This is a genomic window from Vibrio maritimus (assembly GCF_021441885.1).
Classification (GTDB): Bacteria; Pseudomonadota; Gammaproteobacteria; order Enterobacterales; family Vibrionaceae; genus Vibrio; species Vibrio maritimus_B.
Genome location: NZ_CP090440.1, coordinates 115,343 through 346,028 on the forward strand (window position 1 = coordinate 115,343; position 230,686 = coordinate 346,028).

At 43.4% G+C, this 230,686-nt stretch carries 195 protein-coding genes and 49 pseudogenes (2 of these 244 cut by a window edge); 83 read left to right on the forward strand and 161 right to left on the reverse strand.

All coding sequences use genetic code 11. The features are described 5' to 3' along the window. Positions 1-120, reverse strand: a pseudogene (locus tag LY387_RS25850) (IS3 family transposase); its annotated part reaches 66 nt to the left of the window's first position; the annotation flags it as partial. 620 nt (positions 121-740) lie between these two features. Between LY387_RS25850 and LY387_RS27320 the strand changes: the two are divergent. The 3 genes and pseudogenes from LY387_RS27320 to LY387_RS25865 all read left to right on the forward strand — a co-directional run. Continuing rightward, positions 741-994: pseudogene (locus LY387_RS27320) on the forward strand (DDE-type integrase/transposase/recombinase). Positions 995-1,593: 599 nt separating this feature from the next. After that, positions 1,594-2,979 carry a short-chain fatty acid transporter gene (locus tag LY387_RS25860; protein WP_234498129.1) on the forward strand — a complete coding sequence of 462 codons (1,386 nt, stop codon included), beginning with the start codon at positions 1,594-1,596 and terminating at the stop codon, positions 2,977-2,979. A 107-nt stretch (positions 2,980-3,086) separates the two neighbouring features. Continuing rightward, a pseudogene (locus LY387_RS25865) lies at positions 3,087-3,281 on the forward strand (FAD-dependent oxidoreductase); the annotation flags it as partial. A gap of 933 nt (positions 3,282-4,214) precedes the next feature. Here the strand turns inward: LY387_RS25865 and LY387_RS25870 are convergent. Both LY387_RS25870 and LY387_RS25875 read right to left on the reverse strand, forming a co-directional pair. Beyond that, positions 4,215-5,130 (reverse strand): annotated as a pseudogene (locus LY387_RS25870) (IS5 family transposase). Between the two features lie 82 nt (positions 5,131-5,212). Then, positions 5,213-5,553, reverse strand: a pseudogene (locus LY387_RS25875) (DDE-type integrase/transposase/recombinase); the annotation flags it as partial. A 341-nt stretch (positions 5,554-5,894) separates the two neighbouring features. Between LY387_RS25875 and LY387_RS25880 the strand changes: the two are divergent. The 4 genes and pseudogenes from LY387_RS25880 to LY387_RS25895 all read left to right on the forward strand — a co-directional run. Continuing rightward, the gene (locus LY387_RS25880; RefSeq protein ID WP_234498130.1) at positions 5,895-6,239 is read left to right on the forward strand and encodes a sigma factor; all 345 of its coding nucleotides are present in this window, start codon (positions 5,895-5,897) and stop codon (positions 6,237-6,239) included. 23 nt (positions 6,240-6,262) lie between these two features. Continuing rightward, a complete protein-coding gene (locus LY387_RS25885; RefSeq protein ID WP_234498131.1) occupies positions 6,263-6,766 on the forward strand; it encodes a sigma factor-like helix-turn-helix DNA-binding protein in 504 nt (167 codons plus the stop codon). Between the two features lie 335 nt (positions 6,767-7,101). Next, the gene (locus tag LY387_RS25890) at positions 7,102-7,503 is read left to right on the forward strand and encodes a globin (RefSeq protein WP_234498132.1); all 402 of its coding nucleotides are present in this window, start codon (positions 7,102-7,104) and stop codon (positions 7,501-7,503) included. A gap of 14 nt (positions 7,504-7,517) precedes the next feature. Beyond that, positions 7,518-7,834, forward strand: a pseudogene (locus LY387_RS25895) (DDE-type integrase/transposase/recombinase); the annotation flags it as partial. 195 nt (positions 7,835-8,029) lie between these two features. Here the strand turns inward: LY387_RS25895 and LY387_RS25900 are convergent. Both LY387_RS25900 and LY387_RS25905 read right to left on the reverse strand, forming a co-directional pair. Beyond that, positions 8,030-8,970: pseudogene (locus tag LY387_RS25900) on the reverse strand (IS110 family transposase). Between the two features lie 360 nt (positions 8,971-9,330). Then, positions 9,331-9,966 (reverse strand): hypothetical protein, encoded by a 636-nt coding sequence (locus LY387_RS25905; protein WP_234498133.1) that lies wholly within the window; start codon positions 9,964-9,966, stop codon positions 9,331-9,333. 1,180 nt (positions 9,967-11,146) lie between these two features. On the opposite strand from LY387_RS25905, the pseudogene LY387_RS25910 reads away from it, so the two are divergent. Then, positions 11,147-11,994, forward strand: a pseudogene (locus LY387_RS25910) (IS5 family transposase). Here LY387_RS25910 and LY387_RS25915 read toward each other — a convergent pair. The 4 genes and pseudogenes from LY387_RS25915 to LY387_RS27325 all read right to left on the reverse strand — a co-directional run bounded on the left by LY387_RS25915 (position 11,926) and on the right by LY387_RS27325 (position 14,994). After that, positions 11,926-12,663 carry an SDR family NAD(P)-dependent oxidoreductase gene (locus LY387_RS25915; RefSeq protein ID WP_234498134.1) on the reverse strand — a complete coding sequence of 246 codons (738 nt, stop codon included), beginning with the start codon at positions 12,661-12,663 and terminating at the stop codon, positions 11,926-11,928. The pseudogene LY387_RS25910 and the gene LY387_RS25915 sit on opposite strands and share 69 nt — an antisense overlap. 164 nt (positions 12,664-12,827) lie before the next feature. Next, a pseudogene (locus tag LY387_RS25920) lies at positions 12,828-13,358 on the reverse strand (IS6 family transposase); the annotation flags it as partial. A gap of 175 nt (positions 13,359-13,533) precedes the next feature. Beyond that, a complete protein-coding gene (locus LY387_RS25925; protein WP_234498135.1) occupies positions 13,534-14,238 on the reverse strand; it encodes a hypothetical protein in 705 nt (234 codons plus the stop codon). Positions 14,239-14,679: 441 nt separating this feature from the next. Further along, positions 14,680-14,994: a hypothetical protein gene (locus tag LY387_RS27325; RefSeq protein ID WP_419153493.1), complete on the reverse strand. Its 315-nt coding sequence runs from the start codon at positions 14,992-14,994 to the stop codon at positions 14,680-14,682. Positions 14,995-15,208: 214 nt separating this feature from the next. Here LY387_RS27325 and LY387_RS25935 point away from each other — a divergent pair, with 214 nt between their 5' ends. The 3 genes and pseudogenes from LY387_RS25935 (at position 15,209) to LY387_RS25945 (ending at position 19,323) form a co-directional block, all read left to right on the forward strand. After that, entirely contained in the window at positions 15,209-16,732 is a 1,524-nt protein-coding gene (locus LY387_RS25935) for a DUF1800 domain-containing protein (protein WP_234498136.1), read from the forward strand. 5 nt (positions 16,733-16,737) lie between these two features. Then, positions 16,738-18,507 carry a DUF1501 domain-containing protein gene (locus LY387_RS25940; RefSeq protein ID WP_234498137.1) on the forward strand — a complete coding sequence of 590 codons (1,770 nt, stop codon included), beginning with the start codon at positions 16,738-16,740 and terminating at the stop codon, positions 18,505-18,507. A 156-nt stretch (positions 18,508-18,663) separates the two neighbouring features. After that, a pseudogene (locus LY387_RS25945) lies at positions 18,664-19,323 on the forward strand (IS6 family transposase). Positions 19,324-19,877: 554 nt separating this feature from the next. Here the strand turns inward: LY387_RS25945 and LY387_RS25950 are convergent. The 6 genes and pseudogenes from LY387_RS25950 to LY387_RS25975 form a co-directional block, all read right to left on the reverse strand. Beyond that, entirely contained in the window at positions 19,878-20,021 is a 144-nt protein-coding gene (locus LY387_RS25950; protein WP_234498138.1) for a hypothetical protein, read from the reverse strand. 860 nt (positions 20,022-20,881) lie between these two features. Continuing rightward, positions 20,882-21,748 carry an IS3 family transposase gene (locus LY387_RS25955; protein ID WP_234498195.1) on the reverse strand — a complete coding sequence of 289 codons (867 nt, stop codon included), beginning with the start codon at positions 21,746-21,748 and terminating at the stop codon, positions 20,882-20,884. Beyond that, positions 21,703-22,011, reverse strand: a complete 309-nt coding sequence (locus tag LY387_RS25960; RefSeq protein ID WP_234498051.1) for a DUF1153 domain-containing protein — start codon at positions 22,009-22,011, stop codon at positions 21,703-21,705. Before LY387_RS25960 ends, LY387_RS25955 begins: the two co-directional genes overlap by 46 nt. Before the next feature lie 24 nt (positions 22,012-22,035). Then, positions 22,036-23,082, reverse strand: a pseudogene (locus LY387_RS25965) (ISNCY family transposase); the annotation flags it as partial. Positions 23,083-23,385: 303 nt separating this feature from the next. Beyond that, positions 23,386-23,667, reverse strand: a complete 282-nt coding sequence (locus tag LY387_RS25970) for a hypothetical protein (protein WP_234498139.1) — start codon at positions 23,665-23,667, stop codon at positions 23,386-23,388. Between the two features lie 535 nt (positions 23,668-24,202). Beyond that, a pseudogene (locus LY387_RS25975) lies at positions 24,203-24,652 on the reverse strand (recombinase family protein); the annotation flags it as partial. Here LY387_RS25975 and LY387_RS25980 point away from each other — a divergent pair. Continuing rightward, on the forward strand, positions 24,623-24,973 hold the full coding sequence (locus tag LY387_RS25980) for a Fic family protein (RefSeq protein WP_419153498.1): 351 nt from the start codon (positions 24,623-24,625) through the stop codon (positions 24,971-24,973). The pseudogene LY387_RS25975 and the gene LY387_RS25980 overlap by 30 nt on opposite strands. Before the next feature lie 21 nt (positions 24,974-24,994). Then, positions 24,995-25,549: pseudogene (locus LY387_RS25985) on the forward strand (IS6 family transposase); the annotation flags it as partial. A gap of 298 nt (positions 25,550-25,847) precedes the next feature. Here the strand turns inward: LY387_RS25985 and LY387_RS25990 are convergent. From LY387_RS25990 to LY387_RS26010, 5 genes are all read right to left on the reverse strand, one after another. Continuing rightward, on the reverse strand, positions 25,848-27,968 hold the full coding sequence (locus LY387_RS25990) for a peptidase domain-containing ABC transporter (RefSeq protein WP_234498140.1): 2,121 nt from the start codon (positions 27,966-27,968) through the stop codon (positions 25,848-25,850). Continuing rightward, positions 27,965-29,230, reverse strand: coding sequence for an HlyD family secretion protein (locus tag LY387_RS25995; protein ID WP_234498141.1), 1,266 nt, complete (start codon positions 29,228-29,230; stop codon positions 27,965-27,967). The genes LY387_RS25990 and LY387_RS25995 overlap by 4 nt, the downstream gene beginning before the upstream one ends. 39 nt (positions 29,231-29,269) lie before the next feature. Continuing rightward, positions 29,270-29,971, reverse strand: a complete 702-nt coding sequence (locus tag LY387_RS26000; protein WP_234498142.1) for a hypothetical protein — start codon at positions 29,969-29,971, stop codon at positions 29,270-29,272. Then, the gene (locus tag LY387_RS26005) at positions 29,971-30,225 is read right to left on the reverse strand and encodes a hypothetical protein (RefSeq protein WP_234498143.1); all 255 of its coding nucleotides are present in this window, start codon (positions 30,223-30,225) and stop codon (positions 29,971-29,973) included. The genes LY387_RS26000 and LY387_RS26005 overlap by 1 nt, the downstream gene beginning before the upstream one ends. Before the next feature lie 183 nt (positions 30,226-30,408). Continuing rightward, positions 30,409-31,020 carry a recombinase family protein gene (locus LY387_RS26010; RefSeq protein WP_234498144.1) on the reverse strand — a complete coding sequence of 204 codons (612 nt, stop codon included), beginning with the start codon at positions 31,018-31,020 and terminating at the stop codon, positions 30,409-30,411. A gap of 1,158 nt (positions 31,021-32,178) precedes the next feature. Here LY387_RS26010 and LY387_RS26015 point away from each other — a divergent pair. Beyond that, on the forward strand, positions 32,179-32,733 hold the full coding sequence (locus tag LY387_RS26015; RefSeq protein ID WP_234498145.1) for a DNA-binding protein: 555 nt from the start codon (positions 32,179-32,181) through the stop codon (positions 32,731-32,733). A 4-nt stretch (positions 32,734-32,737) separates the two neighbouring features. On the opposite strand, the gene LY387_RS26020 is transcribed toward LY387_RS26015, so the two are convergent. The 6 genes and pseudogenes from LY387_RS26020 to LY387_RS26040 all read right to left on the reverse strand — a co-directional run bounded on the left by LY387_RS26020 (position 32,738) and on the right by LY387_RS26040 (position 37,712). Then, positions 32,738-33,010, reverse strand: coding sequence for an arylsulfatase regulator (locus LY387_RS26020; protein WP_234498146.1), 273 nt, complete (start codon positions 33,008-33,010; stop codon positions 32,738-32,740). Positions 33,011-33,029: 19 nt separating this feature from the next. Continuing rightward, entirely contained in the window at positions 33,030-33,152 is a 123-nt protein-coding gene (locus LY387_RS27215; protein WP_267967714.1) for a hypothetical protein, read from the reverse strand. 289 nt (positions 33,153-33,441) lie between these two features. Continuing rightward, complete coding sequence (locus tag LY387_RS26025) at positions 33,442-34,611, reverse strand: PAAR domain-containing protein (protein ID WP_234498147.1); 1,170 nt, start codon at positions 34,609-34,611, stop codon at positions 33,442-33,444. A 94-nt stretch (positions 34,612-34,705) separates the two neighbouring features. After that, positions 34,706-35,155: pseudogene (locus tag LY387_RS26030) on the reverse strand (recombinase family protein); the annotation flags it as partial. A gap of 378 nt (positions 35,156-35,533) precedes the next feature. Next, on the reverse strand, positions 35,534-35,809 hold the full coding sequence (locus LY387_RS26035; protein ID WP_234498148.1) for a hypothetical protein: 276 nt from the start codon (positions 35,807-35,809) through the stop codon (positions 35,534-35,536). A 550-nt stretch (positions 35,810-36,359) separates the two neighbouring features. Then, entirely contained in the window at positions 36,360-37,712 is a 1,353-nt protein-coding gene (locus LY387_RS26040) for an ISNCY family transposase (RefSeq protein WP_234496077.1), read from the reverse strand. Positions 37,713-38,208: 496 nt separating this feature from the next. Here LY387_RS26040 and LY387_RS26045 point away from each other — a divergent pair, with 496 nt between their 5' ends. Further along, the gene (locus LY387_RS26045; protein WP_234498149.1) at positions 38,209-39,309 is read left to right on the forward strand and encodes a hypothetical protein; all 1,101 of its coding nucleotides are present in this window, start codon (positions 38,209-38,211) and stop codon (positions 39,307-39,309) included. Between the two features lie 958 nt (positions 39,310-40,267). Here the strand turns inward: LY387_RS26045 and LY387_RS26050 are convergent. Continuing rightward, complete coding sequence (locus LY387_RS26050) at positions 40,268-40,852, reverse strand: hypothetical protein (protein WP_234498150.1); 585 nt, start codon at positions 40,850-40,852, stop codon at positions 40,268-40,270. A gap of 1,439 nt (positions 40,853-42,291) precedes the next feature. Here LY387_RS26050 and LY387_RS26055 point away from each other — a divergent pair. Beyond that, complete coding sequence (locus tag LY387_RS26055) at positions 42,292-42,486, forward strand: hypothetical protein (protein WP_234498151.1); 195 nt, start codon at positions 42,292-42,294, stop codon at positions 42,484-42,486. 2 nt (positions 42,487-42,488) lie between these two features. Here the strand turns inward: LY387_RS26055 and LY387_RS26060 are convergent, their stop codons facing one another. Further along, positions 42,489-42,818 (reverse strand): DUF723 domain-containing protein, encoded by a 330-nt coding sequence (locus tag LY387_RS26060; protein WP_234498152.1) that lies wholly within the window; start codon positions 42,816-42,818, stop codon positions 42,489-42,491. Between the two features lie 7 nt (positions 42,819-42,825). Then, positions 42,826-43,416: a DUF2913 family protein gene (locus tag LY387_RS26065; RefSeq protein ID WP_234498153.1), complete on the reverse strand. Its 591-nt coding sequence runs from the start codon at positions 43,414-43,416 to the stop codon at positions 42,826-42,828. A 386-nt stretch (positions 43,417-43,802) separates the two neighbouring features. On the opposite strand from LY387_RS26065, the gene LY387_RS26070 reads away from it, so the two are divergent. The 4 genes from LY387_RS26070 (at position 43,803) to LY387_RS26085 (ending at position 46,574) form a co-directional block, all read left to right on the forward strand. After that, positions 43,803-44,477: a hypothetical protein gene (locus LY387_RS26070; protein ID WP_234498154.1), complete on the forward strand. Its 675-nt coding sequence runs from the start codon at positions 43,803-43,805 to the stop codon at positions 44,475-44,477. Between the two features lie 160 nt (positions 44,478-44,637). Further along, positions 44,638-44,970 carry a hypothetical protein gene (locus LY387_RS26075; RefSeq protein WP_234498155.1) on the forward strand — a complete coding sequence of 111 codons (333 nt, stop codon included), beginning with the start codon at positions 44,638-44,640 and terminating at the stop codon, positions 44,968-44,970. A gap of 168 nt (positions 44,971-45,138) precedes the next feature. Then, the gene (locus LY387_RS26080) at positions 45,139-45,576 is read left to right on the forward strand and encodes a hypothetical protein (protein ID WP_234498156.1); all 438 of its coding nucleotides are present in this window, start codon (positions 45,139-45,141) and stop codon (positions 45,574-45,576) included. 107 nt (positions 45,577-45,683) lie between these two features. Further along, positions 45,684-46,574, forward strand: coding sequence for an ArdC family protein (locus tag LY387_RS26085; protein WP_234498157.1), 891 nt, complete (start codon positions 45,684-45,686; stop codon positions 46,572-46,574). A 43-nt stretch (positions 46,575-46,617) separates the two neighbouring features. Here LY387_RS26085 and LY387_RS26090 read toward each other — a convergent pair whose 3' ends face one another. The 20 genes from LY387_RS26090 to LY387_RS26185 form a co-directional block, all read right to left on the reverse strand. Further along, positions 46,618-46,845: a hypothetical protein gene (locus tag LY387_RS26090; RefSeq protein ID WP_234498158.1), complete on the reverse strand. Its 228-nt coding sequence runs from the start codon at positions 46,843-46,845 to the stop codon at positions 46,618-46,620. Further along, on the reverse strand, positions 46,845-49,061 hold the full coding sequence (locus LY387_RS26095) for a DNA topoisomerase (RefSeq protein ID WP_234498160.1): 2,217 nt from the start codon (positions 49,059-49,061) through the stop codon (positions 46,845-46,847). Before LY387_RS26095 ends, LY387_RS26090 begins: the two co-directional genes overlap by 1 nt. Positions 49,062-49,126: 65 nt before the next feature. Further along, positions 49,127-49,870: a MobC family replication-relaxation protein gene (gene mobC / locus LY387_RS26100; protein WP_234498162.1), complete on the reverse strand. Its 744-nt coding sequence runs from the start codon at positions 49,868-49,870 to the stop codon at positions 49,127-49,129. A 2-nt stretch (positions 49,871-49,872) separates the two neighbouring features. Continuing rightward, positions 49,873-50,388 (reverse strand): hypothetical protein, encoded by a 516-nt coding sequence (locus tag LY387_RS26105; RefSeq protein WP_234498163.1) that lies wholly within the window; start codon positions 50,386-50,388, stop codon positions 49,873-49,875. Then, positions 50,372-52,528, reverse strand: a complete 2,157-nt coding sequence (locus tag LY387_RS26110) for a TraM recognition domain-containing protein (protein WP_234498164.1) — start codon at positions 52,526-52,528, stop codon at positions 50,372-50,374. Before LY387_RS26110 ends, LY387_RS26105 begins: the two co-directional genes overlap by 17 nt. 896 nt (positions 52,529-53,424) lie before the next feature. Next, on the reverse strand, positions 53,425-53,832 hold the full coding sequence (locus tag LY387_RS26115) for an H-NS family nucleoid-associated regulatory protein (protein WP_234498165.1): 408 nt from the start codon (positions 53,830-53,832) through the stop codon (positions 53,425-53,427). Positions 53,833-53,861: 29 nt separating this feature from the next. Next, positions 53,862-54,269 (reverse strand): hypothetical protein, encoded by a 408-nt coding sequence (locus LY387_RS26120; RefSeq protein WP_234498166.1) that lies wholly within the window; start codon positions 54,267-54,269, stop codon positions 53,862-53,864. 175 nt (positions 54,270-54,444) lie between these two features. After that, positions 54,445-55,035: a hypothetical protein gene (locus LY387_RS26125; RefSeq protein ID WP_234498167.1), complete on the reverse strand. Its 591-nt coding sequence runs from the start codon at positions 55,033-55,035 to the stop codon at positions 54,445-54,447. Positions 55,036-55,101: 66 nt separating this feature from the next. Continuing rightward, on the reverse strand, positions 55,102-56,655 hold the full coding sequence (locus LY387_RS26130; protein WP_234498168.1) for a PcfJ domain-containing protein: 1,554 nt from the start codon (positions 56,653-56,655) through the stop codon (positions 55,102-55,104). 98 nt (positions 56,656-56,753) lie between these two features. Further along, positions 56,754-57,380 (reverse strand): hypothetical protein, encoded by a 627-nt coding sequence (locus LY387_RS26135; RefSeq protein WP_234498169.1) that lies wholly within the window; start codon positions 57,378-57,380, stop codon positions 56,754-56,756. Between the two features lie 11 nt (positions 57,381-57,391). After that, positions 57,392-57,640 (reverse strand): hypothetical protein, encoded by a 249-nt coding sequence (locus tag LY387_RS26140; RefSeq protein WP_234498170.1) that lies wholly within the window; start codon positions 57,638-57,640, stop codon positions 57,392-57,394. A 435-nt stretch (positions 57,641-58,075) separates the two neighbouring features. After that, the gene (locus LY387_RS26145) at positions 58,076-58,675 is read right to left on the reverse strand and encodes a hypothetical protein (RefSeq protein ID WP_234498171.1); all 600 of its coding nucleotides are present in this window, start codon (positions 58,673-58,675) and stop codon (positions 58,076-58,078) included. 787 nt (positions 58,676-59,462) lie between these two features. After that, positions 59,463-60,377 (reverse strand): hypothetical protein, encoded by a 915-nt coding sequence (locus tag LY387_RS26150; RefSeq protein ID WP_234498172.1) that lies wholly within the window; start codon positions 60,375-60,377, stop codon positions 59,463-59,465. Between the two features lie 39 nt (positions 60,378-60,416). Further along, entirely contained in the window at positions 60,417-61,037 is a 621-nt protein-coding gene (locus LY387_RS26155; protein WP_234498174.1) for a hypothetical protein, read from the reverse strand. A gap of 45 nt (positions 61,038-61,082) precedes the next feature. Then, on the reverse strand, positions 61,083-61,514 hold the full coding sequence (locus LY387_RS26160) for a hypothetical protein (RefSeq protein ID WP_234498175.1): 432 nt from the start codon (positions 61,512-61,514) through the stop codon (positions 61,083-61,085). A 118-nt stretch (positions 61,515-61,632) separates the two neighbouring features. Further along, positions 61,633-61,773, reverse strand: a complete 141-nt coding sequence (locus LY387_RS26165) for a ribosome modulation factor (RefSeq protein WP_234498176.1) — start codon at positions 61,771-61,773, stop codon at positions 61,633-61,635. Positions 61,774-61,807: 34 nt separating this feature from the next. Continuing rightward, a complete protein-coding gene (locus tag LY387_RS26170; protein ID WP_234498177.1) occupies positions 61,808-62,830 on the reverse strand; it encodes a CpaF family protein in 1,023 nt (340 codons plus the stop codon). A 9-nt stretch (positions 62,831-62,839) separates the two neighbouring features. Next, positions 62,840-63,412, reverse strand: a complete 573-nt coding sequence (locus LY387_RS26175) for a hypothetical protein (protein ID WP_234498178.1) — start codon at positions 63,410-63,412, stop codon at positions 62,840-62,842. 13 nt (positions 63,413-63,425) lie between these two features. After that, a complete protein-coding gene (locus LY387_RS26180; RefSeq protein WP_234498179.1) occupies positions 63,426-63,929 on the reverse strand; it encodes a hypothetical protein in 504 nt (167 codons plus the stop codon). A gap of 78 nt (positions 63,930-64,007) precedes the next feature. Next, positions 64,008-64,538, reverse strand: coding sequence for a lytic transglycosylase domain-containing protein (locus tag LY387_RS26185; RefSeq protein WP_234498180.1), 531 nt, complete (start codon positions 64,536-64,538; stop codon positions 64,008-64,010). A 165-nt stretch (positions 64,539-64,703) separates the two neighbouring features. Between LY387_RS26185 and LY387_RS26190 the strand changes: the two genes are divergently transcribed. After that, positions 64,704-65,048, forward strand: a complete 345-nt coding sequence (locus tag LY387_RS26190; protein ID WP_234498181.1) for a hypothetical protein — start codon at positions 64,704-64,706, stop codon at positions 65,046-65,048. A 262-nt stretch (positions 65,049-65,310) separates the two neighbouring features. Here the strand turns inward: LY387_RS26190 and LY387_RS26195 are convergent, their stop codons facing one another. The 29 genes from LY387_RS26195 to LY387_RS26335 form a co-directional block, all read right to left on the reverse strand. Further along, positions 65,311-65,496 (reverse strand): hypothetical protein, encoded by a 186-nt coding sequence (locus LY387_RS26195; RefSeq protein ID WP_234498182.1) that lies wholly within the window; start codon positions 65,494-65,496, stop codon positions 65,311-65,313. Between the two features lie 299 nt (positions 65,497-65,795). Beyond that, a complete protein-coding gene (locus LY387_RS26200) occupies positions 65,796-66,440 on the reverse strand; it encodes a hypothetical protein (protein ID WP_234498184.1) in 645 nt (214 codons plus the stop codon). A gap of 74 nt (positions 66,441-66,514) precedes the next feature. Continuing rightward, positions 66,515-67,477, reverse strand: coding sequence for a trypsin-like serine protease (locus tag LY387_RS26205; RefSeq protein ID WP_234498186.1), 963 nt, complete (start codon positions 67,475-67,477; stop codon positions 66,515-66,517). Positions 67,478-67,649: 172 nt separating this feature from the next. Then, positions 67,650-68,171 (reverse strand): hypothetical protein, encoded by a 522-nt coding sequence (locus tag LY387_RS26210; RefSeq protein ID WP_234498188.1) that lies wholly within the window; start codon positions 68,169-68,171, stop codon positions 67,650-67,652. A 21-nt stretch (positions 68,172-68,192) separates the two neighbouring features. Further along, a complete protein-coding gene (locus LY387_RS26215; protein WP_234498189.1) occupies positions 68,193-69,149 on the reverse strand; it encodes a type II secretion system protein in 957 nt (318 codons plus the stop codon). Positions 69,150-69,158: 9 nt separating this feature from the next. Next, positions 69,159-69,596, reverse strand: coding sequence for a hypothetical protein (locus LY387_RS26220; protein ID WP_234498190.1), 438 nt, complete (start codon positions 69,594-69,596; stop codon positions 69,159-69,161). Positions 69,597-69,642: 46 nt separating this feature from the next. Beyond that, complete coding sequence (locus LY387_RS26225) at positions 69,643-70,134, reverse strand: hypothetical protein (RefSeq protein ID WP_234498191.1); 492 nt, start codon at positions 70,132-70,134, stop codon at positions 69,643-69,645. A gap of 10 nt (positions 70,135-70,144) precedes the next feature. After that, entirely contained in the window at positions 70,145-71,152 is a 1,008-nt protein-coding gene (locus LY387_RS26230; protein ID WP_234498192.1) for a hypothetical protein, read from the reverse strand. A gap of 11 nt (positions 71,153-71,163) precedes the next feature. Then, positions 71,164-72,711 carry a GspE/PulE family protein gene (locus LY387_RS26235; protein WP_234498193.1) on the reverse strand — a complete coding sequence of 516 codons (1,548 nt, stop codon included), beginning with the start codon at positions 72,709-72,711 and terminating at the stop codon, positions 71,164-71,166. Next, the gene (locus LY387_RS26240) at positions 72,701-73,423 is read right to left on the reverse strand and encodes a hypothetical protein (RefSeq protein WP_234497871.1); all 723 of its coding nucleotides are present in this window, start codon (positions 73,421-73,423) and stop codon (positions 72,701-72,703) included. The genes LY387_RS26235 and LY387_RS26240 overlap by 11 nt, the downstream gene beginning before the upstream one ends. Next, positions 73,420-74,535 (reverse strand): hypothetical protein, encoded by a 1,116-nt coding sequence (locus LY387_RS26245; protein ID WP_234497873.1) that lies wholly within the window; start codon positions 74,533-74,535, stop codon positions 73,420-73,422. The genes LY387_RS26240 and LY387_RS26245 overlap by 4 nt, the downstream gene beginning before the upstream one ends. A gap of 9 nt (positions 74,536-74,544) precedes the next feature. Further along, positions 74,545-75,984 (reverse strand): type II secretion system protein GspD, encoded by a 1,440-nt coding sequence (locus LY387_RS26250; RefSeq protein WP_234497875.1) that lies wholly within the window; start codon positions 75,982-75,984, stop codon positions 74,545-74,547. Next, entirely contained in the window at positions 75,984-76,727 is a 744-nt protein-coding gene (locus LY387_RS26255; RefSeq protein ID WP_234497876.1) for a hypothetical protein, read from the reverse strand. Before LY387_RS26255 ends, LY387_RS26250 begins: the two co-directional genes overlap by 1 nt. Next, positions 76,724-77,092, reverse strand: a complete 369-nt coding sequence (locus LY387_RS26260) for a hypothetical protein (RefSeq protein WP_234497877.1) — start codon at positions 77,090-77,092, stop codon at positions 76,724-76,726. The genes LY387_RS26255 and LY387_RS26260 overlap by 4 nt, the downstream gene beginning before the upstream one ends. Next, a complete protein-coding gene (locus LY387_RS26265; protein ID WP_234497878.1) occupies positions 77,089-78,348 on the reverse strand; it encodes a TrbI/VirB10 family protein in 1,260 nt (419 codons plus the stop codon). The genes LY387_RS26260 and LY387_RS26265 overlap by 4 nt, the downstream gene beginning before the upstream one ends. Next, positions 78,345-79,193, reverse strand: coding sequence for a TrbG/VirB9 family P-type conjugative transfer protein (locus tag LY387_RS26270; RefSeq protein WP_234497879.1), 849 nt, complete (start codon positions 79,191-79,193; stop codon positions 78,345-78,347). Before LY387_RS26270 ends, LY387_RS26265 begins: the two co-directional genes overlap by 4 nt. Before the next feature lie 29 nt (positions 79,194-79,222). Further along, positions 79,223-79,939 carry a conjugal transfer protein gene (locus LY387_RS26275; protein ID WP_234497880.1) on the reverse strand — a complete coding sequence of 239 codons (717 nt, stop codon included), beginning with the start codon at positions 79,937-79,939 and terminating at the stop codon, positions 79,223-79,225. 12 nt (positions 79,940-79,951) lie between these two features. Next, positions 79,952-80,878 carry a type IV secretion system protein gene (locus LY387_RS26280; RefSeq protein WP_234497881.1) on the reverse strand — a complete coding sequence of 309 codons (927 nt, stop codon included), beginning with the start codon at positions 80,876-80,878 and terminating at the stop codon, positions 79,952-79,954. Beyond that, positions 80,871-81,686, reverse strand: a complete 816-nt coding sequence (locus LY387_RS26285; RefSeq protein ID WP_234497882.1) for a hypothetical protein — start codon at positions 81,684-81,686, stop codon at positions 80,871-80,873. The genes LY387_RS26280 and LY387_RS26285 overlap by 8 nt, the downstream gene beginning before the upstream one ends. A gap of 21 nt (positions 81,687-81,707) precedes the next feature. Continuing rightward, complete coding sequence (locus tag LY387_RS26290; protein ID WP_234497883.1) at positions 81,708-84,200, reverse strand: VirB4 family type IV secretion system protein; 2,493 nt, start codon at positions 84,198-84,200, stop codon at positions 81,708-81,710. A gap of 1 nt (position 84,201) precedes the next feature. Next, the gene (locus tag LY387_RS26295) at positions 84,202-84,507 is read right to left on the reverse strand and encodes a hypothetical protein (protein WP_234497884.1); all 306 of its coding nucleotides are present in this window, start codon (positions 84,505-84,507) and stop codon (positions 84,202-84,204) included. Further along, entirely contained in the window at positions 84,504-84,848 is a 345-nt protein-coding gene (locus tag LY387_RS26300) for a hypothetical protein (RefSeq protein WP_234497885.1), read from the reverse strand. The genes LY387_RS26295 and LY387_RS26300 overlap by 4 nt, the downstream gene beginning before the upstream one ends. Before the next feature lie 85 nt (positions 84,849-84,933). Further along, positions 84,934-85,134, reverse strand: coding sequence for a hypothetical protein (locus LY387_RS26305; RefSeq protein ID WP_234497886.1), 201 nt, complete (start codon positions 85,132-85,134; stop codon positions 84,934-84,936). A gap of 102 nt (positions 85,135-85,236) precedes the next feature. After that, the gene (locus LY387_RS26310; RefSeq protein ID WP_234497887.1) at positions 85,237-85,428 is read right to left on the reverse strand and encodes a hypothetical protein; all 192 of its coding nucleotides are present in this window, start codon (positions 85,426-85,428) and stop codon (positions 85,237-85,239) included. A 614-nt stretch (positions 85,429-86,042) separates the two neighbouring features. Next, the gene (locus LY387_RS26315; RefSeq protein ID WP_234497888.1) at positions 86,043-86,201 is read right to left on the reverse strand and encodes a TraY domain-containing protein; all 159 of its coding nucleotides are present in this window, start codon (positions 86,199-86,201) and stop codon (positions 86,043-86,045) included. Positions 86,202-86,229: 28 nt separating this feature from the next. After that, entirely contained in the window at positions 86,230-86,793 is a 564-nt protein-coding gene (locus LY387_RS26320) for a hypothetical protein (protein ID WP_234497889.1), read from the reverse strand. A gap of 562 nt (positions 86,794-87,355) precedes the next feature. Further along, complete coding sequence (locus LY387_RS26325) at positions 87,356-87,667, reverse strand: hypothetical protein (RefSeq protein ID WP_234497890.1); 312 nt, start codon at positions 87,665-87,667, stop codon at positions 87,356-87,358. 160 nt (positions 87,668-87,827) lie between these two features. Then, entirely contained in the window at positions 87,828-87,998 is a 171-nt protein-coding gene (locus LY387_RS26330) for a TraY domain-containing protein (protein WP_234497891.1), read from the reverse strand. Between the two features lie 28 nt (positions 87,999-88,026). Continuing rightward, positions 88,027-88,551, reverse strand: coding sequence for a hypothetical protein (locus LY387_RS26335; RefSeq protein WP_234497892.1), 525 nt, complete (start codon positions 88,549-88,551; stop codon positions 88,027-88,029). A 193-nt stretch (positions 88,552-88,744) separates the two neighbouring features. Here LY387_RS26335 and LY387_RS26340 point away from each other — a divergent pair, with 193 nt between their 5' ends. From LY387_RS26340 to LY387_RS26370, 7 genes and pseudogenes are all read left to right on the forward strand, one after another. Continuing rightward, positions 88,745-90,001, forward strand: a complete 1,257-nt coding sequence (locus tag LY387_RS26340) for a sulfite oxidase (RefSeq protein WP_419153483.1) — start codon at positions 88,745-88,747, stop codon at positions 89,999-90,001. 10 nt (positions 90,002-90,011) lie between these two features. Beyond that, positions 90,012-90,380: a hypothetical protein gene (locus LY387_RS26345; protein ID WP_234497894.1), complete on the forward strand. Its 369-nt coding sequence runs from the start codon at positions 90,012-90,014 to the stop codon at positions 90,378-90,380. A gap of 219 nt (positions 90,381-90,599) precedes the next feature. Next, positions 90,600-93,606 (forward strand): annotated as a pseudogene (locus tag LY387_RS26350) (Tn3 family transposase). A gap of 121 nt (positions 93,607-93,727) precedes the next feature. Then, positions 93,728-94,743: pseudogene (locus tag LY387_RS26355) on the forward strand (IS110 family transposase). 993 nt (positions 94,744-95,736) lie between these two features. Then, a pseudogene (locus tag LY387_RS26360) lies at positions 95,737-96,319 on the forward strand (IS6 family transposase). Positions 96,320-96,372: 53 nt separating this feature from the next. Next, the gene (locus LY387_RS26365) at positions 96,373-96,594 is read left to right on the forward strand and encodes a recombinase family protein (protein WP_234497896.1); all 222 of its coding nucleotides are present in this window, start codon (positions 96,373-96,375) and stop codon (positions 96,592-96,594) included. Positions 96,595-96,856: 262 nt separating this feature from the next. After that, positions 96,857-99,715 (forward strand): Ig-like domain-containing protein, encoded by a 2,859-nt coding sequence (locus tag LY387_RS26370; RefSeq protein ID WP_234497898.1) that lies wholly within the window; start codon positions 96,857-96,859, stop codon positions 99,713-99,715. A gap of 162 nt (positions 99,716-99,877) precedes the next feature. Here LY387_RS26370 and LY387_RS26375 read toward each other — a convergent pair. Together LY387_RS26375 and LY387_RS26380 are read right to left on the reverse strand one after the other, a co-directional pair. Then, a pseudogene (locus tag LY387_RS26375) lies at positions 99,878-100,039 on the reverse strand (IS3 family transposase); the annotation flags it as partial. A 523-nt stretch (positions 100,040-100,562) separates the two neighbouring features. Beyond that, positions 100,563-101,090 (reverse strand): regulatory protein RecX, encoded by a 528-nt coding sequence (locus LY387_RS26380; protein WP_234497901.1) that lies wholly within the window; start codon positions 101,088-101,090, stop codon positions 100,563-100,565. Between the two features lie 347 nt (positions 101,091-101,437). On the opposite strand from LY387_RS26380, the gene LY387_RS26385 reads away from it, so the two are divergent. From LY387_RS26385 to LY387_RS26410, 6 genes are all read left to right on the forward strand, one after another. Beyond that, positions 101,438-101,593, forward strand: a complete 156-nt coding sequence (locus LY387_RS26385) for a hypothetical protein (protein ID WP_234497902.1) — start codon at positions 101,438-101,440, stop codon at positions 101,591-101,593. 287 nt (positions 101,594-101,880) lie between these two features. After that, positions 101,881-103,080 carry an MFS transporter gene (locus LY387_RS26390; RefSeq protein WP_234497903.1) on the forward strand — a complete coding sequence of 400 codons (1,200 nt, stop codon included), beginning with the start codon at positions 101,881-101,883 and terminating at the stop codon, positions 103,078-103,080. Between the two features lies 1 nt (position 103,081). Beyond that, a complete protein-coding gene (locus LY387_RS26395) occupies positions 103,082-104,365 on the forward strand; it encodes a PLP-dependent aminotransferase family protein (RefSeq protein ID WP_234497904.1) in 1,284 nt (427 codons plus the stop codon). A gap of 1 nt (position 104,366) precedes the next feature. Then, positions 104,367-105,035 carry a DUF2848 domain-containing protein gene (locus LY387_RS26400; protein ID WP_234497905.1) on the forward strand — a complete coding sequence of 223 codons (669 nt, stop codon included), beginning with the start codon at positions 104,367-104,369 and terminating at the stop codon, positions 105,033-105,035. Between the two features lie 2 nt (positions 105,036-105,037). Next, positions 105,038-105,397 carry a cupin domain-containing protein gene (locus LY387_RS26405; protein WP_234497906.1) on the forward strand — a complete coding sequence of 120 codons (360 nt, stop codon included), beginning with the start codon at positions 105,038-105,040 and terminating at the stop codon, positions 105,395-105,397. Between the two features lie 143 nt (positions 105,398-105,540). Next, positions 105,541-106,284: an IS6 family transposase gene (locus LY387_RS26410; protein WP_234497907.1), complete on the forward strand. Its 744-nt coding sequence runs from the start codon at positions 105,541-105,543 to the stop codon at positions 106,282-106,284. Between the two features lie 6 nt (positions 106,285-106,290). On the opposite strand, the gene LY387_RS26415 is transcribed toward LY387_RS26410, so the two are convergent. From LY387_RS26415 to LY387_RS26425, 3 genes are all read right to left on the reverse strand, one after another. Then, positions 106,291-107,493, reverse strand: coding sequence for an IS256 family transposase (locus LY387_RS26415; RefSeq protein ID WP_234497908.1), 1,203 nt, complete (start codon positions 107,491-107,493; stop codon positions 106,291-106,293). A gap of 77 nt (positions 107,494-107,570) precedes the next feature. Then, on the reverse strand, positions 107,571-107,903 hold the full coding sequence (locus LY387_RS26420) for a hypothetical protein (protein ID WP_234497909.1): 333 nt from the start codon (positions 107,901-107,903) through the stop codon (positions 107,571-107,573). A 100-nt stretch (positions 107,904-108,003) separates the two neighbouring features. Further along, the gene (locus LY387_RS26425; protein WP_234497910.1) at positions 108,004-109,791 is read right to left on the reverse strand and encodes an ATP-binding protein; all 1,788 of its coding nucleotides are present in this window, start codon (positions 109,789-109,791) and stop codon (positions 108,004-108,006) included. A gap of 168 nt (positions 109,792-109,959) precedes the next feature. On the opposite strand from LY387_RS26425, the gene LY387_RS26430 reads away from it, so the two are divergent. From LY387_RS26430 to LY387_RS26445, 4 genes are read left to right on the forward strand one after another with little or no spacing between them, the layout of a single operon-like run. Further along, a complete protein-coding gene (locus LY387_RS26430) occupies positions 109,960-111,663 on the forward strand; it encodes a type I restriction-modification system subunit M (RefSeq protein ID WP_234497912.1) in 1,704 nt (567 codons plus the stop codon). Continuing rightward, positions 111,653-112,933: a restriction endonuclease subunit S gene (locus tag LY387_RS26435; protein WP_234497914.1), complete on the forward strand. Its 1,281-nt coding sequence runs from the start codon at positions 111,653-111,655 to the stop codon at positions 112,931-112,933. The genes LY387_RS26430 and LY387_RS26435 overlap by 11 nt, the downstream gene beginning before the upstream one ends. Continuing rightward, on the forward strand, positions 112,934-114,133 hold the full coding sequence (locus LY387_RS26440; protein ID WP_234497916.1) for an SIR2 family protein: 1,200 nt from the start codon (positions 112,934-112,936) through the stop codon (positions 114,131-114,133). It abuts the gene before it with no gap. Beyond that, a complete protein-coding gene (locus LY387_RS26445; protein WP_234497918.1) occupies positions 114,130-117,390 on the forward strand; it encodes a type I restriction endonuclease subunit R in 3,261 nt (1,086 codons plus the stop codon). Before LY387_RS26440 ends, LY387_RS26445 begins: the two co-directional genes overlap by 4 nt. Before the next feature lie 86 nt (positions 117,391-117,476). Here the strand turns inward: LY387_RS26445 and LY387_RS26450 are convergent, their stop codons facing one another. Then, complete coding sequence (locus LY387_RS26450; RefSeq protein ID WP_234497919.1) at positions 117,477-118,214, reverse strand: IS6 family transposase; 738 nt, start codon at positions 118,212-118,214, stop codon at positions 117,477-117,479. Between the two features lie 232 nt (positions 118,215-118,446). Between LY387_RS26450 and LY387_RS26455 the strand changes: the two genes are divergently transcribed. The 4 genes from LY387_RS26455 (at position 118,447) to LY387_RS26470 (ending at position 121,333) form a co-directional block, all read left to right on the forward strand. Beyond that, complete coding sequence (locus tag LY387_RS26455) at positions 118,447-118,539, forward strand: pantocin A family RiPP (RefSeq protein WP_234497920.1); 93 nt, start codon at positions 118,447-118,449, stop codon at positions 118,537-118,539. Positions 118,540-118,609: 70 nt separating this feature from the next. Then, the gene (locus LY387_RS26460; protein WP_234497921.1) at positions 118,610-119,734 is read left to right on the forward strand and encodes a ThiF family adenylyltransferase; all 1,125 of its coding nucleotides are present in this window, start codon (positions 118,610-118,612) and stop codon (positions 119,732-119,734) included. Then, complete coding sequence (locus LY387_RS26465; RefSeq protein ID WP_234497922.1) at positions 119,721-120,410, forward strand: 2OG-Fe(II) oxygenase family protein; 690 nt, start codon at positions 119,721-119,723, stop codon at positions 120,408-120,410. Before LY387_RS26460 ends, LY387_RS26465 begins: the two co-directional genes overlap by 14 nt. Positions 120,411-120,412: 2 nt before the next feature. Then, positions 120,413-121,333: a DMT family transporter gene (locus tag LY387_RS26470; RefSeq protein ID WP_234497923.1), complete on the forward strand. Its 921-nt coding sequence runs from the start codon at positions 120,413-120,415 to the stop codon at positions 121,331-121,333. A 708-nt stretch (positions 121,334-122,041) separates the two neighbouring features. Here the strand turns inward: LY387_RS26470 and LY387_RS26475 are convergent. From LY387_RS26475 to LY387_RS26500, 7 genes are all read right to left on the reverse strand, one after another. Next, the gene (locus LY387_RS26475) at positions 122,042-122,662 is read right to left on the reverse strand and encodes a hypothetical protein (protein WP_234497924.1); all 621 of its coding nucleotides are present in this window, start codon (positions 122,660-122,662) and stop codon (positions 122,042-122,044) included. Between the two features lie 116 nt (positions 122,663-122,778). Continuing rightward, positions 122,779-123,033: an ANR family transcriptional regulator gene (locus tag LY387_RS27330; RefSeq protein ID WP_419153484.1), complete on the reverse strand. Its 255-nt coding sequence runs from the start codon at positions 123,031-123,033 to the stop codon at positions 122,779-122,781. Between the two features lie 2 nt (positions 123,034-123,035). Then, positions 123,036-123,980: a trypsin-like serine protease gene (locus LY387_RS26480; RefSeq protein ID WP_234497925.1), complete on the reverse strand. Its 945-nt coding sequence runs from the start codon at positions 123,978-123,980 to the stop codon at positions 123,036-123,038. Positions 123,981-124,167: 187 nt separating this feature from the next. Then, positions 124,168-125,367, reverse strand: a complete 1,200-nt coding sequence (locus LY387_RS26485; protein WP_234497926.1) for an ATPase, T2SS/T4P/T4SS family — start codon at positions 125,365-125,367, stop codon at positions 124,168-124,170. Further along, positions 125,354-126,055 carry a hypothetical protein gene (locus LY387_RS26490; RefSeq protein ID WP_234497928.1) on the reverse strand — a complete coding sequence of 234 codons (702 nt, stop codon included), beginning with the start codon at positions 126,053-126,055 and terminating at the stop codon, positions 125,354-125,356. The genes LY387_RS26485 and LY387_RS26490 overlap by 14 nt, the downstream gene beginning before the upstream one ends. Continuing rightward, complete coding sequence (locus LY387_RS26495) at positions 126,027-126,425, reverse strand: hypothetical protein (RefSeq protein ID WP_234497930.1); 399 nt, start codon at positions 126,423-126,425, stop codon at positions 126,027-126,029. The genes LY387_RS26490 and LY387_RS26495 overlap by 29 nt, the downstream gene beginning before the upstream one ends. Before the next feature lie 138 nt (positions 126,426-126,563). Then, positions 126,564-127,007 (reverse strand): hypothetical protein, encoded by a 444-nt coding sequence (locus LY387_RS26500; protein ID WP_234497932.1) that lies wholly within the window; start codon positions 127,005-127,007, stop codon positions 126,564-126,566. A gap of 287 nt (positions 127,008-127,294) precedes the next feature. On the opposite strand from LY387_RS26500, the gene LY387_RS26505 reads away from it, so the two are divergent. Next, the gene (locus LY387_RS26505; protein WP_234497934.1) at positions 127,295-127,621 is read left to right on the forward strand and encodes an FxLYD domain-containing protein; all 327 of its coding nucleotides are present in this window, start codon (positions 127,295-127,297) and stop codon (positions 127,619-127,621) included. Here LY387_RS26505 and LY387_RS26510 read toward each other — a convergent pair. Together LY387_RS26510 and LY387_RS26515 are read right to left on the reverse strand one after the other, a co-directional pair. Next, positions 127,599-127,754, reverse strand: coding sequence for a hypothetical protein (locus LY387_RS26510; RefSeq protein ID WP_234497936.1), 156 nt, complete (start codon positions 127,752-127,754; stop codon positions 127,599-127,601). The genes LY387_RS26505 and LY387_RS26510 overlap by 23 nt on opposite strands. Positions 127,755-127,763: 9 nt before the next feature. Next, a complete protein-coding gene (locus LY387_RS26515) occupies positions 127,764-127,955 on the reverse strand; it encodes a hypothetical protein (protein ID WP_234497938.1) in 192 nt (63 codons plus the stop codon). Positions 127,956-128,103: 148 nt separating this feature from the next. On the opposite strand from LY387_RS26515, the pseudogene LY387_RS26520 reads away from it, so the two are divergent. The 4 genes and pseudogenes from LY387_RS26520 to LY387_RS26535 all read left to right on the forward strand — a co-directional run. Further along, positions 128,104-129,024 (forward strand): annotated as a pseudogene (locus LY387_RS26520) (IS5 family transposase). A gap of 86 nt (positions 129,025-129,110) precedes the next feature. Beyond that, positions 129,111-130,231 (forward strand): annotated as a pseudogene (locus LY387_RS26525) (IS3 family transposase). A gap of 141 nt (positions 130,232-130,372) precedes the next feature. After that, positions 130,373-131,011, forward strand: a complete 639-nt coding sequence (locus LY387_RS26530; protein ID WP_234497939.1) for an HAD hydrolase-like protein — start codon at positions 130,373-130,375, stop codon at positions 131,009-131,011. Positions 131,012-131,257: 246 nt separating this feature from the next. Beyond that, positions 131,258-131,458: pseudogene (locus LY387_RS26535) on the forward strand (transcriptional regulator); the annotation flags it as partial. A gap of 46 nt (positions 131,459-131,504) precedes the next feature. Here the strand turns inward: LY387_RS26535 and LY387_RS26540 are convergent. After that, positions 131,505-132,208 (reverse strand): annotated as a pseudogene (locus tag LY387_RS26540) (IS6 family transposase). 241 nt (positions 132,209-132,449) lie between these two features. On the opposite strand from LY387_RS26540, the gene LY387_RS26545 reads away from it, so the two are divergent. Then, positions 132,450-132,644, forward strand: a complete 195-nt coding sequence (locus LY387_RS26545) for a hypothetical protein (protein WP_234497940.1) — start codon at positions 132,450-132,452, stop codon at positions 132,642-132,644. A gap of 18 nt (positions 132,645-132,662) precedes the next feature. On the opposite strand, the gene LY387_RS27335 is transcribed toward LY387_RS26545, so the two are convergent. From LY387_RS27335 to LY387_RS26605, 16 genes and pseudogenes are all read right to left on the reverse strand, one after another. Beyond that, positions 132,663-132,974, reverse strand: coding sequence for a DUF723 domain-containing protein (locus LY387_RS27335; RefSeq protein WP_419153485.1), 312 nt, complete (start codon positions 132,972-132,974; stop codon positions 132,663-132,665). Between the two features lie 4 nt (positions 132,975-132,978). Further along, entirely contained in the window at positions 132,979-133,569 is a 591-nt protein-coding gene (locus tag LY387_RS26550; RefSeq protein ID WP_234497941.1) for a DUF2913 family protein, read from the reverse strand. Positions 133,570-133,777: 208 nt separating this feature from the next. Continuing rightward, a complete protein-coding gene (locus LY387_RS27340; protein WP_419153486.1) occupies positions 133,778-133,927 on the reverse strand; it encodes a Hok/Gef family protein in 150 nt (49 codons plus the stop codon). 192 nt (positions 133,928-134,119) lie between these two features. After that, on the reverse strand, positions 134,120-134,863 hold the full coding sequence (locus LY387_RS26555; RefSeq protein ID WP_419153487.1) for an endonuclease: 744 nt from the start codon (positions 134,861-134,863) through the stop codon (positions 134,120-134,122). A 54-nt stretch (positions 134,864-134,917) separates the two neighbouring features. Further along, positions 134,918-135,148, reverse strand: coding sequence for a helix-turn-helix domain-containing protein (locus tag LY387_RS26560; protein WP_234497942.1), 231 nt, complete (start codon positions 135,146-135,148; stop codon positions 134,918-134,920). A gap of 14 nt (positions 135,149-135,162) precedes the next feature. Next, positions 135,163-135,696 carry a single-stranded DNA-binding protein gene (locus tag LY387_RS26565; RefSeq protein ID WP_234497943.1) on the reverse strand — a complete coding sequence of 178 codons (534 nt, stop codon included), beginning with the start codon at positions 135,694-135,696 and terminating at the stop codon, positions 135,163-135,165. Continuing rightward, on the reverse strand, positions 135,696-135,968 hold the full coding sequence (locus LY387_RS26570) for a hypothetical protein (protein ID WP_234497944.1): 273 nt from the start codon (positions 135,966-135,968) through the stop codon (positions 135,696-135,698). The genes LY387_RS26565 and LY387_RS26570 overlap by 1 nt, the downstream gene beginning before the upstream one ends. Beyond that, positions 135,955-136,146, reverse strand: coding sequence for a hypothetical protein (locus tag LY387_RS26575; protein ID WP_234497945.1), 192 nt, complete (start codon positions 136,144-136,146; stop codon positions 135,955-135,957). Before LY387_RS26575 ends, LY387_RS26570 begins: the two co-directional genes overlap by 14 nt. 60 nt (positions 136,147-136,206) lie before the next feature. Then, complete coding sequence (locus LY387_RS27345) at positions 136,207-136,554, reverse strand: hypothetical protein (RefSeq protein WP_419153488.1); 348 nt, start codon at positions 136,552-136,554, stop codon at positions 136,207-136,209. A 15-nt stretch (positions 136,555-136,569) separates the two neighbouring features. After that, positions 136,570-136,950, reverse strand: a complete 381-nt coding sequence (locus LY387_RS27350; protein WP_419153499.1) for a type IV secretion system DNA-binding domain-containing protein — start codon at positions 136,948-136,950, stop codon at positions 136,570-136,572. Between the two features lie 437 nt (positions 136,951-137,387). Next, positions 137,388-137,942, reverse strand: coding sequence for a hypothetical protein (locus tag LY387_RS26585; RefSeq protein ID WP_234497946.1), 555 nt, complete (start codon positions 137,940-137,942; stop codon positions 137,388-137,390). Further along, a pseudogene (locus LY387_RS27355) lies at positions 137,834-138,130 on the reverse strand (Gfo/Idh/MocA family oxidoreductase); the annotation flags it as partial. The pseudogene LY387_RS27355 and the gene LY387_RS26585, both read right to left, overlap by 109 nt. A gap of 209 nt (positions 138,131-138,339) precedes the next feature. Beyond that, the gene (locus LY387_RS26590) at positions 138,340-139,566 is read right to left on the reverse strand and encodes a DUF1501 domain-containing protein (RefSeq protein WP_326492012.1); all 1,227 of its coding nucleotides are present in this window, start codon (positions 139,564-139,566) and stop codon (positions 138,340-138,342) included. Positions 139,567-139,653: 87 nt separating this feature from the next. After that, positions 139,654-141,177: a DUF1800 domain-containing protein gene (locus LY387_RS26595; protein WP_234497949.1), complete on the reverse strand. Its 1,524-nt coding sequence runs from the start codon at positions 141,175-141,177 to the stop codon at positions 139,654-139,656. A 410-nt stretch (positions 141,178-141,587) separates the two neighbouring features. Further along, positions 141,588-142,502 (reverse strand): annotated as a pseudogene (locus LY387_RS26600) (IS5 family transposase). A gap of 781 nt (positions 142,503-143,283) precedes the next feature. After that, positions 143,284-143,814 (reverse strand): cytochrome b, encoded by a 531-nt coding sequence (locus tag LY387_RS26605; protein WP_234497952.1) that lies wholly within the window; start codon positions 143,812-143,814, stop codon positions 143,284-143,286. A 338-nt stretch (positions 143,815-144,152) separates the two neighbouring features. On the opposite strand from LY387_RS26605, the pseudogene LY387_RS26610 reads away from it, so the two are divergent. From LY387_RS26610 to LY387_RS26620, 3 genes and pseudogenes are all read left to right on the forward strand, one after another. After that, a pseudogene (locus tag LY387_RS26610) lies at positions 144,153-144,314 on the forward strand (IS6 family transposase); the annotation flags it as partial. A 2-nt stretch (positions 144,315-144,316) separates the two neighbouring features. Further along, positions 144,317-144,679: pseudogene (locus tag LY387_RS26615) on the forward strand (serine recombinase); the annotation flags it as partial. A gap of 472 nt (positions 144,680-145,151) precedes the next feature. Beyond that, complete coding sequence (locus LY387_RS26620; protein WP_234497953.1) at positions 145,152-145,889, forward strand: IS6 family transposase; 738 nt, start codon at positions 145,152-145,154, stop codon at positions 145,887-145,889. A gap of 204 nt (positions 145,890-146,093) precedes the next feature. Here the strand turns inward: LY387_RS26620 and LY387_RS26625 are convergent. From LY387_RS26625 to LY387_RS26635, 3 genes and pseudogenes are all read right to left on the reverse strand, one after another. Further along, positions 146,094-146,591, reverse strand: a pseudogene (locus LY387_RS26625) (Rpn family recombination-promoting nuclease/putative transposase); the annotation flags it as partial. Further along, positions 146,554-146,874 carry a hypothetical protein gene (locus LY387_RS26630; protein WP_234497954.1) on the reverse strand — a complete coding sequence of 107 codons (321 nt, stop codon included), beginning with the start codon at positions 146,872-146,874 and terminating at the stop codon, positions 146,554-146,556. The pseudogene LY387_RS26625 and the gene LY387_RS26630, both read right to left, overlap by 38 nt. Positions 146,875-146,920: 46 nt before the next feature. Continuing rightward, positions 146,921-147,124 (reverse strand): hypothetical protein, encoded by a 204-nt coding sequence (locus LY387_RS26635; RefSeq protein ID WP_234497955.1) that lies wholly within the window; start codon positions 147,122-147,124, stop codon positions 146,921-146,923. Positions 147,125-147,313: 189 nt separating this feature from the next. On the opposite strand from LY387_RS26635, the pseudogene LY387_RS26640 reads away from it, so the two are divergent. Continuing rightward, positions 147,314-147,741: pseudogene (locus LY387_RS26640) on the forward strand (recombinase family protein); the annotation flags it as partial. A 157-nt stretch (positions 147,742-147,898) separates the two neighbouring features. Here LY387_RS26640 and LY387_RS26645 read toward each other — a convergent pair. Next, positions 147,899-148,600 carry a methyltransferase domain-containing protein gene (locus LY387_RS26645; protein WP_234497956.1) on the reverse strand — a complete coding sequence of 234 codons (702 nt, stop codon included), beginning with the start codon at positions 148,598-148,600 and terminating at the stop codon, positions 147,899-147,901. 136 nt (positions 148,601-148,736) lie between these two features. Beyond that, positions 148,737-149,171 carry a hypothetical protein gene (locus tag LY387_RS26650; RefSeq protein ID WP_234497957.1) on the reverse strand — a complete coding sequence of 145 codons (435 nt, stop codon included), beginning with the start codon at positions 149,169-149,171 and terminating at the stop codon, positions 148,737-148,739. 266 nt (positions 149,172-149,437) lie between these two features. Between LY387_RS26650 and LY387_RS26655 the strand changes: the two are divergent. The 8 genes and pseudogenes from LY387_RS26655 to LY387_RS26690 all read left to right on the forward strand — a co-directional run bounded on the left by LY387_RS26655 (position 149,438) and on the right by LY387_RS26690 (position 158,654). Then, positions 149,438-150,121 (forward strand): annotated as a pseudogene (locus tag LY387_RS26655) (IS6 family transposase). Positions 150,122-150,232: 111 nt separating this feature from the next. After that, the gene (locus tag LY387_RS26660) at positions 150,233-150,376 is read left to right on the forward strand and encodes a hypothetical protein (RefSeq protein WP_234497958.1); all 144 of its coding nucleotides are present in this window, start codon (positions 150,233-150,235) and stop codon (positions 150,374-150,376) included. Positions 150,377-150,536: 160 nt separating this feature from the next. Next, a complete protein-coding gene (locus LY387_RS26665; RefSeq protein ID WP_234497959.1) occupies positions 150,537-151,055 on the forward strand; it encodes an Hcp family type VI secretion system effector in 519 nt (172 codons plus the stop codon). A 52-nt stretch (positions 151,056-151,107) separates the two neighbouring features. Beyond that, the gene (locus LY387_RS26670; protein ID WP_234497960.1) at positions 151,108-151,287 is read left to right on the forward strand and encodes a PAAR domain-containing protein; all 180 of its coding nucleotides are present in this window, start codon (positions 151,108-151,110) and stop codon (positions 151,285-151,287) included. Positions 151,288-151,314: 27 nt separating this feature from the next. Beyond that, on the forward strand, positions 151,315-153,402 hold the full coding sequence (gene tssI / locus LY387_RS26675; protein ID WP_234497961.1) for a type VI secretion system tip protein TssI/VgrG: 2,088 nt from the start codon (positions 151,315-151,317) through the stop codon (positions 153,400-153,402). Beyond that, the gene (locus LY387_RS26680) at positions 153,395-153,916 is read left to right on the forward strand and encodes a DUF4123 domain-containing protein (RefSeq protein WP_234497962.1); all 522 of its coding nucleotides are present in this window, start codon (positions 153,395-153,397) and stop codon (positions 153,914-153,916) included. Before tssI (LY387_RS26675) ends, LY387_RS26680 begins: the two co-directional genes overlap by 8 nt. Before the next feature lie 9 nt (positions 153,917-153,925). After that, on the forward strand, positions 153,926-157,585 hold the full coding sequence (locus tag LY387_RS26685) for a LysM peptidoglycan-binding domain-containing protein (protein ID WP_234497963.1): 3,660 nt from the start codon (positions 153,926-153,928) through the stop codon (positions 157,583-157,585). After that, complete coding sequence (locus tag LY387_RS26690) at positions 157,572-158,654, forward strand: sel1 repeat family protein (RefSeq protein WP_234497965.1); 1,083 nt, start codon at positions 157,572-157,574, stop codon at positions 158,652-158,654. The genes LY387_RS26685 and LY387_RS26690 overlap by 14 nt, the downstream gene beginning before the upstream one ends. Before the next feature lie 244 nt (positions 158,655-158,898). Here the strand turns inward: LY387_RS26690 and LY387_RS26695 are convergent, their stop codons facing one another. Continuing rightward, entirely contained in the window at positions 158,899-159,582 is a 684-nt protein-coding gene (locus LY387_RS26695) for an IS6 family transposase (protein ID WP_234497967.1), read from the reverse strand. 57 nt (positions 159,583-159,639) lie between these two features. On the opposite strand from LY387_RS26695, the pseudogene LY387_RS26700 reads away from it, so the two are divergent. The 3 genes and pseudogenes from LY387_RS26700 to LY387_RS26710 all read left to right on the forward strand — a co-directional run. Beyond that, positions 159,640-160,508, forward strand: a pseudogene (locus LY387_RS26700) (IS110 family transposase); the annotation flags it as partial. Positions 160,509-161,142: 634 nt separating this feature from the next. Next, entirely contained in the window at positions 161,143-162,495 is a 1,353-nt protein-coding gene (locus LY387_RS26705; protein WP_234496077.1) for an ISNCY family transposase, read from the forward strand. A 173-nt stretch (positions 162,496-162,668) separates the two neighbouring features. Continuing rightward, a pseudogene (locus LY387_RS26710) lies at positions 162,669-163,124 on the forward strand (helix-turn-helix domain-containing protein); the annotation flags it as partial. Positions 163,125-163,140: 16 nt separating this feature from the next. Here the strand turns inward: LY387_RS26710 and LY387_RS26715 are convergent. Further along, positions 163,141-163,866, reverse strand: a pseudogene (locus tag LY387_RS26715) (LysE family translocator). Between LY387_RS26715 and LY387_RS26720 the strand changes: the two are divergent. Beyond that, positions 163,799-163,939 carry a hypothetical protein gene (locus LY387_RS26720; protein ID WP_234497968.1) on the forward strand — a complete coding sequence of 47 codons (141 nt, stop codon included), beginning with the start codon at positions 163,799-163,801 and terminating at the stop codon, positions 163,937-163,939. The pseudogene LY387_RS26715 and the gene LY387_RS26720 overlap by 68 nt on opposite strands. 165 nt (positions 163,940-164,104) lie before the next feature. Here the strand turns inward: LY387_RS26720 and LY387_RS26725 are convergent, their stop codons facing one another. The 6 genes and pseudogenes from LY387_RS26725 to LY387_RS26750 all read right to left on the reverse strand — a co-directional run. Continuing rightward, positions 164,105-164,920: a carbon-nitrogen hydrolase family protein gene (locus LY387_RS26725; protein WP_234497970.1), complete on the reverse strand. Its 816-nt coding sequence runs from the start codon at positions 164,918-164,920 to the stop codon at positions 164,105-164,107. Positions 164,921-164,925: 5 nt separating this feature from the next. Then, the gene (locus tag LY387_RS26730; RefSeq protein ID WP_234497972.1) at positions 164,926-165,699 is read right to left on the reverse strand and encodes a hypothetical protein; all 774 of its coding nucleotides are present in this window, start codon (positions 165,697-165,699) and stop codon (positions 164,926-164,928) included. A 345-nt stretch (positions 165,700-166,044) separates the two neighbouring features. After that, complete coding sequence (locus LY387_RS26735) at positions 166,045-166,317, reverse strand: arylsulfatase regulator (RefSeq protein WP_234497973.1); 273 nt, start codon at positions 166,315-166,317, stop codon at positions 166,045-166,047. Positions 166,318-166,356: 39 nt separating this feature from the next. Beyond that, a complete protein-coding gene (locus LY387_RS26740) occupies positions 166,357-166,788 on the reverse strand; it encodes a hypothetical protein (protein ID WP_234497974.1) in 432 nt (143 codons plus the stop codon). After that, positions 166,785-168,356, reverse strand: coding sequence for a PAAR domain-containing protein (locus LY387_RS26745; RefSeq protein ID WP_234497975.1), 1,572 nt, complete (start codon positions 168,354-168,356; stop codon positions 166,785-166,787). The genes LY387_RS26740 and LY387_RS26745 overlap by 4 nt, the downstream gene beginning before the upstream one ends. Before the next feature lie 63 nt (positions 168,357-168,419). After that, positions 168,420-169,180, reverse strand: a pseudogene (locus tag LY387_RS26750) (IS3 family transposase); the annotation flags it as partial. A 75-nt stretch (positions 169,181-169,255) separates the two neighbouring features. Here LY387_RS26750 and LY387_RS26755 point away from each other — a divergent pair. Further along, positions 169,256-170,049 (forward strand): annotated as a pseudogene (locus LY387_RS26755) (transposase); the annotation flags it as partial. 48 nt (positions 170,050-170,097) lie between these two features. Here LY387_RS26755 and LY387_RS26760 read toward each other — a convergent pair. The 4 genes and pseudogenes from LY387_RS26760 to LY387_RS26775 form a co-directional block, all read right to left on the reverse strand. Continuing rightward, positions 170,098-170,934 (reverse strand): EamA family transporter, encoded by an 837-nt coding sequence (locus LY387_RS26760; RefSeq protein ID WP_234497976.1) that lies wholly within the window; start codon positions 170,932-170,934, stop codon positions 170,098-170,100. A gap of 205 nt (positions 170,935-171,139) precedes the next feature. After that, positions 171,140-172,132: an IS110 family transposase gene (locus LY387_RS26765; protein ID WP_234497977.1), complete on the reverse strand. Its 993-nt coding sequence runs from the start codon at positions 172,130-172,132 to the stop codon at positions 171,140-171,142. A 533-nt stretch (positions 172,133-172,665) separates the two neighbouring features. Next, a pseudogene (locus LY387_RS26770) lies at positions 172,666-172,956 on the reverse strand (group II intron reverse transcriptase/maturase); the annotation flags it as partial. Positions 172,957-173,231: 275 nt separating this feature from the next. Then, positions 173,232-174,290, reverse strand: a complete 1,059-nt coding sequence (locus LY387_RS26775) for an IS110 family transposase (RefSeq protein ID WP_234497978.1) — start codon at positions 174,288-174,290, stop codon at positions 173,232-173,234. 118 nt (positions 174,291-174,408) lie between these two features. Between LY387_RS26775 and LY387_RS26780 the strand changes: the two genes are divergently transcribed. After that, a complete protein-coding gene (locus tag LY387_RS26780) occupies positions 174,409-175,032 on the forward strand; it encodes a LysE family translocator (RefSeq protein WP_326492013.1) in 624 nt (207 codons plus the stop codon). A gap of 225 nt (positions 175,033-175,257) precedes the next feature. Here LY387_RS26780 and LY387_RS26785 read toward each other — a convergent pair whose 3' ends face one another. Next, positions 175,258-175,803 carry a hypothetical protein gene (locus LY387_RS26785; protein ID WP_234497979.1) on the reverse strand — a complete coding sequence of 182 codons (546 nt, stop codon included), beginning with the start codon at positions 175,801-175,803 and terminating at the stop codon, positions 175,258-175,260. A 392-nt stretch (positions 175,804-176,195) separates the two neighbouring features. Here LY387_RS26785 and LY387_RS26790 point away from each other — a divergent pair. After that, positions 176,196-176,829, forward strand: a pseudogene (locus tag LY387_RS26790) (IS6 family transposase). A 55-nt stretch (positions 176,830-176,884) separates the two neighbouring features. On the opposite strand, the pseudogene LY387_RS26795 reads toward LY387_RS26790, so the two are convergent. Next, positions 176,885-177,355 (reverse strand): annotated as a pseudogene (locus LY387_RS26795) (IS6 family transposase); the annotation flags it as partial. A gap of 84 nt (positions 177,356-177,439) precedes the next feature. Between LY387_RS26795 and LY387_RS26800 the strand changes: the two are divergent. The 4 genes and pseudogenes from LY387_RS26800 to LY387_RS26815 all read left to right on the forward strand — a co-directional run. Continuing rightward, positions 177,440-177,721, forward strand: coding sequence for a hypothetical protein (locus LY387_RS26800; protein ID WP_234497980.1), 282 nt, complete (start codon positions 177,440-177,442; stop codon positions 177,719-177,721). A 692-nt stretch (positions 177,722-178,413) separates the two neighbouring features. Then, entirely contained in the window at positions 178,414-179,289 is an 876-nt protein-coding gene (locus tag LY387_RS26805) for an aminoglycoside 6-adenylyltransferase (protein ID WP_234497981.1), read from the forward strand. Between the two features lie 9 nt (positions 179,290-179,298). Further along, positions 179,299-180,328 (forward strand): annotated as a pseudogene (locus tag LY387_RS26810) (IS3 family transposase). 458 nt (positions 180,329-180,786) lie between these two features. Then, positions 180,787-181,089 (forward strand): annotated as a pseudogene (locus tag LY387_RS26815) (DDE-type integrase/transposase/recombinase); the annotation flags it as partial. Between the two features lie 59 nt (positions 181,090-181,148). On the opposite strand, the gene LY387_RS26820 reads toward LY387_RS26815, so the two are convergent. From LY387_RS26820 to tatA, 3 genes and pseudogenes are all read right to left on the reverse strand, one after another. Next, entirely contained in the window at positions 181,149-182,069 is a 921-nt protein-coding gene (locus LY387_RS26820) for an IS5 family transposase (protein WP_234497982.1), read from the reverse strand. Between the two features lie 466 nt (positions 182,070-182,535). Next, positions 182,536-182,625, reverse strand: a pseudogene (locus tag LY387_RS26825) (Sec-independent protein translocase TatB); the annotation flags it as partial. A 25-nt stretch (positions 182,626-182,650) separates the two neighbouring features. After that, the gene (gene tatA, locus LY387_RS26830) at positions 182,651-182,866 is read right to left on the reverse strand and encodes a twin-arginine translocase TatA/TatE family subunit (protein ID WP_234497983.1); all 216 of its coding nucleotides are present in this window, start codon (positions 182,864-182,866) and stop codon (positions 182,651-182,653) included. A gap of 447 nt (positions 182,867-183,313) precedes the next feature. Between tatA and LY387_RS26835 the strand changes: the two genes are divergently transcribed. After that, a complete protein-coding gene (locus LY387_RS26835) occupies positions 183,314-184,858 on the forward strand; it encodes a DUF1800 domain-containing protein (protein WP_234497985.1) in 1,545 nt (514 codons plus the stop codon). 4 nt (positions 184,859-184,862) lie between these two features. Then, positions 184,863-186,599 carry a DUF1501 domain-containing protein gene (locus LY387_RS26840; RefSeq protein WP_234497987.1) on the forward strand — a complete coding sequence of 579 codons (1,737 nt, stop codon included), beginning with the start codon at positions 184,863-184,865 and terminating at the stop codon, positions 186,597-186,599. A gap of 305 nt (positions 186,600-186,904) precedes the next feature. Here the strand turns inward: LY387_RS26840 and LY387_RS26845 are convergent. Beyond that, positions 186,905-187,642, reverse strand: a pseudogene (locus LY387_RS26845) (IS6 family transposase). Between the two features lie 54 nt (positions 187,643-187,696). Here LY387_RS26845 and LY387_RS26850 point away from each other — a divergent pair. Further along, positions 187,697-188,686 (forward strand): transposase, encoded by a 990-nt coding sequence (locus LY387_RS26850; RefSeq protein WP_234497988.1) that lies wholly within the window; start codon positions 187,697-187,699, stop codon positions 188,684-188,686. A gap of 203 nt (positions 188,687-188,889) precedes the next feature. Here LY387_RS26850 and LY387_RS26855 read toward each other — a convergent pair whose 3' ends face one another. The 6 genes and pseudogenes from LY387_RS26855 to LY387_RS26880 form a co-directional block, all read right to left on the reverse strand. After that, entirely contained in the window at positions 188,890-189,231 is a 342-nt protein-coding gene (locus tag LY387_RS26855; RefSeq protein ID WP_234497989.1) for a hypothetical protein, read from the reverse strand. A gap of 32 nt (positions 189,232-189,263) precedes the next feature. Further along, positions 189,264-191,258, reverse strand: a complete 1,995-nt coding sequence (locus tag LY387_RS26860; protein WP_234497990.1) for a glycoside hydrolase family 19 protein — start codon at positions 191,256-191,258, stop codon at positions 189,264-189,266. A gap of 486 nt (positions 191,259-191,744) precedes the next feature. Further along, a pseudogene (locus LY387_RS26865) lies at positions 191,745-192,406 on the reverse strand (IS6 family transposase). Between the two features lie 178 nt (positions 192,407-192,584). Beyond that, entirely contained in the window at positions 192,585-193,898 is a 1,314-nt protein-coding gene (locus tag LY387_RS26870) for a DUF1501 domain-containing protein (RefSeq protein ID WP_234497991.1), read from the reverse strand. After that, positions 193,895-195,502, reverse strand: coding sequence for a DUF1800 domain-containing protein (locus LY387_RS26875; RefSeq protein ID WP_234497992.1), 1,608 nt, complete (start codon positions 195,500-195,502; stop codon positions 193,895-193,897). The genes LY387_RS26870 and LY387_RS26875 overlap by 4 nt, the downstream gene beginning before the upstream one ends. A gap of 286 nt (positions 195,503-195,788) precedes the next feature. Then, positions 195,789-196,151: pseudogene (locus LY387_RS26880) on the reverse strand (DDE-type integrase/transposase/recombinase); the annotation flags it as partial. Between the two features lie 239 nt (positions 196,152-196,390). On the opposite strand from LY387_RS26880, the pseudogene LY387_RS26885 reads away from it, so the two are divergent. Further along, a pseudogene (locus tag LY387_RS26885) lies at positions 196,391-197,197 on the forward strand (IS110 family transposase); the annotation flags it as partial. A 338-nt stretch (positions 197,198-197,535) separates the two neighbouring features. Here the strand turns inward: LY387_RS26885 and LY387_RS26890 are convergent. After that, positions 197,536-198,702 carry an agmatine deiminase family protein gene (locus tag LY387_RS26890; RefSeq protein WP_234497993.1) on the reverse strand — a complete coding sequence of 389 codons (1,167 nt, stop codon included), beginning with the start codon at positions 198,700-198,702 and terminating at the stop codon, positions 197,536-197,538. Between the two features lie 217 nt (positions 198,703-198,919). After that, positions 198,920-200,157, reverse strand: a pseudogene (locus LY387_RS26895) (IS256 family transposase). 320 nt (positions 200,158-200,477) lie between these two features. Between LY387_RS26895 and LY387_RS26900 the strand changes: the two are divergent. The 3 genes from LY387_RS26900 (at position 200,478) to LY387_RS26910 (ending at position 203,630) form a co-directional block, all read left to right on the forward strand. Further along, on the forward strand, positions 200,478-202,964 hold the full coding sequence (locus tag LY387_RS26900) for an S-type pyocin family protein (RefSeq protein WP_234497994.1): 2,487 nt from the start codon (positions 200,478-200,480) through the stop codon (positions 202,962-202,964). Next, the gene (locus LY387_RS26905) at positions 202,965-203,393 is read left to right on the forward strand and encodes a hypothetical protein (RefSeq protein ID WP_234497995.1); all 429 of its coding nucleotides are present in this window, start codon (positions 202,965-202,967) and stop codon (positions 203,391-203,393) included. 132 nt (positions 203,394-203,525) lie between these two features. After that, positions 203,526-203,630 carry a bacteriocin immunity protein gene (locus LY387_RS26910; RefSeq protein WP_234498199.1) on the forward strand — a complete coding sequence of 35 codons (105 nt, stop codon included), beginning with the start codon at positions 203,526-203,528 and terminating at the stop codon, positions 203,628-203,630. A gap of 16 nt (positions 203,631-203,646) precedes the next feature. Here LY387_RS26910 and LY387_RS26915 read toward each other — a convergent pair. From LY387_RS26915 to LY387_RS26945, 7 genes and pseudogenes are all read right to left on the reverse strand, one after another. Further along, positions 203,647-204,549: pseudogene (locus LY387_RS26915) on the reverse strand (IS5 family transposase). Between the two features lie 51 nt (positions 204,550-204,600). Further along, positions 204,601-204,810 (reverse strand): annotated as a pseudogene (locus tag LY387_RS26920) (GNAT family N-acetyltransferase); the annotation flags it as partial. A 163-nt stretch (positions 204,811-204,973) separates the two neighbouring features. After that, entirely contained in the window at positions 204,974-206,056 is a 1,083-nt protein-coding gene (locus tag LY387_RS26925; protein ID WP_234497996.1) for a sel1 repeat family protein, read from the reverse strand. Further along, complete coding sequence (locus LY387_RS26930; protein WP_234497997.1) at positions 206,043-208,151, reverse strand: hypothetical protein; 2,109 nt, start codon at positions 208,149-208,151, stop codon at positions 206,043-206,045. Before LY387_RS26930 ends, LY387_RS26925 begins: the two co-directional genes overlap by 14 nt. Positions 208,152-208,268: 117 nt before the next feature. Next, a pseudogene (locus LY387_RS26935) lies at positions 208,269-209,629 on the reverse strand (ISKra4 family transposase). 24 nt (positions 209,630-209,653) lie between these two features. Further along, positions 209,654-210,232, reverse strand: coding sequence for a recombinase family protein (locus tag LY387_RS26940; protein ID WP_234497999.1), 579 nt, complete (start codon positions 210,230-210,232; stop codon positions 209,654-209,656). A 140-nt stretch (positions 210,233-210,372) separates the two neighbouring features. Beyond that, complete coding sequence (locus LY387_RS26945) at positions 210,373-210,951, reverse strand: plasmid pRiA4b ORF-3 family protein (RefSeq protein WP_234498000.1); 579 nt, start codon at positions 210,949-210,951, stop codon at positions 210,373-210,375. Between the two features lie 135 nt (positions 210,952-211,086). On the opposite strand from LY387_RS26945, the pseudogene LY387_RS26950 reads away from it, so the two are divergent. Next, a pseudogene (locus tag LY387_RS26950) lies at positions 211,087-211,679 on the forward strand (DUF2913 family protein). Between the two features lie 222 nt (positions 211,680-211,901). Here LY387_RS26950 and LY387_RS26955 read toward each other — a convergent pair. Then, positions 211,902-212,162, reverse strand: coding sequence for a hypothetical protein (locus LY387_RS26955; RefSeq protein WP_234498001.1), 261 nt, complete (start codon positions 212,160-212,162; stop codon positions 211,902-211,904). A gap of 381 nt (positions 212,163-212,543) precedes the next feature. Between LY387_RS26955 and LY387_RS26960 the strand changes: the two genes are divergently transcribed. Further along, positions 212,544-214,085, forward strand: a complete 1,542-nt coding sequence (locus LY387_RS26960) for a ParB/Srx family N-terminal domain-containing protein (RefSeq protein ID WP_234498002.1) — start codon at positions 212,544-212,546, stop codon at positions 214,083-214,085. Beyond that, positions 214,085-214,972: a DNA adenine methylase gene (locus tag LY387_RS26965; RefSeq protein ID WP_234498003.1), complete on the forward strand. Its 888-nt coding sequence runs from the start codon at positions 214,085-214,087 to the stop codon at positions 214,970-214,972. Before LY387_RS26960 ends, LY387_RS26965 begins: the two co-directional genes overlap by 1 nt. Positions 214,973-215,074: 102 nt before the next feature. On the opposite strand, the gene LY387_RS26970 is transcribed toward LY387_RS26965, so the two are convergent. Both LY387_RS26970 and LY387_RS26975 read right to left on the reverse strand, forming a co-directional pair. Continuing rightward, positions 215,075-215,545 (reverse strand): integrase core domain-containing protein, encoded by a 471-nt coding sequence (locus LY387_RS26970; protein ID WP_234498004.1) that lies wholly within the window; start codon positions 215,543-215,545, stop codon positions 215,075-215,077. Between the two features lie 277 nt (positions 215,546-215,822). Then, a complete protein-coding gene (locus tag LY387_RS26975; RefSeq protein ID WP_234498005.1) occupies positions 215,823-216,026 on the reverse strand; it encodes a hypothetical protein in 204 nt (67 codons plus the stop codon). A gap of 85 nt (positions 216,027-216,111) precedes the next feature. On the opposite strand from LY387_RS26975, the gene LY387_RS26980 reads away from it, so the two are divergent. Both LY387_RS26980 and LY387_RS26985 read left to right on the forward strand, forming a co-directional pair. Continuing rightward, positions 216,112-217,638 (forward strand): S-type pyocin domain-containing protein, encoded by a 1,527-nt coding sequence (locus LY387_RS26980; protein WP_234498006.1) that lies wholly within the window; start codon positions 216,112-216,114, stop codon positions 217,636-217,638. Beyond that, positions 217,635-218,120 carry a DUF6392 family protein gene (locus LY387_RS26985; protein ID WP_234498007.1) on the forward strand — a complete coding sequence of 162 codons (486 nt, stop codon included), beginning with the start codon at positions 217,635-217,637 and terminating at the stop codon, positions 218,118-218,120. Before LY387_RS26980 ends, LY387_RS26985 begins: the two co-directional genes overlap by 4 nt. A 90-nt stretch (positions 218,121-218,210) precedes the next feature. Here the strand turns inward: LY387_RS26985 and LY387_RS26990 are convergent, their stop codons facing one another. The 10 genes from LY387_RS26990 to LY387_RS27035 form a co-directional block, all read right to left on the reverse strand. After that, positions 218,211-218,528 carry a hypothetical protein gene (locus LY387_RS26990; RefSeq protein WP_234498008.1) on the reverse strand — a complete coding sequence of 106 codons (318 nt, stop codon included), beginning with the start codon at positions 218,526-218,528 and terminating at the stop codon, positions 218,211-218,213. Continuing rightward, the gene (locus LY387_RS26995; RefSeq protein WP_234498010.1) at positions 218,518-219,174 is read right to left on the reverse strand and encodes an AAA family ATPase; all 657 of its coding nucleotides are present in this window, start codon (positions 219,172-219,174) and stop codon (positions 218,518-218,520) included. The genes LY387_RS26990 and LY387_RS26995 overlap by 11 nt, the downstream gene beginning before the upstream one ends. A gap of 342 nt (positions 219,175-219,516) precedes the next feature. Then, positions 219,517-220,644, reverse strand: coding sequence for a hypothetical protein (locus LY387_RS27000; RefSeq protein WP_234498011.1), 1,128 nt, complete (start codon positions 220,642-220,644; stop codon positions 219,517-219,519). 571 nt (positions 220,645-221,215) lie between these two features. Continuing rightward, a complete protein-coding gene (locus tag LY387_RS27005; RefSeq protein ID WP_234498013.1) occupies positions 221,216-222,307 on the reverse strand; it encodes a sel1 repeat family protein in 1,092 nt (363 codons plus the stop codon). Next, complete coding sequence (locus LY387_RS27010) at positions 222,297-225,950, reverse strand: LysM peptidoglycan-binding domain-containing protein (RefSeq protein WP_234498015.1); 3,654 nt, start codon at positions 225,948-225,950, stop codon at positions 222,297-222,299. The genes LY387_RS27005 and LY387_RS27010 overlap by 11 nt, the downstream gene beginning before the upstream one ends. A 9-nt stretch (positions 225,951-225,959) precedes the next feature. Then, the gene (locus tag LY387_RS27015) at positions 225,960-226,481 is read right to left on the reverse strand and encodes a DUF4123 domain-containing protein (protein WP_234498016.1); all 522 of its coding nucleotides are present in this window, start codon (positions 226,479-226,481) and stop codon (positions 225,960-225,962) included. After that, positions 226,474-228,561, reverse strand: a complete 2,088-nt coding sequence (gene tssI, locus LY387_RS27020; protein ID WP_234497961.1) for a type VI secretion system tip protein TssI/VgrG — start codon at positions 228,559-228,561, stop codon at positions 226,474-226,476. The genes LY387_RS27015 and tssI (LY387_RS27020) overlap by 8 nt, the downstream gene beginning before the upstream one ends. A gap of 27 nt (positions 228,562-228,588) precedes the next feature. Continuing rightward, positions 228,589-228,768: a PAAR domain-containing protein gene (locus LY387_RS27025; RefSeq protein ID WP_234497960.1), complete on the reverse strand. Its 180-nt coding sequence runs from the start codon at positions 228,766-228,768 to the stop codon at positions 228,589-228,591. Positions 228,769-228,820: 52 nt separating this feature from the next. Next, positions 228,821-229,339, reverse strand: coding sequence for an Hcp family type VI secretion system effector (locus tag LY387_RS27030; RefSeq protein WP_234497959.1), 519 nt, complete (start codon positions 229,337-229,339; stop codon positions 228,821-228,823). Positions 229,340-229,499: 160 nt separating this feature from the next. Further along, positions 229,500-230,686 carry the 3' portion of a type VI secretion system ImpA family N-terminal domain-containing protein gene (locus tag LY387_RS27035; protein WP_234498017.1) on the reverse strand. 52 nt of this gene lie beyond the right edge of the window, so only the last 1,187 of its 1,239 coding nucleotides appear in the window; the start codon falls outside the window, past its right edge — the gene reads right to left on this strand; it ends in the stop codon at positions 229,500-229,502.

Sequence of the window (230,686 nt, forward strand, 5' to 3'; positions counted from 1 at the left end):
TTGATGAGGTCGTTGCCTATCGTAGTAATCTATCGAGTAATAGCTAGTTTGGGTCAGCTACCCAGTCACTGGTATCCATTCAGTTTTTAGGCTTCTAAATAACCTTTCCATAGGAGCATTGACGTTTCTATGGGAAGCCAGCTTCGCTAAGTCTTTAAGAATAAGGGGGAATAGCTCCCTCGCTATATAACGCTTTAAATTATGAGCTATTTCTTTAGTTGATAACGGCTTTGTTGTACTGTTTCCAGTTAGTTGTTTTGTAACGAGGTTTCGGCATAAGGCTACGATGATTAATTGATGTAGCCGATCAGATCGTAACTTTCTGATTTGGTTCCATCGAATTACGCAACAAAGCCGTTCAGCACCATAGCTTCCCGTATTTTCGATACCAGCTTTTTGAAGGAGCCCATAAGGTTTACACCATGTAAAGAGTTCACGATAGCCTGAAATACTGGCATTGAAAGCTTTGTTCTTAGCAACTTGCCCAAGCTCATTGATAAGTGTTGCGACATGAAGCTCCAGGTGGGTATCTACACCCAGATACAAATTATAGCGAGGATCATTACTGTTCATTTGGGCTATTTTCCTGTGTAAAGCACCCAGTTGGACTGGACACTGGAGATACAATACAAAGCTCCTATAGGTCACAACTGAGTCGATAGATATGAGCAGACGCTCCGTGGCAGATTGATGAAACCTACGTTAAGGCAAAAGCGAAGTGGCATTATCTGTACCGAGCTATCAACAAGCAGGGCGAGACACTGGACTTTATTTCTCCCATAGACGCAATAAAGATGCGGTTTATCAATTCCTGAAGCGGTATCTGCGCTACTATCCAAAAGAGTTACAGCCTTATACATTAAACACCGACAAGCATTCCTCCTGTGCCAATGCGATTGCCCGTCTGAAGAAGGGGGGATTTCGATTGGATGTCGAGCAGTATCTCATAATAGTATTGAATCCGATCACACCTCCATCAAGAAACTCGTTGTAAGTACTGGCGGTTTCAAAATACGAAAGCGAGCCTAGTTAACTATTCAGGTATTCGAGTCTCTACGGATGTTGAACAAAGGTCAGTTTGATTTCTGGTTATGTCGTTATGAGTATAAAACTCTTGTAAAAGAGATATTCGCCTTCATGAATCGTTTGTTCAATGTTGAGGTGGTTCGCAACTAAAAATAGAAAGATAAATAGTTGAAGTTTTCCTTTGAATATTTTTGTAACAAGCTCCGTTAGAGGACGTGACAGTTAGTCTTTATAGTCGAGAGCTGTGGGCGATGATTAAACGAGGCCAAATTGATCTTGAGGGAATCACCGTCTATGAACAATTTTATTCCCTCGCATACTAAGTTTGTCTGAAGAATAGCTTTTCCACATCTCGATAAGAATTTGCGACAGAGCCACCATAACAATAATTAGCCTGAGTTTCTGTAACACGAGCCCAGAAAAACGTGTTACAGCTTCCACAATTTGCAAATCCAGTTTCTGAATTTGCAAATGTCAATCTATCTTCTGATGTTAAGCTTTAATATGAACAAGAAATAACTCAATAATACCTAATAACGTTGTAGATATATTCTGAAGGATATCGAAATGACTACTGGAGCTCTATCCCATCTAAAACCAACTTTAGTCCAGCGTTTATCAACGATATGTACCGTATTAGTACAACGCTATTTACCTGACCCATTCTTATTCGCCGCATTACTCACTTTTGTTGTATTCCTTATTGCAATGCCGGTAACTCAACAAAATCCATTACAAATGGTCAATGCTTTTTCTGGTGGTTTTTGGTCACTGTTAACTTTTGCTATGCAGATGGCTTTAGTCGTTGTAACTGGACATGCAATGGCATCAACTCCTGTTTTTCGGCGTGGTTTATTGTATCTTGCTATGAGAGCTAAAACACCAGAGCATGCTATTTTGATCGTCACTTTTGTTTCATCGATTGCATGTTGGATTAACTGGGGTTTTGGCTTGGTAATTGGTGCTATCTTCGCGCGTGAACTTGCCTCCAAAGTGAAAGGGGTTGATTATCGATTACTAATCGCGTCTGCATATACTGGATTCTTATTCTGGCATGCCGGTCTTTCCGGCTCTGTTCCGTTGGCCCTAGCTTCGGGGAGCAATTTGGGATCTGTAACGGCTGGTGTAGTGTTGTCACCTGTTTCAACGGGCGATACGCTGTTCTCAAGCATGAATATTGTTATTTTGTTAGCGATGCTGATTACAATGCCATTATTGAATCGCTCTATGCACCCACCTGTTGATCAAGTTGTAACAATATCTCCAGAGCTATTGTCATCAACTGACACTCAAGAGAGAGAGGAAGAAAAAGAGTTATCCCCCGCCGAAAAATTGGAGCAGTCCCCTTGGGTAAACCGCTTATTGGCATTATTAGGTTTTACTTATATTGTGATGTATTTTAGTGAGAATGGTTTTGCTCTTAACCTCAATATTGTTAACTTCATTTTCCTGTTTACTGCAATCCTGTTGCACGGGACACCAAAACGATTATTAAAAGCTGTTGCTGAGGGGACGAAAAATACAACAGGTATTTTGCTTCAGTTCCCATTTTATGCGGGGATCATGGGTATGATGGTTGCTAAAGGGCCTAACGGGGTGTCATTAGCTGGAGCAATGTCTGATATGTTTGTTAGTATTTCAAATGAATATACCTTTCCGCTTTTTACCTTCATCAGTGCTGGTATTGTTAATGTCTTTGTTCCTTCAGGAGGTGGGCAATGGGCTGTGCAAGCTCCAATAATGATGCCTGCTGGTGCAGAGCTGGGTGTTCCTGCTACTAAAACTGCAATGGCCATTGCTTGGGGAGATGCATGGACGAATATGATCCAACCGTTTTGGGCATTACCCGCTTTGAGTATTGCTGGTTTGAATGCTAAGGATATCATGGGCTTTTGTATCATTTCCTTGTTTGCATCTGGGGCGATCATTGGGCTGTCGCTGTTAGTGTTTTAACGTAAATAAATAGTTTTACATAGTTTCTCTTTGTACTCCATCAGTATTAGTTAAGCGCTCACAGTAGGGTTTGATTTGGTAGTCAACAACTTAGAGCGTGTAACAAGCTTATCTCAGAGAAACGACAAGCCACTATTGATATGCTCGTTAAAGATTTGTTTCCGTTTGGTGGATATTTCTCAAAAGCGGAATGTTGGACTGGGTTAAGACTCATGAAACCAGATGGCATGCCAATTATTGGTAAGACGCCAATTGCAAATCTGATTGCCAATACGGGTCAGGGTACGCTTGGCTGGGCTTTGTTGGAACTAAATCGGAAAATTACGATCTGATCATGTATGGACACTCCTTCGTTTGCAAGTAAATTATGACGGAAATAGAGGTATAACTGCCTAAGTGTATTCGGTTTCATAAAGTTATGCATCGAACCATAACGGTGTGATCTGCACATTAACTTCCAAACGGCTACACGAGCTATTAGCTCTTTGATCAGGCCGGGTTTTGATAATGTTGGTTTGACCTATTTTCCATTACTTCTTTACTGTGCAATTCTCATATGATGTTTTCCAACTACCTACCGCATTTAAGCTGCGGCCAGCGACGCATTATACTCAACGTTTTTGGCGACAAGGGCCTATGATACCTTGCCAATTTGGTAGTAAGAGCAATGGTTGCAACATTAGGGTGCTTAGTAATACGTAGCTTTTTAACCCACAAACTAAAGAGTCTGTCTTATCACCTACATGGCGAAACGCTGCTCTAGCACCATGAATTAGCAGCTTTCTAAGATATCCATATCCTCTTTTATTTATACCTAATAATCTATCTCGATCTCTTTTAAAACTCACACCGTCACCAAGGTCAATAAGTAGTCCACTACATATGAGTGGACCTATGTCTATGATTTTCAGTAACCTTTGAGCTGCAGGGTTGTCACAAAAACTCAATTTTATCTTATCAATGCGTTCATCGAGTGTGATTAAATCTTCGTACAGTACTTGTAATAACTCCTGAAACTGGAATGATAATCAGTTTTCTGTATCTTCTAGCCAGTAGGGAATATGTTTTCGCAAATTACTAACACCAACAAGTGCAACGATTCCATATTCAGCTGTTAAGCCTTTAATCTGATTGGCTCTAGCGGGTCTCTGAGCGATGAGTCTTTCTCGAACACGGTGTATGGCTTTGTTGCGTAATTCGGACAGAAAACTAAACCGTCCGAAATTGAGTAATTCTTAAACAACAAACTGAGTTTCAGGCATACCAAGCCCTGTAAGCTTGTTAAGCGCTTTAATCATGGCGTAGGTTTCCTGAGCATTGTAGTTTCTCAGGCTTAACCTCCCACCTAGCAACTGCTTCACTCGATGCATGGCTGTTTCTGAGAGTGAACGCTTATGATATCCATATCGTTCTTTCCACTTCTTATTTGAGCCGTGGAGCTTCTGGCAACCTACCGCCAGATTGCGAGGATGCCCTTGCTCCCAGAGGGCTGCTCCTTCCCTTGGCGGGATGAGCGGAACCGCTCGCTTTATCCGTATGGCATCATGGCAATTTCTTGTGTCATAAGCGCCATCACCTGATATCTTAATGATTTTACGACGTGTCTGCTTAAGTAAGTTGGGAAGCTCTTCGGCATCGGTTACATTAGATAAACTCAACTCTGCTGCGACTATTTCGTGGGGGTTGGCATCTACTGCGATATGTAGCTTGCGCCAGACTCTACGCTTCTCGTCAGTACCGTGCTTCTTGACCTTCCATTCACCTTCACCATAAACCTTGAGACCAGTGGCATCAATGGTCAAATGCTATATCGCACCTCTGGTTTTAGTTTTAAATGAAACCTCAACTTCCTTGGCTCGACGGCTTATACAGGTGTAATGCGGACAAACAAGCGTGTATGTTAGCCAGCTTAAATACTGAGTCTAGAAAACCTTGCAGCGCTCTCAATGGCATAGAGAAAACGCGTTTTACCATCAACGCGGTAGTAATGGCTAGGTCGCTGAATCGACGACGCCTGCCGCGCTTGCTCTGTTTGCTTTGCTTCCACTCGCGAATGGCTTCCTCATCAATCCAGAAAGTGTGTGAACCACGGTTGATTAGGGCTTTGTTGTACTGGTTCCAGTTAGTTGTTTTGTCACGAGGTTTCGGCATAAGGCTATGGTGATTAACTGATGTAGCCGATCAGATCGAAACTTCCTGATTTAGTTCCATCGATTTATGCAACAAAGCCGGTTTAGTTGAAAACAACCTCAACATTGAATAGACGATTCATAAGGTAGAGCGCTCCCATACCAAAGTTCTTGGCTCATTTGCTCTCAACCAAAAATCTAACTGACCTCTATTTAATACGTAATGATTCGAACCCTTGAATCGTTTACTAAGCTCGTTTTTGGCTTTTGAATTCACCAGTGTCTACGATAACTTTTTGATGGGGGCGTGATCGGATTCAATACCATTATTGAGAGACTTTACTTGTCGTTGTTAAACGTCTTGGCGAAGCTTATCCTGCTCTTTAAGGTGTGAGGTAGCACGAGCATAGGAGGAATGTTTATTGGTATTCAACGTCTGAGGTTGACGTAACTCATTGGTGTGGACCCGTACCGACGAACACACCAAAGGATGACTTCAAGGGCGAAGTGTTTCCATTTGAACTCAGTGGTTTCCATCGTGTGCTACCATGATGATAAGAGGAATAACACTATGGGTTAGCCAAGTTTTTGCAACAAGCCCCTTTTAGACGGTTAGATCTCCTGAAACTAAGTAGACTTCTTTAGTTTAGTTTCTCCTCCAGTTGTTTAATGATAATATGAAACCTGTAGCACATGAAGGATCTGTCTAGCTTTAGAAGAGATAGCGTGTAGGTCGTTTATATCGGCTTGCTCTATAAAAATTAGAACGTTGGTCAAGGGAGAACCATGATGGTTAGAGTTGCGAGTGTTTTAGGTGACGAAAATACTGCAAATGCAGATTTGCACGCTAAATACATCAACGACGTAGTCGCCATTGAGCAACTGCCTCCAGAGCAGCAATACCACTTTGCCTCATTGGCTCGTCACGGAGATCAAGCTGCCAGAAACGTTATGATTGAGTCAAACCTAAGGTTGGTTGTGAAATTGGCACGTGGTTATATCAAGAGAGGTTTAAGTCATCTCTCGATTGGTGACCTGATTGAAGAGGGCAATATCGGGCTGATAAAGGCAGTGGACAAGTATGATCGGAGATGGGCTATCGTTTCATTACTTACGCGACATGGTGGATAAGGGAAAGTATTGAATCATCAATTATGAATACGGAACGTACGGTTCGATTGCCTGTTCATATTATAAAAGAGGTGCGTGAACTATATCGTGAGATGAATCAAATGCTCTCTTCAGTCCACCATTTCCCTTCAGTTAGCGAGATTGCCGAACAAGTTAATGGAGAGGTGGGGCACGCAGGCGAGCTCATCAAGATGAGTGGTGATATTGAACCTAGGGTCACGGTTGATTGCAGCTTCGCTCCCCCTCACCTTGATGCGATACCGTCGGGGGATAATGAGCAGCCATCACACTCTTATCAAAATCAACGCTTGCAAGTACATATTGAAGCGCTCATTAGCCACCTTCCTGATAAATACCGCGACATCATGATTCATCGCTATGGATTATACGACAGAGAGGTGCTTTCACTGCGGGAGATTGGAACGATGAAACGCTTATCTATGGAGCGCATCAGACAGTTGCAAAATGAGGCTATAGGGACACTTCAACAAAAATTAAATTATATGGGGTGGACTGAACGTTACTAAACTGAGATTAGCGTTATAGGTTGTTAAATGAACGCTCAACATAGGTCGTCGGGCTCATCAAGAAAAGCGATGTCGAGAGCAAAGGCAATGCTAATCAGTAGTAACCCAAACTCTAAGCCGAAACGTGCTACTAAATCTATCAGCAATGGATAGTCAGCCAATAGCCAGTAACAGATGGAAGGAAAAACGCCTAAAAGGATTAGGATAAACCCTGTTGGAATGAGCCAAAACAGCGGACTTTTTATGATGTTAGTTAGGTGCAACAATGACCTCTACTTGGTTGATTGACTACTCACTATTATGAAACAAAAGGTTATACAATTTAAGGGTATTCTATGAATAGCAATGAAACCTTTCTTAACAGTTATCAAAGGTGTCGTATTGGTAGCGAGTTTATAAATGACTTTTTGGATTTATTTTGCGATGCTAACCCTCGCTTCCAAGAGCGTTTTCAAGAGGTTGATAAAGAAAAGCAAGCACGTATGATAAAAGCCTCTCTGATTTTGATACAGAACGCCTCCACAACGGCGTCAATACGCAACACGATCAGGAATTTGGCTATAAAGCACAAAGATATGGGGTTGGATATTTCTGCAAAGGAGCTTGATATGTGGGTCGATAGCCTTGTAGCAATTGTCGCGATATACGACCCATTATATGAGGAAGTTATTGAGTTAGCATGGCGTGATGCGCTTGCGTTAGGTGTTGAAATTATGAAGGACAAAAGTGTCCAATAGTTCAAATTATAGGGCATTCCTCCTATGCTCATGCGATTGCCCGACCTAAGAAGGAGGGACGACTGCGAGCCGATGTCGAGCAACGGCAAGTGAAGTCTCTCAATAATGGTATTGAATCCGATCACGCCCCATCAAGAAACTCGTTGTAGGCACCGGTGGTTTCAAAATACGAAAGCGAGCCTGGTCAATCATTCAGTGCTTCGAATCATTACGGATGTTGAACAAAGGCCAGTTTGATTTCTGGTTACGTCATGATGAACGTAAAATTTTTGTACGGGAGAGGTCCGCCTTCATGAATCGTCTATTCAATATCGAGGTGGTTCTCAATTAGAAATGGAAAGCGAAAGGTCGATGTTCTCTGACCACGTTTTTTGCAACAACCCTTTTATTAGTCTCAGCTCTAGGGTGAGGTTCGCGCCAGATTGTCCTTGCAAAATGAAAAGCGCACTAGGTTTCTGTTTGGGTCAACAGGTTTTCAATCTGGTTCTAACCGTTTTATCATCTTTCTACCCATCGAAAATTCGAGTTATACGTCGATTAAAAATGGTTTATTTGTAGTCATTACTGACCATGCGATTCGTGCTAGCTTATTTGCTAGTGCAACAACTGCAATATTGAAAGGCTTTTTCTGCTTAAGGTTGACATGCCAACTCCCAAAGTATCTCTCGACTGATTTGTCTCCCCATAAAATGGAGCGGACAGCATGAATGAATAATGTCCTTAGCTCTCGATTCCCCTGCTTTGAGATGCCCATCATTGTCGTTTGCCGCCTGTAGAATACTGAATAGGTACTAGGCCAATCCAAGCGGCAAAGTTTCGGTCATTTTTGAAGTCGGTTGGGTTACAAACTGATGAAGTACAAGCGCTTGCTATAATAGGTCCTACGCTTGGTATTGTTTGCAACAATACCATTTGTTGATTTTCGATCTTATTACTAAGTCCTTCATAGTGCTCGAGTAACCCATTTAGTTTGAAGATTATTTGAAGTGGAACGTAATGTCCTTAATCAGCAGCCATTGAAAAAGGTTTTTCATCGAGGTGTGACCTTTTGGTAGGCTGACACCTAACTCAAGCAATATAGAGCCGACACGATTCATGTACGCTGTACTTTCTCTTATATAGCCACTTTTTAGCTTTCTTAACGTTGATATGACCTGAGCAGATTCGGTCTTGTGGCTTGTAAATCGCATTGAGAACTTGATGTAGCTTCTGCGATAGCGCATGCATCAATGAAGTGTATTGAGAGGGCTAGTTTTGCAGTGTATTCGAATGATTCACATTATTTTCTAGTAAGCCAATGTGCACCACCACATGACGCCATAGCTACTATCGAGAATTCTATACAAGATAAAACTCTAGCAGCTTTCTACGCGTTAGCTTTTTTCGGAATTGTTTGTTGCCTCGATTATCGTGAGCAGCAACGTGGAATGTATTTATATCTAGAGCGATACCAGTAATGTGAGCTATTGACCTGGGATACCTCCTACTGAGCTCTGTTTGAGTTTAGCTATGAGGAGGGACGTACCTTCTCATTTAATGTGTTGATGCGTAGCAGGTTTCAAAGCGATGATAGTAGCACTTTTAACAAAGGCCTTAATCTAAGTATCACGCTTGTATTTTCCCTGCCAGACTATTTTATTCTGTTCACAGGCTGCGTGAATATGGAAAATATTTTTGCCAAGTCAGTACCAACTATAGTAATACTATTCATAAAATTCACTTTTCCATTTTTATTTTAGCTATCACCAATTCTAATTGAGCATCGGGTTATTGAGATGGGCAGTATCCATATCATTGTTTACAAATACACCGCGTTTTTTACAAGATTTATTCTACTTTATAAACTTTCATAAAATCCACCCTTGGATTTACCCCTGTGCCGTTTATATAAACATCATTATTGCTCGCTGTAAGCATGATACCAGCATCTACATAAGAAAATTCCTTTTGGAGGTTTATTGGTTTACTATATCGTACTGACACAAAGGATGCGCCTATTTTTCCATTATGGTTTGATTTATCTCTTGTTATATCAAAGAAAGATATTGCATATTCAAATGCATTAGGATATTCCGTTGTGCTCAGTTTAGATAATGAAGGGTTGTCTAATTCGTAAAGCCCTACAGACATGTAATTTTTTGATTTAACATTTTGTATTGCATAGCTTCCAGAGTAATCATAATAACCACTTTTCTTTGGTATTTTTACTAGCTGCCAATGATATGAGTTCTCCCCCCTTAAGCAAAGGCTTGGTTTAAATTTTACGCCGGCAGATATGGCGCCAAAATTTTCAAATATCATTCTTTCATTACCATTGTTTTTATTATAATGAGTTATACAAATTCTATCACCAATCTCCAATTGCGAAATAGAAGTAACCTCTTCAATATGACGATTTACGTTTGCGAAAGCAGTCATACTCATTGATAGACAGCAGGCGGTTAATAGTAATGTATATTTCATAATAGTTTCTCCATGTATAAATAACGCATAACGCCAAGCTAGATTTTACAGGAAGCCCTTCATTGCACATTAGTAACACATTCACTGGTTAAGCAAAAGATATTTTAAATTATAAATAATAAATAAGAGTTTTGTAGTGAAAATTATTTCCACGGTTATCAGAGGGCTAACGGTACGGTTTCGTACTCTCAGAACGTAGTTGCTAATATGTGGTTGGCTGCGCTAAAGTTTGTGCGTATAATCTGACTATTCATTCACCGTAATGACGCGCCGATAATCTTTATTATTTATGATTACTAGCCTTTCAGTCACCCCCCCCGTATCACTCCAGATCCATTAATTTCCTGTTTGAATACTACAAAGCTTGGCAAAGAGCATAGAATTAAACTTTTCGGGATATCGAAATTATTTAAATCGCTAAAAGGCTCTACTGCAATCCTGGCTATATTTATGATTTATAAATTTTTTATGTATTTAATAGTAAACATTTTCTCATTAGTTTCACTTCGGCTAAGGGACCTAGACCATATAACCAATATGAAACTCTCCCTTCAGAAGGTAAAATTGAATAAGTTTCACTGTGTATACACAGTGGCTTGGCATAAAAAGGTTCATGGCTCAAATTATAATCAAAGACTTCACGTTAAAAGTACTGCAAGGGGGCATTTTCCTTTAAATACCAATATAAGTTACTGATTTTTTAAAACGGTTTAAGTTGGGTGCTTAGACGGCTTTAATGTGATGGGGGAGGGGATCGATATTATCTAGCAGTTGCATAGTACTACTGAGACCATTAGCTTTTAAGGTGTTGAAATACATAGTATTGTAGCGTGAATGGAGTGAGCTAAATCAAGGGTACGCCCCTTTCATCAAAAAGTCCAATGGATGTACCCTTTCTATACCAATTAGATTAAGCAGCGCTCAAGTAACACACATGCCTAGGGAAAATACATAACTACCTTAATATTTGTTTTAATAAGTTTGGATTTGGTAGCCACGGACATTGAACTGATTTGTTCCGCAACCTTCTTCGGTTCTTTTAAAGTCGAACGTACTTTGTCGCAGAAATCGAATGGACTAGATCAAAGTTTTACGATCAAATCAGTGACATTCATTCACCGACTTTGATTTCAGGCCTAAGCCCCGCTGCAACAATGCCCTCGCCAATCAAGGTTCACTCATGTTTTGGATTGACGAAGAGGCGATAGCTGAGTGGAAGCAACTCAGGCAGAATAAACGTGGTTGACCGCGATGTTTAGTAGCCTCGTTATCATGACCGCTCTCATGGTAAAGCGCATCTTTAAGGGCTCTGCAAGGCTTCATCGATTCTGTTTAGATTGGCAGACATCCCATTGGTTTGTCCCCACTATCTTTTCATCAATCGATGAGCTAAGGATGTTGAGGTTAATTTCAAAGCCCCATCACGAGGCGCTACCCAATACCTAGCTATTGATGTCACAGTGCTCAAGGTATACGGTGAGGGCGAACGGAAAGTGAAAAAGCATAGAACTGACGGTAAGCGTCGAGCCTGACGTAAACTCTACCTTGCTGCTGATACTGGTACTTATGAAGTTATCGTAGTGGAACTGACACTTTTGTGCGGAAGTGCTGCTAATTTACTCAAGCAAACACGCCTAACCACCAAGGAAATTTCAGAAGATGGTGCGTACGATACAAAGAAGTGCTACAGGGCTATTCAGATTAAGAAAGCGACACCCCTAATCACTTCACGTGAAGGGGCAGCTTTCTGGGAAAAGGGGCATCCACGTAAGCGAGCGGTTGGCTGTCAAAAATTCTACGGCTCGAACAAAATAGTATGGTTATCATAAACGTTCATTGCTGGAGATTGCTGTGTATCGTGTAAAACAGCTATTAGGCTCCTCACTCACGTTTCGCAATTATAACGCACAAGTTAGAGAGACTTACGTCATGACCAAAGCTCTCAATAAGTCACCTAAATTAAACGTGCTGACCACCGTTTACATGAATTTCAGATCCATTAATATAACTAGCTCCATTATTGCATAAGAAATAAATCAACGAGGCGACTTCCTCTGGCTTACCTAATCTGTTCATAGGTACTTGTGCAGAAACTATATCTTCTGTGCCAGGAGATAGAATTGATGTTTCAATTTCCCCAGGAGCGATACAGTTAGCACGAACGCCTGAGGCTCCCATTTCAAATGCTAATTCTCTGGTTAAGGTAGTCAGTGCAGCTTTTGAAGATGCATAAGCAACACCAGCGAAAGGATGGACTTTTGAACCAGCAATAGAAGTCACATTAATTATGCTTCCTTTTGCTTCACGTAGTTCATTGAAAAGACCTCTCGCTAGGATAGCTGTAGAGAAAACATTCACATTAAAAACCTTTAACCAGGTTTCATAGTCAGTATCTAGGACTCCTATTCGCGACCCTTCAGCTGTCTTAGGTGAAATCCCCGCATTATTTACTAATGCGTGCAATTTACCGTTACCAACCTTTTCTTTGATTTCTTCAATGACCGTATAGATTGCATTAATATTTGATAAGTCCAGATGAATGTGATTTTCCTCTCCTTTTGACCAAGGGCACTCACTGCTCCATTCTTGACGCGAAGTAGTAATTACTCTCCATCCTGCTGCATTGAAATGCTTAACTGTTGCGTGACCGATGCCGCGACTACCTCCAGTAAGAAGCAAAGTTTTCTGTTCTGTCATGTTACTCCCATAGATTGGCTCTGTTGCAAATAAGTATCGTGAGTGAATAGAACCTCGAGAGGAGCATCAGCCCCTTACCAATGCATTAGTGATTAGACAGATCTCTCCCGCTGTTCTTCAATCGTATTGCCACCTTTCGAATTGACCTTTAACATATACATCCCCTAAAAATTTTTCAGTGTGGCATACGCCGTTTTCATGGACTTAAATCCGCGGACTGGGTGGATAAATCGCTTTAGCTTTGCATGATCCGCTTCAACAGTGTTGTTTAGGTATCTAATTTGGCGATGCAGCACCTCATCTAGGAATTTCCCTTGTTTTAACACCTGAATAGCCAGACCTTATACTGGTGCTTTATCCATATTGACTGTATGAGGGCATTCCCTACCTTTTAGCCCTCTCAGCGCCTTTGCCAAAAAAACGCTGCGTCGCTTTGGCATTATGAGTAGTGGACAGAAAGAAATCGATAGTTTCTCCACGCTTATCAACCACTCAATAAAGGTAGGCTTACTTTCCTTTTGCTATGATGTAGGTTTCGTCAACTTTCCAACTCCTACTTGAACGCGGACGCCAATACACCACTTAAGTTTTTCTTGAATGAGAGGAGCATATTGCTGAACCCATCGATAGATTGTCGTGTGGTCAACATTCACACCGCGCTCACCAAGCATCTCTTCAAGTTCACGATAACTGACATCTTATTTGAAATGATGAAGCTTAAAGAGATTCATGATGGATAACCGTGGCATGAGAGGTGCATTAGATTAAACAGCCGTACTTTATTTGCAACAGAGCCTAAAACAGATCAATTACTTTTAGTTAAAGTCATGTTCGAAAATCGGGGACCACTTTTCAACCCCAACTATAGAACTATGAAGGACAAGTTTCTCTTTGTATGTGAAATCCATTAATGTCTGCTGTTCCTGTTGTAATTAGAGTATCGTTTGGGCCGAGTTCAAACTTAGTTAACTCTTTTTGTAAATCTACAACCTCTACATTAAATATGTTTGTCCCAAAAAGAGCTCCTCCTTCTAAATGAGTAAAATTAGGGTAGTAATATTTCAGTTTTTCATCGGACAAAATATTGTGACTTGTCCCCGTCATTATGTTAGTTACTTTTAATGTATATATTCCTTTATTATAAATGCATATATTAACCTTGCCATCTAAGTCTGAAGTGGGTTCAGATGATGGCAAAGTAGTATGGATCGTTAAATTCAGTAATTCATCATACTGTGATTTTGAAGAATTTTTGTTTACCCACATATCAATATATGCATCTTTTATATAAGCCTGCATTAACGATGCTTCAGTAGCTTCATGGTTTTTTCTCAAAATATTATAGTTGGGGTGTTCTTCAGTGGGGACCCAAGTGCATGTATAATCAGACACACCTCCATTATATTCGTACTTAAAACACACTCCTCGTTGATATAATGTACCATCTTTTGTATCAATTACATCTGATAAATTAGTATGTATAGAATAGATCTTACCTTGTAAAGATTGATTGTATGAGAATACATTACTACTAAAGATCATTAGTAGTAATACCATTAGTAGTTTATTTGTCATAAATAAAGCTCCTTATGTTGTATTTTAAAAATAAAACTTAACGCAACCACTAAATATAATAGCCCATACTATGCTCTTGACGTTTATTTTATTTTTATTTTTATTTTATTTCATCCTTCAATTAACCAGTATACAGCGTTGATTGCATCGCAAAGTGTGGTCATCTGAAAATGATAAGTTGGGATATGGGAAGCATTCACCTAGTGATGCAAGGCTTTAGGGCCTTAGTATAGGAAGGACTGTATTAATAAAAGTGCAATACAGATAACGCGAGGCTGTATTAACTTGGCGGAGCAATCCTTGTAATTGTTCTGGGCTCAGCGCCACAATTAAAGTGGCACTCTTCGACGGTGCTCGACATTACAACTCACCTTTGTTTCTAGCTGGGCACTCATCCTTGCCAAAATGGCGTACTTTACATTAGGGAATGCCTGCCCCCCGCTAAGAGTTACCAGGCTTTTTGGGACGTTGGATTAATAATTTGTCACATTGACCACAGGTTTCATCCTCACGCATCGTGCCGTTATTTAGTTTGGGCTTGGGGTTGAGATTGGGTTTTCCATTATCGTCAGGAAATGTGGCTCTTGGCAATAGAGCGGTAATGATTAAGGACAGTTCAACTTCAATCGCTACTTTTTCAGTGAGACCATGTTGAGCTATCGCCTTATTCAGAAAGGCTTTGGTAGCCGCCTCATCGCGATTAGGGCTGAGGCAGTAGTCAATGACGTCTGATGGAAAATGGCAGCCTTTAAACATAAATTTTCAGAGCGTTGAGTGGGTAAATCTTAAACCGATAACACCAAACTTTACGATACAACCCCAAAAAACGCCTTCAAATCTGGAGGGCAGTGCTCAATGTTCATTCATATTAGTGGCTTTAACCGCTTTCAATTGATATTTATCTTAATAATTTAAAGGTTATTTATAAGACCAATAGATATCTAAACATATTAGCAGAGAGTAATATTAAATGAATTTAAACAGTGATCGTGATGCCGCACGCTTTCTCGACCGCGCTACCTTTGGAGTACGGCGTGCAGAGTTGCAAGAACTACGAAATATTGGGGTTGAGGCTTGGTTGAAGGTCCAACGAGAACTGCCTCCTTCTTATCAATTTCCGTTACTAAAACATAAGCGAGATCAAGTTCGGAATGGAAATTTTTGGCACTATCAGCGTGTAGGCGCTTGGTATGACACAGTCCTCTGGGGAAAAGATCAATTACGTCAACGAATGGCATTCGCCTTAAGCCAGCTAGTAGTGGTATCTATTAAAGACGATGGCCTTAGTGGTAGTGGTAAAGATGGCGGAAAGTGGGGACAACGCCTCCATGGGGTCGTAAACTACTACGATATGTTGATTGAAAATGCTCTAGGGAATTACCGAGATATTCTTAACCATGTGAGCCGTTCACCAATTATGGGAACCTTTCTCACCCATATGGGTAACAGATCTTTTGCGGCTTCAGGTTCTCACCCAGATCAAAACTATGCGAGGGAGTTGATGCAACTGTTCTCCATAGGTTTGAATGAGCTCGAACTCAATGGCACAGTGAGACTGGACAGTGAAGGCATACCAATTGAGAACTACAGCGTTGAGGATGTCGAAAACGTTGCTAAGATTATGACGGGCTGGCAAAAAAACAATGATATGCTCAAACCTATGAAGCTTAATGAGAGCGTACACGATCAAGGAGAGAAGCGAGTCCTCGGTCACTACTTCCCTCCAGGGGTAGGAGCAGAGGAAGAGCTGAATCAACTTCTTGATATATTAATAGCTCACCCTAGCACTGCGCCATATATTTCTAAATTCTTTATTTCAAAGTTGGTGACTTCAAACCCCAAACCCGACTACGTTGAACGTGTGGCCAGAGTATTTCGCGATACTCAAGGTGATCTTTTTGAAATGGCGAAGGCAATTTTGCTCGATCCTAATGCATATCACGAAAATCCTCTGCATCTTGCTAAAGTCAGAGAGCCTATCCTGTACTTTACCGGTTATCTGAGAATACTGGACGTACGCACCAGTACATCGTTAGGTTTTACTTACACGGACGGCAATATTAAAAGTTCGATAAACCAAGTACCTATGGCAGCACCGTCAGTATTTAACTTCTTCGAGTCCGATTATAGCCCCCAAGGGCCGGTTGCTGATAATGAATTGATTGCCCCTGAATTAGACGGCTATGATTGGACCTTGTTTCTGGGTAGTGAAAACCAAGTACACCGTCAGCTTTGGAGTTTTGATGATAAAAACTTCGGCTCCCGCTCGGATAGATTTTATATTTCAATCGCAGATTATGTAGACATTGCGGCTGACAGTGTAAGTTTAATCGACCTTATTACTCAACGAGTACTTAATGGCAAAATTAGTGACGCCCTATACCAAGCTCTGGTAGAGATTACCGATTCTTACAATGGAAACAATGCACGGGAGATCGCTCGGCAAGCTCTTTATATGTCATTGACCTCACCAGAATATCGAGTACAGGAGTAACTAGGATGAAGCTTACACGTAGACGTTTTTTGCAATCGAGCAGTGCGGTAGTCTCTGGCATGTCACTGCCTATGTACCTCACCCTGCCTAAGCAAGCATATGCTGCCAGTGACCAGGACTACAAAGCGCTAGTCTGTGTTTTCTTACCTGGAGGTTGTGACTCGTTTAATATGGTCCTCCCTCGCTCAGGGCAACACTACTTAGACTATCGCGAAGCCCGACCTAAAATGAGCCATACGAATGATGTGATGCTCGATACTGGGCTTGTTTCAGAAAATGGTGTAGAACTTGGCTTAAATCCCAATATGCCTCTAGTTGCAGAGCTAATGCGTAATGGTCAGGCGACAACACTGCTGAATATTGGCACTCTGTTGGAACCAACAACTAAGGATAATTGGGATTCAGTACGTAAACCTTCCAACTTGGGTTCACATAATACTCAGCAAAACGCTTGGATAAGGCGCTATGACCCTGAGAAGAAAATTTTTCCGAACATCGGGTGGGGGGGAGCTTTGATGGACGAAATCCACAATCCAGCAGTACTGTTGCCCGAGTCGCTGAAAGTATCAAACTCTGGTTGGCTTGGTGGTCTGGAATCGGAGGCATTCCGTATCTCTTCTTCGAGTGCACTTAAGCGTCACGTACAGAGTAAGGCTCCTGAACTGGAGGCTATCACAAAGGCTTATTTTAAAGCTGCGACACTATCTCCCATGCAACAAGAGCTGATACGACGCCATAAGTCTTCCTATGAGACTCTTAACACTATAGATAATGTGTTGAAGCAGTACCCGCCTGATACCTCGATTACTGGAGGGGATTTGTCAAACCAGCTGCGTTTGGTTAAACAGATGATTGAAGCTGCGCCTGCACTTGGCCATCAACGTACTATATTTGTTGTAACAATGGGTGGTTGGGATACTCATGGAAAGAGCAACAATGGTGCACTTGGTACTTTAGATAAAGCGTTGGGTACTTTCCAAGCAGCACTCACCGGTGCAGGTCTTTCGGAGCAGGTGGTCACTTTCACGATGTCTGATTTTGGTCGAACTATTAACAGTAACTCAAATAATGGTACCGACCACGGTTGGGGGAGCAATCAGTTGGTTCTTGGTGGAAGCATTGTAGGTCACAAGGCTTACGGTCGATTTCCCGAATTCCGCAGAGGAGGTACCAATGCTAATGGTAATAGCTTTATACCTGAGCTTTCCCACGAGCAAATGGGAGCTACGTTTGGTGAATGGCTAGGGCTAAATGAAGTTAGTATGAACACAGTGTTCCCCATGCTTAATCCTAATGCATCAAACCCTTTTTCAAAAAGAACTTTGGGGTTTTTGTCAGGTGAACAAGGTAGCTCTGAAGCTATTTATCCTTTTGCCGTTTCTGCTAGTGATGAGAACCCTAATGGTATTGATAAAGTAAAACATGCCGTTGACGGTAATTCTTCAACAAAGTGGTCTGCTAAGGGATTGGGAGTCTCTTATACATTAATGCTACCAGGGGAGCATAAATTATCAAACATAAAATTAGCACAAGCTAAAGGTAATGAAAGAAAATATAAGTTTTTAATTCAGATCAGCAATGATGGTAATAATTATAAGACTGTAAAAAATATAGTAACTAGTGGGAATACAGAAGAGTTAGAGTCTTACTCTTTATCAATGGAAGAAGCAAAGTTCATTCGTTTAATATGTAATGGTAATGATGACCCTAATCGGCCTGACTTACGTAAATGGAATAATTTTAGCCAAATAGAAGTTTGGGGGAAAGTGAGCTAAAATATACGTCAAACTCACGAAGATTTATCGTAAGCACCTTTAAATCAACTCATTGGCTTTCGATACCGCCAACTAAGGCGGTATCTGGGTTGTGCTGCAAAGCTTGGTGTTATCGGTTAAGATTTGCCCAATCTCCACTCAACGCTCTGAAAATTAATGTTTAAAGGTTGCCATTTTCCATCAGACGTTATTCTCGAAACGGCTCGCTATTACCTCGCTTACAAACTCAGTTATCGAGGGGTTGAAGAGATTCAGAGGGAGCGCGGTGTGAATGTGGGTCATGCCACCATTAACCGTTGGGTCATCAAATTTGCACCGATTTTGGGACATAAAGCCAGGCTCAAAAAGAAGCGAGTCACTGATTCGTGGCGTATGGATGAGACCCACACCAAAGTGAAAAGAGAGTGGCTCTATTACTATCGAGCCGTCGATAGGTTTGGAGATGTCATTGACTACTGCCTCAGCCCTAATCGCGATGAGGCGGCTACCAAAGCCTTTCTGAATAAGGCGATAGCTCACATAGTCTCCCTGAAAAAGTGGTGATTGGCGGCAGTAAAAGCAATTACGCAGCTATTGGTGCAATGAATGTGTAGCTCTGGTTAACAGACGTTGCCATTGATAGAGATATCTAACATCTAACATCAAGTATCTGAATAATGTCGCTGAGCAGAGTCATCGCTGGGTAAATAGAAGACTTGGTAAGCGCTTGGATGTAAGCCGTTAGAGGGAGCGACAGCCACTCTTCATGGTCGAGATCCGTGGACGATGATTAAACAAAGCCAAATTATTCTTGAAGGAGCAACCTCCTCTGACTAGTTCTATTCCCTTGCAAACTAAGCGTGTCTGTAGCACGGCTCTACCACTACCCAATTTATACTTGCGACATAACCAATTTTTTGTCTTAGCATCGCTGAACGCCCTAGCGTTTGATTAGACCGATACGTTACACTTTAGTGATCCCAGTTAACTGTCGATTTCGATAACAAAGTGTTTGACTGCGAACGATAGGAACTTTGCTTCCAGCATTAGCGGACCAATTAGACACTGCTTCCCTAAATACTCCATCCTGTCAAACACATAAGAGCTCCAGCTTCTCCATGTCGAATAAGCCGATTAAAAAAGCTTAGCTTGGGTGGTTGATAGTTCAATCCCCCGCGCTGAAGGTACTTTAATCGAGGCGTTTGCATTTTCCTTTACGTTGGCGTGCATAGACTTGGTTTTGACAAGCCGGACAAAGCACGGTTTTAATGATATTTGGCATTTGTCACCCTTAGCTTGCCTTTGACGAATTATTTAATGCTTGCCGCGCTCTGTGTTCATGGCTGTGGAATAAGTAGTTAGTGCTATGGTTGCTGGCTCAGTTTGGTCGCTTAACTTTTTAGAGCGATGTTGTGTTTTTTGAACTTAGTGAGTTCGGAGGCTTGAGCCACCAATAACTTAATCAGCATGTTATGGTATGGAAAAAGGTTGCCTAAACGAGTCGGACGATCAGGCGCTTGTAGCGTGGTGTTCATCGATATTCTTTCCATAGGGTGTTTTATAAAGTATTTATGGTTTTAATTGTTCTATCAGTAACTGTTATTCCACCTTTGCCCGGAGGAGTATGTTTTTGCGGGAACGTTAAATTAGCTAGTAGCTCTCACAACGTTAAAGCTAAAAGAGTGACATTCCTCTGATTTTATAGCCATTCTCCATGTGCTAAATTGAGCGGTGTTGAAAGGATGTTGCTAGTGCAGTTAATGACGCTACCCATAGCTTTTTGTTTATTAGTTCCAATATTTTTAGTACTGCATCAAACGTGAGTTTTATAAAAAATTTATATATATACATCACGTAATAATCGATATTAACCTGTCCTTGTTCAGAGGGCGCTGTCAAGTGTAGTGACGTCCTTTAAAGTAACTCCGAACTCAAAGGAGACAGCGTTTCTCTGTACTTATTATTGTAATGAGCTTGTTCACTGCTCTCTATCGATCTTTCTTTTGTAAACTAACGGGTTACGCTCACCTTGCTTTCCTTAGGTGAGCGTTTTTTATGTCGTACATAATCTGTTGTGACTTAATCTAAGAATAGTGAACTTGTCTATAGGGACTTTAGCAACCAACTTGTTGAGTGATCTAATAAGGCACTGTCCCCCCTTAATGCTCTATTTTGTCACATCCATCAGGGCTTTTTCTAGAGGTGGTATATCAGTTCAGGTGCGGGTTGTACTGGCTTTGTTGCGTAAATCGATGGAACTAAGTCAGGAAGTTATGATCTGATCGGCTACATCAGTTAATCACCGTAGCCTTATGCCGAAACCTCGTTACAAAACAACTAACTGGAATCAGTACAACAAAGCCCTAATGTAATGACCCAGTCGAAATTGGACAGCCTAAGCTGCTAAAGCATAAACCTCAGCAGGCGTTTTCATCTTAAGCGCCTGATGTGGGCGCTCGTTGTTGTAGAACTCAAGCCACTTGCCGATGGTACAGCGAGCTTCAGTTAAAGAGCCAAAGTTGTGCATCCAGATACACTGCTCTTTGAGGGTTCTTATCAGACGTTCAACCATGCCATTTTGCTGTGGCGTATGCGGCTGAATGAACTCCTGAGTCAGACCGTACTGCATCGCTAACGTAGTGTAGAGGCGAGAGGTAAAAACCAAGCCATTGTCGCTTCGCAGTTGCAACCCTGGGGTTGCTTCACCAATCACACCATAACGAGTCAATAAAGCATCTTCTAAAGCTGCAACAGCGGATTTAGCGTTGCCTCGTTTGCTGAGACTCCAGCCTAAAACCTCACGAGTATGACAGTCCATAACCAGCGTCAGTGCCGCCCAGCGATCTTGTTGACCGCACCAGACTCTTGCGATATCCGTAGACCAGCGCTGATCAGGCGCTTGCGCGAAAAAAGCTTTGGCTTCTACACGAGGCCTAAAGCCAACTTTACGCTTACGGCATTGCCAACCTTTCAGCTTCATAATGCGTTGGATGGTGTTTTTGTTTTCACCTAGAAAAAATGCCACGGTGCGATACCCTGCGTAAGGTAAGGCATCGATAAGCCTCTTTATTTTGGCTGCCATCCACTCGTTGATTTTTGGCTTACGCTTCTTAGCTCGGTAGTAAAAAGTACTCCGAGGAAGCCCTGTCCAGCGGCACAATTGAGAGACAGAAACCTTGTCGCCTTCTTGCGCCATCTCATCCCTGATAGCAATGATTACTCGTCGTTCTGGTCGAGATGGCGATTGAGCTTTTTTAGAAATTTGATTTGAAGCATCGCTTCCCCGTAGGCTGCATGCAAATCATCAATTTTCTTCTCGTATTGCTCAGTGACATCCTTAGGATTCGCCTTCAAAGCGTTTTCCATACCGCCCAGAGCATCATCCACCCAACGCTCAATCTCAGAAGGCGTCAGATCGTAGGTTCTAGCGGCTTCCTTGGCGGTTGTTTTACCTTTAATGATGTCCTTAACAAGTTCAGCTTTGCGTTTAGCTGTCCAACGTTTTACTTCTGGTTCGTTACTCATAATGACTCCTGATTAGAGTGACACAATATCATGTCCAACTCTTCTCTGGGTCATTACAGTTGGTTCAATAAGATAAACCACTTTATCATATTGAAATGTGAGCGATTTTGAGAGCTTACGGGTTTCTTGCCAACTGAAGATATCGTCCAGCTCCTGCTTGGATTCGCGCATTTTTCGGTGCATGTCTTTGGGAAACTTTGCGGGTTTGGTAAAACGGCGGTTGAAGTCGGCGATGAAGTAGGGAAGCCATGCATTGGCGTCTTCGATGTTATTGATGCCTTGTAAGCGCATTTCTTTTACCAAACGGTTTTGCAACGTCAGATTGGCTCGATCTACACGACCTTTGGCCTGAGAACTGTTGGCGCAGATGAGCTCTATGCCGAGTTCATTCAATACTCGACCATATTGCGTCTGGCCAACTTGCTTGTGTTTTTCTTGATTGACTCGAAATATCGAGTGCTTATCACTGTAGAACGCCACTGGCTTACCGTGCTCGTCCACATATTCACGGGTCGTTTTCATGTAATCAAACGCTGACTCGGTTTCACTGAATCTTAAGTTCATCAAGCGACCAGTCGCATCATCAATGAAAACCAATAGGCAGCATTTGTCGCAGCGTCCTTCAAACCAGTCATGGTGCGAGCCATCAATTTGAATGAGTTCGCCAAGGCAATCTCTGCGATAGCGAGGTTGATAGACTTTTGGCTTGCGCTTAGAGTGTGGAGTCCATAGGCCGTCAGCAATCATCCATTGACGGAGCGTCTCTTTAGAAACCGTCAGGTTGTGATCTTCTGAGAGTTTTTCTAGCGCAAATGTTGGTGAAAAGTCGAAGTATTGCTCACGCACGATCCTTAATACTTCAGCTCGAAAACGATCATCATAACGATGGTTGCTTGGACGGCCTCGAGCTGCATGTGCCAAGCTTTGAGCACCATAAGTTGCCAGTTGATTTAGTAAGCGTCTGACATGTCGAGTAGAGATATTTAAAATATCAGCCGCGTTGATTTGTCGTAATCGTTTTTCTCGCACATCCGTCAGGACTTTGAATCGATTAATCTCGTGATCACTCATAGCAATTAACATCAGTTTAGGTCCTCATAAGCAAACTACGAATTAAGCTTAGGAGGACATTTTAAAGTTGCTCAAACCGGACATTACTATATTGCTCTTACAATCGTAGAAGTCATTAAACAAGTTAAATTAAATATGATTAGATAGGCGTTAATGTATAACAATAATGCTATACATATTTATTGAAACTGTATTAACGGAGCTTGAGTATCAACGGAACGAAAGTACATGTGGATTTAAGAGTTTGATTTATAGTTGCTTATAATGTGAACACAGTGACAAAAAGAATCAATACATACGGTGTCACAATAAAATATGTTCTCTAATCCACTTCCATGTTTCTTCATCTAACCACCCTTGAAATTCACATTCATTTGCACTGACTTTTGATATAAACATTTTGTCATTGTTATCAAGATATGAGGTCAGCTTGCCACCTACTTGGGATGCCGATAATGGTGTAGAGAGTAACCATGTTGACTCCATTATATGATTGTACACTCCCATAATGCGCATCGCTGAATGAATGCTTTTATACTTTTCATCTGAATTGCTTAGCTCATAACTAATTAAATATACAGTCATTTTGCGCTTCCTATATGAATAAAAAACGGCTCACGGTTGTGAGAGTTGTTTTTTATTATTTACTTGAAGATTTACTTGGTTTTACCCCGAGGTATTTTCAGGCGTTTGTTTATTACCTCCACTACGTTGAGCAGGTTCGCTTGTTGATTTGACAATGGGTTTGGGTACCATATGAAACTCTCCCTTTCGAAGGTGGAATCTATACTGTTTATTTGTACAGTAATGTAGCATAAGAAAGTTCATTGTTCAAATTATAATCGAAGTTCTTGCGTCAAATGTACGGTAAGGGATCATTTTTCCTTTGAATTTCACTATAAGCTACTGATTTTGCATCGATGGTTTAAGTTAGGTGCCTAGATGGCTTTGATGTGATGGAGGAGAGGTGAGAGTGAGAGCAAACTTTGAACAACGGAAACCCATGTTGGAGACAGTCCATCTTCACAGCGTTTCGGTGGGGCAGCACTGTCTCTACATGTTCGCGTTGCTCCCATATCGCAACTAGTACTGGACCTTGATAAAAATTAGCCCTCAGTGTTTTTTTCACGTTCGCTATGGTCGAACGACTGCAACCAAGCAAACTCTGGATTTGTGACCACGTTTTTCCTTCATCTAACAACATAGCAATATTTTCCCTTAGTTGTCGACTAGGTTTGCGTCCTTGGTATTTACCAAGCGCTTTCGCTTTTTTGATGCTCTACGCCTGGCGTCTACGGTGTGTCTCGTAATGATCTCTGGCCATCGCCGCTGCCAGGTCAATCATAAATTCGGTCAGTACTTTGGAAATCATAGACATATTACTGTCACTATAGTGACTAAGAAGAGAATGGGTCATGGGTTGATCGAAAACGACGATGTGAATACTTGCTGTCACCAATTTTTGTTTCAATTCTTTCCATTGCTCGTAGGGGAGGCGAGAAAGTCGGTCAACTTTCTCGATGAGTAACACATCACCTTGATGCGAGTCTTCGATCCGCTGAATATCCGGCCAGATTTACACAACTTACTAGAAGACATCAAATGTTGGATTGAGTTTGAACACTATGACAGCCTAGAACTCTCAGCCTGGATACAGCACAGGTTAGTTAAAATTCACCCTTTTCCCAATGGCAACGGACGTCACTCGCGCGCGATGACGGACGACATACGAATGGTACTACTCAAACAAAAGCCTTTAGTTTGGTCCAATACAGATTTGGATAAACAAAGCCAAGAGCGGGGTGAGTACATTGCGAGCTTACGCCAAGCTGATGCCGGCGATTATGCGCCTTTAATTCAATATCTTCATGCGAAAGGGAATGTGGCTTAAACTAAGCGTTAAGAGCTAAATATACAGCGTTATGCACCAGAGATAGAACGGCGGCTACGCTGGTGTTGGAAGTCAGGTTGGAGTAGCACCTGGCAGGTTGATGAGACCTATGTCCGAGTTAGTGGTCGCTGGATGTACTTATACCGTGCCATTACCAAAGAAGGTCATACTGTCGATTTTTATCTGTTTCGAACCCGAAACTAAAAGGCAGCGAAATGCTTCCTTGGTAAGGCTTTACGTAGTATCAAACCTTATAACCATCCGAAGACAATGAATACCGATAAGGATAAATCGTATGTACCGGCAATCGTGGCCTTAAAGAAAATGAAGGTTTGTTCGGACAGCACTGTTCAACGGCAGGTCAAATACCTAAACAATCGGATAGAGGCCGATCACGGTAAGTTAAAGCGACTTATCAATCCGGTTCGAGGGTTCCAGTCACTGAAAACGGCGTTTGCCACAATCCGAGGTTTTGAAGTGATGCGAATGTTTAGAAAAGGGCAATTTGATATATGGTTACATGGTCGTGGTTCACTGGCCGAAGTGCGCCTAATCGAAGGACTGTTTATCTCTTAGGAGGTAAACAGTCCTCTGAGTAATCAGACCTCTCGTAAATTTTGCAACGGAGCCGGTTTTGCACTCCTAGCGGATGTTGTGAAAGATTGATAGCGATCGGAAAAAACGGACGTTCATAGCGTGGTTTTCTTATGCGATAAGTTGTTCGTGAGCACTATGTTTAAATATGAGTGTGGAACAATCTCCCTTGAACCACTCTGAAAATGTCAACTTTTCCCTCTTCCCCTCACGAAAGAAGGCTTTTTTATCAGAGAAACGCCGTAAAACCCCTTCCTTTGATGAGAGAAGTCAAATTTAGTTATGTACCCAACGATATTATGCGATCGGCACTTTCAAGGGTTTCTTTACGATGCGCGATGATAACTCTTGTCATGCTGAGTTGGTGCACATTCTGGTTGATTACGTGCTCGCTATGGCTATCTAAATGACTAGTTGACTCGTCGAGGCAAAGAACTTGAGGACACTTGTAGAGTGCTCGAGCTAAGAAAATACGTTGACGCTGCCCGCCAGAAAACTTGTTCCCCATATCACCAACTAGTGAGTTAAAACCCATTGGCATTGCCAGAATATCTTCAAGAATATTAGCTTGCTCACAACATTGGTACATTTTTTTTTCATTGAAATTGATGTCAAACATGGTGATGTTTTCGGATAAAGTTCCTGAAAGTAAGGTATCTTCTTGCATCACACTACCAAGGTGTTTTCGATAATCATTTAATTTCAAGTCCTTAATATTGACTCCATCTATATAAATTGCACCTTCTACAGGGCTTAGTAGCCCTAAGAGTAATTTCATCAATGTTGTTTTTCCGCACCCCGATGGACCAGAAATGGCAACACATTCTCCAGGTTGTACCTCAAAAGAGAAGTCGCGAATGATCCAGTCTAGGTTATCAGCATAGCGAAAACTTACGTTCTCTACCTTAATGTTACCTTGAATTTTTTGAGGTAGAGTTTGTTTTGCTATGTCGGGCTCGCACTTTTCCAATGTAATATCGGATAAACGCTCTAAATGTAAACTCAAAAGCTTAAACGAAAAAATATTATCGATGAATGCCGAGGTATTCACAGTAAATAGACTTTTGTAAGTAATAAACGCTAAAAGCATGCCAACGGTAAGTTCACCATCCATGACACTTACTGCTCCGATGTATACCACTGCAATAGTTTCAAGAGCAAAGAGCAGTTGGTTCAGACTGTTCTCTGCAACTTCTAACTTACCGAGGCGAATATCGGCATTTATCACTTCAGCATATCGATTTAACCATATATTTTGACGGCTACTTTCATGGTTAAAGAGCTTGATAGTTTGCATTGATCTTAAAGTCTCCAAAAATGCTGAATCCTCTTTCGCAGCTGCGACAATAGCCGACTCTGTAGCCCGACGATTAGGGTAGTAAAATGTCAATTGCAAAATAAAAGACAGGATTATTACTAACACAGCAAGTCCAGTGAGAAGCGGGCTATATAAGTACATCATAACTAAGAGCACTATAGCCATTATGCCATCGATAATGCTTTCAACGATTCCCGTTGTGAGGAGTTCTTTTATGGCATTCATGGAGTTAAACCGTGACATGATGTCGCCAATGTGGCGTTTCTCAAAGTATGGCATGGAAAGCCGGATAAGATGGTGATAGAGGTTGCTTCCCATTTGAATAGTTAACGCACTACTAAATCGAATGACAAGCCAACTGCGTAATGCAGTTACTGAAGTTTGAATTATCGCTAACAAAGCAAAACCGATAGCTAACACAACAAGCAAGGCTTGATCATGGCTCATCAAAACGTTATCAACAACAATCTGCATATAATATGGTGACAATAACGCAGCTAACTGCATCACTACTGAGAGCAATAACAAAGAAATCAGAGAGCGCTTCAACCCAATCATTTTTCCCCACAATTGGGAGACTTTCATGACGACTCGCTGATCTTGTTTCTTAAAAGATGTACCAGGTGTCAGTTCTAGGGCTATGCCAGTAAAGCTATCACTAAACTCTTTCAAGGTAATCTTTCGTTTTCCCAGGGCTGGGTCATTAATGTGAACGATATTGTTTGATATTCCAGTTAGTACAACAAAATGATCAAGGTCCCAGTGTATAACACAAGGTCTAGATAGATTTCTGATTTCAGATAAATCGCACTGTATCGCTCTAGCACTTAACCCTAGAACTCCTGCCGTATCCATAATTTGCCGGAGATTCATTCCTTGTGTTCCGACTTTCAGCGATTGTCTAAGCAATGAAATGTTTACTTTATTTCCGTAATACGATGAAACCATTGCCAAACAAGCGAGTCCACACTCTGCGACTTCCGATTGAAGGATTAAAGGAACCGTTTTCTTTCCTGAGTATCGCAGCAGCTCTAACGGTTTTGTGGCTGAAGTTTCTTCTTTAGCCTTATTTAGTAGATTCATCCCAGCTTTCCTTTTATGGAATAAATCGGTTCAAGCAACCATTCCAATAACGTTCGCTTCTCAATAATTATATCGGCATTTCCAATCATCCCAACTTTTAGAGGAAAATACTTACCATAAGCGTGTATATTTTGATTTAATAGGCTAGCCCGAACACGATATACCGCCTCATCAACTTTTATTGGTAGTGTTTTTTCTGTTGGCAATAAAAGCGATTTATCAATATTAATTATTCTTCCTTTAGCTAAACCAAACTTCTGATAAGGAAAAGCATCGAAGCGAATACGAACAGGATCTCCTATTTTAACAAATCCAGCTGATCGAGTTGGTAGTAATAGTTCAATTTCTAGAGGGGAATCCTCAGGTATTATGGTTAATATTGGGGATATAGGGTTAATTTGTGATCCCAAAGTAGATTGTATCGCAGTTACTACTCCTGTTTCAGGAGCTTTTTTAATGAATGCATACTGGTTGTTAAGCTCGAGTTTTTTTGCCTGAAGCTCGGATATTAAACGTTGAGTGGACAGCTTTTTAAGCTCCAGCTGTTCAGGTAGGGCTAATTTTTGAGAATGTAAGCTGTCTATTTCAACTGAAATGGATGCGATCTCTTGATCAAGTCGTTCAGATAATGAAATGGCTTCTAGAAGCTCCTCCTCCATGCTTGCGAGAAGCGTCGAAGAGAGAAAACCTTTATCATATAGTATTTTGTTATTGGTTAATCGTTGCTGCTTAAGATTTAATCGTTTTTGACTAGTCGCCTTTGCTTTTTCAATAGCTAACAAGCTACGTTGTAACTGATTTAATTGGCGTTCAATTCTCAGCTCATCTTTTACAAAGACTTTTTTTATAGTGTGGATCTCTTTGGTCAGTGCATCGATCTGAGTATCGATTTCCTTAATAAGTTCGGCTGATAATTCCACTCCGCTATCTAAGTTTTGGCTATTTAGAATCCTTGCTATTGGCTGTCCTTGCTCGACTTTCTGCCCTTCAACAACGAATAAATCATCAATTACGCCATTGCGTCCAGAAAATATTTTCACGATACCTTTTTTAGGAATTAAGTATCCATTAACAGTTTCTTTTCGATAAAAAGAGGATTGTGTGGCATATATCATCATTATGACAAATGACAAAAAAAACAAAATAACTATACTTTGAAGGGAAATATGTGGAGTTAGTATAATACTTCCATTTAAACGGTTTTTCTTTGCCTCAATAACCTCTTTTCTAAATAATGCCGTTGAGCTAGATCTTTTTATCATGACACTTTATCAATATTCATTATGACCAATGGAATTAAATTAATTATTAAAAGGAAATATTAAGCATTGAAGGTCAACCCCTTCATATGATAACGGTATTTCTTCATCTTCAAATCTTGCCTTTATTCCCATTCTTTTTATGTCGGAAATTTTATATGTCCAACCTTGAAAATTACCGGCCTCGCCAATTTTACTACAGTGACGTTCAGCTTTTAAAAGCTCGAAGTCATTCAAAACACCGTAAATAGTAATATTATGATCTATGTTGAACTTATTAAATATCTCTGTCTCTTTCTTTTTCCACAATTCTATTCTAGCTATAGCATCTGGATTACTTTCAAGTTCATCTTCCCAATGCTCCTGGTAAGCTCCACCGTGCCACCCAACGATGGTTCCTTTTTTTACCACAGCATTTTTTGATGAAGGTAATATATAATTAGCACAAGCAGAGTAACATTGAACATCAAAGGTAACTTTGATGTTATTATCGAAAATATAATTAGCCAATCGAATGGCAGGTATATTAGCTCCTCCTTCTGATGTTATGCGGAGGTTCGTATTACCATTACTTAGCAGATCAATTGTTTCATCTACTGATTTTTCCGTAATAGCTCCTTTAAAAATTACGTCACCATTTAATGTATAGACTTTAGTATTAGGTGCATTGTCATAACATGCCGATAATGTGAAAACCATAAGCAGACAGCTAAACTGCTTATGAAATTTAAGTGGTGATAGCACTATCTTCTATTTCCTCTTGAGCCTCCCGTAGAAGTTCTATCATTAGAAGTTCCACGTCTTTCACTTAAAGGATAGCCATGATGATAACCATCGTGTTTAGTTCCTTTTTTAGAGTCATTTAAACGGTCATTTATTTTACGTGCACCACATGTGTTATCGTTGATTTTTTTTGGCACACCTTTACATAAATCAGCACCAAAGTCATAAGCACCACCAATCACGTGTCCCAACTCATCATGGTTAAGTTCTTTCATTCTTTGTTCTCCGTCGGTTAAAAGTATTAAACTACAGTAAAAGTATTAAACTACAGATAGTTGTATAAAAATGTAACACCTTGTTAGATATAAGTTTTTATTTATTGACCAAACTCACAACACTAAACCAAATTATCAATAAAATTATCAACTCTCCTTCATGCAAGACCTATAATGGCTCCGTTAACTATTTTTGACTAGCGTGCCAGATTCTCCAAATTTTGAAACGGAGCCCTCTTCTGTCATTGCCATTTTTAACGCTCGATATATTGTTGCCTCTCCAAGCTCAAATTCTTTGGCCAACTGCCCAATAGTTGCTCCGTCAGTTCGGCGAACATATATCGTCTGGCATAGTTGTTCATTAAGTTTTGCCGGACGCCCAAACTTCACTCCATTTTCTTTTGCTTTGGCAATGCCTTCAGCTTGTCGCTCTGTGCGTAAGTCATTTTCAAATTCAGCGATCGATGCCAATATATTGAACATTAATCTACCGGTTGAGGTTCTGGTATCGATGTTTTGGTCGATGACGATTAAGTTGATTTTTTCCTGCTCAAAGCGCTTGGCGAGTTGCGCGAGATGGACAACGGAGCGAGCTAAGCGATCTAGACGAGTGATAACTAAGGTGTCGCCTTCTCGAAGGTAATTCATACAAGATTGAAACTCTGGACGATTTGAGGTTCGACCACTTCTCTTTTCTTGATAAATACGTTGACAACCACTGTCATTTAACTTCTCTAGCTGAACATCCAAACTTTGACCTGTTGAGCTGACCCGAGCGTATCCAACTTTCTCCATAACCTATCAATACCCCTAAGATGTTTTGATTTTTCACTTATAATAGTACTTTTGATAGGTGATTTCACGAACTATCAAAAAGTATACAATTTAAGGGTATTCTATGAATAGCAGTGAAACCTTTCTTAACAGTTATCAAAGGTGCCGTATTGGTAGCGAGTTTATAAATGACTTTTTGGATTTATTTTGTGATGCTAACCCTCGTTTCTAAGAGGTCGATAAAGAAAAGCAAGCACGTGTGCTAAAAACCTCTCTGGTTTTGATACAAAACGCCCCCACAACGGCGCCAATACACAACACGGCTAGGGATTTGACTATAAAGTACAAAGAAGATACGGGGTGACGCTTGGTAGGATCTGAAGCCAATGGAAATGTAAGACGTACGAAGGGGAGAATAAACTCCCCTTCGTACACTTAACGTACTGTCCTGACACACAGTACGTAGTGCTTCTTTGTTTAGCAAGATCACCTTTACTATTGCCGCTCAACAATAAAAGTAAGCCGAGGGGAAGAGGCACAAAAAAGCACTGTGCAACAGTGTGCGTAATTTTAGATAATAAAAACGAGATGTAGTTAACAAATTTATAACATTAATGTTTGCGCAGTTTAAGGGGTAATGACCGTGTAGCTGCGATAACCGCCATCAAACGCTGATCTCTTTAATTTACAAGGGTTGAAAGCGGGTGCCTCAAACTCATCTCAAAAACAAAGTCTCATCAGTTCCGACTATCGATGAGTTTTGATATTGAAAAGTTGACGGTTATCGTAGCAACTCGGTTAAACCGGATATTACTAACAGGGACTTACATGTTAGAGGAATATTCTGCCTATTATGGTAAATAGCGTAATTTAAGGTTTTTTTGCCAAATGTTAACTGTCTGTGAACGGCTTTTATTTCACCTCGATCACACCGTCTAACCCTTAAAATGATCAACTTTCTTAGTTGTACACTTTTTATCCACTATTTTTGTGCATAACACAGAATCGTTTTCCCTTCTCACATTATTCAGTGCCAAATCGCAATTTTTAGGCTGATCGTGCCTTCACACTAAGTAATGTTGTCACATTTCACTTATATATTTTTTGTTTGTACGTTTGTTGGTAAACATACAAACGTACAAACGTACAAACATACTTTGAAAGTGACAGGTGGACAAAATGGCAAGAGAAAGAGCTTTTTCAGATCAGCAAGTCATTGAAGCAGCGAACGCTTTATTGGTCGAAGGTAAAAATATCAATGGAACGTCCCTACGTAATAAAATCGGTACTGGGCGTCCATCTGCATTAATGGATGTTTATAGAGAGCTAGAAGGTGAGGGACAAATCCTTGCGCCTACCGTACCTGACACAACTGAGAAAGCCCTTGTACATCAGGAGTTACCGCCCGAAGTCGCGGATAAGTTGTCAATAATGTTGGCCGATGTTGAACATTTGGTTCACCAAATTAATGACCATGCTCACTACACTGTTGAGCAGCGTTTAAATAATGCCATTGCTGAGGCCAATGAAAGAGCCGCCGATGTAGCTAGGCGCGAAGCTGAGTCTATTCAAGAACAAGATAAAGCCTTTGAACAGTTGGAAGATGCTTTAGAAAAAATTGCAGATCTGCAACAAAGGTTAAAAGATGCAGAGCAGGAAAACAGTAAATTAAGTGCTGATCTTAACGTTGCTCGTAGGGGTTCTACGCCGGAACCGCCGAAATTTCCGATCTGAGGTTTTAATTATCTTTGGGGACTTCAATTACGCCATCAGCAATGCCCTCCGCCAAACGTTCCATCCATTTTGCAAATCGGAAAAAACCAGGATATTGCAAGCAGATGTAGTCCAACTCGACTTTTGATGAGCTGTCTATCACGCGTTTGAAAGCATCCATATAGTCATAACAGCCTTGTAAAAGCTGATCATCTCCATCTTCTGTCAAAGGAAATCGACAAGCATAATCATTAACTATTTGGACCAGTTGTTGTTGCTCTGTGGTTAAGTAGACCATTATTATCCTTAAGATAGCGTTAATCACACGTTTCTGGGGGAAGAACGTACGTTTTACTTGAGTATTTCAATGCAAACTCTCGTTCAGATGTACATTCGATGTAGCCTTTTTCATCAAGTTCTTTCTTTGTGATTGTTGTCATTATCCATCCTGTTATAAAGCTAATCAAAACCATTAAAGATAAGATGATCAGAATGATCTTAGGCATCCATCTTAGAGACTTACCTGTGAGAAGAACTACGATTGTGAATGTTGTTACTATCAAAGTGATGCTAAATAATGCGAATAATGAAGCGTTGTTGAGGGCACTATAAATTGTAACGATGCTTTCGTAAGCAGTTAAGGTATTGATTACTTGCAATGAAAAGTAACCAAATATTGATAGAAATGGAGCCAAGAATAAAACAAGGTATAGAAATACTTTAAAGCGATTAATTTTCATCAATTAACCTCTCTACTTCTTTCTTCATGGGTTCGGTGTATTTGTATTTTTCGTCAATAGCTGAAACAATTAACCCGATACCAAAAGCTGAAATTGCAAATACGGCTAATACTGCTGCTGTTGGTGGAGTAAAAGCCCATGCAACACCAATTTTAAGTCCTAAAGTAAACCCTTGAGCGAGTACACCAGCTACAACCCCCTTAGATATATCCGCCGTAAATTGCCCTACGACTTCGCCTAGCGTCTTCTCATCGTGCAGCATGTAATCAACCGCATTGACTGCACCACTAAACACGACTTCGACAAAAATGTTTCCTCTCAAAAAACTGATATTTCCTTGAACAGTATTCAGTGCGTGGCCAATTTTAAGCATTTGAGGCGTAGCCTCTTGCCAACGGATGCCTAAATCTAAATATCGAGGTTTGTAGTTCTCAACCACTATATTCATCACGCCGTTGATATTGACCGCTTTAGCAGTCGCTCCCCATCCTCCAAGCTCTTTAGCGACTTCATAAGCACCTTTAAGTCCCATTCCAACACCAGTGTAATCTTTGCCTGTAGAAAGCTGTCCATGTGTGTCTTTGATGAGTAAATCTAAATACTCATTGGCTTCTTCAATGGTAAGAATTGCAATGCTCACGTTCTCTTGTTGAGATGTGTCCCACTGGTATTCTTTAGCTTGCTTTTGTAAATCTTCGTTCCATTCAATTTCAGCAAGATCATACGCTTGCTGTCCTGTAGACAGTGAAGAGCTCACACCTGAATAACTCCCTCCCATTGAACTCGTAACACTCTGATAAGTTGCATCCATATCTTGCGGACTGGCGTGAGGTTTAAATCCATGAACCTGTCCATTACTTTGAGAGAATTTCATTGCTCCGGCGGAAGCAATGAGCGTATTTGAGCCAAAAGGACATTCACAAGCGACGATATCGCCATGTAATGCGACCTGAATATTATCGACAATGACCGCTATTTTTTCTAAAGGAATGATTTCCCCTTGCCCTTTTTTGCAAGCGGGACACGTCGCTATCATTTTTATCTGCGTGACGTCTTCCCCCAGAAACATGACATTACCGACACCCGATGTCACGACACCTCCTGTCGTCGTTTTGTCCCCTTTGTGTATTAAGCCTCGACCTTCTGCTTGTGCTGACATTGTGAGTTCCTTATTGACTATTTTGCCTATCAAGGTGTTTGGAATTCGGAAAAAAATCCTACGTTAATTGGCAATACCGGCCTGTTTTTATTCATTATGATTCGGCTTTATTGCGAGAAAGCGTTCTATATACTGTTGGCCGTGAGACGGAAAACAGTTCAGCTAAATCGCTAATAGAGTATTGTCCTGTACCATACATTCGACACAGCTCCTTTTGCTGTTTCTCTGAAAGTTTTGGTTGTTTCCCTCGAAGCTTCTCTTTAGCTCGGGCAATCGCCATTCCTTCACGTGTTCTCAAACGGATCAAATCCCTTTCAAACTCAGCAAAAGTAGCCAAAATATTAAAGAACATCTTTCCCATTGGGTCTGTTGGATCATAAATACTTGAACCTAATGCCAATTTTACGCCTCGACTTTGTAATATATCCGCAATAGCTCGAGCATCAGGGACTGAACGAGCTAAGCGATCGAGTTTCGGTACAACGAGCATGTCGCCATGACGTAAAGCGGCAAGCGCTTGATCGAGTCCTGGTCTTTGCCTATTCGGGGTTTTGTGCCCATTTCAGCAGAAAGTCCAGACTTGGCTCTCAGGTTATGTCCTGTAAGGTCTATCATAACTTAAATGGCGGTAGCTATGTCTACTTTGATACGCAAATCCATAGGTATTAACTGATTATTCTGTTGAACCTGATTTACTGTAACGCCTTTACGGATAAGGGCTGAAGGCTCACATTGTATTTTTCGCTGAAATGGGCGCAAAACCCCATCTTCAAATGTGGTTAAAAGAGTATGGGAGATATTTTTAAGACTAATGTTGTTACAGTGTAACTAATTTTATGTAAATAAAAACCGATGTTTCTTTTATTTATGCAGAAATATCGGTTTATGTCTAAATTTCAATGAAATACATACGGTACCACAATCAAACATGCTCTCTAATCCACTTCCATGTTTCTTCATCTAACCACCCTTGATATTCACATTCATTTTCATTGACTTTTGATATAAACATTTTGTCATTGTTATCCAGATAGGAGGTAAGCTTGTCGCCTACTTGAGATGCCGATAATGGTGTAGAGAGTAACCATGTTGACTCCATGATATGATTGCACGCTCCCAAACTTCGTATCACTGAATAAATTTCCTCATACTTTTTATCTGAATGGCTTAAGTCATAACTAATGGAATATACGCTCATTTTCGCTTCCTATATGAATATAAAAACGGCTCACATTTGTGTGGGTCACTTTTTTATTATTTACTTGAAGGCTTGCTTGGATTAGTTCCGAGGTACTTTTAAGCATCTTTTTATTATCTCTACGATGTTGAGTGGGTTTGCCTGTTGATTTGGCAATGGGCTTAAGTACCTATAAAACCATGGGAAAGTTCATTGTTCAAATTATAATCAAAGTTCTCGCGTCAAATGTACGGCAAGGGATCATCTTTCCTTTGAATATCACTATAAGCTACCGATTTTGTTAAGGTGGTTTAGGTTGGGTACCTAGATGGCTTTAATGCGATGGATGAGAGCACTGATAAGCCACGCTGGAGACAGTCTACCTTCACTGCGTTTCGGTGGGTCAGTACTGTCTCTACATGTCCGCATTGCTCCCATATAGCAGCCAATACTCGACCTGGGTTTAAATTTTATACGGTATTTAATTCTGTTTGTTGTCAATCCCATTTTAAAATGTCCTCTTTTCTCCCAGGTAGAAATGTCTCTTTATGAGCTAAATAGAGTAGGTGAGTTAGGTTTTACTCTTAGATGCTTTGAAGGTTTCTGGTGTGATGAGAACTGGGTTTATAGCCCTTAGTTGTTCCTGAAGCGCTCTTTGTTGAGCTCTGCGTTTAGGGGCTTTTTTGCTCCGTGTGCGTTTCTGTTGTCGCTCGAATTCTTCTTGCTGCTGTTGAGCAAACTTTAGTACTTGACCTAATCGCTTGTTGTCGACAATTTGGGTTTGTTGAACATGCTCAAGCTTATCGAAAATTTTGAATTCCAACTTTCTGTGGCCATACACAATCGCAATGTCTCCGTTGGGATAGTCTAAGACTTTGACATGCTCGTGAACTAAGCGAGTATTTTCTTCATTTGGCTCAATAAGATAAACCACTTTGTCATATTGAAATGTCAACGATTTAGAGAGTTTACGTATTTCTTGCCAACTGAAAATATCGTCGAGTTCCTGTGTGGTTTCACGCACTTTTCGATGCATGTTTTTCGGATACATTGCCGGCTTAGCAAAGCGTCGATTGAAATCGGCAATGAAGTAGGGAAGCCAAGCATTCGCTTCTTCGATGGTGTTAATTCCTTGTAAGCGCATCTCTTTGACGAGTCGGTCTTGTAGCGTCAAGTTTACTCGCTCCACACGACCTTTAGCTTGAGAGCTGTTCGCACATATCAGTTCAATACCTAACTCTTTTAATACACGGGCATATTGAGTTTGACCGACTTGTTTTTGCTTTTCCTGATTCACCCGAAAAATCGAATGCTTATCGCTGTAGAACGCTACGGGTTTGCCGTGTTCATTAAGATATTCTCTCGTTGTTAGCATGTAATCAAAGGCCGATTCGGTTTCGCTGAACCTTAAATTCATCAGGCGGCCAGTCGCATCATCGATAAAGACCAGTAAACAACATTTGTCAGCGCGTCCTTCAAACCAATCATGGTGAGAGCCATCAATTTGAACGAGCTCGCCCAAACAATCACGTCGGTAGCGAGGTTGGTAAACTTTAGGCTTGCGTTGCGAATGTGGCGTCCATAAACCATCTGCAATCATCCAACTTCGTAAGGTCTCGTTAGATACTGGAAGGCTATGTAACTCCAATAGTTTTTCTCTAGCAAGCGTTGGAGAAAAATCAGAATAGTGATCACGAATCAGTTTTAAAACTGTGTCTCGGTAGTCACTAGGATAGCGGTTATTACTTGGCTTACCTCGAGCTTGGTGAGTCAATCCTACAGCACCGAATTCCCTCAGGCGATTCATAAGCCTCTGAACTTGGCGAACACTCAAATCAAGGATGTCTGCCGCGTCGACTCGTCGGATCCTACGATCGCAAACATCTTGGATTACTTTAAAACGATTGATATCAGAATCATTCATAGTCACTAGCATCTTAAACGCATCCTTAGCTGGTTGTAAGTAAAGCTTAGTGACCACGAGCTAAAGAGACATTTTAACTTTGGTAAATAGTGACATTACAACTTTGCGCTTACATTTGTTGTGCGTGATGTGTACCTTATGTTAAATTCACAAATTAAGCGTGACTTTTACCAACTTCGATGCAGCAAAAACAGATAATCGGTAAAAGTCACGCTTTCCTCCACCTATCCCTTCGATTTTTACTCTGAAAGAAAATTACAGATTTCTGCCAAATGTTAAGCGTTTGTGATGCGATCTGATTTCACCTCGATCTTCCCTCGTGACGGTCAAAATCATCACTTTTTGAATTTAATGCACTATAACTAACCATTTTGAGCAAAATAGCTCACTCAAGCTTACCTGAGTGAATTTTATGCTATTTGTTTGTATGTTAGTTTGATTGTTTGTATAATTACAAACGTACAAACAAACATTAAACGTGACAGAGGGACGTAACATGGCCAGAGAAAGAGTTTTTTCAGATCAACAAGTCATAGAAGCAGCCAATGCGCTTTTAGTTGAGGGTAAAAATATCAATGGAACGTCATTGCGTAACAAGATTGGTACAGGCCGCCCATCTGCTTTAATGTCTGCGTTTAAGGCTCTTGAAGATTCTGGCGAAATTCTAGCGCCAATGCTTCCTGACTCAACCGAGCAAACCATTACTCATCAAGAGCTACCGCCAGAAGTCGCAGAAAGGTTATCTATCATGTTGGGTGACGTTGAACAGCTAGTACATCAGATCAACGATCACGCTCATTACACCGTTGAACAACGTCTTAACCAAGCGATAGCAGAAGCTAATGAACGTGCCGCTAACGCTGCAAAGCGTGAATCAGAGTCCATTCAAGAGCAAGATAAAGCGTTCGAGCAGTTAGAAGATGCACTTGAAGCAAACGCTGATTTACAAGAGCAGTTAAAGCAGGAGCATAAAGAGAGCAGCCGTCTCAATGCCGCGTTGAATGTTGCTCAGAGTGAAACTAAAGTGGCGCTTGATACCGCTTCTGAGCGTGAGGAACGCTTAGCTGAGATGCAAAAGCAGATCACATCGATGCAAAAGCAGCTGAATATCGCCGAATCGGATAAAGCGAAAGCCCAAGGTCAAGTTGAGTCATTAAACAAACAGCTATCAGAAACAGGTCAAGAGCTAAAAGCAGCGCTCAGCAACCTCTCTTCATCGCAGCAAGCGCAAGCGAAGTCTGAAAGTCAAGTGGAGCAATTAAACAAGCAGTTAGAAGAGAAGTCAGAGGAAGTGATTGAGCTGAATACAAGCTTGAAAACGTCTGAGAAAGAGCTAGGTTCGCTGCAGGGACAGGTTGGTTCGTTAACGGCACAGATCGCGAATCAAAAGGCGGACAATGACCAGTTACAAGACAAACTCGATGAAGAGAAAGCGGCACATATTCGTGCTGAAAGTCGCATAGAAAGTTTAAATACAGAGCTGAGTAAGAAGAACGAAGCGCTCTTAGAGACACAAGCTTCTCTTGGTGAAGCTCAAAATCTGAGTGCGAAATTAGAAGGTCAGTTGATGCAGTACCAAAAGAACTCATTCAAATAAATAGTGTATCAAGAAAATATGTTGCTCCTTTGATACGTGATCTTCTTTATTCGTCACACATACTTTCTTGATACAGGTGAGATATGTTTCTAAGTCATGGTGTATTAATATCGGTTTCAACAAGTTGGATGCTATAGTTTTATAGCCTCGGACATTGAACGGATTTGTGCCACAGGCCGTTAATGTGTTTGTGATGCGATTTTGTTTCGGTTTGATTTTGCCTCGTAACCCTCAAAACGAAAACTTTTGACTGGGATGGTTAATCTTGACGCCAATATCGAGTATTGACGTGCAATCCCTTTGGAGCGCTGCTCCATTGTATAATTAGCAGCAATGTATAAACGACGGCGCGACAGACGCAGTGTCGGTCATATAAGGGTACATAGTGACGCGGTGGGTGGTGACATAAACGCTCTTTAATCAATTGTTCGATGCTCTCTTTCCAACATGTGAATGTAACTTGGTCTATACGGATAATTGTTATGCGGTATTCTAGATGTATATAGTCTCAAATCAACATCATACTTGACGTTTTCTCCAATGTTGGGACTAGTGATTTTAACATTTTCTATATTTGTAAAAGTTATCTCTAATGAATTAATATTAATCATAGATGAAGATCCTTATGATTAATATTGACTTAACCGCATGGCTCCAATATGCGATTAGTGAGGCATTGTAGCCATACATCACTTTCGTGTTTTGTTAAAGTATTAACTTAGATATTTATTATGATGAGGCAGTCCGTTATAGTTAGGAAACGTAGTACTGCATTCTGTATAAAGGTGCCCCCTAAAACATGCTTCTCTTTCCTTTGCGTTAGGCTAGGAAAGAGTAGCATAGGTAATTTGATTTTTTGGTGTAAATGGGTACACTGTGAGGGATAATGATGATTAAGCTCTACCATGTAGCCCTCATTCTATTTTACGGAGCTCCTATAAGCTAACTCTGTATTCGATTATAAATTAAGTAATCGATATGGAGGTTCTGTACCAATAATTCGACGATAATCATTATCAGAGTTTTTTATCAAATTTACATCAATGTCATCAACTAAATTTAAAGGATAAACAGACATTAGTACACCGTCATCGTCGAGTCCATATTGGTGGCAGCCTACCTCTGGATCTGGAATATATCGTGTCTTTATAACTAAATCCCTTACGTCTGCTAGGTTAATTAGCATAGACTTATTTTCTAGCTCCGGAGGTGAATAATAGAGTGTGGAGGGTTTTATAACAATTTTTTTTACGTTCTCTTCTGGACCAGTAAATGGATACTCCCTTCCTATATGAACATAAGCTTCACCAGTGCAGTCAGAAGTTGTATATAAATCTGTAATTACATCTGAATCTTTACTAATTCCTTTAAATGAGTCTATGACATATGCATAATCCCCATTAATCCCAATCATCGTACTACGTGTATTAATGATTGTTTCAATATTATTAAAAATAACTTTATTATTACTATCAACAATAATTGAGTCTGCTGAAGCAGACAAACTCATAATCATCGCAGGTATATATAAGCTTTTCCTCATAATTCCACCATTATTTGCTAATTAAGATTTAATATAAAATAACACTCTTCTCCAAACTATAAAAGAGCTTAATTTTTATTATTATTTTAAAAGTTAATTATATGTGGCTTATTAGAGTTGTGGGTGCGATATTTTTTCTATTAACTTTTCGTGTTTGCTTACATGCCCTTCCTCTCCATTAATTTGTTCGGAAATCTTATTAATTGAAGGGAATTGGTGGGTTGAAGAGAGCATTTGATTCCTCTCGCGATATAATTTGCGCGCCTCTTTTATAACATAAACTAGGCTCTCTCACTGAGTACAGTGATGCTTTGAGCGTGCCTCCATACTTATTTAACACAGATATTCGCAACTTCGGTAAACGCAAGGTAACGAGCCACGAATGCTTTGTTACGTATCGCCATCACCAGAGTAAGATTGAAGGTGGTCAACATCGATCTCAGTTGCTTAATGACCAACGCTTAGGGAGAGCGAGCAAGAAAGCGAAAACTCTACTGGCGGATTATCCCAATGTAGTCAGCGTTCATGAGCGTGGCCTATTGCTGCCAAAGCGAGTGCAGAGACTGGGCGGGCGGTTAATACGGTTCGAAAAGTTTATGATGTACTTAATTTTAGGGTAAATACGTGACTACTTTAATGTCTGTTCCAACAAGTTGGGATGCTTAGTTTTATAGCCCCGGACATTGTGCGGATTTGTGCCACAGGGCTAATGTGTTTGTGATGCGATTTTGTTTCGGTTTGATTTTGCCTCGTAACCCTCAAAACGAAAACTTTTGAGTGAGATGGTTAATCTTGACGCCAATATCGAGTATTGACGTGCAATCCTTTTGGAGCGCAGCTCCACTGTATAATTAGCAGCAACGTATAAATGACGGCGCGACAGACGCAGCGTCGGTCATATAAGGGTAAATAGTGACGCGGTGGGTGGTGACATAAGCGCTCTTTAATCAATTGTTCGATGCTCTCTTGTGTATCGAGCAGTGTTAAACCGTGACAGCTGAGTGCGAGCTCGATGGTGTACCCCGTATACCCTCGCCATTGTTTGATAATGAAATATCGGATTTTCATGATAGGTGGTTGGTTTTATCGCCTCTGACACTCACTTAGTGTAGTTGACTGCGCGATAGGAGAGAGGCAGTGGTAGGACCATTGATGACTGAATGCAATAGAAAGTGAGTTGTATATCAACGGTATGAATATCATGGTGTACAGTCTTTGTTGGTTAAGTAATAATCGTTCTGTTTTATTCTGAGAGAGGCACTTTCGTGTGTTTGTAAGTGGGATTTGACGGGGTACAAACGGGCTTGTCACTTACTTAAGAATCATTAATTCATCGTTGATGTTGAGAATGTTATCACAAGCGCACTGCATGCAAATGAGTATGTTTGTAGAGCGATGCTTGGTAAGATGGTTTTGTTGAGTAAAAGGTGTTGGGACCGATGAAATCAAAACAGAAAGAGCAGTTTTATCAACACATTGTTGAGGCGTTGGCTGAGTTAGGGACAGAAGAAACCTTGAGTTGTATGGCGCGTTTTATGTCAGCCGTGGCGCATCAGCAAGGCACTAAGTTGGAGTTTGATTGCGACCTGGCTTACATTCATGTAAACCCTAAAGTGACGGCGTTGCGTCATTGAGGTTACTCAAATATTTTTTTCAATAGATCAGGGTGTTGGGTTTGATAACCACGGACATTGAACTGGTTGGCCCCGCAGCCATCGATGGCTCTTTTTTTGTTGTAGTTCTCTCGCCTTTTCTGTCTTGCGGCTTCTCGCCCACAATGAGGGCAACCGATGTCTCTGGCCAGAAAGTTGTTCGGCAGTACCCGGAATTCTCCATGATGAGGGCAAATGATGGTCACTTGTACGCGGTTGTGCTCGTACTGAATGTTTGAGTAATCATAGAGGTCCCCAAACTTTTCTTTGGCCTTGGCTAAAAATTGTGCCGCTCTTTTTTCCTTGTCCATCATAGATGGTTTAATGCTTCATTGCAGGATGGAGGAGTAGGTGGGCTTGGAAGGTGTCACTGTTCCATTCTTTCATTTCGGCCTGGAAGCAGCCATGTTGGTTAATAATATCAATAAGCTCAGGCGCGCGCTCTAGTTGGATAAGCATTGACATCGGCGATACTTGGTTGTCATCCTCATCGATACAGTTTTCAATGTGGCTTTCTAACATATACAAAATACCTGGCTCTGGTGTTTGACCCTCCTCAAATAACTTCGACTCAATACCTTCATGGTCATAAAGGTAAACCAGTAAGCTGTAGAGCCTTTCTGCGCCAATGATTTTGGTCTCTTTGGCCTTGTCGTTTAACTGATACAATCGCCTTTCTAAGTTCCCTCTCTTATGACGCCCGACTTGAAGCATGAGTTTGATGTCTTTTTTAATGTTACTGTAAGCTTTATCACTCGCCTTCGGCTTCAGATAACGTATCAAAATCTCATTGCGTTTCGCAGTAGGAATATGACGCTCTGATACTGAAATTTTGCATAATAGGTGAAGCAAGGCGTTACTCACAACTTGGTGAAGGTTCCGGTAGTAATCAAAGTCTTTGATGGGTTGCATAAGGTTTTGAAGCGTTTCTCTATAGTCAGTTATGGTCTCTTATCTTTCAGCGCTGGCGAGCATGAAGATAGTACATCTGGTGAGAAAGATATGGAGTGTGGATCGAATGTTTTCAAGATGCTTAATGTTAATCTAGCCTCGAAAAGCGATTAAAGAGCTTGGGGCATGAGGTTTATACGGAATCAGGGGTAGATATGTTGGGTTTTGTGTTAATTTTGGCCTCGGTGACATTGCAGGCATTCGCTTTGTCTCGTGTTAGTTTTCAGTTTAGTAGTGGGGAAATTATGATTTTCTCTGCGGCTTCCTTTTTCTTATGCTCGCTATTTTTTCTGTGCAAACTAGTGGCTTCGAACAATTTGAATCTCACTAGGGAGAAGGTGCTGTCATTGGCAAAGATGAATTTATATACTTTGTTAGCATTCTTCTCGTTTCATTTGGCTTTAATCTATATTCCAGCTTCCAGTGCTGCTCTATTTGAATCGGCAGTAGCTGTGGTTGTAGTCTCAGTGATAACTCGTGAATCTGTTGGTAGGTTGGCACAAGCTTTGACCATTGCTTTGCTAACTCTTTTGTTTGCAGTTAAGGTCAATGCAATAGAAGCAGCGTTGTTGCTTGGTTTGGTTTTAGCGGCCCTCGCCGGAATCGGTGCTGCGCTAATTTCATTAAAGTCGAACGCTAAGTTTATGGGTGATTTGTCCATTGATGAAATCTTGGCATTTCGTTTTCTATTATCAGGTATTGTCGCTACAGGTGTCGTCTTTTCAACTGGTGCTAGCCTTAGCGAGGAAGTGGGGCTAGTCGAGGTGTCTGGGCTTTCTATATTTGGTTTTGTACTCCCGTTCTTTTTACTTCAAAAAGGAATGGAAGTCACTAAGCCTGTGCTGACGGTCTGTATGCTATCAGTGATTCCTGCTATTTCTTACTTGTTTGAGTCAGCGCTATATTCAGAACCTTCGATTCAAGAAGTGATGTTAATATGCAGCTCGGTGACCTTAATAGCCTGGTTTTCTATATCGGATATTATAAAAACTCGAACTAAATCAGTATCGGTAGGCACTTAGTTAAAATGGTTGAAATATGATGGCATATTCACCATACTGGATATACCCACACTTCTGGAAAGTGTGGCAGATTTCCATCAACGCGTGGGAACTACACTAATCAATAAGCCTCATAGGGAAACGTCCCTATGGGCGTTTCTCCTTAATAAAAGGAGATAATATGGATAATGAAATGAACACCGTACAGATACCGGCTGAAAAATTGGTTGATGCCTTGCTTCATGCGAAGCAGTTTGAGCATCACTATGCCACTCAAGAGTCGGTAGATAATCTGAAAGAGTTTGTACGGGAGTTAAAGGCGGATAACAACAAGCGGTTTGAGCAGATCGATAAGCGATTTGAGCAGATCGATAAGCGATTTGAGCAAGTTGATAAGCGTTTTGATAAGCGTTTTGATAAGCTGGAAGGTAAGTTTGATCGCCTTCAATGGCTAATCGTTGTTCTGACGTTTACGGTGTTCTTTAAAGAGCACATTTTGAAATTCTTCGCTTAACTGAATTACACACCAAATTACCTATCATAGCGGATACTTGCGACCCAGCCAGTTTTTCTGGTGAGCGTGATGTCCTGCTTTTTTGCGGATACCTCCGCGCCCTGTCAGTTCGTCTGACAGCGGTCAGATGGATGAACAGTTTATTTTTGTTTATCTAGAGAGGTTTCTATGCAACACGAACCAATTTACGCCAATCTTGTGAGTTACGAGCCTATTGCGCGCGAGTATATTGCGTCTGTGTCTCAAACTTACGTTCATTTTGAATGTGGTATGAAGCTCATAGGAACAAAATGCTGCGGGATAAATCAGGATTTAAGGCGGGTAAAATGGGGCATTGTAGAGCTAAGCAATGGAGGGTGGTTTGCCTTTCCAAATGCGGACGTTGGGTATGACATGACGCCACGCTCTTTGGGAATGGCTATCATGCTGTTTCTTTTTGAGAAGTTCTACCTCAGTGCAAGGAAACACGGTTTAAACGCCGAAACCAAGCACTTTGAGGCTCTGTTAAATCAATTATCAAATTATGTGTATCAACTCCCCAATATGGACGAGATTTTTCGTGTTCATTGGGCGTTGAGTTGGGAAGACCGACTGAAACACGCATAACAACAATCATTTGTAGCGGAACACTCCGCAAGGCAATGCCAGTTCGTCTGGCATTGGCCAGCCGAATTAGCGTTTTTTTAAATCGACTAATTCAAGGAGTGGTTCTTATGACTACACACCAATCAAAAACAGACTTTTACCAGGAAGTGACAAACCAAATCATAGAAGCGTTGGAGCAAGGCATTAAGCCATGGTCATGCCCTTGGGAAGTGTCTCAAGCGTCAGGTATTCCAAGCAATTTTTCGACGCATTCAGAGTATCAAGGCATGAATATCATGCTGCTTTGGATGAGCGCTCAAATGCATCGTTTTTCGTCGTCGCAGTGGCTGACTTTCAAGCAAGCGAAAGCACTTGGAGGTCAGGTACGAAAAGGTGAGAAAGGAACGCATATCTTTTTTTACAAAACGGTAGAAAAAACGGGTGTGAATGAAAAAGGCAAGGAAGTGGAAGAAAGCTATCCGATGCTGAAAACGTACTGTGTTTTCAATCTTGACCAAGTGGAAGGGATTGAGCGTCCAGTCACTATCGAGGCTCAGGACAACCATGACATAGAAACGTTGGACAATGTGGAAGCATTTATTGCACAGACCGGCGCGTCGATAAGTTATCACGGTCAGAAAGCGTATTTCAGGCCATCGACGGATGAAATTGTGATACCAGAGCGTGAACGATTCCATCATACAGCGGATTTATACGCCACAATCATGCACGAGCTAACGCACTGGACGGGTCATTGGAGCCGTTTAAATCGCGAGAGTAAAGGTAGGTTTGGGAGTAAGGATTACGCGTTTGAGGAGTTGGTGGCAGAGTTAGGCGCAGCGTTTTTAATGGCGGACTTTGGCATTACTGGTGACGTTCAACACGAATCGTACATTGCGAGTTGGTTGGAGGTATTGAAAAATGACAAGCGTTATATTTTCAAAGCCGCCGCCCAAGCGAGCAAAGCCCATCAATATTTAAAAGCATTTGAGGAGACGTTGGTGTCCAAAGCTGCTTAAACTAAAGTGCCCGATAGTTTCTACTATCGGGCTTTCTTTTGAGTTAAGCGCAGTGGCTAACTTGAGGTGGGTAGAGCGTGCGACCATCTGAAAATGATAAGCTGGCGATATGGGAAGTATTGACCTGGTGAAGCAAGTCTTTGGGAAGGTGCGTACTAATAAAAGTACAATACAAGTGCCTCGAGGCGGTTTCACCCCGATTAAGCAACACCTGTAATTGGGTTGGAGTCAGCGCGACAATAAAGCGGCACTCTTCGATAGTGTTAGACATTACAACTCACCTTTGTCTCTATCTGGGCGCCCATCTTTGTCAAAATAACGCACTTTGCAGCTAGGAAAGCCTGAGCAGCCCCACCAAAAGTTACCAGGTTTTTTGGTGGGGCGTTGGATGAGCGGTTTGCCACATTGACCACAGGCTTCATCTTCACGCATCGTGCCGTTATTTTGTTTAGGCTTGGGGTTGAGGTTGGGCTTTCCATTATCGTTAGGAAACGTGGTTTTACAATCAGGGTAACGATTACAAGCCCAGAACGCGCCATTTTTAGCGTTACGTTTTAATAATCGGCCTTGTTGACATGTTGGGCAAGTGATCCCTTCTCTTATTGTGATTGGAACTCCATGCTCTTTGACATGCTCAACACGGTGCTCGATGTACTTATCTACCGCCGCGATAAAGCGCTCTAAGTCGTACTCTTGTTTTGCTATTAAATCAAAATCTCCTTCCCAAATCGCAGAGATATCGGGCATGATGATTTCAGGTGGGAGTAGGGCACAAAACTCTTGTCCTGCTTCGGTGGTTTTAAATACAGGGTTTTTGTAGCCTTTTTCTTTGCCAACCTGAATCAAATGTTTCAAGCTACGCAATTTTTCGATGTGACCACTTCGCGTAGCTTCTGTCCCTATTGAGCCGTTTTCCCCACGAGTATTTTTATCTTTGGCTTCCAGTTGCTTACGCAGCGCCGCGTCTTTAACAAACTTTGCGGCTTCGGTCATCGCTTTGAGCAAACTGGCATCATCGAAGAGTTTTGGCGGCTTAGTGTCTTTCTCGATGACATCGACCGCGTCACAAGGTCCTGTCTCGTCTTTTGACAGCGTGGTTAAATCCCCTAGCTGCGCATTGGGCTTGTCCTGGTGTTCGCCTTTAAAGAGGACTTCCCAACCTTGAGTGAGCAATGTGGATTGCGTGGCGCGATAGATACGGCTCATGACGCAGCCCACATCGACGGTGGTCTTTTCTCTGATGGATTCAGGATAGAACAACGCGATGAAGTGCTTGGCGACCAGTTCATAAATACGCTGCTCTTTTTCAGACAGCGCTGACGCATCACCTTGTTTTTCCGTTGGGATAATGGCGTGGTGCGCTTCGATTTTAGAGGCGTTAAACGCTTTATGCGTCGAACTAAGGGCTGCGCCATGTAACTGTGAGGTAAGGTTAGGCATCGTGGCTTTGATCGCATTGAGAATGTCAGGAGCCGCCTCTAGGTGGGCGTCACTGAGGTATTGGTTATCACTTCGTGGATAAGTGAGTAGCTTGTGCTTCTCGTACAAAGCCTGAACAATGTCGAGGGTGTCTTTGGGTTTATAACCCCATCGTTTTGAAGCTTCAATTTGCAGCTTGGAGAGATTAAACGGCATAGGTGGCTGACGCACCTCTTTTTTTGTTTCGACGTGCTTAATGGTCCCTTCGGCTCCTGTGTCAGCGATTTTGATGGAATGGGCTTGCGCTCCATCAATTAAGCGATTGTCTTCGTCTAAAAATAGGTGTTCATTAGGTTGCAGTTTGCCTTTTACCGTTTGGTGGCCAAACTGGAACGTCCCGTATAACTCAAAGTAGGTTTGTTTTTGGTGGTTCTGGTTTGCTAAGGTTCGTTCATTGACCATACCGATTAAGGCGCTGATGACTCGACCGATATTGAGCACACTATCAAAGCCTTTTTCACGAGCTTTTAGGGTATAAGAGCGAGTAAGGTTATAGCCAAAAGACTGATCGGCCAACGCTCTGGCCATGGCTTTTTGCGTTAATGGCAAAAACTCAGCATTGGGGCGCATGTTGGCGAGGGCTTTTTTCACTGGCTTATCGTTTAAGTCGGCGATTAATAGTCGCTCAACGGGTTTGGTGTTGCCCGCGTACATCAAGATCTCATCAATCAACAAGCATCCTTCAGGGTCGGGGTCGCCCGCATGGACAATGCGGTCAGCTTTTTTGACCCAATCGAGCACAATCCCCAATTGCTTTTTTGAGTCTTGGCGAGGTTTGAATGCCGGAGGGTAAGGCGTTTTGATGGGTAAGCTGTCCAAAGTCCAGCGTTTAAGGCTTTCGTCGTAGTCTTCGGGATCGAACAATGCCAGTAAGTGCCCGAAACACCATGTGACAATGTCACTGCCTTTTTGGTAATAGCCGTGTTTCTTTTCTGTGTCGGGGTTGCCGCCCAGTCCTTTAAAAATGGCGGTAGCGAGTGAGGGTTTTTCAGCAATAAATACGCGCATAGTGGTGCTCCAATAAAAAACGCTCTACCGAATGGAGAGCGTATTTAGGGTGGATGGAAATAGGGTTATCGAGTGACTTGCAGGTTTTTTAACCCTTCGAGTGTCAGAATGATGAAATGATCGTTCCGGTAGTGCTCAAACGGTTGCCTTGATTCATCAAAGGCGATGTATTTCACGTTATCGAAACGTCGATTGAGGTGCTTTTTAAAATTGTCGTCTTTGACCACATACACGGCGCCTTGCCAGTAGCCTTTGTTGTACGCCACGATATGACTTTTCAAAATTGAGCGATAGCGAGTAGGAGTTTTTAACGTCAATTCCGTTTCAATGGCGTAATTGACACCAGTAGGCGTGGTGAAAACAGCATCAGGACGATGCTCGACGTCGTATTTATCTTTGAATACTTGACGGTCACCGTTTTGCCAACTGTGCCAATCCTGTTTAGAGAGCGTTAGGTAGACTCGTTGGTTCATCAGCATGTGGTTAAGCGTGGTAAATTTAACGCGTGAGGGTTCAAATGCTTGCATGACTGGAGGGCTGTTTTCATCATAATCACATTCCCCTAATCCTTGTTCGGTGATCCCCCATAATGCAATATCGCCTGACTCAAATTTTAAGGTGTGTTTTTGAACAACCCCTTGCTTTACAAGTTTTTTGAGTAAGCTGTAAATATTTTGCTTTTGAGTGTTCAAAAGTAATAAGAGATTGCTTAAATTCGAATACCCTTCCATGCTTAAAAAATTCAATATCAACTGGCGTTTTTCTTTGCCTCTTCGTTTTGCATCCTCAATGTGCAAAAGTTTAGCCATGCTTATCCTCCTTTGCGGAGCTTATGGAATTGAACCGCGGTGTATGACAATCGATTGAGTAGTTTTTTAAGCTGGTTAATATGTCGGCTTTTCTCCTTTTTGCTGATGTGCGTCATCATTTCACCGCTTTTCAGCGCCTTTTCTATATCCACAAAAAGCACGTCCGTTTCTAAGAAGGCTTTCAGTAACATAGCGGGGGCGGAGTTGAGTTTCTTTTCATCAAAATGTAATGCGTATTGCTGAAATTGGACGGGGGTGAAGTCGATATCGCCACACGACCCAGAGAGGATTTGGTGCGCTTCTCTAACGTTTTGACGGTACGCCACCAAATGCTCCTCAATATTTTGTAGCGTTGCTTCGGCAAACTTTTTTACGTCTTTGTGTCTAGGGTTGGAAGCAAAGGCCAGGACTGAAAACACACTGTCATAGGTGAACTTTCCATCAACTACATAAGGCTTTGTTTGAGGGTGAGGGGTGTCCCATAGATAATGTAAGGTTTGGTTAGAGAGCGTCAGCATCGTCGAATTCCTTCATGGATTGATTGAATTTTTTGATCATGTCTTCTTCACTCAGTGTTGGTTTTGTTTGAGTGTACGTTTTTTGGGGAGTTTGTTTTTTAGCGTTGTCATTTGTCGCTTCCTTCGTTAAGGGGTCTAGCGGCGAGTTTGACAAGGTTGCCGTCATGTTTTCTTCTTGGGTGTGTGCTTTGTGATCCCCTGAGTTCGTGTTTTCGTTCTCAGTGAGTCCCAATCCTTTCTTATCTGAATGAATGGAGGGGGTAGGTGTTGGCTCTTCGGTATTGGGTGAACCATTTTCTGGTGCAGCATCTTCTTGAGATTCACGGTCTTGTGATGATGTTTCTTGTGTTTGTTGCCGCAATGGAGAGTCGTTTTTCGGCTCAGTAGCTTCGATGTCTTGTTCAGCTTCTTGCTGAACTGGCGTGACGACAGCCGCGTTGTCTTCTTGAGTAATTTGATGTACCTGTAACTCAGATTTTATGACTTTGATAGGGGAGATCAAAGACGGTTTCGGGGTGTCTGATTCGGTAAAGATGTAACTGACAAAGGGCGGTAAGTTCAGCAACATATTGGTATCCACATATTGCCGCTCTGCTTGTCGAATGTTGCGCTTTGATTCCACCACTTCGGATAATGACGCGTCTGTCTCAATGTAACGGGTTTCATCATCGACTAAAATAATCCCCGACATTTTCGCAATCCAATCGGCGGTTTCTGGATCTTGAAGTTTATACACCAATTTGAACTTGGTGTTTTCAACGACGGCGCCAACGACGGCGTCGCCGTTCAAATCCGCAGGGCAATCACGCAAGTCGGCAACGGATTGGTGTGCCAGTAACAAATGCACGCCTTTATCCCTGGCGGCTCCCAATCCTTCCATAGCCGGTTTGGAAATATGGTATTTCAATTCATCCAAAAAAATCGCAATGGGTCTTGGTGTTGTATTGACACGATCGCGGGTTTCGGCAATTTGAAACAGTCGAATGAGTAACATTTTTTGCGCGATCAAGATCTTCGAGTTGCGCATACTGCCAATGATGTAACAGCACCCACCCTTATCGAATATGGTGCGCAAGTCGAGACCGTCTTTAGCGTTAATGGCTTCGACGAAAGACATTTCTTCCATCTTTCCAAAAAAGGCTTTCACGGTGTCTTGTAACCCTTGAACGTAATTTGAATGGAAGATCCCACGCAGAGTTTTTCTTTCGTCGTCGCTTGCTTCCAAAGGCGCTTTCCTTGCCGCCTTTCGGTCATCAATTCGATAGAAGTCCGCTATATCCCCTTTTTCAGCAAAGCTAAATCCTGCGACCAATAATTCCTCTATTTGGTCTGGGGTTGCGCCGGCCAGTAAGTCCAGTTGAGGTGTTTCTTTGCGAAGGTCGATTAAGTAAAACGGTTTTCCCGCATCTTCACAGGCTTTGCGCATTAAATGAGGCGCAAACTCGTCGTCTTTTGGATCAAGAACAAATACGCCTTCGTCTGCCTTGATCAACTGGTAAAGAATAAGTCCAGAGGCCACCCCTTTGCCAGCACCGGTAGTACCGATGATATCTGCGTGCTGTTTTCTGAATTTTTCTGTTGGGATGTATTGAGGGTTTCGCTGAGTGTCCAACCCTACAAATATCCCTTTTTTAAGATCAATGTATTGCAGAGGATCGTACTCTGTAGTTTCTGGTAATAATTCTTTTACGCTACGAACATCGGTGCGAGTTTCGCGCTCTGCTTTGGTGCGTTTAGTGAAGCGTAACTTGAGTTGATTCAGCATTGGAGTGTAAGTACGGCGAAGGTAAATATGACTCACGATGCCAGCAATAAAGACAGGGATGAGTAACCATTGAGAAAGGGGATAATGTACGGCTTGTGGCGAGACGCCATACATCTCTTTCGTAAGATCAATCAGTGCAGGAACGGTCCAGTTCGAGAGCGTACCAAAGATAAAAAGCACGAATGCCGAGGCAATAAACAGTCGTCGCACAACGGTATCTTGTTCTTCTCTCTCGGGTTTGTTGAAGTGCAAAATAGGCATGATCAATCCCGAGAGAAAACTGAGAATGATCCCAAAGTAATAGGTAAAAACATAGAGCGTTGAAAGGATATTCAACGCCACGAGATAGAGCTGATATTCGATGCGATCGAGCATGGTGTGTATCCTATGAAAATGTTATTTTCTTATGACAGTTAGTTATGCCTTCTACCTATGACAGTTACTTATGTCCGAGAGTAATAAGTAACTGTCATAGGTAGCAGTCATAGGTAGCCCTCTTAAATCCTGCCCTTGGAGGGGTAGGATTACGAGTTAGTCCAGAGGACTAATCATTAAAAAAGCCGCGCTTTTTCAATGGATTGGAATTATGATCCTTCGTCCTGAACGTCCTCACGCTCACAACCCCAATCTAAGAGCAAAAGAAGCCGAAAACCGCCGCGCGCAGGCGCGACCAAGCCCCTCTGGAAGAGGAAATAGTCCCCATTTTGCCGCTGCGTAAACTTGCTTGCTCAAATGTCTCCTTTTCCACTAACCAGACGGGCTTGGTCTCGCCCACTTCGACGGTTTTCGGGGGCAAGCCCCCAAAACAAAATCGACCTCTGGGAGGAGGTCTCGTCTTAATCGCTGGACGCTGGACGTTTTGTTTCGGCTCCCCCGCCTGAGCCTTCGGTCGGGGACTCCCTCGTCTCAGGTTCTTCGCTGAACGCTTCGACCCTAAAGGGCTGCAACCTAAAGCTCGCTTAGTGCTCGCTAAGGTTGAAAAAACGAACGCTTTCAACGCCTCTATCGACGTCTCAAAATGGGGGCGTGAGAACGCCCAGAAGTCCCATTTTGTTCCGTCTCTTTCAGCGTTTCGGCTTGTCGTTTTTTACGCTTCCTCCCATCACGTTCTAGCAATTTAACAATCCTTGGGGGATTGAAATTGCACGGTGATGGACGGGCGCGAAAGGGCGATTTTCCGTGTAGGAAAAATCGTTTTTGCGGGTCGAGTTTGGAGTGAGTTAGTGGAAAATTCTTAGTGAGTGAACGTCAGTTGTTTGGGATAGTCGGCCTCACTCTGGCTGCAAAAAATCGGCGAGTTCCAATCCTTCATCCAGCATCTTTTGCATTTCTTCGGGGACGTCTCCTTCGCCATTCCATGTTTTGTTGTCACCGTAACGGTAGGTTTTTGGTGTGCCTTTTGTGCCTGTAGACTTGCGTTTTTTGGCTTTTCTTTGAGGCTTCATTAAGCTAACAAGCTTGTCAAAGTCGAGCCCTTTATTGAGGATTTCCTCGCGCATTTCTTCGAGCGCTTGGCGCTCTTGTTGTTCGTGTTCAGCTTGCTTTTGGGCTTCGTGCTCTTTCTCTTCTTTTATGGAAACTATGTTATCCAGTATCCGTTTAATTTGATGTTGAGTGGCGTGTTTTAGTAATGACTTTGCTCGTCTTTGGTTGGTTAGTTGCTGGATGATTTCGGTCATTAGGGAACCTCATTAATAATAAGTAAGAATCATTGATATGAGTCTGCTTCATCTTGATCAATCAACTTCATTGTCAATAGTTGGGAAATGACAGAGCCAATTGTCCGTTGATGAGCTTTAGCAATTGTTTTTGGTGATAAATCTTGTAAAAAGGCATCTTTTAACTCGATTTTTTCACTTTCTGTCCATGAAAAACCGTGTCGTTCTGGTTTTCCTTCTAGGCGGTTTTGGGCGCTCCTTTCTTCTAAGCTTTTCTTTTTTTCTTGGATTAAACGTTCCTCTTCTAGAGATATTTCCAGTTCTTCTATTAATGCAACGAGAAGCTTAATGTTGTTGTAATCTTTCATTATGGATGTGTTTGAAAGAGGCTTGTTGGTTACTGGGTTGTTTCCTGAAACGAGGGATTTAAGTTGACCTAAGAAATCACTTTTGCGCACGGTTAATTATCTCCAAGAGTAGTTGAGTCAATTAATACTTCTTGATACTAACTGAAAAATTTCAGTCTTTGGATTGTTTTAAAAGTGCGTTGTCTATCGGGGGAATCGAAGGTCTTTAGATTTGATCGAATTATTGAGAGGTTTAAAGGCGGTATTGCCTACAAGACGTATTCACTTATCGCCATTTCTGTGCGTATTTAATCGCTCGCTTCTGATCTATTCGTGAGCGCCAATTGGCTTTCGTCAGAGCTTTACTAAAGCGTTTCTCAGGTGCGATAAGTGTGTACAAACCTTTCCTATTGAGGGCGTTGGTGAGCACGTCCATATCGTGCCAGCGTAGGTAAGTGGTTTTAGCCAGAGTCTTCCCAAATTCAAAAACTTTCGGTACTCCCATTAACGCGGCAAAGGCGATATCTTTTGTCGCATGAGGCTTTGGACAGTGGCCGCAATGACTCACCAACGTGACATCATCAAACATCTCAATATCTTCCAGTAATAGGTAGAGTGTTTCCAATCCATGGATATGAGCGAGCCAGTGACCGACACCTTCTAGCAAATGACGTTTGATTTCACTTTTAGGAAATTGCATATCCGGCTGTGGTTTGTAAACGCCATAGACGATGGCCATATCCAAGCTTTGCTTGTCATTGTCGGTTGGCGGGGCGTCTTGGAATTCGTCGATACCTTGGTTGAACGCGTATATTTCGGCGGCATCCACCAAAGGGCGAAATGCCGCACCTTCTAAAGTGATAAGTGCATATTGCATGAAAGCTTTCCTTAATAGATTGGACGGGTTGGTCGATACGCTTTTAGTGAGAACAAAGCGTAAGGGTTAAGATTGAAACGTGATTATCTTCGTATTGATTTGTTGAATAAGCTGTCTGGTCGCTTGCTCCATTTCGCGACTGCTCAGTTCGTTTTGAGCACCTCTTAGTTGGTCATACTGGCACTGTAAGGTAATAGGGTCTTGAGATAACCCTAGTGTGGCGCGCTCCTTTTCTCGCTTAAGTGAAAACACTCGATAGCGGCCTTTAGCGCAATCCTCCAAATAGGAAAACACACAATGCTCCATCTCACGACCTTCTTGCCTTAGTCTCTGTCCTGCCGTGATTTCTTCTATGCTTACTTTGGGTAGCATGTAGGCGTTTTGGCAAGATGTCCAAGTGGTGGCGTCAAGCGCTTCGGCTTTCGCTTGATTCTCCACATTGAGCTTGGCTATCCATCGTTCGTGCTGCTGCGTCAGAGAGTACCAAGTTTGGTTTTTGTGCAGCGCCACCTCTTCATTGAGCATCCAATCCCAAATATCTTGAAACTGATTCAGCGCACGCCGCCATTGGTCTTTCTGTTTTCTGACTTTTACTTGACCTGCCATCGGTAAAAAATAGTGTGCCCAGCGCTGTACGATATGCACAATGAGTTTGTTCGATGGTATGGGTCGTCGGTCGTCGTAGCATGGGTCTAGAGGCACCCGTGCAATAATGTTCAACAGTTTCAGGACAATGCTGCTTGGATAGGCGCGAAGCATGCCAAGTACGGGAAGTAACTGAGGAGCGTGGTGAAGGTGTTCTATCAACCAATGTTGTACTTGTCTTTGTTGCTGGTTGATTTTCCTCACCATGTTTTTAGTCACATCACCTCTTACGCACGTCAATAAATACGAATAACTAAACAGCTCTGGGTGATGGTAATGTTTTCTGTGGACTCGCGATAACCAGGGAAGCCACAATGCCTGCGTTTGAAACCTCTGCACATCCAGTTTTTGGTTCGCTAATGCATGGACCGCTTTAAACGACGTGGCACTCAACGAACATTGATGGATTTTCAAATACAAAGACAGTACAGGTTTGTCTACAAAGGCCCAGAGATATTTCGCGAGACTTTTGCCAGCTCTTCTAGAGTCATCACCAAGAATAGCAAACTGATTGGTGAGCCGTTTGGTGAGTAACTCCCTGCCCCATGGTTGGTCGATGGGTATTAGGTGTTCTGAGCGTTCACGTTTATCAAAGCGTTGGTTTGGTATAGTCTTAATAGCACTTTGACGGTTGGGTGCATAGACTTGAGTTATCCCTTGCTTAACGAGGTCTTTTAACAATGCATCGAGCACCGTATCCAATATCAGCTGAAAATGATGAGAGATTTGACCACCACAATATTGTAGTGCGAATCCTGGTATATACGATGTACGCCGCCATGACCACACTGACATCATGTCATCCGTTATCTGTAAGGTTTTACGTTCAAACGTAACCGCGTGCGTGCGGTGGTGCTTTACCATTCGATAAAACCCGCATAGCTCTAACGTGTCAGCCTCTGGTTGCTCCACGTGCTTGACCATACGCATCCAAGTCTGACTGTTTAACCAAGCCCTTAATTCTGACCAATCCATTACTCCATAGTTGAGCGCGTGCGAACGCCTATAGAATGCCTGGGTTACTGATTGAGAGAGATGAATGTCGGTATTAGGGAAAGAGAAGGATACGTGCATTAGTCTACCTCTTGATATTTATCTAAAAAGACCAATACTGGGTTTGCGGCGATGCGGTCGCGAATATCTAGGGTAAACCTGGCGCTTTGCCATCCACGACCATTGTTTATGACTTCTCCACAAAATAAGGATTTAAAATCATGTTCATAAAACCAACTGTCTTCTTCATTTGTTAGGGGATAGTCGTATGAACCATAAGTGTGAGGGTATTGGTTATTGACGCGACGGTGAGACGCGATGATGATTCGGCGGCGACGTTCCTCGTCACGTTTGTAGACGCCTAGGTAACGACATACTTTGAAAAAAGCACGAAGCTGTTGTTCATTAATGTCATTTTCGAATTGTACCTGACCTTTATTGACAGTGAACCCGCCTTGAACCCAACACCATTTACGTGTGGATTTGGAACTCAGTGTCCAGATACCGACAAATTCATAGCGGCCCTTCGTGCGTTTTTGAATGTAGGCTTGGCCATAATCAAACCCGCCTCGGTTATTGGATTGGCGGATGGCGCCTAATGACAAGGTTTCATGGTTACGGAGTTGATTGATTTTGGTTTTATAATACAAGGGCCTACGGCAGTGCTTTAACAAGGTCAATAAGCTCATTGTGATGGGGGGGTCCATATCTCCTCCACTTACATGTTGTTTAGCTCAATCCTCATGGAGCTATAGTCGATTAATGCGGCACTGCCATAGGCAGAGCGGTGATTAGGTGGGTAATAATGATTGACTAAAATGCCATTCGGTTCGCAATGATGGGATGGCCAATCGATTTGACTGTACTGAAACGTTATATCGGTAAAGGGGGGCGTTAATAACGTTGCTTTGACCTTTATATTGAGTAATGACTCAGGGTGAGAAGAAGGAAGTTCTACGTTAAACATATTGGTATTCCGATGGTTTAAAAAGGCGTTGAGGAAGAGGTCGAACTAGGTTGAAGCTTGCCCGTCTCTTTGGATGTCGTTGTGCTTTTGATATTTCAGCGTTTAAGGGCTCGCCGTAGGCGTACTCCTTTCGCCTCAACAAGAATTAGATTCTTATAGCAGGCAAAAGCGAGCTGTTTCTGAATGATGGTTGGGTTTAGTGCAGTCCGATACCGAAAAGTAAGCCAATAACAATCTCAAGCATAAATCCTACGGAAAGAATACGTGTGTTGTTGGTATGGAACTGTTTGTGAGTAATGCCCAACATAACCTCCTTAAGTATTCTCAATGACTTTTTGAGGCTTGTTTCATCAAGGGTGAGTAAGTAGGTGGCATACACGTTGCCAAATGCAATTAGTTCAAAGTGATCAATGCGTAATTGCCATCTAATTAGAGCTATTTTTTAGATAAAAACTTAATAATTGACTTGACAGATCTTTTGAAAAAGTTGGATGATTCTTCTGCGACTTCTGCGACTTCTGCGACTTCTGCGACTTCTGCGACTTCTGCGACTTCTGCGACTTCTGCGACTTCTGCGACTTCTGCGACTTCTGCGACTTCTGCGACTTCTGCGACTTCTGCGACTTCTGCGACTTCTGCGACTTCTGCGACTTCTGCGACTTCTGCGACTTCTGCGACTTCTGCGACTTCTGCGACTTCTGCGACTTCTGCGACTTCTGCGACTTCTGCGACTTCTGCGACTTCTGCGACTTCGACTTCTGCGACTTCTGCGACTTCTGCGACTTCTGCGACTTCTGCGACTTCTGCGACTTCTGCGACTTCTGCGACTTCTGCGACTTCTGCGACTTCTGCGACTTCTGCGACTTCTGCGACTTCTGCGACTTCTGCGACTTCTGCGACTTCTGCGACTTCTGCGACTTCTGCGACTTCTGCGACTTCTGCGACTTCTGCGACTTCTGCGACTTCTGCGACTTCTGCGACTTCTGCGATACCAAACTTATTGAAAGGTAAGCTAAATTCGTTCGAAAAATGCAAAGAAATGAACTCAAAATACTCGATATTAAAGTTTGAATTATTATTAGCATTTTTGTAATTTAAGAAAAATATATAAGGATGTAGTGTCACCTTTTTCTCATTTTTCTTTGCGTCAATATAGTGTTCTTTAGCTGATTTTAATAGGGCTTGGTACTCTAGCTGAAAGGCTGCTTTTTGATTTTTTGACCAGTTTTGGGTGGAAATCGTTAAAGTATAGTGTTCTCCTTGATATGTGGGGAGAAGAGTCAATATCATATCATCTTCATGCATTTCTTCTCGCTGAGTAAATTTTATCTTGCAATAGAAAATATGACCTCGTAGATAATCCTTGTCATTTATTACTCTCTGAAAGGTACTTCTATAAGTTTTTTCCTTGTTTTCTGGAAGCTTTAGCGGTTTGGTTTCGGCACTGTCTGGATCATTTAAATAAAAATCAACGACGGCATCTAAGTATCTAGAGCTTCTTCCTTGGGGTTGAGTTTGTTTTGGAAGGTTACTGTTTTGGGCTGATGTTCTCGTGTAACTGTGCGAGCTATTCTTAGCTATAGGGAGTGTTATTTGACTGACGTGCGCCGTGAAATCAGTATTTTGAGTCCCACCTTTTTTTTGACGTTTGCGATGGTGTTTAGATTGACAACCGTCTTTGTGTTTCTCTCTATATTTAAAATAGGAGCCTTTTTTGTTATTTAACTTGAAGGAGCTTGGTATAGCAGGAATTGCACAATTGTCATATGGACATACATAGGTAGAAGATTGGATCTCATCATCATCCATCGCTCGCAGTTTTTCACCATGGATTACTTCCCGTGTTTCCTTGTTCATTGCTATGGTCATGATCAGAGCCTTGTTTTAACCTTTGAATGTTCATGATCTCATCATAATGGACAAATTCAGTAAAGGGGCTATTGGTGTTTATTTCAATCCGCTTTAAACATGCTAATAATTGGCTTACAACGTGATCGTGTTGCTCTAGCGTTCTTGGTGCTTTATCGTTCCATAAGTTATGAGTGATTTGTAGTATTTCTTCCATCGTGTCTGTGTTGATTTTTCCTTGTGTGTCAATTAAACACCCAGCGATAACATTGATGATAAATAAAGCCAATCGATTTAACTCACGGTAGCTAGCTTTGAAATCTAAGTCTTCTGAAGGAAGTTGTTGTTCGAATCGTCTGCTCGCTTCCTTATGGACTTTGTGCCAATAAGTTGGGGAATTTTCAGCTCCTCGTGAAAAAGAACAGTCAAAAATCTCTTCCCAATAAGCGAACCCCAATGACCGTTCGATCATTTTGTTTTGATACCACTCTACATCTCTTTCAAATTGTGCTTGATCAGGAAGAGTTGATGGCTTCTGTTTATCGTTCACTATATCTGTGTGTTGTTGGGTAGTTGTATTGCCAATGACCTTTGGCCGGTCTCTGACAGGGCTGCCGCTCTTTGATTTACTCGTATTGGATTTACAAGCGCACAGAAACGACAAATATTCGTCATGAATGAGGGCATGGTTTCTTGACCAAGGTGTTTTGGATTGACTGAAAAATTGAGTTTGATTCTCGATAGTAGTAATTAACTCTCTGTACTCGTCTAGGTGCTTCTCTAAGGGAACCTGATAATCAAGTTGGGACAATGAAATCAAATCATTAGGGATAAGTTTAAGTTTTTGAAGCAGCTTTAGAGCTATTGTTTGAATAGTAGATGCGTTCATGTATTACCTCTGGAGGTTAAGAAAAATAACAATAAAGTTTTAAGCTTCGTTCAGCTTCCCTTGCTCGATGCGAGCATCAAGACGAACCTTGAAGCGGATATCGAACAACTTCTGTCGAAGTAACTTGATCATCAACGTTGGTGTTGGCGTATCTAAATCTAACCAGTGACAAAGTCCCTGTCGGATATCTTGGTCACGGTAGATTTCGTGCTTTAAATGGGTCCATAACATACCAGGGACGCTCTGAGCGGCTTGAACATATTCTCCAGCGTGATCAAACAGCATCACACAATGAAGAAGTCTTTCGTTTCTATGCTCACTCAAATCATTAAGAGCGTCACAAGTAGAGCAGTACTCCTTGTCACACTCATGATGACCGCAGTGGGAACAATCGAGCGAATACACTGGATTGATACATCCACCAACTAACTCATCAAAATGACGCTCGCTCGCGGCTTTACCACAGGTTGGGCATGGTACTTCACGCTTAAAACCTTCCGTATCTAGAACATTTTCAAGTACTTGTTCGTTATACTCAGCCGAACCAATTTGACTGTATCGAAACGCGGTGACGGTAAAGGGGGGCGTTAATAACTTTGCTTTGCTCTTTATGTTGAGTAATGACTCAGGGTGAGAAGAAGGACGTTCTACGTTAAACATACTGGTATCTCGATGGTTTAAAAATACGTTGAGGAAGAGGTCGAGCTATGGTTGAAGTTTGACCGTCTTTTTGATGTGTACGTTTTCGGTAACCTGGTTGTTTTCATTGATATCGTCTGGGAGAGTGGCAGTGATATCCAACCAGGTTGGATGGTCGCGGTTTCCGGTTACTATCCAGTGACCACCGAAAGGGTTGGTGGCTACCCCATCGTTGTTGGGACCGCAAATATCAGTGGGTAAGTTCGTTTCTACACACAAAATTTGGATGTTGAGTTTTGATAAGTCGTCGTTACCTTGCGCTTTCCATTGTTCCACGTGTCTCTCGATGCTCAGTGTCTGGGTGTGCCACAAGCGCCTTTCCCAATCGGCGGTGACGGTGTGAGTGAAGTAATAAATAAGACCTATCGTTACGATGATGATAAGTATAAAAGGGTCTGGGTTAATCATAGGTGGGAAGGTATTTTTGTTGCTTGCCATTGGTGTTACCTTTGAATGTCGTTGTGCTTTGATATTTCAGCGTTTAAGTGCTCGCCTTAGGCGTACCCCTTTCGCCTCTACAAGAAGTCAATTCTTATAGCAGGCAAAAGCGAGCTGTTTAGCTTTTGGAATCGTCATGCGCGTCTTCCCACCCATCACTCCAATACTCTGCGTCTAGTCCGTCATATGGATTTGAGTGTTCAGATTCATCAGAATTAAAGGCATCGTAACCTTCTTGGTATATGTCGTCTTGAGTCATGATATTTACCTTTCCTTTTTTTGGGTAAATGGTGTTATTGAATATTTGCCGCTATATGGTGATGCTTCTGTTGGTCAAAAAGAAACTTGGGAGTGAGAGTCCCATTGACCACTTCCGCTATCTCTGTCACTTTTCGGCCATAACTTTCGTGCCGGCTTGCGTGAACAAAAATATCAACGTTGCCAACGATTTGCTGGTAAGCCAAATCAAAATTGATATTGCCCTGGGAAGCGATAAGATACTGAAGCCTGGATAAGGCATCGTCACAGCCATTGGCGTGAACCGTGGTCATGCATCCACTGTGACCGGTATTAATCGCTTGTAAGAAGGCATCCGCAGCGCGGCCATTTCGAATTTCCCCAACCCATATTCGGTCTGGACGCATACGAAGCGAGGTTTCAATCAAGGTTTTCATCTCTACGACGCTGCTTGAACGTTTGGGCGATTCCATTGAAACCAAAAAGGGTAACCAGTCGAGATAGAGCTCTTGAGTGTCTTCACAAACGACAATGCGCTCTGTCAGTGGTATGTGCCTGGCGAGTGCGCGAAGCAGCGTCGTTTTTCCACTGCCAGTATTCCCCGAAACAATGATGTTTTTTCCAGACTGAATCGCTTCAATCAAGTAGGTCAGCATGGGGGTAGATAGAGCACCAAACTCAACAAGTTGCTCCGCACTGATATGATTAGTGGGCGCGATTCGCAGCGTCATGCTGGCCCCTTGCGGCGTCACCGCGGGGAGGGTGGCACAGATTCGAGAGCAATCCGGTAGTCTGGCATCGAGGATGGGGCTTTCTTCCGTTAAGGTTTGATTAAGACATAGAGCTAACTGCGTTAATAACGCTTGAAAGCTTTTCTCACTATCAAATCGGCAGTCGGTTTTCTCGATGGCGCCATTACGTTCGATGGCGATAGTATCGAATCGGTCAACGAAGATTTCGGTAACGTCAGGGGTTTGGTAAAGGTCTGTTATTGGTTGAAAGTGCTGTTCAACCCATTGCCATTCGTATTGTTTGGCGATAGGTACATCACCAAAGAGTGTTGTCAGAGTATCGAACACGGCGCCTCCTTATTCATTTGATTTAATGAAGGGGGGTTTTGGGCGCAAATCGGTGTACTTCACGTTATCGTTAGGACTCTTCTCACACTTCAATGCGTAAAGGTGAGAGAGGTAATCGTCTAATGTCGCGGCATGCATGGCTGAAAATTGTCCTTGCTCCGTGCTGAAGTAACCTGTGTGCTTTTCTATGGTCTCTAGAAGCTCTCGATATTCGTCCAGTTGTTTTGCAAGCCCTCTGTCAATATCAAGCTTGTGTATGCTTATCATCTTTGACTGAGATTGTTGGGTGGTGCTGTTATGAAGTGCTTCGATATCACCCCAATTCGTGACGCTATTACCAATGTTCTTAATCTTATCCATGTAAAGAGCACTCAACATGTCATCCGGCAAAACAATACCAAATCGCTTGAGCACAGCTTCAAATGGGTCAAAGACGTTTGGATGAGGATTCGGCTCATCAAGGTTGGAGTAAATTGGGTCATCCTGGTCTTTGTCCTCGATGACGAGAAAGTAACCTTGCAGTGGTCTGTCCCAGCCGCAAAGAATGGCATACTGACCGTATTCAAAAGTATGTTGTGACATAAATGGTCCTTTCTTAGTAATAGTGAGTTTGGCCAAAAAGCTGACCATTACGGTATACCTCGGTATAGCGAAGTGTTTTGGTGCAATGCGCCGGTGAGCGGTGACCCTCTTTGTCAATTCGGCAGCGAACGCCTTTTATGACGGTTGCGGGCACCGTTTCCCAAGCGACGCAGGTCTCTTGCCACTCTCCGCCGCGTCGAATGCGTTTGGTTTGTGTGCAGACTTTGTAGCTAGCGATTTGAGCCGCAATCCCTGTTTGGGATGTGAAGTTATCGGCATTGTGGCCAGAAGTATTTGGCGCGCTTTTAATGCACTCGTGAAAGCCAGGTAAAGGGGATTTAAAGCTTTTTATTCTGCTCCAGAATGCACTGCGAGCTTCACCACAGCCCGAAGTAAAACCCGTAGGTAAACATAGCCAAATACCGCATTCGGCATCACTCGCTGCGCTGACGTTTGGGCTATATATAGCTGATAGAGTGAGTAGCACGGAGCACCACTTGATTAGTATGATTCGCATCCATCTTTTCCTTAGTTCTTGTCGTGAAGCTGCATAGTAATTTGAACATTGTGTTCAAAGGTTCGTTGTATCAAGGCGTTATCCTCTGTTGAGAGCGTGGTAATGTTGGAGTACTTTTTTGACATAGCGCTGTGTTTCTTTGAAAGGGGGAACCCCTCCGTATTTAGTGACATTTCCTTCGCCTGCGTTATAAGCGGCTAAAGCGAGTTCAAGGTTGTTGTATTTCTTTATCAAGCGGGATAAGAGCGCTGTCCCGCGAGAGATGTTATCGCCTGGATTGAATGGGTTGATATTCGTACTGTTGATATCCATCAACTGCATCAGTCCTTTGGCTCCCTTGTGACTCACGGCATTAGGGTTAAAAGCGCTCTCAACTCGAATCACAGATATAATCAAGTTCTTCGGGACTCGGTGCTTGATGCTGGCGTTTTTGATTAGGTCGCAATACTTGGCGCAAGCGGTGGGGGTTAAACGGTGATAGGTTGATTGATTCCAGCCTTGTGACGATTGCCAGCCATTGTAGTTTCTCGCCATCCCTGCACTTAAAGGAAGGAAGAGCAAAGCGATAGTTACCCCGCAGACGATATAGTGTGGTATTGAAAAGCCCACGTTGGCCTCCTTTGTCGTTAGGTTTTGGATTTTTTTCCAAGGGATTGGTATGATTAGAGAACAAAGCATCAAGCTTTGTGGCTGTCAGTGTTATGGCAGCGACAAGCTTTGCCGACTGACGTATTTATTAGGAAGCAAAGCTTCACGAACGAAAGGAAAACGAACATGAGTGATGAGAAAAAAATCGAGTTCTCACAATCTGATGTACTCAATGCACTTTTGCATCAACGCAACCATGAGCAGCATTTTGCGACTCAGGAGAGTGTTGATAATGTGAAAGAGCATCTTGCTCGTTTTGAACAACAAACGGAAAAGCGTTTTGATGACGTTGATAAACGTTTTGATGAGCTGAAAACCGAGCTGAAAGCAGAGGTTAAAGAGTCAGAAAAGCGTACGAATGAAAACTTTAAAGCACTAGAGAAAAAGTTTGAACGACTAAATTGGTTTTTAGTTGCAGGCGTACTAGCCATTATTTTTCAAACTCAAATCCAAACGTTGTTTGCTGGATAGTGCTCACTAACTCAAAAAATCACACCAAATTGCGGGCAGTTTTTACTGCCCGTTTTTTATTTGTGGCTCACCCGCCGGAGTTACAAGGTACCCACGATGGCTATAGCGCTTTAAATAGCGGTGAACGCGATTTTCAGGAAGTTTCCATCGACGAAGCTCAGAGCCAATCAACATTTCTAATATGACCCACGGCTTTTGGGTCGGTTTTGCCTTAATTCGTCTGCGCTTGGCTTTTCGCTTTTGTTTAGTATGAAAGGTCATCTCACAGCTCCCATTGTTTTCTTAATGCTTGCTCCTCAAGAATGTCTTCAATCCGTCGCCGGGTTATAGCAGCGTCAGGCTTGGGCTTGTACTCCCTCCCTAAAGGAATATGTTCTTTGGTATTAAAAAGGTCCGTATCGATGCTCATTTCAGAGAGAGCGGTTGTGTTAAATGGGTTGGTGTACATAGTAAGACGCTCCTTGTGTGGATGTAGGGCAAAAAGAAGGGTGTTTTCAGGACTCAATGCCGTCCTACGCCCTAGCGGGCTACCTGCTGAGTCACGCTTCCCTATAAATGCGGTTGCATTGAAAGGAAAGTGTGACTTTCTGTGAAAAATCGGGGAAGTTAATATGCATTTATGTGAATATTGTATTAGTATGTTTATGTCTACCGTAATTTCATTCTGATATTAATCATTTTGGCGAGCAGAGCTTCTCTGCTCGCTTTTTTTATCTGTATTTTTCTCGGCGTATTGAGAGAAAAGTATTAGCAATCTCGCCGTAAACCCTCACCTTCATATGAGTAATCACGCAAAGTAATAGGGCGAATGATGAAACGATATTGGCGCGTTAAATCAGCGTGTTGAAGAAATGCCCGTTTGAGAATGTGTTTGTAGAACGCTAACACGAGCGTTTCGATGGGGTTTTTCCATACAGGGACATGCTGTTTTTCTATAGTCACTGGTAATCGTTCTAGTCGATGGGAAGGACGAAACTTTCCACCTTTGGCGAGTAGGGGGGACGTTAAAATCAATGCGTCTATATTATGCCTTGGCATCAAATGAATTAGGGTCTCTAAGTCGTTATAAATTGCTTTGGTAAATACCCCGTCCCGCTTTTTTAAATGCACTCTTAAATACCGATGAAAGAACTCAGGGTGAGCCATTAGATTAGGTGCGTCAGGAAAAATAATAACGACACCGTAGTAGTAAGCGAGAAGGTAAATTTGAATGAAGAAAAGATAGGCGTAAAACTCTGTACTCAAAACGAGAATGGCAGCCAAAGCGAAGCTACACATTAACATCACCTTTATAGCGATGGTCGCTTTAAAATTTATCGTTATATTGTGCTCCATTTTCAAGCACGTTCTAATGATTAATAATGCACAAAGGGGGATGATGACACTTAACATGGTTCACCTTTCGGCGTAATAAAAATGCCCAGACCGAAGGCTGAGCATTTTGATAGTGTTAGTTGGAGCCAAGTTTAGGCTTTATGGGGGCGAAACCGACCCCACACCGCTAATGCTAATAGAGACAACCATCCCATAGAACCCCCACCGCCGCTTGAACCACCATCACTAGGAGGTGTTGTTGCTTTAGGGTTAATGCTAATGGATTCAGAGCTGCTCAAGTGCAGTGTACCTGTTCCGTTAACTTCGAGTTCATAGGTGCAAATATCAAAAGCATTAATGGCGTTGTTTGCGTAACACGTGCCTCCTGTAATCGTGATGTTGCCATCAACGTAGGCACTATCGGCGGTAGGATTTACGTGTAACGACTGCACCTGAATGGTTTGCGTGCCCGTGCCCTTGAATACGGTTGGGTAATGCCAACCATTGATTTGCTCAAGTAGGAAGTCTTTGGCGTAGTGAAGATCCATTGAAGAAGATTGATTTACAGCTCCGCGATTATGAATACCTACAATCTTGTTAGAGTCATCTAACCACATCCCTCCACTATCACCACCTATTGTTGATCCATTATTTTGAGAAGCGTTAGTTAGTGTGTTTGTAACAGTTGCTAGGCTAGTTGCATTCAAAATAGCATAAGCTAACGGGTTGTCTCCGCCGAATCCGAAAGCACGTAATGTATCCCCTACTTGGGTTGTTTGAGTATTTAGATTGGCAAAGAAATGGATGTTTTTCGTCTTCGCTTTCTTTGGAAGCACCCAAACGGATACATCATAGTTTTGACCTCCAATATAGCTAGGATGATCTGTTCTACTTTGTGATGAGGTATTGCTCTCGTCCGAAAATTTAATATACACATCTGTAGTGCAATGCGCTGCGGTTAGGACTTTATTTCCACCGACAATAAGACCTGTACAGTTATTGAATACGACATCATCAAAATCATTTTGCCAATTCACGGGTGTACCATCGATAATCGCCCATGCTGAGCTTGAAATTAAGCCGATACTTAATGCCAATAAAGACGCTGTTTTCATCTTCAATATCCTTATTTTAGTTTGTGCAATTATTATACAACCATGTGCACATAATGACCATTACGCACCATTGATTTATCTATGATCGTTTCGTCTAAAAACGCCGTTCATATGATCGATTGGAATAGACAAAAATAACCACATCCCTGTGGTTAATTGAATCGGCTTTGTCTTATTTTATCATCACGGATTTAATTTCGAACTTGGCGGTGGCGGTGAGTCGCTTTTTATTGCTGTCTGAGATTTGGCAGCGTTTGGAAGCGCTTTGCTCTTGCCCTCTCACCACGTGATTGCTGTAGGTGCCCGTCGCTCTTGCTGTCACGCAAACGTGTCCCCATTGGCTGTAGGCGCTCGATTCAACAGAGCCTAAACTGTATGAAGCAGATGACGCTGGAAACATCCTCGCTCCCTCTGTGCTGACGACATACACTTCTGTCGCATCGGCTGGAATTTGGACACTGCCTGTCGTGCTCCCTGAAAAAATCGTACGCCATTCATTTGGAGATTGAATTGTACCTACCTCTAAAGGTTTGTTATTTTCTGGTTTGGAATATTCCGCAAACCACTTTTCATGTTTTGCTTTTGCTTCGGCATTGTCCGCTAGCGCATCTTCATACGTAACTTTGGCAAAAGCGCCTGCTGATACAAAAAGGGACATCATGATGATGCCCCATGTTTGATGTTGGTATTTCATATACACTCCTGTGTGGTGGGGTTAACGACACCCTGTCAGAACTGAAATTCGTCCAGAGTTAAGAACTTCTTGTTGACCGTCGCTATTGCGCTTGGTCTGTGTAGTGATGCCAAACTGCCATTGAGTCGGGCTTGTTCCTATAAGGAAAGTCTTTGTTCCTCCTATAATGGTGTGGGTATCAATAGGTACGTCGAATGACGCAACGCTATGTTGGTAGTAAGGGGTTTGGCCAACCACGCACTTGGGGATGTCGACCCATTCGCTATGATTGATGGTGTAGCTCTCTTTTAAGCGGGTACTGACTAAGATTTGGCTCCCGTCATCGGCTCTGAGTGAAAGGTCTCTGAAATTGGTTGCTGAAAAATTGCCCCCTGCATCCCAATCACCGAGTAAGGTCGAATCATCACCACTTCGCTTGACCAGACCATCGTAAGCAAACGCTTTATCTGGCCTATCAATACGAACCGTAATGAGATTATTGGTATCGTCGTAAGTGATGTTAGGAAACTGCGCAAAAAGGCTTAACGTGGCGTTTCGTTCAAACTCATACGACGTATCCGTTTTACTCGGAAGCTTTATATCCAGCTCAGCGCGATAGTATTCGGGTGAAATATTGTTTGGCACACCTACACGGCGATAGTCGCTGGCGGCGATGGTTCCCCAAGGGGTTTGGTCGTACCTCATGCAGTGTCCCGCTATATTATTTTCAGTAGTGCATGAGGCGATAAAGTCGCCTTCTAAGTCGGCTAATGCGGATGGGAATAGGGCCGCAGAGTTTATCAGTGAGCCGGTTTGATATTGTCTCGTCACGTAAGCGTGAATTTGCTGTTTAATGAACAGCACACGGTTGTAGAATGAGTTCGTATTCGCTTGGATGGCTTTCTTGTGTTGAAATTCTGAGTACTTCATCACTCCCAGAGTAAGAAAACCCATCACTAATATCATTCCAATAAGCATGAACCCTTTTTGTTTATTCAAAGCCCCTCCTTACTGCAAGCACCCTGTACTGGTGTTCCACTGCGCCCAATCGGGTAGTTCAAACCGTAGAGGTTCATGGAATATCAGTGTATTGGGTGAGGCTAATTGTGTCGGTTGTAGGTGGCGGGATAAGGCAGAGAAGTATGTGTCATCATTGAGCGTCACGGTGACTTCAAAGCCGAGAGGGGGGGTGTTGGTCGATGTATCTTGCCTATAGCTTATCGAGTAACCCGCGACACCATCATTGGCGGGTAATGATAAATCGGCTATAGCCAGGGTGGATTGTGGTAAGCAGCGAGTGGTCAGTACTTGCTCACGATAATGAACGTGCGCACTCGAATACAGAGTATCAAGCGCGCGTTCTATCGTGATGGTTTCAACACGTTGCGATGCTGACGTAATGAGGCTTGGTAAGGCCACCACTAAGCATAGTGATGTGGTGGCCAAGACAATCCGGACATCGAGGCTTAATACTCCCCATTGTTTTTTACGGTTAATAGGTCATGGTGATGGAATTTGCCGTCGTGCTGAGCGTTGAGCAGCCCGACGCTTCAATACAAGCTGAACGTGTGGTTGGTGCCATGGTGTCCGCTAGACTCGATACTCTATCGGCATCCGACGGTAAGGTGCCTGTGATTTTGAATAGCCCTTTTGAGGCGGTATCTACCGTCACGGACCAGTTACCACCAAACGGGTTGGTGGCGACGCCGTCATTCGCGCTTCCACACACATTTTTAGAAAGCTGTCCATCTTGGCAGACTTTCGTAATGGTGACGCCATCGAAGTTGGGTCGAAGCTTTTTCCAGGATTGAGTGGCCGCCACGATGTCAGCGGCTTGGGTTTGAAACTGGATTTTATTCCATTGGTACATGAGCTTTGGGGCTTGTGCTATCACAAAGATAATCGCCAGTGCGATAAACGCAGAGGCAATCAAGTTATCCATGATAGCCGCACCGCGTTGCTTGTTTTTCATTGTTGGTTTCATAACATTTCCTTTAGATGATATTGGTTGCGAAGTTAAAGACGAGCATGAGTAAGCCAAAGGCCATGAGCATGAAAACAAGCGCTGCGATGACCTTAACGGTGGTGGTTCCGACGGTTTTGAACCATTTAATTTCATGCTCTAGCCGTTCTAAATGCATGTGGGAGGCACGTTTTAACGTCAAGGACGCTTCTCCTATTTCGCCCAGTAATTTAAGTGAATCCATTTCCTCATCGACCAATAAACCCGTATCAAAAATATGTCCGATATTCGTTCGACCGAGACGAATGTTTGAGAGCATGGTTTGAATGTGGGCTTGCAAGTAGGGGGGGCTGTCTGCTTGGTAAGTCGTTAGGGCTTGCTTGAGTGATACCCCGATGGAGACTTGATTAGAAATGGAGGTGAGAAGGTTGGTACTGTGAATATATCGGTATTGTTTGAACAGGGGGAAGTCATCAATCTGCGCTCGCCCCTTCCCTTTATATCGACCTAACGATAAGGTGACAATGAGTATAAAGAGCAAGAAGGTGATTAGGATGGAGATACCGTGATCCCACCAAAACTGACCAAACCATTGTGCCAATAGACTCAGACCATCCCATTGCCTTTTGGGTATTTGCTCCTCTATATAGGTAAACCCGTAATGACTCGCCAGCGCTGAAAACGTTAAGACGCCTATCAATCCAAGAATGGGAAAGAACAGTACCTTGGCTAACGCCAGTGTACTGGAGCTTTCAATAGACAGTGCCTTATGCGCATCCTTCACCCCTTGATGAAAATCACCGGATGACTCTCCACTTTTCAGGGCGAGGTAAGCGTTATTGGCAAGCCAAGGTTTAAGACCTTCTGTCATGCCTTTGCCTGATTTAATGGATTTAAGACAGTCAAAGCCGACTTGCTGACTCTTCTTATTGCCATATTTATGCAATTGCTGTGCAATGCCTTTTTGATGGATACCGGCGCCACTTAACCTGGCTATTGTTTCCAAAAGGCGTAATTGCTGTTTATGCGCTAATGCCATAAAAACCCCCGCTAAAAAAAGGAGTGGTACACGGTTTCGCTCTTGATAGGAAAGAGACCGTCCACCCTTTGAGCCGCCGTAAATACATCCACGTCACCGCGACAGATTTTTAAGTTGGCATGGTCTGCGACCGTCTTATAACCTTTCGACTTTAGCGCGTCTAACCAACCTAAATAATCTTTGCTCAAGATGTATTGTCTGTCCTCATCATCAAGTACGAGCATTTCAACCAAACTTGTGCGGCCTTTCTCTCCGGATTCGCAGTGTTCACACCCTGCTTTATGACGAAAGCGCAAATCTTCAGTCGAGAGTTTAGGATGATTCGCAAGCCAGGCTTCGAATTGCTCCTTTTCTTTCTCTGACCAATGACGCTTAGCCTGTTCGAGAGTGTGTGAACACTTAGGACACAGCGTTCTAACCAGCGTTTGGTATATCCAAAGTTTCATTAAGTCGGGCGCCGCGACGAGCGCAGTAGGAACGTGCATCTGCTCATTGAGTGTATGAGCGATCCCCACCGCGCTGGAGGTATGTAAGGTTGAAAACATCAATTGACCGGTTTCCCCTTTACGGCACATACTCATTGCCCCTTTTTGATCTCGTATCTCACCGTGCATTTCAATGTCCACATCGTGACGTAACAGCAATTTCGCTAATTGAAAAAAACCATCCTCGTTGCGATCAAGTACAGGGGTTTGAATGATGCCTAAGTCAAATTCAGGGGGATCTTCTAGCGTATTGATTGAGCGACCTTTTCGTTTCATTTCGTTAAGACTGCTCGCAATGACCGTCGTTTTGCCCGATGACACTTGTCCTGCAATTAAGCAAATACCACTCGCGGAAGCCATAAAGCTCTGCATAGCGTCGACATGTCCAGGCTCCCACCCAAGAGAGTCAAGTTTAGGGACCTCAACCTCTTTGTTTAGCCAGCGTAAGGTGCATTGGCCGCCTTTATCCTTGGCAGGGATATAACTGATACGCCAATCCGTATTTCGTTTTCCCTCGTTGGTTTCTAATAAGAGAGACAAACGGCCATTGTTTGGTTTTGTGGGGTAGAAATCCTCGTCTTTATCGACCGATACATCATTGAATAAGTAGCCAATCAAAAGCTCCCCATATTCATATTCTTGAATGGGTTTTATCAGTTCGATTAAGCGGCCATCGATGCGTGCCTCTATGCGAGTTTCTGACTTAAACAATTCAATATGAATATCCGACGCCCCTTTTTGAACCGCCAGTTCAAAGATGTGGCGACTGCGTGAGGCACTTTCTGAGTTCATTAACTTGGCGCTTTCACTCTGAACGTCACTCTCCTTTGATAACGTATCAAGGTGCTTTTTAATGATGAAAGGCTCGATATAACTCACGTTCAGCTCTGGCATAAACTCAAAACCATGCGTTTTAAAGTGCGCTTTCATCAATGATTGGATAGCGGCGATCGAGGGGCTTTCAAAGTCTGAGGTGTGAAGTGACCCATCTTCAATGAGCAATACATCCTGACGTTGGTAATAAATCGATTTGAGTTCGTCGCTCATCACGACGACATCGGGTTCAACTCTCATTGTCTACGACCTCCACGGTAGCTTGGTTAGGCATGTATTTGGTATAGGTGCGGCCATTTTTATCGATCAACACCACCGTTGTTTTTGAGATTTTGTACACTCGCACTTCTTCTATCCATGCCCGCTCTTTGACAGGAATGAGCTCCCCTGAAAGCTCAAACCATGCCGTTTTTTGGATTGGGTTAAACACGATGCTTCGTAGTGTTAAAGCCCGAACTAAGGCGGGGACATCAAGCTGATGGCTATCCACGGCCGTGTTGGTCACAGGGACGGGAGGCGCATGCAATGCGTCTAACGATTGCTGGGATTGTAACTGCGCAATTTTAGAGTGGTTGGCGTTGGTTTTGATCTGGCTGAAATAGTCAGATTTTAGGTCATCTAAGGCCGCTTCAACGTCAGGGGGTAATACCAATTGATATTGAGTTGGGGGGAGTTCGCGCTTCACCACGCTTTCGCTTGGTAAGCTCGCTATTTCTCCATGACTTAGCGTTTGAGGTGTTAGGGCGATATCGAGCACGGGTGTTGATGGTAGCGTTTCGTGTTGCTCCTCAGCTTCAAATGCGACTTCGTTCAAAGGGTGAGTAGGCTTCGATGGTGTGGAAAATAAGACGTCGTAGAGCATAAACCCCACCATGGTGGCTATCCCTAGCACCATCACGCCATTTAAGATCTTCTTTTGTGTCGTTAATGGTTTCTTTGGTTGTTCTGTCACTGGGTGACTCCTTGCACGTCAATCGTTAACGTGAGTTGATGTTGATTTTCGCTCTGCCATGTCCAATGAAGCCCTGTTATCGATACAAAGGGAGCATTCAGAGCTTCAGTCAGCGCAATCAGCTTCCCAATATGGCCCGCTGCTTTAAGCTCGAAGGTTTGGACATTGATAAAAGCGAGAGGTAAATTCGACACGCTGGTTACCGATACCTCCATAAGCTCTAAGGTATCGCGCATTTGAACTAAGTAGTTTTTGATGTGCCATTCTTTCCAAGGGGAGACGCTTGGTGTGTGTCGAACCAGTTCACGGGTCGCCTCGTTCCATTCACGTTTAAGGGTGGGGTGTGCCTTAAAATAGTCTCTGACCACCTTATCGCGAGCGGTCACGTCAATAGGCAGCGTGAGTGTTCCCCCTTTCCAATCCATCGATGTGGTCATCATGCCACCTGGCATGTCACGAGTCTCAATGTAGAGTGAGAGTGCTTGTCGTAATGCCATATACGCAGAATGTTTTTGTGAATAACTGGCGATGTATAGCTCAAAAGGCGTTTTTTCCGGCGCCGTTGCTACAGGAGGGGGCGGCGTGCTTTGCCACCACCACGTCCCACCTATGATGCCCACCCCTAGTACGCCGCCGAGTGCTTTCACCTTCCAACGTTGATGAGGGATGGCGTTTTCAAGCGCAAAGGCTTCCCACTCTTTCGGTAGAAGGGGGGACACCTTAACGACTTTGTCATGAAAGAGCTCTATGTCATCGACAGCCGTGTCAGAGCTCACTAAAATTCGCGTCGCATGATGGAGTTCATAGCCAACCTGGTTAATGACATCGGTTAGTGTTCCCATCCACTCGCTTTGTACACGTCCTTCCACCAATGCGGTCGCAAACCACTCATTCTCGAACTCTTGCATGACGACGACGCGCTCTAAGGTCTCCCCCTCGAGCGTTAATGCCGCTTTAAACGCTTCTCCTAACGCGACACAAGGCGCATTTGAGTAGTATCGATACAGCCCATCATCCATAGTGATGATTTTTTCATAAGACGCTTTATGCAGTTTTCTATGACGCTGCACGTCTTTTTTGTTTTGGCAAAATACCCGTTTAGCTAATTGCATAATGCCCCCTTATTGCACTTTACGAGGGGTGAGCAGCACCAAGGTTTCGATGGTCTCGTTTTTTGTGCCAGTCCCACCAAACAGCCGAGAGAAAAAGTTTTTCGTTTCCTCTGCGGTTTTGGTTTGCTGTTTCACTGAGGCGAGGACATAGGTTTGTCCGTATCTCAGCTTGTTTGCAAAAGTGATCTCTGATTTTTGTGTGGTCAGGAAGCCGAGATCGACGCCTGCGACTTCTCTCGATTCATTTTTAGTGATTCGATTGAGAAGGCCGGATGTTCTAAGCCATACGTGGTCTGGCTGAACTTTGGCGCTGACCATGAAATCGACACCTTCCATCTTTTCATCGCGGGTCACACCGGTGCTTACCGTGTTCTCAGTACTGTCAGAGTTGACTTCATCAAGGAAGGGAACGACACGCTGTTGTGTAATTCGAGCGGGTTGATGGTTGAGAACCAGTGCCGTAATAGGCGTTTCAGAAGAGACACTGCCTTGTTTTTCGAGCACTTTAATCAATGCTTCGGTGCCCGACCACTTGCCCTTGCCTTGGAAAGCAAAACCGTAACCGGCTTCTTGAGAAAGGGTGTTAGTACCAGGGACAAAAAACTCTAAGATACCGTCTCCGGATTCGTACACTAAATTCCAATCGATACCACGTTCAGTGCCAACATCAGAGTAAAACTCCACCACTCTGACATCGAGTAACACCTGCTTTGATAACTCTTTTTGATAGTGTTCGACTAAGTTCTCCACGGCCATCATTTTGTCTGGTGTCGTCGTCACCGTGACCGCGCTCATGTAGGTGGAGGCTGAAACGGCATGGCTTGCCGATTCATCGCCCCCTAACAGGTTCACAATGTCATTGGCAATGTCAGAGATAAGATCCACTTCTTGATAACTGATGTTCAAGTATTGTCCTTCAATCCGTCCTTCTTGTTCACCGGCTGTCCCTTGGGAGCCGATTTGAGCATCCATTTTCCCTGTTGGTAAATTGACAGAAAATGTTTTGGTGATGGTTGCGGTGATGTCTAAGCGGCCTTCACTTGCACTGATGCCAAACCCGACATCTCGCGATAACGCATTTAATACATTTCGTCGAGAGCTAGAGAAATTCAGGGTGGCGGCTTTGTTTGGGTCCACGTTTTCTGCAAAAAAAAGCGGGACATCAACGCCCGCCATGATTTCTTCTAAGACCACTGAAAATGGCATTTGCCGCGCATTGACGGTGATCGGATCGTCAAGCCACGTCATTTCAATGGGGGCTTCAATGGGCGAAAATCGTTGTGGGGGCTTTTTAATTCGTGTGACTTTCTTTGGTTTTTCAAAGGTGGTCTTGTCGGTGATCTCTTGAGAAATAGACTCATGATACGTTTTGATGTCTTCGTATTCTTGTGAAGCGCACCCGACCACCGTTAAGGTGAGCAATAGGCTCATTATTAGCGTTTTTTTCATTATAATTCCTCTTCAATCAGCACTTGACCGGTTGACTCAACGATGGAAGCGGCAACGGGGTAGCCTTCTAATATGTTGGTTAACGCGGTATCGATATCGTCTCGCTCAGTGATGAGGTAGTAATCGGTACTGAATTGATAATCATCTTTTGCAAGCCAGCTACGTCGATTATCCGTACTGTCCACCCAAACTAAGTCGTAGTTTTTCACCACATTCGCGATGACGGATTTGAGTGAACTCCCCGAGACGCGGGTAATGCGGGCTTTGCCCCGAAAGTCATACACCCCCGCTACTTTCTGTTTTTTGTATTGGGTTTCAACGAGCCTTAAAGGGATGTCCGCTTGTTTCATGAGGTCATCCCACACCTTTTTGAAACTGCCGGAAAAGACTTGTCCTTTTTCTGCTTTTTCTTGAAGTGCCGACTCATGGGCTGGCGTCACCGACCATGCAATATTGTGATAACCCCGACCGCGAAGCCAGCGTCTTAGCGTTTTCTCAATACTTTCCCCTTCAAACAGCACGTAGGTGTCTAATGCTTTGACAGGACGTTTTTTTGGGGCCGTTTGGGGGGTCACTTTGACATCGGTTTGAGCCAGCAGCGTTGGCATGAGTTTGGATAAATCCCGCTCGACTAGGTTCACGTTGGTTAACTCAAAGTATTCCCCTTGACCTTGATAATCAGGTTGGTTGGCGCACCCAGCTATCACACTGGTCATCAGTACGCCCATGACGAGCTTTTTCATAGGAGAACTCCTTTCGAAAAGGTGATTAAGCGATTTCTTCTATCGACGACAATCGTATTCCCTTCGCCTATCAACAATTGCAAAGCGTGTGTCACAGGCATGGTTCTATGCATTTTTGCGGCGGTTGGGATTGGTTGCTTTAAAATGGCGGCCGCGCTGGTTGGGGCGGGGAAATCGGTAATAATGTGATACCCAAGAGGCTCAAGTAGCCAGTTGGCGGCCTCACCAACGGTGTTGAGCTCTGGCGGGTAAATGGTTCGTGCCGATACATGCAAGGTATCGACTTCGGGTAAGGGGGCGGCGGTGGCGAGCACCGATGGGGCGGTTAGCGCCCCTAGCAATAGCCATTTTCCTAGTTTTTTCACAGGTACTCCTCGTAGAGATAGCGCCACGGGGTGAGATAAATATCGTCTTCCACCATGACATTGATGCTTTGACCGGCACGAATAGTCACGGTCGGTTTAAGGGCTAAGTATTTTTGAGCAATCGGGGAGGCTTGATTTCTCACGCTGGATGAAATGGCACTGGCATAGCTTTGGTCAGTTTCACCGGTGCCTTCCCAACTGGTGCTAGAGGCCAGCAAAGCATAAGCGGCAACACCAAAAAATTGAGCCAGATAGTGTCGGTCTACTTGGTCACCCACGGCGCCAATGCCTTCACGGTCAAGACCGGATGATTTAGATAAATCGACGCGGTTTCCGTTAGGAAGCACCACCCATGGCACCGTGAGTCCCATTCGGCTGTTGATGACCTCATTGACATTACTGATGGTGACGGACTTCAAAATGACTTCAGAGCCTTTTGGTATAAGGATATATTCCAAGTTCACGTCAAAAATATCTTGAGAGACGACTGCTTTGAACGTACCAGGGTGGTCACTGTTGGTTTTCATCATGGTGACGGCGGGAATGATGGTGCCGACCGGCACTTTCATCTTGCCTTCAATGCTGGCGTTATAGACGTTTTCTTCTGTAAAACCGGCAATGTTGGCAGGCGGCGCGTCAAAAGTTTGTGATAGCGAGCTAAGCTGCGCACTTTTTTGAACCGCCTCTTCTGGTGCGTAGTCACCTCGCAAGATTTGCGCCTTGAGCGCCTCGGCTTCTTGAATACGTTTGGCTATCATCTCTCGCTGTTCATCGCTTGAGCGAAACTCATCTCGCACGGTATTGGCTTCCATGGAGGATGTGACTCGAGATGATGTGACTTGATTAGGCTCGACGCTTTTTTGCAATGGCTCTCCACCTACCCATCGTGTTTTGAGTGAGCTTAATGCACGGCTGAGCTCTTCGAGTTCATGTTGCTGCTTAGCTTGCTCAAAAGGGTTGAGTACGACGGGAAGCGTTTGAGTGTGCGCCGGTGCCGGTTTAAGATCGGTATCCGCCATCATTTCATCCGTGTCTTTGGCTTGCTCTCGCGCGGTGGTGATGTCGCTGACCGCCTCCTTAAAATCTTCTGGTGATGACTGTTTAGGCTCAGTCTCTACCGTCTTATCGGTTGAGGTGAGCTCAGCAGGCGGGCTTTGGGTCAACATGAGTACAAAAAACAGCAAGAAGATAACCCCAAGTCCAGCCCCTAGCGTTAACCCTAGCTTTTTCCTATCGGTTGGACGTTGTTCACTCATAAGTTCCCTCGTGTTTGATTGTCACTTCTTGTGACGCTGAGCGTGACATCATCAATACGCAGGGTGAAATTCGGATAGATGCCAGTGACGCGGTACATGGCGTAAGCGTCTTCGTACTTCACAGGGGCGACGGCATTTTTGCCGCCAATCTGGGTTTCCACACTCAAAATGCCGCGGTTGGGGTTCGCCAGACGAATGTAGGTAAATTGACCATCGTCATATACATCGGAAATGGTGTTGTGGCCAACAAACGCTTTGCCTTCATCCCACTGGTAACGGGTGTAAATGCGATACCGATATTTTTTGAGCGCTTCGACGACCGCTTGTTTTCGCACTTGTTCGGTTCTTGCTGTTTGGTCGTTAAGCGCAGTTTCAAGCTGAGCAATACGGGCGGATTGTCCGCCTTCTGATAGCCTTTTGGAGGACATGAATTGACCAAGCGCTTGCTTTTGCGACTCAGAGTAATAGTGGTTGTCATCGGAGACGATAACGCAGGGGCTCGCTTTGTTTACTGAGGTACGGTGAGCCACAATGTCATAGATGTTGCCATCGTCGGTATAGGCGTAAATGGACGTTCTTGCGCCTTCATCAAGCTTTGAGTTGGGCTTGATTAAAATACTGTTTGTCCCTGGCATGGCATCGACATCCCACAATAGGGCATTGGATGTGACCGGTTTGGTGATGAGGTTACCTGGTAAGGAAACGCGCGTGCCGACGCTGAGCGCAGAGGAGACCTCTATAATGTGATTGGGGCGGTATTTGGTGGCGGTACATGTGGCTGCGTTCGTTACGCCCGCAAAGAGCAGGCAGCACAGAGCGCCCCACTGTATTGTGGTTAAGCGCATAAAAAGTTCCTTGTATGTGTTGAGCGGGGTTATTGGCGTTCGATATTGAGCTGGGCGTCGGTAATTTGAAGCCCGATAGGATTGAGTCTTAGAAAGCTCATGCTTTCTTCTGACAGTGAGCGTTTGTCCATAAGTTGCCACTGAAGACTGAGCACTAATGATTCAGAATGCTGGGCGCTGCGCTCTCGTGAAAAATACACGTTGCTGCGTATTCGAGTGCGTGATTGCCCTGAAAAGTCGGTAGCCGTCACTTGGTCATAGTGCTCAATATTACGAACGTGGATAGTGATATTGTCTCGACTTTTAGCAAGCGAAGCGGCTTTTTCAATGGCATTAAACCCATTAGGTGAGACAAAATGCGCCGCCATTGAGGGTGCCATGAGCGCCTTGGCTTCGGCCCAGTCATCGGCAATGGTGGCGGGCGTGACACCGTAGCGACTGATGGCAAAACGTGTCAGTAGAGCATCGATGGTGGTTTTGAAGTAGAGCTGAGAATCGTCTGGTTGATAATCCACCACAGACCAAGAGCCATTCGGTGCTAACTTCACGTAAATTAGCTCTTTATTATTTTGTGCTTTTTGAAACGCAAAAAAGCAAAATACGAGCGCGAGACTGACTGAAAGCGCCAGTACAACACACAGGATATACAGTCGATTACGTTCACTGCGTAGCAGAGCGTGAGGGTTAACGGGGCTCTCGTCTTCGACTGGCTCATTGGCGGTTGGCGTTAAAGGGAAAGGGGTCATAGCAAGTCTCCTTTATACAGGGCTTCCCATCAGTTTGGTGGCGAGTTTGGCGGCCATTTGTCCGGCGCCTCGATTGAGTGCTTTACTTGGTGAGGCCACACCGCCGACTAACTCTTTGGTAATACCGAGCACACTTAAGATGAGTATCATGCACAGCACCATCATAATGAGCATGTCTGAGATGCCGATATTTGCATCTTCTAAGGGAACGGCGCTGAGCGTGGGGTTATCTTGACGACATCCTGAAAAATCAAGACTCGAGCCACAATCAAGGAGTTTGGATACGGTTAACTGCGCTTTAAAGGCGAGAGCGGCAATGACGCCTGCGGCGCGTAGGAGTATCAGTAGCATGAGTGCCCCTAAAGTGAATCGAAACCACCCGTCAAAAAAAGGACGTGTGGCAGGGTGGGCGAGTAAAGGCACAAATAACGGACCTATCATCTTGGCCATGGCGACCAACAATACGCCCCAAGCGCCTACTAGCCACATCAGCAGATGCAAGATGGATGTGGTGAGCTCCCACAATATCGCCATGACCATTGACGCCATGGTCATTTGGAAAATCGATAAATCTTCGACGTAGATTTGGTTTAACGCATGAAAGAAATATTTAGATAGAAAAAAACCGTCTCGATTGCCAGTCCCTACGTCTAAAATGGTTAAGCCTACTTCATCAAAAAAGGCGTGCGAAATGGAAAACACGGTATCGTAGTTGACCCACAACAAAAGTGTGGCTATGACCATCAAGCTCGATTGCACGATGGAAGGGACGTCCAGACCGGTTAACATGAACTTGGCCACTTCGGTAAAGAACACGATGACCACGAGGGTGACAAGTAACGCTCTAATAAAAAACGCCCAGTCAGGATGTGCGGATAATTGACCGATGAAATGACTGACGGTCGCAAAAAACTCCGTAAGGAAAAGACTGTTATTCAAAGCGATACTCCTTTTCATCAATAGAGATGCCCTGCGCTTTCACCGCTTCAATTTTCTTTAGCTGAGCGATCTTGGCAGAGAGCACTGCGTGGGCCGATTGCTGCTCAAACTGATTGCTGTAACTCATGTTGGCCAGTTGCATCTCGTTGAGGTTGGCTATTTGCTCCATTAGGATTTGGTTTTGCTCGACGATAAGTTGCAAAGTGGCGAGCTCACTTTGATCGCCTAAGCTGAGTCGCTGCTCATCCAAATGAGCGATATCGGCACGGATTTGAGCGTTTGAGCGGCGGTAGTAATCCCGCTCGCTGGCACTGGTGTGGCTGTCACTGGCTAAGCGGTATGCCTGATTAAGATGGCTTGGGGTGGCGCCAATGGCGTTTTGAGACAACACATCCAGGTCGCCTTTGTCGGGTATGTCCGCATAACGCTGAGTGCTGGCGGTTGGCTGAGTTGGAGTCTCCTCTTTGAGGTAGTCCTCGTAAAGCTGATTAATGTCTCGATGCAGCCCTGGGTAATCTCGCTGCTCTAATTTACGCTCAAGGGCACTGACTTGATTAAGAAGGACTTGATACTCCCTCATCGTCTGCGTGTATTGGTCAAGCAATGTGGTGAGCTGATTAATGTTTAGCCCTGTTTGTGCCAGCATTTGCTCATAATCTTTGAGTATTTGCGTGTATTGAGTAACGGCTTGCAGGAGGTTGGCAACATCCATCACAGGAAAACCGGAGGCTTTTACCGGTTGAGGCGTGGTGGCTAAATGAATACTGAGGGTCAGTAAGGTTAAGGGCAGTATACGGTAGAGTCGCATAGGCTCCTCCTTTAGGTTAGGTTACAGGCCAAGCGTGTCAATAATGCTATCAATGGCTTTATCGACATCTGGCTCTGAGGTAAAGATGCGATTAGCGACCGCGGCCTCATGAGCAGTAGAGGTGGCAATGACGTATTGCTCTTTTTCGACAAAGAGGTTAATCACCGTTTTGATGCCAAGCTCAGGCTGAAGGATGTAGGCTTGCTGGTTTCGTTTAAGACCTAAAATCACGTCACAGTCGTCATCGTTTAGAAATGGGAACGCGGATTGATAAGCCTCTTTATCCATTTCCCCATCCGCCATGAAAAGAAACGTGGTGCAGGCACTTCGCAGTACGTCCCATTCCTCTAGGTCTTGGTAGTGTTTGGGGGATTGCGTCCAAAATCCCATTCCGCCCCCATGTTTGAACCAGGTTCTGGCTTTGGCAATTAAAAACTCCGCCGCACCTGGTTGGGCTAAGATGTATTGGCATTCATCGACATCGAGGAACTTGGCTTTTTCTCGATAATCGGGGTGCTCAAACAGTCTGACGGTGCGAAAGAACACTTCGGTATTGACCAGTGCGCTGAGGGTTTTATCGTCTTTAACTCCTTGAATGTTGTAGACCGAGAACGGTTTGTCTAAGGCACCAATGGCGTCCACATCGTTGTCAAACAGGTTGCCGTATTTACCGCCTCGCTTAAATTGCGCCAGTTTCTTATTCAGACTGGGGCCGCATTGCCCTAAAAGGGCGGACAAGGTGTTCAGTGGTGGTGCGGCGCTCATGGTGAGCCGAATCGCGTGGTTAAGCTCCTCTTGTTCATTGGCAGTGAGCACTCGAAGCTCTGGGGATTCGTTTTTCTCAAGCATGAGTAGTATCAGGTGCGTGATGTGTCTGGAAAAGTGGTCGTCATCTTCGCCAGTACACAGTTCAAAAGGGTTGAAGCCTTGAGTGGTCTGCGCACTATCTAAACGGAAAATGGCGCCGTCATCGGCAAAAAATCGTGCGGCGGGCTCTGAGCCCGCATCGACATCAAGCGCACAATATTGACCGCTTAGCTTAAAAAAGTGACTGGCAAGGCATAGCTTTAAGAAGGTTTTTCCGCTTCGTGTGGGACCGACACACGCGATGAGGCATTTCTCACCCACAAAAGGGGTGAAGTGAAACGGCACGCCATCATCGGTTTCAAACACATACACGGCTTCTTCTTGTTTTAGACCATGCATCCACGTCGGCACGCCTTTGCTTGAACGAAAAAAGAGCGATAGCGCAGCGGCTTGCGTGGTGCTTAAGACGCTTTGTCGGTAAGGCAGTGATCGCGCGCCAAGAAAAATGGATTCATAAGCGCGCAAAAGCCCGACGTTCTCCCAAAGCAAATGAAAGTCAGAGTTTTCTAAGACGTTACTGAGGCGCTTGATGCTTACCTTTAATGCCTCAGGTGAGGGCTCAAACACCACCAGTGTGCTGCTGTAGTGCCCGTAATGGTCATCGTCGTTTGAGATGGCTTCTAGGGCTTTCATGGTGTTATTTAACGCCGGATTGGCTTCGATTTTTTTACGCACATCTAGTCCCCCGGACTGACCGGTAACCAAATCCATTAATGAGAGCTGTGAGCGGTAAAGCGCTTGTTCCTTATCAGCAATCATTTGACGTTTTTGCGCTCGACTAAAAGGACTGAATTTAGAAAGCAGCAAGTAATTGCCTTTTTCCATCACAGGGTTTAACCCAGAAACAAAAGCGGCTTCTGGCAAAGCGTCATGCCCGCAGCCGGTGATAGAGGCAATGCGCGCGTAGACCACGTTTTCTCCTTCAATTTTCAAAGTGTGAATACCCTGATGCATGATGGGAGTGACAGAAGCATTTGCAAGTAACGTATCCCAGTGTCTTTGTGGGGCGCTTTGTACGGACTGCAATCTTTTTGGGTTGAGTTCGATTAACGTGCGTTGCAGGTTATAGATATCGCCTGGTGAGAGGCGATGGTTTTGAAGGCTTTTAAACCCCAATCCCGTATCGATACTGGCTAAGGTGTCATCGAGCGCCTCAAGCTGAGCTTGTAGGGCAGTTTCTTCAAGCAGTGTGCATCCCCGATAAGAGAGCGCTTGGAAAAGCTGCGCGCGTTTGTCGCTATCGACAATAGCACTTAAACACAGGGTTAAAAAACCACGGTTAAGCGCATTAAAGCGAACTTGAGGCGGTATGGTGATAGCCCAATAGAGCTCGCTTTGATTAAGATGTCGCTCTTGGTTTAGAAACTGAGCGCGGCGCGTAGAGAGCAACGCGGCTCTTGGGTGGGTTCGTGGTTTAAAGTGTAGGGGCGGCGAATCAAAATGAAGGTAGTACTGACTGAGCGTGACTTCAAAAGGGAGCCTTTGAAGAATATGGCGAAGCAATAAGGTGATGGCGGTTTTTTGCTTGGCATTGAGCCTAGGTTCAATGCCAGAGAGTGATAGTACGCCAAGCAGGTCGCCAGTGTCAGTCAGAACGCCCTCATTAATGCTCGCCACCGTCGGGATAACGGTATTGAGTGCGGTCATATTAAAAACTCTGTATCCAAGTGATCACGGTACCAAGACTAAAGAGGGCGATGGCGCCAATGCAGCCTCGAAATACCCAACCGAGTGCGCTGCCTGCTTGCTTTGGCATAAAGATCCAAAGGGCAATGCCGCAGCACAGCGCCATAAACACCACAAATAAAGTGCCAGGACCGCCTAAAAAGTCGATGATGGCTTGAAAGAACGCGGTGACTTGGCCAAAGGGTCCCGTGCTGGTGCCAAGAGAAACGCGAGCAAAAGCAGGCGTGCTTAATAGCCACATCAGTGGCAACGTAAGTAAACGAATCATAGTGATGGTGTCCATTGTGTTAAAGGGAGCGTTCCCTTTGGAGTGATAATGCGAATGTCTTTAGGTAACGTGTGATAGGTGGTAAGTTCGGTGTGATTGAGAATATCAATCCACAGTCTCCAGGCGTGAAGGTCATCTTTATGAATGGCGCTGAGCGGAACAAAGAGAACCACGATATACACCAAAGACAGTATCAGCCCCGTGAGCCATCCGGCTAAGTAAATGAAAAGTCCGATACCAAAGCTGGCAAAGAGTACGACCATCGCGAACAGTTCGACAGGGAGCCCTAGGACGGTGGTTGTATTGTCTAACGTTCGATGACGTTTGAGTTTGGGGTTCATCGTCAGTCTCCGTAGGTTGGGGGAGCATCCATGACATTGCCTTTTTCTAGCCTCTAATATGAGCGAGCCAGTAACCGTGTTGGTGTTACGTAACTTCTGCCCAATAGCACTCAGCAACCCCTGCTTCGAGCTGTTCAATGCATCCTGTATGTTGGCATTGACCGCAGCTGACGGTGTCGCCTGTATTCAGTTGATGGATGGTGCTGCTATTGGTGTTCACTTGATGCGGTCCTTCGTATTGGCATCGAGTACAGGGGCTTAGCCAGTTAATTTGAATTTGTGGCATTGTTGGGGCTCCTTATGTTGACAGTGCTAGCGAAGTCGCTTTGGTTTCTTCGCTAATTCAAGTGATGATGTCGCTAGGGCTTGAGGCAACCCCGTGTTTCTTTTATGCGAATGTCCCGGCTTCTTCAGGATCTTGCCAGTCGGACATAGTGGCGGCTTGAATTCGACGATGGCCTTCATCAAGAAGGGTTTGATATTCATCGTACGTTTCTTCGATGCCGGGATAAAAACAGTCATTACAGAAGCGCCCGTGATTGACGGTTTTTTTATGGCAACGTTTGCATGTATTCTCCATAATTTAAGTTCCTTTTTCTTTATGCATCGCTAATTAATTAAGGGGGGTGATCGCGGTGTATCTAACGGTTTATTGCAAGAAATTAATGTGTAATCGAGCATTTAATCTGGCTTTTCTATATTTTACGTCGTTGAAAAAGGGGAAAGGAATAATAGCTTTTTTAAAGCTAACGATGAAACAAATATTTGTCAAAGTAGTACATGCATACCCCGGGGTATGCATCTTGAAATTTTCACTGTGATATTACTTCCGTCTTTGATAATTGAAGCACGAACACTGTGTGCGTTCCAATCGGGCTAAGCGCTTAATGATTAACATTTGAGGATCGTTAACATGATGTTTGGCTGCAAGTGTGGACTTTGCTCTATAGACATTGCTTCTTTGCGATATGCTTGAGATGCCAAGCAATATCGCCGCTTGATTTCTACCTAAGAGGTATTGCAGAAAAAGGGATGCTGCTTGTTTTTTTCCAAGCTCAGGAAAGACCAATTGGCCTACGATGATTGCTTTCTTTGCAGTAGACTTAACTTCTTGCGGGCTCAGCTTCTTACGCATAGTACAACCGAATCTTGTTGCGTCTAGTAAGTGGATTTTAAGTAGCCAAAAAATGTTAATTAGTTTGTGGTTCGGTTTTTCATGCTGTCGTCAAATTTTAATAGGTGATCGCAGAGCCTAAAATTGGCTTCTTGGCGTTTCGTTCTTGCTGAGGCGGTGAGGCGTCGGTTTGTCTTCTCGTCGATTTCAAACCAAATGCCTGTTGTTTTTCCTAGCATTATATTCCTTTATGTTGGGTTAAAGACGCTATCTATTCGGTACTTTTCTTCTTGGCTCTGGGTGAGCGGGAGCCACACTGAATGGAGTTTGGGATTGTCCTGATTTCATGTGGAAATAGTCTTTATGCGCCGCTGTGTTCGTTGATTGACGTTCAATATCTTCCAGTGCTGCTTGAATGGCTGCTTTTCGGTAAATGTGCCGTTTCCAATTTCTTTCCGTGAGTATTGAGTTTTTCTCTTTCCTGTGAATACGACAGGCTTGAACACTTGACTGGACTTCCTCCTTTGTTAGTGAGGTACCGAAAGCATTTTTTTCATAATGCTTTCGTGAGCAGCGAGCGAAACTTATCAGCCCCTCTAGTGTTTTTGGGGAAGGACGATAGTACTTTCTCTTGGGGATTTTAGGCACCACAAAATGAATGCCTTGAGGGGCGCGAACTGGATTAAAAACGAGTGCTGCAAATATCGTATGAGAATGGCGGCAAGCAATGATGCGAAGTTCTAGTAGATATGGAGAGTGAAGAAGCTCTTCAAGTAAACACTCTTGTTTGGTTTCATCACAGTAGCCATAGATGACGTTAAGTTTACGCATGAGTCGTCCTCCCTATCATGACATTGGTTTGCACTCAAAGAAGCACAAACCAATGAACTCTGCTCTTTCAGAGTGATAACAAGGTTCCCTGGTATTCCCAGTCTCCAATATTGGGCATGGTCTCCGCCCCAGAGGCGGGCGGTTAATGGCTATTTTTTGGGTTATTACGCATCTCCGCGCTGCCTAGCGCTCTTTGCGGTAACTGAATAATAGTTTTATTTGACTATGTTACTAATTAGCGTTCTTTATAAAACACATTTAAGGATAGAATCCTTTATGGTTGATTTTTTATAGGTGATATCAACCCTGCACTAAAATGCATCAACAAATAAAATTGAGTGGAGAATTATTCATTCACCGTTGAATGCTTGATGGTTTTTGTGAACCGGTAACGCTTTTTTGTTGCGTTTTTCTAGCGTTATTTGATTTAAGCCTGGAGGGATATTTATCTTCCCTACCAACGTATTTTTATGATGGTTATAGAATAACCAATTTTATTAATATTTGTCAAAGTAGTACATGCATACCCCGGGGTATGCATCTTGAAATTTTCACCGTGATATTACTTCCATTTTTGATAATTGAAGTATGAGCACTGTGCGAGTTTTAATCGAGCTAAGCGTTTAATGATTAACATTTGAGGATCGTTAACTTGATGTTTGGTTCTAAGTGTGGACTTTGCTCTATGGGCATTGCTTCTTTGCGATATGCTTGAGATGCCAAGCAATATCGCCGCTTGCTTTCTACCTAAGAGGTATTGAAGAAAAAGGGATGCTGCTTGTTTTTTCCCAAGCTCAGGAAAGACCAATTGGCCTACAATGATTGCTTCCTTTGCACTGGACTTGACTTCTTGCGGGCTCAGCTTTTTACGCATAGTACAACCGAATGGAACTAATGATTGAACTATAAATAAAATCTCAGTTGGTCCGTTCAATATGAATGCATTAATGGAGGTAGAACTCCACACTTAACGTAGGTTCTCCTTATCTTGTTGCGTCCAGTAAGTAGATTTTAAGTAGCCAAAAGCTCGCCAACTAGTTTGTGGTTCGGCTTTTCATGCTGTCGTTAAATTTTGATAGGTGATCGCAGTGCCGAAAATTGGTTTCTTGACGTTTCGTTCTTTTGTTGGCTTTTGCAGAGGCGGTGAGGCGTCGGTTTGCCTTCTCGTCGATTTCAAACCAAATGCCTGTTGTTTTTCCTAGCATTTTATTTCCTTATGTTGGGTTAAAGACGCTATCTATTCGGTGCTTTTCTTCTTGGCTCTGGGTGAGCGGGAACCACACTGAATGGAGTTTGGGATTGTCCTAATTTCAGGTGGAAATAGTCTTTATGCACCGCTGTGTTCGTTGATTGACGTTCAATATCTTCCAGTGCTGCTTGAATGGCTGCTTTTAGGTAAATGTGCCGTTTCCAATTTCTTTCCGTGAGTATTGAGTTTTTCTCTTTCCTGTGAATACGACAGGCTTGAACACTTGACTGGACTTCCTCTTTTGTTAGTGAGATACCGAAAGCATTCTTTTCATAATGCTTTCGTGAGCAGCGAGCGAAACTTATCAGCCCCTCTAGTGTTTTTTGGGAAGAACGGTAGTACTTTCTCTTGGGGATTTTAGGCACCACAAAATGAATGCCTTGAGGGGCGCGAACTGGATTAAAAACGAGTGCTGCAAATATCGTATAAGAATAACGGCAAGCAATGATGCGAAGCTCTAGTAGATATGGAGAGTGCAGAAGCTCTTCAAGTAAACTAGACCTGTGCATTTCAGATGACGGAGTGCGATTTTTTCGTGGATATTTTAGAATCTTGTGGAAACCTCTACGAATAGTTGTTGCTTTTTTGTTCTTATTTTGTATTTATTTGTAGTCTACGCAATTAGATACTGTCAGGTTGATAATGAAACAGAATAAGCGAGTAGAGAAAGGCATAAGAGAACTTTACCAAAAGGATCCTCTTATGGCGGATAAAATGGTATTTGGCCGCACTAGCGATCCTATCAGCCGTCGTGGGTTTATTACTGGGTTAACGACGATGAGCACTCTGTTAGGGGCTGAAGTAGTTTTTGGCCGTTTTATGCCAGCAGGACTGATTCCGGCAGCGTTGGCTGAAACCACAGAGAGTTTTCGTATATCCGGTAAAGACCCGGGGCTAGTTGTGTTAAACGACCGACCAATCAACGCAGAGGTTCCTGCGCACTTGCTGAATGACTTGGTGACCCCAGCTGACAAGCTCTTTGTCCGTAATAATGGTTTACCTCCCCAAAATGTTGATATTGAAAATTGGAACTTGGTTATCAGTGGTGAGTCGGTAAAAATCAGTAAAACCTATACCCTCAAAGAGCTTAAACAAAAGTTCAAATCTTATACTTATCAGCTCACTATTGAGTGCGGCGGTAATGGTCGGGCTGAATTTAGTCCATCAGCCAAAGGCAATCAATGGACAACTGGTGCGGTCGGTTCACCTGAATGGACTGGAGTGCGACTACGAGATGTTCTGGAAGATTGTGGTATCAAGGATGATGCGGTTTATATCGGTTATCATAGTGCAGACTCCCACTTATCGGGAGACCCAAATAAAGAAGCAATATCTCGTGGTGTACCAATTGAGAAAGCACTGGAAAATGAGACTCTAATTGCTTGGGCGATGAATGGCGAGGACATTCCCGCCATGAATGGATATCCGTTGCGGCTTGTTATCGGTGGTTGGCCTGCCTCAACGTCCGGTAAGTGGCTAACAGGGATATCGATCCGCAATAAAGTCCACGATGGTGCAAAGATGGAGGCTCCTGCTTATCGGGTTCCTTGTGAGCCTGTCGCCCCTGGAACCAAAGTAGCTGATGATATGATGTGTATCATTGAGGCAATGCCAGTAAAATCTTTGATTACCTATCCACAATCGGGCATTAGGCATAGGTTAAGCGATAAATTTGTTGTTAAAGGCCATGCTTGGGTGGGAGATAAAACGGTAGAAAAGATGCATATATCTACCGACTTTGGTCAAACTTGGCAGGAAGCTAGGCTGGCAAAAGCCGTAAATAAAAATGCTTGGCAGCACTGGGAAACTGAACTGAACTTTCCGAAAAAAGGCTATTATGAAGTTTGGGCAAAAGCGACTGACAGTGATGGTATTTCCCAACCTATGGTATTACCTGAGTGGAACCCAAAAGGGTATCTGAATAATGCTTGCCATAGAGTTGCGGTGCAAATCATATGAGAATCTTAGTATGAAAAAAAGACTTTTACTGTTTAGTTTAGCTATTTCTTGTAGTGCTATCGCCCAGCAGGATGTTGAACGTGATAGGGCCACTGGATTAGTGATGGATAAAGGCTTTGAGGAAGTCAGGGCAAACTGTACCGTTTGCCATTCTGCAGCTATTATTGTTCAGAGTCGTTTGAGCCGTGAATCTTGGCAGGAGTCCATTCGCTGGATGCAAGAAACTCAGGGATTGTGGCCACTAACTGTCAATGAACCTATTATTCTGGATTATTTGGCTAAGCACTACCCCCCTAATGAAACAGGGAGACGCCAGAATTTACCCTCTAACCAGGTTCCAAAGTTGGGCTCTGCCGTAAATACTGATTTCTCCCCCTAATTCGATGAGTGCTTTGATTTGTCTTGTCCGTCGAGAAGCGGGCATAACCCACCCATATTGTGTTCATAACGTGAAACTGTACTTATAAGGTAATTTCATTGATAAATAAATCGTACCAGTTATATGATACACTTCGACTCTCCCGTCTCCGTCAATGCGACCCTTCTCCAAACCTGTCCGTTGAACGATCCTCTTACGGACATTAATTTCGGGTGCAAGATGGCGAGTGGTGGTAAAGCCGTAGGTAAAAGCGAACGACTAGCGGTATTAAGTAATACTGAACAAGAAGCTCTCTACGGCCTCCCTGACTTCGATGATGCACAGCGGTTAGAGTTTTTGGTTATGGATGAATCGGAGTTAGCGTTAGTCAACAGTCGAAAAGGGCTTCATACGCAGCTTTGTTGCATTCTTCAGATTGCTTATTTTAAAGCCAAAAGTCTGTTTTTTCACTTCAATTGGCATGATGTTCTGGACGACTGCAACTTTATCCTAAGTCGTTATTTTCCTGGAGAATCACTTCCAGTCCAATCTCCCTCTAAATATGAACGCTATACTTCAGAGAGAAAAAATCTGCAAATTGTATAATTATCGTCAGTGGTCATCGGCATTGTCTTCATTGGTTGAACAACAAGCTGTCCATATTGTTTACCGCGATATCACTTCCGGGTTTGTTGCCACTGAGCTGATTATCTGGCTCAACGAGCACAAAATTATCCGACCCGGCTTACCATACTCCAAGAACTGGTCAGCAAGGTGCTTTCTGATGAAAGGCAGAGGTTGGGACGTGTTTTAACGGAACAACTTGATGACACTACTATTGGTCATTTGAACAAACTGATTGAACGCGATGAAACCCTTTCCCGCCTTGCCATTCTCAGACAAGATGCGTGTGACTCCAGATGGAGACAGATGAACCAAGAAAGGGAAAAACGAACTATTTTGGAGCCACAGCACCATAAAACCTGCTGTGCTACGCGAGTCTGGCAAATTTCTATACTACTTACGATCTGCGTCAATTGAAACTCGAGCAGGCACGCCTTTATCTGCTGTGCTATGCATGGGTTCGTTATCGTCGGTTCAGCGATAACTTGGTGGAAGCCATGTTTTTCCATTTGAAAAAGATCGAGGATGAGAGTTACCGTGTAGCTAAGCAGATTCTGGTTGACGTTCAAGAAAAACACCGGCGTGAAACGCCTAAGATTGGACGACTGCTGTCTCTTTATGTTGATGATAGTGTCTCAGACCTTACCACTTTTGGCGAAGTCCGCCGTAGAGCTTGGAAGATTATGCCGCGGGAGACACTGCAAACCACCGCTCAGCGCATGAGCGTAAAACCCGCTAGCAAACTGGCATTACAGTGGCAAGCTGTCGATGGTATGACTGCGTTAATCTGGCGTCACCTTCGACCATTATTTCTGTCGCTCGACCTCAACAGCGTAGTCAGCGATAGTCCGTGGGTTGAAGCCATGAACTGGCTTAAGGTAGTGTTTGGTAAAAAGCAGATGCTTTCGCAGCGACCACTAATAGAATGCTCAAAGGGAACATTACCCAAACGATTACGCCCGTATTTGCTGGAGTTTGACCAGAGTGGTGAGGTCATTGGACTGAATGCCGGGCGTTATGAGTTCTGGCTCTACCGACAGATTAGAAAACGCTTTCAGGCAGGTAAACTCCACCTTAACAATAGCCTCCGTCATCGCCATCTTTCTGATGAACTGGTACCAGAAGGAAAAAAGTGACGGTGCTGGCTGAAATGAATGTCCCATTTTTGTACAAGCCAATCAAAACACAACTAAGGAAGCTGGAGTTTGAACTGCACCGGCAATGGAAAGCATTTAACCGCGAACTGAAACAGGGGAAGTTGAAGCATGTGATATACGATAAAGAAACGCAGAAGCTGACCTGGCATAAACCCGCTATCAATTGTAATAAGGTTCAGGATACGCGATTTTATGAACAGCGACCATTTTGTGATGTGGCTTACGTTTTCCAGTTTGTTAACGGACAGTGTAATTTTCTTCACACCATGAAATCATTGCAGCCCTGTTATGCTAAAAAGACTGCTGATACTGACAGCTTACTTAATGGTGGTCATCGTTGCTCAAGCGATGAATCATGGTAATCATGTGGCCCGAACGAGCGATATTCCATTTCATGTATTAGAAAGCACATACGAACAATATCTTCACTTTGCGTCATTTGTCACAGCTAATGACTGTATTGCCAACGCGATAGAGGCACTACCGATTTTCCCATACTATTCCTTTGATCCTGAAACGCTTTATGGTGCTGTTGACGGACAAAAGTTCGGGGTAGAGCGACCAACTGTAAAGGCACGATATTCACGTAAATACTTTGGCCGAGGTAAAAGTATAGTAGTCTACACGATGCTGTGCAACCACATCCCGATTAACGGCTATCTAATTGGGACAAACGACTATGAAGCTCACCATGTCTTTGACATCTGGTACCGAAACTCCTCAGAGGTAAAACCCACATCTATCACCGGTGATATGCATAGTCTTAGCAAAGCCAACTTTGCGATGTTGCATTGGTTTGGCTTGCGCTTTGAGCCTCATTTTACAGATCTGAACAAGTAGCTACAGGATCTGTATTGCACCAGAAATCCATCGGTCTATAAAAATTGCCTAATTCAACCCGTAGGACGAATTGATCTTGACCTTATCAGTCGTGAAAAAACAATCTTGATCGCATCGTGGCCACTCTCGGGTTAAAAGAAATGACGCAAGGGACGCTAGTCCGAAAATTGTGCACATATTCAACAACCAACCCGACAAGACAAGCTCTGTTCGAATATGACCGACTGGTGCGTAGCATTTACACGTTGAAGTATCTGCGAGATCCGCAGTTAGAGCGCAATATACGGCGTTCCCAGAACAGGGTTGAATCTTATCACCATTTACGTGCTGCAATAGCCAAAGTTGGTGGAAAGAAGGAATTAACAGGAAAAAATGACATAGAAACGGAAATCAGCAACCAATGTGGTCGGTTAATTTCCAACGCAATCATCTATTACAACTCAGCAATCCTGGCACGATTACTAGAATGACTGGAAGCGGAAGACAATACTAAAGGCATTGATGTTCTAACTCGGATATCACCGGTGGCCTGGCAACACATTTTACTGAACGGCCATTATACCTTTCAAAACAGTAATGAAATTATTGATTTAGATGAGTTAGTTGCGGGTCTCAAACTAGGGTAACGGAAATTTCGAATGAAAGGGACATCCCCATCCTAGAATCACCTTTTGGCAGGTGTTCGAGGATAGTGAAAATGGCAAGATAAGGTACCAGTCCTTATCCCCAACCCTGAAGGAAATTCTCATGACAATCGTAACCATTGGAATAGATCTGGCAAAAATATCTTTGCTGTTCATGGAGTCAACGCGGCGGGCAAACCTGAACTGGTTCGTTCTGACGTCAGGCGCGCTAAGTTGCTCGCGCCCATCGCCAATTTGCCTCCGTGTCTGATAGGGATGGAAGCATGTTCAGGAGCTCATTACTGGGCCCGCGAATTCGGGAAGTTGGGGCATACAGTTCGGATCATGGCACCAAAGTTTGTTGCACCATATCGGATGGGCGGCAAACACGGAAAAAATGACGCAGCTGATGCCGCCGCAATCTGTGAGGCCGTCACCAGACCAAATATGCGTTTTGTACCGATTAAAACCGTCGAACAACAGGATAAATTGTTTATTCATCGGGCGCACCAGGGTTATGTGGCACAGCGAACAGCACTCATCAATCGAATCCGGGGCATATTGAGTGAACTTAGTATAGTCCTTCCACTAGCATACAAAGCATTTTATCAGGGAGTACACCAAACACTGGAGGAACTACCAGGTTACTGTAGTCTGGTTATCGCTGAGCTGATTAGTGAGCCCGATCATGTTCAGGAACGAGTCGTACAAAGTGAGCGCCAGATCAAACAACTGGCCAAAGATGACACACAGGCTCAACGATTGATGCAGTTACGAGGTATAGGATCAGTAACAGCCACTGCTATTGTCGTTAGCATCGGCAATGGGCATGATTTTAAAAACGGACGTCAGTTTAGCGCATGGTTAGGATTAGTACCCAGGCAGAATAGCTCCGGTGGAAAGACGAAACTAGGGGGGATCACTAAGGAAGGTGACTCATATTTGCGCAGACTGCTGGTTCTTGGAACCAAATCATTACTGGCAAGTGCAGTAGGGAAAACCGATCCTGTCAGTCTCTGGGCTTTGCAAATACGGGAACGTCGTGGTTATGGCCGAGCACTGGTCGCCATAGCGGTAAAAAATGCGCGTATGTGTTGGGCAATGTTGCACCTGCAGGATGAATTTAGAACTCCAGTATAGTACAGATTAAAATAAATAATACCACCGCGTGATAAGTAACTGTTGATGAGTTAAAGGTCAGGACCTACGCCCGAGGGTACTCGTGGAACCGCCAGAATAGATTATCCAAAAAGATTGATGTCCGCATTTCGAATGGAGTCTCAGGTGTGCGTTTTTCATCAGGGTCCGTAGCCAGCCAGAAGAATTGGTGCGCTGCATTGATGACCGTTTATAGGTTCGCTGTCCGCAACCTTTTTACGATATCAACGGATATGTTACGCATAAGAACCGATATTGACTATTGAAGGATGTCCTTATAGGCGGTTCCGGTGCAGAACCCCAGTTAGTTGTTTTGTAACGAGGTTTCGGCATAAGGCTAGGGTGATTAGCTGATGTAGCCGATCAGATCGTAACTTCCTGATTTAGTTCCATCGATTTACGCAACAAAGCCTCATCAACCCTAGAGTAAAGCTTTTTAATTGAGACTTAGGCTCCATATGTAATGCTGAAGTTACGAGTGGCCTTCGATTTTTAGGCATGACTTTAAGTGATTGTTCCGTTTTGATAGTACCAAGAAATACTAGAGCAGATTATGATTAGAAAACGTAGAAGCTCCTTTCCTGGATTTAACGCTAAAGCGGCACTTGCTGCCGCTAAAAGCGATGTGCTTGTCGTGACTCTGTCGCAAAGTTTGGCCTTCTAAGTTAAGATTTTTCAACCTGCACTTAAAACTCTGAGAATCCCAATGTTTAAAGGCTGTCATTTTCCCGTTGAAATCATTTGCGAAATCGCGGAAATTCATATGGCATGTTTGAATTAGATATGAAAAGTCGAATTTCAATCACTCCCAATACTTAAGAGTCAGTTCGATAGTCTTAAAAAACGGTCGTTTTTTGAGACAGTTAGAAATGTGTTCTGTTAACACCAAATAATTGGCTTAACTTGGGTTCTGTCGCAAAATGAGCCTTCTTAAGCTAGAATTGCCCCAATGATCACGTAGAATTCTGAATTTTAATGTTTAAAGGTTGTCACTTCCCCTCTGAAGTTATTCTTGAAACCATCCGTTACTACTTAGCTTACAAGCTCAGTTATCGCGAAATTGGAGAAATACAACTCGAGCGTGGTGTGATTGTTGACCATGCCACCATCAATCGTTGAGTTATCAAATTTACGCCTATCCTAAAGCACAACCTCCGTCGTAAAAAGAAGACGGTGTCTGGCTCATGGCGGATGGATGAAACCTACATTAAAGTCAAAGGGGAATGGCTTTACTACTATCGTACTGTCGATAAATGTGGTCATTGATGAAAGCAAAAGTAACTACGCAGCATTAGGTGTCCTGAATGTGCAACTCTGGTTGACGGGTTACTTCATGCTGGCACTTGTTGAAATTCTGGACATAAAATATCCGAACAACATCGTTGAACAAAGTCACCGCTGGGTTAAGCAGAAAACGCGGCAAGCTTTGGGTTGGAAGTCAATAGAAGGAGCGACAACAAGTCTTCATGGCCGAGAAATGTGGACGATGCTCAAACGTGGTCAAGTAGACGTTGTAGGAAATACTGCTTGCGAGCGCTTTTATGCGCTCGTAGAATAATTGTATCTGAAGGATTGGTTTGTCACGTCACTACAAATATTTGCGATAGAACCATGTTTCATCTGGTTGGCTTAATTGAGTCTCTGATAGAACAAGGTATTGGTTTTAAATTTATTCAAAATGGTTCGATTGACACGACAATTGCTTCGGGTGAACTCATGTTTAATATTTTTGGGGTTTTAGCACAATTTGAACGTCGATTAATTCAAGAACGGACAAATGCAGGACTTAAAACGGCACGAGCTCGCGGTCGAAAGGAGGTCGACCCAAGGTGAGTTTGAATAATTCTAAAGTAGTAATGGCAAAGCAAATGTACCAAAATCAGTCGCTATCAGTGGACTCTATTTGTGAATCACTTTCAATCTCTCAAGCTACTTTTTATAGATATCTGTCGGTGTAATTCCATTCGATTGGATCTATGCCTATAAAAAAAGGAAATATTTTGTGAGGTTGACTCACAAAATGCAACCGATTCCTTACTCAGTATCGCTGACCAAATAACATTCTGGCTGCAATATTAAAAAGTAAGGAAATTAAATGATATTAAAACGAAAGTCCTTTGTAGGTTACGCAATGCTTTGCTCAGGTTTGTTATTAAATCCTATTTCACAAGCCATAGCGACAGAGTTTAGCACCGACGCTGTTGCCCAATCAGAAAGCCAATACTGGAGTACTTATAAGTTAAACATAAAAAACACTGACTCAGACAGCGCAGACATGCGTGAAGCCGTGATTGAGTTCGTACTGCCAGTCGCAATTAACGACATTGGTTGGATGTCAAATCACCTTTCATACCCATCATGGGAGATTGCTCATACAACACAAGCCGAAGGCGTGTTGAACGCGGTAACGCTCAAGTTCCCAGAAGGTTCTTGGGTAGACAGTGCATTGGCATCTGGTGAGTCGGCGGCGTTAACCATCTCTTTTGGCGGCGAACTGAAGGATCTCAATGCGTTTGAAGATTCTGTAGTGGTCAAAGTTGATGGTGAAGTTGTTCCCCCACCAGAGTTCTCCTTGGATATCTTAGCACCGGCACAAAACTCTGTGGTTTATACTGGCTCGAATGTAGACATTATCACGAGCGCAGAGGGTGAAGGTGCAAGCAAGCTAGAGTTCTGGGTCAACAATACCAAGTTAGCAGGACAACCTATAGTAGAAGGAACGACCGAGTATCAACAAGCTTGGCTACCAGCGGAAATTGGTGCCGCTTTAATTGCTATCATGGCGTTCAATGAGAGTGGCAAAAAGCTGTCTGAGCAATCGGTACAAGTCACTGTTGAATCAGAATCTACCGCGCCGAATCCTCCTGTAATTGAGTTTATCTCACCAGACGCAGGCTCTTCTCATCAAAAAGGTAACACGATTGCGATCTCAGCAAATATCACCGATGCGGATGATGACTTAGCGACGGTTAAGTTCTTTGCTAACGATGCTGAAGTATGTCAGTTAGACGCGAAAACGACACAAGATTTCACTTGTGATTGGACTGCGCAAACTGCGGGGTCCGCAACGCTTCGCGCAGAAGCCCAAGATGACGAACAACATGTTACTCGCAAGAGCCTAACCATTACTGTGACAGATACGGGCACCAGTTGTGGCGATGTTCCTCAATACGAAGATGGCATGCCATACAAGGTGGGTGATGAAGTTACGAATATCGGCAACATCTATTCATGTAGCGTAGCAGGTTGGTGTGGAAACCCTGTTTGGACGCCGGGAACAGGTCATCCAGATTATCCAGGTGCTTGGAAAGATGCGTGGGATGAAGTAGGGCAATGTGACCCTAACCCAGTTCCAGTGGTGGATGTTCAATCTCCTCAAGATGGACAAAAAATTGCACCAAACCAAGCGTTCGATGTGATTGTCGATGCGACTGACGATACTGAAGTTGCTCGCGTTGACGTTCAACTGAATGGCCAAGTAGTGGCAACTTCAAGCACTCCTTCACAAGGCAATACTTACACCATTGCGGTCCCTGCACAGGACGAAGACCAATACACACTAACCGTCGTCGCATACGATGACCAAGGGGCAAGTGCAGAATCAGCACCAATTTCTCTGGCGATCACCGATAAAAACCTAGTGGTTTCGCTGTCATCTCCTGCTGATGGTTCGAGCTACTTTGAAGGTCGTGCGATTTCAATCAAAGCAGACGCGAAGAGTTACGAAGGCGACATTGTATCTGTGAGCTTTATCGCAAATGGCAATGAACTGTTTAAAGACACCGAAGCGCCATACGAATACGAATGGCTAGGTGCGCAGAACGGCGCTTACGCTATCACTGCCAAAGCGGTAAACATATCAAGCCAAGAGCAGATCTCGGCAACGTCTAACATTACGGTAAAAGAAAGCACAGGCGGTGGCGGTTTAGTCGATAACCCAGATCGCTCTATCAGTTACCTAACGTCTTGGGGTTTGACTGACTACGAGCAGTTGTTCAATTCAGAGGGTGATGGTTACCTATTGTCATTTGGTAAGTGGGACGCGAGCGGTAACATTATTATCTCTGATGGCATGCTAACGCCACCAGATTACAATCCGGATTGGATGCCAACGCAGTACCTAGCCTGGTCAACACTTAAGCATGACAATGAAAACGTGACTATGATGGTGGCGTTCGGTGGTCAAACGTATGAAAGCATTTGGTCAGCGATCAGTACGCCGCAAAGCCGTGAAGCGGTCGCGACTGGATTGGTTGATTTGGTACATACTCCATTCCCTGTGTACAAAAAGAATCTAACACCAGAAGAGATGGAAGGTGAATGTCTTGCATCAAAACCTGATGGTAGCTGTGATTACAGTAAGTACCAGTTAGCGGGCTACGTACACATTGACGGATTAGATTTTGACTTCGAGAAAGCCGCTCGTATCACGGATAAAGAGAACCAAGATCTGACTGCTCTGATCAAACTGATCCGTGAGAAAGTAGGCAATACGAAGGTTCTGTCTCTAACGACTTACCACGTAGGTGCAGACCCAGTTGAGTGTATGGATGCGAGTGTGTTCGAAAACTGTTCTTACATTGAACCATCTGGCCGTTCATCTCACCACGGTGAAGTTATCGATTTGCTGAAAGCAACCAAGAACGACTTCGATTTCTTCAACGTAATGACGTATGACGCAGGTCGGAACTTCCTCTACGACGTCGCGATGGCGAACTATGCTGAATATATTGGAGACAAGTCGAAGATTGTTTTAGGTAACACGATCAACAGCCAATGGGCGCCAGGTGGCAACTTTGTTGAAACACGTCAAAACAACCTAGACCGTGCTAAGTGGCAGAAAGATAACGGTTACGGTGGTTTCTTCATGTGGACGCTAGGTTCAAACAACCAAGGTTTGAGCATGGCAGAGCAAGTTGACTACTTTAATGACATGATCAGTGTAAGCAAGTAGTACTCACCTCATCTTATAATCTACTTGAACGACGGAAGGCCCTCATGCCTTCCGTATTTTCAACCTTAATTATATAACTCACTCAAGCTTAATGCTTTGGGGTCATCTGATATCTAAAGCAAGAAGTTGGCACTTTACGTAGCTATTAGGTAACTGCCCCTAGAGCTGAGACGCTTTTTCACCACTCTCTTGCTCATAGACTTCATGGCCAACGATTTTCCGACTGTAGATGTCTTCAATAAGGTACAGATAGTAGTGTTGGCCTCTCACGATTGCTGGCAAGTAAGTGATATCCCACATCAATACCTGTTTCGGTGCTATCGCTGTATAACTGCTTGGCTGTGCTACTTTCTTGCGAGCACGTTGACGTCCTCGTCCTCTTCCCCGTTTTTTTCGCAGAACTAATAGCGCACTGGTTTCGGCTAAGGCTTTCTCTTTGTATCGAAGCTTTTTTCAGAGCTTTGCTCTCCAGTTTGTCCGCTCGAGACTGCTGTTTCGCTTGGGCTTCCTTTTCCTTCTGTGACCTAAAGCCGTGTAAACACTCTTCACGCCAAGTATGAATTTGCTCTGGGTAAAGTCCCTTTGAGCGACAATACGTACTAAGTTTATGTTCGGTCATCGTGTAAGTTTCAGCAACGACAGCGAGCTTCGTTTGTGCTGGCCATTGTTCTGGTGATGTCTTCTCCTTTTACCACTTCAAAAATAGAACGAGGATATGGAGGCAACAATTTCTTGAGTATGGCTTCTTTTCTTTATGGAGAATAACGAGACAAATGAATTCTGCTTACGCCCTAACTGGTTAATTTTTAACAGTGACAACAATCCTGCCAGAGGGGGGGGGCGCCAGTTAAGATGGAGAGTTAACCAGTGGGGCGATAGTTTGCACACGTCGGTATTGATCTATAAAGCGAACAAGGTAATGATTTAGCATCGGTAGTAAGAGATCACTACCCTCTAAAATTACAGACAGTGAATGCCCTCTGTACTGAAGATAATGGATCATCTTCGCCTTCTCTTTTTGGTCTTGAGACTGGCTATCGCCAAACTTCTTCTCCTTCGCTTTCAAACAAATCTCAAACCAGTCCACATCAGTATCTTCAAGAACTTGTTCAATTACGAGAGGATCGAGTCCCTTCTGCCGCAAGTCTTGCTTAATGCGTGACAGCTCATGAAGCTTGCCTAGCTGTTTTGATATTTCCTTTTCAGCTAACCGCGCATCATCGAGATAATGATGAGATAACAAGCGGTTCATCACTCGATTAACGATTTCGACGTCATTGACTTGGCGAAAAAGAGAACGGCGCATTTCGCCAGATGAGTAATCTCGCTTTGCCAGCAACCCTACAGCAAAATCGTACAACTGATCTTGGAGCATGTTTAGTAACCAATGTTGATTAAAAAGATTGGGTTAAATCATACATAAGCATCCGATTTTATAATACTGTCTATAAAGACAAGTTATTTTATCGGTTGTTCAAGCTCGATTTGAGTGTAGCTCTACAGAGATATCATTTTTAAAAGGGCTTTCGTGCCCCACGGCGAAACGTGGATCGCTGTTTTGCCATGTAGAGAGAGTTGGGGTTGCGTTTGCTGTGTCATAGAAGTTTCCTTCTGTTTGAGTATCACTTTCTGGAGCCGCTTGGCTGTCCAGTCCTTCTCCATGGTTCTCATTTGCAAGGGCGCGATAACGGGATGCCGCCCAGCGTTCATATATCCTTGCAAATGAAGTTATGGCTGGATATCTCCGCTATTTGGGAAGGGGATTTTGACCGCATTTCTAAGGGTGAGTATGGCATCGAACGTTTTGTTCAAGCGGTCGATCAATATATCAGCACCGTGTCGAGCATCTCAAAAAACATGGAGTTCCAATCACAATAAGGGAAGGGATCACTTGCCCAACTTTGCAACAGAACCCCATTTTTTCAAACATATTAACCCAAAAAGCCAATACGAAACAAAAAGTATGCATCTGATCACATATTAAATAATAAATTGAAAAAAGTTCTTTTTATTATTTGAGACAAACTCTAGCCTGACTGTTCAATTTTCCAGCACTCTTGTCACGTTACCTGACAGAAAAGTCATTGGTCATGAAGGGATGTAGAACCTAGGGTGAGTTAAGCTCAAGGATACGAGCACTGCCTAGACGACGTTGTGGTATATATATGAGTAGTTCGTTCAAACACCGTTCAATCTTTATAATCATCGTTCTACTTACTCCCCTGTCAGGGATGGGGGTTGATATTGTCGCGCCTTCTCTTCCGTACATTTCCAGTTGGATGGGGGCGCCAGAAACAGTTATTTCCTTGTCGGTATCCGCCTATGTGTTCGGCTACGGGATCAGCCAGATATTCTATGGTGTGGTCTCTGACGTGGTAGGCAGAAAGGGACCTATCCTGTTTTCTCTTGTGACCTTCGCACTAGTAAGTGCTTGGATCCCCCACATTACATCCGCAACTGAACTGATCATGCTACGCTGTCTTCAGGGGATCGCAGTAGCCGGATCGACGGCTCTTGCACGCTCTGTGGTGACTGATGTGTTCTCACCTAAGCAGCGCAAAAATGTGTCGAACTACCTAGTCATCGCCTGGGGTGCTGGTCCAATCGTCGCCCCTCTTATCGGCGCTCATTTGCTGGAGCTGTCCGGCTGGGGAGCTTCATTTTATTTCCTTGGTTGCTATGCTGCTGTGGCTGCATTGCTGGTCATACTTATGCTACCAGAGACCTCTACCCATCAGACAGTATCTATGCGCGAATCCAGTGCTAATGTCATCCGGCTTCTCTGTGATGTCAGGTTTATGTTGTCAGCTTCACTGGCTGGGCTATGCCTATCATTACTTTATACCTTCAATGTGTTTAGCTCCTACATCCTGATTGACCGCCACAATTTCAGTGCCATCGAATACGGAAACATCCTTATCTTCGTCGGCTCAGCCTGGCTGATCGGTAGTTTCACCAATAGACTGTTATTTTCTAGCTATAACGACAACATTATCCAACCAGCCGCTGCCTGGTTAGCGCTGTGCCTGTCGATTACCATCTATGCCTTTCATGAGCTGGGGTTCGGGGTTACGACGTCTTACATTATCCCGTCTTTTTTCGTTATCTTCACTGTCAACATTGTGTTTACGCGCAACTTTGGGATCTGCCTAAGCTTGCACCCTGATAAGGCTGGCGTCGCTGGAGCCATGACAGGAACTGTATTTATCGTGATCAGCTCGCTGACCATGTCGATAGTGAGCCTGTTCCAGACAGAGACTATTGCCAATATGGCAATAGTCTTTTTCTTGATTTGCAGTCTAATAGTAACCGTCATTTCTATCCGGTTCGGGATTGAAAACCGACATAGAATAGTGGAGGAATAGGATGAATAATAAGGCCATACTCCACCTAGCTGGAATACCCCGTGCCATGAATGCTGTCAACTTGCTGAATGAAATCTCATCGCTCTATCCCGAGGCTATCTCATTTACATCCGGAAGCCCACAGGCTGACCGGTATAGACTAGATCGCTACAGCCACTACATCGAGCGTTTCGTTACCCGACACACCATCGAGCAAGGCTGGCAAACTGCGAACACCTTTTCACTTCTGGGCAACTACAGCTCAGCGATGGGGATCACCCGCCATTACATCAGACAACACCTGGCCACTGACGATAATCTGGAAGTAGAAGAAGATCAGATCGTAATCACAAACGGAGCCCAAGAAGCTATTCTTCTCACTCTACAAGCACTATTCAAACGCCAAAAGCCAGGTAGTCTTGTTATCTCAACCCCCTTTTATTCTGGAGTTGATGCCGCCGCTCGTATGCTAGGAATTGAAACCCACTACCTTCAAGAATCCGAATTTGGTCTGACACCTGAGGCGCTGTTATCGCTACTAGATACGGAAACGGAATCAGCCAACCCTGTGCGCGCAGTTTACTGCTGCCCCAATTTTTCCAATCCTAGCGGTACTCTGATGCCAGATAAAACCAAGGAGCGGCTAGTAGAATTGTGCAGGAATAAGAACATTCTGCTTATCGAGGACAACACCTATGGCTACATCGGGTACGGAGATCCGTTTAGACCGGCCAAAGCATGGGATACCACCAACCATGTTATTTACATTTCAACTTTCTCGAAAACCATCTGTCCCGGAATCCGAGCAGGCTATGTCGTAACCGGACAAACAACTATGATAGATGGGACACACTCCTCATTGGCTCAAGTTATTTCCACCTACAAGAGTCTCGGTAGCAATCATGTCCCCGGCCTCATTCAGGCTCTTATTGGAGGTATCCTTGAAGAAAACTACTTTTCTGTCCGGGGGTACATTGCTGAGCAGGTCACTATCTACCGAGCAAAACGGGATCATCTCATCTACTGCCTGAGGGAATATTTTGGTGCCCGTTCCGATGTCAGCTGGACAGAGCCGCAAGGTGGTTTTTTCTGTGTTGTAACCCTGCCATTTTTCGTCGATGAAGATGCCATGCATACCTGCGCAACTCGATTCAGAGTCATCTGGCTACCAATGAGCATGTTCATGCCTGCTGGCTCCATCAGCCAGAAAATCCGTTTGTCATTCAGCAATGTCTCTGCTGAACAAATCCAGGAAGGAGTGAAGCGGCTTGCTGAATACGTATCTTGGACAATAAAGGAGAAGTAACGTGAAGTTTGAATGCGATGGGAGAGTCATCGAACCTGATATCAGTCGACTCATCATAGCAGGCTGGACTGGCAAAGATGAAGCAGAAAGAAACCGGCATATCCATGAACTTGAGGAGCTTGGAGTATCTGCACCAGAAACTGTCCCTGCCTTTTACCCAGCAGGGACCAACCTTCTTACCCAGGAAGCGTCCATCCAGGTTGCAGGGCAAATGACCTCCGGCGAAGCCGAAGCGATCCTGTACTTTGATCAAAACGAGCTCTATGTGGGCGTCGGTTCCGACCACACAGACCGAAAAGCAGAGAAGTTGGAGGTTCTCCTGTCCAAACAGTGCTGTCCCAAGCCAATATCGAGGGAAGTGTGGCGATACTCAGATGTGAAACCGCACTGGAACAGACTTATACTACAAAGTCATATCCTTCTAGATAACACGAAGGTGCTTTATCAAGAAGGGTCGATAGCTTCTCTGATGTCTCCTACCGAACTGCTTGCCAACTATGAGCAATTTTTTTCGACAGGTACCGACAATTTGGCGCTCTTCATGGGCACAGTGCCAATGAAGGCTGGTATCGATTACGCCAGCTTTTTCTCCGTTTCACTAGTCGACCCGGTCCTCAAGCGTCGGCTAACCCACCAATACCGAATCTTCAACGTACTGAATCAGGAGTAGAAATGTTTAAGGAACACAAAGAATTTCACGTCATTAACCTGGAAGAAGGCTGGGTTTCTCCACCAGGGTATCCAGCTGATATACAAGAAAAAATTCTTTCAGGACGGCTAGATGAGGAGAATGGTAAAGGAACCAGAACCCGTTTGCTGCGCTTTCTCCCAGGGGCAACCACCGATGACCCTTTCATCCATGACTACTTTGAAGAAGTCTACTTGGTCTCAGGAGATCTAACCGTCGGAAAGGGGGATAATAGGGAAGTGTTCACTCCTAACACCTATGCGTGTCGTCCCCCACAGACTTACCATGGCCCGTTTTCATCAGAGAAAGGCTGTGTTCTTCTGGAAGTGCACTTCTACGAGTAGTAACAGTAACCTCCAATAACTCGAGGCTAGATAAAGTTCAAGGAAGGCGGCTTATTTCCCACGTCCGCAACAAACGGGGTTGTTGCAAAAACTCAGCTCAAGGTTGAAACTATCATCGTCTGTGGTGATGATTGGTGAGTTCGATGACCAACCCTGAGTCCAAATGGAAACACTTTGCCCCTGAAATCATTCTTTGGTGCCTTCGTTGGTATGGTTCAACGACAATGAGCTATGCCAACCTCAGCGACATGCTGCAGGAGCGAGGAGTTTCGGTCAATCGCTCAACCATTTATCGTTGGTTCATTGAGTATGCCCCTGCATTACGTAAGAAACTGCGCCGTTATCAGCTCATTCGAGCAGGCTCTTCGTGGCAGCTCGACGAGACCTACGTTAAGGTAAAAGGAAAATGGCATTATCTGTATCGAGCTATCAACAAGCAAGGCGAGACCCTGGACTTCTATTTCTCTCATAAACGTAATAAAGACGCGGCTTATCAGTTCCTGAAGCGATGCTTAAGATACTATGATGCAGATGCGCGGCCTAAAACATTAAACACAGACAAGCACGCTTCCTATGCCCATGCGATTCTTCGTCTGAAGAAAGAAGGACGACTTCGAGTGGATGTCGAGCAGCGGCAAGTGAAGTATCTCAATAATGGTATCGAATCCGACCACGCGCCCATCAAGAAGCTCGTCGTTGGCACTGGCGGTTTTAAAATCCGAAAGCGAGCTTGGTCAACCATTCAAGGATTTGAATCATTACGGATGTTGGACAAAGGCCAGTTTGATTTTTGGTTGCGTCATGATGATTGTAAAACTCTAGTGCGGGAGAGATCCGCGTTCATGAATCGTCTATTCAGAGGGCGTTCAAAAATCTGTGTCAGCTAATTTTGGCTAGATATCTAAAACATCATCTAGGCGCCCATCGAAGTGAATCGCTAGTTGAGACAATGTCATATTCCAGTTCTGGATTGGCATTGTCCATTTCTTAGAAGCATTCAATATCCCAGCATACAGCAGCTTAAGCAAGCTGTTTTCGTTCGGGAAGCCACCCTTAGTCTTGGTCAGTTTACGGAACTGGCGGTGTACTGCCTCGATAGCATTCGTGGTGTAGATAGCCTTTCGAACGTACTCTGGATACTTAAAGTAAACGGACAGGTTTGCCCATTTGTTCCGCCAAGAACGCAGCACGATTGGGTAATGCTGCCCCCATTTGGACTCTAAACGATCCAGTTCCATCTCTGCTGCTTCTTTACTGACAGCGCGGTAGACAGGCTTCAGGTCAGCCATGAACTCCTTCTGGTGCTTGGAAGCAACGTACTTCATGGAGCTGCGGACCTGGTGAATAACGCATTGCTGAACCTCGGTATCGGGGTAAATCGTAGCGATGGCTGCTGGGAAGCCAGTAAGGCCATCCACGCAGGCGATCAGGATATCTTCGACTCCACGGTTATGCAGCTCCGTTAGCACAGATAGCCAGTAGTTTGCGCCCTCTGACTCGGATAGGTACAGGCCAAGCAGCTCTTTCTTGCCTTCGACATTTAAGCCTAAGATCGTGTACACCGCTTTGCTGACATAGCGGCCATCTTCCTTAATCTTGTAGTGGATAGCATCAAGCCAGACAAATGGATAGAGCGCATCTAGCGGTCGCTGCTGCCACTCTTTCAGCTCAGGTATCAAACGGTCTGTAACTCCAGTAATAGTAGCCTCAGAGACATCAATGCCATACATATCTTCGACATGGCCGCGGATATCACGGTAGCTCATACCGAGCGAGAACATGGATAAGATCTTACGGTCGATCTCGTCAGTTAACTTAGTCTGGTTTTTCTTCACCAGCTTCGGCTCGAACGAACCCGTGCGGTCACGCGGGGTATCCAGCTCGAAAGCGCCTACTGAAGACTTAACGGTTTTCTTGCTGGAGCCATTCTTATGGTTTGGCTGATCGTCATTTTCTAGGTGTTGTTCCAGTTCCGCCTTTAAGGCAGCTTCGGTGATCTGTTTGATGAGAGGGGTTAAGAAACCATCTTTGCCTGTCAGGTCTTGCCCTGACTGAAGAGCTTTAATGGCTTGTTCTAGATCGAAGTCTTTGGTCATGTGTCATTCCTGTTTTATATATAATACTGAAATGACACAGATTTCTAAACACTACCTCTATTCAATGTAGAAGTGATTTACCAGTAATCGCCACGCCAATGATGGCGAACTCTGCACTCTGAGATTAGTTGCAACAATCCCTTTTCATGCATAACACCTACACCTCTACCGCCGTTCCAGTATGTTATCGTTCGTATGCTCTTTAGGTAGCACTCTATTGATAGTGATAACAGCACATAATAAGGAGTGCCATTTGCGTTGCTCTTTTGCAAAACCATTGCAGCATCATAGTAATCTTTACCCTGAGAGCTAAACCCGAAGTCAACGATCTCATTCGAAGCAGTAATGGAGCCGTTATCAAGCGCATCATTCCATCTTTTTTGAATTTTTGTTTGAGTTTTATTTTTCATAGCGTCTTATGGGTTTGTTGATGCTGTGAGGATGAAAGGGACAAAAGCGAATTAGCCTTTGAAGCAAGAATGCTTTTGTCCGTGATAGGCTCTTATCGTACTACATCAGATTCCTTTGAATAGCCTGCATCCACTCTAGAATGTTTCCATTTGGATCCATTTCAACTAGGTCTGCGTGAGAGTATTTATCCATGACTAAGGTGTTAAGCTTTTTCTTACACTTACCTTCTCTATAGGGTGTCAGGCCAGCAAGAGTCGTTGGAACATCGGTGTCATCTTCGATTTCAATATCTACATTAAAAATTGCCTTGATTGCCCTTGGAGATATATAGTTTTCAAGCTCTCTTTTAGTGGTTAAGAATGCCTGAGAACCATCACCTCTTTCATTCACAGCATCTACAGTGGTCTTGTATTTTGGTGGCTGCGCCATATCTCGATCATAGATATGAATTTCGGGTTTCCCTAAGTTTTTAAGGTAGTGAGAATTCACCCAATCGCGCAGAGTATCTCCTCCCAATGGGATCATAACGATGCGAGGGTCATCGTTCAAATCCGGAACACCTACACCTTCTGCAATGAGGTTTCGTGACAAACGCTTAAAGAAATGAATATCATTTGGCCCTTCGAGACAGACGATAAGTTGAGCGCGACTGTCAGGCAAAACACCGAGATCTTTCGCAATAATCTCATAAGTTGCGTCTTGTCCACTTGCTATGCTTAAGTCTCCAGTGTCCTTTCGGTGGATATGACGTAAGCTTTCAAGGTCAATTTTTTCAGCAAGTGCTGGTACGTGGGTAGTTAAAATTACCTGACAATCATCAAGTTCAGACAGCTCTTTAAAAGCATCAACGAGCATTTGTTGGTAGCTAGGGTGCTGCGAAGTTTCTGGTTCTTCAATAGCATAGATAACGCCTTTTCTGCTATTGTCACGCTTGATTCGTTCCGCTTCAGCTTTGAAAAAACTGATAAGAATCAGTCGACGAACACCACTACCGCGCTTGTTGATGTGAACGCCGTCATTCCCTATTAATGACAGTTTGAAGATGCTACCCCAGTTGGGTTCAACTTTGAATTCTGGAATGAGTTCACTAGCTAATTTTGAATCAATGTCGTTCAAATGAGAAATTGTATCTGCTGCTACAGCTAATGTTTTTTCTCGTACAACCTGTTTGATGTTTTCTAGCTTGGTGTCCAACTCAGAGAGGGCGTTGTTTACAGCAGCCTTCATAGGATCTTGAACTTCGGCTTCTTCATCTGTACTGGGTCTATCTGCTCTGAATAGAGCAAAGTGAGGAAGGTAAGAAGAGATTCTCTCCCAAACAGATTTCCCATCCTCTGCTTTTAGTGGGATCATTTGTGGTGTTAGCTTGAGGTTTTCTATAGAACCGTAGATTCCTTGCCTCAATAGGGCATTGACACGTTGGTCTTCTACATTGACGCCCCGTCGCTCCGCGATGGCCTTCAATTGATCATTTTTCTTGTAAAGAACCCCTTTAGCATCCTTGGCTGATGGATGTACACACCACGCAGCGTATTCACCGTTTCCTTTCCCTTTTTTGAATACTCGGAATAATTCTAAATTTCCTCTCTCATTCAACAAAAACTCATTCTGGAGTGTTGTATTAGCTCTTTCATCTAAAATCAATTGTTCCGGTAAGTTGCTAAACTCACAGCCAATTAGAACATCAGCTTGTTCATCGGAGTAGACGCACTTATCCGTTGCATCAAATTTACAAAGCTTGTGATTGAAGAAAACTCCCAATGCATCAAGAAGTGTAGTTTTTCCTATATCATTCTTGCCAATAAGAGCTGTCAGGTCAGAAATGTCAACAGTCGTTCTTTCTTGATATCCTCGATAATTTTCTAGTGTAAGACTAATAAGTTTCATTCTTTATCCCTTTGCGTTGCGAACGAGGCGATCTCTAAGCTAGCATTTGAAGGGGAGGAAATATGCTCTTTACTTCATAAAAATCATTGTTCAGTAAAGCATAAATCAAGGACTTTTCGGGCTTGGGTGGTATCATGACAAGAATTTTTCGTTTTAAAGAACACCGAAATGAACCAACAAGAACAACAATTCCTTAAAGAGCTTGAAAGCAAGCTCTGGACAGCGGCAGATAAGCTACGTTCCACTCTCGATGCAGCGCAATACAAGCACGCAGTGTTAGGCCTTATCTTCGTAAAGTACGTTTCTGATGCATTCAAACTACGTCAGGATGAGATTAAAGCTGACCTAGCTAACCCTGAGCACGAATACTACTTAGATCCTGCTGACTTCTCGGAAGAAGAACTAGCAGAAGAGATTGCGATTGAACTGGAACAGCGTGATTTCTATACAGAGAAAAACGTGTTCTGGCTGCCTACAGAATCTCGTTGGCAATTCCTACAAGATAACGGCCCGTTAGTTATTGGTGGTGCTGACCTTGAAATTGACGGCAAGGTGAAAAAAATCACTTCAGTTGGTCACCTAATCGACAATGCTCTAGAGGGTATCGAGCGTGATAACCCGAAACTAAAAGGTGTACTGAACAAGTCATACTCTGGTTTAAAGATTGATCAGGCTAAGTTGAATGAGCTTATCAACCTGATTGCGACAATCCCGTTTGTTCATGCTGACCTAAACAGCAAAGATATCCTCGGTCACGTATACGAATACATGCTTGGTCAGTTTGCACTTGCAGAGGGTAAAAAAGGTGGTCAGTTCTACACGCCAGCCTCTATCGTATCGCTAATCGTTGAGATGATTGAGCCGTTTGAGGGTCGTGTGTATGACCCTGCAATGGGTTCCGGTGGTTTCTTCGTACAATCAGAGAAGTTCATTGAGCGTCATGCCAATGAGAAGAAAGTTGATGCCGTAACGCAGAAACAGAAGATTTCTATTTACGGCCAAGAATACAATCATACTACGTGGCAGCTAGCGGCAATGAACATGGCGATCCGTGGTCTTGATTACGATTTTGGTAAAGAGCCTGCAAGTACCTACACTAATATTCAGCACCCTGATCTTCGTGCTGACTTCATCATGGCAAACCCTCCGTTCAACATGAAAGAGTGGAACATAGGTGTTGATGATAACGATCCTCGCTTCAAATACGGCCAACCGCCAGCAGGTAACGCCAACTTCGCATGGATGCAGCACATGCTTCATCACCTTGCTCCAGACGGCTCTCAAGCGCTTCTATTGGCGAACGGCTCGATGAGTTCGACCACCAACAATGAAGGTGAGATCCGAAAAGCACTTGTCGAGAATGATCTTGTTGAATGTATGGTCGCGCTACCCGGTCAATTGTTTACCAACACACAGATCCCTGCATGTATCTGGTTCTTAACAAAGAACAAGACAGCTCGCACTGATAAAGCAGGTCGCAAACTGCGTGCTCGTAAAGGTGAAGTGCTATTCATTGATGCTAGGAACCTTGGTTACATGAAAGACCGTGTTCTACGTGACTTTAGCTTTGATGATATTCAGAAAGTTGCTGACTTATATCACGCATGGAAAACGGGTGAAGAGGTTCACGGCGTAGCTTATCAAGACCAAGCAGGCTTCTGTAAATCAGCAACGCTTGAAGAAATCACTAAGCATGACTTTGTACTAACACCGGGGCGATATGTTGGTGCTACTGAGGAAGAAGATGATGGTGTTCCTTTTGCTGAAAAGATGGCAACACTGACTTCTAAGTTAAGTGAACAGTTTGCTGAGTCAGCAATGCTAGAAGCTGAGATCAAGAAGAACCTAGCGGGGTTAGGTTATGAGCTTTGATAACCTACCACGCAGTTGGCAATTAATTTCTCTCGAAGATGCTATGGATGCGATTATTGATTATCGAGGGAAAACACCAAAGAAGACAGAATCGGGTATACCTCTTATCACCGCTAAAATTGTGAAGGGTGGGTATGTCCTTGAGCCTTTTGAATTTATTGCGGAAGACAACTATGACTCATGGATGGTTCGAGGGTTACCACAAGTAGGTGATGTGGTTTTGACTACGGAAGCCCCTTTAGGGGAAACAGCACAATTGACAAGCGCTAATGTAGCACTAGCTCAGCGTATTGTGACCCTGAGAGGTAAAAGGGGAGTATTGGATAATGACTTCCTTCTATGTGCTCTACAGAGTGATTTTGTTCAACACCAATTAGAGTCTCGTGCTTCCGGCTCTACTGTTAAGGGTATTAAACAAAGTGAGCTTAGAAAGGTTAGCTTGCCTATACCACCACTGCCTGAGCAGCAAAAAATATCCCAAGTTTTGAAGTCTTTAAGCAACAAATTAGTTTGTAATACTCAAACCAACCAAACTCTAGAAGAAATGGCACAAGCCATCTTTAAATCGTGGTTTGTCGATTTCGACCCGATCAAAGCTAAGATGAGTGGCGAGCAACCAGAAGCTATGGACGCGGCCACTGCCTCGCTTTTCCCAGAAAAGCTCGTTGAGTCTGAGCTAGGGTTGATCCCAGAAGGTTGGGATGTAGGCACATTGAGTGATGTAGCAAAATACTGTTCAGCAAGAACCAACACCGACACAATTACACTTGAAAATTACATCTCTACAGAGAATATGCTCGCTGAAAAGAAAGGTGTAACCGCTGCATCTAAGCTTCCAACAGCTAAAACTGTCGCAGCATATAAGTCGGGAGATATCTTAGTTTCAAACATCCGCCCTTACTTTAAGAAGATCTGGCTGGCTGAGGGAAGTGGTGGTCGCTCCAATGATGTTCTTGGTTTTGAATCAGTTAGTGAAAATACTGACTCATACGTGATGAACTTGCTCTATCAAGATACATTCTTCGAATACATGACCAGAACCTCGAAAGGCGCAAAAATGCCGCGAGGTGATAAGACTGCAATCATGAACTGGGAAATGGCTGTACCACCAGTTGAGCTACGTGAAGCTTTCTCGGCTATCGTCGATAAGTTTTATCAGTTGATTCCTCAAAATAGAGCACAGAATGCAACTTTGGAATCGTTGCGCGATACGTTACTTCCTAAATTGCTTTCCGGCGAAATCGAGTTGGATTCTCAGGGGAGTCAGTAGATGAGTAAACCATTGAATGATAGTCGACATATTATTGAGAAGGTTGAGCAATATTTAAGCACAAAGCTTCAAGAAAATGCTGAGTTTAACGAAGAGTTGAATTCAAGTGCTTCAGTTGCTGTATCTATTGATGGGCCAAAAGTTAATATTACGAGCTTGTCTGATTCAGATACTACGTTCCAATATGATGTCAGTGATATTCTTTACTGGGTTGAGCGTGATACCTATTTTGATGAACTAGCGAAATGGAATGGCATTAAACTTGAAGAAAAGCATAGATGCGCATTAGATTTTTTGAAGAGATCCGATCAACTTCCAACATTTTTGGATTTTGTAGACGCAATTAAACGTCAACGAGTCGCTCCCTTTATTGGCGCTGGCGTGTCGTCACCTGCAGGTTACCCACCATGGGGCAAGGCTTTGGAACGTCTGGCTAAACAAATGGGTGAGGATGTTTCTGCACAAGTAAAAGATGATCTGGATAATTACTGTTATCTTGCCGCAGCAGAAGCACTCTATCTACATAATGAGCATTTATTCAAAAATTTTGTTCAGACCGAGTTTCGCCTAAAGGCAGCTCAAGAAGATGACAGACCTGTTTTTCCACCAGTAGTTGATCTGTTACCTTTACTAACGGGGTCATGTGTGGTTACCACGAACTTTGATCGCCTTATAGAGAAAAAATTTGAATTGGTGAGTGGAAAGCCGTTAAGTGGCTATATGTATGGTAAACAAGAACAAAATGGCTTTGTTAGTCAATTGCTTAAAGGTGAGCAATGTCTAATGAAGCTTCATGGTGATGCGGATCAGGCACAGTCTTATGTGTTTACGGAGTCACAATACAAAGATGCATACGGTGATACAGATATTGATTTTACAAAACAGTTACCCAGATCACTTCGACAAATATACATCAGTTATTCTCTGATATTTATTGGATGCTCATTGGAACAAGATCGTACATTAGAGCTGTTTAAATCTGTAATGGAACAGGGGCACTTTGAAATACCTTGGCACTATGCTTTTCTGGCAGATACGGACTCAACGAGTAAATCAGAAAAAATGGGGCGATTACTAAGTATGAATATCAAACCAATCTGGTATGAGACCATCGATGGCAACCACTCTATGCTTGAAAAGTTGTTGCTACTTGCAATTGATGTGGCAAATAAAAAATTTAGTTTAGGGAATACTAGATGATCACAGAAAGCCAGCTAGAGCAGCAGTGCATTAATTGGTTCATCGACCAAGGGTACCTCTATAAAAATGGTTATGACATCGCACCTGATGGTGATTCACCTGAACGTGATGACTATCATCAGGTGGTTCTCAAACAGCGTTTGCTTAGCCAGCTAGAGATACTGAACCCTGATTTACCTGAAGAGACTCGTAATCAGGTTGTGAACATGGTAAGTACACCTGAAACACCAGTGCTAATCAAAAGCAATCGAGCATTCCATAAGCTTCTGATTGAGGGGGTACCTGTTGAATACAGTGTCATTGAAGATGGTCAACTGACTCCAAAATATACCCATGCTCGTTTGATAGATTTCACCACTCCAGATAACAATGAATTCCTAGTTGTTAATCAGTTCACCATTACTGGTACTAAAGGGAATCGACGCCCTGATGTTGTGGTGTTTATTAATGGCCTGCCCATCTCTGTTGTAGAGTTGAAAAATCCAGCAGATGAACATGCGGATATTTGGAGCGCTTTTAACCAACTGCAAACTTATAAAGATGAAATAGCAGAGTTGTTTGTATTTAACGAAGCATTGATAGTCAGTGATGGTTGGACTGCTCGTGTTGGCTCATTAACAGCAAACAAGGAGCGTTTTCTTCCTTGGAAAACCGTATCAGGCGAAGATGACAAGCCACTGCTTGAGTTTCAGTTAGAAACAATGGTTCGAGGGTTCTTCAAGCCAGAGCTTCTCTTGGATTACATTCGCTACTTTGTCTTGTTCGAAACTGATAACGACAAAATAATTAAAAAGATAGCGGGTTATCACCAATTTCATGCTGTTCGCGCAGCAGTAGAGGCGACAGTAAAAGCTAAACAATCTGATGCTAACTTGATTTTGGCGGCTGATAATATTGCAAAGTATCAGGTTCAAGCCACAAAAGGCTTAGACAAAATTAACCCCGGAAGTGGTAAGGCTGGTGTGGTTTGGCACACTCAAGGAAGTGGTAAGAGTATCTCAATGGTGTGTTATGCCAGTAAACTGCTTCAGCAGCCAACTATGAACAACCCAACAATTGTTGTCGTCACAGACCGAAATGATCTGGATAGGCAGCTCTATAACACGTTCGGCATGGCACAAGAGACGCTCAAACAGATCCCACAGCAAGCTGATGATCGTGATGCCCTGCGAGAGCTATTACTTAAGCGTCAATCAGGCGGCATCATTTTCACTACCATCCAAAAATTTGCGCTTTTAGCCGATGAAACCGAACACCCAGTTCTATCGGATAGAGCAAATATTGTTGTCGTTTCGGATGAGGCACATCGAAGTCAGTATGGTAACAAGTCCAAACTGGTTGAAGTCAAGGACGAAAATGGCGCTGTAAAAGCCCATAAGTACGTTTTTGGTTATTCTAAGTATATGCGTGACGCTTTGCCTTATGCCTCGTTCATCGGCTTTACAGGCACGCCTATCGCCATGGATGACAAAGACACTCGTGGTGTATTTGGTGAGTACGTATCAATCTATGATATTCAAGATGCCGTTGATGATGGTGCAACCGTTCCGATTTACTACGAATCACGCCTAGCGAAACTTGATATCAATCAGGACAAGATCGACGTTCTAAATGATGAAGTAGAGGATGAAATTGGTGAGGACGAAGAGACCGTAGAACGTGAGAAAATCAAATCACAATGGGCTGCGTTAGAGAAGCTTGTTGGTGCTGAGCCTCGTATACAGCAAGTGGCAAAAGATCTCGTGAATCATTTCACAACCCGTATTTCTACATTTCCCGGCAAGGCGATTATCGTCGCGATGAGTCGTGAAATCTGTGTCGATTTGTATGATGCTATAGTGGCAATAAAGCCTGATTGGCATAACGAGGATCCTGAAAAAGGCGTAATCAAAATTGTTATGACGGGTAGCGCATCAGATAAAGAAAAGATGCAGCCTCATATTCATGACAAGAAAACGAAAAAGCTGTTTGAGAAGCGTTACAAAGATACCGAGAACGAACTTCAATTAGTGATTGTGCGCGATATGTGGCTAACAGGCTTTGATGCACCGTGTTGTCATACCATGTACATTGACAAACCGATGAAAGGCCATAACTTGATGCAGGCTATCGCCCGAGTAAACCGTGTGTTTAAAGACAAACCCGGTGGCTTAGTGGTGGATTACATTGGCATTGCTAACGAGCTGAAGAATGCCCTCAAGACTTATACTAACAGTCAGGGTAAAGGTCAGCCAACTGTAGACACGGCAGAAGCCTTTGCAGTGTTGATGGAAAAGGTCGATATTATACGAGGCATGTTTGCTACGCCTGTTGGTGGTGACATCTTCAACTATCGACCTGACTTTGAAACTGATGCACTTCGATTGTTGCCCGGTGCAGTGAATCATTTATCAGGTTTATCTCATAACGATAGCAACGGTAAAGAAGTTCGAGATGGTAAACGACGTTTCCTTGATGTCATGGCTGCGCTTACCAAGGCTTACTCGTTATGTAACACCATGGACGAAACTCGTGGCTACAAGAACGAAATCGCTTTCTACTCCGCGATAAAAGCTGCATTCATCAAGCACTCAACGCTTGATAAAAAGCGTACCGACGAAGAGCGTAATACTGCTCTTAAGCAAATCCTTAACAATGCGGTCGTTGCTGATGGAGTTGATGATATTTTTTCAATGGTAGGGCTAGACAAACCGAACATTGGTTTGTTGTCAGAAGAGTTCCTTGAAGACGTCAAGAACATGAAAGAGAAGAACCTTGCGGTAGAGCTATTAGAAAAGCTACTACGTGATGAGGTGAAAGCTCGAATGAAAAATGATGTGATTCAGGAAAAAAAATACTCTGATCGAATCATGACTACGCTTCAAAAGTATCACAACCGAAATATTGAAACCGCTCAAGTTATTGAAGAGCTGATCCAATGGGCGAAAGAGATGCAGGAAGATGCAGCCATGTTGGATAGGTTAAACCTTTCTGTTGATGAGATTGCATTCTATCGAGCTTTGGTTGAAAACGAGTCGTCCGTCCAAAAGTTAGGGGATGACAACCTACGTAAGCTGGCTATAGAGCTGACTCATCAACTTCGTAAATCTGCAACGGTAGATTGGCAGAAGCGGGAAAGTGTTCGTGCTCGTATGCGTAACCTAGTTCGCCGACTGCTGCGCAGATGGAAGTACCCACCTGATGCGGCTGAAGAGGCGATCAGGCTTGTGTTAGAGCAGGCTGAAGTATTGGCTGATGGGTGGTATTCGACCAAATAGAACAGTAGGCAAGGTCAACCTTGCCTTTTTTAGGGATTGTTGCAACTAATCTCAGAGTGCAGAGTTCGCCATCATTGGCTTGGCGATTACTGGTAAATCACTTCTACATTGAATAGACGATTCATGAACGCGGATCTCTCCCGCACTAGAGTTTTACAATCATCATGACGCAACCAAAAATCAAACTGGCCTTTGTCCAACATCCGTAATGATTCAAATCCTTGAATGGTTGACCAAGCTCGCTTTCGGATTTTAAAACCGCCAGTGCCAACGACGAGCTTCTTGATGGGCGCGTGGTCGGATTCGATACCATTATTGAGATACTTCACTTGCCGCTGCTCGACATCCACTCGAAGTCGTCCTTCTTTCTTCAGACGAAGAATCGCATGGGCATAGGAAGCGTGCTTGTCTGTGTTTAATGTTTTAGGCTGCGCATCTGCATCATAGTATCTTAAGCATCGCTTCAGGAACTGATAAGCCGCGTCTTTATTACGTTTATGAGAGAAATAGAAGTCCAGGGTCTCGCCTTGCTTGTTGATAGCTCGATATAGATAATGCCATTTTCCTTTTACCTTAACGTAGGTCTCGTCGAGCTGCCACGAAGAGTCTGCTCTAATGAGCTGATAACGGCGCAGTTTCTTACGTAATGCCGGAGCATACTCAATGAACCAACGATAAATGGTTGAGCGATTGACCGAAATTCCTCGCTCCTGCAGCATGTCGCTGAGGTTGGCGTAGCTCATTGTCGTTGAACCATACCAACGAAGGCACCAAAGAATGATTTCAGGGGCAAAGTGTTTCCATTTGAATTCAGGGTTGGTCATCGAACTCACCAATCATCACCACAGACGATGATAGTTTCAACCTTGAGCTGAGTTTTTGCAACAAGCCCATAAATATTGCACTTGGTTAGATGCCATCAAAGTGTGATGTCAATTCCATTCCAATATGCTTTCCACACACACTTGTTGACATTTTGTTTACTATTTGTGACGTTGAATAATGTGCAAGTGTATGCACATTAATATTTAGTAACTTACAAAAGGAATGATTACAATGATCAAAATGAAAAAACTGACTCAACGTATTTCGGCTATCACTGAAGAAAACGCAATGTACTCGAAAGGTCAGCAAATTAAGCTTAAGTAAGCGATATAATATTATAAAAGGTCACAAATAATAGTGGCCTTTGTTACCTCTAGCGTTAGGAAGTTGAAAAATGCTGTCAATGACAAAACCGCTACTCAAACAATCTCATCACATTATTTTGGCTGATGATGGTGATATTTGTATTGGCGAAATCCCCGAAGTCTCACAAATTATAGAGACTCCCCCACCTTGGCTAAAACATGTACTAGGGAAGCTTAATGGGAAGAAGACGATTCCTCGTATTATGAAAGAGTTAGATTCGGAAGATATTAATGTAGATGAATTGGAAGTTCGAAACCTGATTCAAATGCTTGATGAAGCCAATCTCTTGCAAGACAACTCTTACCACTCTGCAATATTAAGTACCGAAGAAGTTGAGCGCTACGATAGACAACTACTTCAATTTGGTTTGATAGACGGTGATAGAGTACACCCTCATGTATATCAAGAACGCTTAAAGAAGAGTAAATTAGTCGTCTTTGGCATGGGGGGGTGGGGTACTTGGTGTTCTCTTCTTCTGGCACAAGCTGGAGTTGGTACTCTCAGATTAGTCGATGGTGATGACGTTGAGTTATCAAACGTAAACCGACAAGTCTTGTATAAGACTAAAGATGTTGGCTTGCAAAAAGTTCATGCGGCACAGAGTAGCATAGAAGAGTTTAACCCTAATGTTAAGGTCGAGTGCTTTGATGTATTTGCAACACCAGATAGAAATGAACTAGAAAAAATGATAGGAGACTCGAGTTTTATTGTATTGGCTTGGGCAGCACTTGGCTATTTCAGAAAAAATACAGTAGAAGAGGTAATTCACACTATAGCGCAAGAGCGAGGAATACCTATTATCGAATTAGGTGGTGACCCATTAGAAATCTCTGTAGGGCCTATATATCCTTATGATGGCACTCATATTTCCTACTCTCAATCACATGAGGGAGAGCAGCAAAGGTTTTATGATAAAGATCTAGGTATAAAAAAATTCCAACAAGCTCGATTAAAACACTCTTTTATAGATGGAGATAGAGAGGTTAACGCATGGCAAAGTTCTCCATCGCTTGCGGCTATGGCTGGGTTAGCTAGTGATCAAATCATAAAGTTCATCACTAAATATGATACAACTTCAATTTGCGGAAAGAGAATATATTTATCCCTAAATACATTTGACAAACGTCAAGAGGTGGTATTTGAACACGGATAAAGCTATTCAACGTGCAAAAATTTCTTTTGCAGATAAAGGTTATTGCGTTATGGATGTTAGCTGTATATTTGCGGATTCCCTTGCAAGGATATCAGACAAGATACAATCGACAGATGTCACAGACTGGACATATGTCATTAATCATAGTGATTTTTCTGGCGATCTACCTAAAAGTACAAAAACCGAAGTACTCCTAACTCATCGTAAGAAAGCACTTAAAGAAAATAGTAAAGGTAAGCTTGCTTTTTACTTTGAGAGGCTAACAACCGATCATAACTTAATTACTCGGGATACACCAAAAGCTCTAACATACTCAAAGAGATTATTGGAATCTCATGAAATGAGGGGTCTGTTAGAGTCAATAACCAGTAGAACCGTGCTAGATATTGAGCAAATGTATATCAACAGGTTCAATGTTGGTGATTTTCTAGGTGTTCATCGTGATGGAGGAAACAACTTAGGTGTTGCTTTAAATATTTCCAAAGATTGGCTAACTGTTAATGGAGGGAACACACATATTCTTAATGAATCGATGGAAATTATAGATTCACTTTCCCCAAAGTATGGTAGAATTTTAATATTTGACTCAAAAAAATCAAGCGTCCCACATTTTGTTTCTAGTGTATCGGCAACAAATGGCTCGTCCCGAATGGCTATTGTCGGGAGGTACAACTAATTGTGTCAAAATTATCGGTATACACACTGTGCCTAGCAATGATTTGGGGGAGCAGTTTCCCCATATCACAACTGGGTGTAGAACAAATAGGGGCAATGCCTTTTAGAGTACTCACTATTCTATTTTCTACCATTATACTTATTATCTTTACATATAACAAACTCAAAGCATCTCTTGCTAATGTATCATGTATGGATATTGTAAAGCTGTCTTTATTGGCGATCCCGAACATATTCATAGTTCCAATGATAAATAATATATCACTGGCTTATATGTCAGTTTCTACAGCTACGTTACTTATATATCTTATGCCTTGCTTTGTCAGTCTTTTAACGATGCTTGACGAAAAGAAAGTCTCATACATTAGTATTGCAGCAACTACATTATGCATTAGTGGTGTACTTATATTGTCTAAATTTAATAGCTTTAACATAAGTGAGTATCTAATGATATTCAATGCTTTCATTTGGGGCTTAGGCGCAATCTTATCAAAGAAAATAGTTATAAGTTCATGTTCAATGTCGATAAGAGTAACTATTCAAATGATCGCCACACTTACTCTAACTTTATTAGTTACTAGCATATGGTGGGCTATTGACGGTTCTATCTTTGACAAATTTAGATTAAATTACCTTCTGGACTATACCACAATTATTTCTATATTGTATATAGGAGGTGTTGGCTCGGCTTTGGTATACTATCTTTGGTTCAAATTAATTGATTTAAATAGTGCAGAATTCACAAGTTATGCCACACTGCTCTCACCAATTATATCAATAGCTATTGCTGTAACTATATTCGATGAAATTTTAGATAATTATATGATAGTAGGTGGAGTGTTGATATTTTCCAGCAGTTGCATAGTACTACTGAGACCATTAGTATGTAAACTACTAAATCAAGTACGTAGTATTGTTACATAAATGTATTACACCTTTGGTATTCTGAAGGGCAATATTGTTCTAGAGAAACTGCTTGAGAACTTAGAGCGCTGGGTAGAGGAAAGCGTGGTAGAACAGATGCCTTAATAAGCTATTGCCGCTAGCTCTTATGAATAAAGGGCTGGCGGCTTACATTGGACTTTTCGCTGAAATGGGCGCAAAACCCCTAATATGACCCACGGCTTTTGAGTCTGTTTTGCCTTAATTCGTCTGCGTTTGGCTTTCCGCTTTTGTTTAGTATGAAAGGTCATCTCACAGCTCCCATTGTTTTCTTAATGTTTGCTCCTCAAGAATGTTTTCAATCCGTCGCCTGGTTATAGCAGCGCTGGGATTGGGCTTGTACTCCCTCCCTAAAGGAATATGTTCTTTGGTATCAAAAAGGTTCGTATCGACGCTTATTTCAGAGAGAGCGGTTGTGTTAAATAGTTTGGTGTATATAGTGAGACACTCCTTGTATATAGGGTAAAAAATGGGGGTATTTTCAGGACTCAATGCCGTCCTACGCCCTACCTGCTGAGTCACGCTTCTCTATAAATGCGGTTACATTGAAAGGAAAGTGTGACTTTCTGTGAAAAATCGGGAAAGTTAATATGCGCTTTGGTGAATATTGTATTAGTATGTTTGCGTTTAACCGTAACTTCATTCAGATATTAATCATTTTGGCGAGCAGGGCCTCTCTGCTCGCTTTTTTTATCTGTTCTTTTTCTCGGTATATCGAGAGAGAAGCAGTGGATATCTCTGACTAATATCGCTGTTTTTAAATGCTGAGCTCCTTTTCCAATATTTGTATCGATTGAGTGTAAAAGCCTGTAAAGGGGCGCGATAAAACGACGACACTTTCCTTTCAACCGTGACGCCATGCATGGCTAAAATGTCCGTATTTCGAAATCCGCCATCCTTGGCCAAAAGTGGGGAGGTGAGGATTAAACGATGGACTTGATGCGATGGCATCTGGCTAATAAGCGCAATTAAGTCTCGATAGACCACACGATTAAATGGCATTTCAATATCGGTCAAATGGACGTCCCACTCTCGTTTGAATAGGGAAGGCATTAACGTCAAGTTAGGGTGTCTTGGTAATACGCAGGCAAAACCGTATGAGTACACCAATCCCATCAGCGTAATGAGTAATGGCCAGGTAAAAGAAGGAATGGCTAAACATACTCCCAAAAGTAAGCTATTCACGACAATGACTTGCACCCATCGATGAAGTAAATAATAAGGAGTGATGAGCTGCTTTTTTGTAAAGCTAATCGTGAGTACAGAGAAGACGATGACTGTCAGTAAGAGGTTGATAAGGAGCGTGCCCATAGACTCAAGACTCCTAGGTAAGGCATAAGAAAGTACTCAGACATTTAACTGAGTATTTTAAGAAGGTTTATGATTTGTAATGAATGAAATTTACCGATAGTGATGGGTGAACTCCATTAATAGCGTTCTCTCAGAGCGTCGAGGCTTCTAGGGCGTCCCCGCCTTGTCGGGGGCTTGATAGGTCTGTACCTTAAACAAAATTCATGGCGGTTCTTTGCCCATAATATGTTTTCAGGGTGAGAAGCAAGATGGGAGACTTGTTTCCATACCATTGCAGCATTCTCGTACTGATAATCACGCTCTAGCTCTGCGGCTTTTTGGGCAAGTTTTAAACAGTACTCTTTTTTACATTGCTCTTGATAAAGGTGCATGTTTATCCCTTCAAAAATCGGCGACGAAGTCCTAAAGTCATTAACGCCACTGCAGACAACAAGCAGAGAGAACCAGCGCCACCTGAACTGTTACCATCGGAATTCGTTTGAGGGTTGATAGAGATAGATTCAGAGTCATTAAGGTGAAGCGTGCCTTCTCCTCCTTGATTCTCGATAACGTAATCACACGTCGCGAAAGCGTTTGAGGTGCCTGCACTTTGACAAGTGCCGCCAATGATTTTAGCATCCCCAGACGTATAAGCACTGTCAACGACGGGATTTTGGTGTAAAGACTGAACCTTAATAGTCACTTGACCTGAACTGGTATTAGCGACGGTCAGATAATGCCAGCCATTAATGGTGTCTAGGATAAAGTCTTTGGCGTAGTGGAGGTTATCGCCGTAACTGGAACCTTTTGACGTTACGGCGATAATGGCGTTATGAACGTTTAACCACGGCCCGCCACTATCACCATAATCAACACTGCCTTGTCCAATATTGACTCCGCGCATATACATGTAAGCCGTAGGGTGGCCTGATGTGTTAGCTTCATCAATTTCTTGAGTGGCATAATGTAAATGTTCATCCGTGCCACCAAAGCCCCAGAAGGTAATGTGTTCTTTATCGGTGAGTGGGTCATTGGTTAAATCAGCAAAGTAAAATGAATGTTGGGATTGGGCGGGGGGGTCTAGTATTAACAACGCCACATCAAACCCTGAGTTGCCAACATAATTTGGATGGTTTGTTCGGTTGGTAGATGAGCGGAATTTACCATCTGAAAATTGTAGATATTGGTCATCTAAACAATGCGCCGCGGTGAGGGTCCCTATGCAGTTTAAATTGACGAGGTTATCATTATTATCCCAACTATCGGCTGTCCCGTCTTGGGCGGCAAAAGTATTCGCTGAAAATAGTGTAAAAATAAGTGGTGTAAGAGCCTTTTTCATCTGACGTCTCTTATCGGTTATTGTGCGAATATTATACAACTAAGCGCGTATTAAATCGAGACTCGCGACCAGTTTTATCTATGATCGTTTAGTCTAAAAAAGCGCTTCATATGATCGATTGGAATAGATACAAAATAACCACATCCTTGTGGCTATGATGCTTAGGATTAGCCTTATCCAAGTTTATTTACTTCACTTGAATTAAGCGGATCCTTATATCAACCGTTGGACTTGTAGATGAGTCCTGATGGACACGAACCAAGGTTTGGTAAATCCACACCTTCATTAAGTTTGGTGCGGCGATAACCGCAAGCGGGACGTGCATTTGTTGATTCAGCGTATGGGCAATACCAATGGCGCTGGAGGTGTGGATGGTGGTAAAGAACAGCTGACCCGTTTCGGCTTTTCGACAGCCACTCATGGCCCCTTTGTGCTCTCGACACTCGCCGTGCATTTCGATATCTATGTCCGCTTTGGTGTAGGTGAAAAAACCGTCTTCGTCTTTTTCTCGATTGATGACTAAGGTTTGAGGTACGCCTAAATCAAACTCAATCGGATCTTCAAGGGAGTGCATGGCCCGCCCTGTGCCTTTCATGGCTTCAAAACAAGAGGCGAGTAAGGTGGATTTACCACTGCCGACTTGACCTGCAATGATGCAAGCGCCAGAAGGGCTGTGCAAAAAGGCTTTTAGGGCCTCAATTTGCCCATTGGTCAATCCCAGCTCATCAAGTGAAGGGATGGTTTCTTCTTTGTTGAGCCAGCGCAGGACACATTTGCCACCGTCATCTTTACAAGGCGCATAAGCGGTTCGCCAGCGTGTTTCTCGCTTCTTGGTCTCACGGGCCTGGCTATCTTGAACCATCAGGTCAAGCAGTACTCGACCATTATTGATGTTTTGTTGGTAGAAATCGCCATCGGTGTCGGTGGCAAGATCGTTAAACAGATAACCAAAGAGCTGCATACCGTAGTCTTTGTCTGGAATGCGGGCTTGCAATTCAATAATGCGGCTGTCCACACGGGCTAATAGTCTGGTTTCATTTCGGTACACTTCGATATGAATGTCAGAGGCATTAAGGGTGACGGATTTTTGAAACAGCTGCTTGATGAACTTGGCGACGTCCGAGTTGCTTTGCACGCTTTGTGAGTCCTCCTCGATGCGCGTGGCATCAATGAGCCCTCGAACCACGCTTTTTTCAGCGAATCGAACGTTGCTGACATGACCATTTAAGGTGGCCGGGTGGTCTTGGCAATACGTTTCCAGTAGCGCAATGGCTGGGCTGTCAAAGTCACACGTTAGAATGTCACCAGGCTCTATCAATAGGCTGTCTTGATGTTGGTAGTAAATGGATTTGAGGGTGTCATCTAAAAGGACGTCATAAGTTTGCATTGTCGCTCTCCTTTTCTGGTTTTAGGGGCTTTTTCAGATAGCGAGTGGTTTGTTTGCCGTCTTCTTCCAGCACCACGCTGTTGCGATGGATGGCTTTAACGGTGGCCCCCATAATTCGAGTACCAACGGTGGCTGGGATGAATTCATCTTCAAGCGCGAGCCAAGCGGTGGAGCGGTTTGGGGTTTGAGTGATACTGCGAACCTCAAGCAGGGTTGCGATAGTAAAATCATCGTTTATGTGTTTCGGTTGCGTTTGGAGCGTGACGGTGGGTGTTTTTAACGCTTCTAGGCTTTGTGCCTCGCTGATTTGTTGGCGCTCCGCATGTTGTTTGCGTGCTTTGAGGGTGAGCAGGGCTTCTTCTTCCATCGGTGTCAGAACTTCAGAGGCATTGTCGGAAAGAGGTAAAATGAGTTTGGATGGCGCCGAAGCCTCCGGTGTTGGTGCATAAGTGGTGGTAACGGGTACTGTCTCAAGGGTAGGCGATGTGTCTTGAGACTTGTCTAGAAATTGGACCGATGTACTGACATTCACAGGTGCATCAGACGCTGCAGTGAATGACGGCGACGTTTGAGTCTTATCGTTATTGAGTGCATCCCAAGCGATGGTTCCGACGGTGGCAAGGAGCAACAGAGCAAAAAGTGCAAGTAAGCCTTTTTGTTTAGAGGTTAAGGGGGTGTTTGTCTTCATGATTAAGGGTTAACGTCAGCGAGGCGGATAGAGCTTTGCTAGAGTGTGCCTCTGTGGTGAGTTGGAGCAGCGCGTTGCCATCTATCTCAAAGTGAGTCAGTGACAGCGCAGGACTGTCTGTCAGCTCGGTTAATGCAGGAAGTGTCTCGAAGAAGCGGTCCGTCTCCAGTCGCCATTCAGTGACCGTTAGAGGCTCGGCCTCTTGCTGACGCTCTCTGACGGTGTACCCCATTCGCTCAAGTGTGTGCTTAAGTGGGGTTTTAAGCCCACTGACGTCATAAATGTGCGCCGTGCTGTGCGTCTCAAGGGGAGTGGTGAAGTGAATGATGTTGCCGCCAAGGTGAGCGCTTTGATGAGCGTGGCATTCCATGTGGCGTCGCTGGGTGACAGGGTCATGCTCTCGGGTGTTAATCCATTGGGCAAAAACGGTAAGTAGGCCAGCACATGAGAGAGGATACGTAGCGCATCACTGGGGGTCACTTCTGTTTGGTATACTTGCATTCTTAACTCATAGGCACTGGGTGGCATTGGCGGTGACTCTGGGGAGGACCGTGGAAAAGTGCCATAAGGCCGCACTCCCCAACATCAAAGCCACACTGCTGGCGGCAAGCGCCATAGGGGTCGACGTGCCTTTGCTAAGCTTGCACGTTTTTTCGTCGATGTCGGGCTGGCAAATAACAATGGGCTCGTGAGCTGTCTCAAGGAGTGATGATAGCGCTGGTAAAGTCGATGTCATCACCGGCGTGCCTTGGTGCCAGTCAAACGCCAGGGCATCATCCAGCTCACTCCATTCCCCCTGCCACTCTTTGGCCACGGTAATAGCGGTGCTGTTTTGCGGGTGCAGTTTAACGGCGTACCATTGATCCTCTCCTAAGTGTTCGAGGTAAAGAAAAGGCGCTATCGAGTCAGCAAGGCCCAAATGATGGAGCTGAGACTGAATGCTCTGTTTCATTCCCTCTCCGACGCAGAGCGCATTAAACTCATGGCTGTGATAGAAATGATACCCATTGGTGTGTTTGATTGAGCGATGAAAAGGGGCGCGATGGCGCTTTTTGAGACGCGAGAGTTCGGCCCGGGTACGTGCCACACTTAAATGCGGGAGTACCCAAGGCTTGTCTGGGTTTTTCATAGGAAAAGTTCCTTGGTGATTGAAATTGGAAAAAAGGAGGGGAGTTTGACGGAACAAATACAAACGCAGTAATCTAGTTGTCATGTCGTCAATTGAAAAGGAAATCCAACATGAAAATAGGGTCAATATTACTTCTGTTTTTTGCGATAAGTTCGCAATCAGTTTTTGCTAATAGTAACCTTTATCAAATATCCAACGTCTCTCCTGTTGTGGATAACATGACCCGAATTACTTACATCGAAGGTGACTTTGAAAACACGTCACCTAAAACGCTTCAAAATATTTTTGTCAAAATCAATTTGTACAAAAACGATAAACTAGTTGGTAATACACTCGATCACGCATCAAATCTCCCAGCCAATACGATATGGCGCTTTAAGGCAGCAGCACCTATGGGGGTTGACCGTTATCAAATTATTGATGTAACTCTTTATTAAGTAGCGCCTCATGAATTCGGAGTAAACCCTGATGAATGATGTCAAGCTTCTCATCGGTCTTTGAAGGGGCTTGAGTGACGGTGCATCCTGCTAATACAAGGGTTAAAAACACGGCATAAAGGACAACGTTCATTTTATCTCCTTATTGCGTTTTGCGAGGGGTGAGCAGAACGAGGGTTTCGGTGGTGTTAGATTTAGAGCCGGTGATACCAAAGAGCGAGGTCCAGAAGTTTTTGGTTTGCTCTGCTGTGGTGGAGGTTAGTTTGACCGAGGCAATCGCCATGGTCTGGCCGTATCTCAATTTGTTAGCAAAGGTGATTTCACTTTTTTCCACGGTGAGAAATTTCAGGTTGAGGTTTTCGACCGATTCCGTTTTTTCTCGAACAATCTTTCGCAGCTGCCCGGCTTTGTTGCGTAATTCGATGGAACCAAATCAGAAAGTTACGATCTGATCGGCTACATCAATTAATCATCGTAGCCTTATGCCGAAACCTCGTTACAAAATAACTAACTGGAAACAGTACAACAAAGTCCTAATCAGCCGTGGTTCTCTGACCTTTTGGGTTGATGAGGAAGCGATAGCCGAGTGGAAGCAAAACAAACAAGGCAAGCGCGGCAGGCCTCGCCGATTCAGCGACTTAGCTATTACTACCGCGTTGATGGTGAAACGCGTTTTCTCTATGCCATCGAGAGCGCTGCAAGGTTTTTTAGACTCAGTATTTAAGCTGGCTAACATTCCGCTTGTTTGTCCGCATGACACCTGTATAAGCCGTCGAGCCAAGGAAGTTGAGGTTTCATTTAAAACTAAAACCAGAGGTGCGATACAGCATCTGGCTACTGATGCCACTGGTCTCAAGGTTTATGGCGAAGGTGAATGGAAGGTCAAGAAGTACGGTACTGACGAGAAGCGTAGAGTCTGGCGCAAGCTACATATCGCAGTAGATGCCAACCTCCACGAAATAGTCGCAGTAGAGTTGAGTTTATCTAACGTAACCGATGCCGAAGAGCTTCCCAACTTACTTAAGCAGACACGTCGTAAAATCATTGAGATATCAGGTGATGGCGCTTATGACACAAGAAATTGCCATGATGCCATACGGATAAAGCGAGCGGTTCTGCTCATCCCGCCAAGGGAAGGAGCAGCCTTCTGAGAGCAAGGGCATCCTCGCAATCTGGCGGTAGGTTGCCAGAAGCTCCACGGCTCAAACAAGAAGTGGAAAGAACGATATGGTTATCATAAGCGTTCACTCTCAGAAATAGCCATGCATCGAGTGAAGCAGTTGTTAGGTGGGAAACTAAACCTGAGAAACTACAATGCTCAGGTTGGTAAAACCTACGCCTTGATTAAAGCACTGAACAAACTCACAGGGCTTGGTATGCCTGAAACTCAGTATGTTGTATAGGAATCACTCACTTTCAGGCGATTTGGTTTCCTGTCCGAATTACGCAACAAAGCCTTAAGTGAGTACAATCACTAACGAGGTGAATAATGACAACTAAGAAAACTAGAATTAAGCATTCTTCTGAATTTAAAGCAGAAGCCTTGAAACTTGCAGATAAAGTGGGAGTAGCTGCGGCAGCAAGACAGTTTTCTTTACATGAATCTCAAATCTACGGATGGCGGAAGAATTTGAAAAAAGGCATCAATACTAATCTGCGAGAGCTCGCCAAGCTCAAAAGGCAGTTGGCTGAGCAAGCAGAAGAGCTAGAAATTGTAAAAAAGCCGCCACCTACTTCGCGAAAAATCTAAAGTAAATTGCTACGAATTTATGCTCGAACATCTGCTGTACTTCAGTGTCGCTCGTATGGCTAAGGTGTTCAGGGTATCCCGAAGTGGGTTTTATTACTGGATTAAGTATCATCACAAAGCTATTCAGCGCGATGCAACTCGGCAAGAACTTGATGCAAAGGTAAAAGAGGCTTTTGACAACAGCAAAGACCGAGATGGCTCAAGGCGCATCCAGAAAGAACTGGCAGAGAACGGTGATAGCCATAATGTTAAAACCATTGAGCGCTAGGAGTTAACGCCGAAAGCCGCACGCAAGTTCAAGTGTACGACAGACAGCAAGCATAAGATGTCTGTTGCTCCGAACCTGCTGGCTCAGGGCTTTAACGCAGTGGCTCCGAATCAAAAGTGGGCGGGCGACATCACCTATGTCGCTACAAGCGAAGGTTGGCTGTACTTAGCGGTAATTATTGACCTTTATTCAAGACAAGTAATCGGTTGGTCCATGGATACCGGAATGACGGCTACGCTAGTCTGCGATGCGCTATCAATAGCCTTATTCCGTCGCGGATTCCCTGAGTAGGTTATCGTTCATAGTGATTGAGGTAGTCAGTGCTGCTCAAAAGATTATCGAGACCTCATAACTACTTATAATCTAAAGCAAAGTATGAGTAGGAAAGGAAATTACTGGGACAATGCTTGTGTAGCGAGCTTCTTCCATTCAATGAAGGTTGAAGCGATCCAATATGAGTTGATGATGACGAGAGAGTCAGATGCGCCAAACGATCTTCGAGTACATAGAGGTTGATTATAATCGGATGAGAAGGCACAGTGCTCTAGGGTATCTAAATCCAGTTAACTTTGAACAGCAAAATGTCGCTTAATGTGGTGTCCAGTCTTGCTGGAGCAGATCACTTTTATGCTCTTCCAGTGGATCGAAAAATCCGGATGAAATCGGGAGGAGGGGGGGCGAATTATGTTCTCGGTTCGTTATAGCTATGAGCTAAGCAATTGGAAGTGTGTATATGAGAAAATTGAGAAGTTACAAACTAGTTATTTTTGATTTTGATGGCACGGTCACTGATAGTTTTCCAGTTTTTCTTTCAATATTGAGCAAGGTAACGAACAAATACAACTTATATTCTGTAGATGTCAATAATCACAAAGAAGTTGAAATGTTTCGTTCAATGAATACGTTAAATATTCTTAAAAAGCTTGGGGTAACAAAGGTAAAGCTTCCCTTTGTAGTTAGTTATACGAGAGCGTTAATGTATGAGCATTGTGACAATATAAGACTAATTCCTGAGGTGATTGTTGCCGCTAAAGAGTTAAGCTCATATGGAGTAAAAGTTGCAATTGTTAGTTCCTCTACGAATAGCTATATCGCTTCTGTTTTAGGCGAGCACGACATGTCAATTTTTGACGAAATTGCGTCAGGTGTTAGCATATTTGGCAAAGCCTCGAAGATAAAAGCTATATGTAGGAGGGCTGGTATTGAAGGTAAAGATGCGATCTTAATAGGCGACGAGGTAAGAGATGAAGCCGCAGCTGCAGCAGCTAATATTCACTTTACTGCTGTTTTGTGGGGCTACAACAATGCAAGTAGCTTTAATGATAAAACCCCCTTTTTGGAAACACCTCATAATTTACTAGAGTTAATTTAAGAGTAATATCGTCGCCCGCAGAGATGCGGACCCTGTTGCAAATCTTAATCTAGGAGACCAAACTTTGCGACAGAACTTTTTTTGTGATGCCTCCCCCTGACCCATATGTGTTTTTACGTTGGACATAGAGGTGCTTCTAGTTGAATCTATGTTTAGAGTAGTAAATGTCCTGATAAAACAGGTTAGTAGTCTAATTACTAAAATTAATGTAATATATTTACTTTATTTAATATGAGCATTTGAATTATGAGTGACGTTTTTAAGACACTATTAAACCTGCGTTCTTTGCGCGCTATTGCACGAGAAGAATTTACGTTAGAACAACTTCGAGAAGCTCTTGAAAAATTGCAAACTGTGGTTTCTGAGCGTGAAGAAGCTGAAGCAGAATGTCGTCAAGCAGAGAAAGAAAAAGAAGAAAGATTACAAGCCTACCGCGATTTGTGGCTCCGTTGCAAAGTTTACGGGAGATCTGATTACTCAGAGGTTTCACCTCCTAAGAGGTGAACAGTTCTTCGATTAGGCGCACTTCGGCCAGCGGACCACGACCATATAACCACATATTAAATTGGCCCTTTCGAAACATTCGCATCACTTCAAAACCTCGGATTGTGGCAAATGCCGTTTTTAGGGACTGGAACCCTCGAACCGGATTGATAAGTCGCTTCAACTTTCCGTGATCGGGCTCTATCCGATTGTTCAGATACTTGACCTGCCTTTGGACAGTACCATCGGCACACACCTTAGTTTTCCTCAAGGCAGTCAACGCTGGTGCATACGACTTGTCCTTATCGGTATTAATTGTCTTCGGGTGGTTATAAGGTTTGATACTGCGTAAGGCCTTACCAAGGAAGCATTTCGCTGTCTTTTGATTCCGGGTACGAGAAAGATAAAAATCGACAGTATGACCTTCTTTGGTAATGGCGCGATATAAGTACATCCAGCGACCACCTACTCGGACATAGGTTTCATCAACCTGCCAGCTGCTACTCCAACCAGGCTTCCAACACCAGCGTAGCCGCCGTTCTACCTCTGGTGCATAACGCTGTACCTATCGATATAAGGTAGTGTGATTGACGGAAACACCCGCTCCAACAACATTTCAGCTAGCTCTCGGTAGCTGATACCGTATTTGCAGTACCATCGCACCGCCCAAAGAATGATATCGCGAGTGAAGTGGCGACCTTTGAAATCTGACATCCAGCTTATCCGTTAGTTTTTTAACTAGCGTGCCAGAATCTTCAAACTTTTCAACGGAGCCCGCTTTCGGTGTTTGTAGGTGAGGTTTGACGGGGTACAGACGGGCTTATAACGTAGTTAAGAATCATTAATTCATCGTTGATATTGAGGATGTTATCACAAGTGCATTGCATATAAATGAGTATGCTTGTAGAGCGATACTTGGTAAGATGACTGTGTTGAGTAAAAGGTGTTGTGACCGATGAAATCAAAACAGAAAGAGCAGTTTTATCAACACATTGTTAAGGCGTTGGCTGAGTTAGGGACAGAAGAAACCTTGAGTTGTATGGCTCGTTTTATGTCAGCAGTGGCGCATCAGCAAGGTACTAAGTTGGAGCTGGATTGCGATCTGGCTTATATTTATGTTGACCCCAAAGTGACGGCGTTGCGTCATTGAGATTACTCAAATATTTTTTCAATAGGTCAGGATGCTGGGTTTGATAACCACGGACATTGAACTGATGTGTCCCGCAGCCATCGATGGCTCTTTTTTTGTTGTAGTTCTCTCGCCTTTCCGCTTTGCGGCTTCTCGTCCACAATGAGGGCAACCGATGTCTCTGGCTAGAAAGTTGTTCGGCAGTACCCGAAATTCTCCATGGTGAGGGCAAATGATAGTCACTTGTGCGCGGTTGTGCTCGTATTGAATGTTTGAGTAATCATAGAGGTCCCCAAACTTTTCTTTGGCCCTAGCTAAAAATTGTGCCGCTCTTTTTTCCTTGTCCATCATGATTTTAATGTTTGGTTGCTGGATGGAGGAGTAGGTGGGCTTGGAACGTGTCACTGTTCCATTCTTTCATTTCGGCGATGAACCAGCCATGGCGGTTGATAACGTCAATGAGCTCAGGGGCGCGCTCTAACTGGATAAGCATTGATAACGGCGCCACTTGTGAATCATCATGGTCAAAGCAGTATTCGATATGCTCTTCTAACAGGTATAAAATGCCTGGCTCCGCTGTTTGACCTTCTTCAAATAAGCGGGATTCAATTCGCTCTTCATCGTAGAGATAGACCAACAACGAATAGAGCTTTTCTGCTCCAGCAATTTTAGTTTGTTTAGCTTTTTCATTTATTTCATACAGTTTCATTTCCAAATTACTTCCCTTGCTTCTAGCGGTTTGGATCATTAGCTTGATGTCTTTTTTGATATTCGACAAGGCTTTATCATTGAGCTTTGGTTTGAGATATTTCAGTAAAATCTCATTTCGCCTTGTGACAGGGACATAGCGAGAAGACGTCGATACTTGAAACAAAAGATGGAGGAGGGCATTGCTGACTAAGCTGTGCAGATTTTTATAGTATTCGAAGTCTTTTCTGATTTGCATACTGGCTTTAATGTCTATTGATAGAGGGTGATTGCCACGTTTTGCTCTACGGCTACATTGGAGTCTTTTTCTAGTGTATTAGAAATCTCATCGAAGTCATGGTGCTAATTCAGGGGGAAAGGTCAATGGGGGCGCTTAGACATCATGTTGGCAACGTTGATAAAGGTAGTGGCAAGGGCGAAGTAATCCCTTGTCACATGACCTTATCTTACTTTGCTTCGTAGGCAAGAATTATGTGAAGGTCATTGGTCTTACTCTTATAATGAAGCTCGCACAGCGAGTCTCGGAAGAGCGCGGTTAATAACACGGCGGTACAACAGAACGCCAGCAGCGCCACAAGGGCGATGTTCTTCGACATAAAATTTGCCTCTGGTTAAGTAAGAGGCTATTATCAAGTTGTCATACATTGATGGGCCTCGTTTGAATTTATAGTTCATTCGGGGCTTTTTCATATCTGCATTTAGGCAACGCTTAAACACAGAAAGTCTAAGCGCCCAGAGGTATTGTATCAGAATGGGTTGCGATGGCTACTTTTGGTGAGGAAGTGGTATTAACAGCGAGTGGCTAAGATAGGGTTTTGATTACCTTGCTGATTTTTAATAAGACCCGCTCTAGTGCATTCGGCTTGAGTCACAGGATACTGCTTGTCCCAAGCGTTCATTAACTGTCTTTGTGCATTACTCATTGAATAGCGAGGGTAGACCGCTTCAAAATAGAGGTAAGTTCTCGCGATTTGTCCTCGTGCGCGCTCAGGTGGCTGCGCTTTTCTATCCTCTATGCGCATATCGCATTGTCCAAAGTTGCTGGTCGCTTGGGGCAGCATCGTGAAATTGTAATTTTGTCTAGCGGCATTGACGCTACCAATGGCCGGGTAAAGGTTGTATAAGTCTGATTGCATCAAGCGATAGTCTGTGTTGGTTTTTTCTGCACATTTACGCCCTTTAAAGGCTTTGCCTTTTTTATCGATACAGTCTGGGTGTCCCTCTCGCCATTCGCTAAAAGTTCGTCCAAAGTTTTCGGCGGGTACGACATGCTCTGCTTCCCAGCGCTTTAGACGATTTTTGTACTTGGTCGTCGTAAATCCGTTTGGAAGGGTGACGTTTTTCTTGGCATCAAATACCGCGCCGCAATAAAGAGTGTGTTGCATTGAGGCGGTGGTATAAACCTGCGTTTGCATGATTTTCTTGGCTTTGCTGAATGATGTGATGGTGGTGTTGCCTTGTGCATAAACACTACTACTTCCAATAGCAAAGAGAAGAAGCGCAAGGCTTTTAAGTGGTTGTGTTGGTATCACAATAATGTCCTTGTGTGAGAGTGAAACAAGTGCACCTGAGTTTAGTATCCTTAATTAGGTGTCCCCAAATAAAATCCAGTGTATGGAATAGCGGGTATGGGTTGCAATGCTGAGCAATCGACGCATATCAGGACTGGACTCCTGTTTTTCGTATTTGGTTAAGGTGTTGCGACTTATTCCAGTTAGGGTGGATAAGCGCAGATTGGGGACTGAGCGAACGACCATGGTTAAGCGATTTCGGTAGGCCTCAAGTTCAAAGTCTCGGAATTCTTGAGAAAGCATCATGTTTTCTCCTTAAGCTAGACCGCATGCATCAATGAGCGATATTGTAAACACAGCGGGGCAAACGGGATATCGTCGTCGAAATCCATTGGTGGTTCATTGTATTGTGGCTTCTGCTGAGCAGGCTCTTGTTGAGCGGGTTGATGCGCAGGTTGCTGAGGTTGTCCCCAACCTTGCTGTGGCGTTTGAGTTCCCCCTTGCTTGCTGCCTAACATTTGCATTACGCCTTGATACCCTTGTACCACAACTTCAGTCGTATAACGGTCTTGTCCGTTTTGGTCTTGCCATTTACGTGTTTGCAGCTGGCCTTCAATATACACTTGCGAGCCTTTACGAAGGTATTCTCCGGCCACTTCGGCGAGTTTGCCAAAGATGGCCACACGATGCCATTCGGTTTTCTCTCGCTGCTCGCCGGTCGCTTTGTCTCGCCAGGTTTCAGATGTTGCCATGGTGATGTTTGCCACCGCACCTCCGTTAGGCATATAACGGACTTCGGGATCGTTGCCTAAATTGCCAACTAAGATAACTTTGTTTACGCCACGTGTTGCCATTATGCGTTCTCCTTTGTGGTGATAGGGGTAATAAGATAACCACGATGGTTGCGGTCTTTGATGTAGGCTCTGGCTTTTGCTGCATTTAGTCGCCAGCGTCGCCATTCGTTACCGATAAGCATCTCCAGCTCTATCATTTGTTTTGCAGGCATAAAGATAATATTGGTATGGTTAAATCGACTTCGCTCTGAAAGCGGGTCTATCTTTTCATGCCGTCGGCGTTGGCGCTTTTTATATTGTCGGTGATTGGAGATAGGTTTAGGTGATGTCATCTTCAATACTCCATAATTTGTTTAATTCTCTTTCTTCTAGGATCTCTTCAATCCTTCGCTTAACCCTCGCTTGCTGCTTTTGACTTTCGCTAGGTTTTTTTGGGGGGTCTTTACGCGTCTTTGTGCGCAGAGTCCAAGGCTGTTTTTCGAATAGATCGTTGTTGTTTCTCTCGCTCATAGTATCTCGTTTTTTTGATAGATTAGAGGGTGGATAGTGCCGCTTTTAAGCACTGAAAGGTTATTCGTAAATTTCTCCCTTATCTTGCTCTTGGGAAATGACGGCTTCTTCAATGTTTCTTTGTGCTTCTTGTTGGTTATCGTGCTCTTGTTTGGCTTTCTGTTGCGCAAGTTCGGAGGCAACGGTATCACTTTGCATAGCTTGCTGCATTTGTGTGGTCTCCAATTTCATTTGAGCGTCGTTCTCAAATTGCGCTTTTTGGGCAGACGTTAACACTTTTCGCTCATCGGTATTGAGGTGTAAACTTGGAGCAACATATTCATGGTAAACGGCTTGCTCATAAGCGGTATTCACCGCGCTAGAGTAAACAATATTGCGTTTGTCAAAAGGCGTGCATAAGTCACGCATCTTGTCGAAGTGCAATTAAGTCACGTGATGAGGTCGATGCCTGGGGGGGCGTAAATAACTCTGCAAATCATCTAACGCTTGGATTTCGCTCGCAGAAACAACGGGGCGCGTGGCGGTTTGGTGACCAAGAGAGACACCATCTCGTAATGTATTCGCACCATACGAGACGTTTTCCTTTGACACGGCCACTTTTTGTTCACCTAAGTCTTTGGCTGAAATCTGTGCCATTTGAGCTGAGGGAGCACGAAAGAAGAAACGGGTGTTGAGTAAATCAAACATCTCATCGGCCGCATTCTTACCGTACGTTTTGACTAGTTGGGCGTAAGATTGGATGCTAATCAAATAACATCCACCAAACTTTCGTACTTCAGCAATGATGGAGCCCAGCTCAGGCAGTTTATGAAGACTTGTTTTGCGATATCAATGCCAAATACGTTACTTTTCATGCTGGATACTCCCAATGTCGATAGTTCACTAGATTGAACTATACTGGGCACTGTGATGCCGTGACAGGGAGTATCCTTCCTCACCAATCGAATCATCGTCAGTCTCCGTAGGTTGGGGAAGTGTTCATATCATTCGTTCCGTTGCACCTTAGACCCCATTAACAACTCACCTTGACCATTATTCAAGAAAATTGATCATAAATCAGCAAAGAGTTTTTATACAATCAAGAAAAACTAAACGATTGTGGGGAAGCCCGTTAAAGATGCGGATTCTGAACTTGAATCTGAGTCGCTCACTTTAAGTATCGGGGATTAACCCACTCTATTGCGTAAATCTAAGAAAGCCCCTAATGGGGCTTCGCAAAAACTGTTCAGAGGTAGGAGCAGTTATTTAGTGTCAGAAGAGAAAGCGATCCCAGCACTTAATCGCGCTTGCTCGATAATATTCATTACAGAGACCGAATGGTTTAGGTGTTGATAGCATTGCTCAAGATCTTGTTCTCGAAACAGACGCTTGAAGCTTTGGAATTCTTCGACCATGTGATTCTCATGATCCGCTTCATCAAACGTTTCGGTATGCTCTCCACACACAAATGTTACGCTTGGACAGAAGTTTGTCGCTCCTTCAATCTTAATGTAGCCTTTCTCACCTTGTATAATGGCAAAGTTTGGGCTGGTTGAGTCTTTTGCTGCCGCACATGAAGCGATGAAACTTGGGTACTGAAGGGGGCAGATACCCGATGTATCGATGCCGTTGTCCCCTCGATTTGCCAGGTAGTGCACATCGCTTGGCGTACCAAACAGTCCCATCACGAAATGAATGTTGTAAACATTCATTTCGTACAGCGCACCACCTGATAACTCAGGACTAAAAGCAGGAAGAACATTGCCGTCTTTGTACTGAGGGTAGCGACTCGAAAACTGAGAGAAATTACACTGCACCAGTTTAATATCCCAAGCTCACCGATCTTGTCTTGGACATATCGATAGTTTCTAAAGTGCAGCAGTGTGATGGCTTCAAACAGGTATAAGCGTTTTTCCACAGCTATGCTTGCCAACTCTCTGCTTTCACTCGCTAGCGATGTAAAAGGCTTCTCACAGATGACGTTCTTGTTTGCTTCAAGCGCCTTTTTGGTAAACGCATATCAGACATGGTACCTCTGGTTCCAATAAGTATCACAAGAGTGTGACAGATCCTCGAAAGGGGGAATCTATGTCATTCAATATACTCTACGAATGGGTGCGACCAATCACTAGAAAACGCCGTTTGAATCACTAAACATCAAGACCCGAAAAGGTCGAAATATCGACCTTAAGTATCATTCAAATAATTGCCTGATCATAGGAAAGGGACGGTTTTATCCGGGAATTGAACTAAGGATGGAAACAGGGTTTCCAAGCTACCCGTATAACCGAACCACTGAGCCAGCGTTGCATTTACTTGGTCTGCAGCGATCTCGGGGATCAGTCGGCCATTGTTGTAGTCATACTCACTACCAGGAGTCAGATCTGGCCAGTTACCGTAGGCTCTGCCACCTTGAACGGCGCCACCAACAACTAACTGGTGACCGGCCCAACCATGATCTGTACCAGAGTCATTGGCCATGATCCGACGACCAAAGTCCGACATAGTAAAAGCTGTGACATTATCGGAAATTCCTTGTTTCTTCATCTCAGCGTGAAACGCAGCCATCGCATCGGATACCTGTTTGAGTAGTTCACCGTGTGGATTTGCTTGATTTTTGTGGGTATCAAAACCACCTAGTCCGACAAAGAAAACCTGACGGCTGTGTTTGAGCGATAAATCATTTCGTATAGAGATGAGCTTGGCTGTGGTATGCAGTGCATCACCAAGGTTAGATTGAGGAAAACCATCCAAATCACCGACGGCAGAAAAGGCTTCATTTAGAGCTTCGTTCTGATAATAACTATTAGCTATGGTGAGGGAATAGTTCTCGGTAAATAGGTTGTCATACTGTTCATCGAAATGGCGTATCATACCCGCTATACGATGGCTGCTACCCAGACCACTGTAGGTCCCCACTCCTGTTCTTGGCATCACAAGAGGCTCCACGTGATTATTGCGTAACCATTTTTGCTCACCATTAAGGGAAAATAGTGGCGGCAATGAACCGGAAAGGTTCATGTACTCAACCATCCTTCCGGCCCAACCAAACTTATCGCTCATATTTTCTGCTCCGGACTGCCACATTTCCTGTTGGAGGTTATGGGCCATCAGAAACTCCGGAAAACGAGGATATACATTGTTCTGTCCGATAATCGGTTCCACAAGCTGACCTGAGTTAACGATAACAGTCGCATCCCCATCATTAAATACAGGAACTAGGCTCTCCATCTTAGGGTGAAGACCCAAGTTAACCTTATTGTCGCTGGCAATACCAAGCGGCAGTAGCTCGTTTCTGCCGATCGCCAGTCCGGGTCTCATTGCCAGATATTTATCGTGTTCACTGCTGCTGTCCGGGATCACCATATTATAGGCATCATTCCCCCCGAATAGAAAGATGCAGACCAGCGCTTTATAGTCATCCTGACCTGCCTGAGCCAAGTTAATACCAGTAACTGCGGGAGTAACCGAAGTTACACCCAACGCAGCGGTACTTTTTAAAAAATTACGGCGGGATAATTTCATGTTTTACTCCTGGCAGCGGAATTCTGGGGAACACTGAACAACAAACAAGGTGTCATATATCTTTCTGTTTTCATCGTAGTTTCCTGCAGTTAAGTCTTCCAGCATCTGGCGGATATAGTCAGCAAGATCGTTAGACATCAATCCAGCAAAGATCCGCTCGTTGATAAGCGCGATGTACTCTTCAGGCCGGTTAACCTTTCGTTCAAATTCCGCGCGGTTCCAAGACCACTTCTTCGGATCGCTACTGTCGAAATAAAAGATCTGGGCCCAAAGCTGATTGGAAATACGACGAATGTTATCTAGAGTTAGGATCTTAAATTCAGGTCCAGTAAGCTGCTTGTTGGCAATCTCTCCTCTTGGCGCATACTCCGGCTCGTAAAAATTGAACACACTTGGTGACCGAAGAGGGGCTTGACCAAAATGATGCTGAGTACCTGCAAAATCCCACCACCGTTTAGGGTCATTGCTTTTTACGTTAAACGCTCGACACAGGTTCGCCATCGCGAGAAGCGGCTCTTTGACTTTACCAAAGTTGCGTTTTCCTTTGCCTCCATTCTGGTAGTCTGCCATGGCCTTACCTTCGATCAGGTCCTCATCCAACAGAATAGCTTTTATCACCGCGACCATATCTCCCCGCACGCCTTGACCGTTGTCCTTAAAGATATCCGCCACGCGCTTAACGTATTGACGTCTCGGGTTACTGATAGTCAAACGCTTAATAAGGAGGATGGAGATAGTTATTGGGGTATTGTTGTGGTTGAACAGCAAGTCCATAGCCTGGGCAAGATCTTGTTCAGGAGACTGCCCTTCAGTGAACTTCTCACCCAGCACTATCTTTTCACCATAATCATGACGACTACTATCTGCGTACATTGGTTTAAAGTCGTTCTCCCGCCGCCAGCCTGTGAGCACCCTAGCCAGTTCTTCCACATCATTCTGAGTGTAGGTGGGTAGCTTGTTGCCTGTACTGCCCAATTTCGGAGTGCCATTGTCTTTTAATTGCCACAGCCCCAGACTGAACAGCTGCATCACTTCACGAGCGTAGTTTTCATCGGGGAAAGTATTTTTTTCAGGATTCGCTACCCGGCTCCCCTCCAATGTCAAGTACTTGCCCATCGCTGGGCTGAGAGTAACAGCTTCCAACAGGTCGCGGAAGTTGCCAAAGGCATGTTTGAGCAACAAATCGTAATACTCAGCGATAGCCTCGGAATTCGGGCCACCAACTCTCGATACCACAAAAATTTGGCTTAGCGCATATGCCACCCGCTGGCGTAGCTGGTCATCAGCTGTCAGGCTTCGTTGCCACCAGGCACTCAAGCGGGCATTCTCGTTAAAGCTGTCTCCACTGGCGGCTGCAAATCTCTCTGCCAGGGAGCGGTGCAGCCGCCAATTACGGGTAAACTGATCGTCCAACCAAGCTTCCACTCCCATCTGCAACAGCGCTTCAACATCTCCCTTCTTGGGACCAAAAGTGGCCCTATACAGAAACTTCGCAGCCTGAGTCGGGTCATTGATTAAATTCGTCACGTTGATCTTCTCACTTTCATTGGAGCCTGAGTATATCTATTACAAAAAGCCCTGGGTGAGCAAAACATAAACAAAAATTTGGAATCCAGACTCCACGCTGTAAATAAATTGTTGCTTGAAATACAAAAGGAATGTGGGGTCTATCATACGACTATCAATCGATAGACAAGAAAATTTGCACCTGCTTTGATGCATAAAAAGTCTGCCTATGCTTCGTAGCGTATGGACGAGGCCTACATCAAAGTGAAAGGAAACTGGCTTTACTATAATCGAGTCGTTGATAGAAATAATCGATAGAAAATGTTTGAATTATATCGTTGAGTAAAATTTCGCTGAGTAAAATAGAAACCCAGTAAGGCTTTGTTGCGTAATTCGGACAGGAAACCAAATCGCCTGAAAGTGAGTAATTCCTATGCAACATACTGAGTTTCAGGCATACCAAGCCCTGTAAGTTTGTTCAGTGCTTTAATCATGACGTAGGTTTCCTGAGCATTGTAGTTTCTCAGGTTTAGTTTCCCACCTAGCAACTGCTTCACTCGATGCATGGCTGTTTCTGAGAGTGGACGCTTATGATAACCATATCGTTTTTTCCACTTCTTGTTTGAGCCGTGGAGCTTCTAGCAACCTACCGCCAGATTGCGAGGATGCCCTTGCTCTCAGAAGGCTGCGCCTTCCCTTGGCGGGATGAGCGGAACCGCTCGCTCTATCCGTATGACATCATAGCAATTTCTTGTGTCATAAGCGCCATCACCTGATATCTCAATGATTTTACGACGTGTCTGCTTAAGTAAGTTGGGAAGCACTTCGGCATCGGTTACGTTAGATAAACTCAACTCTACTGCGACTATTTCGTGGAGGTTGGCATCTACTGCGATATGTAGCTTGCGCCAGACTCTACGCTTCTCGTCAGTACCGTACTTCTTGACCTTCCATTCACCTTCGCCATAAACCTTGAGACCAGTGGCATCAGTAGCCAGATGCTGTATCGCACCTCTGGTTTTAGTTTTAAATGAAACCTCAACTTCCTTAGCTCGACGGCTTATACAGGTGTAATGTGGACAAACAAGCGGAATGTTAGCCAGCTTAAATACTGAGTCTAGAAAACCCTGCAGCGCTCTCAATGGCATAGAGAAAACGCGTTTCACCATCAACGCGGTAGTAATAGCTAAGTCGCTGAATCGGCGAGGCCTGCCGCGCTTGCCTTGTTTGTTTTGCTTCCACTCGGCTATCGCTTCTTCATCAACCCAAAAAGTCAGAGAACCACGGTTGATTAGGGCTTTGTTGTACTGGTTCCAGTTAGTTGTTTTGTAACGAGGTTTCGGCATAAGGCTACGGTGATTAATTGATGTAGTCGATCTGATCGTAACTTTCTGATTTGGTTCCATCGAATTACGCAACAAAGCCGAGAGAAGTAGCCATAAGATGTTTTTAACGTTGTAGCGTGATTAAGCAACTAGGTAAAGAGGTGTTGATTGAAATGGTCATAGGTGTGTTGCAGTTCAGGGTAAGCGGTTTTGGTGGGTTAGCACTGTCGTAAGCTGGCGATAAACACCATCTAACAATGAGCAAGGTGACACGGTATGGTGAGGGCATGTTTATCAACTAAAGAATTGACCTTATGCCACGAACTGTCGACGGCCTTTAAAATTTGACATCCAACTTATCCGTTAAGTTTTTTGATTAGCGTGCCTGAATCTTCAAACTTTGCAACGGAGCCGTTTCATTTAAACCCAGAGCTATCCATCGTGGACTACTATGTTAATGATAATCGGAAAAATATTATTAAGGACTTTTATATCCTTTACTTAAATTCCTATCAATGATAACTATTTAAATAATCACGAATATCATCAGAACTCATTATAGACGTCACACGCTATAAAAAGCAAGGAACAATTTGTGTGCAAGCCTAATTTATTTACTCAAAATATATACTAATATGAAGTTAAAATAAACGATTTAATCAATTTATTATCGAGAGGTTTTGATTTTCTCTTTAAAATATTAGCATTTAACGAATTATTTAATAGCTAATAAAATGAACAATTAAAACGCAAATTGCTATAGGGTCGTGACGGAGCTTCAGAATACCTTCCTTACCTTTTACTATTGGGCTTTCCCCAACATACGTAATAGTACTTGGTTCTTTGCTACATAATGATGCTTAAGAGCTGCGCACATGTGTAGTACAACGACGATGGCCAGCATTGCACAAGCATACCGATGTACTACAAAGAAAAAATCATTAATTTCAGTAGAAGTTAGTGGATTCGGAATCTCTACTAACCAAAAGAGCTGATAACTCTGTTTTAGCATTAGAAAACCACTTACAAATACGACAAACATAAGCTGATAAATAATAGCATGTGTCATATGAGCGATACTTAATTTCCAGCGGGGAAGACTGCCATCAATAACTTTATTGGGTTTAAAGTGACTCCAGAACCACCGAGCTACAAATGCTACACTTCCTAGTGTTGCCAAGGACATATTCATTATAGAAAGAAAATTGAATATTGATGGATGGGTATCTATAACTAAATGCATTACATATCCAGCTATTGTTGCATAGATAATAATCACTGCCATCACCCAGTGGAGATAGCGAGTTGCCTTATCATGGTTTTGTCGTTTCATTTATAGTAAGCCTCCTAGTTATGAATATGTTTAGTGTTTTCTTGGCAATTATATTAAAAAATATTCATCAACCCTAGAGTAAAGCTTTTTAATTGAGATTTAGGCTCCATGTATAATGCAGAAGTTACAAGTGGTCTCTGATTTTCAGGCATGATTTTAAGTGATTGATCTGGGCCTGTTGTAAAAAATAATGGGAAGCATTCTTCGACCATGTATCTCCCATTTCTAGTTAAAAATCACCTCAACATTGAACAAACGGTTCATAAAGGCGGGGTTGTTGCAAAAACTCAGCTCAAGGTTGAAACTATCATCGTCTGTGGTGATGATTGGTGAGTTCGATGACCAACCCTGAATTCAAATGGAAACACTTTGCCCCTGAAATCATTCTTTGGTGCCTTCGTTGGTATGGTTCAACGACAATGAACTATGCCAACCTCTGCGACATGCTGCAGGAGCGTGGAATTTCGGTCAATCGCTCAACCATTTATCGTTGGTTCATTGTGATAGGCTCTCTCGCCTTGATGAAGAAAGTGGGTTCACATTAAAAGAAATGCTGAACAAAAAGGAGCTCAAGGTTATCAGTCTAGATTTACCGACTAGTCATATTGCCTTCTCTCCTCAAATTACGGATGAATTTACAGGGTCGATGATCAAGACCATCAATAACATGATGATGGATATGTTGGCCGCTATCGCGAGAAAAGATTACCAAGACCGTCGCCGACGACAAGCCGATCAAGAGCTTCACGAAAAAATCTACCAGCTAAGAGTCATCAATAAGTTAAGTATCAGTGATACTGCCAAATTAACCAATGTGTCGACAAGAACAGTGATCCGAGTAGCAAAGAAACTAAGCAGCCAGCGTTTCGTTGAGAAGGATAACCCTGCTTACTCAATGGCTGTAACGTGGGAAGGCTACGTCTCTGAATGCTTCAGTGCTCCTATTGTCGCCTGTCGCGAGAAAAGCGACGAGTCTTCTAATGAAATCCGATGAATAAAACCCAAATGATGATAAGACTAAGGATTAGAATTTTAGCTTTATATCCTGTTTTTATTCTGCTTTTTACTATGACTCTAATTCCATACCTAACAATATAAAAATTATATAATTATACCCGCACTGATAGCCGAGTAGTATGCCTCCATGTTCATAATACAGACAGATGGTTGGAATGATGGGCTTAATTATTGGAAGTGGGCTAGCGCTTGCTTACCAAAGTGCGCACTATGCGCTTTGGCTTGTACTGATAGCCTGGTGCGCTCTCATACTGGGATTGTTGCAAAAAATGCAGTAAAGACTCAGAATTTGTTCTTTCCCCATCTAATCCAGCTAGTTAATGACTCACCCCGAATTCAAATGGAAACACTTCGCTCCTGAAATTATCCTATGGTGCATTCGTTGGTACGGTTCAACTCCAATGAGCTACGCTAACCTCAGTGACATGCTGCAAGAGCGAGGAATTTCGGTTAACCGCTCAACCATTTATCGTTGGTTCATTGAGTATGCCCAAGCATTACACAAGAAATTACGCCGTCGTCAATTCATCCAAACCGACTCTTCGTGGCAGCTCGATGAAACCTATATCAAGGTGAAAGGAAAATGGCATTACCTGTACCGGGCTATCAACAAACAAGGTGAGACTCTGGATTTCTATTTCTCTCACAAGCGTAATAAAGACGCGGCTTATCAGTTCCTGAAGCGGTGTCTGCGCCACTATCCAACTGAGTTACATCCACAAACATTAAACACCGACAAGCATTCATCCTATGCTCATGCGATTGCCCGTCTAAAGAAGGAAGGACGACTGCGAGAGGATGTCGAGCAACGGCAAGTAAAGCCTCTTAATAATGGTATTGAATCCGATCACGCCCCCATCAAGAAGCTCGTTGTAGGCACCGGTGGTTTCAAAATACGAAAGCGAGCCTGGTCTACCATTCAGGGATTCGAGTCATTACGGATGTTGAACAAAGGGCAATTTGATTTCTGGCTACGTCATGATGAACGTGGAACCCTTGTGCGGGAGAGATCCGCCTTCATGAATCGTCTATTCAATGTTGAGATAGTTTTCCAGTAATCGTTAAATCTACGTTGGATAGATCTGGAGCCTTTGATTTTTTGCAACAATCCCCATGGAATTACTAGTTACGCTGTCACTGAATAGCTAGATTGAATCGATCTTCTTTGAACGATATTTGAGTGGTTTTAAAGGTAGGTTTTTTGGGGGCCACATTGTAAATGTATTTAGAAGCCGTCCCAACAGCGCCACTCGTTTATGCTATATGATATCATCATCACTGATGACCGTGATGTCCACCAATGGGTAAGGCTCACTGTACAGCGCTTTCGCGAGCTCTGGATTAATAAATTCATCCAACCAATTGGTACTGTATGGATACGGAGACTTTTTACCATGATAAAACAGCAGTGGCACCACCAAAGGCAAATGCTCATGTCCTGCATCGAGGTGTTGTTGCCTCGCCGCTATCGCGCATCTCGTCAACCGGAACGCCATATGCTTATCTGGGCGGCTTTGATGCTCAATGAGCGAATACACATATCCGATGCCATCTTCTGTTTTCATCGCGTACAGCACATCCGAATAGTAACCCCGTAAGTCGTCTTCTAAAAACGAACCCGATTGCAGCTCTAATGTGTTTAAATCACACCGTGCTTTGATGTGCGCCGGTAAATGCGCCTCCAGAAAATCCTTCGTCGTCTCTGGGACCGTTAAGAAGGATTTAAATAGACCGTCGTGTATCGATGTCGGTGTTTTCATCGTCTATGAGTGATTTGTCTGCCATTTGAGTGAGGAAATGTGTGATTGAATCAAACCTGAGCTCTGCTTCAATTTCATCATTGTATTTTTTAATCAGGTATCGTTGTAGCTCTTCCCAGACTAATTCGATATCTGCTGACATTGAGAGTAAGTTGTGCCCTGAAAGCAAGGTATAACAATACTCAAAGTCATCTTTCATCTCTTTTTGATTATTAAACGGAAAATACAAGTCGTTATCACGGTTTGCTCGATGTTTGTTGCGTTTTGATTTCTTCTTACTCATCGTGGGCACTCTCTTGTGACTTACAGATAACGGAAGTATACCGCCATCAATGTCTTGTTGGCGGTATACTCATTGAATGTGGTTTTTTCGGACGTTGAACCGCCACACCTTGCTTAAGCTGAGTTGGAAGTCGTTGATACCAATGTTTTGCTCGCTTCTTAATGGATTCATCCATGTATTTGCTTTTATCTCGAACTTTTACATCGATACCTAACTCACGGCGGATTGCATTGAGCGTATCTTTATTCATGCTATCTCCAATAGTTTTACAGAGTTGAAGCGCATAGCTAAGTTATTATCAAACTGCTTTCATTAGCAAGTGTATATTAAGGGGTGTGCATAGGTCATACTTTTGAACAAAAGTTGTCTGGCGAATTGCGATCTTTTACTTAAACATGTGTTTGAAAATGATGGCAATCTTCGCTAATCGCGCAACAACGAGAGGAAGGTGCTCGAATTACTTCAGATGAAAGCGGAAGAAGGTGATGTTCTCTTGCTCAAGATGCTGGACCGACTAGGCCGTGATACCGCAGAGATGATAAGCCTCATCAGCTTATTCGATGAAATGGGGGTTGCCATCAAGTTTCTAGATGATGGGATCAGCACTGAAGGCGAAATGGGGAAGATGGTGGTCACCATCTTATCTGTTGTTGCCCAAGCTGAACGCCACCGGATACTCGAACGAACCAACGAGGGACGAATAGAAGCGAAATTGAAAGGGATTAAGTTGGGCGTAAACGAACAGTGGATCGAAAACGGCTCAACGATTTGTATGCTCAAGGTTTAGGAGCGACTGACATCGCACGGCAACTAGGAATTGCACGCTCGACAGTATATAAAGTACTAAATGAGGCTAATACTGCGTAAGTATTCTGTCGTCATGCATTGGACAAGAGCTCTTTTGATGCCAATTGTACGTCCATATTTCCGCTCAAATTATTAGAGCCGTCGATTGTTATTTAGGCGTAAATTAATTCGCTAGACTCCCCCTTATTTACAAGGATAGGATACTTGGGGGAGTCGGTTACCTTTTTAAAATACAAATATATAGCTCTTTAATATCGATAAGTTCAGCTATGGTTAAATTCGTACCATTAATTAGTTCATTTAATTTTTCAATGCTCGTCGGTAGGGTGTTCGGCACAATTACGTTATTGCTCTGATGTAAGTTTTCTACGAAACCTGCACCCAAAGGATGGCTTATGACTACAACTCCATTGCCACTTAACATATTTGACATATTTTTTAATGCAGAAGCTTGATTTAATAAATTACCAAAACAAGCATTGCAATATATAATGTCATACTGTATGGGATTAGTAAAGTTTGATATATCACCCTGAAAGGTATCAATATTAGGGTTTTTTAATTTAACAACTTTTAGCTGATTATAAGATAAATCTAAAGCATGTATACAAGTGTTCGAGAATGTATCTTCTATGTATTTAATTAGCACTCCAGAGCCTGTACCTACATCTAAAACTTTCAAGATACCTGACTGATCAGTATTTATATACTTTTTAGGGCTTGTAACGATCTTTTTTAATCTTAGTTCTGTGAAGTTTGGCCTAGATTTTCGTGATGCATACCATTGAGATTCCTTGTCAAAGAACGATGCTTGAATCTTTAAAAAATCCTCATTTGATATGTCGTTACCCACGTGTTGCGTATTAAAGTTAGAGTGTGTATTCAAAAGCGATTCTATGTGTTCTTTTTCTACCGACATCGTATTCCCCCTGATGTGATTCTATTATGAATAGTAAAAACTAACCAATTACCTAAGTATTCTCATTTACTTAGGTATTAACTAAAAAATGAACTATACCAATCTAAATAAGCCCGTGAACGAGCGTTATAACCAGTTAATCATTACGGTTTGTTATATTATACTCAATGGAATTTTGCCTTACTGATGGCTCATTGATACCACTACTTTGAGTGAAAATTGCTAAACCACTAGTATCGGTTCTGCATTTAAATAAGATAGTATGTGAAGGCTTAGTTAAAGGTAACGATTCATAACCTTCGTATAAGCTAATACCTTTTTCCGCATCAAGAATTTTATATTTATAATAGCCTTCAAATGTTCCTAGGTCACGGTTAATAAAATTGGTTACATACTTATCTTCCGAATACGTTACATGTGCAATAGCTCCCGCATTTGGATTGATTTCGTTGTAAAGTGGAGAGATAAGATTGATGAGTGTAATACCATTTAAATCAGAGGGGACTTGGCAGTTAGCTGAAACATTCATCGATGAAAAGATAAAAAGAGACATTAAAATTTTCTTAATCATAATATTATCAACCTATACGTTATTCTTGATATTTAAAGAAGTTGTTCGACTAAAGGAGCCAAGTAGATGTCTTTAATATTATATATGGTAATAGGTGTTTTTCGGTGATATAGCTTGCAAATTATATCACAATTTACTTACATTTTAGTTGGTAGTAAATCAACTGTGAGCATTGTTCGACTTAATGGTCTCCGGTGGGTTGTGTCGCAAAGTTTGGCATTCTAGGTTAAGATCTACCCAATATCTACTTAACACTCTGAATATTAATGTTTAAAGGTTGCCACTTCCCCTCTGAAGTTATTCTTGAAACCATCCGTTATTACCTAGCTTACAAGCTCAGTTATCGCGAGATTGAAGAAATACAGAAGGAGCGTGGCATCACCATTGACCATGCGACTATTAACCGGTAGGTCATCAAATTCACGCCGATTTTGGAGCATAAAGTCAGACGTAAAAAGAAGTCGGTATCGAGCTCGTGGCGGATGGACGAGACGTACATCAAAATTAAGGGCGAATGGTTTTATTACTATCGAGCCGTTGATAAATTTGGTGACGTTATCGATTATTATCTGAGTCCAACTCGAGATGAAGCAGCCGCCAAAGCCTTTCTGAATAAGGCGATAGCTCAACACGGCTTACCAGAGAAAGTGGTCATTGATGGAAGTAAAAGTAATTACGCTGCGCTTGATGCAATGAATGTACAACTTTGGCTAACTGGCTTCTTTATGTTGTCACTGATAGAGATCCTGGATATCAAATACTTAAACAATATTATGGAACAAAGTCATCGTTGGGTAAAACTGAAGACGCGTCAGGCTCTTGGTTGGAAGTCATTAAAAGGAGCCACAGCGAGCCTTCACGGTCGAGAGTTGTGGACGATGATTAAACGCGGTCAAGTTAATCTAACAGGGGAAACAGCCTGCGAAAAATTTTATTCACTCGTAGACTAATTGTATCTGGTGACCAGCATTGACGCGCTTTAATCTATATTTGCGACAGAACCGACTTATGCCATTAGCCTTTCACCAGTGTATGGACGTATTGGTTATATCGAACGTTTAATGAAGGAAAATAAGCGAGAAGACGCCCAAAAAGAACTCGATATCCTGACAGGACGTTTGAATGATGTGAGCTGGAAATGGGCACAATTACATCGTGAAATGTCCAATCAAAAACAACGAAAAAACCTCCCGCTTGAGCAATAACTTGCTCGACTCGAGCAATGGATTGCCCAGTTGAGCAATCCATTGCCTAGTTAAAATATCATTCGTTAGTCAAGGTGTTGATAAATAATAATAATATTTTATGGCATGCTTCTTGATGTAGCTATGTTGCATACATTCATAAATTAAGAGGAATATTGCTATGCCAACTCCATGTTACATCTCTATTGAAGGCCAAACTCAGGGGCTTATCACGGCAGGCGCTTGTACACCAGACTCTATTGGTGATGCTTACGTTGAAGGTCACGAAGACGAAATGCTCGTACAACAATTTGGCCATGTGGTGACGGTACCGACTGACCCACAATCTGGTAACCCATCAGGTCAACGTGTTCATAAACCTCTTCAGTTTACCGTTTCACTCAACAAAGCCGTACCACTGATGTACAACGCGCTTGCGTCCGGTGAAAAGTTGAAAAATGTGGAGCTGAAGTGGTACCGCACTTCGCTGGAAGGCAAGCAAGAAAACTTCTTCACAACAAAACTGGAAAACGCATCGATTGTTGACATCAAATGCGAAATGCCACATTGCCAAGATCCAGCAAACGCGTGTTTCACTCAAAATATTACGGTTTCTCTGTCCTACCGTAAGATCACTTGGGACCACATTAATGCCGGCACGTCTGGTGCGGACGACTGGCGTAAACCTGTCGAAGCATAAGGTTTAACTCGCGCCATCACGTTTGTGATGGCGCTACCTTTGGGAGAATAAGATGGCACAAGGTGCATTGGTTGGAGATATGGGGTCTGGTCATGCTGACTACCCAGCAACGGTCATTATAAGTGGTTCACCGACCGTTAAGATTGATGGTAAGAGCGTGGTGCGCCAAGGTGATGCCATCAGTTGTGGTGGTGTGATCGTTGGTGGTTCAAGTGTCAATATTGGCGAATAAACAATACTCAATCATGTAGAGGTCAACATGGCTCTGTCGTTAGCATTTACCCTCACCATTGACGGACTGGATGAGAACACGTTTGTGGTTCGTGACTTTGATGGTCATGAGAGCCTGTCTCATCAGGCGTCGTTTTTTTCTGATTGCCATGGCTTTCATTATGATATCAGTCTAGCCAGTCGTCGCTCGGATTTGAGTGCGTTTGATGTCGTGGATCAGTTTGCACAGCTGCACATTATTCAAGACGGGGAATGTGTTCAACGCGTGCACGGGGTGGTCAGTGGGTTCACACTCGGTGACACCGGGCATAATTATACGTTTTATCGACTTTCTTTAGTGCCATCGATGATGCGTTTATCGCTTCACCATGACCGCCGTATCTTTCAAAAGCAAAGTGTTTCCGAAATCATATCAACACTGCTCCAAGAAGCGGGTATACAAGATTATGCCTTTGCTCTGACTCGAGATATGCCACTTCGAGAATTTTGTATGCAATACCGCGAAACCAACCTGGCGTTTATTGAGCGTCTTGCCGCAGAAGAAGGGTTGGTGTATCACCATGAGCATATTGCAGGCAAGCATACGGTCGTCTTTAGTGATGCCTCTGTGATGCTGCCGATGTTGTCAGAGCCTGTCACCTATCACCATAATGGTGGCGGGGTGGCGCCTTCGACGTTCATTTCCACGTTTGAACAACACACTCAACGAGGCGTGGCGGAGGTGGCGCTCGAAGATCGCAGTTTCCAAAAACCGGATTATCGTTTTACCCAGTCGGCTCATGGCCGTGAACTGGATTATCAACGAGACGACTACGCCTACTTTGACTTTCCCGGTCGCTATAAGGATAACCAACAAGGCAAAGCCTTGAGCCAAATACGGTTGGATTACTTGCGCCGGGAAGAGCATACCGTTTCAGGTCAAAGCAACGAACCTTTGCTTCGTGCCGGTTATCGTTTTTCGCTGACCGACCACATGGATGCGTCGAGTAACCGCGATTGGGCGGTGGTCAATGTTCATCACCAAGGGCGTCAGCCTCAAGCGCTCGAAGAAGAAGGAGGAAGCGGTGCAACGACGTATCACAATACCTTTAAACTCATTCCTGCCGATAACACTTGGCGTGCGTCGCCAACGTTAAAGCCGCTGACTCATGGACCTGAAATTGCTGTGGTGGTCGGGCCTGAGGGAGAAGAGATCCACTGTGACCAATATGGGCGAGTGAGAATACAGTTTCCATGGGATCGCTACAGTGCCAATGATGACAGCGCCTCCTGCTGGATACGTGTGGCGCAAGGACTGGCAGGTTCACAGTACGGGATCATGGCATTGCCTCGTGTGGGCGACGAAGTGGTGGTGTCGTTTATTCATGGTGACCCTGATCAACCCATGGTGACGGGGCGCACTTACCATGAAACTAATGTGCCTCCTTACCCGTTACCAGAGCATAAGACTAAGACCGTCCTTCGTAGTAAAACCCACCAAGGCCAAGGCTTTAATGAGTTGAGTTTTGAAGACCAAGCGGGACAAGAAAAACTGTATTTACACGCACAGAAAGACATGGAGACCGATGTTTTAAATGATCAGGTGGTGAGTATAAAGCACGATCAACACACCACCATTGACAATGCGCGTTTTACCCATACTAAACAGGATGAACATCATACGGTTGGTGGTCATTATCATCAACAGATTGAACAAGATCACTCGCTGAGTGTCCGTGGCGATATGCACCATAAAACCGATGGACGTTATGCCATGGAAGCCAAAGACGAAGTCCACCTTAAGGCTGGGCAAAAAGTGGTGATTGAGGCCAGCAGTGAGCTGACATTAGAAGTCGGCGGCAGCTTTATCAAAATCGATGCTTCCGGTGTCAGCTTGGTGGGTACGGGGATCAATTTAAACTCTGGAGGTAGTGCCGGCAGTGGGAAGGGAGTGGCAGGTCAATTACCTTCCTTACCATTAGGTATTGAAAGCCCAGCGATGCCTGATGAGGCGCTGCCCATTCAGGTCACTGAGCCCGTGCTACTTACGATGGCCGCCACCAATGTACCGATGGCACCGATATGTGGTCGTCAGGTGGATGGTTTATGTACTCGTGAGGATTGTCAGTGTGAATGATAGAAACGTGATGATGAAATACTGGTTAGTTGTCGATACCCTTCGTGTTCCCAATGCGATGGACGTGCTTAAATCTCACGGTCCTGTACAACAAGCGTTTGCATTGTACGCGGGGAGTGCGTTTGATTATGCGTTGGACAAAAGCCCGATGGTTATCGATTTAGGAAGTCATCGTGAAGTGGCGCTCTCTCGCTTATCGCTTCCGGGTTTTGCGACCAGTGCGGTCGTTTTTGATGTGGGGGAGTCTATCTCTGTCGAGAAGTGGCGGTCTCATCTGCAATCGATTTTTCTGGTCGAGATTGACCGTCAACCCATCATGGTGCGCTTTTATACCGATGCCTTTTGGGAGGCTTATGCACAGGGCTTAAATGACTCGGATAAACGCGTCCTACTTGGTGAAGCCAGTGCGGTGAATTGGCTCAGTTCAGATCAGAGACTTCAAACATTGTCTCGCCCTGAGGGCGAAAATGCAACGCCTCCCTATGCGTTGACCTCCTCCATTTTTAAACATTAGGTCAAAGATATGTTGTATAAAATCAAGCAAGGTGACTGTTTATCTCTTATAGCGGAGCGTTTCAACACGACGCCTGATGCGTTAGCGAAACTCAATAGTGAGCAAATCAAACACCTTGACCTTATTTATGAAGGTGACACGCTCAAGATTGCACTTCCTAAGCCCATTGTCACCGATGGAGCACGGATTGATTTGTCGACCACCCCAACAGAAATGAATGGTGGCAATGACACTTGCTCATCCAAGCCGCGCGAGTGGGCTGACATATTATATGTGCCATCTCACCCGAAAACGGGTAAAAAAATGTGGTATCGCGTGTCTGAATTGGCCCGAGCCGAACTGTTAAAGGAAAAAGAGCGGGTGTCGGCGGCGATTGTGGAGAACGATACTCCTAAAACCTTACAAAATCTCACCCAGCTCGGATTAATGTCGAAGTTCTCCGCGAAGCTGCATGAGCAATTTATGACAGAAGATGAGACGCTCATCTATCGAAAGTTACTTTGGGTACAGAAAGTCATCACGATGGAAACGTATGGTGACAAGAGTGGCAATGATTTTTTACTCTCGGCAGCACAGTTGGTGGACATCGATTTGGAAGTTACTCGGTGGGAGCTAGCGGAAGAAGAAAAGGCGAACAATCGAGCGTTATACTATGGACCTTTTTCGTCGCTTTACCATGCTAAATTCGATGAAATGAGTCAAGAAGCGAAAATGTACTTTAATGCATCCATCAGCCAGCAATTACGAACCTTGGTCCTAGATAGGCTGCAAGAGCGCATTGATGATATGGAAAACAATGCAGAAAAGACGGCCGGTCAACGTGTTGCAGAAGACGGGACCAAGTTTGTTTACAGTTCATCACTTAACTACTTTACCACCCAAAAAGAGCAAGCGATTGATACGCACCTCACTCAGTACCATACGGCCAAAAGCGCCTTGAAAACGGAAGAGGAGATAGCACTGTTATCGCATGAACAAGCGCGAGAGTATGTAGAAGGTTGGCAAGCGAGCTTACAAAGTGCGCAGCAGACACGACTTGCGTTAAAAGGGGCACAATTTGCTCCGTCATTCTCTATAGAAGCGTCTTATTACTTACAATGCGCATCAGCGCTGATAGCCTTGAACCAACGCGGTGTGGTGGTCAAAGAGCAATGCCTTCGTGTGGATGAACTCGAAGGCCAGAGCCTTGAAAGCCAAGGACCACAAGCTTTTCGTACGTTATCTTGGCGCGCAACACAGGACGGTCAAGCCAAACCCTTGGACATAACAAACCCGGACGTGGCGGAAAAGATAAGCGCCGCCTACGTAAGCTTATTTGGTCATTATGATGAACGCGGCTCCACTTTTCCGATGGCAACCATCGTGAACAGCAGAGAACACGCTTGGTCTTACTACCCGGCGAAGGCGCTCATCGCCGTGATTGATGCGAGCATTACCAAGTATAAAGATGAATTTACGCAATTACTTGGTGAACAGGGGTTAACGCTGTTTGATGACACCGTAACAAAATTATTATGGATAAAACGCTTTGCAAAAGCGCGACTCACTGAGCTTCATCATTTGGCTCAACAACGCGCCGAAAAAGGCCCATCAGGGCTTATCCCTGAGACGGTGTTAGAACATTCGAATACGATGCCGGCAGTCCTCACCTTATTGTGGGACGAACGTGCATTTACCCCTAAGAAGGTCAGCAGGTCGGGATTTCTCAATCAAGCGGGCTACAACGACATTCAAATCGTAGAATGCAGCTTACTTTCTGATGGTGAAGTGTTTTATGTTCGCGGCCCCGATTGGTACATGCCAGAAAGCAGTGAAGACCATTTGTGTTATAAAGGCGCCTTTCATATCGAGGTGTTGAGCAACCAGACCTTCACCACGATGAATACGGGAGGACAACACATCACACATCCCGACTCCTTATCAAAAGCGCTGACAGCTTTGTCCAACCCGAAATTGAAAGTGAATCTGGCGTCACTCACCAAAGAATCGGTCTTCTGGCAAGACAGTTATCATGTCTTGGATGAGAGCGGCCCGACCTCCCCATCGTCCTATTCGGTAGAGGCGGGGGCGCAACTATTTCGCTTGGTCATGAAGGCGGAGAGCGAGCTTAATGCCTCCGCCTATAATCCAGTGACGAAAAACTTCATGGGCAGTCACAATGTGTCGGCTCAGTTTTCCGCCTTGCAAGGCCAAGTGGCATTTACCTACTGGCTGCCGCAAGAAGGCAACCAACATCGCCAGAAAACCAACCTCAATGGTGTGGGCTTACAGCCCATGGCATTGCCGTACCAAAAGCAAGAAGAGAAGAAGGAAGAGTCTTTCCCATTGGGGGGCTTTGCGCTGTGCGTTTTTGGCTCATTGCAAGGACTGGCTGGCGTTTCTTGTCAACTTGGGCAGCGCATCGAATTTGGCCCCACCAACATCGATGAAGGTTTTGGGATTAGGGGCAACACCATCATGCTCGACAACCCGAATATTCATGATGCTTATGCGCTTGGAAATGGCAATCTGCGTTCAGCCGAGCAGGCTAAACTTGCGGGGGAAGTGTCATTAGAAATGAATGCCTTTGCGGGTGTAGAAGCGGGCGGGAATCTGGGTGGAGCAGTCTATTGGCAGCCTCCTGAAAGTCCAACGCTTCAAACGCCGCACAAGCTGGGCTCAATTGAAGGTCAACTGTCGGCAGCCTGGGGCGCGGGGGCGAGAGCCATCGCCGAACTCAAACTGCAAGGCGGTGTGCTGCTGTTTATTGTTGATGCTGCACTTGCCGTAGGCTCAGGGTGCGCGGGCAAGGTGGCGATAGAGCTCAACGCTGACGCCACGGACGCCTTTTTGCTGCATCTGTTTTCGTTATTAAAGCGCAATGACTTTCGTCGACTCTCCCTCTTTGGGGAAGTGGACGAGAATGGCCACAATGAGAGCTTTGAGTTATTAAACGATGTGATGACCATTGCGATGGCGACCGGCTTGACGGTCGCCAGTGTGCTACTGATGCCGCATCACTTATGGAAGGACTACAAACGGGGCGCTCTCAGTCGGGAGTATGCGCCTGCGATTGCTGACCGTATCAATGGTGGGAGAGACGGCAAGACTGAAGACATACAACAATGGATAGTCAAACTTCCTCCTGAAACCTTATGCCATCTCCTCAATTGTTTGTGTGAGGAGCAATTTTTCTCACAAGAGAAAAACCACCTACAGGCACAAGCGATAGTTCAAGTAATGCAATGGCTTGCTGATGACGATAATGAGCAAGGTGAGGCCAAGCAGCGTCAGTGGAAAGAAGCATTGATTGCGATGGGGAATTTACCTAAGAGAGAGAAAAACTATCCTCTGGAGTGGCAAACCTACAAAGAGCAGTGGCTTAGGTTGGCGAGCTTTGTGAAAGAGTTTGGTGGGCAATATAGCTACGTATTAGAAAATCTCTTTAATAGAAGTTCGAAAAAGTTATGTAGGAATATGGTGCTGACTCGCTCAATGGAGCAGGTTCATCTGTACAACGCCCCTTCCCCAATCGATGTCAATCGCTACGACGCTTATCCCGTCAGCATCGTTTCTAACGCAGCAGAAATCGGAGAAAAGGCGCTTATCACTGTGGAAGAGAGATTCAAGTCAAAACAGAGCCAAGCAGAACAAATCATTATAGCGTGGAGTATTGATGATGTATTTTAACCACGCTCTCCGTAAACTCGCTGTGGTGGCGAGTTTGGTATTGAGTGTCTCAGGCTGTGCGCCAAATCCTCAGGACGATATTCCGCTGTTTAAAACCTTCATCGCGGAGAATATCGATAAAGTGTCAGAAGATCCGTATATTTCCAGTACGGTAAGGCCAGGGGATGCCCTTTATCGTTTCTTTGTTCAGCTACAGCATGGCCGCGTTAAGGAAGAAGTATATGAGCCATTAAAAGGTGGAGATAGTGAAAGTAAATTGTGGTACGCAAAATTATCACTTCCCTATAATGAGTTGCGGGGAGAAGTCTATCAGTTCTTAACTGAGTCCATGCAAGCGGGTAATCCATATGCGGCGTTAGAGTTGTCAGAACAAGGTGAGTTTTGTCAGCGCTACGGAAAAGGTTCCGCTCGTAGTAAGTTATTCAATAAGATGGGGTTGAGCACGATTTACGAATCAGACGTGTGTGATGAGGCGTATTTTGAGTTAGCGGTGGAAGGGTTTGAGAAGCTCGCCCAACAAGGCGATTTACGTGCTCAATATTTTTTGCTCAAACAAAAAAACTGGGACCAGTCGACGGAGACTCGAGCAGAGTATATTCAGGAAATCATCCGCTTTGCAGAGGCGCATTACTATCAACCTTTAATGGATTATGTTGGTACGATTTTGTTTTACTCGAAAGAGGAAAATAAAGATATATCGAATACGCAAGAACAGCATGAATTGGCGATTAAGCTTCTTACGATAGCGTCTAACAATAACTATATTCCGGCCATTTATAAGCTATATTTTGCCACAATAAATAAAGATGAAAAAGAGAAGCTAATAAATAAGTCGTTTGTTTTAGGTGATATCAGAATGATTAAATATCAACTTTTTAAAGAGCAGGACGGGTCTCCTGAGCAATACTACTATAACGCTATTATTAAAGAGCTTTCAGGTCATTATCTTTTTTCACCAGAAAAATCAGGGAAAGAACCTGATGTACAATTACAAGCAGAAAAATTTGCAGAGTCTATCCGCTCTAGTGTTTACATTGATGGGTTTACAGATAGCGGAGATTGGAACTGAGTACAAACAACGAAGACGCACTAGAGTAATAAAACGTTCTTCGGAGTATGAAGTTTTGCTGTATAGTAACAAATTTTAACTCCTATTTTGTTACAGGCTAGATTCTCAGTAGTGATAGGTGATGTAACATTTTTAAGTAAAATTAAGATGCAATTACTGTAAAAGTCTCTATTTGGTAGTGTTTAGAAATCGGTTCTGTCGCAAATATAGATTAAAGCGCGTCAATGCTGGTCACCAGATACAATTAGTCTACGAGTGAATAAAATTTTTCGCAGGCTGTTTCCCCTGTTAGATTAACTTGACCGCGTTTAATCATCGTCCACAACTCTCGACCGTGAAGGCTCGCTGTGGCTCCTTTTAATGACTTCCAACCAAGAGCCTGACGCGTCTTCAGTTTTACCCAACGATGACTTTGTTCCATAATATTGTTTAAGTATTTGATATCCAGGATCTCTATCAGTGACAACATAAAGAAGCCAGTTAGCCAAAGTTGTACATTCATTGCATCAAGCGCAGCGTAATTACTTTTACTTCCATCAATGACCACTTTCTCTGGTAAGCCGTGTTGAGCTATCGCCTTATTCAGAAAGGCTTTGGCGGCTGCTTCATCTCGAGTTGGACTCAGATAATAATCGATAACGTCACCAAATTTATCAACGGCTCGATAGTAATAAAACCATTCGCCCTTAATTTTGATATACGTCTCGTCCATCCGCCACGAGCTCGATACCGACTTCTTTTTACGTCTGACTTTATGCTCCAAAATCGGCGTGAATTTGATGACCCACCGGTTAATAGTCGCATGGTCAATGGTGATGCCACGCTCCTTCTGTATTTCTTCAATCTCGCGATAACTGAGCTTGTAAGCTAGGTAATAACGGATGGTTTCAAGAATAACTTCAGAGGGGAAGTGGCAACCTTTAAACATTAATATTCAGAGTGTTAAGTAGATATTGGGTAGATCTTAACCTAGAATGCCAAACTTTGCGACACAACCATGGAAGCTTGTAGCAGCGCTCATTTTTGGGCTCGAGCTTTTGAAAAAGTTGAACATGAAGTTCGATTGATTGCTCCGAAGTTTGTCTCCCCTTATCGAATGTCAGGTCGAACAGGAAAAAATGATGCAGCTGACACCCAAGCGGTTCAACGGCCTCACATAAGATTTGTCAACATCAAATCTGAAGAGCAACAATCCATCCAGTACCTACATCGAGCTAGGCAAGGATTGAACGAAAAAAGAACGTCAGTGTGTAACCGTATTCGAGGCTTACTCTCTGAGTTTGGGGTTATTGCTCCGCTATCACCAGAACGATTACGCAGTGAATTCGAAGCAATGAAAATTCATCTTCCGGCTTTAGCTACCACCTGTATCGATGAGCTATTTCTTCATATGGATAACATCGAACGTAAGCTTCTGAAGTTTGATCGACTTATTAAGACAACGGCAGAACAAGATGAGCGATGCCAACAGTTGAGAAATTAAAAGGGGTTGGTGCGATGACCGCTAGCGCTTTGGTTTGTGCAATCGCAGATGGAAAAGAGTTCAATAATGGTCGTCAATTAGCAGCTTGGCTTGGTTTAACTCCTTCACAATACAGTAGTGGTGGTAAACAAAAGTTAGGGCGGATCACAAAAGCCGGTGACAACTATATTAGAAGTCTGCTTGTGCAGGGGGCCAGATCAATTATGGCTAGTGCAGGCAGAAAAGACGACCCACTAAGTAAATGGGTTTGTGATGTCAAAGATCGCCGCGGTTATTGGCGAGCAGCGATAGCTTTAGCGGCCAAAAATGCTCGTCACTGCTGGGCAATCCTTCACTATGGAGAGTCATTCGAAAGTTGTTACTCGACATAGACAAACAACTGACCACTCATGATGCCAACGCAAATATGATAAGGGTTAAGACCCCGCAAGAAGTCCCTGTGAAAACATTAGGATATGAATATCCGATTAACGTATGAGGTTCTTGCGAGCGTCTTTCATTTTGGTCCGAAGGTTTTTTAAAACTCGCTTCAATATGGCCGTTTATAGTACTGCATCTTAATCTTCATTATTGCTGCGTTAAGAATACCTGTTTGACAACGGGCAGAAGTCCTTATAGCTGTTTTCTGTTCCATTGATGCCCAAACCCCTACTATAAGGACTTCCGCCCGTTAGTGTCTTAGATAACTAAAGGGAGGGGTTTTACGGCGTTTCTCTGTAGACAGTATTTTATCTCTTGTTTTGCTGTCTAAAATATTTTGATATATCAGAAAGTTAACCCTCTTAACGTACAGAACCGTTCCATTGGACTTCAAACCCCGAATCTACGTACATAGAGCCTCACTTATTCGTATTCAATATTTAACATAACGTACATAATGCGAAGTTGTGTTGTAAGCGCAAAGTTGTAATGTCACTATTTACCAAAGTTAAAATGTCTCTTTAGCTCGTGGTCACTAAGCTTTACTTACAACCAGCTAAGGATGCGTTTAAGATGCTAGTGACTATGAATGATTCTGATATCAATCGTTTTAAAGTAATCCAAGATGTTTGCGATCGTAGGATCCGACGAGTCGACGCGGCAGACATCCTTGATTTGAGTGTTCGCCAAGTTCAGAGGCTTATGAATCGCCTGAGGGAATTCGGTGCTGTAGGATTGACTCACCAAGCTCGAGGTAAGCCAAGTAATAACCGCTATCCTAGTGACTACCGAGACACAGTTTTAAAACTGATTCGTGATCACTATTCTGATTTTTCTCCAACGCTTGCTAGAGAAAAACTATTGGAGTTACATAGCCTTCCAGTATCTAACGAGACCTTACGAAGTTGGATGATTGCAGATGGTTTATGGACGCCACATTCGCAACGCAAGCCTAAAGTTTACCAACCTCGCTACCGACGTGATTGTTTGGGCGAGCTCGTTCAAATTGATGGCTCTCACCATGATTGGTTTGAAGGACGCGCTGACAAATGTTGTTTACTGGTCTTTATCGATGATGCGACTGGCCGCCTGATGAATTTAAGGTTCAGCGAAACCGAATCGGCCTTTGATTACATGCTAACAACGAGAGAATATCTTAATGAACACGGCAAACCCGTAGCGTTCTACAGCGATAAGCATTCGATTTTTCGGGTGAATCAGGAAAAGCAAAAACAAGTCGGTCAAACTCAATATGCCCGTGTATTAAAAGAGTTAGGTATTGAACTGATATGTGCGAACAGCTCTCAAGCTAAAGGTCGTGTGGAGCGAGTAAACTTGACGCTACAAGACCGACTCGTCAAAGAGATGCGCTTACAAGGAATTAACACCATCGAAGAAGCGAATGCTTGGCTTCCCTACTTCATTGCCGATTTCAATCGACGCTTTGCTAAGCCGGCAATGTATCCGAAAAACATGCATCGAAAAGTGCGTGAAACCACACAGGAACTCGACGATATTTTCAGTTGGCAAGAAATACGTAAACTCTCTAAATCGTTGACATTTCAATATGACAAAGTGGTTTATCTTATTGAGCCAAATGAAGAAAATACTCGCTTAGTTCACGAGCATGTCAAAGTCTTAGACTATCCCAACGGAGACATTGCGATTGTGTATGGCCACAGAAAGTTGGAATTCAAAATTTTCGATAAGCTTGAGCATGTTCAACAAACCCAAATTGTCGACAACAAGCGATTAGGTCAAGTACTAAAGTTTGCTCAACAGCAGCAAGAAGAATTCGAGCGACAACAGAAACGCACACGGAGCAAAAAAGCCCCTAAACGCAGAGCTCAACAAAGAGCGCTTCAGGAACAACTAAGGGCTATAAACCCAGTTCTCATCACACCAGAAACCTTCAAAGCATCTAAGAGTAAAACCTAACTCACCTACTCTATTTAGCTCATAAAGAGACATTTCTACCTGGGAGAAAAGAGGACATTTTAAAATGGGATTGACAACTTTTTACCAAAGTTAAAATGTCCTCCTAAGCTCAGCCCAACTAGTCTTTATCTATTGTGATTTGAGCTAAGGACCTACTAAACATGTTGGTGACTATTAGTGATTCAGAGATCCGTCGTTTTAAAATAATCCAGGACGTTTGTGACCGCCGTATACGTAGATCCGACGCTGCTGAGATACTCAACCTCAGCGTCCGCCAGGTTCAGCGCCTTATGAATCGGTTACGTGAGTGTGGTGCTGCGGGTTTAACTCACCAAGCTCGCGGAAAGCCCAGCAATCATCGTTACCCGAGCAACTATCGAGAGATGATTTTGAAGCTCGTCCGTAATAACTACGAAGACTTTTCACCCATACTTGCTCGAGAAAAATTAATCGAGTTGCACAACCTATCCATATCTAACGAGATATTACGTAGTTGGATGATCGCAGATGGTTTATGGACGCCACATGCCCGTCGTAAGCCTAGAGTCTATCAGCCTCGTTATCGTCGAGATTGTCTTGGCGAACTCATTCAAATCGATGGCTCACACCATGACTGGTTCGTTAGCCGTCAGATTGAGCATATTGTTATGCCTTGTTGCTCGCCATTAGTGACAAACCAAATCCGACAAAGATACCGCCCGTTGCTTTGTTAAAGGCTTTTCTAACATTCTCCCTTGTCAACCATCCGCTTAAACGGCTTGCAATAACTGCATACATTAGCAGAGCAGTAAACGATAATAGAGCAAACGTAAGAGTTAACGTTGTAAACTGCTGCGTTAATGAGTTTTCCATGTCGATAAACTAAGGAAAGAGTGCCGAATAAAATACAAGGGCTTTGGGGTTAGTGATACCAACCAAATATGCTTCAATAAACAGATGTTTATTGCATTTTTCTTTACAGCTACTATCCAAATTATCTGTATCTGGTAACGTCGATAGCCAAGTTTTTATACCTAAATAAACTAAGTAAACACTACCTACAATCTTCACAACTACGAAAAGTGACTCTGATGCTGCGAGGACTGCACCCAACCCCAAAGCTGATAATGAAGCCATTGTCATCATCGCAGCAACGTTACCCAAGATTCCAGTTATAGACCTACCAACACCATAGGATGCGGAATTTTTGATTGCCAGCAGAACTGCTGGTCCAAGAGAAAATGTAGCCACCACACAAATTGTAAAGAACAATAAATAATCCATCTTCGACCTCAAACTTGAAACTGTTCGAAAGACATAACGAATGACATGGATTCCCCTCCCGAGGATCTGCCATACTCTTGCGGTACTTGTTAGAGCCGGAGGCACCATGTCCGATTATTCGTATTTTGGCGGTATCGACTTAGCTAAGAACCATTTCAGTCTTCACGGTTGGGGGCTATAGGCGATGATTAAACGGGGTCAACTAACGCTTGATGATGACACTGCCGTAAAACAATTTTACGCACTCGCAAGCTGGTTGTGTCTGAAGAATAGCTTTTCAACATCTCGATCAGAATTTGCGATAAAACCGGTTCTTGTGAGTGTCTTTCGTTTATTAGCATTCACTTTAACATGACCGTTGATAGTACAATTTCGTTCCATTGGGCTTCAAACCTAACAACTTATTTGAGTATGTGACACAGCCTTTGGTACCAAAGCCATGCTCTGTTTTTTCATAATTGAAATAGGTGATAGATGTTTTGTTTCGCTCTGCTTCAACAACAAAATTACCCTGTTTATCAATAACTGCCGTTGGGGCAGTCTGCTCAAAGGTTGTTGAGTTGATTGACATCACCGTAAACACATTTTCAATGGCACGTGTCACAAGGTGCGATTTAATAATTGAATAGCGATTAGCGTCAAACTTTTGTTGTACATCACATAAGCTCACGATAGCGACATCGACCTGTTCTTTATAAAGTTCTCTAAAGTACTCAGGGAATCGAATTTCATAACAGATTCGAACACCAACCTTGATACCCTGAATCTCGACGACGCCATTAAAATCACTCCCTACGTTAAAATTCTCTGCATCCCAACCCCACAGGGCTCTTTTATCGTAGTAATACACCTCACCTGAAGGTTTGATGATCGCAACCGAGTTCGCGACTTTATCTCCAAACTTGCGAATAAGACCTAAGAAAAGAGTGACCTGCGTTTCTTGGACCAAATCTACAATCTGATTAAAAGCAACGTATTGCAGCTCAAAATCAATATCGGCAACAGCGTCTATTTCAATTGGTGGATAACCAGACAAGGCGCATTCTTGAGTGACTAACACATCTGCACCACCGCGCTTCGCTTCGCAGAGAGCACGCTTGATTTGTGCATGGTTCTCGGATGATTGGGCACTAACTGGGAACTGTAATAATGCAAACTTCACAGTGTCTACTCCTTGAAACTGTCTTTGCCGCTTAGCAAAGAGGCCGCGAACTCGCGCATAAGGCGCGTATTGTCAGCGCTCTTTTCATTACCGCATACTTTGCCGTAGTACTTAATATCCGGAGATGAATAGATTGGCAGTTGATTCTCAGCGTAAGTCATAACAGTACCAGCATCACCGCACAACGCTCCTCTGGCGTATGACCTAATATATTTATGAAACTCAGGTAGCAGTCCCCCTTTCAACCAGTAGTCTGGCGTATCGTTATGCCATGCCCAGGCTAAGTGACCAAGTTCATGCTCTAAAACATGCACGTCACTATCTGAGTTTAAAATCAAGAATCGACGGCTAAAGTTCACATGGGCCGTCCCTACCGTTCCATTTTCTGTAAATTCATGGCTGCTCGGGAGCACTAATACATAGTAACTACCAGCTTGTTTGAGTTTTTCATGGTCATTCGATGTCATTTGCTTCAATAGCTGTTGATGTAATTTCCCAACCTCATGCCCTTTAAATTCGCCGGTATCGATATTAGAGACGCCCGCCAAAGTGCGCTTAAGTGGAACGCATGAGTTGCTTAATACTAAGTTTGAATAGTCAATAAATTCCTGTAACCGGTGCTCATCAGTAGAGTCATCGGTAAAGAAAAACACTGGAGTTTCAGCAACTTTAGTTAGCTCACATTCTGGCAAAGACAATTCTTCTCCACTTCGCTTACCAAAGTAAAATAGTGCCGCGACGACGACAATCGACCCCACTACTAACACACTTTTATTCATCTTTTTAATCCAAGTTGTACTGCACAAAACACGTAATTAAACGGCAGATTCCATTTGTTACTACCGAGTAGACGACACCTGTTACCAAGTGTCGTCCCTCTAAGAACCCAACGTGAAGGCTTTCGCCGCACTAGGTTCAAGCCTTCACGAAGGCGCCTATTGGCACCTAGCCACCTATAAAGCAGCGAGAACAGGCTCATGCCAAGAGTTACGACATTGCCTCTTTGACTTTCTCTTTGCCAAGTAGGGGGTTTGCGCCCATTTCAACGAAAAGTCCAATGTAAGCTGTCAGCCCTTTATCTATAAGGGCTGTAGAGAAGGAGGGGTTGGGGAAATTCTTAATTTTTAATGATCTTTGGGGATTTTAATACGACCATCACTGATCCCTTCAGCAAGAAGCTCCATCAATTTAGCAAAACGATAGAAGCCTAGATATTGTTGACATATGTAGTCCATTTGCACTCTGGAGGTGCTATCCATTACATATTTAAAAGCCTTCATGTAGTCATAGCACCTCTCTAGCAATAGGGTATCACCATCCTTAGTCAAAGGAAACTGGTTAGCATAATCGTCAACTATTCTTGTCAGTTGTAGTTGCTCTAAGGTCAAAGCGTTCATTTATTCTCCCACAGCTATACCGTAATTGGCTTCTTGGCTCTAGAAAGGTATCCCAAGTATTCCAAATTTGTATTCAATCCCCATAAATACAAACACGAAGAAAATACTTAAAAACCCAAACCTTAAGCATTCTGCATTTAATCGGTATAGCCAATAAGTGGTACCGAGTTCTTTTTTGATTCCACTGCGCCAATGCTGAATCTCTTCCTTTGAGTGGCGGTGAAACCAGCTAAACGCAACCTGACTGGATCGAATCCATGCAAATGATGGGAAATGAGCCCAACCCCGCACTTTCTTCGGGGCGTAACTATCAAGCTTATCGATCAAGTAGTCCTTTCTATGTCTGAGTAAAAATAATGTAATAGGCAAAGTTATTAAGTTGCCGAACCCAAATAAAATCACACCAATACCAGAAATAACAATGCCTCCCCATAGAGGCAACCACAGCCATGCTGGAACACCATTAATCATTGTTGAGCTCCGTTGATGAGCTCGATAGTATCACCATATAAATCAAAAATAGCGTACTCCACCCCGTCACCTATAGCGTTCGACACATTTCCCCCATATAATCCCCAAGCGTATAAACCTCCAGCCATTGGAATAATTGACAACCCATACGTAGTGGGTGCAAACCTAGTACCTAAGAAACCTATGCTTTCCCCAACACCAATATTCACCGCAATTGAAAACGAATTTTTCACACCGGCTCGCACACATGCCTCGGAGAACCCTTCATCTTGAGCACACGTCTTGGCAATATCAATAAAGTTATCACGTACCCCAAAAATGGTCGCAACCCATGCCGCCCGACCTAGATATTTACTAAACTCCATCGATTTCTTGTACAGAGCCGTCATTTCAATTCCGCTAATAGCTTTTGAGAAATCTTTCGCCTTATACAATTGCTTCTTACCAACGTTCAGATAGTTATTAACCTTGCTGGCCTGAATGTTCTTGATGTAATTCGGAGCACCAAACTGGGTTGAAATGGCTTGAACTTCACTTTGGAAGCTACGAGCTTGTTTGCGCCACTGCTTGTAGTCTGGATTCGACTTTAACCTATCACCCTTGATACCTTTCGTCGCTTCTCCTACATATTTTGAGTAATTCTCAAACCGCTGAAATTCCTTCTGAAGCCTGTCAGCTTGGGTTTTCATTCCGGCAATACCAGAGCCCACTGAAGCAATCATTTGGTTAGTGAAATTGGATTCTTCCACCTGACCGTCATTGACTTCATACAGGGTTGAGTTTGGCATCGCAGTGGACGTTAGCATAACACTTGCAAATTCTTCATGGTGCTCTGAGAACCATGCTTGTTGCTCTGGGGAAAGCGTAAAGAACAGTTCTGCGAGCTCTGAAACCTGAGAAGTGGCATCGGCTTCATCTGGGTGTACCGTTTGCCAAGGGGAAACCACGACAGGCATGCCGGTGATTAAGAAATGGAACGTTCTTTTTAAATGAGGGTTAATGTTTATGATGTGCTGAATGACGTCATCGGCATCATTCAAGTAGATTTCTTGAGCAAAGCTCTTCAGATCCGTCTTTTTATCGGCAAAAATGATATACACATCGTCGATATCTATAGGCTTGTCTTTTTTCTGTTGAGCTTCATTGAAACGATAAGCCTGTTGGTGTGCCTCAGGGGGCATTGACTTTGAAACGTTCTCAGCGGTGAGTGGTGTTCCATCAGCGAAAGAGAGTGATTGTTGGTTGTTGATATCGATTCCTACTGTGCCATCATCATACCCAACGAAACTAAATCGACCTTTAGGAGTGACGATTCGATTAGACCCTAATGGACAACCACATTCAATGACAAATTCTCCCAATGCTGCATATTGATGTTCTATTTTAATTTCGTGCCATGTATTGCGACAGATTATCCCCCAACCTTTGTCACATCGCGGGCAAGTTGCTTTTCCTCCCACTAAAGCGGCGGGTTTCCCATCACACAATACAGTTGAACAACCTTCAACAATTACTCCACCTGTTGTGGAGGGATCATCTAAGACGTCCAATGGAAATATTTTTAGCATAAATAAGCCAACCTTATCGTATGTTATTTATGATGATGTCACCTTTCCTAAGTGGCGTATCACCATGGGGTTCGAGAGGTGCCAAGACAACACCTTACGGCTATACCAGTCGATAATGGCAACAAGGTAGAGGAACCCTTTAGCCATCGGGATGTGCGTAATATCAATAGCCCAAGCTTGGTTCGGGTAATTAACTTCGATATCACGCAACAGGTAAGGATAAACCTTGTGTGCTTTGTTCGCCAGTGTCGTTTTTAGCTTGGGATAAATCGCCCCAATTCCCATATTGCGCATGATCCGAACGATACGTTTTCGATTAATATAGTGGTCTTTTTTAACCAACTCAGTTCGAATTCGCCTACTGCCCATGAACGGATACTGAAGGTGAATTTCGTCGATCATACGTCGCAATTCAATCTCCTCAGTGGAGAGTCCTGTGCGCTGATAGTAAGCCGTAGAGCGAGCAATATTGAGAAGCTCGCACTGACGCTTTATCGGTAGTTGGGTGGATTTATCCAGCGAACTCTTTCGCTGTGCTCGATCTAGCGACCGAGCACTTTGGCCAAAAAATCATTTTCCATGGTCAACTGACCGATCTTGGCGTGAAGTTTGTCCACTTCTTCGGAATTGTCTTTGCCCAACTGACTCTCAGAGGCAAAGATCATGGCTGCATTTTCAAGCAGCTCTTTTTTCCACGTTGATATCTGGTTAGGGTGCAGGTTGTACTTCTGCGCTAACTCAGCGACAGTTTTATCGCCTTTAGCTGCAGCAAGTGTCACTTTAGCTTTAAATTCAAGTGAGTGGTTTCTACGTTTTCTAGTCATAATCTGCTCCGGTATTTCTGGGTACTATCAAAATAGATCAATCACTTAAAGTCATGTCCGAAAATAGGGGGCCACTTCTCTTCCCTTCCTCCAACACAAATCGTCCCTACGCTACTTGATAAGGGAATTGACTTAGGCTCTGAGTCTACGTTTTATCGCACCTTGAAAAAGGAAGGCCAGGTTGAGCACCGAGGACGTCAACGCGCTCGCAAGAAAGTAGCAAAGCCAAAGTTATACAGCGACAGCACCGAAACAGGTACTGACGTGGGATATCATTTACTTGCCAGCAATCGTGAGAGGCCAACACTACTATCTGTACCTTATTGAAGACATCCAGTCGGAAAATCGTTGGCCATGAAGTCTATGAGTAAGAGAGTGGTGAAAAAGCGTCTCAGCTCTTGCAGCGAACGCTCATGCGAGAGCAATGTTTTAATCAGGCGCTTGTGCTTCACTCGGATAGCGGCAGTGCGATGAAGTCTTCAACGATGAAAGCCAAGATGGAAGAGCTTGGTGTGACGCCGTCTTACAGTCGCCCACGAGTAAGCGATGATAACCCCTATGTAGAATCGTTGTTCAGGACGTTAAAATATGTCCCGAGTTGGCCATCGAAAGGCTTTGCAAGCTTAGAAGAGAGCAGAGCTTGGGTAGACAGGTTCGTAGAGTGGTAGAACAGTGAGCATAAACATCGAGGACTGAACTACGTGACACCATCAGAAAGACATGCGGGTAAGGATAGTGAGATCTTACAAAAAAGAGCCGCAGTTCTAAAGGTACGCCTAGAGCAAAACCCTGAACGTTGGCCTGGAGAACTCAGGAACTGCAAACCAGTTGGTGACGTTCACCTAAATCCAGAAAAAGAGGTTGCTTAATTAACAAGCAACTAGTAACAACTGCCTTGAAAAACGCCGCTGTTCAGCTCAACCTAAAACTGTAATGATAACTGCGCTAAAGGTAAGCCCGGCAGTCATTATCAATACTTTAAAAGATGGCCGCTCTTTGAAGACAGCGATGCTACCTATCAATGAAAAAACACTAGACAATCGTCGAATAGAAGATACATAGGCGACATTCCCCAAGGCTGCCGCTCCATAGAACGCGGCCAAAGTGATAAAATGGGACATCGCTGGCAACCATAACTTCGGCATCTTTTTTAGTTGTATATTACTTCTGTCCCACATCAATGCACAGCTCATCAATATCATGAAACTAATCAGACATACATACGATGTCCAGAGTAGTGCACCAAAGTGTGAGGCACCCTGTTTATGCAATAGCGAGCTACTGCCCCAGCACAAACTAACACCCAACATATAAACACTTGAATTATCTTCAATAATTTTGTTGACAGAGAAACTGTTGCCATAGAGAACAAATGCAATAGATAGCCCAACTCCTAAAACCCCATATATTGAAGTCACCTCTCCTAAAAAAACATAAGAGAAACCAACTTGAAAGACTGGTATAAAAGCCAACAATGGCGCTGTCGTTGACAAGTTTCCGCCACACCTTAAGGATTTTGAATAGAAGTAAATAGCTAAAGTATCAATTAACGCTGCACTAATGAGTATCAGTGATAGATTAAAAGTAAAGGAGAAGTTCCTCTCCCAAGCAATAACTCCTATCGTAATTGGGAGGAGTAAAGTTAGCATGGCGACAGAACTAAAAAGAGAACTACCTTGAGTAGCTCCCTTTTTAATCGATATATCTCGAACAGATAGCGCCAATGCAGAAATAATAGATAACGCTATCCACATACAGCTACAGAGCCTGTCTCTTTCAGACTCATGAAAACATCATGCAGTCGTTTCAATTCTTCTTCAGTGTGCAAAGCGGTCACCGCAATACGTATACCTGGTTCGGATTTTGCGACTGTTGGGAAGAATACAGCAGAAGTATAAAAACCATGTTTATACAAAAGGGACTCTGCAATGCGGATAGAGTCTTCAGCAGAGCGAGTATTTAGCATTCGAATAGGCAAGATTGAACCTTTTTGATCAGTTTCGAACAGTAAACCAAAATCCACATGACGCCATCTCTCAGCATCGAATTTAGGATCACTACCATCTTTCTAACGCACGCGATGATAGCCACTTTTTTGGGCTTTCCAGCGTCGACAAATCGTGTGTAAGTTGCTTTAAAAACAGGATTGCACTGCATAGCAGACATCATCGCCATATACAGAACTGTTCTGACTTGGGCTCGACCACCTTGGACAACTCGCCTACCTTTATAGCGCCCACTTTCACGGGTAATAGGTGCCACTCCAATAAGAGAAGCAGCCTGCTTATTGGTGATATAACTAAGCTCGGGAACGTTGCTAATGATTGAAGCTGCTGCAATGTTTCCAATGCCTGGGGCACTTTGCAAGAGAGTGTTTTTGCTTTGATACTCTGTGCTGTCTTCAATGAGCTTTATGAGCTTGCTTTCAATTTTAGCAATTTGGTTTTTCATTGCGGTTAGTATTGGCTTAATGGTCGATTGTAGTGATTTGGGAAGGATTTGGATGCGATTCTTTTCCATCGTTTGCATGGAGAGTAACTGATGTCTCCGAATGACTAAGTCACTCATTAGACGAATGTTTTCAGCTGTGATGACGGTGAGGTCGGGCTTGATTGCTTCAGCGAAGTGGGCAATAAGTTCAGCATCCAATCGGTCATTTTGGGCTCTACGACCTATGGCTCCAGCGAAGCGTTTAATGTGTACGGGGTTGGCTCTAACTATTGGTAAATTGGCTTCGGCACACGCTAATACAAATGGCATTTCAAGGCGGCCAGTCGCCTCAATGACAATGCGTTTAGGGTTGTGTTTGTTGACGATTTTCAGAGCTTCCTTGATGCCTTTCTGATTGTTTTCAACCGAGAAAAAGAGCTCTAAAGGTGTGGTGTGGATATCTAATTGTGTTTTCCCTGTATCAACTCCAACGTTGATGTTTTGCTTCATTTTCGTATTCATAATAAGCTAACTCATGCTTGCGTAATGCGGGTTCGAGACCCAGTCGACTATTCGAGGTTCATGCTTGGAGTCCTATGTAGCGTTCTTGTTTGTTATAGGTCTCTCGACTGAGGAGTCAATGTTCAATCGGACTACTACACAGAAAGCTTTAGTTGCAGCTAAAGCCTGGGTCTCACATTACCCGAAATTGGATAAATAGGGCTATTTGGATAGGGGAATTATCCACACAATTTGTTCAAGCAGATAGCTAACAGTCAGCGCCTTTGATTCGGTTGAGTTTAGTGATTATGGTGGCTTTGTTCGGATATAGTGGTAGTTAGCTGCTACTTAACAAGGCGTTACTTTTCCATATCTATGATAATTCGTTTTAAGCTAAATTAGCAAAGTCACTGACACGTTTTGTCCGTACGACGTGAAGTCGCATGAAGCGCTGTTCTGTGATCACCAAGCGATTCTGTCGTACCTTAATTACCAAGCGACTTTGTCATATGTCCGCATTTCAGAGGGCTACGAAAGAAAATACGCCGTAGCCTTCAGCCCTTATAAATAAAGGGCTGAAGGCTCACGTTGGACTTTTCGTTGAAATGGGCGCAAAACCCCAAGTATTCTTGGTATTGAGGGTCAAAAGGCGTTGCGGCACCCCTGATTTTCACATATCTCTCTATCGGCACCTTGGCTATCTGAAACAGATTGAACTGACAATCCATATTCATGACCTTCTGCCAACCGTGAAATTGCCATTGACCTTGATGGTTGATGAAGTATTTAAGGGCGATCCAAGTTCTAGATTTTGTTGGATGATGCTTTTTAGCCCAGTGCCATAACAGGTTGATACCAGTTGAGTTTCATAATGAATGGCAGCAACATGGATGGAATACAAAGACAGAAAAAGTCCGTCTATAAAGCTACATGGACTTCCTCTTTTGTCAACAATAGCTCCCGCTAACAACAGTGGATCTGACAGCAGCTCTACATTCGGTGTTTAGTCGGAGAAACTCCGTCACCCTGATGATATTCGCTTGATGCTGACCTCATTCGTTAGGCAGTATTTGATTGCTTTATAGTCAGATTTTAGCATCTCGGTCTGACCGTATTGTCATCAATTGCTATTGTGTTGACTTGTTGAGGGCAAACGATTTACATAATTAGCCTTGTATTCATTTTCTGTTGTTAATAGCGCCCAGATAATTCTCGCGTTCTTTGCTGCTAGGGCTACGGCAGCTTTCTTGTATCCTCGTCTTTCGACAATTTGTTGTAACCAAAGACTTGTTCTATCAGTTTTAGTTTTGCATTGCGCGATTACAGCCCTAGCTCCGTGTACAAGCAGAGTACGAATGTGTTTTTCGCCTCTTTTTGTTATATGTCCGTGGTTTGTCTGTCCCCCGGTTGAGTATTGTTTGGGAACTAGGCCAATCCATGCAGCAAACTGACGGCTTGAACCAAATTGCTTTCCATCATTAATTGTTGCAATGATGGCTGTAGCAGTATGTTCTCCGACGCCGGGAACTGCCAATAGCTTTGAAGCTTGCTTCATCTCTCTGCTTAGCTGAAAAATCTTCCTGTCATAGCGAAGGATTTCATCGTTGAGTTTCTTGATGTTAGACATTAAATCGTTGAGTAACTCCCTCGCTAGGAACGGGATACCGTTGTTTGCGTCTTCTAGCATGCTTGGCACAGCTTTTTGAAGTGAGTAACGGCCTTGAGGAATAATTACACCAAACTCTGACAATAACCCTTGGAGTCGGTTAATTGTGGCAGCACGATTTTTTATTAGGCTATGTCGAATGCGGTGAAGGCAAAGCACAGCTTGTTGCTCTTCATCCTTGATAGAGACAAAGCGTGTTTTTGGTCTTGATACGGCTTCACAAATTGCCTCGGCATCATTAGCGTCGTTTTTCTCATTTTGTCTATAAGAAATGATAAACTTCGCTGCCATGATCTTTGGGGAGTGACCTAACTTGGTTAGTTCTCTAGCCCAGTAATGAGCACCAGAGCAAGCTTCCATACCAATGATACAGGGTGGAAGATTAGCGAATGTATCTAACAATTTGTTTCTTTTGACTGTTTTGCGTAAGACGCACTTGCCATATGCATCAACGCCGTGAATACTGAACACATTCTTGGCGAGGTCAACGCCAATAGTTTGAATGGTGGACATAGTAACCTCCAGCTTTTCAGCGTGTACACGTTTAGTATGACACGCGGGCTACAGGGAGAGGGAGTCCATATCATTCGTTAGGCTACTAAACGAAACACCGGCCCTAGTGGAACGGGTAGTGAGAGTAATTTATGGAATATATTTACGCAGTGGTCCTTTTTGCATTGTCAGCATCTATACCCCTGGGCCAAACACCGTAATGGTCATGTCATCGGGACTAAATTTCGGTGCTCGAAAAACTATCCCTCTAATGGGAGGCATTTGCATAGGGTTTACGGCAATGGTATTCCTCGTAGGTGTCGGATTTTCTTCGATATTCTCTACTTATCCAGAGCTACACTTTTTTATAAAGTGTGTGGGTGTGGTGTACTTACTGTATTTAGCTTACTTAATAGCGAGCTCAAACGATTCAGTTAAAGATAAAAAACAAAGTAAACCATTAAGTTTTGTACAAGGTGCTCTATTCCAGTGGGTTAACGTTAAGGCTTGGGTTGTTGCCACTGGTGCTGTTGCAGCATTCACAAATGGTGCAGAAGAATTCTTTGTTCAAATTTTGGCTCTGACAGCAATTTTTTTCTTAGTTTCTTTTCCAAGTGTAGCAGTTTGGCTTTTATTTGGTGTGTTACTAAAAAAACTACTTGGCTCACCTAAGACTAGAAAGTGGTTCAATATGGGTATGGCTACCTTATTAGCGTTGTCAGTTGTACCTATGGTTACCGAAATTCTACGAGAAGTAGCCTAACAAGATAATTGGACTCCCGCTCTAATCACAAGCTAACCTTCTTAAGTTAGCTAACACTTTGGGAGAACAAGATGAGAACCACGATCATTGGTGTTGACCTAGCCACTAAGGCTATCCAAGTATGTGTTTATTTAAACTCAAAGGTGCTTTCCAATAAAGAACTGACATCTCAGCAATTTAGGAAGGGGCTTTTCGCTCTTTTTGGTAAAAAGCTACAGCTGCATCTTAGATTTTGTATCTATACCCAACACTTAACAGAACTTCGTTCCGAAAGGTACGGTAGTTTGCACCGAACAAAGCATTCTTGTATGTGCCATTAACTGATAATGTTGCTCCAATATTTAAACCACTATCTTCTGGGTACCAGAAAAATCCTCTATCACCAAGTTTCTCACTCGACTCATACCAGTTTGTATAGCTACCGTAGTAAGTTAGATCTACTCCGAGTCCAGCGATTAACCGCCAATCTGATTGAAAATGATGAGTATAATTTGGACCGAAATTACCGTTAGCTTTACTGACGTTGGTATAGCTACCTAAAAGAGTGGGTGACTGAGCATCGTCCTTGTTATCGATAGTACCCATACGTTGGTCATCTTGGCCAATGCCTACTCCAAAGAAAAAACCATAGCCATTATCATTGGTAACACCGAGTTCAAATCCAGCAGTTTCTTGACTACCATATAAACCCTTTAGATATAGCCCATTCAACCGTTCAAATGAAAATGCAGCGGGTGAATGAATAGACAGAATTAGTAAAGTTAATCTCATAATTTGCTCTCTTTAGTAGTAAAGAAATGATCTGAAAACGCCCCAAGAAAGGTTTTTAACTCCAATATCGCTGCAGGTCATTAACAGGCTTTAAAATACAAACAATAATAATAGCGTAAAAGTGTTCCAAGAAAGTAGTTACACAATAAATATTGGTTTTATATAAATAGAATATTTCCTCTTGTCTTACTTTCTCTGCGTAATAAGGGGATTTAGGATTCGGGCCTATTATGTGAGTGAATGATTGTTTGGTTTTCTCGGCCAAACCTAAACTCCTTTCTAAGTGTTTGTTAGGAAGTATTTCATTAGCTTTCCTCATGATTGGGGCTTGTTGCAAAAAATCAGCTCAAGGTTGAAACTATCATCGTCTGTGGTGATGATTGGTGAGTTCAATGACCAACCTTGAGTTCAAATGGAAACACTTTGCCCCTGAAATCATTCTTTGGTGCCTTCGTTGGTTCATTGAGTATACCCCGACATTACGTAAGAAACTGCGCCGTTATCAGTTCATTCGAGTAGACTCTTCGTGACAACTCGATGAAACCTACGTTAAGGTAAAAGGGAAATGGCATTATCTGTAAGCAAGGCGAGACTTTGGACTTCTATTTCTCTCATAAACGTAATAAAGACGCGGCTTATCAATTCCTGAAGCGATGCTTAAGATACTATGATGCAGATACGCAGCCTAATACATTAAACACAGACAAGCACTCTTCCTATGCCCATGCGATTCTTCGTCTGAAGAAAGAAGGACGACTTCGAGTGGATGTCGAGCAACGGCAAATGAAGTATCTCAATAATGGTATCGATTCCGACCACGCGTCCATCAAGAAGCTCGTTGTGGGCACTGGCAGTTTCAAAATCCGAAAACGAGCTTGGTCCACCATTCAAGGATTCGAATCATTACGGATGTTGAACAAAGGCCAGTTTGATTTTTGGTTGCATCATGATGATTGTAAAACTCTAGTGCGGGAGAGATCCGCTTTCATGAATCGTCTATTCAATGTTGAGGTGATTTACCAGTAATCGCCAAGCCAATGATGGCGCATTCTGCACTCTGTGGTTAGTTGCAACACCCCCTCAATGACAACATGAAGAAACCCGTCAACCAGAGCTGCACATTCATTGCATCGAGTGCCGCGTAATTACTTTTACTGCCGTCAATCACCACCTTATCTGGTAAACCATGTTGAGCTATCGCCTTATTCAGAAAGGCTTTGGCAGCCGCCTCATCGCGATTAGGGCTGAGGTAGTAGTCAATGACGTCTCCAAACTTATCGACCGCTCGATAGTAGTAGAACCACTCTCCTTTCACTTTGATGTAGGTCTCATCCATACGCCATGAATCAGCGACTTGCTTCTTTTTGAGCCTGGCTTTATGTTCCAAAACTGGTGCAAATTTTATCACCCGACGGTTAATGGTAGCATGATCCACCTTCACTCCACGCTCCCTCTGGATCTCTTCAATTTCACGATAACTGAGTTTGTAAGCGAGGTAGTAGCGAACAGTTTCGAGAATAACGTCTGATGGAAAGTGGCAACCTTTAAACATTAAGGTTCAGAGTTTAAGCAAAGACTGCGTAAATCTTAACCGATAACGCTAAACTTTGCGACAGAACCCGATCGCCACCTGGAGATGACGCGAGATATCAATGCTGGTAAAGCCAAAGCATTAGAAGCCGTTGGAGGGCAAGCTGTGTTTCCATCGTTTCCTGATAGCGCGTACTATCCAGCCCACCTGGAGCCGATTACTCCTGAGAACTACCGAAATCACGTGAAAGCAACAAAAGGAGCGATGGACAAAACGCACTTGCTAAGCCAAGAGCAACTTCAAGCTTTAGACAGTATGAAACCCTATACGGACTTCAATGATTTGGCCTCCAATAACCCGTCAAGCTTAGCAAAACAAACTCAATAAGCACTTGCAGAGCTCACAAACAAAGTGACATCACAAAGCAAACGATAAGGGCAATATAATCCTTTCCAACGCCCCACACTTCAAATACAATCCCCTACCAACGCAGCATTCAAGCTTTATATATTATTTATCAATGAGATATTTATTTAGTTTCACGGTTTGCAATGCTGCCCCTTCAACCACTTACCTATGACTCTTACTCAAACTACTAACAATCGATAATCAATTCGAAACATCATCGTTTAACTTTCACGCGCTTTCACTGATTTTGAAGGTAGTTTAGAGCTTCTTGGATATAAACTACACATTCTGTTTTACCTATCGAACCCTCAGACAAACTAGCAGCAGTTACCTTATAAACCTCCGTAGACCTCCCCGACTTGTCCAATGAAATCACCTGCATTAGTCCAAAAAATACTTTTTTTGTGGAGGTACTGTCCTGAGGCATCATTTGGCAGTCATAGCAAGCTAACAAGCGAGAATGTATCTCATCAGGAGAAACCTTTAAACATCCAAAAATCAACCCTACACCTAGCAAAACAGCAATTATCTTCACGTCGCATGCCCCTTTTCTATTTAGAGTAGTTGCTCATCACTAAACAGGCACGGTCGTGTTGACCAATATTAGCTAATGTTAGAAGCTCATACAGTTTCGTTGGCCACTACATCTCTAGTCTATAACTGAGGTATTCATGCGTACTGAGAAGCAAATGCTGGAATTAATCATGGGAACGGCAAAGAATAGCGAGCGCATTCGTGCTGTGATCATGAATGGTTCAAAAATTAACCCTGAAGCACCCAAAGATATATTCCAAGACTATGATATATTGTATGTGGTATCTGATATCGAGCATTTTACTAAGGATCACTCATGGATTGACCTATTCGGTGAAATCATGATAATGCAGATGCCTGAAGATATGATTTACCCTCCTCCAAAGAAGGATGGGAGCTTTTCTTATTTAATGCAGTTCAGTGATGGCAACCGCTTAGATCTAACCTTGTATCAGCTCTCAACAATACATCAGTTTAAGCATGAAAGCCTTAGCCAAGTCTTATTGGACAAAGACTTGGCATTTCAATATTTAGAAAGTCCCAGCAATAAAGATCACCTACCTATTAAACCTTCACGTAAGGAGTTTATTGATTGCTGCAATGAATTTTGGTGGGTGAGTACGTATGTGGCTAAAGGCCTATGGCGCAAAGAAATAACTTACGCAAAACACATCCATGAACAGGTGTTACGAGAACCATTATTCAAGATGCTTGATTGGCATATTGGTGATACAACTGGCTACACCGTTTCTTCAGGTAAGTATGGAAAATACTATTCGAAGCTTTTAAGTCCAGAATACTGGCAAATGCTCAAAGGCTCGTACAGTGGATCGGATATCGAGGAAGCATGGGATGCACTCTTCGTTATAGCAAACTTATTCAGAAAAGCGGCTATCTCAGTAGCTAATGCTAACCAATTTGGGTATCTCAAAGCCGAAGATGAAAAGGTGATGGCGCATTTAAAATATGTTCGAGGGTTACCATCAGATGCACTAGATATGTACCCTAGTTAATGGGTCAATATAGAAGTGGCACTTGCTGCAGTTAAAGGCGATAAAACTGTCGCTGAGTTAGCGCAGAAGTACAACCTGCACCCTAACCAGATATCTACGTGGAAGAAAGAGCTGCTTGAAAATGCAGTCATGATCTTTGCCTCTGAAAGTCAGTTGGGCAAAGACAATTCCGAAGAAGTGGATAAACTTCACGCTAAGATCGGCCAGCTGACCATGGAAAATGATTTTTTGGCGAAAGTGCTCGGTCGTTAGATCGAGCACAGCGAAAGAGTTCGCTGGATAAATCCACCTAACTACCGATAAAGCGTCAGTGCAGGCTTCTCAATATTGCTCGCTCTACAGCTTACTATCAGCGCACAGGACTCTCCACTGAGGAGGTTGAATTGCGACGTATGATTGACGAAATTCACCTTCAGTATCCGTTCATGGGCAGTAGCCGAATTCGAACTGAGTTGGTTAAAAAAGGCCACTATATTAATCGAAAACGTATCGTTCGGATCATGCGCAATATGGGAATTGGGGCGACTTATCCCAAGCCAAAAACGACACTGGCGAACAAAGCACACAAGGTTTATCCCTACTTGTTGCGTGATATCGAAGTTAGTTACCCGAACCAAGCTTGGGCTATTGGTATCACGTACATCCCGATGGCTAAAGGGTTCCTCTACCTTGTTGCCATTGTCGACTGGTATAGCCGTAAGGTGTTGTCTTGGCGCCTCTCGAACACCATGGATACAAGCTTTTGTATCGAGGCTCTCGAAGAGGCACTTCAATACTACGGACCACCTGATATCTTCAACGCCGATCAAGGCAGTCAGTTTACCAGCTCTGAGTTCACGCAGAAGTTGCTCGAGCATGGTATATGGATCAGTATGGACGGAAAAGGCCGCTGGCTCGACGACGTTTTCATTGAACAATCATGGTGAAGCCTGAAATAGGTCACTACATGGTGTTTTATAATGAAGAGCGTAACCATCAAGGACTCAATGACCTTACCCCTGATGAAGTCTATTTTGGCAGGCAGAGATACGCTGCATGAGCTGGATCAACCACTTAAGGAATTAGCCTTATGTGTCCAACCATTGGGATCCACTGCTGGCTTCACGGATATATGACGTCAGCACAAACGAGTCCATAATAAGATTCACCCGCGCCGCGATACGAGTTCAAGGTGAGCAAGTCGCACAAAAAACGCTTTGAGATGGGGCCTCAGAATAGCCAAAATGATTCACGTAGGTATCGCGTTTAAACGTGTTGTATGCCTGGGAAAAGTTGACCGTTTCGACGCTGCCGAACGCTATCACGCTCGATGGGTCTTGTTAGATGGGTCCATCTACAATGTTGATATCCATTATGGTAAGCCTTAATGCTACTCTCCTCTTCATAGGACAGCTGCTCGGCGGAGAGCGCGTAAGAGAGCGCCCAGAACACATCACTGTGACCGATAGACTCGGCCCGTGATGAATCGAAAGTGATGTTTTTTCTGGCTTTGGTGGTAATGCGTTTATTCGACTGAAGAGAGAAGGACGACTCCGAGTGGATGTCGAACAACGGCAAATGAAGTATCTCAATAATGGTATCGAATCCGACCACGCGCCAATCAAGAAGCTAGTCGTTGGCACTGGCGGTTTTAAAATCCGAAAGCGAGCTTGGTCAACCATTCAAGGATTTGAATCATTACGGATGTTGGACAAAGACAAGTTTGATTTTTGGTTGCGTCATGATGATTGTAAAACTCTAGTGCGGGAGAGATCCACGTTCATGAATCGTCTATTCACTGTAGAAGTAATTTACCAGTAATCGCCGGCTTTGTTGCCGAATTCAGCGAAAGAGTGAACGCTAGTTAAATAGTTCCTATTTTAAACAACATACTGAGTTTCAGGCATACCTATCCCAGTTAACTTGTTGAGTGCTTTGATCATGGCGTAAGCCTCACCAACTTGTGCGTTGTAATTTCGAAGCGTGAGTGAAGCGCCTAGTAGTTGTTTTACGCGATACATAGCGGTCTCCGACAATGACCACTTGTGGTAACCATACTTCTGTTTCCACTTTTTGTTCGAGCTATAGAGCTTTTGGCAGCCAACTGCCAAATTACGTGGATGACATTTTTCCCAGAAAGCTGCACCCTCACGTGGAGGGATCAAAGGTGTCGCTTTCTTAACCCTAATCGCTCTGTAACACTCTTTGGTATCGTATGCACCATCTCCCGAGATTTCCTTAATGGTGCGGCGTGTTTGCTTGAGTAGGTTGGGGAGCACTTCCGCATCGGTCACACCTGATAGAGTTAGTTCTGCGGCGATTATTTCATGTGTATTTGTATCAACCGCAAGGTGGAGTTTACGCCAGACTCGACGCTTGCCATTAGTTCCATGCTTTTTCACTTTCCATTCTCCCTCACCGTATACCTTGAGACCAGTGGCATCAATGGCCAGGTGTTGGATGGTACGTCGTGTTGAGGCTTTGAAATCAACCTCTACATCCTTAGCTCGGCGGCTTATACAGGTATAGTGAGGACAACCCAATGGGACATTCGCCAATTTAAATACTGAGTCTAGAAAACCTTGTAGCGCCCTTAAGGACAAGGAAAAGATACGCTTGACCATGAGAGCGGTGGTGATAGCTAAATCACTAAACAATCGCGGTCTACCACGCTTGTGCTGTTTAGATTGTTTCCACTCGGTTATTGCTTCTTCGTCAATCCAAAACGTGAGTGAACCTCGATTGACTAGAGAGTTGTTGTACTTGCGCCAGTTGGTGGTTTTATAGCAAGGCTTCGGCATGAAATCAGAGTCAGTGAATGAATGTCCCTGATCTGATCGTAAGATTCTAATTTAGTTCATTCGATTTCGGCAACAAAGCCACTAGGAGCTACAAACAATCAGGCTTGGTAAAGAATAAATGGTGTCGATATAACCTCATATATGTAGCTTGAATGACCAAATAGCATCAAATACACTGTAAGTACAAAAACGAAAGATCTTAAAACACAGTTTTTTAAGTCGACAAGACGTGACATTATAGGTAAGCTATTTTTGAGTGATATCATTATTATCGTACTATCTACATCAATTGATACTTAAAGTTTTTTGAGCAATCAGACGTTTTATCATGAAGTTACTTATTTAAATTGCTTCTAATCATCTTTTCAGACCGTTGAGAGTTTGTCGTCACTTTATTAAAATCCACTTCAACATCTTCGACTTGACGTTGTTAACGGTTGAATGAATCATTTTTTATACGTAGAAAACGAACTATTATAGCTAAACGTTCAGGACCTAATATTATCAAACCCATTAAAAATACAACAATTAGCTCCCCAAAAACTATGTCAAACAATTATCATACTTTTTTTGCTATTTGTTCAAAAGTCAATCTCTCGTTTATCGTTACTACCATTTTGAAGCTCTGTATTTCTAATATTTAAATTAGATGTTGTCTCTTGGTCTTTGATAGCATCTTTAAAACCCCTAATTGCTTCTCCTAAGTCACCTCCTGCCCCGCGAAGTTTTTTAGTTCCGAACAGTACTACAATGATAGTGGCAACTATAAGAAGTTGCCAAATGTTTATACCACCCATTTTACGTCCTTTTATTTTCTAGTCTTGATTGCGTCAGTTAATATGACATATAAACTACGCTTTCCACAAATTCATTGACTAAATATACAAAAATATCAAAGATTATAAAATGATTTTTCCTGAGAAGTTAGAGGTTGGTGTCCAAGTCATAAATTTACTATTTGGTTGAATCTGTTCGTTGCTTAGTCTTGATTTTATTAGCGAATAAGTACTTATTGAGTAAAGATTCGGGAACATAGGGTGTCTAATTCCTGTGTAACTTCGTTTGTAATTACTATAACAAAAATATAATTGGTTAATCTGGAGGCAGTGTCTCATGGTTGCATTAATTAATGGTTGGCTTTTTGTAGCCGTGTTAACCTTTAATAATTAAAAGCATTATAGTGCTTCGAAGTTAATACATCTAATACTTAAAACGATTTATTAATATCTCTTAAGGAGTAAAAAGTGAAACTAAGTTTTTCCGACGCTTCACGCGTTTTACAACGTACGACATTTGGGCCCACTATTGAGAATATAGAAGAACTACAGTTCATTGGGCTTGACGCATGGCTGACGAATCAGTTTAGACTTGATTCTTCAAGTCATTATGATAGATATCGCTATATTCAAAGTTACAGAGAAAATATAAGTGGCAATCGACAAGAACATATCAACTATCGAATTAATGCGTGGTGGGACCTAATAGTCAACTGTGAAGATCAGCTCCGTCAACGCGTGGCATTTGCTCTAAGCCAATTGCTAGTTGTATCAGAAAAAGAAGCTGGTTTAGATGAGAATGACCATGCTGCAGGGTTAGCAAAATATTATGATATCTTGGTAAATAATGCATTTGGTAGTTATCGAGATATCTTGTATTCCATCAGTAAGTCTTCGGTTATGGGGATATATCTAACAATTGACGGAAATTTACCCGCTTCAGGAGATGATTTACCAGACCAGAACTATGCCCGCGAGATAATGCAACTATTTACTCTAGGAGATTGGAAGGTAAATCTAGATGGCAGCCTTATCTTCGATGGTGATGGAAAGCCTATTTCTTCACACAGTCAAGAAGATATAGAAGAGCTAGCACGTGTATTTACCGGTTGGAAAGTAAAAGATAAGTACCGAATCGAAGATATGATCAACGTTGAAGGTGATCATGACGAAGGCGAGAAGTTCTGGCTCGGCGAATCAATTCCAGCAGGTCAGACCGCTGAACAAGAACTCAGTTTTGTTGTGGATAAGTTAGTTAGTCTAGACGAAACAGCAGTGTTGGTCTCACGTCATCTCATCCGTCAACTCGTATCATCAAACCCTAGTTCTGAGTATGTATATCGGGTCTCTTCGGCATTTAGAAGCTCTAAAGGTGACCTCGGAGAGGTAGTTAAGGCTATCATCACTGACTCGGAGTTTTTGAACACTTCTAAATCCAAAAGAAAAGCAAAGGAGCCTATTTTGGCTTTTTCTTCAGTGTGTAGAGCTTTAGATGCGAAGATGGGCAAAGGGTACCCACACCACAAAGATACATCAATTGGTTTTGGATATCGATCTCAGTACAGTAAAAGTGGACCTTTCATGCAAGGGCCTTTGACAGCTCCCAGTGTTTTCAATTTTTACAGCTTTGATTACCAACCTTTGGGGCCATTGGCCGACAATAATCTAATAGGTCCCGAATTCGAAATCATGACAGCCGCAGACTTGGCTTCTATTTGTAATCTCATGAGCTACAAATTGAAAGATCATTTAATCGTTGATGGTACTGACGTAAGCAGTCGTTCGGACAAGTGGCTTTGGCTTCAAGCTAGTGAGCTTGCTGCCCTGTTCAATGCAGAGAATAAAGCCCAGTTTATCGACGAGTTGAACAAGCGGTTCTTCAATTTTGACGCTTCGCCTAAAACTCTCAATTACATTTCATCGATGTTCGATGCATTTGTATCTAACAAAGAAAATTTGTGGAAAGTGATCTGGATGACGGTTATGTCACCAGAATATTACGTACAAGGATGATTTCATGAGTATTACTAGAAGAAGTTTTTTGAAGGGGACTTCAGCGTTAGCAGTTTCAAGTGTAGCTCCAATCTCTATTGCGATACCTAAAAGTGCATGGGCAAACAGTACGCAATCAGATTATAGAGCACTGGTGTGTGTATTGCTCCATGGAGGAAATGATTCCGCCAACATGGTTATCCCCTATTCTGGGGCAATGCACAGCGCCTATTTAAGTAAGCGGCCCGATATCGCTTACTCTAAAGGTGAACTACTACCAACAGACTGTCGTGATAACAATGATGTAGAAGTTGGTCTACATCCAGCAATGGAGGGTGTCCAGCGCCTGATGCAGCAAGGACTAGCAACATCTATCATCAATGTTGGTCCTATGCTTGATAGTAATACTCGTCCCCCTGGCTCACGCCGTCACAACTCTATGAGACTTGCATGGCAAAGTAGTTACAGTGACGACGAGCAACGAAGTCTCCATGATTTTGGATGGGGCGGTGGAATCATGGACATACTATCAGAGGGGCATGTTTTACCTGAAACAGTCGCTACGGCATCTAATCGCCTCTTAGCGGGTAGACAAACTACCAGCCAAAGAATCAACGAAGATGGCGAGTTCATGCACTTGGATTTCTTCAAACATAGTCCAAAAGGGGAGGAACTGTTTAGAGAATATATAGAGCAAGAACACAGGGATTGCCCGTTTGAATCTCAGTATGCTTTTGAATTTGATCTCTTTTTTGACGCATATGACGAATATACCGCGATCATGGACTCTGTTGATTTGGACGATAACATTAGTGGTAGCAGTAGTCTTAGTCGCCAGTTACGTGGTGTGAAGCGTGTTATTGATGCTAGCGAAAAAATGGGGATTGGTGGACACATTTTCTTTGTCCAACAAGGAGGTTACGATACACATCGCAACCAGTTGAGTCGTCACAATGGCTTGCTCTCTACACTAGATAGCGCTCTAACGGAATTTACGGAGGCCTTGATTGCAAGTGGCGTAGGAGAAAACGTAACAACATTTACTATGTCAGATTTTGGTCGTACAACTCACAATAACTCTAACGGTGGTACTGATCACGGTCATGGTGGGCATCAATTAGTTTTAGGCGGAGCTGTAAATGGTGGTAGAGTTTACGGTGAGTTTGAAAACATGTTGGAAGCGGGAACAAGTCTACAAGCGACTGTTGCACATGAGTCAATGGCAATGACACTTGCTAGTTGGTTTGGAGCTTCTGATACTGTGTTAAATGAAGTGTTTCCAAATGCTGTTCGAGAGTTTCCTCGAAATCTTGGCTTTCTAAAAGGAAGCGCAGTCCCTGAAGATGAGCTACTTCCTGTTTCAGAAGTACGGGCTAGCCACGAACACAGAAAACAATGGGCCAAATATGCAATTGACGGAAACGTCAACACTAAATGGTCAGGAAAAGGTAAAGGCGTTAGTTTCGAAATGGACTTTACTCGAAAGTCGACGATTTCTTTACTTCGATATCGTTTGCCACATACAAGTTGGCGTCAATATATGCTTAAGATTGAAGCGATTGATTCTAACGGTCAATCAAGTATCTTGAGTGAGACTTTAACGCCATTAACCGAACAGGATTATGACTGGGTCTATACAAGCTCCTACCGACTAGTGTCCGATGTCAAATCTATTAGGATTACCCATTTAGGTAATACGGACGCTAGACCAGACTACCAAGGTTTTGTTGGTATTGCCGAACTGGAAGCATGGGGAACCTAACCGATAATTTCTAAATGGACTACATTAATATATAGCCCCTCTTTATAAGGGGCTATAATAAGCTTCGCTCATAGTCAAATATAAATGCTGATTTAGGACTATCGTTGTAGTCGATTTAGTTAGCTTTCTAGTAATCTGACTCTAATAAGCTCGATGTCTTTCAACCTCCATTAAATAGGAGTCAACCTAAAAATCTCACTATGAAACTATATAATAATTAGCAGAAAACGAAATGATATTATAATATGAGAGGGATTGTTGCAAAAAATCAAAGGCTCCAGATCTATCCAACGTAGATTTAACGATTACTGGAAAACTATCTCAACATTGAATAGACGATTCATGAAGGCGGATCTCTCCCGCACAAGGGTTCCACGTTCATCATGACGTAGCCAGAAATCAAATTGCCCTTTGTTCAACATCCGTAATGACTCGAATCCCTGAATGGTAGACCAGGCTCGCTTTCGTATTTTGAAACCACCGGTGCCTACAACGAGCTTCTTGATGGGGGCGTGATCGGATTCAATACCATTATTAAGAGGCTTTACTTGCCGTTGCTCGACATCCTCTCGCAGTCGTCCTTCCTTCTTTAGGCGGGCAATCGCATGAGCATAGGAGGAATGCTTGGCGGTGTTTAATGTTTGTGGATGTAACTCAGTTGGATAGTGGCGCAGACACCGCTTCAGGAACTGATAAGCCGCGTCTTTATTACGCTTGTGAGAGAAATAGAAATCCAGAGTCTCACCTTGTTTGTTGATAGCCCGGTACAGGTAATGCCATTTTCCTTTCACCTTGATATAGGTTTCATCGAGCTGCCACGAAGAGTCGGTTCGGATGAATTGACGACGGCGTAATTTCTTGTGTAATGCTGGGGCATACTCAATGAACCAACGATAAATGGTTGAGCGGTTAACCGAAATTCCTCGCTCTTGCAGCATGTCACTGAGGTTAGCGTAGCTCATTGGAGTTGAACCGTATCAACGAATGCACCATAAGATAATTTCAGGAGCGAAGTGTTTCCATTTGAATTCGGGGTGAGTCATTAACTAGCTGGATTAGATGGGGAAAGAACAAATTCTGAGTCTTTACTGCATTTTTTGCAACAATCCCTCAATGAGTCCACCCCCTTTAGTATTGATGGTCAAAAGCATGCCTGCCGTATCAATACATTCAAAGCTCGATTTTCAGCAAAATACTTCCGTAAGGGTAAAGGGGTATCCGCCCTAACGTTGGTGTCAAACCATGTGCCAATCAACACCAAGATCATTTCAGCTAACGAGTATGAAGGACATCATGCTTTTGATTTGCTCTATAACAATAGCAGCGATATTCAGCCTAAAGCGTTAGCAACCGATACTCATGGGGTCAATAACGTCAACTTTGCGATCCTTGACTTATTTGGTTACCAATTCGCGCCACGATACGCCAAATTTAAATATGTCTTCCATGATTTGTTCGAAATAGAGCATGGAGAAGCCGTATCATTAAAGCTGCGCCGACCGTTTAACACCTCACTAATCAAACGTGAGTGGGAAAATATTCAAAGGATCATTTGCTCATTAAGTCGTAAGACAACGACACAAAGTACGATCATTACCAAGCTGTCGAATGGCAAACGGAACAGTCGAACATTAGCCGCATTTAGAGAGTATGACCGAATCATTAAGTGCCTTTATGTACTCGATTATGTTGACGATAAAGTCCTGCGACAGTTTGTCCAGCAAGCTTTGAACCGTGGCGAAGCCTACCACCAACTACGTCGAGCTATTGCGTCAATCAATGGAAATCAATTCCGTGGAGGCAATGATTATCAGATAGATCAATGGAATGATTGTGCGAGAATTATTGCTAACTGCATCATTTATTATAACTCGGCCTTGCTATCCAGTCTGATTGAGAAGTTTGAGCAAGAAGGTAATCAGGAAGTGGTGAATCTGATAGCGGGTTTATCTCCAGTCGCATGGCGTCATATCCAACTTGCCGGTAATTACACCTTTGGTATTCAGAAAGACAATATCGTTCTAGAGAAACTACTTGAGAACTTAGAGCCTTGGAGAGAGGAGAGCATGGTCGAACTGGTGGCCTAAGAAGGATATTAGAAAATAAGCCATTCCCGTCATCCCTTATAAATAAAGGGCTGTAGGCTCACATTGGACTTTTCGCTGAAATGGGCGCAAAACCCCAGTTAGGACATAACTAAGTACCCTCTTGCTAAAGCACTATACTTAGCTAATGAGGGTTCTAAACGATAGCCACTAATGTCTGTGCACTGAGAATCTAGAGAATCAGTCTAGCTAGTATCAGACTCATCCATTCCTCCGCTAATACTCTGACTAAAAGAAATATAATCCTTTAACGTTAGTTCTTGAGACAACTCTTTTACTATTGCAGACCCACCGGATACAACCGAGTTATTGTTCGCGCTGACAACACTTGCATCATCTGCTTTAATCTCCCATAAATAAGAAGAAACATCATGAAAATTACCATTTTCATTTCGAACCTGCCCTTGTACTGATAACATCTCGCCTAGAAAGAATTCTGCTCCGGTACTTTTGGACGCACCCAAAACAGATCCATCATTTAAAGCGATATCCAAAAATAGAGGATCACTTCTTAGACGAGATGACAAAACGCAATTTACTTTATATTGGATTTAAACCCCTACCAACCATAGTAACTTTTTTGAGCAAAGCAAGTTGCCATTCTCAAGTCATCATGGTCGGCTTCAGTGATTTTTTTAGCCCAGACATCAATACCTTGTGTTACTAATGGAACGTTCAGATTCGGCATTTCATTATTCATATATTGCGCATAAGCATTAAAGTAAGCGACTCGCTGAACTGGGCCAGAGTGCCATTTAGCAGCTTGGTTACACTCTAGGCCACCATTTACAATATTGGTCACTGTCCCCAATCTATATGCAATAACAGATTCGTTATGAGATTCGCCTTCCTCCGTAGGAATATTACCTCCATCATTACGTTGAGGTAAACCTTGCTCTGAGCTGTATGTTGATACGTGAGTCATATCACCATAAATGACATCGTGGGATGAAGGTTTAGCACCTTGCGGGGTCATCCAGAACCAGATCCCTGATAGAATTGAAAGTGAGCCATTTGTTGCAACATAGTCTGGTCTTTCTAATAACGTATCTTTATGGGTTATCAACCCTTTCATTAATCCATTGCTGTATAACCACTCACTAAATGCACCGTAGTTATAGTTCCAAGAAAGCTGAATAATACCTCGACCGTAGTATGAGCGATTTGGATAAGGACTATACGCAGAGCCTGAATCTACATAGTTGATGGCTGTACTCATACCGTTTTCATCGGTGGTATAACCCACCTCTTCAACCCAATATAATGCGCCTTTCCAAATGTCACCTTCAATGTCTTGTTCTTGTACAATCCATGGCGCGAGGGCGTTACTCCATGAACCGGAAGTCTCACGTGAGGATTTAGCCCAAAAAGATAGAAACTCCAATGCTTGCTGAGATTTAGTCCCTTCATTTAGGAACTGTTTATACCCTTTAGATGCTGCCCAAGCATTGTATTCAGTTACAGCATTTTTAAAAGCATCAAGAGTGAATATATCGGTAGAACCATCTGCTTTAGCAAACGGTTCTGTATTGCGAGTACCTCCTTCAGGATTGTATCTCCCTGAACGCATTGGAAAAAACCAATCCCAGTGCTCCGCAGTTAGCTCTCTCAAGAATGCGTAACCAGATTCTGGTAAGTTCGTATCAGGTTCTAATGCCGGTTTTTCTGGCTCAATCGGTGGCTCTGTTGGATCTGTGTTAGGGTCAATTGGTTCTGGTATAATTGGCGGTAGTGTAGGGTCTCCAGGGCTTGTTGTATCGTCGCAATCTTCATAACAGATTGGAGGTGTGATTTCATCAAGATCTGGTAGTTCATCTGGCGTGGGAATATCAGTTGATAATTCTTCAACGTACTCCCAAGGGGACGTCCAATCTTGTGCTGTCACCCCGGCTATACCACTGCTCTCTGTTAAAATTGGTGCATCACCTTTTGTCCAGTATTTCGCTTTAAAATTGTATTTAGTGTCGTCAATATAATGAATGACTTTATCTCTGGCATTATATATCGCTGTTTGATCCCACTCTATAGTGGTTTCAGATTCACTAAGATAACGACCATCTCCATCAGTTTGAGCGATAAAACTCCACGGACCAGAACGGTCTTTAAAGCTTGGCGTGTCGCCTTGTGTCCACCATTTATTTTGGAACACGCCGTATCGACCACTTCCATCGGTAAATTTTACAACATTCCCGGCCTCTGTATAGACAGTAGTTGGGTTGTATTTATTAAGATCACTATAACCCGGGTAGGATGTACTCTCAGCGTCTAAAGAGACATTATCTAACATTAGACGATAACTTTTGAGGTTACGGTTAAACTTATCTGTCAGATAGTTCCAATCTATGTCATGCGAAAAAACGGAATTGGCTCGTGCATCCATTAGAGTGCTTTCAATGTAGTCTTTTTGAGCGGTTACATTCATTGCCGGGGCTGTTAAATTGGGATTAGCCTGAGAACCGGATGAATTATCATTTTGATTATCGGATGGATTGTTATTACACGCAACAAGTGTCCCTACCGTAAGAATGGCAAGACCAATTTTGCTTTTATTCATAGACTACTTCCTTAAAAAATAAACTAATCCAGCTATACTGGAAACGTTATTGGGCAACATTTTTTCAACGTTTAAAAAGCCAGTGGGGCATAGAGTCCCATATGCAAGAGGTCTGTAATTCGTAATCACACACCCAGAATAGGCGCCTTCTATCCCCATAAAATGGAAGAGATTCTCGACAGAGCACCATCGCGGCAATTAGGGGCGATTTATGTGTACAGAGGAATACAGCCTCCTTTTGCTAGGAATGTCATTAAGGACGTCATTAAACTTGACAGTACCCTATTAACGAAAAGCAGAGTAGCGCTTACATTATGACAAGTAGATATATAAAATTTTTATAACAAACCTCATTAGAGATAAGACTCACCCTGGTAGGGCTAACTCTCCTAATATTAATGAACACCAACCTAACGGAGAACACCAACCTAACGGACTTGTTGCAAAAAATAGTGGGAAGCATTCTTCGACCATGTATCTTCCATTTTAGTTAAAAATCACCACAACATTGAACAAACGGTTCATAAAGGCAGACCGCTCCCGTGCTAAAGTATTTGGCTCATTGGTTCTTAACCAAAAATCTAGCTGACCCTTATTCAGCATTCTTAGCGATTCGAAACCTTGAATGGTTGACTAGGCTCGCTTTCGAATTTTAAAGCCACCAGTGCCTACTACGGGCTTCTTGATAGGAGCATGATCGGATTCGATACCATTGTTGAGGTACTTTACTTGCCGGTGTTTAATGTTTGGGGCTGTAGCTCCGTTGGATAGTGGCGAGGACACCGTTTCAGGAACTGATAAGTCGAGTCTTTATTACGTTTGTGGGAAAAATAGAAGTCCAGTGTATCAACTTGTTTGTTGATAGCTCTGTACAGATAATGCCACTTTCCTTTCACTTTGACATAGGTTTCACCAAGCTGCCACGAAGAGTCGGCTCGGATGAGTTGACGACGACGTAATTTCTTGCGTAATGCAGGGGCATACTCAATGAACCAACGATAAATCATCGAGCGATTAACCGAAATTCCTCGCTCCTGCAGCATGTCACTGAGGTTAACATAGCTCATTGGAGTTGAACCATACCAACGCAAACACCATAAGATGACTTCAGGAGCAAAGTGTTTCCATTTGAATTCGGGATTAGTCATTGAAAAGCCTGATTAGATGGAGAAAGACGAAATTCTGAGCCTTTGCTACATTTTTGCAACAAGCCCGCGTTAACACCTAATACTGTCTATTTCTTGTCTAAGATACATCTATTCTAGTCGATGACCCTCAGGCAACTCTCACCATGACAAATCTAATAAACCATCAAACCTCATGACCTCATGACCTCAAAAAGCCTAAATCCTGAACTGTGAAATTAGCGAGGTTTGGGAAGATATAGTCCATCGAACTTTTACTATTTACTCCCATCCACTTGGCAATCGTCGCTCCAATTTGTTCAACAGACGTCGTCGGTATCATTCGCCCTTTATTAAAATCATTATCTCCATCAAGGATTAATGATGGCCACTGTCCATATAACTGGCCGCCATTTAGTGCGCCGCCCATTATAAGGTGATTGCTGGCCCAGCCATGGTCAGTACCGGTACCGTTGCTCGCTAAACGTCTTCCGAAATCGGACATTGTCATCGTTGTGACTTTATCACCAAGCCCTGCGGCTTCCATTGATTGATTGAAGGCTGCTAACGATTGGCTTAATGCGCTCATTAGCTGGGCGTGGTCTTCCAGTTGGTTGGCGTGGGTGTCAAAGCCACCGAAGCCGACAAAATAGACTTGTTTTTGGTGCCCAAGTTGGTCACTCGATTTAATCAATCTTGCGACTGTATGTAATTGCTGAGACAGAGAAATATCTGGAAAATGTTCCTCTTCAGGAACAGACTCAATGGCAGTGGCTAGCTGATCTCGTATTGAAATGGAATCACCCTTAACTCGGTCAAACTCTCGACCAAATGCCGTCAATGGGGAGAGGCTCATCACTTGATCAAAACTCTTACGGCGCTGTGCATTGCTGACCGCATTCACTTTTGGCAGAGATGAGGCATTAATGAGGTTTGCACTTTGTACGCTGCCATTGAGTAGCTGAGCATAACCATTGAGACTAAACGTTGGACTAATCTCATCAGAATCGCTACTGAGCACATCCATCAACCGTCCGGCCCAGCCAAGTGTTGTCGTGCTGCCCGACCAACCCCGCTGCCATTCTGTTTGCTGTGAGTTGTGTGAGAACAAAAACGGAGGCATAGCATTTGTGCCGTCTTTCAAACCTTCTTTTGTCGAAGGCTCAATCAACACGCCACTGTTGGCAATAGGAATGATTTTTCCACTATTGAACAGGCTTTGAATCTCGATCATCGATGGGTGTAATCCCAATGCCAAGCTAGAGCCAGTACTTAATAACAACGGCAATAAGGATGCTTGCGGAATAGCAATAGCAGGACGAGCGGTCGCGTACTCGTCATAGTGTGCGTTATCGCTGGGCACCAACATGTTAAAGCCATCATTGCCACCAAATAAAAACACACAAACCAGTGCCTTGTAATCACTGTTTGGTAGAGCATGTGCAGTGCCAGTACCCAATATCGAAACAAGTGGTGTCGACGCCATAGCCACTAACAATTGACGACGTGAAATCATTGTGCAAGCTCCTCAATATGAAATTCTTGACTGGTTACGACGGTGTAGAGAGCATTACGGACCTTCAAGCTTTGTTGCGTATCACGAAGATCTTCCAACCCCTCTAGGACAATCGCTTTAAGTGGCTCACTCATTCTTTGAGAAAGCAGTCGCCTTTCAATCTCTTCAATCAATGCTTCATGGTCATTGGCTATCGCTTCTAGCGGTGCGGTATTAATGACGATGCGCGCTGGATTATCTTCTCCGTTGTAATTTGTCCTGCCCGTTGCCGACCAAAGCTGGTTGTTAGTGAGGATGAAGTTGTTCCAACTCAATATCTCAAATTCAGGTGCTACATCATTTGCATCGGTTATCTCCCCGTTCGGGGCATAATCTGGCGAGAAAAAATTGAACACACTTGGAGAGCCGAGCGGCGACTGCCCATACGCTCCAAAGGTGTTGATCGAGTTGTGAAAACGTCCAGAAGGATCAGCGGATTTCGCCTCGAGAGCTCGGAAAAAATTGGTCATCGCAATTAGGGGCTCTTTCATCTTAACGGGTGAGCGATCGCCGCCATTCAGTGCCTCACTATCAGTAAGGATCCCACGGACTACGGCTTTAAGATCGCCTCTCACGCCGCTACCATTATCGTCAAACAGTGCGCTCACTCTTGCGACATACGCAGGAGAAGGATTAGATGTCACTAACCTTTGGATAAGATGGCGACTGATAAATGGACTTGTGTTTGGATGGTTTAGCAACATATCCATGGCCTGCGCCATATCCTGTTCGGCGGTCTGACCTTGAGCAAACACCTCTCCCATCACCACTTTTTCTTCAAAATCATGACGTTCTGGATACGCCACCATTGGCAACAACCAGTTGCCATCTTTAGAGCCCCACCAATTAGGATGGTTTTTCTCAGCGATGTGCCAGCCAGTAAACACACGAGCCAGGTTCTCAATATCATCCTGCGAATACGTTGGAATCAACTGCCCTTGGCTGTCAAGCTTCTCCGAACCATCTGGGTTTAGCTCATACAGACCGATACTAAACAGTTGCATCACTTCGCGCGCATAGTTTTCGTCAGGATAACGATTACTCTCAGGGTCTGCCTTTTGATTTGCCATCATCGACAAGTAATCCCCCATGGCAGCATGCAGGGTCACCGATTCAATCAACTCTCGATAATTAGCAAATGCGTGTGTGATGAGCATGTCATAATAACTGGTCATCTCCAAAACGCGGCCATTTAAGCTAGCGCCGTATCGCGAAATCACGAAGATCTCGCTGAGGGCGAACGCGACTCGTTGCCTAAGTTGATCGGGGGCATTCAAGCTAAGATCCCACCATACTGACACGCGATCAGATTGGTTGTAACTGTCTCGCCCATCCTCAAGTGGATACTGTTTGAGGCGGGTTAAGTGCAAGCTCGGAGCCATAGCGAGCTGCCTATTAAGCCATTTTGAGTAGCCGAGGTCGGTTAATTCTTGATAAGAATTAGGCTTCGGACCAAATGTAGAGCGATAGAGAAGGTCGTAGCGTTGATCTTGTGTCAATGGATTAGGTTCACCTCCCGAGTCCCCCTCTCCACCACATGCAGAAAGCAATGAAAGTGTGAGCAAACAGAGGCTCGATTTAAATGCGCGACGCTTTACTAGGGGGAACAACTCAAAAACCTTACTACGACAGAAGACTTAATCGGACACTAGCGAAGAACATTAAGTGCAACAATCTAGCCCGCCATAAACTGTGTCATGGATTCAAAATATTTCAACAATTCAGGGCTTGTTGCAAAAAATGATGAGAGGCGAGCCTCGACTATTCACTTTCCATTTCTAGCTAAAAATCACCTCAACATTGAACAAACGATTCATTAAAGTGGAGCGCTCCCGTGCTAAAGTCTTCGGCTGTTTTTCTAGAGGGTAATAGAGGGTAATAACGCAGACAACGTCTAAGGAATTGATAGGCTGAGTGGCGATTGCGTCTATGAGAGAAATAGAAATCCGGTGCTTGGCCGTGCTTATTGATGGCTCGATAAAGGTAAAGCCATTTACCTTTCACTTTGACGTAAGTTTCATCCAGCTGCTAGGAAGAGTCTACATTAATCATTTGATAACGCTTCATTTTCTTAGGAAGTAGCGGCGAAAACTCAATAAACCAACGGTAGATAATCGAACGATTTACTGAGTTCCCCCGCTCTTGCAGCATATCGCTGAGGTTGGCGCAACTCATTAGAGTAGTGCCGTACCATCGAATGCTCTACAAGATGATTTCCGGAGCAAAATGTTTTCATTTGAACTCGTTCGTCATTGATTTAACCAATCATTACTACAGACGATGATAGTTTCCGCTTAACGCTGATTTTTTGCAACAAGCCCGTTCGATTGAACGCTGGCTCCTCAGTTGAGAGACCGATAACAAACAAGGACGCTACATAGGACTCCAAGCATGAACCTCGAATGGTCGACTGGGTCTCGAACCCGCATTACGCAAGCATGAGGTAGCTTATTATAAATACGAAAATGAAGCAAAACATCAACGTTTAAGTTGATACAGGGAAAACACAATTAGATATCCACATCAGACCGTTAGAACTCTTTTTCTCGGTTGAAAACAATCAAGAAGGTATCAAGGAAGCTCTGAAAATCATAAACAAACACAACCCTAAACGCATTGTCATTAAGGCGACTGACCGCCTTGAAATGCCATTTATATTAGCGTGTGCCGAAGCCAAATTACCAATAGTTAGAGCCAACCCCGTGCACATTAAACGCTTCGCTGGCGCCATAGGTCGTAGAGCCAAAAATGACCGATTGGATGCTGAACTGATTGCCCACTTTGCTGAAGCAATCAAGCCCGAACTCACCGTTATCAAAGCTGAAAATATTCGTCTAATGAGTGGCTTAGTCATTCGGAAAAATCAATTACTCTCCATGCAAACGATGGAAAAGAATCGCATCCAAATCCTTCCTAAATCACTACAATCGGCCATTAAATCAATACTAATAGCACTGAAAAAACAAATTGCCAAAATTGAAAGTAGGCTCATAAAGCTCATTGAAGACAGCCCAGAATATCAAGGAAAAAACACCATCTTGCAAAGTGTTCCAGGCATTGGAAATATTACAGCAGCTTCAATCATAAGCAACGTTCCCGAGCTTGGTTATATCACCAATAAACAAGCGGCGTCTCTTATCGGAGTGGCACCTATTACACGAGAAAGTGGGCGCTACAAAGGTAAGCGAGTCATCCAAGGTGGTCGAACCCAAGTCAGAGCAGTTTTGCATATGGCGATGATGTCTGCTATGCAGGGCAATCAACCGTAGACCAACCGACCTGACCTCCTGCTAAAATTTCAGTCGATTTTGCACTTTGGACGAAAAGAACTTTATCTTTAACCGCGTTCCACTTTTGCCATTCCCCCAACGACAAATGACGTTGTGGCCACAAGTGCAAGTGTTGAGAATACTATGCTCACAATTTGAATTATTTTGTCAACCTGCATTCTTTAAACTCCATATCGAATTTATGTAAGATCAAATTTATAGAATAGGCTATATTCAGTATGAACACTTTCTTGCTGTGACTGAAAACCGATTAACCTAACGCCTCAAGCAGCGGTGCGGAGCATCCGCTGCCTTGACTTGTTATTAGTTTACTCTCGATCTAAAACTTTAGTTATGCAGTGAACCGACCCGCCATTTTTGCACAACTCTTCGTAAGCACCTGATAGCATTGTTACATTAAAACCATGTTCATTAAATATAGAGGCCACTGTTTCATCTAGCTTTCGGCGATTTATACTTCCAGGTGCAACAGAGGAATAAGATGGTACATAAACATTCTTAGCTTCCCCAAAAACTTCAATTATGCAATTGTTATAACTCAAAAATGTACCTTGCGAATTTGAAATATTCCATAAATCCAACGGTATTCTAACTACTTCAAATTCAATGCCATTTTGACTATATCCAGACAACCATTCTGCAGTTTTGTCAAAAGAACTAGCAATTTCCACCAACGGTGATTCTTGTTCCAGAACGCTTTTGGCAAGATTGACATCGCCAACAAATATTAGCTCCCTACCATTTTCAGATTTCCCTCCAAGGGTAATATACATGTCGATGTGAAATATTGGTTGATATGTTCCTTGAAATACATCAATTGGAAAGTTAACTGGATTATCGAATCCAAGCCAAATGATGTTCTCGACACCGAAAAGCTCTTGAAAACCTGAGGTGATTTGTTCATCAGTCTCTCCTGTTATTTTTCTGTTGTAGTGTAGATAATCACTGCCAACTATCACGTAATTGTCTCCAGCTAAAATGTTCCCTCCCTCAATGTGGTACTTTGTTACCTCTACTTGAATATTTGTTCGGGCTGCTATCTGTTCAGCAACGAAATTATCACCGTTACGAGTGAAGTCTAACGGTTCTATTAAAATTGAATTTCCCTCATCATCTTTCAAGCAGCAATATCCATCCTGAGCCCAAATTGAATGCCAAGAGCTTTCTAATTCACATTCCCATATATTCCCTGAGATTTGTCTTATTAGCCTATTTACATGTGCAGGGTAATTGACTCTAGCATTTATCAAGTTTAAATTGGTGTCAGGATCTAAACCGCTATTTAGAGCTGTTTGCTTAATAGATTGATGCGCTGAGTTATCAGCAAGGATTATATATTCAATATTATTCCCCAAAGATTCAAAAATACCTTTATATCTCTGTAGAGTAATATCATTTGGTAGCGGGTTTGATTTTGGGTAAGTCAAGAGCATTCTCTTAATTTCCCCATAAACTGATGACATTGGCTTTTTCATAGTAATTTCCTCTATTGTTGTTAATTAGTAGGGTGCTACTTACTTATAATATAGATTAGCACACACGACGTGCCCCTAACTTCTCCATGCCACTGTCCCTATCTCAAGGCAATGAGACGCCTATTTAGAAAGAAAATTCATCGGAATTAATGCCTTATGTTACCTTTTATTGTATCAGCACTAACAACGAGCTATTGTCAAATGTGGTGTATGGAGATCATGCGGTAGCCTGTTGATGAGTCTCCATTTCTTTCACTCCATCGATGAAGCAAACATCTTTCACAACATCAGTGAGGAGTTTAAAACCTCTTAGACGGCGCCATTTCGCCTCTGCACTGCGCATTAACTTATAAGCCATCATCAGCGTCGTCTTTCTGTTTCCACAGTTTTTCGTTTTGTTCGTACGTAAGCGTACTGTGGCGAACATAGATTCTATTGGGTTCATCGTCCTAATGTGAACCCAGTGCTCTGCTGGATAATCGTAGAACGCCAGCATTTCAGCTTTGCCTTTCGCCAAGCAGTCCGTTACCTTCGGGTACTTGGCCTCGAAGCGTTTTTGGAAGGTTGGGAAAGCATGATAAGCTTCATCCTTGGTTTCTGCCATCCAGATATCTTGCAGCGCTTCTTTCACTCGTGATTGCACGCTTTTAGGCACTTTGCTAAGTACATTCGCCGTTTTATGCACCCAACAACGCTGTTGTCCAGCTTGCGACCAACACTTAGCGACGGCTTTCCAGAAGCCAAGCGCACTATCTCCGGTGGCGAGCTTGGGTGCTAATTGTAATCCTTGTGCTCGTAACTGCTCAATGAGCTCAGTCCAACTTGCTTCGGACTCTCGATGACCATCTAGAACACCAAGGACTTCTTTGCGTCCAGAGTCATCGACGCCAATAATGACGAGTAAACAGAGTTTGTCGTCCATCTTAACGTGGCAATAAACACCGTCAGCCCAGATATAGACGTAGCGACGCTTGCCGAGGTCTCGTTTACGCCACTGCTCGAATTCTTCAAGCCATTGTGCCTTGAGGCGACAGATGCTATTGGCTGAGCGTCCTTTTGCATCCTTACCGAGCAGTAACTCAAGAGCAGGCAACATATCGCCTGTTGATATTCCCTTGAGATAGAGTAATGGAAGCAGTGTTGCTACGCTCTTTGTTCGCTTGAGGTACGGTGGTATCAAGTTGCTATTAAATTTAACGCCATTCCCTGAGCGATCGCGAATCTTAGGGATTTGTACATCCAAATCGCCGATACCTGTTTGTAATGTTCGCTCAGGCAGGAAACCATACGGACAATGGCTTGCTTCCCATCAACCAAGGTTCTTTGGTGTTGAGCCAATAACTGCTGAAGCTCAGCTTCAACAGCTTGTGCAATCAAATCTCTGGCCCCTTGGCGTATCAATTCAGTGAGCGGGTCTTGTGGTGTATTCAATGAAACAACAGTATTATCAGTCATTGCGGTGTACCTTTCTGTTAATTGTTCTGGCAGGAACTACACCAACAGATTACACCGCAACTTCCTTTCTCTTCCATACACCAGAAATCAGCATAGCTCTCAGAGAGCGTGCATTTCCCCTATCAAATCTAATCCGAACCTAGGAGAAAGAACATCATCATCCCCCTTTCAATGGTAAATGACGTTTATCAATGCCTAAACCCGCATATCTTTATGTCAATATGTGATTTTCATTCAATAAATCATTTTAAGCTCAATATGTTACCTATGGCATAGTATCTAAAATGAAATCGTGAAATATTTAATCAGGTCAAGGTGATATGAACTATCGAGTTGTACGGTTCACAGAGTTAATGGCTTATGAGTTTGGACAAGTAGAAGGTGGCTTTAATGAACTCAATGAAAGCGAGTTGAAGACGGCAATTCCATCAGGTATTGGGTTTAAAGCTTTCATGGAGCAGCTAAAGCAAGGACATCTTGTTTTATTGACGGACTCACCTTCAACACCGATGCTGCTTTCTGAGTCAGGCACTATGGGTGGAGCCAGAACGTGGGCTTTGAACTCTCAAGCTACAGATAACCTTGAGCCTGCTGCCCAAAATGCATTGCTTGCTAGAACTCGAATGAGTGGAAGTAGCGCTGGCTACAGTCGAAGTAAGAGCTTACATCCTCCGTTGCCGATGCCAACGTATATTCCAGAGCCACCTATACCAGATTACTCGGATGAACCACCTAAGCTAAAGTATGAATACAGCTTTGAAATTGCGAGCTCTCAAGATTCGGTACGTAAAGCGGGTAACTGCCACTTTATTTTGACCAAAACAAAAAATGAAGTGGAGCTAGGGCGTTGGGCTGAAACAAAGGCAGAGCATGGCACCCGCTACACTATACAGACTGCATTTGATGAGCCTAAACGACTTGTCGCTCAAGTTGCTTCTCGTCCTATGGGTGTGTCACCCACACAATCCGTCAAAGTTAGGAATATCGGTGCACAAGTGGCACATGAAGGGTTCATTCCAATTACACCTACCGTGCAATTGGGCGAACGATTAGGGTTCCCTACCGAAGGCTTTTATTATCACTTCCACGACAACCAGTTGGTACAAGAGTACCGTTTACAGGGTGATAAACGTTGGAGTTTTTATGCCACCCTAAGCAGGCATCAGCGTCTTGATCCAGAAAGAGGTTACAACACAGATCAAACAGCGATTCTGGTCTTTTGGAAGCTTGGGGGTAAAGTCGTCGAAAATCAGTATCTCGTTTACCTTGAAAGACAAATTACTCGCGATGAGTTAGATAGTTTGACCGACGATTGGTTGAATGAGCATGGGGTGAAGTTAGATATCCCTCAGCTACTTGAGGCGACCAAACACCCCATAATTAAACGAACTGAAGCAGCAAAACCAGCCGAACAAAAGCAACCAGAGCCAGTTAATCATATTGTTCAAACCGATCCCGAAACAGGTACACGAGAAACGTGGGCGAAGATTGCCAATCAATACGGTCTCGCCCCGAAAGCTTTGTTGGATCTTAATCCGCAATATGACGCAGATCCGATGTCTTTATCGGTAGGTGATTCCCTGAATGTACAGAAGCCGCTACCTCAACGTATTGAAAAGGAATCCGTTTATGAGATACCACCAGAGAGTCCTAAGCAATTTAACCAACCGTTGAATACATTTTATGGCTATACTAGCCACTGCTTAGCTGATACGTCAATAGTCGCAATTAGTCATGAAAAGTTGGTCGAAAAAGACATCCCTGTAGTTAACTTGAAAATATTGTCTAAGAAATCGAAAGCAACTGATTACGGCAAGCTGGCATTTTTGGCGTTGCCTGCGAGTACAGCAGGTTCTAATCTTGGGATTGTCAGTACTACGTTAGGGCAATGGAGCATTTCAGGTGAAGCATTAGGCAGCTTTGCGCGAGTTGGCGGAGGTTTGATTGCTGCGTTATGGCCTTCTCAGCTTGGGGATGGAACACTTGATGGCAACCCTGAGCTTACCGTGAGTGATTCCACTACGATGCGCGTCCGTTTCAATATGTACACCGATGAAAATGGCAAACAGCAAATTGTAGGCATCAAAACGGGCGAAGGTAGCGCATACGGTGATCGCGTGGCGAAGCGTGAGGCCGTGAAGCAAGGCCAACACTTTATTGCTGAGCTGGATAACGGCATCACTATTACGTGGACTCCTGATGGCTCAACTGATGTTCTCACTCCCGATACCGTGCTGCCTGAGAATGACCAACTGGATGTTCATAACATCTGGGTTCGCCCAATTGAAGAGCATGAGCAAGAAATTGGCACGGTTCTCTACCCAGAAGAAGATCTAGCTGAGTATATTATCGCCTTTCCTGCTGATGCTGGCTTATCTCCACTGTATTTAGTTTTCAGTAAGCCTAAAGTAAAACCATTGGAGGTCGGAACTTACGGTGAGCTAGCACCTAGAAGTAAAAATGATGGTATGGATATTGACCACATTCCATCTCAGGCTGCTTTAAGAAGAGCAACAGAAAGTGCATTGCAGGGGCAAGCTCTTACTAAAGAGGAAGAACGTACGTTAATTAATACTGCTGCTGCAATTGCTATACCTCAGGAGGTTCATCGAAAGTGTAGTGAAACATACGGTGGTAGAAATCAGGCTGATAAACAGGAAATTGATGCAATGGATATAAAATCGGCGGTTGACTCTAATTTTGACGCTATTAAAGAGTGTTTGAAAAATGAAGGCTATAGTGATGAAGATTTAGAAAAGGCCAGAACTCAACTACATAAAATTAATATTAAAAATGGTTGGTATTAAATGAGTGTGTACAAAAAATTTATCGGAAAAAAATACAATGAATTACTCAAACAGGCGAACTTTTTAGCTTTGATTGGTGGTAATGTTCCAGAAGTATTGAATTCTAATAGTGATGTATTTTACATATGTGTTGGCTCATCTGGTATCGAGTTTAGGTTTGATCGCCAAACTTATGAGCTAACTACTGTTATCGTGACTAACTCAGCTTTTTATGGGGATGAGCTTAATTTGGTAGCAAACCGTTTTCAGGTAAGAAATGTTCTTGGTTTTCCGTCAAATGAACGGCCTGAGAAAAATATCCCTGTTCTCGGGAGAGTCGGCGCAATGGATGAATATACAGATGAGAGAGGGGTTTCTACACAAGTAGTGTATAGAGTAGGGTCTGATGATATTGAAAGGGTACATTATCAAAAAAAGGAGTATAGATGAGATATTATGTTTTAGGTATTTATATAGAAATAGTGAGCAAATGAAAAGTAACATCTCGGAATACTCTCAATTAGATTTTTTCAATTCGTTAACAGAATTTACATTGATGATTATTATACTGAACAAGAGCATATCGATGCAGTTTTACACTTCGAAGAAATTACAGAGCATCCAGATGGGACAGATCTGATTTACAACCGGCTTTGTTGCCGAATTCAACGAAAGAGCGGACGCTAGTTAAATAGTTCGTATTTTAAACAACATACTGCGTTTCGGGCATACCTATCCCAGTTAGCTTGTTGAGTGCTTTAATCATGGCGTAAGCCTCACCAACTTGTGCGTTGTAATCTCGAAGCGTGAGTGAAGCACCTAGTAGTTGTTTTACTCGATACATAGCGGTCTCCGACAATGACCGCTTATGGTAACCATACTTCTGTTTCCACTTTTTGTTCGAGCCGTAGAGCTTTTGGCAGCCAACTGCCAGATTACGTGGATGCCCTTTTTCCCAGAAAACGGCACCTTCGCGCGGAGAGATTAAAGGTGTCGCTTTCTTAACCCTAATCGCCCTGTGACACTCTCTTGTATCGTATGCACCATCTCCCGAGATTTCCTTGATGGTTCGGCGTGTTTGTTTAAGTAGATTGAGGAGTACTTCCGCATCAGTCACACTTGATAGTGTCAGCTCTGCGGTGATAATTTCATGTGTATCTGTATCAACCGCAAGATGGAGTTTACGCCAGACTCGACGCTTGCCATCAGTTCCATGCTTTTTCACTTTCCATTCTCCCTCACCGTATATCTTGAGCCCAGTTGCATCAATGGCTACGTGTTAGATGGCGCCTCGTGTTGAGGCTTTGAAATTAACCTCTACATCCTTGGCTCGACGGCTTATACAGGTATAGTGCGGACAAATCAATGGAACATTCGCTAATTTAAATACTGAGTCTATGAAGACCTGTAGCGCCCTTAGGGGTAAGGAAAAGATGCGCTTCACCATGAGAGCGGTCGTGATAGCTAAGTCACTAAACCTATGCTGTTTAGGTTGTTTCCACTCGGTTATTGCTTCTTCGTCAATCCAAAACGTGAGTGAACCTCGATTGACTAGGGAGTTGTTGTACTTGCGCCAGTTGGTGGTTTTATAGCGAGGCTTCGGCATGAAATCAAAGTCAGTGAATGAATGTTCCTGATCTGATCGTAAGATTTTGATTTAGTTCAGTCGATTTCGGCAACAAAGCCAACCTTGAGTGCGAGCATAGTCTAGGCATGCGATAGCCATTCTTTTACCTAACCCATGTCCTCGCCCTTCAGGCAAAATGAACAGTTTTTTCAGCTCACATACCTCTGGGCTGCCATTAAATGACGTTAAACCACAACCGCCAACAACTTTCCCATCCAATAGAGTCACCAAATAGGGACTTTTACAGTAATTGCATCTTAGTTTTACTTAAAAATGTTACATCACCTATCACTACTGAGAATCTAGCCTGTAACAAAATAGGAGTTAAAATTTGTTACTATACAGCAAAACTTCATACTCCAAAGAACGTTTTATTACTCTAGTGCGTCTTCGTTGTTTGTACTCAGTTCCAATCTCCGCTATCTGTAAACCCATCAATGTAAACACTAGAGCGGATAGACTCTGCAAATTTTTCTGCTTGTAATTGTACATCAGGTTCTTTCCCTGATTTTTCTGGTGAAAAAAGATAATGACCTGAAAGCTCTTTAATAATAGCGTTATAGTAGTATTGCTCAGGAGACCCGCCCTGCTCTTTAAAAAGTTGATATTTAATCATTCTGATATCACCTAAAACAAACGACTTATTTATTAGTTTCTCTTTTTCATCTTTATTTATTGTGGCAAAATATAGCTTATAAATGGCCGGAATATAGTTATTGTTAGACGCTATCGTAAGAAGCTTAATCGCCAATTCATGCTGTTCTTGCGTATTCGATATATCTTTATTTTCCTCTTTCGAGTAAAACAAAATCGTACCAACATAATCCATTAAAGGTTGGTAGTAATGCGCCTCTGCAAAGCGGATGATTTCCTGAATATACTCTGCTCGAGTCTCTGTCGACTGGTCCCAGTTTTTTTGTTTGAGAAAAAAATATTGAGCACGTAAATCGCCTTGTTGGGCGAGCTTCTCAAACCCTTCCACCGCTAACTCAAAATACGCCTCATCACACACGTCTGATTCGTAAATCGTGCTCAACCCCATCTTATTGAATAACTTACTACGAGCGGAACCTTTTCCGTAGCGCTGACAAAACTCACCTTGTTCTGACAACTCTAACGCCGCATATGGATTACCCGCTTGCATGGACTCAGTTAAGAACTGATAGACTTCTCCCCGCAACTCATTATAGGGAAGTGATAATTTTGCGTACCACAATTTACTTTCACTATCTCCACCTTTTAATGGCTCATATACTTCTTCCTTAACGCGGCCATGCTGTAGCTGAACAAAGAAACGATAAAGGGCATCCCCTGGCCTTACCGTACTGGAAATATACGGATCTTCTGACACTTTATCGATATTCTCCGCGATGAAGGTTTTAAACAGCGGAATATCGTCCTGAGGATTTGGCGCACAGCCTGAGACACTCAATACCAAACTCGCCACCACAGCGAGTTTACGGAGAGCGTGGTTAAAATACATCATCAATACTCCACGCTATAATGATTTGTTCTGCTTGGCTCTGTTTTGACTTGAATCTCTCTTCCACAGTGATAAGCGCCTTTTCTCCGATTTCTGCTGCGTTAGAAACGATGCTGACGGGATAAGCGTCGTAGCGATTGACATCGATTGGGGAAGGGGCGTTGTACAGATGAACCTGCTCCATTGAGCGAGTCAGCACCATATTCCTACATAACTTTTTCGAACTTCTATTAAAGAGATTTTCTAATACGTAGCTATATTGCCCACCAAACTCTTTCACAAAGCTCGCCAACCTAAGCCACTGCTCTTTGTAGGTTTGCCACTCCAGAGGATAGTTTTTCTCTCTCTTAGGTAAATTCCCCATCGCAATCAATGCTTCTTTCCACTGACGCTGCTTGGCCTCACCTTGCTCATTATCGTCATCAGCAAGCCATTGCATTACTTGAACTATCGCTTGTGCCTGTAGGTGGTTTTTCTCTTGTGAGAAAAATTGCTCCTCACACAAACAATTGAGGAGATGGCATAAGGTTTCAGGAGGAAGTTTGACTATCCATTGTTGTATGTCTTCAGTCTTGCCGTCTCTCCCACCATTGATACGGTCAGCAATCGCAGGCGCATACTCCCGACTGAGAGCGCCCCGTTTGTAGTCCTTCCATAAGTGATGCGGCATCAGTAGCACACTGGCGACCGTCAAGCCGGTCGCCATCGCAATGGTCATCACATCGTTTAATAACTCAAAGCTCTCATTGTGGCCATTCTCGTCCACTTCCCCAAAGAGGGAGAGTCGACGAAAGTCATTGCGCTTTAATAACGAAAACAGATGCAGCAAAAAGGCGTCCGTGGCGTCAGCGTTGAGCTCTATCGCCACCTTGCCCGCGCACCCTGAGCCTACGGCAAGTGCAGCATCAACAATAAACAGCAGCACACCGCCTTGCAGTTTGAGTTCGGCGATGGCTCTCGCCCCCGCGCCCCAGGCTGCCGACAGTTGACCTTCAATTGAGCCCAGCTTGTGCGGCGTTTGAAGCGTTGGGCTTTCAGGAGGCTGCCAATAGACTGCTCCACCCAGATTCCCGCCCGCTTCTACACCCGCAAAGGCATTCATTTCTAATGACACTTCCCCCGCAAGTTTAGCCTGCTCGGCTGAACGCAGATTGCCATTTCCAAGCGCATAAGCATCATGAATCTTCGGGTTGTCGAGCATGATGGTGTTGCCCCTAATCCCAAAACCTTCATCGATGTTGGTGGGGCCAAATTCGATGCGTTGCCCAAGTTGACAAGAAACGCCAGCCAGTCCTTGCAATGAGCCAAAAACGCACAGCGCAAAGCCCCCCAATGGGAAAGACTCTTCCTTCTTCTCTTCTTGCTTTTGGTACGGCAATGCCATGGGCTGTAAGCCCACACCATTGAGGTTGGTTTTCTGGCGATATTGGTTGCCTTCTTGCGGCAGCCAGTAGGTAAATGCCACTTGGCCTTGCAAGGCGGAAAACTGAGCCGACACATTGTGACTGCCCATGAAGTTTTTCGTCACTGGATTAGAGGCGGAGGCATTAAGCTCGCTCTCCGCCTTCATGACCAAGCGAAATAGTTGCGCCCCCGCCTCTACCGAATAGGAAGATAGGGAGGTCGGGCCGCTCTCATCCAAGACATGATAACTGTCTTGCCAGAAGACCGATTCTTTGGTGAGTGACGCCAGATTCACTTTCAATTTCGGGTTGGACAAAGCTGTCAGCGCTTTTGATAAGGAGTCGGGATGTGTGATGTGTTGTCCTCCCGTATTCATCGTGGTGAAGGTCTGGTTGCTCAACACCTCAATATGAAAGGCGCCTTTATAGCACAAATGGTCTTCACTGCTTTCTGGCATATACCAATCGGGGCCGCGAACATAAAACACCTCACCATCAGAAAGTAAGCTGCATTCTACGATTTGAATGTCGTTGTAGACCGCTTGATTGAGAAATCCCGACCTGCTGACCTTCTTAGGGGTAAATGCACGTTCGTCCCACAATAAAGTCAAGACCGCCGGCATCGTATTCGAATGTTCTAACACCGTCTCAGGGATAAGCACTGACGGGCCTTTTTCGGCACGTTGTTGAGCCAAATGATGAAGCTCAGTGAGTCGCGCTTTTGCAAAGCGTTTTATCCATAATAATTTTGTTACGGTGTCATCAAACAGCGTTAACCGAGAGCATAAAAAATTGTGGGGTATCCTTACCTGCTAAGCGGCTTTCAGTTCAGGATACCAACCTTCAAATACTGCCTCTAACTCTCCATTGAGCACCGTTGTTCGTGTTTGAAGCAAATAGTGGGCTCCTTGTTGACTCCACTGCATTTGCTGCTTCTTCGCCATTCTCTTAGATACCACTTCATTCACCGTCGATTCAACAAAAGAAGTCGATATTGGTTCGTTGTATCGGCATCGTTCTCCGTAGTTAGGGATCATCGCCTGATTATTCTCGATGTAAGTCATCAGCTCTTCTACGTATTGAACCAATTTCTTGCGCTTTGGGTATTTAAATTCGGGGAAATCACAAATATCGAGGCTACAATCAAGCTGAGAAAGAGCTTCTTGTGTATTCCCGTGCCACAGATACCACTTTGCACTAGCCAAATGTTGTTGCAAGAGTTCTCCTTCTCTTGGGGAACTTTTGCATACGCCTTTAGCGTATTGATTCAAGACTGTCAGTTTCATTGTAATATGGAACCAATCTAGAACGTGCTCCGCTTCTGGATAGAGTCGGTATTGCATCTCTCGTAAGTTTTCAGCACCATCAGATAGAAACGTGATCTGTTGATTAGCTTGCATTCCTTGAGACGTTAATAAAGAAATCATACGCTTGCGTGGATTGGCTTCTATTTTTTGGACATAACCAAATCGCTTAGCTTTCACCTGTGTTGAGAAGCTTTTCCCTGTGATTACCTCGAAGTTACTTTTACGATTAGTACTGTCTCTTACATAGCCACCGTCAAACCCGATCACCATTGGTTTTCCTGGTTTAGGCAAATTTTCCCAGTCCACTGGATAACCGTCGAGGCTATCTGATTGACTTTCTAACTCCGACTCTTGTCTTCTGGCCACGTCAATTAAATGGTTACGTACCGTTACTGCATTCAGCTTTTGGTTGATCGGTAGAATATCTTTCAATCGATCAACAGTCAGACCATATGACATTAATGAAGCCCATTTTGTCTCTAAACACTTGAGTTCAGGATGAACATTACTTGGTAACCATTCACTCAGTAAACTCACCGTCTGAAAGGGTGAATCTTCACAAGAACATCGATAAAGACGGTAACCTGTGATGGGAACTTGTCCGAATAACATATTGAATTTTCGGTGTTGATAATCTTTGATTCGGCGTTTTTTTCCGCATTCTGGACAGCATCGGTGTCGTTGCATGTAAGATTGGCTTTGCGCATCAACTAATGTTTGCTGTGTCGATTTGAGCAGTGCTTTTGATTTATCAATGGATAATCCAGGGAGAAGGGGTTGGTGAAGTGACGACTCTAATTCTAATAGCTCTTTACGATAGGTGAACCATCATCTTGTATGATTACTGCTTCTATCATCATCTTCATCGATACCACCCTCTATTGTTAGTCTTATTGTTGTTCCTTTTGTAATTGTTTTCTCAGCTTGTAATAAGTTGAGACGCCTAATCCCACATTGTCACAAGCGAGTTTAAGGCGAATTCCTTTCGCCTTCAGTTCATCAACCAAAGCGACTTTATGCCTATCAGCAGGAGGGCGTCCAGTTCGTTCTCCACGTGCTTTTTTGGCAGCTATCCCTTCTGCTTGGCGCTCTCGAATTAACGCTCGCTCAAACTGACCAAAAGCCGACATCATATGTAACTGTAATTCTTGTAACGGATCGATTTTCGATGCCGAAAAATGAATATTTTCTTTTATAAACATGAGTGATATGCCTTGCTGACGAAGTTTAAGCGTCAAATCACACATATCCATCATATTTCTACATAACCGGTCAATGGAATGAACGACCAAAACATCCCCTGTTGATAGTTGGCTTAGTAGTTGTTGGAGTTTTGGTCTATGTATATCCTTTCCGCTAGCGACTTCTATCACCGTTTGAGCAATATCATAGCCAGCTTTGATGATGGCTTGTTCTTGTCTTGCTGAGTTTTGGTCAGAAGAGCTGACTCTTATGTATGCATAGAACATAAAAATTCTTTAAATGTAATAGAGGATTATGGATTATGGATTATTCTATAAACACTATAATACCCAAGGTTTAGAGACAGTTTTGAGCCGTATCTCTCCATTTACGAAAAAGTATACCTTTAGAGACAAAGAGAAGAGCGCTATATCAAAATGAAAGATGATTCGAGTACTGGATTTAGTGGGTCGAGCTTATCAATTTGATTGTTGACTCTTTGTCGATCAAAACGAACGGATGCCCAGGCCCAAGCAAAAGGTCGAAGTTCTCCAATGGTTGTTGAGTCATCGCCTTCAGCAAGAGCTTGCGCAAACTCAAGCATTTTATCTATCTCCTCAAATTCTGTAACACCAGGCATTTTGTTACCAGCGACACAAAATGGTACTTTCTTTGAGCAATTTTCTTTTATTTCTTCGATACGAATGTCATGTAGCCACGATTCAAAGAAGTTGTATTCGTACGTGAAACGATCTCCAACTTCGAGCCCTAACGTATCCAGCGTCACATGAAATGGATTGTCGCTAAAGATTATCCCGCCTTCATGATAAATCCCGTAGTCTTTGCCGTAGACTCGAAATTTATGCAGATACTCATCGTCCCACCCATGAGCAATTTGAATGATAAAATGGAGATGAGCTAGTGATGTGTTGGAAGCTAGTCGAAATCGTCGCCAAACCATAGGGCTGACATCGCGAAGAGCAATTTTGATTGTGTAAGTTTTCACTCCGGCATACCTATCGAACCATGTTAGATACCTGTCATGTTACTAATATTTCGATAATTGTGAACTAAGCATGCCCCACACTTTTTTATGCTCTCGTATACTTTGAACTCACTCTTAACCAAACTAACCGACGTTATGCAAATCAGAAAAGACTTCGAATACTATAAAAATCTGCACAGCTTAGTTAGCCATGCCCTCCTCCATCTTTTGTTTCAAATATCGACGTCTTCTCGCTATGTCCCTGTCACAAGGCGAAATGAGATCCTACTTAAATATCTCAAGCCAAAGCTCAATGATAAAGCCTTGTTAAATATCAAAAAGACATCAGGCTAATGATCCAAACCGCGAGAAGCAAAGGAAGTAATTTGGAAATGAAGTTATATGATCTTAACGAAAAGGCAACTCAGACCAAGATAGATGGCTTAGAAAAGCTCTACGGTCTCTTGGTTTACTTGTACGATGAAGAAGGCATCGAGTCAAAGCTCTTTGAGAAAGGGACTAAGGCAGAGCCAGGTATTCTTTATATGTTGCAAGACCATATCGAACATGGTTTTGATGAAACCACTGGAAAGCAACAGACACCGGTATCGATGTTGATTCAACATGAGCGAGCGCCAGAGCTAATAGAGACCATCAACAAACACGGTTGGTTTGTGGCAGAGATGAAAGAGTGGAATGCCAGTACCTATCAAGCTCACCTCCTTATTCACCCTGCGTCCAGCACATAGAATAACGCTCCGGATACACATAGATGTGAAAATGTGGATTACTCTTACACGCGAGTCTAATTGACGTACAGTTTAAGCCGAACTGCTATTTACTCACTTGGTGGACCAGTGCCTCTCTCATACCGCCCTGGCACTCTTTGAATACTGGTCCACATCTTTTCGCTCTGTGTGCAGCACCCAAACCCAGCATCCAAACTTATTGAAAAAGATTTTTGAGTAACCTCAATGACGCAGCGTCGTCACTTTAGGGTCTACGTGAATGTAAACGAGGTCGCAATCCAGCTCTAGCTTAGTGCCTTGCTGATGCGCCACCGCTGACATAAAGCGCGCCATACACCTCAAAGTTTCTTCTGTCCCTAACTCCGTAAATGCCTCAGCAATGTGCTGATAAACTGCTCTTTCTGTTTTGATTTCATCGGTCCCAACAAAAAAAGAGGCGAGCAGTCCGCTAGGTGTCTGCTCGCCCAATCTCGCAATGACCACTGCGTTTTCTTATTAGAGCCGCTCTATAAACATACTCACTTATAAGCCGTGCGCTTGTGATAGCATTCTCAATATTAACGATAAATTAATGATTTTTAACAAGGTTATAAGCCTCTCTGTACCCCGAAAAATGCCACCTACAACCACGTTAAAACGCCTCTCTTAAGAATAAATAGAACAAACATCACTTAATCTCTGAATATTGAGCACTTACAGACAAGGGAAGTACGTCATCAAAGTCTCGTCGTGGTCCTAAATTGCCCGAAGACTTGCCGAGTGAACTTACTAGATAAGACTAAGCTCCCCAATAAAAAATATGCTTAACATACGCATTTATATGTATATCATTGCATTATGTATGTATTAGAAGGTTTATGTGACATGGTTAGCATTAGAAATAAGTGGTGGGAAAAACGAACACCACGTTCGGTTGATTATCTTAAATTATGGAAAGAAAACCCACGTTTTGATACAGCGGAAAGTCAATCAAGAATTAAGCTGGCTGATTTTGCCGAAGAAATAATCAGTGAACCTTCTGACAAAGTAAGCTTTTTTGAGTTAATTAAGTCGATCATTAAGCTTGGTTTTATGGATTTTGAGCCTATTGTTGTTTGGAAAGATGAGAGTAATCGCTACGTGGTAGCTGAGGGGAACCGCCGAGTTCTCGCACTCAAGCTGCTTAGAAGTCCTGACAAAGCCCCTAAATCAATACGTAAGTTTATTTTACAACAATCAAATCTAATTGATCGAAATGACATAGAAAAGGTGCAAGTATGTGTAGCCCCAAACGTTGAAGCTACGCGTTGGTATGTACTACAGCGTCACTCGACCAGCTCAATCCAAAAACCTTGGCAGCGCTTGCAACAACAGCGTTTTATCGTAGGTCTGTATGATGAATATAATCAAAATATAGATAAGATCATCTCTGTTACAGGCTTTACTCGTTCAGAAATTATTTCAGCGTTGCGATATGTTCAGCTACGTGACCTTGCGACACGTAAGCAAGTTACAGATCTGATGAGTACTGAAGAAAAGGAACTCATATATAGCAATAGAATATCAATGACGATTCTTGAACGGTGGTTTGCGAGTGAGTCTGTTCGAGAACGTTGGGGCATCCAATTTGACGGTATGAAGGTCAAAATCACCTCTAATGAGGAAAGCTTCTTACATGCATATGGTAAGTTCTTAAAGCTGATGTTTAACGTTGAGCCGAATGATTTAAAGTTTGCAGTTAACACTCGTTCCATCCCAGAAAAGAACGAAGAAATATTTAAGGTACTGCCTGAGGTTACTTTTCCTAACGTACAAGAAGAAGCTGTTTTGGATACATGTATTAATCCTGAACAGTCAACTAGAGATGAAGGCAATGTCGCTGACATATCCCCTAATGAAAATAGATCAGAAAATCGCGAGGAGAGCAGTACGGAATCGCCTTCAAGTGCTAACCAAACAACCGTAAAGCATAAGAATAATCGGCTCCGATTGATCATTCCCCAGACTTCAATAAAAGTACATAGCGCAAAGCTCAATAGTTTGTTTAGTGAATTAAAAAAGGTACCAGTTCACCTTTATACACATTCAGCGTCGATTACTTTACGAGTGTTCCTAGACCTTTCAGTAGACGATTTTATTCGTCGAAATGGCCTAGAGAAGAGTGTGGCCACACAATACAAAAAAGACTACAATCATACTATCTTACAGCAACGCCTAAAATTCTTATGTGATGACCATGTAAGTGACGCTCAAGCCAACAAGGTTATTAGTAAGTTGCTTCAGCCGAACAATGAGCATAGCTTAGACACGTTAAATAGTTATATGCATGGGCACGAAACTCACAAAGTTGATTATAGATTTGTGAACGGTTTTTGGGATATGCTGGCGCCTCTACTAAAAGTCCTAATTGAGCTGAAGGAAAGATAATGTTTTATTCACCGTTAAGGTATCCTGGTGGTAAGTCAAAACTTACTGCATATGTTGTAGAAACCTTGAAGCTCAATGAACTTGAAGGGGGAACGTATGTGGAGCCATTTGCAGGTGGATGTGCAATAGCGTGGTATTTGCTACTAGAGGGGCATGTAAGGTGTGTTTGGGTTAACGATCTAGACCCTGCTATTCATGCTTTTTGGTACAGTGTGCTAAACCGTACAGATGAACTGTGCCAACTGATAAAAGAGACTGAAGTTACCATTGAAGAATGGCACAGGCAGAAAGCAATTTATGCCAATGACAGGACAAACTCACTTCAATTAGGGTTTGCAACGTTTTTTCTAAATAGGACTAATCGTTCTGGAATTATCAAAGCTGGCGTAATCGGAGGTTTAGAGCAAAATGGTAATTATTTGTTAGATTGTCGATTTAACAAAGAGAGATTGATTGAACAGATCAAAGCTATTGCAGTACGTAGAGACAGTATTGTTCTGACTAACCTTGATGCTACGCAGTTTATAGATGAATACCTTCTTTCAGTTGATGGGCCATGCCTCGTCAATATTGACCCACCTTACTATGTGAAAGGTAAAGGGCTATATCAAAACTTTTTTGAACATGATGATCATTACCGTTTGTTTAGAAGCGTCCGAAATATCCAGCATCCATGGATTGTAACGTATGATGATACGCCTGAGATTTGCGGTATTTATGCTGAATTCGAACCTCAAGCATTCGGACTAACATATACAGCGCAAACAAAACGAAAAGGTTCAGAAGTCATTATTCATAGCCCAAAAACCCGCAAAGTTCTCTTTAGACCTGATGTGACATTTAAGGACATTAAAAAGTTACAGCGATTAGGTAAAGAGCTAATATGATAAAAACCTCGTTTTACGGTAAGCATCTTTAAATCGACAAAATCTTGTTACGCAATGACGTACCATTGATGTTTTGTAATGACCCAGTCGAAATTGGACAACTTAAGCTGCTAAAGCATACAGTTCAGCAGGCGTTTTCATCTTAAGCGCCTGATGTGAACGCTCGTTGTTGTAAAATACCAGCCACTTGCAGATGGCAAAGCGGGCTTCATTTAAAGAGTCAAAGTTGTGCATCCAGATATACTGCTCTTTGATGGTTCTTATCAGACGTTCAACCATGCCATTTTGCTGTGGCGTATGCGGTTGAATGAACTCCTGAGTCAGACCGTACTGCATCGCTAACATTGTATAGAGGCGAGAGGTGAAAACCAGGCCATTGTCGCTTCGGATCTGCAACCCTGGAGCAGCTTCGCCAATCACGCCATCACGAGTCAATAATGCATCCTCTAAAGCTGCAACAGCTGATTTAGCGTTTCCTCGTTTGCTGAGACTCCAGCCTAAAACTTCACGGGTATTAAAGCATGTCGGGAAGCGATACAGTGAAGTTAAGCAGTATACTGAAGATAAATACAATTAAGATAATTAAGATAATTAAGATAATTAAGATAATTATACCCCAGTCTCAAATTCCCTTTTTTCAAGATTTAGTTTTGATCTTCCTACTTTACGCACAACAGCAGTCCCTTCTGCGCTATCCAAAACCTCTTCTTACTTCAACTTTTTTGCTCACTTGGTGGATCAGCACCTCCTCATGCCACCCTAGCTCTCTTTGAATATTGGTCCACATGTTCTGTACGCAGCAATCAATCCCAGTATCCGAACTGATTTAGGTGGATGTAGTTTTTACAAGCTATTCGTTAACGGTTTCTTTCATAGGAGTGATATAAATATTTCCCTTCCCATCGGACGAAAAGTGAATGTTGCCAACATCAATACTTTTTTCAGTAGAGTAACTACTGCATAAATTAATGCTTTTACCGATAATAGTGGTCCCTGTTTCATCAATGGTAATTTCAGCGCCGTGCTCACCTAACTTGGTGGTTATCTCTTTCATGCTGTTTATCCTCTGAAATTGCTTATAACAAACTAGTTGCTTGTGATACGAGTCAGTATAACGTTTTTGTAGGTTGAACAATAGTATGTTGGAGAATGCAATCACCGTTGGAACGCGAACCAGCACTGGCGGAAAAGTTCTAACGGGCAGTGCTGGCGTCAAAGTTAATAATTTGAATGTCAGTGTTTTGGGCGATGAAGCCACTTGCCCCTGTGGGGCGGATGGCTGTCGAGGTGTGGGTCCAATCCGGCAAGGTAGTCCTCGAAATATTAGAATCGGGGACAAACTGATCGCAATGAAAGGCGATCCTGTTGATACCGGATGTGGGAATTGTTTTGTGCTTTCGAGTGGTGACTCAGTGAGACTTGGCACTCAAACATCTGGTTCTATTACAATGGGGACTGGCGTCTATATTGGGCAGGGTGTAGATATCAACTTAGGGGCGCGAGTCGCCGCTTTTCATGGTACATCGCCAGCCATGTCTCATCCTACTAACTCGTTAAGTTCACCTCTATCTTGGTCCTCACCAGAAGACAACTTGCCACCTCTTTCAAAAGTCTTTGCTAAGTCTTCCATGTTACCTTTCGGTGAGATTTCTGTAGGAAAGCATCGAGAAGTTGCTTCTTCTGTTGGTGAAGTTGGTGTTTATGCAGGCTCGGTTGAGATGGGAACGCTAGGTGGTATTTCTACTTTGGCATTAACAAGAATGTCCGGTATCGCATTGGCAGATATAGCAGGATTGGGGCTGAAAGTCGTGGGTCGTGCTGGTATTTTGTTAGCATTGAGACCGACTCCGTTAGGGGATGGGACGTTGTATGGCGATGGAGATATACAGGCCCGAAAGGGCGTTGAAACACTCATCCGGTTTGGTTTTGATGATGAAGGGCGAATTCATGGTTATCATGTTGATGCCACCGAAATTCCGAAGCGCTCCGTTCATCGAGTGGGTGATAAGTTTGTTGTTAATTTAGAGCCTGATGTCACGCTTGAATGGGTGCCAGTAGCGGAAGAGATTGCAGGGACGAAAATTCTAGTTAACCCCATTCCTGGGTTAGATTCGCATACCATCTACATCCATCCAGAAACGGAACAAGGGGAAGAATTTGATAATACCTATATTACTCCGATAAGTGATGTTGATCTTAATGATTACATCTTAACCTTCCCCTCTGAAACGGGGCTACCTCCTCTATATATTGTATATAGCAAGCCTCCGGTAAAACTATTGGAGGTGGATTATTTTGGTAACTTCAAAGGGCGACCTAGAAACGGTACGCATGCTGACCATATGCCTTCTCAAGCTGCTGCAAAGGGTTATCTAAAGAGAAGATTAGCTTCTTTCTATTCAGATAAGAGAGCTAAGGCCAAAATGGATGATATCGCTTCAATAATAATTCCTGCAAAGGTTCATCGAAAGTACAGTGAAACTTATGGGTGGCGAAATACAACAGAGCAAATAACTCAAGACTCAAAGGATTTAAGGGCTGCGGTTGATAATAATTTTGATGCAATTAAACCATGGATGCTAGAAGAGGGGTTTAGTGATTTTGAATTAGAACAGGCAAGAGAAAATATGCATCGTTTAAATGAACGTAAGGAGTGGTACAAATGATTGAAGTTAGCCGTTTGATTTCTATGATGGGAGCTACCCCTGAGAAAATTATTGAGGTTGGGTTATTGAAAGCAAACCAAAAACCTAAGCCTAGGTTTTCAGGAGATGATGAACTTGTTCTTGATATGGTTAGAGAAGGTTGTTTTCTATCGTTTAATCGGAAAAATAAATGCTTACAGCGTATATCTTTAACTTTGCTTAATGAGGATAAGCCTAACTATCGCTTCCCTAATGAGCTTCCTAAGCCTTTAAGACAAGAGATGACCAAAGAGTATGTTTATGAATGTATGGGGAGCCCCTATGAATCTAAATCGGCAGCTGTCGTTATGGGGGATATTATTGGAGGGGTTGATCATTACCTTATGAGACGAGACGTATTTGGTGAGTTATCGCAATTAGTTTATTACTCTCCTAATGAGAAGTTTGTAGAGTCAATCTCTTATATGTATACCAAAGACGTGTCATGGGGTGAGCTTCGTTAGAACTATTGAGCATAGTTTGTAAGTTAAGAATACCCTAATTAAGGTAATTAAGGTAATTAAGGTAATTAAGGTAATTAAGGTAATTATACCCTAATTACCTTTGTACCACTTGTAAAGTTCATCATCAGACATAGATGAAAGACGCTCAGTCATCAATCTAATGAAGTCTGATCGATTTAGCTCAACATTCTCACCATTAGAGTACGAGAGAAAATTAATTCTTTTAGGTATAGCATCCAAGTTTTTTGTTTCTGTTTTTGTGAGCGATAAAGTCACAGGTTCCCTTTTTTCACGATCTAGTTTTGGTCTTCCTACTTTACGAACAATCGCAGTCCCTTCTGCACTATCCACAAACTCTTCTTGCTTCAACTGTCTTTCTTGTGCTTGTAAATTTTTTCTAGACAACACTTAACATCTCCTTAAGCAAACAACTGATTTCTGACTTGGCTTTGCTGTCTTTCCACTCGTGAACACCGTATGCATGATGAAAAGAGTCCCTGTGTGCTTTTCTATCTGCTACCACTGTTTTCATCAATACAAATTCAGGATATTCCTTAAGTAATTGCTTAGCGGTTAACCTCTCTGCTTGTGTATTAGTTGGTGCCATATTGATAAATACTGCAACTTTCAATCCCTCATTGAAATCCCTTGCATTTTCTACTGTCTCAGCCATATGCTCCAAAAGCTCTAAGTCAGCATGACTCGCTTTTGTTGGCATAAGCATCAAATCAGCGGATAGCATTGCACTTCTCATTTCTCTACTATCCCTACCTGCTGCATCAACAATAATAAAATCATAGTTTTCGATTTCTCTTTTAAGCTGCTTGTTGATGTTACCTTCTAATCTGTTACAAGGAAATTCTTGCTCCTCTGTATCTGCCATTCTGCGCTGATTCCAACGATACAAGGTTCCTTGAGGGTCTGCATCTACAAGCAAAATTCTATCGGTATGTCCCTGATAATATTCCTTTGCTATAGCTACCCCCAAATTAACAGCTGTATTAGATTTACCAACACCTCCTTTTCGATGGCCAACGAGTATTATTTTTTTCAATTTATCGCTCCGATATAAGATCATATCTAAAATTATGCCAAATAATCTAAATAAGTCAATTATTAAATTTAAGGCATTTAAGGTATTTGAGGTATTTGAGGTATTTGAGGTATTGTTTATGAAGTGAACTTTAAAAACAAGAGAAGCCTATCGTTGATGTATGCCCCATCAGTACGCCATTTCGAAAGACGCAAAAGTTAAGTTCCTCCTCTAGAAAGCACGAATTTAGTTTTACAGAGTAGAGAATATCCCCGTCAATATAGAACCGCCCATCCTTAAGCGATTGGTACTTGTCAGAGCTGAGTAACATTTCCAAGTCATTCTTCATCATGCCAACCTTACCTATCGACGATTAACAGCTACCCGTTCAGGCATCAATTCAATGATGGAGTCGCGAAGTTCTGGTGACTCTAGCTCGTACTGGCCATGACTTGGGTTATAGAGTAAATTCGTTTCTTTCAGTCGTTTTATAGAATTGCTTACCGTACCCTGACTCACCTTTGATTGTTGAGGTATGAGCTCAAGGGTCTTCATCTTTTCAATCGTGTCTGGTGAGTAAAAGCGCCCTTTTTGACCAATCGCAACAAGATAGAGGATAGCAAAGTCGAGCGCCTTCAACGCAATCAATGACTTCTGCTGTCCACTCAAATCGTCTTCGAGAATATCATCACGATAAAGCTCAAGAGCCATGTCAAAATCCGACAGTCGAACATGGACCATTCTTTTGAGTATCTCAGTTAGACGCGCTGGCTTGCGTCCTTCCTGCAAAAAATAGTCGTTGATTTTCTCAAATTCCAAGGTCAAGCCACCCGTCGCTTTTTCAAAATTAGACAACTGGTACCGGACAAAATCATCACCTAGCTCCTCAAACTTTACTGACTGTGCAGCGTCGAAGAAAGGTGCTTTGGTTTCCTTGAATAAACGCTGTAAGCCGCTTCGTGAAGAACCGGTAAATATCCCTTTAATTTTAGAGTCTCGGCGGCTCGTCATGAAGGAGCGTAGTGTCTTTGTAAAACCGATGAACTTTGGGTCGGAACTGAGGTGTTGTACCTCATCTAGCAGCAGCAATATGGGCATATCGATCGCCTCAAGCCTTTCAAAAGCTTTAGCTGTATTGTCTTCAGCTCGCTTTCTTTCTGCTCGTGCTTTACCCCATAACGTAATTAACTCGAAAGCCGTTAAGCTGCGACCGCTATCCTTAACACGCTCAACGAACGTCGCATGAGCCGTAATCGCCTTATCCACGCCGTAAGAGAAGCAAGCAGCTGGATCATCTTCAAACAACCAGAAATCAACATAGACCGGAAGTATTCCGCGCTCAACGGCCATCGGAATGATATCATGTTGAATGAATTCCGTTTTACCACGCTTACGTGGTGCAAAAACAGATACTCGATCAAGAAGGTTCTTACTCATCCCATCAAGAATTTGCTCGGCAAGTGCATGTCTAGGAAAGATCCAATCTATCATGTGACCCTCGTTTTAGTAGCATTTAGTACGTAATTTACTAATTAGTAATTCTACTACTAAATACCACTAATTCAAGAAAAAAAACCCAATATGGGGGCTTGATAGTATTAACAGAGACAGTCTGTTGTTTCATGTACTCGTTGAGTCGAATACCCGAAATCTGAAAAATTGGTGCCTAGTAAGGCATTCACAAATTTAACGATTCCCTTTTCTGTAAAATCAAAATAGCTAGGTAAGTGCTCCCGAGGGTAATGTTGAGGAGTAGCGATAGCATCTCCCTCATCAATAATAAGCGCATGCAACACATTGCCGACTACGGCGTATCCTGTCTTGCGCATATTCTCAATTAGGTATTTGCTTTGCTCAACACCATTGAGCTCGATATAGACTTTTCTACCTTTAGAATCGGTTACGGTAATTACATCTTGATTTTACTTAAAAGTGTTACATCGCCCATCACTACTGAGAATCTAGCTTGTAACAAAATAAGAGTTAAAATTTGTTACTTTGCAGCAAAAGTTCATACTCCAAAGAATTTTTTGTTACCTTAGTGCGTCTTCGTTGTTTGTACTCAGTTCCAATCTCCGCTATCTGTAAACCCATCAATGTAAACACTAGAGTGGATAGATTCTGCAAATTTTTCTGCTTGTAATTGTACATCGGGTTCTTTCTCTGATTCTTCTGGTGAAAAAAGATAACGACCTGAAAGCTCTTTAATAATAGTGTTATAGTAGTATTGCTCAGGAGACCCATCCTGCTCTTTAAAAAGTTGATATTTAATCATTCTGATATCACCTAAAACAAACGACTTATTTATTAGTTTATCTTTTTCATCTTTATTTGTTGTGGCGAAATATAGCTTATAAATGGCCGGAATATAGTTATTGTTAGACGCTATCGTAAGAAGCTTAATCGCCAATTCATGCTGTTCTTGCGTATTCGATATATCTTTATTTTCCTCTTTCGAGTAAAACAAAATCGTACCAACATAGTCCATCAAAGGTTGGTAGTAGTGCGCCTCTGCAAAGCGGATGATTTCCTGAATATACTCAGCTCGAGTCTCCGTCGACTGGTCCCAGTTTTTTTGTTTGAGCAAAAAATATTGAGCACGTAAATCGCCTTTCTTTGCTAGATCCTCAAACCCCTCAAGAGCAAAAGCAAAATTTTCTTCGGAGCAAACTCCCGACTCATTTGACGTCCCCATTCCTACTATCTCTGCCAATTTATTGCCCGCAGAGTTTTTACCAAAATAATATCGACAACTCTCACTTCCTTCTGATAGTTCTAATGCCGCATAAGGGTTTCCTGCTTGCATCGCCCCATGAATTAGTCGATAGGCTTTACCTCTTAATCGCATCACAGGCAAGATTAAACGTCCTTCCCATAACATTGCCTCTGGATCGCCATTATCTAGTAATGGGTCTAAGAAGTTCGTTCCTCCGCTACCATGTTGAAGGCTAACCAGAAACTCATACATCTTATCTCCGGGTCTCACTGTGCTTGAGATGTACGGATCATCTGACACTTTATCTATATTCTCAGCAATAAAAGAGTCAAAGAGTGGGATATCATCTTGAGGGTCAGGCGCTTTACTGCACCCCACCATGCTAAGAGCTAAACCAAACAAAAGTATCGATTTTACGAATAGACGACTAAAGCACATTTGCAATACTCCACTCTGTAATTTCCTCCTCAGTTTGCGTTAGTTGCCAATGATGTTGCCCTCGACTCGTTTCAAGCGCAATCATCGCTTTTTCACCGACATACTGACCATTAGCCACTGAGTTTATTGGGTATGCCGCGTATTGTGATGCCACATATTCGCTGGTTTTTACACCAAAGACAAAACCTGTCGACTCTCGGCGATACTCACTCACTTTTGTCAGCACCATATTCCCACATAACTTTTTCGAACTTCTGTTAAAGAGATTTTCTAATACGTTGTTATATTGCCCACCAAACTCTTTCACAAAGCTCGCCAACCTAAACCACTGCTCTTTGTAAGTTTGCCACTCAAGAGGATAGTTTTTCTCTCCCTTAGGTAAATCTCCCATCGCAATCAATGCTTCTTTCCACTGACGCTGCTTGGCCTCACCTTGCTCCTTATCGTCATCTGCAAGCCATTGCATTACTTGAACAATCGCTTGTGCCTGTTTGTAATTGTCATCGCTAGAGTCTTGATGTTGAACTAAACAATTCAACAGATTACATAGGGTCTCAGGGGGAAGTTTTTCCACCCAAGCTTGAATAATCGCTTGCTCTTCAGGCTGCTCGACCAAAACTCGCTTTGCGATAGCTGGCGCATAATCTTTACTCAAGGTTTGCTTCTTGAAATTCCGTAACATCCCGGTAGGGATGAGCAGCGCACTACCTATGGTTAAACCAGTGGCGATAGCAACGGTCATCACATCATTCAATAGGGCATAGCTGGCGTTTTCTCCATTTTGGTCAACATCACCAAACACTTCTAAACGACGAAACTCCTTACGTTTCAACAAACTAAGCAAGTGATGTAAGAAGGTATCTGTTGCTTCACAATCCAGCGCTATCGCCATTTTTCCACTACCTCCAGAGCCGACGACAACACCTGCGCTAGCAATCAGCAGCAACATGTTACCTTGCAGTTTAAGTTCAAAATAGGAGTTTGCACCAATACCATAAGAGGCTGAAAGTTCACCATCAATAGAACCAAGTTTGGTTCGTGGCGCGTTATCTACTGGCGATCGCCAGTATACTTCTGCTCCAAGTTTTCCACCCGCTTTGATGCCCGCAAACGCATTCACGCCCATTGATGCTTCACTGGCTATTTTGGCACGCTCTGCAGACCTTAAATCACCGCCATCTAACCCATAAGCATCATGAACATTGGCATCAAACAAGCCAACCGTGTTGCCCTTGATCCCAAAGCCGTCATCCACACTCGTCGGACCAAATTCGACCTTGCTGCTTAATTGACAAGAGGCGGCGGCAAGGCCATAAACAGACCCAGCAATACAAGCACTAAAGCGGCCAAGTTCAAACGTCTGAGGCTCTTTATTCTTATCTATCCAATTCCAAATGAGCTCATGGTCTTTCACTTTGTCAGGAGAGAATTTCGGAATATCTTTATTTTCAGGGAGCGCAGGAAGCCAACACGTAAATCCAATTTGCCCCTGCAAAGCGGTTAAGTTCGCAGAAGCCGTACCAGATGTACCAAAATGAGTCGGTTTTTTGATCAACGTTTGATAGGACTCGAACGGCTGATTCAGACTTTGCTCCGACTGAGTCACAAAGCGAAGAAATTGCGCGCCCGCATCTACGCTGTAACTGGGAACCTTGGTCTTATCTTTGTATCGAATATGGTAACTGTCTTGCCAAAACGAAGAGGTTGACTCCAATTGTTGTATTATCGGCAATAATCCAACCGTCATGTTTGGCTCACTCAGCGCTTCCACAGCCTCATTGATGTTCGATGCTTTCACGACCTTATCGCTGTTATTGACGTCCTCAAAAGTAATGTGTTTTGTGAGTACTTTGACATGAAAGCCTGAGCGGCAGTCGCCTTCATTTTCCGGCAAGTACCATTGCGGCCCTCGCACATAAAATACCTTCCCATCAGAAAGTAAACTGCACTCCACCACTTGAATGTCGTTGAATTTCGCTTGGTTGATAAAACCAGGCTGGCTGATAGGCTTAGGTTTAAACGCAGATTCATCCCATAATGACGTTAACACCACAGGTAGAGTATTGGTCTCTGAAAGCAAAAAACGCATGCCTTGAGCCCCTTTTTCCGCCTTCTCTTGCGCTAAGTATTTCAGGGCATCAAGACGAGCAAGCGCGACTTTTTTTATCCAAAGCAGCCAACGAAAGAGTTCATCAAATGGGGTTTTATGCCCACCAAACAGCTCCGTGAGCGCTGACTGATGAGTTTCAAGAGTCGCATCAACCACCAATATGAGCGCTTTAGTCGGGTAATACGACCAGTCATAATCAACATTATTGAAGGTATCAAACAAGTTGTATGATGCTGTCGGCACATCCAATTCAGGCCCTTTCAATTCTATATACAGTTCTTTGATGGCGGTAACGACATGTTCAGCTTTAATATCAAGTGGTTTTGCTTGGCCATTAACCGACTCACGCCATGCGAGAGGCTCAAAAGCCTTTGGCCCTTGGTTGCGTGGTAAAGTCCCTTCCAGTTGGTCAAGTCTCAAGCTCTGCTCTTTCACCACTAAGCCATGTTGATTGAGATAACGCAGCGCACTGGCACACATCAACGAATCGGTATCACCATAAATTGGGACCAACTCATCAAAAGCGGAGTTTAGATGCTCCCCCCAGGCTTCGACATAGGCACGAGCCTCCTCATGAGAGCTTAATGCGATTTCATCGTCTGTTTTAAGCACTTCTCGTGCTTGTCGATATTGTTTCACATAGGCATGCAGTGTGCGCTCTTTTTGCGTAGTAAAGTATTCAAGTGACTTAACATAGACAAAGTGACTGCCATCTTCTGACACGTTACTGGTCGCGAGTTTTTCGGCGGCTTGCTCCAGACTTGTTACTTCTTCATCAATACGTTTAAGTACTATTGCTCGAAGCTGCTGATCGACGGTTTGATTGAAATACGCTTGCGCTTGCTGGCTCTTCTCTTCCACTCGACCATGATAAAGGTTTGAAAAATTCAGATATATCGTTCTGTTTTTCGCATCTTCATCTTCTGCAATCTCAGCTCGGGACGCTTCTAAGTCTATATTGACGAGGGCGGCAGCAGACAACAAGAAATCATTCGCTTTTTGTTTACCATAAGCTTGTGTCGTAATGACGGCTTTTGTTAATAGCAAAGTACGATACGTCGTTCGGTCAGCCTCACTCATAAATTGCTCATGCGTTTTAGCTGAGAATTTAGACAACACCCCAAGACGATTCAAATGCTGTAACGTTGCTTTTGCATCGTTCGGGTTTATCCCTTGCGCCATCGCCGCTTTTTCTTCTAACAATTGCGTCTTAGCAAACTCAGAAATTGCATACCACATTCGTTCGCCCGTTTTGGGGTGGGAAGGAACATATAAAATATCAGCCCACTCTCGACGCTTACCTTCACAAGTATCATTGCCGCCATTCATCTCTGTTGACGCTTTAACAAAAGCGATACGAGAGCCATCGGTTTCAACTACTTCTGGTTGGCTGATGGTTAAAACATTATCTTCATAGATGAGATCAAGGTGTTTGATTTGCTCACTGTTGAGTTTCGCTAACGCTTCAGGCGTCGTGTTGAAACGCTCTGCTATAAGAGATAAACAGTCACCTTGCTTGATTTTATACAACATATCTTTGACCTAATGTTTAAAAATGGAGGAGGTCAACGCATAGGGAGGCGTTGCATTTTCGCCCTCAGGGCGAGACAATGTTTGAAGTCTCTGATCTGAACTGAGCCAATTCACCGCACTGGCTTCACCAAGTAGGACGCGTTTATCCGAGTCATTTAAACCCTGTGCATAAGCCTCCCAAAAGGCATCGGTATAAAAGCGCACCATGATGGGTTGACGGTCAATCTCGACCAGAAAAATCGATTGCAGATGAGACCGCCACTTCTCGACAGAGATAGACTCCCCCACATCAAAAACGACCGCACTGGTCGCAAAACCCGGAAGCGATAAGCAAGAGAGCGCCGCTTCACGATGACTTCCTAAGTCGATAACCATCGGACTTTTGTCCAACGCATAATCAAACGCACTCCCCGCGTACAATGCAAACGCTTGTTGTACAGGACCGTGAGATTTAAGCACGTCCATGGCATTGGGAACACGAAGGGTATCGACAACTAACCAGTATTTCATCATCACGTTTCTATCATTCACACTGACAATCCTCACGAGTACATAAACCATCCACCTGACGACCACATATCGGTGCCATCGGTACATTGGTGGCGGCCATCGTGAGTAGCACGGGCTCAGTGACCTGAATGGGCAGCGCCTCATCAGGCATCGCTGGGCTTTCAATACCTAATGGTAAGGAAGGTAATTGACCTGCCACTCCCTTCCCACTGCCGGCACTACCTCCAGAGTTTAAATTGATCCCCGTACCCACCAAGCTGACACCGGAAGCATCGATTTTGATAAAGCTGCCGCCGACTTCTAATGTCAGCTCACTGCTGGCCTCAATCACCACTTTTTGCCCAGCCTTAAGGTGGACTTCGTCTTTGGCTTCCATGGCATAACGTCCATCGGTTTTATGGTGCATATCGCCACGGACACTCAGCGAGTGATCTTGTTCAATCTGTTGATGATAATGACCACCAACCGTATGATGTTCATCCTGTTTAGTATGGGTAAAACGCGCATTGTCAATGGTGGTGTGTTGATCGTGCTTTATACTCACCACCTGATCATTTAAAACATCGGTCTCCATGTCTTTCTGTGCGTGTAAATACAGTTTTTCTTGTCCCGCTTGGTCTTCAAAACTCAACTCATTAAAGCCTTGGCCTTGGTGGGTTTTACTACGAAGGACGGTCTTAGTCTTATGCTCTGGTAACGGGTAAGGAGGCACATTAGTTTCATGGTAAGTGCGCCCCGTCACCATGGGTTGATCAGGGTCACCATGAATAAACGACACCACCACTTCGTCGCCCACACGAGGCAATGCCATGATCCCGTACTGTGAACCTGCCAGTCCTTGCGCCACACGTATCCAGCAGGAGGCGCTGTCATCATTGGCACTGTAGCGATCCCATGGAAACTGTATTCTCACTCGCCCATATTGGTCACAGTGGATCTCTTCTCCCTCAGGCCCGACCACCACAGCAATTTCAGGTCCATGAGTCAGCGGCTTTAACGTTGGCGACGCACGCCAAGTGTTATCGGCAGGAATGAGTTTAAAGGTATTGTGATACGTCGTTGCACCGCTTCCTCCTTCTTCTTCGAGCGCTTGAGGCTGACGCCCTTGGTGATGAACATTGACCACCGCCCAATCGCGGTTACTCGACGCATCCATGTGGTCGGTCAGCGAAAAACGATAACCGGCACGAAGCAAAGGTTCGTTGCTTTGACCTGAAACGGTATGCTCTTCCCGGCGCAAGTAATCCAACCGTATTTGGCTCAAGGCTTTGCCTTGTTGGTTATCCTTATAGCGACCGGGAAAGTCAAAGTAGGCGTAGTCGTCTCGTTGATAATCCAGTTCACGGCCATGAGCCGACTGGGTAAAACGATAATCCGGTTTTTGGAAACTGCGATCTTCGAGCGCCACCTCCGCCACGCCTCGTTGAGTGTGTTGTTCAAACGTGGAAATGAACGTCGAAGGCGCCACCCCGCCACCATTATGGTGATAGGTGACAGGCTCTGACAACATCGGCAGCATCACAGAGGCATCACTAAAGACGACCGTATGCTTGCCTGCAATATGCTCATGGTGATACACCAACCCTTCTTCTGCGGCAAGACGCTCAATAAACGCCAGGTTGGTTTCGCGGTATTGCATACAAAATTCTCGAAGTGGCATATCTCGAGTCAGAGCAAAGGCATAATCTTGTATACCCGCTTCTTGGAGCAGTGTTGATATGATTTCGGAAACACTTTGCTTTTGAAAGATACGGCGGTCATGGTGAAGCGATAAACGCATCATCGATGGCACTAAAGAAAGTCGATAAAACGTATAATTATGCCCGGTGTCACCGAGTGTGAACCCACTGACCACCCCGTGCACGCGTTGAACACATTCCCCGTCTTGAATAATGTGCAGCTGTGCAAACTGATCCACGACATCAAACGCACTCAAATCCGAGCGACGACTGGCTAGACTGATATCATAATGAAAGCCATGGCAATCAGAAAAAAACGACGCCTGATGAGACAGGCTCTCATGACCATCAAAGTCACGAACCACAAACGTGTTCTCATCCAGTCCGTCAATGGTGAGGGTAAATGCTAACGACAGAGCCATGTTGACCTCTACATGATTGAGTATTGTTTATTCGCCAATATTGACACTTGAACCACCAACGATCACACCACCACAACTGATGGCATCACCTTGGCGCACCACGCTCTTACCATCAATCTTAACGGTCGGTGAACCACTTATAATGACCGTTGCTGGGTAGTCAGCATGACCAGACCCCATATCTCCAACCAATGCACCTTGTGCCATCTTATTCTCCCAAAGGTAGCGCCATCACAAACGTGATGGCGCGAGTTAAACCTTATGCTTCGACAGGTTTACGCCAGTCGTCCGCACCAGACGTGCCGGCATTAATGTGGTCCCAAGTGATCTTACGGTAGGACAGAGAAACCGTAATATTTTGAGTGAAACACGCGTTTGCTGGATCTTGGCAATGTGGCATTTCGCATTTGATGTCAACAATCGATGCGTTTTCCAGTTTTGTTGTGAAGAAGTTTTCTTGCTTGCCTTCCAGCGAAGTGCGGTACCACTTCAGCTCCACATTTTTCAACTTTTCACCGGACGCAAGCGCGTTGTACATCAGTGGTACGGCTTTGTTGAGTGAAACGGTAAACTGAAGAGGTTTATGAACACGTTGACCTGATGGGTTACCAGATTGTGGGTCAGTCGGTACCGTCACCACATGGCCAAATTGTTGTACGAGCATTTCGTCTTCGTGACCTTCAACGTAAGCATCACCAATAGAGTCTGGTGTACAAGCGCCTGCCGTGATAAGCCCCTGAGTTTGGCCTTCAATAGAGATATAACATGGAGTTGGCATAGCAATATTCCTCTTAATTTATGAATGTATGCAACATAGCTACATCAAGAAGCATGCCATAAAATATTATTATTATTTATCAACACCTTGACTAACGAATGATATTTTAACCAGGCAATGGATTGCTCAACTGGGCAATCCATCGCTCGAGTCGAGCAAGTTATTGCTCAAGCGGGAGGTTTTTTCGTTGTTTTTGATTGGACATTTCACGATGTAATTGTGCCCATTTCCAGCTCACATCATTCAAACGTCCTGTCAGGATATCGAGTTCTTTTTGGGCGTCTTCTCGCTTATTTTCCTTCATTAAACGTTCGATATAACCAATACGTCCATACACTGGTGAAAGGCTAATGGCATAAGTCTCTAGTGAATGCAGTGCTTGATATTGTGGCATTCCTTTGTACTGTCCAACCACGTTTGCAACTCGAGTACGAGTATTTTGAAAACGTTCAACCCGATTATCAACTCGTTGTATCGCAACGTATTGCTGTGAAAGGACTTTCTTTCGAACAGGTTGTGCCTCCAAAGGAGATAGCCGCTCAAATGCCATCAATATTGATTCTATTTGTTTTTTTTGAACGCCAAAATCTTGGCTCAAATGAACATCAACGTCCTTAACCAAAAGTGTCGTCATGTCTTCTTTAATAAAAGGAGGCATCGCGGTTTGCTTAGCCAGCGACTCAATATTTAACACACGTTCAAAGTGGAAATATTGCCACTGATGCTTCCATTGATAAGCCAAGCCAACACTGACAGCAATAAGCACTGCCAATACCAAAAATAAACCTTGCTTTCTCCATGAGTGAGAGGACGGAGGTAACAACGTCTCTTTCAAACAGTGTGAATGGTCCACTGTATACCATTTAGCTTCAAGGCGATCGATATGCTCAAACAAGGCAAAGCCGATACTTTCGAAGTTCACCGCCAGAGTCGGCTGCTTAAGCTGCATCATTTGATGCAACTGATCACAATACCGTTCACAGCGGTAGAGATCTCGTAGATTTTCAACGTTAGGTTTCAATACTTTCAGCTCTTCCACGACTCTCGCATTCACCCACTCAAGAATGTCTTTGCGACCTTTCGCGATTTTACTATCACCATCCGGTAGCATTGAAACCACTGCATTCAGTAGCTCAAGACCGTTAGCCAGTCCAGACAAACCTTGAACCTTCATAACGGCCACAGCCCAATAACCCGCCATCAATAAATCAATGCCTGGCCCTTTGGCTAGCCACTCACATTGCGTTTTCACCTGCTGCCAATCAATGCCTCCCGATAAAGGACTCGCACGGCGATTAATTTCAGCTCGAACTGCTTCATAAGCAGAATACGTTTTTAAAGCCTGCG

Excerpts from the sequence above, each read along its gene's own strand:
- LY387_RS26340 (WP_419153483.1), top strand. The coding sequence starts at position 88,745 with ATGGCGGATAAAATGGTATTTGGCCGCACTAGCGATCCTATCAGCCGT.
- LY387_RS25905 (WP_234498133.1), bottom strand. The coding sequence starts at position 9,966 with ATGAAATATACATTACTATTAACCGCCTGCTGTCTATCAATGAGTATG.
- LY387_RS26985 (WP_234498007.1), top strand. The coding sequence starts at position 217,635 with ATGATTGAAGTTAGCCGTTTGATTTCTATGATGGGAGCTACCCCTGAG.
- LY387_RS26440 (WP_234497916.1), top strand. The coding sequence starts at position 112,934 with ATGAGTAAACCATTGAATGATAGTCGACATATTATTGAGAAGGTTGAG.
- LY387_RS26080 (WP_234498156.1), top strand. The coding sequence starts at position 45,139 with ATGCAACACGAACCAATTTACGCCAATCTTGTGAGTTACGAGCCTATT.
- LY387_RS26115 (WP_234498165.1), bottom strand. The coding sequence starts at position 53,832 with ATGACCGAAATCATCCAGCAACTAACCAACCAAAGACGAGCAAAGTCA.
- LY387_RS26575 (WP_234497945.1), bottom strand. The coding sequence starts at position 136,146 with ATGAGCGAGAGAAACAACAACGATCTATTCGAAAAACAGCCTTGGACT.
- LY387_RS26690 (WP_234497965.1), top strand. The coding sequence starts at position 157,572 with ATGATGTATTTTAACCACGCTCTCCGTAAACTCGCTGTGGTGGCGAGT.
- LY387_RS26020 (WP_234498146.1), bottom strand. The coding sequence starts at position 33,010 with ATGGTCTACTTAACCACAGAGCAACAACAACTGGTCCAAATAGTTAAT.
- LY387_RS26745 (WP_234497975.1), bottom strand. The coding sequence starts at position 168,356 with ATGCTAAAAATATTTCCATTGGACGTCTTAGATGATCCCTCCACAACA.
- LY387_RS26925 (WP_234497996.1), bottom strand. The coding sequence starts at position 206,056 with ATGATGTATTTTAACCACGCTCTCCGTAAACTCGCTGTGGTGGCGAGT.
- LY387_RS26190 (WP_234498181.1), top strand. The coding sequence starts at position 64,704 with ATGAGTGATGAGAAAAAAATCGAGTTCTCACAATCTGATGTACTCAAT.
- LY387_RS26040 (WP_234496077.1), bottom strand. The coding sequence starts at position 37,712 with ATGAATGATTCTGATATCAATCGTTTTAAAGTAATCCAAGATGTTTGC.
- LY387_RS26695 (WP_234497967.1), bottom strand. The coding sequence starts at position 159,582 with ATGTTTAAAGGTTGCCACTTCCCCTCTGAAGTTATTCTTGAAACCATC.
- LY387_RS27215 (WP_267967714.1), bottom strand. The coding sequence starts at position 33,152 with ATGACAACAATCACAAAGAAAGAACTTGATGAAAAAGGCTACATCGAA.
- LY387_RS27330 (WP_419153484.1), bottom strand. The coding sequence starts at position 123,033 with ATGCACCTTTATCAAGAGCAATGTAAAAAAGAGTACTGTTTAAAACTT.
- LY387_RS26455 (WP_234497920.1), top strand. The coding sequence starts at position 118,447 with ATGATCAAAATGAAAAAACTGACTCAACGTATTTCGGCTATCACTGAA.
- LY387_RS26065 (WP_234498153.1), bottom strand. The coding sequence starts at position 43,416 with ATGCAACCCATCAAAGACTTTGATTACTACCGGAACCTTCACCAAGTT.
- LY387_RS26335 (WP_234497892.1), bottom strand. The coding sequence starts at position 88,551 with ATGCACAGGTCTAGTTTACTTGAAGAGCTTCTGCACTCTCCATATCTA.
- LY387_RS26345 (WP_234497894.1), top strand. The coding sequence starts at position 90,012 with ATGAAAAAAAGACTTTTACTGTTTAGTTTAGCTATTTCTTGTAGTGCT.
- LY387_RS26605 (WP_234497952.1), bottom strand. The coding sequence starts at position 143,814 with ATGAAACGACAAAACCATGATAAGGCAACTCGCTATCTCCACTGGGTG.
- LY387_RS26410 (WP_234497907.1), top strand. The coding sequence starts at position 105,541 with ATGACCAACCCTGAGTCCAAATGGAAACACTTTGCCCCTGAAATCATT.
- LY387_RS26105 (WP_234498163.1), bottom strand. The coding sequence starts at position 50,388 with ATGCTGACGCTCTCTAACCAAACCTTACATTATCTATGGGACACCCCT.
- LY387_RS26095 (WP_234498160.1), bottom strand. The coding sequence starts at position 49,061 with ATGCGCGTATTTATTGCTGAAAAACCCTCACTCGCTACCGCCATTTTT.
- LY387_RS26840 (WP_234497987.1), top strand. The coding sequence starts at position 184,863 with ATGAGTATTACTAGAAGAAGTTTTTTGAAGGGGACTTCAGCGTTAGCA.
- LY387_RS26550 (WP_234497941.1), bottom strand. The coding sequence starts at position 133,569 with ATGCAAATCAGAAAAGACTTCGAATACTATAAAAATCTGCACAGCTTA.
- LY387_RS27345 (WP_419153488.1), bottom strand. The coding sequence starts at position 136,554 with ATGCGTGACTTATGCACGCCTTTTGACAAACGCAATATTGTTTACTCT.
- LY387_RS26310 (WP_234497887.1), bottom strand. The coding sequence starts at position 85,428 with ATGGAGAATACATGCAAACGTTGCCATAAAAAAACCGTCAATCACGGG.
- LY387_RS26130 (WP_234498168.1), bottom strand. The coding sequence starts at position 56,655 with ATGGATTGGTCAGAATTAAGGGCTTGGTTAAACAGTCAGACTTGGATG.
- LY387_RS27005 (WP_234498013.1), bottom strand. The coding sequence starts at position 222,307 with ATGTGCTTTAGTCGTCTATTCGTAAAATCGATACTTTTGTTTGGTTTA.
- LY387_RS25885 (WP_234498131.1), top strand. The coding sequence starts at position 6,263 with ATGAATACGGAACGTACGGTTCGATTGCCTGTTCATATTATAAAAGAG.
- LY387_RS26560 (WP_234497942.1), bottom strand. The coding sequence starts at position 135,148 with ATGATGCTTTCTCAAGAATTCCGAGACTTTGAACTTGAGGCCTACCGA.
- tatA (WP_234497983.1), bottom strand. The coding sequence starts at position 182,866 with ATGGGTGGTATAAACATTTGGCAACTTCTTATAGTTGCCACTATCATT.
- LY387_RS27000 (WP_234498011.1), bottom strand. The coding sequence starts at position 220,644 with ATGATAGATTGGATCTTTCCTAGACATGCACTTGCCGAGCAAATTCTT.
- LY387_RS26205 (WP_234498186.1), bottom strand. The coding sequence starts at position 67,477 with ATGAAAACAGCGTCTTTATTGGCATTAAGTATCGGCTTAATTTCAAGC.
- LY387_RS25990 (WP_234498140.1), bottom strand. The coding sequence starts at position 27,968 with ATGAATCTACTAAATAAGGCTAAAGAAGAAACTTCAGCCACAAAACCG.
- LY387_RS26005 (WP_234498143.1), bottom strand. The coding sequence starts at position 30,225 with ATGAAAGAACTTAACCATGATGAGTTGGGACACGTGATTGGTGGTGCT.
- LY387_RS26140 (WP_234498170.1), bottom strand. The coding sequence starts at position 57,640 with ATGTTTAACGTAGAACTTCCTTCTTCTCACCCTGAGTCATTACTCAAT.
- LY387_RS27025 (WP_234497960.1), bottom strand. The coding sequence starts at position 228,768 with ATGGCACAAGGTGCATTGGTTGGAGATATGGGGTCTGGTCATGCTGAC.
- LY387_RS26390 (WP_234497903.1), top strand. The coding sequence starts at position 101,881 with ATGAGTAGTTCGTTCAAACACCGTTCAATCTTTATAATCATCGTTCTA.
- LY387_RS25935 (WP_234498136.1), top strand. The coding sequence starts at position 15,209 with ATGAATTTAAACAGTGATCGTGATGCCGCACGCTTTCTCGACCGCGCT.
- LY387_RS26495 (WP_234497930.1), bottom strand. The coding sequence starts at position 126,425 with ATGGAATGCCACGCTCATCAAAGCGCTCACCTTGGCGGCAACATCATT.
- LY387_RS26485 (WP_234497926.1), bottom strand. The coding sequence starts at position 125,367 with ATGCAAACTTATGACGTCCTTTTAGATGACACCCTCAAATCCATTTAC.
- LY387_RS26200 (WP_234498184.1), bottom strand. The coding sequence starts at position 66,440 with ATGTTAAGTGTCATCATCCCCCTTTGTGCATTATTAATCATTAGAACG.
- LY387_RS26570 (WP_234497944.1), bottom strand. The coding sequence starts at position 135,968 with ATGACATCACCTAAACCTATCTCCAATCACCGACAATATAAAAAGCGC.
- LY387_RS26250 (WP_234497875.1), bottom strand. The coding sequence starts at position 75,984 with ATGAAAAAAACGCTAATAATGAGCCTATTGCTCACCTTAACGGTGGTC.
- LY387_RS26425 (WP_234497910.1), bottom strand. The coding sequence starts at position 109,791 with ATGAAACTTATTAGTCTTACACTAGAAAATTATCGAGGATATCAAGAA.
- LY387_RS26445 (WP_234497918.1), top strand. The coding sequence starts at position 114,130 with ATGATCACAGAAAGCCAGCTAGAGCAGCAGTGCATTAATTGGTTCATC.
- mobC (WP_234498162.1), bottom strand. The coding sequence starts at position 49,870 with ATGGCTAAACTTTTGCACATTGAGGATGCAAAACGAAGAGGCAAAGAA.
- LY387_RS26290 (WP_234497883.1), bottom strand. The coding sequence starts at position 84,200 with ATGACCGCACTCAATACCGTTATCCCGACGGTGGCGAGCATTAATGAG.
- LY387_RS26135 (WP_234498169.1), bottom strand. The coding sequence starts at position 57,380 with ATGGACCCCCCCATCACAATGAGCTTATTGACCTTGTTAAAGCACTGC.
- LY387_RS26735 (WP_234497973.1), bottom strand. The coding sequence starts at position 166,317 with ATGAACGCTTTGACCTTAGAGCAACTACAACTGACAAGAATAGTTGAC.
- LY387_RS26060 (WP_234498152.1), bottom strand. The coding sequence starts at position 42,818 with ATGATGGACAAGGAAAAAAGAGCGGCACAATTTTTAGCCAAGGCCAAA.
- LY387_RS26630 (WP_234497954.1), bottom strand. The coding sequence starts at position 146,874 with ATGAGTAAGAAGAAATCAAAACGCAACAAACATCGAGCAAACCGTGAT.
- LY387_RS25960 (WP_234498051.1), bottom strand. The coding sequence starts at position 22,011 with ATGAGTAACGAACCAGAAGTAAAACGTTGGACAGCTAAACGCAAAGCT.
- LY387_RS26635 (WP_234497955.1), bottom strand. The coding sequence starts at position 147,124 with ATGAATAAAGATACGCTCAATGCAATCCGCCGTGAGTTAGGTATCGAT.
- LY387_RS26055 (WP_234498151.1), top strand. The coding sequence starts at position 42,292 with ATGAAATCAAAACAGAAAGAGCAGTTTTATCAACACATTGTTGAGGCG.
- LY387_RS26760 (WP_234497976.1), bottom strand. The coding sequence starts at position 170,934 with ATGTGGATAGCGTTATCTATTATTTCTGCATTGGCGCTATCTGTTCGA.
- LY387_RS26480 (WP_234497925.1), bottom strand. The coding sequence starts at position 123,980 with ATGAAAAAGGCTCTTACACCACTTATTTTTACACTATTTTCAGCGAAT.
- LY387_RS26255 (WP_234497876.1), bottom strand. The coding sequence starts at position 76,727 with ATGAAAAAGCTCGTCATGGGCGTACTGATGACCAGTGTGATAGCTGGG.
- LY387_RS26380 (WP_234497901.1), bottom strand. The coding sequence starts at position 101,090 with ATGCTCCAAGATCAGTTGTACGATTTTGCTGTAGGGTTGCTGGCAAAG.
- LY387_RS26620 (WP_234497953.1), top strand. The coding sequence starts at position 145,152 with ATGACTCACCCCGAATTCAAATGGAAACACTTCGCTCCTGAAATTATC.
- LY387_RS26160 (WP_234498175.1), bottom strand. The coding sequence starts at position 61,514 with ATGGCAAGCAACAAAAATACCTTCCCACCTATGATTAACCCAGACCCT.
- LY387_RS26085 (WP_234498157.1), top strand. The coding sequence starts at position 45,684 with ATGACTACACACCAATCAAAAACAGACTTTTACCAGGAAGTGACAAAC.
- LY387_RS26705 (WP_234496077.1), top strand. The coding sequence starts at position 161,143 with ATGAATGATTCTGATATCAATCGTTTTAAAGTAATCCAAGATGTTTGC.
- LY387_RS26775 (WP_234497978.1), bottom strand. The coding sequence starts at position 174,290 with ATGTCCACCATTCAAACTATTGGCGTTGACCTCGCCAAGAATGTGTTC.
- LY387_RS26225 (WP_234498191.1), bottom strand. The coding sequence starts at position 70,134 with ATGAAACCAACAATGAAAAACAAGCAACGCGGTGCGGCTATCATGGAT.
- LY387_RS27030 (WP_234497959.1), bottom strand. The coding sequence starts at position 229,339 with ATGCCAACTCCATGTTATATCTCTATTGAAGGCCAAACTCAGGGGCTT.
- LY387_RS26650 (WP_234497957.1), bottom strand. The coding sequence starts at position 149,171 with ATGATTAAGAAAATTTTAATGTCTCTTTTTATCTTTTCATCGATGAAT.
- LY387_RS26820 (WP_234497982.1), bottom strand. The coding sequence starts at position 182,069 with ATGCCGAAGCCTTGCTATAAAACCACCAACTGGCGCAAGTACAACAAC.
- LY387_RS26415 (WP_234497908.1), bottom strand. The coding sequence starts at position 107,493 with ATGACCAAAGACTTCGATCTAGAACAAGCCATTAAAGCTCTTCAGTCA.
- LY387_RS26210 (WP_234498188.1), bottom strand. The coding sequence starts at position 68,171 with ATGAAATACCAACATCAAACATGGGGCATCATCATGATGTCCCTTTTT.
- LY387_RS26045 (WP_234498149.1), top strand. The coding sequence starts at position 38,209 with ATGGCCAGAGAAAGAGTTTTTTCAGATCAACAAGTCATAGAAGCAGCC.
- LY387_RS26175 (WP_234498178.1), bottom strand. The coding sequence starts at position 63,412 with ATGTCACAACATACTTTTGAATACGGTCAGTATGCCATTCTTTGCGGC.
- LY387_RS26165 (WP_234498176.1), bottom strand. The coding sequence starts at position 61,773 with ATGACTCAAGACGACATATACCAAGAAGGTTACGATGCCTTTAATTCT.
- LY387_RS26860 (WP_234497990.1), bottom strand. The coding sequence starts at position 191,258 with ATGAATAAAAGCAAAATTGGTCTTGCCATTCTTACGGTAGGGACACTT.
- LY387_RS26720 (WP_234497968.1), top strand. The coding sequence starts at position 163,799 with ATGACATGGATTCCCCTCCCGAGGATCTGCCATACTCTTGCGGTACTT.
- LY387_RS26905 (WP_234497995.1), top strand. The coding sequence starts at position 202,965 with ATGAGTGTGTACAAAAAATTTATCGGAAAAAAATACAATGAATTACTC.
- LY387_RS27325 (WP_419153493.1), bottom strand. The coding sequence starts at position 14,994 with ATGTTTAAAGGCTGCCATTTTCCATCAGACGTCATTGACTACTGCCTC.
- LY387_RS25980 (WP_419153498.1), top strand. The coding sequence starts at position 24,623 with ATGCGAGTCTTCGATCCGCTGAATATCCGGCCAGATTTACACAACTTA.
- LY387_RS26435 (WP_234497914.1), top strand. The coding sequence starts at position 111,653 with ATGAGCTTTGATAACCTACCACGCAGTTGGCAATTAATTTCTCTCGAA.
- LY387_RS26090 (WP_234498158.1), bottom strand. The coding sequence starts at position 46,845 with ATGTCTAACACTATCGAAGAGTGCCGCTTTATTGTCGCGCTGACTCCA.
- LY387_RS26490 (WP_234497928.1), bottom strand. The coding sequence starts at position 126,055 with ATGAAGACAAACACCCCCTTAACCTCTAAACAAAAAGGCTTACTTGCA.
- LY387_RS26545 (WP_234497940.1), top strand. The coding sequence starts at position 132,450 with ATGAAATCAAAACAGAAAGAGCAGTTTTATCAACACATTGTTAAGGCG.
- LY387_RS26665 (WP_234497959.1), top strand. The coding sequence starts at position 150,537 with ATGCCAACTCCATGTTACATCTCTATTGAAGGCCAAACTCAGGGGCTT.
- LY387_RS25970 (WP_234498139.1), bottom strand. The coding sequence starts at position 23,667 with ATGACTGTATATTTAATTAGTTATGAGCTAAGCAATTCAGATGAAAAG.
- LY387_RS26940 (WP_234497999.1), bottom strand. The coding sequence starts at position 210,232 with ATGTTCTATGCATACATAAGAGTCAGCTCTTCTGACCAAAACTCAGCA.
- LY387_RS26660 (WP_234497958.1), top strand. The coding sequence starts at position 150,233 with ATGAAGGAAAATAAGCGAGAAGACGCCCAAAAAGAACTCGATATCCTG.
- LY387_RS26385 (WP_234497902.1), top strand. The coding sequence starts at position 101,438 with ATGAAGTTATGGCTGGATATCTCCGCTATTTGGGAAGGGGATTTTGAC.
- LY387_RS26965 (WP_234498003.1), top strand. The coding sequence starts at position 214,085 with ATGTTTTATTCACCGTTAAGGTATCCTGGTGGTAAGTCAAAACTTACT.
- LY387_RS26025 (WP_234498147.1), bottom strand. The coding sequence starts at position 34,611 with ATGTCAGCACAAGCAGAAGGTCGAGGCTTAATACACAAAGGGGACAAA.
- LY387_RS25950 (WP_234498138.1), bottom strand. The coding sequence starts at position 20,021 with ATGAACACCACGCTACAAGCGCCTGATCGTCCGACTCGTTTAGGCAAC.
- LY387_RS25940 (WP_234498137.1), top strand. The coding sequence starts at position 16,738 with ATGAAGCTTACACGTAGACGTTTTTTGCAATCGAGCAGTGCGGTAGTC.
- LY387_RS26305 (WP_234497886.1), bottom strand. The coding sequence starts at position 85,134 with ATGCCACAAATTCAAATTAACTGGCTAAGCCCCTGTACTCGATGCCAA.
- LY387_RS26740 (WP_234497974.1), bottom strand. The coding sequence starts at position 166,788 with ATGATTAATGGTGTTCCAGCATGGCTGTGGTTGCCTCTATGGGGAGGC.
- LY387_RS26900 (WP_234497994.1), top strand. The coding sequence starts at position 200,478 with ATGAACTATCGAGTTGTACGGTTCACAGAGTTAATGGCTTATGAGTTT.
- LY387_RS26330 (WP_234497891.1), bottom strand. The coding sequence starts at position 87,998 with ATGCTAGGAAAAACAACAGGCATTTGGTTTGAAATCGACGAGAAGGCA.
- LY387_RS26405 (WP_234497906.1), top strand. The coding sequence starts at position 105,038 with ATGTTTAAGGAACACAAAGAATTTCACGTCATTAACCTGGAAGAAGGC.
- LY387_RS26670 (WP_234497960.1), top strand. The coding sequence starts at position 151,108 with ATGGCACAAGGTGCATTGGTTGGAGATATGGGGTCTGGTCATGCTGAC.
- LY387_RS26890 (WP_234497993.1), bottom strand. The coding sequence starts at position 198,702 with ATGAAAAAGCCAATGTCATCAGTTTATGGGGAAATTAAGAGAATGCTC.
- LY387_RS26300 (WP_234497885.1), bottom strand. The coding sequence starts at position 84,848 with ATGAACCCCAAACTCAAACGTCATCGAACGTTAGACAATACAACCACC.
- LY387_RS26110 (WP_234498164.1), bottom strand. The coding sequence starts at position 52,528 with ATGCTCGATCGCATCGAATATCAGCTCTATCTCGTGGCGTTGAATATC.
- LY387_RS26125 (WP_234498167.1), bottom strand. The coding sequence starts at position 55,035 with ATGCAATATGCACTTATCACTTTAGAAGGTGCGGCATTTCGCCCTTTG.
- LY387_RS26325 (WP_234497890.1), bottom strand. The coding sequence starts at position 87,667 with ATGCGTAAAAAGCTGAGCCCGCAAGAAGTCAAGTCCAGTGCAAAGGAA.
- LY387_RS26275 (WP_234497880.1), bottom strand. The coding sequence starts at position 79,939 with ATGACCCCTTTCCCTTTAACGCCAACCGCCAATGAGCCAGTCGAAGAC.
- LY387_RS26460 (WP_234497921.1), top strand. The coding sequence starts at position 118,610 with ATGCTGTCAATGACAAAACCGCTACTCAAACAATCTCATCACATTATT.
- LY387_RS25860 (WP_234498129.1), top strand. The coding sequence starts at position 1,594 with ATGACTACTGGAGCTCTATCCCATCTAAAACCAACTTTAGTCCAGCGT.
- LY387_RS26015 (WP_234498145.1), top strand. The coding sequence starts at position 32,179 with ATGGCAAGAGAAAGAGCTTTTTCAGATCAGCAAGTCATTGAAGCAGCG.
- LY387_RS26320 (WP_234497889.1), bottom strand. The coding sequence starts at position 86,793 with ATGCGTAAACTTAACGTCATCTATGGCTACTGTGATGAAACCAAACAA.
- LY387_RS26765 (WP_234497977.1), bottom strand. The coding sequence starts at position 172,132 with ATGAATACGAAAATGAAGCAAAACATCAACGTTGGAGTTGATACAGGG.
- LY387_RS26150 (WP_234498172.1), bottom strand. The coding sequence starts at position 60,377 with ATGAACGCATCTACTATTCAAACAATAGCTCTAAAGCTGCTTCAAAAA.
- LY387_RS26420 (WP_234497909.1), bottom strand. The coding sequence starts at position 107,903 with ATGAAAAATAAAACTCAAACAAAAATTCAAAAAAGATGGAATGATGCG.
- LY387_RS26530 (WP_234497939.1), top strand. The coding sequence starts at position 130,373 with ATGAGAAAATTGAGAAGTTACAAACTAGTTATTTTTGATTTTGATGGC.
- LY387_RS26960 (WP_234498002.1), top strand. The coding sequence starts at position 212,544 with ATGGTTAGCATTAGAAATAAGTGGTGGGAAAAACGAACACCACGTTCG.
- LY387_RS26450 (WP_234497919.1), bottom strand. The coding sequence starts at position 118,214 with ATGACCAACCCTGAATTCAAATGGAAACACTTTGCCCCTGAAATCATT.
- LY387_RS26270 (WP_234497879.1), bottom strand. The coding sequence starts at position 79,193 with ATGCGCTTAACCACAATACAGTGGGGCGCTCTGTGCTGCCTGCTCTTT.
- LY387_RS27010 (WP_234498015.1), bottom strand. The coding sequence starts at position 225,950 with ATGTTGTATAAAATCAAGCAAGGTGACTGTTTATCTCTTATAGCAGAG.
- LY387_RS26265 (WP_234497878.1), bottom strand. The coding sequence starts at position 78,348 with ATGAGTGAACAACGTCCAACCGATAGGAAAAAGCTAGGGTTAACGCTA.
- LY387_RS26010 (WP_234498144.1), bottom strand. The coding sequence starts at position 31,020 with ATGGAGAAAGTTGGATACGCTCGGGTCAGCTCAACAGGTCAAAGTTTG.
- LY387_RS25890 (WP_234498132.1), top strand. The coding sequence starts at position 7,102 with ATGAATAGCAATGAAACCTTTCTTAACAGTTATCAAAGGTGTCGTATT.
- LY387_RS27340 (WP_419153486.1), bottom strand. The coding sequence starts at position 133,927 with ATGTCGAAGAACATCGCCCTTGTGGCGCTGCTGGCGTTCTGTTGTACC.
- LY387_RS26800 (WP_234497980.1), top strand. The coding sequence starts at position 177,440 with ATGACGCGAGATATCAATGCTGGTAAAGCCAAAGCATTAGAAGCCGTT.
- LY387_RS26155 (WP_234498174.1), bottom strand. The coding sequence starts at position 61,037 with ATGTTTAACGTAGAACGTCCTTCTTCTCACCCTGAGTCATTACTCAAC.
- LY387_RS25880 (WP_234498130.1), top strand. The coding sequence starts at position 5,895 with ATGATGGTTAGAGTTGCGAGTGTTTTAGGTGACGAAAATACTGCAAAT.
- LY387_RS26785 (WP_234497979.1), bottom strand. The coding sequence starts at position 175,803 with ATGAGATTAACTTTACTAATTCTGTCTATTCATTCACCCGCTGCATTT.
- LY387_RS26645 (WP_234497956.1), bottom strand. The coding sequence starts at position 148,600 with ATGTCGGTAGAAAAAGAACACATAGAATCGCTTTTGAATACACACTCT.
- LY387_RS26245 (WP_234497873.1), bottom strand. The coding sequence starts at position 74,535 with ATGCAATTAGCTAAACGGGTATTTTGCCAAAACAAAAAAGACGTGCAG.
- LY387_RS26510 (WP_234497936.1), bottom strand. The coding sequence starts at position 127,754 with ATGAACGTTGTCCTTTATGCCGTGTTTTTAACCCTTGTATTAGCAGGA.
- LY387_RS25925 (WP_234498135.1), bottom strand. The coding sequence starts at position 14,238 with ATGACAAATAAACTACTAATGGTATTACTACTAATGATCTTTAGTAGT.
- LY387_RS26235 (WP_234498193.1), bottom strand. The coding sequence starts at position 72,711 with ATGAGAGTTGAACCCGATGTCGTCGTGATGAGCGACGAACTCAAATCG.
- LY387_RS26035 (WP_234498148.1), bottom strand. The coding sequence starts at position 35,809 with ATGAGCGTATATTCCATTAGTTATGACTTAAGCCATTCAGATAAAAAG.
- LY387_RS26315 (WP_234497888.1), bottom strand. The coding sequence starts at position 86,201 with ATGCTAGGAAAAACAACAGGCATTTGGTTTGAAATCGACGAGAAGACA.
- LY387_RS26075 (WP_234498155.1), top strand. The coding sequence starts at position 44,638 with ATGGATAATGAAATGAACACCGTACAGATACCGGCTGAAAAATTGGTT.
- LY387_RS26505 (WP_234497934.1), top strand. The coding sequence starts at position 127,295 with ATGAAAATAGGGTCAATATTACTTCTGTTTTTTGCGATAAGTTCGCAA.
- LY387_RS26975 (WP_234498005.1), bottom strand. The coding sequence starts at position 216,026 with ATGAAAGAGATAACCACCAAGTTAGGTGAGCACGGCGCTGAAATTACC.
- LY387_RS26230 (WP_234498192.1), bottom strand. The coding sequence starts at position 71,152 with ATGGCATTAGCGCATAAACAGCAATTACGCCTTTTGGAAACAATAGCC.
- LY387_RS26565 (WP_234497943.1), bottom strand. The coding sequence starts at position 135,696 with ATGGCAACACGTGGCGTAAACAAAGTTATCTTAGTTGGCAATTTAGGC.
- LY387_RS26295 (WP_234497884.1), bottom strand. The coding sequence starts at position 84,507 with ATGATTCGTTTACTTACGTTGCCACTGATGTGGCTATTAAGCACGCCT.
- LY387_RS25995 (WP_234498141.1), bottom strand. The coding sequence starts at position 29,230 with ATGATAAAAAGATCTAGCTCAACGGCATTATTTAGAAAAGAGGTTATT.
- LY387_RS26730 (WP_234497972.1), bottom strand. The coding sequence starts at position 165,699 with ATGAATAAAAGTGTGTTAGTAGTGGGGTCGATTGTCGTCGTCGCGGCA.
- LY387_RS25915 (WP_234498134.1), bottom strand. The coding sequence starts at position 12,663 with ATGACAGAACAGAAAACTTTGCTTCTTACTGGAGGTAGTCGCGGCATC.
- LY387_RS26195 (WP_234498182.1), bottom strand. The coding sequence starts at position 65,496 with ATGTACACCAACCCATTTAACACAACCGCTCTCTCTGAAATGAGCATC.
- LY387_RS26180 (WP_234498179.1), bottom strand. The coding sequence starts at position 63,929 with ATGCGAATCATACTAATCAAGTGGTGCTCCGTGCTACTCACTCTATCA.
- LY387_RS26870 (WP_234497991.1), bottom strand. The coding sequence starts at position 193,898 with ATGATTTCACGTCGTCAATTGTTAGTGGCTATGGCGTCGACACCACTT.
- LY387_RS26500 (WP_234497932.1), bottom strand. The coding sequence starts at position 127,007 with ATGAAACAGAGCATTCAGTCTCAGCTCCATCATTTGGGCCTTGCTGAC.
- LY387_RS26805 (WP_234497981.1), top strand. The coding sequence starts at position 178,414 with ATGCGTACTGAGAAGCAAATGCTGGAATTAATCATGGGAACGGCAAAG.
- LY387_RS27335 (WP_419153485.1), bottom strand. The coding sequence starts at position 132,974 with ATGATGGACAAGGAAAAAAGAGCGGCACAATTTTTAGCTAGGGCCAAA.
- LY387_RS26365 (WP_234497896.1), top strand. The coding sequence starts at position 96,373 with ATGTTTCATCTGGTTGGCTTAATTGAGTCTCTGATAGAACAAGGTATT.
- LY387_RS26980 (WP_234498006.1), top strand. The coding sequence starts at position 216,112 with ATGTTGGAGAATGCAATCACCGTTGGAACGCGAACCAGCACTGGCGGA.
- tssI (WP_234497961.1), bottom strand. The coding sequence starts at position 228,561 with ATGGCTCTGTCGTTAGCATTTACCCTCACCATTGACGGACTGGATGAG.
- LY387_RS26370 (WP_234497898.1), top strand. The coding sequence starts at position 96,857 with ATGATATTAAAACGAAAGTCCTTTGTAGGTTACGCAATGCTTTGCTCA.
- LY387_RS26475 (WP_234497924.1), bottom strand. The coding sequence starts at position 122,662 with ATGGGCACGCTCCTTATCAACCTCTTACTGACAGTCATCGTCTTCTCT.
- tssI (WP_234497961.1), top strand. The coding sequence starts at position 151,315 with ATGGCTCTGTCGTTAGCATTTACCCTCACCATTGACGGACTGGATGAG.
- LY387_RS26395 (WP_234497904.1), top strand. The coding sequence starts at position 103,082 with ATGAATAATAAGGCCATACTCCACCTAGCTGGAATACCCCGTGCCATG.
- LY387_RS26685 (WP_234497963.1), top strand. The coding sequence starts at position 153,926 with ATGTTGTATAAAATCAAGCAAGGTGACTGTTTATCTCTTATAGCGGAG.
- LY387_RS26430 (WP_234497912.1), top strand. The coding sequence starts at position 109,960 with ATGAACCAACAAGAACAACAATTCCTTAAAGAGCTTGAAAGCAAGCTC.
- LY387_RS26285 (WP_234497882.1), bottom strand. The coding sequence starts at position 81,686 with ATGCGACTCTACCGTATACTGCCCTTAACCTTACTGACCCTCAGTATT.
- LY387_RS26050 (WP_234498150.1), bottom strand. The coding sequence starts at position 40,852 with ATGAGGAAAAGCTTATATATACCTGCGATGATTATGAGTTTGTCTGCT.